The sequence below is a fragment of the Herbaspirillum sp. CF444 genome, assembly GCF_000282135.1.
Taxonomy (GTDB): domain Bacteria; phylum Pseudomonadota; class Gammaproteobacteria; order Burkholderiales; family Burkholderiaceae_D; genus Herbaspirillum.
Map to the genome: position 1 here is coordinate 56,578 of NZ_AKJW01000061.1, position 199,903 is coordinate 256,480.

Genomic DNA, 199,903 nt, shown 5'->3' on the forward strand with positions numbered 1-199,903 from the left:
TGCTGCGCCCGGCGGAGTATAGCGTCATTGCCACGCTGAACCTGAATGGCGACTACATCTCGGACGCGCTGGCGGCACAGGTCGGCGGCATCGGTATTGCTCCCGGCGCCAACATGTCGGACTCCGTGGCCATGTTCGAAGCCACGCACGGTACGTCGCCAAGATATGCCGGCAAGGATTACGTCAACCCGGGTTCGCTCATCTTGTCGGCGGAAATGATGTTGCGCCACATGGGCTGGACCGAAGCTGCGGCCATCATAGTCGAAGCGATGCAAACGACGATTTCTTCGAAGAAGGTGACGTATGACTTCGCGCGCCTGATGGAAGGGGCGACGCAGGTGTCCTGCTCCGGTTTCGGCGATGCTGTTATCGAGAACATGTGATCTGATGAGGGCCGGCAGCTTTGCTGTGCTGCAATTGATCGAAGGCCGGGCGACCGGCCTTTTTTATGCCGCTGTCCCGGGCGAGCGGACATAAAAAAAGCTCCTGCAGAGCAGGAGCTTTTTAGCAAAGCGGTTAGGACTTAAGCCGCGGGAGCTTGAATGTTGGAAGCTTGCTTGCCTTTGGGGCCTTGCGTGACTTCGAACTGAACTTTTTGACCTTCTTTGAGGGTCTTGAAGCCGTTCATCTGAATTGCCGAGAAGTGTGCGAACAAATCTTCACCGCCGTCGTCCGGAGTGATAAAGCCAAAGCCCTTAGAATCGTTGAACCACTTGACTGTACCTGTTGCCATAAAAGCATCTTTCAATTAATAAAAAATCACACGAGCCGTTAAAGCAAGAAGCCTCGCGAGATTGAAACGTCCGCAGCCCCCCTTAAACTTGCCCCCTTCGTATTAACAAGCAGTAACTACTTATCAATGAATTCCATTGTTCTCGTTAAAAATACAAAAGTCAAGCTGTTTTCAGTGGAATTATTAAGCTTTTGTTCACTCGATGGGAGGCGGTGCTCTTGATTTACGATAAATAAGCGTTATCTGCGGACTATCAGGAAAACGCGTAATATCTAATTTAATTTGGATATTTTCTTCATCGTTGTGCGTTGCACAGTTGATTGATGGTTTTAGAATAGATGCATGGCAACCAAGCACGATAATGATAACGGTACAGTCCTGGCGCGGCAGGAGCAAAAGCTCAAGCCGCCTCCTATGTACCAGGTATTGTTGTTGAACGATGACTATACGCCGATGGAATTCGTCGTCGCAGTCATTCAGGAGTACTTCAACAAAGACCGTGAAACGGCGACGCAGATTATGCTCAAAGTTCACCGCGATGGGAAAGGTATGTGTGGTGTGTATCCGAAAGATATCGCATCCACAAAAGTTGAACTCGTATTAACCCACGCTAGGAAAGCAGGGCATCCCCTGCAGTGCGTGATGGAGGAAGCATGATTGCGCAGGAATTGGAAGTCAGTTTGCACATGGCATTTGTTGAGGCCAGACAGTCCCGTCACGAATTTATCACGGTAGAGCATTTGCTCCTCGCCCTGCTGGACAATCCATCGGCGGCGGAAGTGTTGCGCGCGTGCTCGGTCAATATCGACGATCTGCGCAAGACGCTGACCAATTTTATTACCGATAATACGCCGACCGTTCCCGGCACCAATGAAGTCGACACGCAACCGACGCTGGGTTTCCAGCGCGTGATTCAGCGCGCGATCATGCACGTGCAGTCGGCTTCCAACGGCAAGAAGGAAGTGACCGGCGCCAACGTGCTCGTCGCCATCTTCGGCGAGAAGGACTCGCACGCTGTCTACTATCTGCATCAACAGGGCGTAACCCGCCTGGACGTAGTCAATTTCATTTCTCATGGTGTGCGCAAGGATCAGCAAGTCGATTCGCAAAAAGCGCCTGAAGGAGCGGAAGACGTGCAGACCGAAGGCCAGCAAAAGGAAAGTCCTCTCGATCAGTTCACCCAGAATCTGAACAAGGCTGCCGCAGAAGGCAAGATCGATCCGCTGATCGGCCGCGACGCCGAAGTCGAGCGTGTGATCCAGACCTTGTGCCGCCGCCGCAAGAACAATCCGTTGCTGGTCGGCGAAGCCGGCGTCGGCAAGACCGCCATCGCCGAAGGCCTGGCATGGCGCATCACCCAGAGCGACGTGCCGGAAATCCTCAAGAACGCCGTCGTGTATTCGCTCGACATGGGCGCTCTGCTGGCCGGCACCAAGTATCGCGGCGATTTCGAGCAACGCCTGAAAGCCGTTCTCAAGCAATTGAAGGACAGCCCCAACGGCATTCTCTTCATCGACGAAATCCACACCATCATCGGCGCCGGTTCGGCTTCGGGTGGCACGCTGGACGCATCGAATCTGCTGAAGCCGGCATTGTCCAGCGGCCAGCTCAAGTGCATCGGCGCGACGACTTACACCGAATTCCGCGGCGTCTTCGAAAAAGATCACGCCTTGTCGCGTCGCTTCCAGAAGATCGACGTCAACGAGCCGACCGTCGAGCAGACCATCCAGATTTTGCGTGGTTTGAAGTCCAAGTTCGAAGAGCACCATGGCGTGAAGTATTCCGCTTCCGCGCTGACTTCCGCAGCCGAGCTGGCAGCACGCTTCATCAACGATCGTCATTTGCCCGACAAGGCGATTGACGTCATCGACGAAGCCGGCGCCGCGCAACGCATCCTGCCGAAGTCGAAGCAGAAGAAGACCATCGGCAAGTCCGAGATCGAAGAGATCATCTCCAAGATCGCGCGCATTCCGCCGCAATCCGTCAATCAGGACGACCGCACCAAGCTGCAAACGATTGATCGCGACCTCAAGAACGTCGTGTTCGGTCAGGATCCTGCGATTGAAGCATTGGCGTCCGCCATCAAGATGGCGCGTGCCGGGCTGGGCAAGACCGACAAGCCGATCGGCTCCTTCCTGTTCTCCGGTCCGACCGGCGTGGGCAAGACCGAAGTGGCGAAGCAACTGGCATTCATCCTCGGCATCGAGCTGATTCGTTTCGACATGTCCGAATACATGGAACGTCATGCGGTCAGCCGTTTGATCGGCGCGCCGCCGGGTTACGTCGGTTTCGACCAGGGCGGTTTGCTGACCGAAGCGATCACCAAGAAGCCACATGCCGTGCTGCTGCTGGATGAAATCGAAAAGGCGCATCCGGATATTTTCAATATCCTGCTGCAGGTGATGGATCACGGCACGCTGACCGACAACAACGGTCGCAAGACCGACTTCCGCAATGTCATCATCGTGATGACCACGAATGCCGGCGCAGAAAGCCTGCAAAAGCGTTCGATCGGTTTCACCGACAAGAAGGAAGCCGGCGACGAGATGGCGGACATCAAGCGCATGTTCACACCGGAATTCCGCAACCGGCTGGATTCGATCATCAGCTTCGGCGCGCTGGACGAGGAAATCATCCTGCGCGTGGTCGACAAGTTCCTGATGCAACTGGAAGAGCAACTGCACGAGAAAAAAGTGGAAGCCGTATTCTCGGACACATTGCGCAAGTTCCTGAGCAAGAAGGGCTTCGATCCGCTGATGGGCGCGCGTCCGATGTCGCGTCTGATCCAGGACATGATCCGCAAGGCGCTGGCCGACGAACTGCTGTTTGGCCGTCTGGTCAACGGCGGCCGCGTCACCGTCGAGCTGGACGACAAGGATCAGGTCAAGCTGGAATTCCCCGAAGGCGACGATCCGACGCCTCCGCCGGAAGAACCGCAGGAAAAGCTGGAAGTCGAATAAAGCCGTCTCGACAACGTCGGCGCATCGCGAGGTGTGCCGGAGCAGCAAGCAGCAGAACCAACAAAAAGGCCGGAACGTTTGATCGTTCCGGCCTTTTTGCTTTGTTGCCTGTCTTGTTGCTCCGCTGCTGGCACGGTGCATCGCTTAGACGAACCGGAAGCTATCCGGAAGCGCGTGATGGCATTCGGTGTACCGTTCCATCACCGGGTTCGCATCACGGCGTCAGCGGCTTCCCTGAAGCCTGTTTGGCCTTGAGCGCTTGCGTCGACTTGTCGATCATGGTCATGCGATAAGCAGTCGCCGGATGCAACGCCGTGTAACCGTTCGGTACGCTGGCGGGATACTGCGACGCCAGGCGCTGCCAGAAGGCCGCATAGCCGTCGATGCTGTAGCCGGCGCGCACCAGCATGTACAGCGCCATATTGTCGGCTGCGGCGTCCAGATCCTGCGGATACGGACGAATGCCGCCGGTGCCGGCCGTCGCGGTCGGATCCGGCTGTGCGCGCATCAGGTTGTCGATCACGCCGCCGGTGGTCGCCACCATGCGCTGACGAATGGCATGCCCCAGCGAGTTGTGCGCCATGTCCTTGGCGATCAGGTAGGCCAGCTCTTCATCCGACTTCGCAAAATTCATCATGCCGCGCGTGATCAGCACGCGGCGGCCGTCGGCGTAGGTATTGACGTTGTCGGCGTTGCCCAGCTCGATGCTGAAGGCACAGGCCAGCGTCAACGGCACGATGACGTTTTGTTGTGCCTTGTTGCGCATCACGGTCAGCTTGATCGGCGCGCGGCCGTTGGTGACCAGAGGTCCCAGCAAATTGGCGGCCTGGCGCTCGGCGTCGGGGCCTTGCTGCAGAGGCTTGTCGGCAACCGCGAGCAACACGTCGCCGCGTTGAATGCCGCTCTTGGCGGCGCCGCTGCCGGGCAACACGCCGGTGACTTGCAGGCGATCGTCAAAACCCAGCGATTGCGCCGCGTTGACGAACTCCGTCGGATAGGAATACTTGTTCTTGGCGGTGAAGCCGAGCAGGTTGCGCGCGTTGCCGCGGCACAGCGGCGCGTTGCCGGTCAGCAGCGGCGCCGCGACGTTGTACAGGCGATCCTGCTGCGCCGTCAGCGCGCGCAGGGCGACCTGATCGGGCGTCAACACGGACGCCTTGACGGCTGCGGGCGCTGTCACGGTTTGCGCCGGTTTATTGAGGTTGCCGCCATCCTGCGGTGTGACGCATGCTGCGAGTAATGCTGCCGGAACGACGGCCAGCGCTATTTTTATTTTTCCCCAATATTCCTGGTGTCTTGCGCGCATCCAATACTCCTTAATGTTTGCCGGTGCTGCCGAAGCCGCCTGCGCCGCGTTCGCTGCTGTCGAATTCTTCAACCACGTTGAAGCCGACCTGCATGACGGGAACGATCACGAGTTGCGCCAGGCGCTCCATGGGGTTTAGGACAAACTCGGTCTGGCCGCGGTTCCATGTCGAGACCATCAATTGCCCCTGATAATCGGAGTCGATCAGCCCCACCAGATTGCCCAGCACGATGCCGTGCTTGTGGCCCAGGCCGCTGCGCGGCAGGATGATCGCCGCATAGCCGGGATCGGCTACATGGATTGCCAGGCCGGTCGGGATCAGATGCGTGGTTCCCGGTGCGATCGTCAGCGGCGCGTCCAGGCAGGCGCGCAGGTCCAGTCCGGCGCTGCCGGCGGTGGCGTAGGCGGGCAGTTGGTCTTTCATGCGCGGGTCGAGGATTTTGACGTCGATAGTTTTCATGGGAACAAAAATAATAAAAGTTAAAAATCAGTGAGTGCTTGATGCGGACAGGCGATGCGCAATCTCGCGCACCAGTTGCCGCGCCAGCGTTTGCTTATCGGCGCGCGGCAGGCTGGTGTGGCCTTTGTCGTCGAACAGCGTCAGCGCGTTTTCATCCTTGCCGAACGTCTGATGGCCGATGTTGCCGACCAACAGGGGAATATTCTTTTTCATACGTTTGGCGGCGCCGTATTGTTCGAGGTTTTCTGACTCGGCCGCAAAGCCCACGCAGTAAGGACGTTTCGGCAAAGCGGCGACGTCGGCGAGAATGTCTGCATTCTGTTCGAACGACAATTGCAGGCTGCCGTCGTCGGCGTTCTTCTTGATCTTCTGGTTGCTGACGTTGGCGACGCGCCAGTCGGCCACCGCCGCCACCGCGATGAAGACATCCTGTCCCGCCACGTTGGCGAACACCGCATCATGCATTTGCTGCGCCGTCTGCACATCGATGCGGCGCACGCCGTAAGGTGCATCCAAAGCCGTCGGACCGGATACCAGCACGACTTCGGCGCCGGCTTCCCGTGCCGCGCGCGCAAGCGCATAGCCCATCTTGCCTGACGACAGATTGGTGATGCCGCGCACCGGGTCGATCGGCTCGAATGTCGGTCCTGCCGTCAGCAGCACGCGGCGGCCGGCCAGCAGCTTGGGCTGGAAGACGGCGATGATTTCTTCCAGCAGTTGTTCGGGTTCCAGCATGCGGCCATAGCCGACTTCGCCGCAGGCCTGGTCGCCCGAATCGGGGCCGAGCAGCTTGATGCCGTCCTGCTGCACCTGCGCGATGTTGCGCTGGGTCGCCGGGTTCTGCCACATCTCGACGTTCATGGCCGGGGCGATCATCAGCGGCACGCCATGCGGACGCGCCACGCACAGCGTCGACAGCAAGTCGTCGCAAGCGCCGTGCGCGAGTTTGAAGATGAAATCGGTGGAGCAGGGGACGATCACGATCGCGTCGATGCCGCGCGTCAGGTCGATGTGCGGCATGTTGTTCTCGATGCGCGCATCCCATTGATCGGTGTAGACCGTGTTGCCGGTCAGCGCCTGCATGGTGATGGTGGTGATGAACTGCGTCGCCGCCTGGGTCATGACGACCTGCACCGAAGCGCCGGCCTTGCCGAGGCCGCGTGCGAGTTCGGCAGCCTTGTAGCATGCCACGCCGCCGGTCAGGCCGAGAAGGATTTTTTTGCCAGCGAGGTCCATTGCCTTACTCCTTATAGAACTCATTCATGACGACTGCGGCAGCCATTAAGCAAGCGACCGCAGCCTTGCCGTCCGACATCTATTTGCCGACGCGGCGCAACTCATCCAGCACGAACAATACCGCACCTACGCAGATCGCACTATCGGCGATGTTGAACGCCGGCCAGTGCCAACTGCCGACGAAGACGTCGAGGAAGTCGATCACGTGACCGTACACGACGCGATCGATCACGTTGCCGATGGCGCCGCCCAGGATCAGCGCCAGCGCCCAGCAGAACATGCGCTGGCCGGCGTGCTTGCGCAGCAGGTAAATGATGTAGATCGCCGCAGCAATGCCGATGGCGGTGAACAGGTGGCGTTGCCAGCCCGACTCGGCCGCGAGGAAACTGAAAGCCGCGCCTTTGTTATACACCAGCACCAGATTGAAGAAGCCGGTAATCGGCCGCGATTCGCCGTAGTGGAACAGTTTGAGGATCGTGATCTTGGACAGCTGATCCAGCAGCAGCACGATCAGCGAAATACCCAGCCATGGCAGCAGGCTGTTGTTATTGCTGGAGCTGGGCATGAGGCGTTTTTTATTGGAGGCCATGGATGATGAATGCGGACGTGGATGATATCGAGGGAGAAAGCCGGCACGCGCTATTCGTCACGTGCCGACTTTCCTGTTGCTTAAGCGAAGTGGCGGTCTTCGCCGCTGCCGAACAAATTGGCGACGCAACGGCCGCACAGGCCTTCGTGCTCGGCATGCGAACCAACGTCGGCGCGATAGTGCCAGCAGCGCTCGCATTTCTGATTGGCCGACGGCGTGACGACGATGGCTTCGTCGGCTTCCGCCTCCACCGCAGTGACCTTGGCCGCCGACGTGATCAGCACGAACTTCAGGTCGTCGCCCAGGCTTTGCAGCAAGGCCACCTTGTCGCCGCTGACCTTGAGCTCGACTTCCGCCTGCAGCGAGGAGCCGATGTTGCCTGCGATGCGGACTTCTTCCAGTTGCTTGGTCACGGCCGCGCGCACTTCGTGCAGCACGTTGAACTTGGCGACCAGCGCCTCAGCCTGCGCCACTTCCGGCAGCGTGTAATACGTCTGCGAGAAGATGGTTTCGCTGCTCTCGGCAAAGGCATCCTTGCCGGCAAAGAAGCTCCATGCCTCTTCCGCCGTGAACGACAGCGTCGGCGCCATCAGGCGCAGCAGCGCCTGGGTGATGTGCCAGATCGCGGTCTGCGCCGAACGGCGCGCGTGCGAATCGACGCCGCTGGTGTACAGGCGATCCTTGAGGATGTCGAGGTAAAAGCCGCCCAGATCTTCCGAGCAATACATCTGCAGCTTGGAGACGACCGGGTGGAACTCGTAGGTCTCGTAGTGCGCCAGGATTTCCTTTTGCAGGTTGGCCATGTTGGCGATCGCGTAGCGGTCGATTTCCAGCATCTCGGCGACCGGCACGGCGTTCTTGGCCATGTCGAAATCGGCAGTATTGGCCAGCAGGAAGCGCAGCGTATTGCGGATGCGGCGATAGGCCTCAGTGACGCGCTTGAGGATTTCGTCGGAGATCGAGATCTCGCCGGAGTAATCGCTCGACGCCACCCACAGACGCAGAATTTCCGCGCCCAGCGAGTCGGCCACCTTTTGCGGTTCGACGCCGTTCTTGAGCGACTTCGACATCTTGCGGCCTTCGCCGTCGACCACGAAGCCGTGCGTCAGCAGCGCCTTGTAGGGCGCGCGGCCGTTCAGCATCGACGACGTCAGCAGCGAGGAGTGGAACCAGCCGCGATGCTGGTCCGAACCTTCCAGATATAGATCGGCCGGGAATTGCAACTCCTGCTTGTGTGAACCGCGCAGCACGGTCTGATGGGTCGAACCGGAATCGAACCAGACGTCCAGCGTGTCCTTGTTCTTCAGGTACTGGTCGGCCTCGTCGCCCAGTAATTCTTTCGGATCCAGCGTCTGCCATGCCTCGATGCCGCCTTGCTCGATGCGTTGGGCGATCTGCTCCAGCAGCTCGGGCGTGCGCGGATGCAGCAGGCCGGTTTCCTTGTGCACGAAGAACGCCATCGGCACGCCCCATTGGCGTTGGCGCGACAGTGTCCAGTCGGGACGGTTGGCGATCATGCCGTGCAGGCGCGCCTTGCCCCATGCCGGGAAGAAGGCGGTGTCTTCGATGCCTTGCAGCGCGGTTTCGCGCAGGCTCTTGCCGCCGTCCTTGGGCGTGTTGTCCATGCTCGCGAACCATTGCGAGGTGGCGCGATAAATGATCGGCGTCTTGTGGCGCCAGCAGTGCATGTAGCTGTGGTCGAACATCACCAGCTTGAACAGCGCGCCGGTTTCTTCCAGCTTGGCGCAGATCGGCTTCGACGCTTCCCAGATCGTCAGGCCGGCGAACAGCGGCAGCGACGAGGCATAGCGGCCGTCGCCCATGACCGGGCTGATGATGTCGTCGTCCTTCATGCCGTGCGCCTTGCACGAGACAAAGTCTTCGATACCGTAGGCAGGCGCCGAGTGGACGATGCCGGTGCCGCTGTCGGCGGTCACGTACTCGCCCAGGTAGATCGGCGACAGGCGATCGTAACCCTTGTCGGCGGTCGCCAGCGGATGATGGAAGGCGATCAGCGACAGCGCCTCGCCCTTGGCGGTGGCGATGACCTTGCCTTCCAGGCCGTAGCGTTGCAGGCAGGATTCGACCAGGTCCTTGGCCAGGATCAGCAGCGTCGGTTCGCCGTTGCGCTCGGTCTGCACCAGCGCGTAGTCGAATTCCGGATGCACGTTCAGCGCCTGGTTGGACGGGATGGTCCATGGCGTGGTGGTCCAGATGACGATGTAGCCCTTGTCTGCAGGCAGCTTGGCCAGGCCGAAGGCCTTGGCGATCTTGTCGTGTTCCGCAAACGGGAAGCCGACGTCGATGGCCGGATCGCGCTTGTCCTGGTATTCCACTTCCGCTTCCGCCAATGCAGAGCCGCAGTCGAAACACCAGTTGACCGGCTTCAGGCCGCGATAGACGTAACCCTTCTCCAGAATCGTGCCGAGCGCGCGCAGCTCGTCGGCTTCGTTGGAGAAGTTCATGGTCTTGTACGGATTGTCCCATTCGCCCAGTACGCCCAGGCGGATGAAATCCTTCTTTTGCAGCTCGATCTGTTCGTTGGCGTAGGCGCGCGCCTTGGCTTGCACCTCGGCCACCGGCAGGTTCTTGCCGTATTTCTTTTCGATCTGGATTTCGATCGGCATGCCGTGGCAATCCCAGCCCGGCACGTATTGCGCGTCGAAGCCGGCCATGTTGCGGGCCTTGACGATCATGTCCTTGAGGATCTTGTTGACGGCGTGGCCCAGGTGGATTTCGCCGTTGGCATACGGAGGACCGTCATGCAGGATGAACTTGGGCCGGCCGGCCGACGCCTGGCGGATGCGCTGATACAGTTTCTTGCTCTGCCATTCCTTGACCCATTGCGGCTCGCGCTTGGCGAGATCGCCGCGCATCGGGAAAGCGGTCTCGGTCATGTTGACCGGATACTTGCCGGCCGGCTTGCCTTCAGGTTTGCCCGGCTTGTTTGGCTTGGAGGATTCGTTGTTCGACATAAGTTGTTTTCGGTTAAATTCTGGAAATCGGTGACGGCTGGGGTAGCTGATCCGGCTGTTGATACTGTAAGAAGCGTCGCCGCAAATCACTGCCGGCGAGCGGGGCGGTCCAGCGTCAAATTCGGTCGGTGGCGGACACGGCGAAACTCGCCTGTTCCTTGAACCAGGCACGCGCCTGTTGCGCATCGCGCTCAATGGCTGCCGTCAATGTCGGCAGGTCGACGTATTTCTCTTCGTCGCGCAATTTCTTCAAAAATTCCACGCGCAGCAGCTTGCCGTAGCAATCGCCGCTGTAATCGAAGATGTGCGTTTCCAGCAGCACGCGGCCGCTGTCGTCCACGGTCGGGCGCACGCCCAGGCTGGCCACCGCCGGCAGAGGCTGGTCGCCCAGTCCGTGCACCTGCACGATAAAGATGCCCGACAATGCCGGCCGCTTGTGGCCCACGCGCATGTTCAGCGTCGGGAAGCCGATGGTGCGGCCGAGCTTCTTGCCGTGCACCACATGGCCGGAGATCGCATAGGAGTGGCCCAGCAACTGGCGCGCATGCGGGAAATCCGCCTCGGCCAGCGCCGCGCGGATGGCCGACGACGAGATGCGCACGCCTGCGTTGTTCACGTTGGGCATGGTGTGCACTTCAAAACCGTATTGCTTGCCGGCGTCGATCAGGGTCTGGATGTTGCCGGCGCGGCGGGAACCGAAGCAGAAGTCTTCGCCCACCAGCAGCCAGCGCACGTGCAAGCCCTGGATCAGGATCTTTTCGATGAAGTCTTGCGGCGACAGGGCGGCGAAGTTGGCGTTGAAATGTTCCACGATCACGCGATCGACGCCGGCGTTGGACAGCGATTGCAGCTTGTCGCGCAGGTTGGCGATGCGTTGCGGGGCTTTTTCCGGGGTACCGGCCAGTTGCGCGAAGAATTCGCGCGGATGCGGTTCGAACGTCATCACGGCGGCATCCAGGTTCAGGCGGCTTGCAGCTTCGCGCACCTGTGCCAGCAGCGCCTGGTGGCCACGGTGCACGCCGTCGAAGTTGCCGATCGTCAGCGCGCAGGGCGCACGCGATTCAGCATTGGGAAGTCCGCGAAATACCTTCATGGAAGAGGTGAAAAGTGATGCCGTTGCAAAAGCCTTCCATTATAAATGTTTTCGGAGGCTTACCCCTGATTTGGCGGTGAAACGGCGGGAAACAAGCGATGGCGACGCCTGGTCGGGGCGGCGACCATGTCCGGGAGGCTGGCTTGCGGCACGACATTGTCAAATTGAAATCATTTTATTTTGGAAATATTGCCTGACATTAACGTTCTCTCGCGCATCTCTGGGCATAATGTTCGCCTCAGAAGCCTCGCCATCGAGACGTCACGACATCAGGGAACAGCCATGCAAATAGAAATGGACGACCTTTCGCGGCCCGCAATTCATGCCTTGCTGGAAGAACATTTGCGCAATATGCGCGAGATATCGCCGCCCGAAAGCGTGCATGCACTTGATCTCGACAAGCTGCGCAGCCCGGACATCACGTTCTGGACGGCATGGGAGGGGTCGCAACTGATCGGTTGCGGCGCGCTCAAGGAGCTTGACTGCCGGCATGGCGAGATCAAATCCATGCGCACCCCGGAAGCGCTGCGCCGCAAAGGCGCAGGCCGGGCGATGCTGGCGCATATCATCGAACAGGCCAAAGCGCGCGGCTACGAACGTCTCAGCCTGGAGACAGGATCGTTTGATGCCTTCAAACCGGCGCGGCAATTGTACGAGAGCGTGGGATTCGTCTACTGCGGCCCGTTCGGGACTTATGGCGAAGATCCGAACAGCATGTTCATGAGCTTGCGTCTCTGAACGTCGCCAAAGGGGCGCAGGCAGTAACTACGTTTGCGTCTGCACCTGCTCCTGGCGCGCTTCGGCCAGCATCCAGATGGTGATCTTGCGCACCTCCAGCTTGCTTTGCGTGATGTGGGCGCGCAGCAGGATCTGGGCTTCGGTGGCCTTGCGCTTGGCGATCAGCTTGAGGATCTTGCCGTGTTCTTCGTAGGTCGCCAGCACGCGGTTCTTTTTCAGGAAATCGAGCCGGCGCACGATGCGGATTTTTTCGGTGACTTCGGTGTGGATGCGCGTCATTTCCTCGTTGCCGGCGGCGGCGACCAGGTTGGTATGGAAGCTTTCATCAAGCTCGGCGACCTTGACCGCTTCGCTTTCGCGTTGTTCTTCCGGCACCAGCCAGACGGCGTTCAGTTCTTCCAGGCCCGGCGAAGGATCGGGGTTCTGGCACAGGCGTTCCAGCGCCGCCATTTCCAGCACGATGCGCAGGTCGTAGAGATTGTCGAGGCGATCGAAGTCGATCGGCCGCACCTTCCAGCCGCGCCGGAAACCGACGTCCAGATAGCCTTCGCGCTGCATCCGGAACAAGGCGTCGCGCAATGGCGTGCGGGAGACGCCGTAAGACAGCGCCATCTCGGTTTCGGTGAAATTGTCCCCCGGCAACAGGCGAAAATTGAAGATGTCTTCCTTGAGCCGGTTGTAAACCTGTTCAGCAAGCGGATTTGCGGCAGTTACGGTCATGGCGGAACGTCGTCAATACAAAAGGAAAATCGGAACAAAAGTTTTACGGCATCAGGCTGACATGGGCGGCGACGATACGCCAGCCGGCTTCCATGCGCACCCAAGTCTGCATCTGGCGGCCGATTTTATCCGAGTCGTCGGCGCTGAACTCGGTACTGACGGTAGCATAGTCGCTGCCGAAGGTCGTGACCACCGTGCGATGCAGCTTGCGCGAGGGATGCACCGGCGCGCAGGTCTGGCGGTACTGGCGGATCGCCTCGCCGCCCAGCAGGATTTCGCCCACGCCGTAACGCACCGTCTGCGGGTCGTACCAGAACCAGCGATCCAGCGCGGGCACGTCATGGATCAACAGGGCGTGTTCATAGTCGGCAAAGGCTTGTTCGACTTCTTCCACGATGTGCGGCAGATTGACTTGCGGACTCATGATACGGATTCTCCGGCAGTTTCCTTGAATGCGGTTTGCAGCGTGGACAGCGGCGCCTGCCAGCCGACGATGCCGCCTTGCGCGGTCAGCATGGCCAGCGTGGCCTGGTGGAAGACGGGGAAATAGCTGGCGCAGGCGTCTTCCACGATCAGGCATTCGTAGCCGCGGTCGTTGGCTTCGCGCATCGAGGTCTGCACGCAGACTTCGGTCGTGACGCCGGCAAACAGCAGGTGCGTGATGCCGCGGGCCTGCAATTGCGCGTGCAGGTCGGTGGCGTAGAACGCGCCTTTACCGGGTTTGTCGATCACCAGCTCGCCATCCAGCGGCGCCAGCAGCGGCAGGATCTGGTTACCCGGTTCGCCGCGCACCAGGATGCGTCCCATCGGGCCCTCGTCGCCGATACCTAATGTGGGATTGCCGCGCTTGAGTTTGGCCGGCGGGCAATCGGACAGGTCCGGCAAATGCGACTCGCGCGTGTGGACCACCAGCATGCCGTGTGCGCGTGCCAGCGTCAGCAGTTTCGCCACCGCCGGCACGATGGTCGCCAGCGGCCGCACGTCGTTGCCGAGCACGCTGCCGAAGCCGCCTTCCTCGACGAAATCGCGCTGCATGTCGATCACCACCAGCGCCGTGTGGCGGCTGTCGAATTGGTAAGGATAGGGAATGGCGTCGACGGTAATCATGCGGTCTCCAGTTGCGTGTCAGGCGTTGTCGATGGATTTCCGCGTTGACCGTGTCCGGCCATCCAGCGCCCCAGTTCGGCGCGGTCGGCGCTGGCCGCATCGTTTGCATGCACGATGGCGCCGTCGGTCATCACGAGGATGCGATCCGACAGTTCCAGCAATTCATCAAGATCTTCGCTGACCAGCAAGATCGCCGTGCCCAATGCGCGCGCCTGCAACAGACGCGCATGGATGTCGGCGACCGAGGCGAAGTCCAGTCCGAACACCGGATTGGCGACGATCAGCACGTTGACGGCATCTTCCTGCCGTGTGGAATCGCCCAGCTCGCGCGCCAGCACGGCGCGTTGCACGTTGCCGCCCGAGAGTGTGCCGATGGCGCGTTCCGGCAGCGGCGGTTTGACGTTGAAGGCGGTGATCAGGGCCTGCGCCTGCTTGCGCATGGCGGCGCGATTGACGCTCCAGCGCAGCCAGCCGCTGCGGCGGAAGGGGGCGACATCGAAGTTGCGCAGCGCCATGTTTTCAGCCACGTTCATGCCGGCGATGCAGGCGTTGCGCAGCGGCTCCTCCGGCAGCGCAAAGACCTTGCGTTCGCGCATTTCGGTACGGCTGGCCTGATAGTCCGCGCCGTTGATCTGCACTTCGCCGGACAAGCGGCGGCGCTGGCCGAGCAGGGCTTCCACCAGTTCTTTCTGGCCGTTGCCGGAGATGCCGGCCAGGCCGACGATTTCGCCGCGCCTGACTTGCAGCGACAGCGTATTGACGGCGGTGACGCCACGGTCATTGAGCACCAGCAGCGAATCGACCTTCAGGCCGACCGGCGCATCGGCAGGCACCGGCGGACGCGCCACGGCTTCTTTTTCGACGCGCGCCTGTCCCATCATCCAGTGCGCGAGTTCGGCGGGGTTGGTGTCGGCTACCGCTGCGCTGCCGACCAGACGTCCCTTGCGCAGCACCGTGACGTCGTCGGCGTAAGCCGTGACTTCGTGGAACTTGTGCGTGATCATCAGCACCGTCAGTTCTTCGCGGCGCGTCAGGTCGCGCATCAGGCCGAGCACTTCGTCGGCTTCCTGCGGCGTGAGCACCGAGGTCGGCTCGTCGAGGATCAGCAGGCGGCGCCGCAGATAGAGTTGCTTGAGGATTTCGAGCTTCTGTTTTTCGCCGGCGGACAGGCTGCTGATGAGGCGGTCGAGATCGAGCCGGAACGGCATCGCCTCCATGAATTCTTCCAGTACCTGGCGTTCCAGGTTCCAGTGGATGCGCCAGCGCATCAGGCCGCGCGCCAGCAGCAGGTTTTCCGCCACGGAAAGGCTGGGCGCCAGCGTGAAGTGCTGATACACCATGCCGATGCCCAGCGTGTTGGGCACGCGCGGACCGCGGATTTCCACCTCGCGGCGATCGGCCTGGATGATGCCCTGATCGAGCGGACTGTAGCCGACCAGGCCTTTGACCAGCGTGCTTTTTCCGGCGCCGTTTTCGCCCAGCAGCGCGTGGATGGTGCCGGCCTTGATCTTGATCGAGACCTCGTCCAGCGCGCGGAATTCGCCGAAGGATTTGCCGGCGCCGATGACTTCCAGCTCAAGCGCGTGCATGATTATTTTCCTATCGCTTGCAGCAGCGACGATGAGTCCGACACTGCGCCGAACACGCCGCCCTGCATCTTGATCATCGACAGCGCAGCGAGGTGATTGTTGTGATCGGTGGCGCCGCAGCAGTCGGCCAGCATCACGCATTCGAAGCCGCGGTCGTTGGCTTCGCGCATGGTGGTGTGGACGCAGACGTCGGTGGTGATGCCGGTCAGGATCAGGTTGCGGATGCCGCGCGTGTGCAGCACCAGTTCCAGGTCGGTGGCGCAGAACGAGCCCTTGCCGGGTTTGTCGATGATGATTTCGCCGGGCAACGGCGCCAGCTCCGGAATGATTTCCCAGCCCGGTTCGCCGCGCACGAGGATCTTGCCGCAGGGGCCGTCATCGCCGATGCCGACGCCGTTGGTGCCGATCCGGCGCGAGCGCCAGCGCTTGTTGGCAGGCAGGTCGGACAGGTCGGGGCGATGGCCTTCGCGGGTGTGGATGATGGTGTAGCCGCCGGCGCGCATGGCGCTCAGCACGCTCTTGATCGGCGCGATCGGCGCGCGCGTGAGCGACAGGTCGTAGCCCATCTTGTCGACGTAGCCGCCGATGCCGCAGAAGTCGGTCTGCATGTCGATCACGATCAGTGCAGTATTTCCCGGCTTCAGCGCACCGTCGTAGGGCCACGGGTAGGGTTCGGACTGGATGAACAATTCGGACATGTCGGTTTCTCCTGATTTATCTGGTAAGGCTGAGTTCGCCCGGTGCGCTCGACAGCGTGCGATCGGGACGGCAGGTAATGATCATGATCAGCAAGGTCAGCGCGTAAGGCGCAGCGTTGAACAGGTAATAGCCCGACGTGACGCCAACCGCCTGCAAGGCCGGGCCGAGCGCGCCGGCGGCGCCGAACAGCAGCGCCGCGAGCAGGCAGCGCAGCGGCTGCCAGCGCGCAAAAATCACCAGCGCCACCGCCATCAGGCCTTGTCCGCTGGACAGGCCTTCGTTCCAGCTGCCGGGGTAATACAACGACAGATAGGCGCCGCCTACCGCTGCCAGAAATCCGCCGCAGGCAGTGGCGACGATGCGCGTCAGATTGATGCGATAACCGAGGGCGCGCGCCGTCTCGGCATGGTCGCCGACCAGGCGCAGCGCCAGACCCCAGCTGGTGCTCGACAGTCCCCATTGCAAGGCGGCGGCAAGCAATACGCCGATCAGGAACAGCGCATTGATTTCCAGCGCGTGATGCAGATGCGGATTGCTGCTCCAGCCGCCGAGATCGATCGACGGCAGCATCGCCGCCTGCGGCTGGATGAACGGTTTGCCGAGGAAGAAGGCGAGGCCGGTGCCGAGCAACATCAGCGCGATGCCGAATGCAATGTCATTGACGCGCGGCAGCGAACACACCAGTCCGTGCAAGGTGCCGAGCAACATGCCGGAGGCCCCCGCCGCCAGCACACCCAGCCAGGCCGAGCCGGAGAAGAAAGACACGGCGTAACCGGTCATCGCGCCGCAGACCAGGATGCCTTCCAATCCAAGATTCACGCGACCGCCCTTTTCGGTCAGGCATTCACCCAGGCTGACGAAGAGGAAGGGCGTGCCGACCCGGATGGCGCCGGCGAACAAGGCCAGCAGCAGCGTGGTGAAATCGAAATCAGACATGGCTGGTCTCCGCTGTTGTCGTCGGCAGCGGTTGCGCCTGCACCTGCCAGCGTGTTTTCAGCGCGGCGAGTCGGCCGGTAATGGCTTCCCACGCCAGCAGATTGCAGAACAGCAGTCCCTGCAACACCAGCGTGGTGGCGTCGGGCAGGTCGAGGCGGCGTTGCAGCAGGCTGCCGCTGGCTTCGACGCCGCCGATGACGACCGCGCAAACGATGATGGCGAGCGGATTCTGGCGCGCCGCAAAGGCCACCAGGATGCCGCTGAATCCGTAACCTGCCAGTAGCGCGCTATTGGCGCTGCCGTGCACGGCGGTGACTTCGAACATGCCGGCCAAGCCCGACGCAGCGCCTCCCATTGCACAGGCGATCACGACCAGGCGATTGACCGGCAGGCCGACCAGACGCGCGGTGCGGCCGTTGCCGCCGGCAATCGCCATGGCGAAACCGGTCACGCTATGGCGTAGGAAAATCCATGCCGCCATGCAGGCCAGCGCACCCCACACCAGGCCCCAATGCACGTCGAGTCCGGGCAGGGGATTGATCAGATAGGCTTCCGGCAGCGGCAAAGTGGACGGTTTGTTGAGACTGGCAGGATCGCGCAGCGGACCTTCGACCAGATGTTTGAACAATGCGACTGCAATGTAGGAAAGCAGCAGGCTGGAAATCGTTTCGTTGACGCCGCGCCATTGGCGCAAGGCGCCGCACAGGGCAATCCACAGACCTCCGGCAATCATGGCGACGACGGCCATCGCCGGCAGCATGATCCACGGCGACAGCGCCGGTAGAAAAGAGGGGAGCACGGCGGCAAACAAACCGCCCATCGCCAGCGCGCCTTCGCCGCCGATGACGATCAGGCCGACGCGCGCCGGCAGCGCCACGCACAAGGCGGTCAACAACAAGGGCGCGGCGCGCTGCAAGGTATTCTGCCAGGCGAACATGGAGCCGAAAGCGCCCTGGAAAATCAACAGGCAAGCCTCGGTGGCGGGCTTGCCCTGCACCAGAAGGAACAGCACGAACAGCAACAGTGCGCCGCTCAATGCACACAGCGTCGGCAGCACCGGCGCCAGCGTGACGGCAGCACGGGCTTTGAGCCGTAAAATGAAAACCCTGTTTTCCGCGCGGTCGTGTGTGGTCATGGCGATCGATGAACGTGAAGGGCGAGAAAATCTTTACGAGGCAGCCAAGGCGCGTTGCAGCGATAGGTAGCCATCGCTGCAACGCGCTGCCGCGCCACATGGTGTTAAGCAGTTTTCATACCTGACCGACGACGCCCGCCACCAGATAATTCATCTTCTCCAGCGCCACATCGGTCTGCACCTGCGTCGTGCCGGCCGGGATCACGACCGCGCCCTTGTTGTCCTTGATCGGGCCCTTGAAGATCTGGAATTTGCCGGCCAGCATTTGCGCCTTCACGTCATCGGCCTTCTTCTTGGCGGCGGCGCTGACGTTGGCGCCGTACGGCGACATTTTCACGAAGTTGTCCTTGAGGCCGCCGCGCAGGAAGTTGATCATCGGTTTGCCTTCGACCGTGGCTTTCACGATTTCCGTGTACGGCGTCGCCCAATTCCACTCGGCGCCAGTGAGGTAGCCCTTGGGCGCGAGCGCGGCCTGGCTGGCGTGATAGCCGCAGGTCATGATGCCGCGCTTCTCGGCGGTTTCGACGATGACCTTGGGACCGTCGACGTGGCAGGTGATGACGTCGCAACCCTGGTCGATCAGGCTGTTGGCGGCTTCGGCTTCCTTGACCGGCAGCGACCAGTCGCCGGTGAAGATCACGTGCGTGGTGATCGACGGATCCACCGATTGCGCGCCCAGCGTGAAGGCGTTGATGTTGCGCAGCACCTGCGGGATAGGCTTGGCGGCGATGAAGGCCAGTTTCTTCGATTTGCTCATGTGGCCGGCGACCACGCCGCTGAGGTATTCGCATTCTTCGATGTAGCCGAAGAAGCTGCCGACATTCAGTGGATGCTTGCCGGCGGTCCACAGGCCGCCGCAGTGGGCGATGCGCACCTTGGGATATTTCTCCGCGACTTTCAGCACGTGCGGATCGAAGTAGCCGAACGAGGTCGGGAAGATCAGCGATGCGCCGTCCTGCTGGATCATCGCTTCCATGGTCTTTTGGACGGCGACGGTTTCCGGCACTTTCTCTTCTTCGATGACCTTGATGCCGGGCATTTTCTTGATGATGGCGGCAGCCTGCGCATGCGACTGGTTGTAGCCGAAATCGTCGCGCGCGCCGACGTAGATGAAGCCGACCGTCAACGGTGCGGCAGCCAGCAGGTCCAGCGGAAATGCCGCGCCCAGTGCAGCGGCGCCGGTCAGTTTGAGAAAGTCACGACGGTTGTTCATCTTTGGCTCCGGTAAAAGGAAACGTTGGTGATGTTGTTGGCAAAGTGGTGTTCAAAAAATCATGCAGCAAATTATCTGGGCGGTTGCGCCGTGGCTTCGCGCCTGACTTCGGTCTGGAAAATCTTCAGGCTCATCTTCTTGGCTTCGATGAAGCGCGGCTGCGTCAGGGTCTCCACCGTGCGCGGACGGACATCGTCGTAATGCAGGATGTGCGCCACCTTGGTCGGACGCTTGGTCAGCAGCAGGATCTCGTCGGCGAGATAGACGGCTTCTTCCAGATCGTGCGAGACCAGCATCATGGTGGTGCCGGTTTGCATGAAGACTTCCTGCAGCTTTTCGCGGATGAACAGCGTCATCTCGAAGTCGAGCGCGGAGAACGGTTCGTCAAGGAACAGCACCTCCGGCCCCGGCGCCAGCGCGCGCATGATGGAGGCGGTCTGTTGCTGTCCGCCGGACATCTCATACGGATAGCGGTTGAGGTCGAACTTGACGTCGAAGGAGGCGACCAGCTCTTCCACGCGGCGGTTGATCTCGACCTTGGATTTGCCTTCCAGCTTGAGCGGATAGGCGATGTTGTCGATGGTGCGCAGCCACGGGAACATCGCTTCGCGGTAGTTCTGGAAGACGTAGCCGATCTTGGTGTCGGCCAGTGATTTGCCGTCGAACAGGATCTGGCCCGCGTCGATCGGGATCAGACCGGCGATCATGTTGATCAGCGTCGACTTGCCGCAGCCGTTGGGACCGAACACCGAGACGATTTTGTTCTTGGGAATGTCGAGATTGAAATCCTCGTACAAGGGCCAGCCGGCGAAATATTTCGTCAGACCGCGGATCGTGATGTGGGTGCCGGGCGGGCCAGGGACGAAAGGAACGACCGGTTCTTCATATTTCAGTTTTGGGGAAATGACGACGCTCATCTTCCGCTCCAATGGACGATACGTTTTTCGATCACGATGAACACCACGTTCAGGGCATAGCCGAGCGCGCCGGCAGCCAGGATCGCCGCATACATTTCGCGCACGTTCAGCACTTGCTGGGCATCGATGATCTTGTGGCCGAGGCCGTTTTCGGAACCGATGAACATCTCGGCCACGATCACGATCACCAGCGCCATCGACACCGCGCTGCGCAGGCCGACGAAGGTCGGTTGCAGGCTTTCCCACAGCAGCACGTCCTTGAAAATCTGCCAGCGCGACGCGCCCATGACCTTGGCCGCCATCACGCGCTGCTTGCGGGCATTGAGCACGCCGTAAGCGCTGTTGAACAGCACGATCAGCAGCGCGCCGAAGGCGGCGATGGCGACTTTGTTGATGTCCGACACGCCGAAGATCAGCAGGAACAGCGGGATCAATGCCGACGACGGCGTCGAACGGAAAAAGTCGATCAGGAACTCCACGCTGCGATAGGCGCGCTCGTTGCTGCCCAGCAGGACGCCGAGCGGCACGCCGACCACCGCCGCGATGACGAAGGCTTCCAGCGTGCGCATCACCGTCACCAGGAAGTCCATCAGCAGCGGGCCGCCGGCCAGGCCGTTGACCAGCGTGATCAGCGTCGCCGCAGGCGTCGGCAGCAGGATGGCCTTGATCCATCCCGCGCGCACCACCAGGTCCCAGATGATGAACAAAGCGATCGGACCGACGATGGGCAAGAGCTTGCCGAAGGAGGGCGGCGTGCGGCGTTTCTTGGCAACGGGCGCCACTTTGATTTCAGTCGCGGGAGCGGCCGCGGTATCCGGCTTGGATGCGCCGCCGGCAGTGATGATGGTAGTAACTGAGTCAGCCATGATCAACCCTTGTAAAGAAGTGAATCCACCATCACGCGCGAGGCGAAGATGCCCTTGTCGACGAACAGGTCGTAGAACTTCTGGAAGTAGGCGACGTCGCTGGCCTTGAACTCGTTGTAGAGCATGTAGGACGCCAGCGGCACTTCGTTGGTCAGCGAGCCTTCGATGGCGGTGTAGCCCTTGAGGTAAGGACGCGCCTTGTCCGGCGTCTTGCGGATCAGCTCGATGCCGCGCGCGTAGGCGGCGATGTATTTTTTCGTCTCGGCCGGATGCTTCTTGATGAAGTCGGTGGTCAAGGCCGCCGCGCCGCCATGCCATGGCGCGCTTGGATTGCCGAGGATGTACTTGGCGATGACGCCGGCTTCCAGCACGCGCGTGGTGTTGTTCATGCGGCCAACGGTGCCGGTCGGTTCCAGCGTGTAGACGGCGTCGACTTGGCCGGCGGCGAGCGCGGCGACGTGCTGGCCGATCGGCAGTTCGGTGACGGTGGCGCCGGTCGCGCCCGCGCGCTCCAGCACGGTCTTGGCCAGCGTGACGTTCTGGATGCCGGGGCCGGAGGCGACCTTCTTGCCCTTGAGTTCGGCGATCGATTTGATGGTGCTGTCCTTGGGCACCAGGAATTCGTCGAGCACGTATTGCGCATTGCTCGGATTGGTGGCGAAGATCTTGAACAGGCCCGGCTGGGCGATTTCGCCGATGGCCAGATTGCCGGCGCCGGTGCCGTTGGCCGAGCCATCGGCGCGACCCGACAGCATGGCTTCCATCACCTGCTGGGCGCCGGCGAACTTGATCGGTTGCACGTCGAGACCGGCTTCCTTGAAGTAGCCGGCTTCCACTGCGGCATAGAAGGGCAGGCCGGCGGCGACGGGCCAGTAGCCGATGCGGATCGGTACGCTCTGCGCGCGCAAAATGGCCGGCGCGCCGCCCAGCGCCAGCGTGGTCGCGACCGTACCGGCGGTGCCGAGAAAACGGCGGCGTTGCGTAGATTCAACCCCCGATTCAGTCTGCGTTGCGAAAGTGTTCGTCGTGTCCGGGTTTGCTGTCTTTTTCATGCTGGCTCCGTGAGGTGGGGGCGGAAGATTGATCAGATCTTTGCTGCGAGGTAAGCGGTCCAGCCGCCGTACCCGGTGATGTCGCGCGCGTTGTCCAGCGCCGCCGGTTCGCAGATGAAGCCCTTGACGCTGCTGCCGTCGGCCAGCTCCATGGTGCCGATGCCGAGCGGCGCCGGAATCGCGGCGACGAAGCTGCCGAAATTGCGCAGCGGCATTTCCCAGACTTCGGTGAGGATGGCTGCGCCGTCGTCGCCATTGCTGCGGACAAGGCCAGGTTTGGCCGGCGTGGTGTTGGCCAGCGCATAGAGGCGATAGTGTTTGCTGGTGGCGGTGCTGGCGTACAGACGGGCGCCGGCTTCCAGCAATTGCCAGTTCAGCGGTTGGCCGCTCAGATGCGCACCGACCACGCCGACCTTGACGGTTGTTTCATTGAAGGGCAGCGGCGTGGCCGCCACGGCATCGGCCTGCGCTGCGCCGCCCAGCAATTGCTGGAACTGCGCGCCGGCTTCCGCCAGCAAATGGTCGGAGCCGGCCGGACCGATCAGCGTGATCCCCGCCGGCAGGCCGTCCTTGCGCCACACGGCGGGAATCGCCAGCGCCGCCATGTCCATCAGGTTGACGAAATTGGTGTAGTAGCCGAGCTGAGAATTGCGCGCGATGGGATCGGCTTCCACTGCGGCGATGGTCGGCATGGTGGTGGTGGTCGGCACCAGCAGCAGGTCGGTGTGTTGCAGCAGGGTTTCGGCTTCGCGGCGCAGTTCGGCCAGACGGTATTGGCCGTTGAAGGCATCGACCGCGTCGAACTTGTCGGCTTGCGCGGTGATTTCCCCGACTACGGGATGGATGGCTTCGTTATGTGTGTCGAAGAAATCACCCAGCGCGGCGCGACGTTCCGCCACCCACGGACCTTGATACAACAATTGCGCAGCGTCGGTGAAGGCGTCGAAGGGAATGCGCGTGATGCTGACGCCGGGCATGGCGGCGATTTTTTCCAGGGCCTGTTCGTAGGCGAGCCTGGCGTTGTCGTCGCCATAGAATTCCGGCTTTTGCGGCACGGCGATGCGATAGCCGCGACGCTTGACGCCGAGCATCGGCGGCGTGCGCGAATAAGCGTCGCCGGCGTCGAATCCGGCCGCGCTTTGCAATACACGCCAGGCGTCGGCGACGTCATGCGCAAAGATGGAAATGCAGTCGAGCGTGCGGCACGCCGGAACCATGCCGCTGGAGCTGAGCAGGCCGCGCGTCGGTTTCAGTCCGACCAGATTGTTGAAGGCTGCCGGCACGCGACCGGAGCCGGCGGTGTCGGTGCCGAGCGAGAACAGCACTTGCCCGAGCGCGACGGCCACGGCTGAACCGGAACTGGATCCGCCCGAGACGTACTCTGGTCGCAGCGCGTTGCGCACGGCGCCATACGGCGAGCGCACGCCGACCAGGCCGGTGGCGAACTGGTCCAGGTTGGTCTTGCCGACCAGCAGCGCGCCGGCCTGTTGCAGCCGCGCGACCACGGTGGCGCTGGCTTGCGGCACGCGGCTGAACTCGGGGCAGGCGGCGGTGGTCGTCATGTCGGCGACGTCGATGTTGTCCTTCACCGCGAACGGGATGCCGAACAGCGGCAGCGATTCGAACACGGCCTCGCCCTTGATTTGCAGCATCAGGTCGAGCGCGGCTGCCTGTTGCCTGAGCGTCTTGGCGGGCACGCGATGGATCCAGACTTCGGTGCGGTCGGACTGCTCGATCTGCGCCAGCAGGTCGCCGATCAGCTTGCCGGGAGTGAGGCTGCCGGCGCGGTACGAAGCCAGTACGTCGGCGATCGTCCGTTGCGGGGAGGGGGCGGAATGTTGGCGGAAAATATTTGCTGACATGTTTATATTCATTCTTGAATACAAGATGGAAAATATTAAGCAGGTACCGTGCCAGCGGTTGTTTCAGGATGTTTGGGAGCTGACCGGAGTGGGTGAAAGACGCCGGGGAAAGCCCGCTCCGTACGTGTTTGACGGGTGAGGAGGCGTTTGTCGCGGAAGGGAGTGGGGCGGCGGACTTAGTCGTGGAGAATCTGGCCGCGGTGATCCGAACTGGCGCAGATGCTTGTACTTGGCGCAGCTTGTGATGCCAAACTGGTGCCTGCACCAGATTTTGGTGCAGGCTTTCCAGCGCTTACTGATTAAGTGAGCGACCCTGAGCGAGGCTTAAGCAGGCTTGCCGCCGAGAAATCCACCCAGCAGGCTGCCGATTTCAGAACCGAGGTCGCCGCCGGCTTCCGGCACCTGACCGTTGGGTGTCAGGTGATCGACCAGGCCGGGAAGGATCTGGGCCAGATGACCGGCGATGTCGCCTTGCGGAATGCCGGTGGCTTGCGCCAGGCCGCTTAATTGATCGTCGCCGAGCGCCTGCGACACCTGGTCGCCGGAGACGGGCTGGTTTTGGCCGTTGCCGATCCAGGAGTCGACGATTTGCCCGAGACCGGCGTTTTGCAGCGTGCCGAGCAGGCCGCCCAATCCGCCAAGTCCTGCCAGCGCGCCGGAGCCGCCGGACTGGTTGTTGGCAAGCATGCCCAGTACCGCCTGAATCAGTGCAGCCTTGGGATCGGCGCTTGCGCCGGCATCGCCGCTTGCGTTGTTATTGAGTGCGCCAAGTACGCTGTCGAGTAAGCCCATGAAATTCTCCAGAATCAAAAGTGAGGAAGATGTGCGGTGTCTGATGCAGATCGCCGCAACTATGTAAAGCAAGCTGGTACAACGGTTTTTCGCTCTCCGGCGTTGTCGAAGGATGTCGAGGTGAGCCGGTTTTCGGTTCTTCCTCGCTTCCTTCGTTCCTCTCCCTTTTTATTTCTGTTTTCCTGTTTACTACCTTTATTTACATTTCGCCCCAGATCGCGTTGATCGCCGCCAGCGCGCCGAGACCGGCGGTTTCGGTGCGCAGCACGCGCGGTCCCATCGACAGCATCAGCGCGCCGTGGTCGCAGGCCAGGTTTTCTTCGGCATCGGTAAAACCGCCTTCGGGGCCGACCATCAGGCTCAGCGCCTGCGCCGGATGATGGCGCGCCCAATCGGACAGCGACTGCTCGCCGCGCGGCGACAGCAGGATGCGTTTGTGCAGGTCGCTCTGGGAGACCCAGCTGTTGAAGTCGGTGAGCGGCGACAATTGCGCCAGGCGATTACGGCCGCTTTGCTCGGCGGCGGCGTGGATGATGCCTTGCCAGTGGCTTTGCTTCTTTTCGGCGCGTTCGCTGTTGAGGCGCACTACGCAACGCTGAGACGCTAGCGGCTGGATGGCGGTGACGCCGAGTTCGACGGCCTTTTCGATGATCCAGTCCATTTTGGCTGCTTCCGGCAGGGCTTGCGCCAGCGTGACGGCGTAGGACAGCTCCGCTTCGCGCGGGGAAAAGGTCTTGACCTCGGCGTGGACGCGCTTCTTTTCCATCTGGGTGACGACGGCGGTGTATTCGCCGCCTTCGCCATTGAACAGCGTAATGGGATTGCCGACCTGCATCCGGATCACCTGAACATGATGCGCAACCTGATCGGGCAGGGCGAGCGTCGTACCGATGGCGAGCGGGTCGGGGCAATAAAAGCGGGGCATGATCAACGGGTCCTGATGGGTGAGAACGGTGGAGCGAACAATTCCTGGTGGCCGGGCTACAGATCAATGTAAAGGGAAATTCGCGGGAAAGCAGCGGAAATTGCCTTCAGGCATGCTTTTCTGGCCCTGGCGGCGAAGCTTGATTTTAATTCTTCGGGCTTCTGTCTGGTAAAATACTTGGCTCAGTCTGGCTTGGTCCGGGAGTTCATCCGGGTCGACCGGCAAGGCATTCGAAATGTGCGTTAATGACGGCAAACCGCAGCTATCTCGCGGAAACCGCCAGAACGGCAATGATTCGACCGCAATCCGCAACTCTTTGACATCGACATGACTTCCACACTCCCTACCGACAAGATGGCCAACGCGATCCGCGCGCTGGCAATGGACGCAGTACAAAAAGCAAATTCAGGACACCCAGGCGCGCCGATGGGGATGGCGGAAATCGCAGTCGCATTGTGGGCCAAGCACTATCGCCACAACCCGACCAATCCGCAATGGGCCAACCGCGACCGCTTCGTGTTGTCGAACGGACATGGTTCGATGCTGCAATACGCCTTGCTGCACCTGACCGGCTACGACCTGCCGATGGAAGAAATCAAGAACTTCCGTCAACTGCATTCCAAGACCGCCGGCCATCCGGAAGTCCACATCACCCCGGGCGTGGAAACCACCACCGGTCCGCTGGGCCAGGGCGTCACCAACGCCGTCGGCATGGCGCTGGCTGAAAAGTTGCTGGCTGCGGAATTCAACAAGCCCGACCTGGCTGTTGTCGATCATTACACTTATGCCTTCGTCGGCGATGGCTGCCTGATGGAAGGCATCTCGCACGAAGCCTGCTCGCTGGCCGGCACGCTGCGTCTGTCCAAGCTGATCGTGCTGTACGACGACAACGGCATCTCCATCGACGGTCACGTTGAAGGCTGGTTCAAGGACGACACCCCGAAGCGTTTCGAAGCCTACGGCTGGAATGTCATCGCCGGCGTCGACGGCCACAACGTCGAAGCGGTCAACTCCGCCATCCATCAGGCCAAGCTGGCCGACAAGCCGACCCTGATCTGCTGCAAGACCGTGATCGGCAAGGGCTCGCCGAACCTGGCCGGCACCGACAAGGTCCACGGCGCGGCACTGGGCGACAAGGAAGTTGCAGCGGTGCGCGAAGCGCTGGGTTGGACGTCGGCGCCGTTTGAAATTCCTGCCGACATCTATTCCGCATGGGATGGCAAGGCGCAAGGACGGCAACTGGAAGCCGACTGGAACAAGCTGTTCCAGGCTTATCAGGCAAAGTATCCAAGCGAAGCCGCCGAACTGGTGCGTCGCCTCAAGGGCGAGCTGCCGGCCGGTTTCGACGCGGCGGTGCAGGCTTATATCGCCAGCACCATCGACAAGAAAGAAACCATCGCCACTCGCAAGGCCAGCCAGAACGCGATCCAGGCTTATGCACAAGTGCTGCCGGAATTTCTCGGCGGTTCGGCCGACCTGACCGGCTCCAACCTGACCAACTGGAAAGAATCGGTGGCCGTGCGCGCCGACGTCGCCGGCAACCACATCAACTACGGCGTGCGCGAATTCGGCATGAGCGCGATCATGAACGGCATCGCCCTGCACGGCGGCTACATCCCGTTCGGCGCGACCTTCCTGACCTTCTCCGATTACAGCCGCAATGCGCTGCGCATGGCGGCGCTGATGCAGATCCGCTCGCTGTTCGTGTTCACGCATGACTCGATCGGCCTGGGCGAAGACGGCCCGACCCACCAGTCGGTCGAGCACGTTTCCAGCCTGCGCCTGATCCCGAACCTGGACAACTGGCGTCCATGCGACACGGTCGAATCGGCCGTGGCATGGGAACAAGCGGTCAAGCGCAACGACGGTCCGAGCACGCTGATCTTCTCGCGCCAGAACCTGCCGTTTCAGGAACGTAGCGCGCAACAAGTCGCCGACATCAAGCGCGGCGGCTACATCCTGAAAGAAGCCAAGGACGCCAAGGTGATCCTGATCGCCACCGGCTCGGAAATCGAACTGGCGGTCAAGGCCGCCGACGAACTGGCGGCGCAAGGCATCCCGGCGCGCGTGGTTTCGATGCCGAGCACCGACGTGTTCGATCGCCAGGACGCGGCTTACAAGGCCAGCGTCCTGCAGCGCGGCGTGCCGCGCGTGGCGATCGAAGCCGGGGTGACCTCGACCTGGTACAAGTATGTCGGCCTGGAAGGCGCCGTGGTCGGTATCGATACCTTCGGTGAATCGGCGCCGGCAGGCGTGCTGTTCAAGCATTTCGGCTTCACCGTCGAAAACGTCGTCGCCAAGGCCAAGCTGATCCTGGCATGAGTGTCTCCGGCAACGACATCATCAACGTCGTCGGCCCGGTAACGGTGCGGCGCGCGACGGTCGACGATGCCGCGCTGATCGCCCAGGTGCGCATCGACAGCTGGCGTGCAGCGTACCGCGGCATGATCCCGGATGCCTATCTGGACGGCATGAAGGTGGAAGACAGCACGCGCATGTGGACGCGCGTGCTGAGCGCCGCCTCCGACGCTGCCTGTACTTTCGTGGCGGAAGTCGAAGGCGAACTGGTCGGTTTCGGGGCAGGCATCACGCTGGCGGAACGCAAGCTCGATTTCGATGCCGAACTGACGGCGTTATACGTTTTACCCTCGGCTCAGCGCGCCGGCATCGGCCGTCGCCTGCTGACCGAAGTGGCGGCAACACTGGGCGCGGCAGGCGCGCCCAACATGCTGGTCTGGGTGCTGGCGCAAAACGGCAAGGCGCGTGATTTTTACGCCCATCTCGATGCGCAGCTGCTGGCAGAACAGACCTTCAAGTGGGACGAACTGGATTTGATCGAAGTCGCTTACGGGTGGCGCGACATCCAATCCATCGGCAAGATTACTACTGTTTCTTAAGGAGAAAACATGACTATCCGCGTTGCAATCAATGGCTACGGCCGTATCGGCCGCAATATCCTCCGCGCTCACTACGAAGGCGGTAAAAAACACGACATCCAGATCGTGGCCATCAACGACCTGGGCGATCCAAAAACCAACGCCCACCTGACCCAATACGACACCACCCACGGCAAGTTCCCCGGCACCGTGACAGTCGACGGCGACTCCATCGTCGTCAACGGCGACCGCATCAAGGTGCTGGCGCAACGCAATCCGGCAGAACTGCCATGGGGCGAACTGGGCGTGGACGTCGTGCTGGAATGCACCGGCTTTTTCACCACCAAGGAAAAGGCCAGCGCCCACCTGAAGGGCGGCGCCAAGAAAGTCATCATCTCCGCGCCAGGCGGCAAGGATGTCGACGCGACCGTCGTGTTCGGCGTCAATGACGGCGTGCTGAAGGCTTCCGACACGGTGATCTCCAACGCATCGTGCACCACCAACTGCCTGGCGCCGCTGGTTCAGCCGCTGCATGAAAAGATCGGCCTGGTCAACGGCCTGATGACAACCGTCCACGCCTACACCAACGACCAGGTGCTGACCGACGTTTATCACGAAGACCTGCGCCGCGCGCGTTCGGCCACGCAATCGATGATCCCGGCCAAGACCGGCGCCGCTTCCGCAGTCGGCCTGGTGCTGCCTGAACTGAACGGCAAGCTGGACGGCTACGCGATCCGCGTTCCGACCATCAACGTCTCGATCGTCGACCTGTCGTTCATCGCTGCACGCGACACGACCGTGGACGAAGTCAACGCCATCATGAAGGCCGCTTCCGAAGCCGGTCCGCTCAAGGGCATCCTGACCTACAACACCGAGCCGCTGGTGTCGGTCGACTTCAACCACAATCCGGCATCGTCGAACTTCGATTCGACCCTGACCAAGGTCTCCGGCCGTCTGGTCAAGGTCTCGTCGTGGTACGACAACGAGTGGGGCTTCTCGAACCGCATGCTGGACACTACCGTGGCGCTGGTTTCGGCAAAATAATCGGGGTTTGCCTGGGCATTTCTCATTGATCCGGCCTAATTGGGCTTCTTTTCATCGCATGCTTGTCAGGCGTTGTCTAAGAAAATACATTGGGCGGATCAATTACCAGACTTGCCGATAGGTTCTGGAAAGGCTGTTGCAAATCCGTTTGCGACAGCCTTTTTATTGACGGTTTAATAATAATCAATCGAGGGATGTAATGTCATCGTCACCTTTTTCTATCGCACGTAGCCATGGCGTCAAGCTGATGGGCATGCTGGCGCTGAGCCTGACGCTGAGCGCTTGCGACTATGTCGCCAGTTTCAGCAAACCGAAGCAGACACCGGAAGAAGCCAAGGCCGAAGGCATCGCATTGGGCGCAGGCTGCCGTCAGGCCGGCCAGAGCCTCGAAGACTGCTATCAACGCAATCCGGACAGCCTGAAGGCGGGTATTTTCGCCGGCTGGAAGGACATGCACGAATACATGGCGGCCAAGAACATCCAGACCGTCGCGCCGCCACCGCCGCCGATGGCTGACAAGCCCGACGCCGAGGCGGACGCCGCCAAGGATGCGCCCAAAGACGATCGCGCCGCGCGCCGTGAGCGCCGTGAACGCGAGCGAGCTGAAAAAGACAAGGACGCCGCCAAAAGCAAGGATAGCGATAGCGACTCCAAAAGCAGCAGGAAAAACCGCGACGACGGTTCCTCCAAAAAATAAGCAGGGCATCCTTGGCATCGACAAGATGCGCCTGAACAAGGATTAGCTGATCTGCGTAATCTGCATGACGCCCCGCCAGTCGGGGCGTTTTTCATTGAGGAGCGGGAACGGCGGCGCTCATGCCGACAAGAATGATGTCGCAGATTTTGCTTTTCCCTGCAAGGCAGTGCATCATGCACGTCTTCACGCACGACAACAAAAACATGAACGCTCCTCTGATCGTCAAATCGCCCGAGAGTCACCCGCACGTTCCCGAAACCGCTTTCGGCATCTGGTTTTTGCAAACGCCTACCTGGACCGTGCATGTCCTGGAGCGCGCGTTCAAGGATCTGGAGTCCTTGATCCCGAATCGCCTGCCGTCCTATCCGGTGGTCGCCGACGTCGGTTGCGGCTGGGGACGTTCGCTGAAGAAATTGCATGATCGCTTTGCGCCGCAGCGGCTGATCGGCATGGACATCGATCCGGCCATGCTGGAGGCAGCCGCCAAAGAGGCGAACGCAGAGGGTATCCGGGCCGAACTCATCCAATGCTCGAGTTCGCACATGACGCTGGAGGACAATAGCGTCGACCTGTTGTTTTGCCATCAGACCTTCCACCACCTGATCGAGCAGGAAGAAGCGATCCAGGAGTTTTTTCGCGTGCTGAAACCTGGCGGCGTTTTGTTGTTTGCCGAGTCGACCAAACGCTATATCCATTCCTGGATGATCCGTTTGTTGTTCCGTCATCCGATGGACGTGCAGAAGACGGCGGAGGAATATCTCGCGCTGGTGCGCAGCGCGGGCTTCCGGGTTGCGCCGGAATCGATTTCCTATCCTTACCTGTGGTGGAGCCGCGAAGACCTGGGGCTCATGGAGCGTCTGCTCAAGATCAAGCCGAAGGCGGAGCGGGAAGAGACATTGATCAATCTGGTGGCCGTCAAGCCGTCGACGTAAGCCATGAGGCGGGAGAAAGGCGGGACGACATGCCAGGCAATACCGTCCTGCGTTTCACGCGATCAACTGTAGTTGATCGTAAACGTGACGATGCTGCTGACCAGGCCGCCCGTGACACGATTCCTCTGCGTCTGATAGTAGCGTGCAATGAAGGGAATCACGTATGTGCCATCCTTGGTGGGGCCGACATTCAATCTGTTGCCTCCCAGATCAATAGGAGTCGTGGCGCCGTTCCACTGACTGAGCACCTGAATGCCAACATTTTTTGCCCCGCCATTGGTCGTATTCAATTGCGGCAGCACGCCGTCGGCCGGAAACGTTCCCGGCGCATAGTTTCCCGAGTTTGAATCGAATGACAATTGCACCGTAGGAGGGATCCCGGTTCCCCTGACGCAGTTCAATGCAATATTGAACGGCTTGTCTGCGACCGTCGTACCTTTGCCTTTTAACTCCGTTGACTGGATTTTTTTCAACGTGACGGTCTGGTTCACGCTACCCGCGTCGACAGTACATGTGGGCGTGACAATGGAAATGATGTTGGCGGTCAGCCATGAGGTGATGTAGGGCTTGCCCGACCCGCTGCCATCGAAATAAGCAGTGCTGTACTGGCCGGGCGTGAGCGTGCCGCTTCCTGTCGCAGCAGCGATTTTATATATCTGAATCTGAAATTGCGTATTCGAATAGACCACGCCGAAAGATTGATTGGCAATGGCAATGCCGTTGCTGCCTGCCGTTGTGTAGTACTGCGTCGATCCGCCGTTCGCCGTGCCAACGACGCGAGCCATGCGCACGCCGATGCCTGGAATGTTGGTGCTGAATACGTTGTCCGGAATGCCGGCGCCGGTGACCAGATTTCCCTGTAAAGCGACCGCATATGCCTGCCCTCCGCCAGGACAGCGGGCGGTGGCCTCATAGTAGTTGCCGGTGGGGGCAACATTGGAACTGGCGACTGGAATGATCGTGGAAAAATTTGCCAGCATGGTGCCTACTTGATCGGTAGGTTTCACGACGACGGTTCCCCCCTGCATCTGGACCGCGATGTTGTTCCAGTTCGAAAGCAGCGAACAGGATGCTGACGCATCGTGCATGCCGAACAACGTAGCGAAGAGCAGAGCGATGCCGGACAAAGCAACGCGACCTTTACGGATTGTTTTCATGGAAGTGACTTTGAGTTTGTTGGTGAATGTGCGGGGAAGGCAGGGATTCATCCTAGGCAAGCAGTGTTGTTTCTTATATAAGAAAAATCTCAAAGTCGCCCACGTCCCAAGATACGGTCTGATTTTTAGGAAAACCTCTGCAGGTTCTTCGTGCTCTTGTCTGGACCGGGATTGAAAAGCGGCGAGGCGTACATCGTTCATCTGATGAGCGGCATTGTCGTCGTCGACACGCAATGCATGCTGTGTTCTCAATGCACCGATGAGAGTGCATTGCATGGGCGATTCGTTTGGTCTTGGGCGGCAGGCTGCTGAGGTGTACTTGCCCTGAACTACGGATATTGCTTATCGCAAAATTGGCGATGTCCATGATCGACGCGCGTGGATTGGCTTAGACGACCTCGATCCACTTCATCAACGTCGGTGAAACGCATCTAAAAATGACCGTCTCCCGAACAAAAAAAGAGGGCCAAGCCCTCTTTTTTTAATCGATCTTCAGATCGGATTCAGACCGGGGTCGGGCCTGGCAGCGGCGCCGCCGGTTTCTTTTGGCAAGGATTGCCACAGCATTTTGGTCTGCAAAAACCTCCGGAGATATTTTCCAACTGCGAACGATCGATTTGTTTCATCTGCTACTCCTGTGTGAATAAATAAAAATTGCTTAGACAGCAAATCGATTTTAAAGAAGGGTCTCGTTGGAATATATGAGAAAACTCTTGAAATAACCCCTCCAGTATTTCCGGGCACAACTGCTGCCAATGACAAATCCATCCATCGGCATTTAGAACGCATCTCACGCCTATTGATGAAATGCGTTCTAAAAATAAAAAACAGTCGCAAGCCTGATCCGGTCAATGGTTATCAATTGTTTCTGCGGACCAATTCCATCATGTGATTTTCGGGGAAAACAGCACCGCGATGGTGTTTGAGAGTTTTCTCATAGGTATGCGCTTCCTTCTTGGCTACGATGCAGCTGCTGCAATTTGCAGCGTCATTTACAAGGAGTAATCCATGAAACAACTCGATCGCACCCAACTGGAAAATGTGGCCGGCGGCACTTTCTGCCAACCCAAGAATGCTTGCAAGCCAGTGCAAAAACCATGTAGCGCGGCGCTGCCAGTTCCAAGCGTGTCCGTGTCATTGGGCTTTGGCGTGAGCGTTAGCATTTAAGTCATCAATATTTATTGCTGACTCGGAAAAGAGGGCGGAAGCCCTCTTTTCTGTTTGATAACAGGGTAGGGCAAGGAGAGGTGTTGTGCGTATTTTCGACAGCATAAGAATCAATTACAACATCGCTGTATTGGCGTTGATGAAGCAGGCGAAGTTGGGCGCGGCATCTGTTGTCGCGCAATGGATTCCCTTGCACCTGATTGAGCGGATGGCTGGAGTTGTGTGCCTGCTTGCAACGCGTTGCAGCAACGAGCATCGTCATGCCTTTGCACAACGCGTGGAAACTGTGCAGGCAATTCTTGCCCGCCCGGATGTGGATGCGCCGCGCATCAGGATGACCGGAATCCTTGAGAAACTGCTGGACATCAAAGTCTATTTTGCCGACAGCGTGTATAGCGAGTGGGGAAGCATTGATCGCATCGCAATCCAGCTGCAGAAAAGAATCGCGGAGATGCAAGCACGGTATCCCGATCAGCCCATCGTACTTTCGCCGTTTCACTACGCATCCCAATACGTGAACATGCTGGTTTGCGAGCAGTTGCGCATACGCCTCGGCATCGATTCGCTGTCGGTGGTGACCGCCGTTGAGGATGATGTCTATGGTGCGGACGTGGAGCGCATTCCTCATATCAAACGCTTGCGTTCTTATCTGGACGGAAGGCAAGCCAGCCTTGGCGTCGTGAGGGAAATGAAACGGCGAGGCTTTGTCATCCTGTTTGCGGATGTTCCTCCCAGTACGTTGTCGACGACGCCGATGGAAACCGTGACGGTCGAGTTATTCGGCAAGCAGGGACGCATCCACAACGGCGTATTCCGTCTTGGCGGAAAAATGCGGGCGCTGCTCCTGCCTTACTACATCAAGTTGTCCGAAGGACAGTTTCAACTGACGATGTTCGATGCGATCGAGCTCGAGCAGAAGCAGGCGCCGCAGCGGCTGGCAGTCAATATTGCACAGGCGTTCATCGACAACCATGCGCAATGGCTGCCTTCGAATCATCCCAGTTTCTATTATTTTTCATCCAGCAAGTGATGCGGAAAACCAGCGTTCCGCATCAAGAAAACGTCGTTGCAAAACAATAAAAGGTATTTCCATGGAAGCAGGTTCGTTCCCTGATTTTTCAGATATCTCGCTACGCAAGATCGCTTATTGCGCATCGGCTGTTGTGGCGAGCTTTATCGCATTTTCATTTTTTTATGAAATCGAATTGAAGAAAGATGTCCCGGCTGAAATCGTTTCCCAAGGCGAGATCAAGGTGCGTGGCCTGAGCGGATTGGTGACGAAGGTCTATGCGACGCGTGGCATGGAGGTCAAGGCCGGCGAGCATCTGTTTCAGCTCGACAGGGATTTTTCCCTGGCTTCCAATGGCATGACGCGGCAAGACTTTACCGAGCGTTACAGGGACAACCGCGTGCGCATGATAGGAGAGCAATCGAGCCAGAAGGAAGTCGAACTTAAAACACGTATTAACGGTTTGAGATCGATATTGCAAAATCGCCAGGAAGAATTGAATCTGCTGGCCCAGGAAATCGACGAAAGCCGGCGTCAAATCGATGAGGCGGAAAAGACCCGGCAACGTTTGCAGCTGGTGTCCGAGTATGTTGTTGCAGATCGCATCGAACAGGCCAAATCAGAGGTGGCGCAACGCAAGATCAATTTGTCTCAACGTCTTGGCCGCCAACGTGAAATCGCATCGGACATGAGCAGTACGCGGTCCAGCCTGAAGGAAGCGGAAACGGCATTGGCGTCGCAGGATATCCAGGCCAGGCGCGATGTGCAGGACGCCCAACTGGATTATGAAAGAAACCGTTCCAGCGCCATCATTTCCGCGCCTGCAAGCGGCCTTGTTTCCTTTTCTCAAACGCTGCAAGGCCATACTTTGAGGGAGGACGATGTCGCCATGGTAATCGCGACCGGCCTCGACCAGGGTCTGCAGGCTGCGTTGCATATTCCGTCAAGACAGCGCGGCTTCATCAGGGAAGGGCAATTGGTCCGACTCAAATTCGACTCTTTTCCCTATGCGAAATTCGGCACCTATGAAGTGCGCATTACTTCCATTTCGCGCGATGCGGTTGCTTCTTCTGCGGCGTCTGCCGTGACGCCGGGCGCGCCATCGGTCCCGGTTATTCAGGGCGATAGCGATTATGTCGCCTATGCGCGTCTTCCCGGTGCGGACTTTATCGCGAAAGAAATGCATTACCAGATATTGCCGGGAATGCGCGCGACCGCCGGGGTTGTGGTCGAGCGCCGTACGATTGCCGAGTGGGTATTGGCCCCCTTGTTCGAAGCAGTGAGAGGGTGAATATCATGCGCGTGATTTATCAAAATGAAGTCTCGGAATGCGGTTACGCCTGTCTGGCGATGGTGCTGACGCATTTTGGACGAAGCACGGAAGTGCATGAGTTGAGCGCACTGCACCCGGTTTCGGCCAATGGCGCGCGCTTGTCGGATCTCTATGACGTGGCGGTCGAGTTCGGCCTGTCGGTAAAGGCGATGGCGTTTGAAGCGGAACATATTCCGCAAATCAGAAAAGGATCCATCGTGCATTTCAATGGAACGCACTTTGTGATTTTCGAATCCTCGGGGAGAGGTTACGTCAGGATCATCGATCCTGCCACGGGGCGCCGTCGCCTGTCCATCGGCACCTTTCTGAAGAACGTTTCAGGCTATCTGCTGGAATGCAGCCCGACGCCATCCTTGCCGAAGATCAAGGGAGAGTCGGAAGTATGGGAGGCAATCAAAGCAGTATTTGCGCTCAATCGCGAATTGAAGTCGCAGTTGTTCAAAATATTTTTCGTCGCATTCGGCGCGCAATTCGCGATATTGGCGGCGCCTTATCTGGGCAGTCTGGTACTGGATAACGTGGTGGCGGAAAATAACGTCAATCTTCTCAATGTGTTGATTTTCACTTTCACCAGTATTTTCTTGGTGGGATCGTTCAGCCAATACGTGCAGACTTATCTGACGGAAGTCGTTTATCAGCGCACGCACGGGAAAAGCACGGAAGCGCTCTTCGGAAAATTGTTGAAGAATCGTTTTTCCTATTTCGAGAAGCGGCATGTGGGAGATGTTTTTGCACGCATCAAGTCGCAAACTGAAATCGTGGACTATGTCAGTCGCAGCCTGATCGGATTTTTCATCGATCTGTTTGTCGGTTGCATGGCCTTGATCCTGATGCTGGTGCAAAGCCCTTTGTTGACGGCCGTTGCCTTGGGCATCTTTGTGATTTACATCAGCGTTTCCTGTGCCTTGTATCCAAAAATGATGGATAGCCATCGGCAGGAGATTGAAGCCTCGGCGCAATGCGATGACGCGTTGATCGAAACTATTCGTTCCGCCACGTTGATCAAGCTGGCGCAGCGGGAAAACCAGCGAGTCGTTTATTACATGCACCGTTTTCATCGGCTCATGAACGACAGCTTCCGCGCGCGCAATTTGACCAACGTACGCGATGCCATTTTGAAGTTCGTCGGCTATGCCGATACCATTATCGTCACCTATATCTCGGTTGCCCTGATGCTGAAGGGCGAGATATCGGTCGGGGTCTTTTATTCGTTCCTGGTTTTCAAGGGATTGTTGTCCACGCATTTGTCGCGCGTCATCAATGCGATTTTCCAGTTTCTGATGTTGCGTATTCCGGTGGCGCGGGTCAACGATATCTGGAAACAGGAAGGAGAGCGTTATACCTCTGCCGACCTGGTGCATAAAGCGAGCGAAGTATTCGAGTTCAACCGGATCGAAGTCAGGAATGTGAGTTTCCAGTACGGCTTGTCGGACCAGCCGGTTTTGCAAGAGGTCGACCTGACCATTCACAAGGGAGACAAAATCGCCATTGTCGGCCCTTCCGGCGCGGGCAAGTCCACGCTTTTCAAGTTGCTGGGCGCGACGGAAGATTTTCAGCAGGGCAGCATCAGTCTGAACGGTATCGATTATCACAATCTTGCCGTCGATGAAATCCGGCGGCACATGGCGCATATGCGTCAAGGCGATATTATTTTGAACGGCACGATTGCCGACAATGTTTCTCTGTTCGCCGCGGGAGCCGATAGCCAGCGCATCAATGCCTTGCTGACGGATGTCGGTCTGTACGATGAGGTAATGCGCCTGCCGATGCGTACGCAAACCCCGGTAAGCGATACGATCGCCAATATTTCCGCCGGACAGCGGCAACGTTTATTGCTGGCGCGCACGCTTTACCAGGCGCGTGAATTGATGCTGTTCGATGAGCCGACCTCCAATCTCGATCGGGATTCCGCGGAGACGATCGGCAGTTTGCTGCGTCAAAGCAACAAGACGATCGTCATCATCACGCATGACCCGGAATTGGCAAAATCATTTCCGCGGCGTTATCGCCTGCATGGCGGCAGGTTGGTGGCGTTATGACATATCCGACAAGTTGCAAACGGGCTTTAAAACGGGCTTTGTCTTGCCTGTGTTTTTGCCTGTGTCTTTTCCTGTGTCTCGATGCGCATGCGCAAGAGGCTTCAGGAAGAGCGAGGTATGGCAGCGAGGCGGATTTGCTGACCTTGCTTAAACGCGCGGAAAATATCGATCCGCAACTGGCCAGCGCGCGGCTGGCGTATCAGGCCGATCAGGAAGGCGTTCCCAGGGCGCGTGCCGGTTTCTTCCCGCAAATCACCGGCGGTTGGGCGCGTACGCATAATCAGATCAAGGCGGAAGGGCTGCCGTCCGTAAGCTATACGCAGAACGGTTGGCAAGTGTCATTGACGCAGCCTTTGTTCAATTGGGATATCTGGACGACGTATAAGCAGTCGGAGCTGGCGGAGGCGAAATCGGCCATTTTGTTTGCCCAGGCGTATCAGGAGCTTTTTTTGCGCGTCGCCAACACGTATTTTGCATTTTTGGCAGCCAGGGACGATTTACGGCTGACAGGCACGTATCGGCAATCGTTGAAAGAACAATTGAAAGTGACCAAATTACGGTTCCGGGGCGGTGAAGCGACGCTGGTCGATGTGCGCGATATCGAGGCAGCGATTGACCGGGCGCAAATGCAGGAGATTTCAGCGCAAGGTTTGATGGAAACGAAGCGCCAGGATCTGGAGGAAATCTTCGGCGGTCCGCTGGCTCGGATTGCCGGTCTGCGACAGGACGTCAGCGTGCCTGGCGTGATGCCGGACGATATGTCGATTTGGATTGCACAGGCGAAGAGAAATAATTTCGACGTTCAGCTGCAAGAGATCGCCAGGAAAACCGCCGATCTGGAAACCTCGAAAGCAAAAGGCGCGCATTTGCCAACCATCAGCTTGAACGCCAGCCATTCGCCGGTCGGCGCTGCCGGAGGGTTCGGCACTCCGACAACGACGAACACCGTGATGTTGCAAGTCAGTATTCCGATTTTCTCAGGTTTTGAAACGCAATATCGCGTGCGGCAAGCGCTGGCGCTGGAGGAAAAAGCGAATAGCGACCTGGATGCGGCAGAACGCAAGAGCGTGGGCGCCGTTCGGGAAAGTTTCTTTTCGATGCAGACCGATCTGCAAAAAATCCAGAGCCTGGCGAATGCCGTCCGTTCATCGAGCGCTGCGCTGGACGCCAATAAGATCGGTTATCGCGTTGGCGGCAGATCCGATAGCGATGTATTGCAGGCAAAAAATGCGTTGTTGACGACTCAGCGCGATCTGGCGCACGCGCGTTATGACCTGTTGACGCAAGGATTGCGGCTGAAATCCTTGACGGCTTCCCTGGAATTTGCCGACATCGCGGCAATCAATGGGCTCCTTGAGGATACCAATGAACAAGTCCCGAACAGGTCCCGATAGTCGCAGAGCGTGGATAGTGCTTAACCGTTCAAGCGAAAATCTGCTCCCATAATTGCTTGACGCTGTCGCTTTCCTTTTGCACGCGTTCAAGCGGCGTCCTGGCGCGCTCTTCGCCTTGCAGGCGGATCTGATGCTGCAGCTTGCGGAACAGGCGGTAAGCGTTGGCGACTTCGTCGGCCAGCGCGACATCGATCAGGCCGAGCGCGCCGCATAATTTCAACAGCGCGATGTTGCCGATGTCGCCGGTCAATGCTTCGTACTGAGCCGCGTAGCGCAGCACCAGGAACTGCACGATGAACTCGATATCGATCATGCCGCCGTCGTCGTGCTTGAGATCGAACAGCGTGCTGTGGTTGGGGTGCGCCTGATGCAGTTTCATGCGCATGCCGAGCACTTCCTGCGTCAGTTTTTGCGGATCGCGTTCCTGCCGCAGCAGGTCTTCGCGCAATGCTTCGAAACGATTGCCGATGGCGCTGTCGCCGGCGCAGTAGCGCGCGCGCGTCAAGGCCTGGTGTTCCCATACCCAGGCCGAGGTGCGCTGGTATTTTTCAAACGTGGCGAAGGACGACACCAGCAAGCCGCTGGCGCCGTCCGGGCGCAAGGCGATGTCGATGTCGAACAGGGTGCCGGCCGGCGTGTGCGCAGTCATCCAGGTGATGAAGCGCTGCGCCAGCTTGGCATACAGGCCGGGTGCCTCCTGATCCTCGCTGTCGTCCTGGTAGAGGAACACCACGTCGAGGTCGGAAACATAGCCCAGTTCCTTGCCGCCCAGTTTGCCGTAAGCGATCACGGTGAATTGCGGCACCTCGCGGTGGCGATTGGCGATGGTTTGCCAGACCGCCTGGATGGTGGCCGCGACCAGGATGTCGGCCAGCGCGGACAGGTGATCTGCCAGGTGTTCGACGCTCAGGTCGCCTTCCAGATCCTGCGCCAGCAGGCGGAACAGCTGCGCATGGTGCACTTCGCGCAGGATGTCCATCTGGCGCTCGGTGTCGCCCGGGGCGGTGTCGAGCTGGCGCTGGCAATCCTGGGCAAAGGCCGGCCAATCCGGCGGCGCTTTCAGGTTGCGGTCGTCGAGCAGCTCGTCCAGCAGGATGGGATGCTGGGTCAGATATTTCGCCGCCCAGTCGCTGGCGGCGATCATGCGGATCAGGCGCGTCAGCGCATGGGGGTATTCCGTCAGCAGCGCCAGATAAGCGGCGCGGCGCGCAACCGCTTCGAAGAAATCGAGCAGGCGGCGCAAGGTCGGCAGGCGGTTCTCCGGCATGGCGCCGATCATCGGCAAGGCGGCGTTGATCAGCGCGATCAGGCGCACGCGGCTGGTTTCCGGCAGCGATTGCAGGCGCGGCGATTGCAGCGTCGACAGCACGCGTTGCGTGGCGGTGTCGACGTCGTCGAAACCGAGCGAGGTCAGCGTGGCGGTAATCGATTCGGCGCTCTCGCCGTCGCTCAGTTCGCAGGTGTCGCCGCCGCCTTTGTTGCCATCGCCGCCGTCGGTGTTGCCGTTGCTCTGCTTGTCGTTGAAGATGGTGTCGAATTGCAGGGCAACGATGCGGCGGTGTGTTTCCAGCGCCGCCAGCAGGCCGATGACGTCGGTGAAGCCCATCATGTTGGCGATGATTTTCTGATCGTCTTCGTTCGGCGGCAGCGTGTGCGTCTGCGCGTCTTCGAGATATTGCAGGCGGTGCTCCAGATTGCGCAGGAAGGTATAGGCCTCCAGCAATTGCGCGACGACCCGCGGCTCCAGCAGGCCCTTGTCGGCCAGCGTGCGCAGGGTGGCGCGGGTGGAGCGGTCGCGCAGTTCGGGGTCGCGGCCGCCGCGGATCAGCTGGAACACCTGGCTGACGAATTCCACCTCGCGGATGCCGCCGCGACCCAGTTTGACGTTGTTGCTGCGTTCCGGGTGCAGGGATTCCTGGCGCGTGACTTCGGCGCGGATTTGCGCGTGCATGGAGCGTAGCGCGTCGATCGAACCGAAATCCAGATAGCGGCGATAGATGAAGGGACGGCTGATGGCTTCCAGCGCGGCGATGTCGTCGGCCTTGCCGGTCAGCGCGCGCGCCTTGGTCCAGGCGTAGCGTTCCCATTCCCGGCCCTGGCGGATCAGGTATTCCTCGACCATGTTGTGGCTGGCCACCAGCGGGCCGGAGGCGCCATTGGGGCGCAGCGCCATGTCGACGCGGAAGGTAAAGCCGTCTTCGGTGATTTCGGACAGGGCGGCGATCAGTTTCTTGCCCAGCCGCACAAAGAATTCGTGATTGGACAGCGAGCGTTGCTCCGCAGTACTGGTGCGGGTCTCGCCGTCTTCCGGGTAGACGAAAATGAGGTCGATGTCAGACGAGACGTTCAGTTCTCCTCCGCCCAGCTTGCCCATGCCGAGCACGATCAGTTCCTGCTCGTTGCCGCTTTCTTCGCCGATGGGCATGCCGTGCAGCGCAACCATCTCCCGCATCAGCGCGCTCAGGTGGGTCTGCACGGCAAAATCGGCGAATTCGCTCATGGTGCGCACCACTTCGGCCAGATCGGCCTTGCCGCTCAAATCGCGTTCGATCAGCGTACAGACCACCAGATTGCGCAGGCGGCGCATGGGGCCGTTCAGCGCGGCGGCTCCCGTTGCGCCGGTGGCGGTGATGTCATTTTGTAAAACGCCTTCGAAAACCGCAGGGTTCAAGGATAATTGGGCAAATTCCGCCAGTTGGCCGGGCCGGACTGGGTTGGCATTGGCCCAACGGGTCAGGAACCGGGAAGCCGCCATGCTGTCGAGGAGGGAGATAGTCACAAATTGTCGGCGCGATGAGTTGAGTACGAAGTTAAAGATGGTAAAACCCGGCCTTTTCCCTATGAGAATGCCGATGGCGACTCTAGGTCAAAACCCGCTTCCATGCGATGATGCTAACCGTTTCATTCTACATTGAGTTTTTACTCTGACCCTTGATGTCCGAAGACCAAAAAGACGCTCCCGTGACCACTGGCCGCCTGGCTGCCGCCTGGCGCATGGCGTGGAGAAGGACATGGAACACCGCGCGAGGGACCTATTGTCATCTCGGCACGGCCACGCGCTGCGTGATCGGCATCGCCTTCAAGCTGCTGGTGCTGGGATATTTCATTTTTTGCGCGCTGTTCCTGACGCTGCGCTACGGCATCCTGCCGGAGATCGACCGCTACAAGGGCAACATCGAAAAGATCGCTTCCGGCGCCGTCGGCCGCCCGGTCACCATTGCCGACATCGATGCCTCCTGGAACGGTTTGCGGCCGCAACTGAAACTGACGCAGGTGGTGATCCACGACCAGGCCGGCCAGCCGGCGCTGGCGCTGCCCAGCGTATCTGCGACATTTTCGTGGACCACGGTGCTGGTGGGCGAACTGCGCTTTGAAAATCTCACCATCACCAGGCCCGATCTGTCGATCCTGCGCGATGCCGCAGGCAAGTTGTTCATTGCGGGGTTGCCGGCGGGAGGCGATACGGACAAAAGCGGCGGCGCCGACTGGGTGCTGTCGCAACGCGAAATCGTCATCCGCGACGGCAAGATCCGCTGGCGCGACGACAAGCGCGGCGCGCCCGAGCTGGCGCTCACCGACGTCAACCTGGTGCTGCACAATCAATGGCGCCAGCACCAGCTGGCGCTGAAAGCCACGCCGCCCGCCGACTACGCCGCGCCGCTCGATGTGCGCGCCAACTTTTACCATCCCGGCTTTTCACGTAAGATTTCCGACGTCACGCGTTGGAAGGGCACCTTGTACGCCGATCTGCGCAATACCGATCTGGCGGTCTGGAAAGCCTATGTCGATTATCCGCTGGAACTGAACCAGGGCACCGGTTCGGTGCGCGCCTGGCTGGACCTGGACCACACCAAGATCGCCAACTTCACGGCCGACCTGAGCCTGTCGAATCTGTCCGTGAAGCTCGACAAGAAGCTTGACCCCTTGCAACTGGCCCAGGTCAGCGGCCGCGTATCGGGCAGCGAGATCTATGCTCCCGACCTGCAGGACGGCATCCCGACCTTCGGCGCCAACGGGCACAAGCTGACGCTGACCAATTTTTCGCTGCAAACGGTCGATGGCTTCGCGTTGCCGCCGACGACCATTTCCGAAGTGTTTGAGCCGGCGACGCGTTTCCGTCCCGAAAAGATGCAGGTGGAAGCGAAGCTGCTGGATCTGGAAATGTTGTCGAATCTGGGCGCGCGTTTGCCGTTGACGCCGTCGCAGCGCAAGTTGCTCGGCGATCTGTCGCCGCGCGGGCAGCTCAGGAATTTCCTGGTGCAGTGGGAGGGCGGCTATCCGGATGTGCAGTCCTATCGGCTGCGCGGTGATTTTTCCGGACTTGGCATGTCGCCGCAAGCCGCGCGTCCGGCGGTGGCAAAGACCGCAACCCAGCCAGGTCGCACCGGCGCGCCGGCCATTCCCGGATTTTCCAATCTGAGCGGACGCATCGACGCCACCGAAAAAGGCGGCATGCTGAACCTGGCGTCGCAGAATCTCGTGCTGCAGTTCCCGACCGTGTTCGCGGACCCCGATCTCCCGTTTTCCTCGCTGAACCTCAGCAGCCATTGGGAGATGCAAAAGACCGACGCCGTGATGTTTCATCTCGACAGCATGGCCTTCGTTCAGGACGACATGGCAGGAACGGCGAGCGGCACGCATTTGATTTCGCTGCAGGGAAAATCATCGGGCGCCATCGACATGAAGGCGAAGCTGTCGACTTTCAATCTGCAAAAACTGGGACGCTTCTTGCCGTTGCATACCGCCAAACCGGCGTCGGACTGGGTTTCCGGCGCATTGCTGGATGGCCGCGCCACGGATGTCGACATCGTTGCCAAAGGCGATCTGGCCGATTTCCCGTTTCATAACGTCAAGCCGGGCAGCAAGACCAAGGGCGAGTTCACGGTTTCCGGCAAATTCGAAAAACTCAAGATCAATTACGCTCCTGCGCGTTTCGGCAAAGACGGCAAATCGCCGGATTGGCCGCTGCTGGAAGACGTCAAAGGGACTGTCTCCATCGATCGCACGCGACTGGAAATCCTGGCCGATTCCGGCAAGACGCATGGCGTGACGGTGTCGGATGTGAAAGCGGTCATTCCCGATTTGCTGAACGGCGAGTCCGCGCTGGAAATCGACGGCAGCGCGGCCGGCGCGATGGCGGATTTTCTTGAGTACGTCAAGGACAGCCCGGTGACGCGCTGGATCGGCAATTTCACCGAAGACAGCAAGTCGACCGGCAACGCAAAATTACTGTTGAAGTTCCAGCTTCCTTTGCATCACATCGTCGATGCCAAGGCCGAGGGCAGCCTGCAATTCCTGAATAACGACATTGCTTTGCTGGCGGATTTGCCGACCGTGTATCGGACCAATGGCAAGCTGGAATTCAACGAAAAAGGTTTCAACATTCCGGGCATCAAGGGCGTCTTTCTGAACGAGCCGGTGAGCATTGCCGGTGGAACGCAGCACGACGGCAATACGCTGGTGAAGGTCGATGGCTCGGTGACTGCCGACGGCCTGCGCAAGGCGTATCCGCAGCCGGTCCTGCAACGCCTGCTGGAACGCCTGAACGGCTCGTCGCGCTACAGCGCAACGATTGCAGTGCGTCAGCACCAACCGGAAATTACGATTGAGTCGAACCTGCAGGGACTGGGGCTGAATCTGCCGATGCCATTGCAAAAATCGGCAAACGAAAGCTGGCCGCTGAAGTTTGAACTCAACGGTGTAAATTCCGCCGATCCGCTGATTCATCGCGATGAAATCCGCTTGTCGCTGGGTTCTGTCTTGTCGGCGCGCTATCGCCGGCAAAAGCTGCTGGGCAACCAGGCTGAATGGCAAGTGCTGAGCGGCGGCATCGGTATCGGCCAGCCGGCGCCGCAGCCGGATAACGGCTTGGCGCTGCATGCCGACGCCAAGTCAATGAATATCGATGATTGGACCGCGTTCCGCACCGCGATGACCAAGGAAGCGGATGGCAGCGCAAGTGGCGCACAGGCCGCGCCCGGCACCGGCATGAATGCCTATCTTGAGCCGGATGTCGTAGCCTTGCGCGCGACCGAACTGACGGCCATGGGCAAGAAGCTCGACAATGTGGTGATCGGCGCGTCGCATCAGAACAAGAGTTGGCAGGTCAATATCGCCTCCGACCAGGCCAGCGGTTACGCCACCTGGAATGAGTCGAACAGCGGTCGCGGCATGGGGCGCGTGACGGCGCGCCTGGCCACGCTCAATATCCAGAAGGGCGCCGGCAACGACGCCAATGATGCATTGGAAAGCAATAGCGACGCCGTCAGCCGGATTCCCGCGTTGGATATCATTGCCGAAAATTTTCAGCTGTTCGGTAAAAAACTGGGGCGGCTTGAACTCAATGCCAACAACGTGCGCGTGAGCGTGGGCAGCGAATGGCGCATCAACAAACTGACGCTGATCAATCCGGATGCCGAACTGCGCGCGGCGGGCAACTGGATGTCCTTCGACAAGAACAACACGTCCAACCTGACCTATGCGCTGGACATCAACGACGCCGGCAAGCTGCTGGAGCGTTTCGGTTTCGTCGGCGTGGTGCGCGGCGGCAAAGGCAAACTGGATGGCGACGTGAGCTGGAAGGGCTTGCCGTTTTCTCTCGACATTCCGACGCTGAGCGGGCAGGTGCACATGGACGTGCATACAGGCCAGTTCCTCAAGGTCGATCCGGGCGCCGCCAAGCTGCTGGGCGTGCTCAATCTGCAAGCCTTGCCGCGCCGGCTGGCATTGGATTTCCGCGATGTGTTTTCGGAAGGCTTTGCGTTCGACAATATCGTCGGTACTGCTTCCATCGTCCAGGGCATCGCCACCACCGACAATCTGAAGATGACCGGCGTCGCGGCTTCGGTGTTGATGAATGGTTCGGCCGACATCGCCAAGGAAACGCAGAACCTGCATTTGGTGGTGATCCCTGAAGTCAATCTCGGCACGGCATCGCTGGTGGCGCTGGCGATCAATCCGGTGGTCGGCGTCGGGACTTTCCTGGCGCAGCTGTTCCTGCGCAACCCGCTGATGAAGACGCTGACCTTTGAATATAATGTAAGCGGGCCCTGGAGCGATCCGCAGGTCGTCAAGCAGGAGCGCACTTCCGACGCCGGCGCAAACTCGAATGCAAAACCTGCCGCCAAATAACCGCGTCCTGCCGTTCCGCGTTATATCGAGACCCCGCATCCGGGTTTCACAATCGATTTCCAGAAGAGGATGACATGAACGAATCCTGCAAAGTCGCGGCGATACAAATGGTGTCGACGCCTGAGGTCGAACAGAATTTCGCCGCCGCAAGCAAACTGGTTGCACAGGCCGCGCAGCAGGGCGCGCAGCTGGTGTTGTTGCCGGAATACTGGCCCATCATGGGCATGCACGAGAAAGCCAAGCTGGAGCATGCCGAACAGGACAGCGCCGGCAAGATTCAGGATTTCATGGCCGCGCTGGCGCGCGAGCACAAGATCTGGCTGATCGGCGGCACGCTGCCGCTGGCCTCCGGCGAAGAAGGCAAGGTGCTCAATACTTCGCTGGTCTACGATCCGGGCGGCAAGCGCGTCGCCCGCTACGACAAGATCCACCTGTTCAGCTTCGTGCGCGGCGAAGAGGCTTACGACGAAGCGCGCACCATCGTCTACGGCAACGATGTGCGGAGTTTCGAGGCGCCGTTCGGCAAGGTCGGTCTGTCGGTGTGCTACGACCTGCGTTTTCCCGAGCTGTATCGCGCCATGGGCGATTGCGCGCTGATCGTGGTGCCGGCGGCATTCACCTATACCACCGGGCAGGCGCACTGGGAATTGTTGCTGCGCGCCCGCGCCATCGAGAACCAGTGCTACATCCTCGCATCCGCCCAGGGCGGTAAGCACGTCAACGGTCGCCGTACCTGGGGCCACAGCATGCTGATCGATCCCTGGGGCGAGATAATCGGCGTCCTGCCGGAGGGCGAAGGCCTTGTTATCGGCGACATCGACCCCCATCGTCTACAATACGTACGTGAAAGCCTGCCTGCGCTCAAGCATCGCAAGCTCTGAGCGCCAAATAAGTTGTCGCAAATCAAATAAATTATTTATGAAACCATTCGAACCCAATCTCAGCGCGCTCGGTATTGCACGCGATGTCCTGCTCACGCCGTTCGGCCTGGACGAAGCCAAGTTGCTGAAAACACTGGGCACCATGTTTACGCACAAGGTCGACTACGCCGACCTGTATTTCCAGTTCACCAAGAGCGAGGGCTGGAGCCTGGAAGAGGGCATCGTCAAGACCGGCAGCTTTTCGATCGACCAGGGCGTCGGCGTGCGCGCGGTTTCCGGCGACAAGACGGCTTTTTCCTATTCGGATGAAATCTCGGAAGCGATCCTGCTGGACGCCGCCGCAGCTACGCGCACCATCGGCCGCCAGGGTGCAGGCCGTGTGAAGATCGCCGGCAGCATGCAGCCCAACGGTGGCCGTTCGCTGTATCTGCCGCATGATCCGCTGACTTCGCTGGACGCGACCGCCAAGGTCAATCTGCTGGAGCGCATCGAACGCATCGCCCGCGCCAAGGACCCGCGCGTCGTGCAAGTCATGGCCAGCCTGGCCGGCGAATACGACGTCGTGCTGGTGGCGCGCAGCGACGGCATCATCGCCGCCGACATCCGCCCGCTGGTGCGCGTGTCGATCACCGTCATCGCCGAACAGAACGGTCGCCGCGAAATGGGCAGCAGCGGCGGCGGCGGTCGCTACAGCTATGCTTACTTCAGCGACGAGCTGCTGGAAAAATACGCCTCCGAAGCGGTCTCCACCGCTTTGGTCAATCTGGAAGCGCGTCCGGCGCCGGCCGGTCCGATGACCGTCGTGCTCGGACCTGGCTGGCCCGGCATCCTGTTGCATGAAGCCATCGGCCACGGCCTCGAAGGCGACTTCAACCGCAAGGGATCGAGCACCTTCTCCGGCCGCATCGGCGAACGCGTCGCCGCCAAGGGCGTCACCGTGGTGGACGACGGCACCATCGCCGATCGCCGCGGTTCGCTCAACATCGACGACGAAGGCAATCCGACCCAGTGCACCACGCTGATCGAAGACGGCATCCTGAAGGGCTATATCCAGGACACCATGAACGCGCGCCTGATGAAGATGCCGGTCACCGGCAACGCGCGCCGCGAATCGTTTGCGCATCTGCCGATGCCGCGCATGACCAATACCTACATGCTGGCCGGCGACAAGGATCCTGCAGAAATCCTGGCATCGGTGAAGAACGGTTTGTATGCCGTCAACTTCGGCGGCGGCCAGGTCGACATCACCAACGGCAAGTTCGTCTTCTCGGCCAGCGAAGCCTACATGATCGAGAACGGCAAGATTTCCTACCCGGTCAAGGGCGCGACCTTGATCGGCAACGGTCCTGACGTCCTGAACCGCGTTTCGCTGATCGGCAACGACATGAAACTCGATTCCGGCGTCGGCGTGTGCGGCAAGGAAGGCCAGAGCGTACCGGTCGGCGTGGGTCAGCCGACCCTGCGTCTGGATGGCGTTACCGTGGGTGGCACGGCATAAATTGTGTATTAATGGCATTGAGTGACGGTTTAAATGCAAAAAAACCTCATTCAATGCGGTTTTTGTGAAAAATTAATGGCCGGTGTTGCCAAAGCCGGGAAATTGTTGCATCATCGTTTTTCGTTGGAACTGATAGCCTCAAATCACTCACACAGAGAACCATGTCTTTCGCCCGCGCTTACTTCTTTTATTTTTACTTTAGCTATTCCAGCCCCACGGCGGTGAAAAGCGGTAAGCGTTCGTAAGCAGAGACCAAACCGAATTTTCTAAAAAACCGCCAGTGATGGCGGTTTTTTTTTACCCGTTCGAATTCACCAAATTCAGATTGCAATCAGGAGAAAAAATGCCGCGCACCGACGATCTACGCATCAGAGAAATGAAAGAACTGACACCCCCATCGCATTTGATCCGCGAATTCGGCGGCAGCGAAAAAGTCGAGAACACGACGGCAGAGTGCCGCACCGCCTTGCATCGCATCTTGCACGGCCAGGACGACCGCGTCATGGTCGTGATCGGCCCCTGCTCCATCCACGACACCAAGGCCGCGATGGAATACGCCCGTCGCCTGGTGGTCGAGCGCGAACGCCTGAAGGGAGAGCTGGAAATCGTCATGCGCGTCTACTTCGAAAAGCCGCGCACCACGGTCGGCTGGAAGGGCCTGATCAACGACCCGTACATGGACAACAGCTTCCGCATCAACGACGGCCTGCGCACCGCGCGCGAGCTGCTGCTCAACATCAATGAGCTGGGCCTGCCCGCCGGCACCGAATTCCTCGACGTGATCAGCCCGCAATACATTGCCGACCTGATCAGCTGGGGCGCCATCGGCGCGCGCACCACCGAGTCGCAGGTACACCGCGAACTGGCGTCCGGCTTGTCGTGCCCGGTCGGCTTCAAGAACGGCACTGACGGCAACATCAAGATCGCCGTCGATGCCATCAAGGCGGCGTCGCAGTCTCACCATTTCCTGTCGGTCACCAAGGGCGGCCACTCGGCCATCGTTTCGACCGCCGGCAATGAGGATTGCCACATCATCCTGCGCGGCGGCAAGGCGCCGAACTACGACGCCGCCAGCGTGGAAGCGGCCTGCCAGGACATCGCCAAGAGCGGCCTGGCGGCGCGCCTGATGATCGACGCCTCGCACGCCAACAGCTCGAAGAAGCCGGAGAATCAAATCCCCGTCTGCGCCGACATCGCCGGCCAGATCGCCGGCGGCGACACCCGCATCGTCGGCGTGATGGTCGAATCCCATCTGGTCGCCGGCCGCCAGGATCTGGTGCCGGGCAAGGAACTGACCTACGGCCAGTCGATCACCGACGGCTGCATCGACTGGGAAGAAAGCCTGGGCGTGCTGCAAGGTCTGGCGGATGCGGTCAAGCAACGTCGTCTGATCGGCGACAAGGAGTAAGGTCGATCCGTTTGCAATATGCTTGCACGCAACGAAAAGCCCCGCATGCCGGGGCTTTTTTTCATTCCGGCACCGTATCTCGGCTTGGCTTTCCGTCAACTTGATTTTTGAGATGCAGGGTGCACAATGAGCGTCCTGATTTCATCAAAGGAGACAAGCATGGCCACTTCTTCCCAAGTCAAGCCCATCCCCGACGGCATGCATGCGCTGACGCCGCATCTCGTCTGCGCCGGGGCGGCGCAAGCCATCGAATTTTACAAGCAGGCCTTCGGCGCCGTTGAACTGGCGCGGCTGCCGGGGCCGGACGGCAAGCTCATGCACGCGTTGGTGCGCATCGGCGATTCGTCGTTGATGCTGGTCGATGAAATGCCCGAATGGGGCTCGCGCGGTCCGCGCCTGCTGGGCGGTTCGCCGGTCACCATCCATCTCTACGTCGAAGACGTCGATGCCGTGTTTGCCCAGGCGCAGTCCGCCGGCGCCAAAGTGATGATGCCGCTGGCCGACATGTTCTGGGGCGACCGCTATGGCCAGCTAGAAGATCCGTTCGGCCATCGCTGGTCGGTCGCCACGCATCAGCGCGACCTGTCGCCGGCCGACATCAAGGAAGCGATGGACAACATGAGCAAGGAGCAAAAGATGCAATGCGGTTGATTGCGAGAGAGAAAGCGCGCAGCAATAAAAAACGCCGGCATGAACCGGCGTTTTCTTTTCGTTCCGGCAATACCTTCAGTCGCGGAAATTGTTGAATTCCAGCGGCAGATCCTTGATCTCCTTGCGCAGCATCGCCATGGCGGCTTGCAAGTCGTCGCGCTTGGCGCCGGTCACGCGCACGGCGTCGCCCTGGATGCTGGCCTGCACCTTCATCTTGCTGTCCTTGATGACGCGCACGATCTTTTTTGCATCTTCCGTCTCGATGCCGTTCTTGACCTTGATGACTTGCTTGACCTTGTCGCCGCCGATCTTTTCGATCTTGCCATGGTCGAGGAAACGCACGTCGACGTTGCGCTTGGTCATCTTGTTGGTCAGCACGTCGCGCACCTGGCCCAACTGAAACTCGGAATCGGCATAGGCGGTCAGATCGCGTTCCTTTTGTTCGACGCGGGCGTCGCTGCCCTTGAAGTCGAAGCGGGTGGTGATTTCCTTGTTGGCCTGGTCGACGGCATTCTTGACTTCAACCAAGTTGGCTTCGGAGACGGTATCAAACGATGGCATGGCGATTTCCTTTATGTCCTGTGGGCGCGCGCAAAGCGGAAGCAGGGGCGCTTGCACCCGAAAGACGTGATTTTAACGGACAACCGCGATTGCGGCTACGTCCGCCAGTGCAGGCTATAATCCTGCGCTTATGTTTCCCATTCCAGTACAGCGGGATTTTTCCCTGCGCCATCTCAATACCTTCGGCATCGACGCCAAAGCGGCCGCCTACTTGCCGGTCGACAGCGTCGATACTTTGCTCGCAGTGAAAAACGACAAGGAATTGTCGGTATTGCCGCGCCTGATTCTCGGCGGCGGCAGCAATTTATTGCTGACCCAGGATTTTCCCGGCCTGGTGCTGCACATGCGCGGCGCCGGCATGCGTATCGTCAACGAGGACGAAGAGTTCGTCTACGTGACGGCGGCGGCGGGGGAAAACTGGCACCGTTTCGTGCAATGGTCGCTGGACCTTGGCCTGGGCGGGCTGGAGAACTTATCCCTGATTCCCGGTAGCGTCGGCGCCGCGCCGATCCAGAACATCGGCGCATACGGCGTCGAAGTGAAAGATCGTTTTCACAGCCTGACGGCTTTCGATTTCATCGACGGCAAGACGTTTACGCTGGATAACGCGGCATGCCGCTTTGCTTACCGCGACAGCATTTTCAAACAGGAATTGCGCGAGCATGCCGTGGTGCTCGATGTGACGTTTGCCTTGCCCAAGCAATGGCAAGCCAACATGAACTATGCGGACGTCATGCAGGAATTGTCGCTGCGACAAATCACCGCGCCGTCGCCGCGCGACATTGCCGATGCGGTCATCGCCATCCGCACGCGCAAGCTGCCGGATCCGGCGCAGATCGGCAACGCCGGCAGCTTCTTCAAGAATCCCATCGTGCCGGCGCAACAGCGCGAGTCTTTGCTGGCGCAACATCCGCAACTGATGAGCTACGCCCAGCCCGATGGCAGCTACAAGCTGGCTGCCGGTTGGCTGATCGATCAATGCGGCTGGAAGGGCAGGTCGCTGGGCGCGGCCGGCGTGTATGAAAAGCAGGCGTTGGTGCTGGTCAATCGCGGCGGCGCCAGCGGCAAGGAAATCGCGGCGCTGGCGCAGGCCATCCAGGCTGACGTGCAGGCCAGATTCGGCGTGATGCTGGAGCCGGAGCCGGTGTTTATCTGATCGCTTCCGGCGAACAGGCAATAAAAAACGCGGCCAGGTTTCCCCGGCCGCGTTTTTTATTTGCTGCGTGCGTGCTTTACAGATTTCTCTGATCAGCCGAAGTGGCAGACGTAGTCCACGGTCTCGGTCACTTCGATCTCGAAGCTGGAGTTGCCCGGGACGTTGAAGCTGGTGCCGGCGGCGTAGGTCTTCCAGGCTTCTTCGCCTTTCAGGCGGACGTTGCAGCTGCCGCCGTTGATTTCCATGATTTCCGGTGCGCCGGTATTGAAGGTCAGCGAGGACGGCAGGATCACGCCCAGCGTCTTCCTGGTGCCGTCGGCGAAGATCACGGTGTGCGAAACGCACTTGCCGTCGAAGTAAACATTGCCCTTTTTGAGGACGGTAACGTTGTCGAATTGAGTCGTCATGTTGTCTTGTTTCGGTTGAGGGTTGCGTGATTACTTCGCGTTCTTGTCTTTTTCCAGCAGCGGCAGCGACACCGCGTTGCTGGTCGCCAGCAGGCCGGTGCTTTGGTAAATCGCCAGCTTCTGACGGGTGTCGGTGATGTCCAGGTTGCGCATGGTCAGCTGGCCGATACGGTCTTGCGGCGAGAAGGCGCCTTCGCCCTTTTCCATGGTCAGGCGTTCCGGCTGATAGGTCAGGTTGGCCGACTCGGTATTGAGGATGGAGTAGTCGTTGCCGCGGCGCAGTTCGACGGTGACTTCGCCTGTGATGGCGCGGGCGACCCAGCGTTGCGCGGTTTCGCGCAGCATGATGGCCTGCGAGTCGAACCAGCGGCCTTGGTACAGCAGGCGGCCCAGCTTGCGGCCGTTGTCGCGGTATTGCTCGATGGTGTCTTCGTTGTGGATGCCGGTGATCAGGCGTTCGTAAGCGATGAACAGCAGGGCCAGGCCCGGGGCTTCGTAGATGCCCCGGCTCTTGGCTTCGATGATGCGGTTTTCGATCTGGTCGCTCATGCCGAGGCCGTGACGGCCGCCGATGCGGTTGGCTTCCAGGATCAGGTCGGTCATGTTGTCGAAGGTCTTGCCGTTCAACGCGACCGGACGGCCTTCTTCAAAGCGCACGGTGACTTCTTCGCGTTTGACTTCGACGTCGTCGCGCCAGAACGCCACGCCCATGATCGGTTGCACGATCTTGATGCCGCTGTTGAGGAATTCCAGGTCTTTCGCTTCGTGCGTCGCGCCGAGCATGTTGGAGTCGGTCGAGTAGGCCTTTTCCACCGACATCTTGTAGTCGAAGCCGGACTTGATCATGAACTCGGACATTTCCTTGCGGCCGCCCAGTTCGTCGATGAAGGTATTGTCCAGCCAGGGCTTGTAGATGCGCAGGTTCGGGTTGACCAGCAGGCCGTAGCGGTAGAAACGCTCGATGTCGTTGCCCTTGAACGTGCTGCCGTCGCCCCAGATGTCGACATTGTCTTCGCGCATGGCGGCGACCAGCATGGTGCCGGTGACGGCGCGACCCAGCGGCGTGGTGTTGAAGTAGGTGACGCCGGCGGTCGAGATGTGGAAGGCGCCGCTTTGCAGCGCCGCGATGCCTTCGTTGGCCAGTTGTTCGCGGCAATCGATCAGTCGCGCCAGTTCCGCGCCGTATTGCATGGCCTTCTTCGGGATGGCGTCGTAATCAGGCTCGTCCGGCTGGCCCAGGTTGGCCGTGTAGGCGTAAGGAATGGCGCCTTTCTGGCGCATCCAGGTCAGCGCAGCACTGGTATCGAGGCCGCCGGAGAAGGCGATGCCGACTTTTTCGTTGACCGGAACGGATTGCAGGATGTTGGACATGATAGTTCTGACTAGGTTGTGGTAACTGGAGGAGGTAACTTGTGCGCTCAGACTTTGCCGAGGACCAGGTATTCGAGCAAGGCTTTCTGTACGTGCAGGCGGTTTTCGGCTTCGTCCCAGACCACCGATTGCGGGCCGTCGATGACTTCTGCGGAAACTTCCTCGCCGCGATGGGCCGGCAGGCAGTGCATGAACAGCGCGTCTTTGCGCGCACGCGCCATCTTGGCCTGGTCGACGATCCAACCGTCGAAGGCTTTCAGGCGGGCGGCGTTTTCGTCTTCGTAACCCATGCTGGTCCAGACGTCGGTCGTGACCAGATCGGCGTCCTGGCAGGCATCGGCCGGATTGGCGAAGAAGGTGTAGCGCCGGTTGCCGGGGCTGACCTGCTTCATGTCGATGTCATAGCCTTTCGGCGTCGAGACATTGACGTGGAAGCCGAACACTTCAGCCGCCTGCAGCCACGAATACAACATGTTGTTGGCGTCGCCGATCCAGGCCACGACCTTGTCCTTGATCGAGCCGCGGTGCTCGATGTAGGTGAACACGTCGGCCAGGACCTGGCAGGGGTGCTGTTCGTTGGTCAGGCCGTTGATGACCGGTACGCGCGAATAGGCGGCGAAACGGTCGATGATTTCCTGGCCGAAAGTACGGATCATGATGACGTCGCACATGCGCGACATCACTTGCGCCGCATCCTCGATCGGTTCGCCGCGGCCGAGCTGGCTGTCGCGGGTATTGAGATAGATCGCCGCGCCGCCGAGCTGGTGCATGCCGGCTTCGAAGGACAGGCGGGTACGGGTCGAATTCTTCTCGAAGACCATGACCAGCGTGCGGTCGGCCAGCGAGTGATGCGGCTCGTAATTCTTGAACTTGCGTTTGATCACACGCGACCGCTCGATCACGTACTCATACTCGTCAAGCGTAAAGTCGGAAAACTGCAGGTAGTGTTTGATTGCCATAAATAAAAACGGCGGCCAGTGGCGCCTGCCGCCGATTGTTGTAACTGCTTCAATTATAAGGGATTTGGGTTAAAAAGATACCTAAAAGGGACGCTTCCGAATGGCCTGTTGAGTGCTGTTTCTGCCGTGAATCCATGCTGAACCATGCTGTTTTTGACGCCCGGAGAGCGCCGCTCCGGGATGTCTCACGAGGTTTTTGTTCGCCTGATGTTGCAATTCTGTCAATGCAGGGACAGGCAAAACCGGCTTCCAGGTCAATACAGCTTTTGCGACGACTCATGCAAGAGCTGTGCATACAACTGATGCCGCATGGATGCGATCTCGCCACTCTCGACGGCGGCCAGCACGGCGCAACCGGGCTCGCTCAGGTGATGGCAGTTGTAAAACTTGCATTGGCCCAGATGCGGGGCGAACTCGCGGAAGGCGCGTTCGAGCATGCCTTCGCTCAACTGATACAGGCCGAACTCCTGGAAACCCGGCGAATCGATGATGGCGGTATCGTCGCTCATCGCATACAAGCGCGTGAACGTCGTGGTGTGCTTGCCGGTGTCGAGCGCGGCCGAGATTTCGCGCACGGCGATGTCGGCGTCGGGCACGAGCAGGTTGATCAGTGAGGATTTTCCCATGCCCGACTGGCCGATCAGGATGGTCGACTGGCCTTGCAGGAGCGGCAGGAAAGCGTCGCGGGTGGCGTCCGGTTCCGCCTGCGCCGAGACTTCGTGTATCGGATAGCCGAGCTTGCGATAGACCTGCAGCCGTTCGCGCGTCCTCGGCAAGGCAGCGACGATGTCGGTTTTATTGAGGACGATGTGAGCGTCGACGCCGGCCGATTCCGCGGCGACCAGCGCGCGCGAAATCAGGTCATCGGTGAAGCCCGGCTCCGTCGCCACCACGATGAACAGTTGGGTGACGTTGGCGGCCAGCAGTTTGGATTTGTACTGGTCCGAGCGATACAGCAAGGTCTTGCGCTCGGCGATGGATTCGATCACGGCCTGATTCGCCGAGGTGCGCTTGAGGTTGACCTTGTCGCCCACCGCGACGTCGCTCTTCTTGCCGCGGGTGACGCATTGCAGTTTTTCTGCGCCGACTTGCGCCAGATAATGGCGGCCGTGTGCGGCGATGATTGTTCCGACTTCGATATTGTTTTTGGCTGCGGTCACGGTCATGCTTAGGAAAACGTCTGGTGGAACACGGCATCCACCTTGGCGGCGCAGATGAAGTCATTGATCGACAGGCCGCCGCGTCCCTCGTTGACGCTGTGCGTATCGAACTTCACCACGCAGCGGTTGTAGGTCACGACCAGTTCCGGATGATGGTCTTCGGCGTGGATCACATAAGCGATGGCGTTCACGAAAGCCAGCGTCTCGTGGTAATCCTCGAATGAAAACGTCTTGCCCAGTTTGCCCTGATCCAGCGCCCAGCCCGGCACCAACGGCAGGGCTTGCTGGACGTCGGTGTCGCTCAATGCGGTGACCTGATGTTGGCTCTTTTGCGCGAGCAGCGATTGTGCGGTCAGTGTCATGATGGTTTCCTCTATGCCTCAGTGTGCCGGGTTCAGCCTGGCGTGCAGTTTGCCGATGCGCAGCGACGCCGGCGGGTGTGAATCGTAGAACGCCGAATGCAGCGGGTCCGGCGTCAGCGTCGAGGCATTGTCTTCATACAGCTTGACCAGCGCCGAGACGAGGTCTTGCGCGTTGGTGTGCTGGGCGGCAAAGGCATCGGCTTCGAATTCATGCTTGCGCGACGACAGCGACGACAGCGGCGACAGCAGGAAGGTGAAAATCGGCAAGGCCAGCATGAACAGGATCAGCGCCATCGCGTCGTTGCTGCCGAACAGCATCGGATCGACGCCGAGACCGGTGTAGAACCACGCCTGACCCTTGAGGTAGCCCAGCAAGGCCAGGAACACCAGCGAGATCGCGAACATGACCACGATGCGCTTGACGATGTGCCTGAGCTTGAAATGGCCCAGCTCATGCGCCAGCACGGCTTCGATTTCATGCGGCGCCAGACGCGCCAGCAGCGTGTCGAAGAAGACGATGCGCTTGCCCGCGCCGAAGCCGGAGAAATAAGCGTTGCCGTGCGCGCTGCGTTTGGAGCCGTCCATCACGAACAATCCCTTGGACGCAAAGCCGACGCGCTGCATCAGCCCCTCGATGCGCGCGCGCAGGCTGTCGTCGGCTAGCGGCGTGAACTTGTTGAACAGCGGTGCGATGACGGTCGGGTAGAGCACCAGCATCAGCAGCTGGAAACCGCTCCACACCAGCCATGCGTAGAACCACCACAGCGAACCCGACTTGTCCATCAGCGTCAGGATCACCCACAGCAGCGGCAGGCCGATGATCGCGCCGATCAGCGAATGCTTGACGATGTCGATCACGAACAGGCCGCGCGTCATCTTGTTGAAACCGAAGCGCGCTTCCAGCACGAACTGGCGGTAGTAATCGAAGGGCAGGTCGATCAGGCCGGAAATCAGCGCGAACGCCACGATCAGTCCCAACTGATACAGCATGCCCGGACCGCCGAACCATCCCAACAGCAGGCTCGACAGCAATTGCAGGCCGCCCAGCAGCGTAAAGCCGACCAGTACGGCCGAATTGACGACCAGCGTCAGCAGGCCGAACTTGGTGCGGGCAACGGTGTAGTCGGCTGCTTTCTGATGCGCCGCCAGCGGGATCTTTTCGGCGAACTCGGCCGGCACCGCGCTGCGGTGCGCCAGTACGTGGCGGATGTGGCGCGAGCCGAGCCAGAAGCGGACCAGCAGGGTCAACAGCAGGAAACCAACAAACAAAACCGAAAACGTGAGTGAATACATTCTTTCCCTGTGCGAAAATGGCGGACAGCAAAAACGTTCAAAAAATTCGATGACGATGACGAATCGGATGGCATGAGCGGCCGACCCAATCAGCAATCAAGCAGCAAATTAAGCAGTGAATTGAACAGAACCTGCAGAAAGAACAATTATGTCACAAGCCACCGATGCCAACGTTGCCAACGCGGGCGCACCCAGCTATACGATCCCGGCCCGGCCGAACGAGTTCAACCTGATCTGGGTGGACATGGAGATGACCGGCCTCGATCCGGACAACGATCGCATCATCGAAGTTGCCGTGGTGGTAACGGATCCTGAACTCAACGTGCTGGCCGAAGGCCCGGTATTCGCGATCCATCAGCCTGACGAGATCCTCGACGGCATGGATGCCTGGAACAAGGGCACCCACGGCCGTTCCGGCCTGATCGAACGCGTCAAGGCCTCGACCGTCACCGAAGAAGAAGCGTCGGCTGCGCTGATCGCGTTCCTCAAACCGTTCGTGCCGGTCGGCAAGTCGCCGATGTGCGGCAACTCGATCTGCCAGGATCGCCGCTTCATGGCGCGCGGCATGCCCAAGCTGGAAGCTTTCTTCCACTATCGCAACCTCGACGTGTCCACCCTCAAGGAACTGTGCCGCCGCTGGAAGCCGGAACTGGCAAGCGGTTTCAAGAAGCATCAGAAGCACACCGCGCTGGCCGACATCATCGAATCCATCGAGGAACTGAAGTACTACCGCGAGCACTTCATCAAGGAATAATCCTCCGATGACCATGCCGACGACGGGATTGCGGGCGAGGGCCTTGCCTTGATCCAGGATCCGCTGTTCTACGCAGCGGCGATCCCGGCAGTGCTGATCGTCGGCATTTCCAAGTCCGGCATGGGCGGCGGCTCGCTCGGCATTCTTTCCATTCCCATCCTTTCATTGGTGGCGTCGCCCTCGGTCGGCGCGGCCATCATGCTGCCCTTGCTGATCGCCATGGACATCATGGGACTGATCGCCTTCCGCGGCAAGGGCGACATGCGCAATCTGCGCATCCTGATCCCGGCTGCACTGGTCGGCATCACGGTCGGCGCATTGACCTTCCGTTTCACTTCCGACGCCATGCTGCGCGGCCTGATCGGCATTCTGTCGATCAGCTTCGTCGTGCAGCGCCTGATGGGGCTGGGCAGCGCAGCTGTACCGACGCAACCCAGCATCGTCAAAGGTTCGCTGTGGGGGGCGATGTCCGGTTTCACCAGCTTCATCGCCAACGCCGGCGGGCCGCCGTTCGTGATTTACCTTGCGCCTCAGCAACTCGACAAGCTGGTATTTGTCGGCACCTCGGTGATTTTCTTTTCGGTGATCAATGCAGTGAAGGTGGTGCCCTTCATTGCGCTGGGTTTGTTCGACACGCGCAACCTGACGACCTCGCTGGCCTTGCTGCCGCTGGCACCGATCGGTTACTGGCTGGGTTTGAAGATGCTGATGAAGGTGAACCAGGTGCGGTTCTATCAGATTACCGTCGCGGCTTTGTTTCTTGCCGGCTGCAAGCTGTTGTGGGATGCCGCCGGAGCCTATCTCGGATAAGCTCCGGCTCTAAAAAGCCGGTTACGCCTTGTCGGCGCCGCAGCACTTCTTGTACTTCTTGCCGCTGCCGCATGGGCAGTCGTCGTTGCGGCCGGCCTTGGGGCCGTCGCGGCGCACGGTTTCCACTGCCGATTTGCGATGCGGCAGCCAGTACTTGTAGATGTGCGGAATCGCCGATTCCACTTCCACCGCCAGCTTGTGTGCCTTGACCGGATCCTCGATCAGCGGGATCTCTTCCTCTTCCAGTTCATCCGAACCCAGCAGGTAAATCGGATGCATCAGCTCGGCCAGGTTGGAGTGGAAAATCGGATCCCATTCCTTGGCGCGCAGCTGGATGCCTTCCCAGAAGCCGCCGGCCCAGGCTTCGCCGTCGAGCAGGCTCTTGCCTTCATGCTCGCGCTCGCAGAACAGCGGTTCGTATTCCTTGGGCGCGACTTCCAGCGTGATGGCGATTTCGTTCATCGAACGCGCGATCAGGCCCGTGATGCGTTCGGCTTCTTTCGGCGATTTGAACTTGGGCGTGTCTTCCGGCTGGCTGCCCCAGACGCGCGGCAGCCATTCGGCCATCAGCACTTCCTGCGGGCCGATCACCAGCGCGGTGAGGAAGCCGTGCAGCGTGTCCATGGTCATGGCGTCGTCGGCACAGCGGTCGGACAGCAGGAAGTCGTCGAGTTCGTCGAACTCTTCGTCGGAGAGGGGCTGGTCAAGTTGCATGATGATCGTCCGTGTTGCGAATAAAACCGCAGTTTAATTGCAATCGACGGCGGAGGCGAGGATTACCGCTGCCTTCCCGGGACACGTACAATACGGCCATGACCGATTCCACCACCGTATTCAACTTCGCCGGGCTGTCGCCGGACACCGTGCTCGATGCACTCGACAGCGTCGGCCTGTATGGCGACGGTCGCCTGCTGGCGCTCAACAGCTACGAAAACCGTGTTTATCAGGTCGGAATGGAAGAGGGACCGCCGCTGGTGGCGAAGTTCTATCGCCCGCAGCGCTGGAGCGACGCCGCGATCCTCGAAGAACATGCCTTCGTCAATGAACTGGTCGAGCAGGAAATCCCGGTCGTTCCCGCCATGCAATTGACCAACGGTCGCAGCCTGCAAGAATTCCAGGGCTTTCGCTTCTCCGCCTTTACGCGCCACGGCGGCCGCGCGCCGGAGCTCGACAATCCCGATACGCTGGAATGGCTGGGGCGCTTCATCGGCCGCATCCACGCGGTCGGCATGCAGCGTCCGTTCGAGCATCGTCCAGCGCTCAACATCGCCACCTTTGGTGAAGAGCCGCGCGATTATCTGCTGGCCAACGATTTCATCCCGATGGATGTGCTGAGCTCGTACAAGAGCACCGTCGATCTTGCGCTGGACGGCGTGCGCCGCTGCTTCGACCGGGCAGGCGATATCAAGCAGTTGCGCCTGCATGGCGACTGCCACGTCGGCAATGTCTTGTGGACCGACGCCGGACCGCATTTCGTCGACTTCGACGACAGCCGCAGCGGTCCTGCGATCCAGGATTTGTGGATGCTGCTGTCGGGCGAGCGCGGCGACATGGTGCGCCAGTTGTCCGATCTGCTGGCCGGTTATGAAAGCTTTTGCGAGTTCGAACAGCGCGAGTTGTATCTGATCGAAGCCTTGCGCACCTTGCGCCTGATTCACTACTCCGCTTGGCTGGCGCGGCGCTGGGAAGATCCGGCGTTTCCGCAGGCTTTCCCGTGGTTCAATACGCAACGCTATTGGCAAGACAGGATTCTGGAGTTGCGCGAGCAGATCGCGCTGATGGATGAACCGCCCTTGTGGCCTTTATGATTCTTGAAAAATGAGTGAGGAAGCAATGAGCGTACAACGCTGCGCCTGGGTCAATCTCGACAATCCGCGCTACGTGACTTACCACGATGAAGAATGGGGCGTGCCTTGCCACGACGAGACGCGCCTGTTTGAAATGCTCAACCTGGAAGGCGCGCAAGCCGGCCTGAGCTGGGAGACCGTGCTCAACAAGCGCGAGACTTACCGCGCCGCCTTCGATCAATGGAATCCGGAAAAGATCGCGCGCTATACCGACGCCAAGGTGGCGAAGCTGCTGGCCGACCCGGGCATCATCCGCAACCGCCTGAAGGTGGCCGCGACCATCACCAACGCGCAAAGCTATTTGCGTCTGCGCGATGAAGTCGGCGGCCTCGATCCTTTCCTGTGGGCGTATGTCGACGGCAAGCCGATCCGCAACAAGTGGAAGAGCCTCGGCGAAGCGCCGGCCAAGACGCCGTTGTCGGACCAACTGTCAAAAGACCTCGCCAAGCGCGGCTTCAAGTTCGTCGGCTCGACGATCATCTACGCTTACATGCAAGGCATCGGCATGATCAACGACCACGTGGTCGGGTGTCATTGCCATGGCAAGAAACATAAATAGTCCACAAACCGTCATCAAGCCTTGTCGTTCCAGCGAACGCTGGAACCCAGCGTCGTTGCCTTGTTTGGGAAGTACGGCGCTGGATCCCGGCGTTCGCCGGGATGACGGAGATGAGAACTGGCGTCGACGGTACTCATTGCGCAAAAAAAGCCCGCGCTCCTTTGAAGAGCGCGGGCTTTTTTTGTACTGACGCAGAATGCTTACACGTCCAGCTGCGAAACGAACTTGGTGTTGACGTAAGCTTCGATCGCCTCGGTGCCGCCTTCGGAACCGTAACCGCTGTCCTTGATGCCGCCGAACGGTACTTCCGGCAAGGCCAGGCCCAGATGGTTGATGGTGATCATGCCGCTTTCGACGCGCGACGACAGCGCGTGCTTGGTGTGCGCCGACTTGGCGTAGGCGTAGGCAGCCAGGCCGAACGGCAGGCGGTTGGCTTCGGCGATGACTTCATCCAGGGTGTCGAAGGAATTGATCAGCGCCAGCGGGCCGAACGGTTCTTCGTTCATGGCGCGCGCCGACAGCGGCACGTTGGTCAGCACGGTCGGTTCGAAGAAGTAGCCCTTGTCGCCGATGCGCTTGCCGCCGAAGCGCAGTTGCGCGCCTTGTTCCACTGCATCGCTGATCAACGCTTCCAGCGCCGGGATGCGGCGCTTGTTGGCGACCGGGCCCATGGTGGTGCCGGCAGCCATGCCGTCGCCGATCTTCAGCAGGCTGGCGGCGGTGATGAACTTGTCGACGAAGGCGTCGAACACTTTCTTTTGCACCAGGAAGCGGGTCGGCGAGACGCAGACCTGGCCGGCATTGCGGAACTTGGCCATCGCCAGTTGCTTGGCGGCGGCGTCGATGTCGGCGTCGTCGAATACGATGGCCGGCGCGTGGCCGCCCAGTTCCATCGTGGCGCGCTTCATGTGCGTGCCGGCCAGTGCGGCCAGTTGTTTGCCGACCGGGGTCGAACCGGTGAAGGAAATCTTCTTGATGATCGGATGCGGGATCAGGTATTCGGAAATTTCCGACGGCACGCCGTAGACCAGGTTGACCACGCCTTCAGGGATGCCGGCATCGGCGAACGCGCGGATCAGTTCGGCAGGGGAAGCAGGGGTTTCTTCCGGCGCCTTGACGATGATGGAGCAGCCTGCGGCCAGCGCGGCGGACAGCTTGCGCACGACCTGGTTGAGGGGGAAGTTCCATGGCGTGAACGCAGCGACAGGGCCGACCGGCTCCTTGATCACCATCTGATAGGCATTCGGCACGCGGGCCGGCACCAGGCGGCCGTAGGTGCGGCGGGCTTCTTCGGCGAACCAGTCGATGGTGTCGGCGGCGCCCAGGGTTTCCGCCTTGGCTTCGGCCAGCGGCTTGCCTTGTTCCAGCGTCATCAGTTGCGCGACTTCGTCGGCGCGCTCACGCAGGATGTTGGCGGCCTTGCGCATGATCTTGGAGCGCTCGAACGCGGACACATTGCGCCAAGTGTCGAAACCCTTTTGCGCGGAAGCCAGCGCGGCGTCGAGATCTTGCTTGTTGGCGTGGGCGATGTGACCGATGACTTCTTCGGTGGCAGGATTGACGACCGGAATGGTGCGATCCGAGACACTGGCAGTCCAGCGGCCGTTGATGAAAAGTTGAACGTCTTTGTACATGATGAGTATCTCTTTGCGAATCTGGTGGATGAAAGGATGCGAAGCAGAATGTTGAAATCACATCCGGCGGAATGACTTGCGGAAGCGACTGGCGTGTGCCGTGAGTTAGTTATACCACGGCAGAGAAAGTTGCGTCAGGTCAACGCGAAAACGTGATGCCATCGAAGCAATCCGGGCGACATACGTCGATACGTCGCCCGCGGATTCCAGTTGTCGGATGTCGGATGCAGGATCAGTCGAGGTCGCTGTAGTCGACGTTCTCGCGCAGTGGCGTCTTGCTCGATGCGGCGCGTACGTATTGCGGCGGCCATGCGACGTTTTCCTTGAGCGTATCGGCGGCGTGCAGCGGCCAGTAAGGATCGCGCAGCAGTTCGCGCGCCAGCAGCACCAGATCGGCCTGTCCGGTGCGCAGTACGTGCTCGGCCTGGATCGCATCGGTGATCATGCCGACGGTGCCGGTGGCGATGTTGGCTTCGCTCTTGACGCGCGCGGCAAAGGCGGTCTGGTAGCCGGGACCGGTCGGGATCGTCGCCGTCGCCACGTTGCCGCCGCTGGAGACGTCAACCAGATCGACGCCGAGGTCGCGCAACATGCGCGAGACGGCAACGGTCTCGTCGGGATTCCAGCCGCCGTCGGTCCAGTCGGTTGCCGACAGGCGCACGAACAACGGCAGTTCCGCCGGCCAGACCTTGCGTACGGCAGTGACGGCTTCCACCAGGAAGCGCGCGCGGTTTTCCAGCGAGCCGCCGTATTGGTCGGTACGCTGATTGCTCAGCGGAGAAAGGAATTCATGCAGCAGGTAGCCGTGTGCGGCGTGCACTTCGATCACCTTGAAGCCGGCCTTGAAGGCGCGTTGCGCCGCATCGGCAAAAGCTTGCACGCGTTGGGCGATGGCTGCCACGCTCAGTTCCTGCGGCGCCTTGAAGGTGGCGTCGAAAGGAATGGCCGACGGCCCCACGGTGTCCCAGCCGCCTTCCGCGGCAGGCACGGTGCCGGCCTTGCCGGCCCATGGACGCCAGGCGCTGGCTTTGCGACCGGCGTGCGCCAGCTGGATGCCGGCGAACGAACCTTGCGCTTCCACGAAGCGGGTAATGCGGCGCAGCGGTTCGATGTGATCGTCTTTCCAGATGCCGACGTCTTCCGGCGTGATGCGGCCTTCGGCGAGGATGGCGGCCGCTTCCACGATCACCAGGCCGGCGCCGCCGACGGCGCGGCTGCCCAGGTGGACCAGATGCCAGTCATTGACGAAACCGTCCTGCGCCGAGTACTGGCACATCGGCGACACGGCAATGCGGTTCGGCAGGGTCAGTTCGCGCAACTTCAGCGGGGAGAATAATTTGCTGCTCATCGGAAACTCCTGTTTGTCTGCGACGCGCGCGGATGGATGGCGCGCTCGCAAGTGGAAAGTGGAAAGTGGAAGTAGAGGGAGGTGGTTGTTCGGTGCAACCGGAAGTCTATTTTATTTTTTGAAATCGCGTTTGAGGTCGCCGGATTTCCGGAGTCGCCTCAATCCGTATTGAACTGCAGCGCAGCCAGGCTCGCATACAGACCGTTCTGCGCAATCAGCGAAGCATGCGTGCCGGTCTCGACGATGCGGCCATGCTCCAGCACGATGATGCGGTCGGCGCGTTGCACGGTCGCCAGGCGGTGCGCAATGACCAGCGTGGTGCGGCCGATCATGGCGGCTTCCAGCGCGGTCTGCACGAGGCGTTCGGATTCGGCGTCGAGCGCGCTGGTGGCTTCGTCGAGCAGCAGCAGCGGCGGATTTTTCAACAGTGCGCGCGCAATCGCAATGCGCTGGCGCTGACCGCCCGACAGACGCACGCCGCGCTCGCCGAGGAAGGATTGGTAGCCCTGCGGCAGGCGCTCGATGAACTCGTGTGCGGCGGCCATTTTCGCGGCGGCAATGACTTCCTCGTCGCCGGCGTCGGCACGGCCGAAACGGATGTTCTCCAGTGCATTCTCGGAAAAAATGATGGTGTCTTGCGGCACGATGCCGATGGCTCCGCGCAGGGTTTGCAGGGACAGGAACTTGATGTCGACGCCGTCCAGTCTGATCGCGCCTTGCTGCGGATCGTAGAAGCGCAGCAGCAACTGGAACAGCGTGGTCTTGCCCGCGCCGGACGGGCCGACGATGGCGATGGTCTCGCCGGGTTTGATATCGAGTGACAAATGCATCAGCGCACTGCTGTCGGGACGCGACGGATAATGGAAGACGACGTCTGCCAATTGCAGCGCGGCGCCGTTGGCGGTGCGTGGCGGCAGCGTTTCCGGCAGCAGCACCGATTGCACCGGCGACTGTGCGGTCAGCAGATCGAGCAGGCGTTCGGTCGCGCCGGCGGCGCGCTGCGTGTCGCCCAGCACTTCCGACAAGGCGCCGATGGAGCCGGCCACCAGCGAGGCATACAGGATGAACTGGCCGAGCTGGCCGCCGCTCATGCTGCCCTGGACCACGGCATGCGCGCCCAGCCACAGCACGAATACGATGGCGCCGAATACCAGCAGGATCGCCATCATCGTCAGCACCGAGCGCGCGCGGATACGCTGCATGGCGGTGTGGAAGGCGCGCTCCACCGAGGTGCCGAAACGTCTGGCTTCGATCTCTTCATGCGTGAAGGCTTGCACCGTCGGCATGGCGTTGAGGATCTCGCCGGCCAGCGCCGAGGCATCGGCAACGCGGTCCTGCGATTCGCGCGAGAGCTTGCGCACGCGACGGCCGTAAAAGACGATAGGCAGCACCACCGCCGCCAGCATCACGATGATGATGGAGGACAGCTTGACGCTGGTGATGAACAGCATGACCATGCCGCCGGCAAACAACAATCCGTTGCGCAGCGCCATCGAGATGCTGGTGCCGACCAGCGTCTGGATCAGCGTGGTGTCGGTGGTCAGGCGCGACAGCACTTCACCGGTCTTAGTGGTTTCAAAGAACTGCGGGCTTTGCGTGACCACATGCGCGTAGACGGCACTGCGCAAGTCGGCGGTCACGCGTTCGCCCAGCCACGACACCATGTAGAACCGGGCTGCCGTCGCCACGCCGAGGACGCAGGCGACGCCGAACAGGGCAAGAAAATACAGGTCGATGTGCAGCGTGTTGGCAGCGGCGTCCGCGCCACCAATGCCGCTTTTGCCAAAGCCCAGATCGATCATTTGCCGGAACGCATACGGAATTGCCAGCGTCGCCGCCGCAGCGACGATCAGCGCCAGACCGGCCAGCATGAATTGACGCTTGTAAGGTTGCAGGAAGGGGAGCAGGCCGATCAGGGTTTTGATGCTGCCTTTGGCTGGTTCAGGTTTGATGCTTGATGACATGTTGGCAAGGTTTGTGATGTTGGTAAGGCAACTTACAGGCTGGATGTCAGAATTTTTATCAGGTGGTGAACCACATTGGTGATTGCAAGTCGATAGAATGCATAAGTATATGCATTCATCAACTATTCAATCTGACAATAGATTGACCTCTTGAAATGCGCCGTGTGCGCTCAATATTCGGTAGCTGGTACTTTCTAAACGCGGTCTAGTGTATTGCATGCCCGGATACCGTGCCGATCACGTTCATGCAGTTGTTACATTGCGCGGTTACATTGTGCCGTTACATCATGCGGTTACAACAAGGAGAGCAAATTGGCTCAACGAATGTTGCAGGACATGCAGGACGATTGGTCAGAACCCTGTCCTATCCGGAACGAATTGCACGACGGTCTGACGGCCGAGGCCGCCAGCATTTCTCCCAAGTATTTTTACGACGCGCTCGGTTCCACCTTGTTCGAAGCGATTTGCGCGCTGCCGGAATACTACCCGACCCGCACCGAGGCGCAGATCTTCGAGCAGCATGCCGAAGATATCGCCGCCACTGTCGGCAAAGGCGTGACCATGATCGACCTGGGCGCCGGCAATTGCGCCAAGGCGGCGCGCCTGTTCCCTTCCTTGCAACCACGCCAGTATGTGCCCATCGATATTTCGACGGAATTCCTGCGCGAGGCGGTGAACGGCTTGCGGCAAAAATTTCCGGCGATTCCGATGCAGGAAATCGCGATGGACTTTTCCGCCTCGCTGCAACTGCCGTCGGCGGTCGGACGTGAAAACCGCCTGTTCTTCTATCCCGGATCCTCGCTCGGCAATTTCGCGCCGGAAGAAGCGCTGCAGTTCCTGCGCCGCATGCGTCACGGCTTGCAACTGGGCGAAGCCGGCGGCGTCTTGCTCGGCATCGATCTGGTGAAGGACAAGGCGGTGCTCGATGCCGCCTACGACGATGCGCTGGGCGTGACGGCGGCGTTCAACCGCAATGCGCTGTTGCACGTCAATCGTTTGCTGGGCAGCGACTTCGCGATCGGCGATTGGCAGCATCGCGGCTTTTTCAATCCTGCGTTGTCGCGCATAGAGATGCATCTGGAAGCGCGCCGCGATGTCGCCGTGACATGGTGCGGCGGCGAGCGGAAATTCCGCCAGGGCGAACGCATTCATACCGAGAACAGCTACAAATTTACACCGGACGGCTTCAGCGACTTGCTGCGGCAAGCCGGTTTCGGCCAGGCCAAGATGTGGTTCGATCCGCAGAAGTGGTTCATGTTATGTTACGCGCGGCCGGTGTGAGCGGCGCAACACCGCACGAGACGAACAACAGGAGATGAGCAGCATGCACAATGAAACGGCCGTACTGGCCGCAACCAACGCAGCCAATGCCGCCATCGTCGATGACTTCCTGCGCACGCGCGAATACTCGATGATCCTGGCGACGCCTTTGTCGGACGAAGATTGCGGTGCCCAGTCGATGCCCGACGCCAGTCCGATCAAGTGGCATCTGGCGCACACCAGCTGGTTCTTCGAAACCTTCATTCTCGAAACCTGCGAGCCAGAGTTCGCGCCGTTTCATCCGGCGTTTCGGGTCTTGTTCAATTCCTATTACGAAGGCGTGGGCGACAAGCACCCGCGTCCTCAGCGCGGCATGCTCACGCGTCCGTCGCTGGCCGAGATCCGCGCCTATCGTTCCAACATCGACCTGCGCATGCAGGCGTTGCTGCTGTCGGATGTCTGCGATGCCGATTGCCTGCGCCTGCTGGAGCTGGGCATGCAGCATGAGCAGCAGCATCAGGAGCTGATGCTGACCGATGTCAAGCATCTGCTGTCGCTCAACCCGCTCAAGCCGGCCTATCTGCCGCGCGCCTTGCAGGCCATGCCGGTGCAGACCGAGCTGGAATGGAATGCCTTCGATGCAGGCATCGTGGAAATAGGTTATGGCAACAAAGAGCGCGGCGGATTCTGTTTCGACAACGAGTTGCCGTCGCACCGCCAATTCGTTGAATCATTTGCCATCGGCTCGCGCCTGGTCAGCAATATCGAATACCTGATGTTTGTCGAGCAGGGCGGCTACGACAATCCGGCCTATTGGCTGTCGGCTGGTTGGGATTGGCGCAGCAGCAATGACATCAGGCATCCGCTCTACTGGCATCGCCAGGAAGACGGTGCGTGGCAGGAGTTTACCTTGCACGGCATGCTGCAGCTGGATCCGCATGCGGCGGTGCTGCACTTGTCTTATTACGAGGCGGATGCCTACGCACGCTGGGCCGGCGCGCGTCTGCCGACCGAGGCGGAGTGGGAATACGCCGCCGGTGCACTCGGCAACGAGGGCCGGCAATTCTTTGGCACGGCGTGGCAGTGGACGTCGAGCAGCTATGCGCCTTATCCGGGTTATGCGATTCCCGACGGCGCCGTGGGCGAGTACAACGGCAAGTTCATGGTCAATCAATACGTTTTGCGCGGCTCATCCGGCGCGACGCCGCTGGGGCATTCGCGTACGAGTTATCGCAACTTTTTCCCGGCGACGGCTTGCTGGCAATACAGCGGCATTCGGTTGGCGCGATCGCTGTAAAGACGCATCTGAAACACAAAATAAGAAAGCCGCCGGTTGGATAAACCGGCGGCTTTTTTCTATGTCGCTTGACTTGGGTTCGTCAGGCTGCTCAGGCGGCTTTCGCTTTTGGCGAAGAAGGCTGATTGGCGCTCTGGTCGATCGCGATCTGGCGATTGATGGCGCTGAGTACGGCTTTGAACGATGCGGTGACGATGTTGGCGTCGATGCCGACGCCGAAGCCGGTGGGCGCTTCGTTCAGGCGCAGTTCGATGTAGCTGGCGGCTTGTGCGTTGGCGCCGGCGCCGATGGCGTGCTCGTGGAAGTCCATCAGTTTGATGTCCAGTCCCAGTGCGTTGACGAAGGCGTCGATCGGGCCGTTGCCGGTGCCGCGCAGCGTGGCCTTTTCACCGTTGCGTTCGATGTCGATTTCAATCTTGATCGATTCCTTGTGCGAGGAATCTTCCGACATGCGGTGCGCGCGGTAGACGTAAGGCGTGGTGCGGTCCAGGTATTCGCTCTTGAAGATGGTGTAGATGTCGCCGGCGACGATTTCCTTGCCGGTGGCGTCCGCTTCGCGCTGGATGGCGCGGCTGAATTCGATCTGCAGGCGGCGCGGCATCGACAGGCCGTATTCCTGTTCCAGCAGATAAGCCATGCCGCCCTTGCCGGACTGGCTGTTGACGCGGATCACGGCGTCGTAGCTGCGGCCCAGGTCGGCCGGGTCGATCGGCAGGTAAGGCACTTCCCAGATGGCGTCCGCCTGCTGCTTGGCGAAGCCCTTCTTGATCGCATCCTGGTGCGAGCCGGAGAAGGCCGTGAAGACCAGGTCGCCGACATACGGATGACGCGGGTGGACCGGGATCTGGTTGCATTCTTCGACGCACTGACGCACGGTGTCGATGTCGGAAAAATCCAGGCCGGGGTTGACGCCTTGCGTGTACAGGTTCAGCGCCAGCGTGACCAGATCGACGTTGCCGGTGCGCTCGCCGTTGCCGAACAAACAGCCTTCGACGCGGTCGGCGCCGGCCATGACGGCCAGTTCGGCGGAGGCGACGGCGGTGCCGCGGTCATTGTGCGGGTGTACCGAGATGATGGTGGAGGCGCGGTGCTTGAGGTTGCGGCACATCCATTCGATCTGGTCGGCGTAGACGTTCGGAGTGCTGCATTCGACGGTCGACGGCAGGTTCAGGATGACCTTGCGTTCCGGCGTGGCGCCCCAGGTTTCGCAGACGGCGTCGCAGATTTCCTTGGAGAAGTCGAGCTCGGTGGTGCTGAAGGATTCCGGCGAATATTCGTAGCGCCATTGGGTTTCCGGGCGGGCGTCGGTCAGTTCCTTGACCAGGCGGGTGCCGGTGACGGCGATGTTCTTGATTTCGTCGCGCGACATGTTGAAGACGATCTTGCGGAAAGCCGGCGCGACCGAGTTGTACAAGTGCACGATGGCTTGCTTGGCGCCTGCCAGCGAATCGATGGTGCGGCGGATCAACTCTTCGCGCGACTGGGTCAGCACGATGATGGTGACGTCGTCGGGGATGCGGTTTTCTTCGATCAGTTTGCGAACGAAGTCGAAGTCGGTTTGCGATGCGGAGGGGAAGCCGACTTCGATTTCCTTCAGGCCGATTTGCAGCAGCATTTCAAAGAAGCGCAGCTTGCGTTCCGGGCTCATCGGTTCGATCAGCGCCTGGTTGCCGTCGCGCAGGTCGGTGCTCATCCAGATCGGCGGTTTGGAAATGAACTGATTGGGCCAGGTACGATCAGACAACGGGATCGTCGGGAATGCACGGTACTTTGCTGCCGGGTTGCTTAACATCATGGTAGAACCTCTTAAATTTGTCACTACAGTGAGTGGGGAAATCATCCGATGTGGCTGAAGGGCCGCCTGACTGCCACTAACGCGAGGCCAGGCAACCGATCGGTAGCGATAGCAGTAGCGGCGCCGATGCAGGTGCAAGGATTTTCGCGGCGATGAACTCGATGAGTGCGCCGGAAATCTGGATTGCAGCGATGGACTTGGTATGCAAGAGCGGCATAACTGGCTTTTCAGTAAAAATTTACAAATCTTGATTGTGCCGCGAGGTGATTCTGACGATCCATTTCGGATGCTTTCAGATCAATACACCGGCGAGGAAACTGCAAAAAACTGGGGAGAAACCTGGATTAGCGCGAAGCTGGTAGTAGCGTCACTAGTAGCAACGCTAGCAGGGCGCCAGCGAAGTGCGATAGTGATAGGGAGAATTGTGTTGCGGAGTTCATCTGGTCACTTTAGAAGATTGCCGTTTGGCTTGTCAAGCATTATCTGCCCGATCTGGCCGAAAGCGAGCCCAAACTGAGGTAAAACTGCTGCTTTTTGTTGTTAGAATCCAAGTTCCTGCCATGATGTGAGGCGGCAAGTCGTTGGTAGTTTGACCATGTCCGTTCTTTATTCGAGCTTTATTTCCATTATTTATTCAATTCATGCATAGACGTCCGGACCTGATCGTTTGCGAAGAGTGTGATGCAGTGCATCGCCGGCCGGTACTCAGGCGCGCCGAAATCGCGCGCTGCCAGCGCTGCGGCGGCGAAATGGAGCGCGACACCGGAAGTCGGCAGCAACGCCTGCTGCCGTTGACGGTTGCCAGCCTGATCCTGTTCGTGATCGCCAACAGTTTTCCCATCGTGCAGATCGAGTTGCAGGGGCTGACCAGCCAGACCACGCTGATCGGGGCGGTCAAGGTGCTCGGCACGGAGGGCATGTCGCTGGTGGCCTTGCTGGTGCTGGCGACGACCATCCTGTTCCCGCTGCTGCAACTGTTGGTGCTGCTCTATTTATTGCTGCCGACGGCGCATGGCGTCAACCGGCCCGGCATCAGGACCTTGTTGCGCGTGATGCAGATGGTCCGGCCCTGGGGCATGGTGGAAGTCTTCCTTCTTGGCGTGCTGGTCGCGGTGGTGAAGTTATCCAACATGGCGACGGTGATTCCCGGCGTGGCCCTGTGGGCGTTCGGCGCGCTGACGATCGTGCTGACCGCGGTGGTGTCGTTCAACCCGCGCTATCTGTGGCGTTCGCTCGTGATTGCACACATTGAGGACGCCGGTCCCGTCAAAGACGGGGAGCCGGTACGATGAGCGCCGATACGCATTCCTTGCCTGACGCGCCGTTTTCCGGCGAATCCGCTGCCCACGCCGCTCCCGCCGTCGAGCCGGCGGTGAGCAGCGCCATCGCCGCCAATCTCCGTCCTTGTCATCATTGCGGCACGGTCTGGGAAGATGCCAATGACGATGCCCGTTGCGAGGTCTGCAGCAGCCCGCTGCATGTCCGCAAGATCGACAGCCTCAACCGCACCTGGGCCTTTCTGATTGCCGCCTGCATCATGTACATTCCGGCCAACCTGATGCCGGTGATGACGACGACGACGCTGCTGGATGAACAGCAGGATACGATCATGAGCGGCATCATCTATTTCTGGGTCGAGGGATCGTGGGAGCTGGCGATCGTGGTGTTCATCGCCAGTTTTCTGGTGCCGCTGTTCAAACTGGTGTCGCTGATCATCCTGACGGTGAGCGCGCGCCGGCGCAGCAGCTGGCAGCGGCTGCAACGCGCCAAGCTGTATCGCGTGGTCGAATCGATCGGGCGCTGGTCGATGCTGGACGTCTTTGTCGTGTCGCTGCTGACCGGGCTGGTGCAGATCGAAGGTTTTGCCAAGATCACGGCGGGTATCGGCGTGGCGGCATTCGGCTCGGTGGTGGTGCTGACCATGCTGGCGTCGTTGAGCTTCGATCCGCGGCTGATCTGGGATCAGGACGAGGATAAGGAGGAGCAGGGCCCCGACGAGAACACACGGCCGTCGCAACATGCCGACCTGCAAGAGCAACAAAAAAAGGATAGTGAATGACTGAACAAACGACGCCCTCAAACCATTTGCCCGAGCCGAAGCGCGTCCGCCGGCGCAACTGGCTGCCGTCGCTGGTGTGGCTGATTCCCATCGTCGCCGCCGTGGTCGGCCTGACGCTGGTCGCCAAGATCCTGATCGAACGAGGCCCCGTGATCACCATCAGCTTCGCATCGGCGGAGGGGCTGGAAGCCGGCAAGACCAAGGTCAAATACAAGGACGTCGATATCGGTCTGGTGCAGTCGATTACGCTGAGCAAAGACCGTTCCCATGTGGTGACGACGGTGCAACTGACCAAGGAAGCCGAGAGCTTCACCGCCGACGACACGCGCTTCTGGGTGGTGCGTCCGCGCGTGGCGGCATCGGGTATCTCGGGCCTGAACACCTTGCTGTCGGGCGCGTATATCGGCGCCGATGCCGGCAAGTCGGAAGAAACCAAGAAAGAATTCGCCGGGCTGGAGCAGCCGCCCATCATTACACGCGACACCTCCGGCAAGCAGTTCGTGTTGCATGCCGCCGATCTCGGGTCGGTGGACATCGGTTCACCGGTGTTCTATCGCCGCATCAAGGTCGGCCAGGTTGCCGCCTACGATCTCGATCAGGATGGCAAGGGCGTGACGCTGCGCATTTTCGTGAATGCGCCCTACGACAAATTCGTCGGCATCAATTCGCGCTTCTGGCATGCCAGCGGTTTCGACATGCAGATCAATGCCAGCGGCTTCAAGCTGCATACGCAATCGCTGGCCACGGTGGTGCTGGGCGGCATCGCCTTCAAGTCGATCGACGAGTTCGACACCAATGCCGCCGCCAAGGAAAACACCAGCTTCCGCCTCGCCGAGGATGAGGCCACCGCCATCAAGGAGCCGGACGGCCGCTCGCAAACCGTGCTGCTGTATTTCAACCAGTCGTTGCGCGGTCTCGAACCGGGTGCGACGGTGGACTTCCGCGGCGTGGTACTGGGCGAGGTCAAGTCGATCGGCATCGAATACGACGACAAGACGCGCCAGTTCCTGATGCCGGTGGTGGTGACCTTGTATCCGGATCGACTCGGCCGCAAGTTCAACGAACAGCAGGAATCGCGCTACACGCCGCGCCAGCGTTTGCGCTACCTTGTCGCGCACGGCCTGCGCGCGCAATTGCGCAGCGGCAGCCTGCTGACCGGCCAGGTGTACGTGGCGCTGGACTTCTTCCCGAACGCGGAACCGGCGCAAATCGACATCGAGCGCACGCCGTTGATTTTCCCGACGATCCCGAACAGTCTCGACGAAATCCAGAATCAGATTGCCGACGTCACGCGCAAACTGAGCAAGGTGCCGTTCGACAAGATCGGCGACGATCTGCGCAAGACGCTGGCCACGCTCAATCGCACGCTGACCAGCGCCGAACAGACCATGAACAAGATCAACAACGACGTCGCGCCGGAAATCACTGCCGCCATGCACGATGCGCGCAAGACGCTCAACGCCGCCGAGCGGACCTTGTCCGACGACGCGCCGTTGCAGCAGGACGTGCGCCAGACCATGCAGGAACTGTCGCGTGCGGCGGCTTCCATCAGGGTATTGACCGATTATTTGCAGCAACATCCGGAATCGCTGATTCGCGGCAAGCAGGAGGATAAATAATGCAGCGCAGATTCACACTTCTTTCGGCGGCGATGCTGACGTTGGCGTTGGCGGCATGCTCGACCGCGCCGACGCGCTTCTATACGTTGGCTGCAAGCGGCGCATCAAGTCCGTCGCCGGCGATGGTCAAAACATCCGCCGCTGCGCCCGCGAGCGGCCAGACATTTATTGAAGTCTTGCCGGTGAGCGTGCCGGAGCGCCTGGCGCGTCCGCAGATTGTGGTGCGCACGGACGATACGCGCGTCGACATCCTTGAGCAGGATCGCTGGTCGGCGCCGTTCAACAATGAATTGCGCGATGCGCTGGCCGGCGGCATTGCCAACCGTCTCGGCGCCGTCGACGTGACGCGCGGCGGACGTCCTGCGAATCAGCCGGTCTATCGTATCGTGGTCGAATTGCGCCAGCTCGACGCCGTCAAGGGCGGCAAGGTCGATGCGTCCTTCGGATGGACCGTCACGCGCAGCGACAACAGCACCAGCAGCGTCTGCCGGCTGGCGGTCGTGGAACCGGTCAGCGGCGCCGGCATCGATGGCGTGGTGCAAGGCATGCAGCGCGCGGTCGCCAATGTGGCGGATGCGATTTCGGCCGACGTGACGGCCTTGCGGGCGGGGCAGGGCGGCGCCTGCAGTAGTTGAACAATGATTGGCAAACTGCAACGCCAATGAAAAAGGCCGCTTCAATGAAGCGGCCTTTTGTTTTGATGCTTGCTGCCTGAGTCGGTACAACCTCAATGCAGCTTGGTGCAGTTAGTACGGATTAACGATCGCCGTAAGAGCGACGAGCGCCGCCGTCGGCACGCGCGCCGCCGCCCTTGTAACCGCCGCCGCCTTCTTTGCGCGGACCGCCGCTGCCGGCCGGCTTGCCGCCGAAGCTGCGACCGCCGCCATTGCCGTTGCCGTTGCCCGAACGTGGCGGGCCGCTGCGGTTGTCGCCTGGACGCCAGCCGCCTGGTTTGCGCGCGCTGCGTGCAGGTGCCGCCGTCTTCTTCGGCTCGTAGCCTTCGACGACGTCAACCGGAATCGGTTGCTTGGTGAAACGTTCGATACGCTTGACGTGCATGCCTTCAGCGTGATTGACCAGCGACACGGCAACGCCGTTGCGGCCGGCACGACCGGTACGGCCGATGCGGTGAACGTAGTCTTCCGGGAATTTCGGCAGATCGTAGTTGAACACGTGGGTGATGCCCGGCACGTCGATGCCGCGCGCGGCGACGTCGGTTGCCACCAGCACGCGCACCTGGCCGCGGCGCATGCCGTCCAGCGTGCGGTTACGCGCGCCTTGATGCATGTCGCCATGCAAGGCGGCGGCAGCGAAGCCGGCGATGTTCAGACGGTCGGCGATGGTGTCGGCGTCACGCTTGGTGGCGGTGAAGACGACTGCCTGATCCATGGTCACGTCGCGCAACAGGAAGTCCAGCAGGCGATTCTTGTGCGACAGATCGTCGACGAAGTGGACGCGCTGGGCGATGTTTTCATGCTTGGTGGCGGAACCGGCGATCTGGATGATCTGCGGTGCATTGGTGATGCGCTTGGCCATGTTGCCGACGACGCCGTCCAGCGTTGCCGAGAACAGCATGGTCTGGCGGGTTGCCGGTGTCGCGGCGACGATCTTCTCGATGTCTTCGATGAAGCCCATGTCCAGCATGCGGTCGGCTTCGTCCAGCACCAGAATTTCCAGTTCGGAGAAATCGATCTTGCCCGAGTCCATATGGTCGATCAGACGGCCAGGCGTCGCCACCAGGATTTCAGGATTGCGCGAGAGCAATTGCATTTGCTTCGGATAAGGCATGCCGCCCAGGATGGACACGGCCTTCAGGCGACGCATGTGCGCGCAGTACTTGTCGGTTGCGGTGGTCACTTGCAGGGCCAGTTCGCGTGTCGGCGTCAGCACCAGCATCTTCGGCTGTGCAGGACGGAAACGCGGACGATCGCCGCGCGCCTTGGCGGCTTGCGCTTCCTGGTTTGGCGTCTTCGCGCCGGGAGCCGCGGGCGGCATGGAGGCAAACTTGTGCAGCGACGGCAGCATGAACGCTGCGGTCTTGCCGGAGCCTGTCTGCGACGATACCAGCAGATCCTTGCCGGCGATGGCGGCAGGGATAGCTTGTTCCTGGACCGGAGTCGGCGCGGTGTAGCCGGAGTCGGTCAAGGCTTTGATGATCGATGGGTGCAGGCCTAGTGTTTCAAAAGTCATGTTTTCTTTCGTTTATATATGAGCGCCAGACAAATGCAATGCAGCGCAAGCTTACGGCCAACGAATCGGACGCAACGAGCGCACAACAAATGCGGTGAACGCAAAAAAGCAACGCCAACCAACGAAATGACTATGAAAAACAAAGAAATTTCGGCACAAAAGCTTTGCGCCGGGACGGTGTCGCTTAAAAACTAAGGACACTCAAGGCGGGAGGGCTTTTACTACGTACTGTCGACTGTCTAGCGCGACAGTTAGGGCTTGCGAAGCTGCTAAGTGACCTGATTGCCATGGTGGCGGCACCCGGATCACGGTTTGTACGTCGTATTGCAACGCACAAACCGAATCATACAGGAAAATGTCGAAGTTGGCACTAAGGCTTATTCGGAGATTTGCCTCGAACAAGCCCTAAGCCTTCGTTCGTCTTACTCGGAGATCCCGCCGACAACGCGCGAGAAACCGCCGTCCACGTAGGTGATCTCGCCGGTGATGCCGCCGGCCAGGTCCGACAGCAGGAAGGCCGAAGCATTGCCCACGTCTTCAATCGTCACGTTGCGGCGCAGCGGGGCGTGGTCGGACACGAAGCCGAGGATCTTGCCGAAGCCCTTGATGCCGCTGGCAGCCAGGGTCTTGATCGGGCCGGCGGAGACGCCGTTGACGCGCACGCCCTTGGGACCCAGGGATTCCGCCAGGTAACGCACGCTGGCTTCCAGCGACGCCTTGGCCAGACCCATGGTGTTGTAGTTCGGCACGACGCGCTCGGAACCGAGGTAAGTCAGGGTCAGCAGCGCCGAGTTCGGGCGCAGCATCGGCAGCGCCGCCTTGGCCATTGCCGGGAAGCTATAGGCCGAGATGTCGTGCGCGATCTTGAAGCCTTCGCGCGAGAAACCTTCCAGGAAGTCGCCGGCAATCGCCTCGTTCGGCGCAAAGCCGATGGCGTGCACCAGGCCGTCCAGATGATCCCAGGATTTGCCCAGATCGGCGAACAGGGCATTGATCTGCTCGTCGCTGCCGACGTCGCAATCGAAAATCAGCTTGCTGTCGAATTCTTCGGCGAACTTGGTGATACGGTCCTTGAAACGCTCGCCGACATAGGTGAACGCCAGCTCCGCGCCTTCGCGCTTGCACGCCGTGGCGATGCCATAGGCGATGGAACGATTGGATAACAGACCTGTGATCAGGATTTTCTTGCCTTGCAAAAATGCCATGTTGACTCCGAGTGATCGTCGCGACGACGCCAAAAGCGGCGTCGGCCGGGACGAAATAAGGGGATTTCTATTCGATGCAGTATATTTGCGTCTGAACTGGGCAAGATTGTAGGGGCTTGCAGCGACGGGAGCAACCGATGAGGCGATTTTTCGCGGATGGAAGCCGGCGGGCGCAGCGCATGCCGGCTTGGCATTCTGCCATTGACGGCAACGCCATTGGGTAGAATAGGCATCATTTTTGCATCTCGACAACTTTGCTGGAATTTCACGGGAATCCGACTCCGACAGGACGCATGCGTAAATTCATTCTTTCTTCCTTGCTGCTGGGCGCGCTCAGTCATCTCAGTCTTGCCAATGCGGAACACGCCTTCTCGCTGTACGACACGCCCAAATATCTCGCCGGTTTCACCCATTTCGACTACGTCAATCCCGACGCACCCAAGCGCGGCACGCTGTATCTGGCCAATCCGGACCGGCGCACCAGTTTTGACAAATTCAATCCGTTTTCCCTGAAAGGTGTTTCTGCCGCCGGGGTCGACAACCTGATGTTCGAAACGCTGGCGACCAGTTCGCAGGATGAAATCACCACCATTTACGGCCTGCTTGCCGACGACATGAAGCTGTCGGCGGACCGGATGTCGATGACATTCCATCTCAATCCCAAGGCGCGCTTCAACAATGGCGATCCGGTTACCGCGGCCGACGTGAAGTATTCTTTCGACACCCTGATCGGCAAGGGCGCTCCGCAGTACAAGTCCTACTTCGCCGATATCAGGCAGTGCGTGGTCCTCGACGCGCAAACGGTGCGTTTCGATTTCAAGACCAAAAATCATGAGCTGCCTTTGATCGTCGGCAGCGTCCCGGTGTTCTCCAAAAAATGGGCGGCGGGAACGTCATTCGACAACATTCAGCTGACGCCGCCGATTGCCAGCGGACCCTATGCCATCGACAGCTACGACGTCGGCCGCAACATCACCTACAAACGCCGCAGCGACTACTGGGGCAACGACGTGCCGGTGCGCAGGGGCATGTTCAATTTCGAGAGCATCGTCTATCGGTTTTACAAGGACGACGTGGCCCGGCTGGAAGCCTTCAAGGCCGGCGAATTCGACGTCGTCGTCGAGTACAGCGCCAAGAACTGGGTACGCGCCTACAACGGTCCCAAATTCGCCAGCGGCGAGATCGTCAAGCGCAACTTGAAACATCAGAACGGCGCCAACATGCAAGGCTTCGTGATCAATCTGCGGCGTCCGCAATTCCGGGACGTGCGCGTCAGGCAGGCCCTGGGACTGGCGCTCGACTACGAGTGGCTGAACCGGCAGTTGTTTTACAACCAGTACACGCGCATCGATTCCTTCTTTGCCAACAGCGAACTGGCCGCGCGGGGCATGCCGTCCGAAGACGAGCTGAAGTTGCTCAATCCCTTGCGCGACAAGCTCAATCCCGCCGTATTCGGACCCGTCCCCGCGCCGCCGGACACCAATCCGCCGCATTCCCTGCGCGAGAATCTGCTCAAGGCGCGCGAGTTGTTGCGCCAGGCCGGCTGGGAATATCGCGACGGCGCCTTGCGCAATGCCAAGGGAGAGGTTTTTTCGTTCGAAATCCTCGATGACCAGTCCTCCATGTCGCGCGTCATCAGCGTCTACGTGCGCAACCTCAACAAGCTCGGCATCCAGGTGCATCAGCGCGTGACGGACTATGCCCTGGTGCAGAAGCGCATGGAAAATTTCGACTTCGACATGACCAGCCTGGCCTTTCCCGCGGTCAGCAGTCCCGGCAACGAAATGTTCGATCTGTTCAGCTCGAAAGCGGCGGAGGAAAAAGGCTCCAACAACGTCTGGGGACTGCGCAGTCCCGCCGTCGATCAATTGATTCAGGATCTGGTTGCGGCCACGACACGCAAGGATCTGGTCACGGCGACCAGGGCCCTCGATCGCGTCCTGCTGCATGACTACATCACCATTCCGCACTGGTATTCGGCTTCGCATCGCGTCGCCTATCGCAACCGCTTCGGCATGCCGGACAAGCTGCCTTTGTATTACGAGGCCAACCCTTATGTCGTATCGACCTGGTGGGAGCAAAAGCCGCGATGAAACAGATCATGAAGAGAACCATGACAATTGAATTGATTTTTTCGAGGCTCGCACAGCTATGAATATCTGGAGCTACATCTTCAAGCGGGTGTTGTTGATGCTGCCGACGCTGATCGGCGTCATCGCCATTACCTTCGCCGTCATTCAGTTCGTTCCCGGCGGGCCGGTGGAGCAGGCACTGGAAGAACTGAAAGGACGCGCCGGCGTGCATGAATCCGCCGGCGGCGGTTCCGCGTATCGCGGCCGGCAGGGCATCGACATCGACCGCGTCAACGAGATCAAGGCGCTCTACGGTTTCGACAAGCCGCCGGCGGAGCGATTCTGGCTGATGCTCAAAGGCTTCCTCACCTTCGATCTCGGCAAGAGTTTTTATCATCACGGCGATGTCTGGCAACTGGTCAAATCCAAGCTGCCGGTATCGATCACGATCGGCTTGTGGACCTTCTTCCTGACCTACCTGATTTCTGTCCCGCTGGGTATCGCCAAGGCAGTGCGCGAGGGCAGCCGCTTCGATTCGCTGTCGAGCGCGGTGGTGCTGGTCGGCTATTCGATTCCCGGGTTTGTGCTGGGCGTGTTCCTGCTGGTGGTGTTCGGCGGCGGCAGCTTCCTGCAGTGGTTTCCCTTGCGCGGGCTGACCTCGGACGACTGGGCCACGTTGTCGCTGTTGGGCAAGATCAAGGACTACCTGTGGCACATCACCTTGCCGGTGCTGGCGTCGGTGGCCGGTTCGTTTGCCGTCATGACCATGCTGACCAAGAACACCTTCCTCGACGAAATCCGCAAGCAATACGTGCTGACCGCGCGGGCCAAGGGCCTCTCCGAAAACAAGGTGCTCTACAAGCACGTGTTCCGCAATGCCTTGATCCCGCTGGTGACCGGATTCCCGGCGGCCTTCATCGGCGCCTTCTTCGCCGGCAGCCTGCTGATCGAAACCCTGTTCTCCCTCGACGGCCTCGGCCTGCTGTCGTACGAGTCGGTGATCCGCCGCGACTATCCGGTCGTCATGGGCACCTTGTATTTGTTCACGCTGATCGGGCTGGCGGTGAAGCTGCTGGGCGATCTTTGCTACGTCTGGGCCGATCCGCGCGTCCAGTTTGAAAGCATGGCCAAATGAGCGCGACGACCTTGACTGCTTCTCTGTCTCCCTCTCCCTCGATTTCCCCGGGCCGCCGCATCTGGCTGCGCTTCCGCCAGAACCGCACCGGCTTTCGCAGCCTGATCATTTTCCTGGTGCTGTTCGCCTTCAGCCTGGTCGCGGAACTGGTCTCCAACGACAAGCCGCTGGTGGCCGGCTATCACGGCAAGATCCTGTTCCCGATTGCGCATGATTACTCGGAAAAGGAATTCGGCGGTGATTTCGACTCGCCGGCCGATTACCTCGATCCCTTCATCCAGGAGCAGTTTAAAAAGGACGGCAACTGGGCCCTCTATCCGCTCAACCGCTATCGCTTCGACACGCTCAATTACTTCGCCACGCAACCGAATCCGGCGCCGCCGTCGGCGGAGAACTGGCTCGGCACCGATGACCGCGGGCGCGACGTGTTCGCGCGCTTGCTGTACGGCTTCCGCATTTCCATCCTGTTCGGCATCGCGCTGACGGCGACCGGCGTGGTGCTGGGTTTGTTGGCCGGTGCAGTGCAGGGCTACTTCGCCGGGCGCACCGACTTGTTCATGCAACGCCTCCTGGAAATCTGGGGCTCGATGCCGGAACTGTATCTGCTCATTATTTTTTCATCGATCTTCGAACCGAGCATCGGCCTGCTGCTGGTGCTGCTGTCGCTGTTCGGCTGGATGGGTTTGTCGGATTACGTGCGCGCCGATTTCCTGCGCAACCGCAATCTGGAATATGTGCAGGCCGCGCGCGCGCTCGGTTTGTCGAACCTGCAAATCATCTGGCGCCACGTGTTGCCCAACAGCCTGACGCCGGTGGTGACCTTCTTGCCGTTCCGCATGAGCGCGGCGATTCTCGCGCTGACCAGCCTCGATTTCCTCGGCCTCGGCGTGCCGCCTTCCACCCCCAGCCTCGGCGAGTTGCTGGCGCAGGGCAAGAACAACCTCGACGCCTGGTGGATCTCCTTGTCGACCTTCATCGTACTGACCGTGACCTTGCTGCTGCTGACCAATATCGGCGACGCCTTGCGCAATGCCCTCGACGTGCGGAGGAAAGCATGAGTCTGCTCGAACTCCGCAATCTGTCGGTGCGTTTCGGCAACGCTACGGTCGTCGACGACGTCAGCTTCACCGTCGAGCCCGGCGAAAAATTCGCGCTGGTCGGCGAGTCCGGTTCCGGCAAGACGGTCAGCGCCTTGTCGGTGCTGCGCCTGAATCAGGACGCGCACTACGACGGCCAGATCCTGTTCAACGGCGACGACGTCCTGCAAAAGAGCGAGGCCGCCATGCGTGGCGTGCGCGGCATGGATGCGGCGATGATTTTCCAGGAGCCGATGACGGCGCTCAATCCCTTGTTCACCATCGGCAACCAGATCGCCGAAGTGCTGATGCTGCATGAAGGCCTGAGCGCCAGGGCAGCTGCACAGCGCACCGTCGCCTTGCTGGAAAAGACCGGTATCCCCGAGCCTGCACGGCGCGCGCTGGCCTATCCGCATCAGTTGTCCGGCGGCCAGCGCCAGCGCGCCATGATTGCCATGGCCCTGGCGTGTCGTCCGAAACTGTTGATCGCGGACGAGCCGACTACTGCGTTGGACGTGACGATACAGGTGCAAATCCTCGAATTGCTCAATCAGCTGCAGCGCGACGAAAACATGGCGGTGCTGCTGATCTCGCACGATCTCAACCTGGTCCGTCATTTCGCCGATCGCGTCGGCGTGATGGAAAAGGGCAAGCTGGTCGAGACCGGCGTCACGGCGGCACTGTTCGCAGCGCCGCAGCAAGCCTATACGCGCAAGTTGCTGGCCAGCCAGCCCAAGCGCAATGTCGACGAGATCGCGCACGATGCGCCGGTATTGCTGACCGGGGAGCGCCTGCGTTGCACTTTCTCGATCAAGCAAGGCTGGCTGCGCCGCAAGCAGTTCGTGGCGGTCGATGATGTTGACCTGAGTCTGCGCAAAGGCGAAACCCTGGGCATCGTCGGCGAATCCGGTTCGGGCAAGTCGACGCTGGGCATGGCTCTGCTGCGCCTGTCGTCGGCTCGGGTGGAGGGCAAGATTCGCTTCGACGGCCAGCAGCTCAGCGCCATGTCGTCGGGTGCAGTGCGGCCGTTGCGCGCGCGCATGCAGGTAGTGTTTCAGGATCCGTTCGCTTCGCTGTCGCCGCGCCGGACCGTCGAACAGATCGTCGGCGAAGGACTGGCGCTGCATCAGCCGCACCTGAACGCCGCACAGCAGCGCGCCGAAGTGGTCGGCGCCTTGCAGGAAGTGGGATTGTCCGAAGACATGCTGCAACGTTATCCGCATGAATTTTCCGGCGGCCAGCGCCAGCGCATTGCGATTGCGCGCGCCGTCGTGCTCAAACCGGAACTGCTGCTGCTGGACGAACCGACGTCGGCGCTCGACGTCACGGTGCAGCAGCAGGTCTTGCAATTGCTGGCGCAGTTGCAGCGCAAGCATGGCCTGACCTATCTGTTCATCAGCCACGATCTGGCCGTGATCCGCGCCATGGCGCATCAGGTGCTGGTCATGAAGGATGGCAAAGTGGTGGAGGGCGGCGCGGTTGCCGACGTGTTGCAGCAGCCGTCGCATGCCTATACCCAGCGCTTGCTGGCGGCGGCGACTTATGCGGCCGACAGCGTTGCCGATGATGCGGATCCTGTCGACGGCTGACATTCCCGGACGTAGTCATTTCTTCAACTTTTGCCGTACTGTTTCAATTCCTCCCCCGTACATGCGTAGCCGCATGTACGGCGGCGTTTCGGCTACTTGCCCATCAGCTCCGTTTCTGTCGAAAAAATTTTCCAGATTATTTTCCCAATGCGGGAATAAAAATCCTGTAGCACCGGTTTACTCGTGGTCGGAACAGCGTTGTGCCCATGGTCGCCCATGCAGGTTCGCTGGCCGGAGAAATGCGCCACGTGCGCCAACAGGGAGGGAGCAAAATGTCATTCAGGAAACTTCGTATCGGCCAGCAGTTGGCCCTCAGCTTCGGTTTCATTGCCATGCTGCTGCTGGCGATCGTATTTTTCACCTACGGTCGCATCGCCTCGCTCAACGCCAACATCGGCCAGACCAACAATGATCTCTACCCCAAGACCATCCTGGCGCATCGGATCAAGGACAAGGTCAACGAGGTGGTCATCGGCATGCGCAACGCCTTGCTGACCAGCGATGCAGGCAAGATCCAAGCCGAGTTCGACAAGATCGGGATCAACGCGCGTGTCGTCGGCGCGACGGTCAATGAGATCGACAAGGTGACGTCGGCGGAGCAGGGGCGCGAATATGTCGAAGCGCTGATCGCCGGTCGGCAAAAGTTCGTCGCCGCGCGCGAGCACTTTACCGAGGCGCTGTTGCAAGGCCGCAGGGAAGAAGCGGCAGGTTTGCTGTACAGCGAAGTCTTGCCGGTGCAGCAGGCGTACTTCACGACGCTGGACGGTACGATCGCCTTCCAGGAGCAACGCATGGCGGACAACGTGCGCCGCTCGGCGGCAGAAGCGCGCCAGACCGAATACCTGCTGTTGGGCATGTCGCTGATGGCCTTGTTGTCGGGCGCGGCGATCGCCTGGTATACCTCGGCCTCGATCGCGACACCGTTGGCGCGCGCGGTAGCGATTGCACGCACCGTCGCCGACGGCGACCTGAGCAGCATCATTGAATCCGACGCGGGCAATGAAACCGGCCAGTTGCTGGCAGCCTTGCGCGACATGAACGAAGGCTTGCTCAAAATCGTTTCGCAAGTACGCTCGGGCACCAGCGCCATCGCTACCGCATCGGCCCAGATCGCCGCCGGCAATGCCGACTTGTCGGGGCGCACCGAACACCAAGCCGGCTCGCTCGAAGAAACCGTCTCGGCGATGGATGCGCTGACCTCCACCGTCAGGCAAAACGCCGACAATGCAAAACAGGCCAGTCAACTGGCGACCTCGGCCTCCGATATCGCGGTGGCCGGCGGCAACGTGGTGCGTGAAGTCGTCCTGACCATGAACTCCATCAATGAGTCGTCGAAGAAGATCGTCGACATCATCAGCGTCATCGACGGCATTGCGTTCCAGACCAACATCCTCGCGCTTAACGCCGCGGTGGAAGCCGCGCGCGCCGGCGAGCAGGGACGCGGCTTCGCCGTGGTGGCGCAAGAGGTGCGCACGCTGGCGCAACGCTCGGCGTCGGCCGCGAAGGAAATCAAGACGCTGATCGGCGACTCGGTGGACAAGGTCGGTTCCGGCACCGTGCTGGTCGAGCAGGCCGGCGTGACCATGACCGACATGGTCGCCAGCGTGAAGCGCGTGACCGACATCGTCGGCGAGATATCGTCCGCCAGCCGGGAGCAAAGCAACGGCCTGGAAGAAGTCAACCAGGCCATCGGCCAGATGGACAAGGCCACGCAGCAAAATGCCGCACTGGTGGAAGAAGCCGCGAGCGCCGCGTCATCGATGCAACAGCAGACGGCATTGCTGGCGCAACTGGTCAGCGTGTTCCGGCTTGGCGATCATTACGAGGCCGTCGAGACCGCATCGTTGAAAACGGTTCACGCTACACGTCAGGCAGTGTCGGTGCGTTTGCCGGTGGTGCCGGCGATCGGGAAGAATTAAGCCGCAAAAACTTGAATCAGAACGCCACGCCCGAAATCAGAATGATATTGGCATAAGGCGTGAATTCACCGGTGCGGATCACGGCGCGCGCCTGCCGGGTGCTGCGTTTGAAGTCTTCATGCGGCATGGTCTGCTTGCCGGCCAGGCCGAGCAAGCCGATCTGCTGGGCGAGTTGCGGGCTGCGTCCGGCCAGTTCGTCGGCCAGCACGTGATGTTCGACATGCATCTCGGCGAGGATGGTTTGCAGGGTATCCATGAAGCCGGGCACGCCGCGCGTCAGCGCCAGATCGATCAACGGCACGCCCGGCGGCACCGGCAGACCGGCGTCGCCGATGACGATGCTGTCGCCGTGGCCGAGCGAGGCGATCAGTTGCGACAGGGCGATGTTGAGCAGCGGTGTTTTCTTCATGTCAGTCTCCCACTTCAGATAACAATTTCCAGGCGCGTCGGAATGGAAGTTTGCGCGCCCACGCGCGCGACGCTGATTGCCGCGGCGCGCTGGCCGAGCGCGATGGCGTCGGCTTCGCTGCGGCCTTCCGCCAGTGCGGCGACGAAGCCGCCAATGAAGGTGTCGCCCGCTGCCGTGGTGTCGATTGCCTTGACGGCTTGTGCATCGAAATGTTCGGAGCCTGATTCCAGCGCCGCATAGACGCCTTTTTCTCCCAGTGTGACCAGCACATTGGTCGAGCCGGCCGCACGCAATTTTCCGATCACTGTGGCAATCTGTTCGTCACTATCGTTTTCAATGCGGATACCGCTGGCAGGCATCCCGGCCAGCATGGCCGCTTCGATTTCATTGGGCACCAGGTAATCGATTTGTCCGAGCAGTTCTGTCGGCAAAGCCTGTGCGGGAGCTGGATTGAGCACCACGGTCTTGCCCAGCGCATGCGCCAGCCTGATGGCGTGGATCACGGTCGGCAACGGCGATTCCAGTTGCAGCACGACGATGCGTGCCTGCTCGATCAGGCCGCGCGCGGCATCGATATGCGCGGGACTGAGTTCGGCATTGGCGCCGGAAGCCAGCACGATGCTGTTCTGGCCATTGTCATCCACCAGGATGGAGGCGATGCCGGATGCGGTATCGGGAATCGTCGTGACATGGCTGTCGTCAATGCCGTCCTTGCGCAAGGCGGCGCGCAGTTCTGCGCCGAAGGCGTCGTCGCCCAGGCAGGCCACCATGGCGACCTTGACGCTGTCGGCGCTCAGGCGCGCGCAGGCGACGGCCTGGTTGGCTCCCTTGCCGCCGGGGATGGTGCGGAACTGGCCGCCGGTGATGGTTTCGCCGGGAAGCGGCATGCGCGGCACGCGCAAGACCAGGTCCATGTTGATGCTGCCGATGATGACTATCATGTGCGTCTGAATGGGTAAGTAAATCAATAAGGAATCAAGAGTTGCTACGTCTGCACACGGACCGTCGAGCCGCGTACGTGCAATTGCGGCGTGATGGTCTGTCGTTGCACCGGACGGTTTGGGTCGGCGATGCGATCGAGCAGGCACTGCGCGGTCAGCTGGCCCAGCGTGCGCGTGTTCTGCGACACGCTGGTCAATGGCGGGTGCACGAACTGCGCCAGATCGATATCGTCGAAACCGATGACCGACAGCGCATCCGGCACGTCGATGCCGCGTTCGGCTGCAGCGCGCAGCGCACCGATGGCCATCAGGTCGTTGCAGCAGAAAATCGCATCCGGCATGTCATCGGACGTCAACAGTTCGCGTGCAGCCGTGTAGCCGCCCGCGCTGGTGAAGTCGGCATATCTCAGCATGTCGTCCTGCACGGCGACGCCGGCGTCTCGCAGCGTCCGGCGCAGGCCGGCGATGCGTTCGCAGGAAATATCCAGGCTCTCCGGACCGCCGATGCAGGCGATGCGGCGGCGACCCAGCGCCAGCAGATGTTCCGCCGCCAGCGTGCCGCCGGCGGCGTTGTCGACGGCCACCAGATCGATGGCCATGTCTTTCGGCGCACGGTCCAGCAGCACGGTCGGCACTTTCATCTTGCGTAGCAGTTCGCCGTCGGTCTGGGCCAGCGTGGCGACGATCAGGCCGTCGCAGCGCTTGGTCAGCAACACGTTGAGATAGTCGCGCTGCTTGGCCGGGTCGTCGTCGGAATTGCACAGGATGACGCTGTAGCCGGCGGCGTAGCAACTGTCTTCGATGCCGCGCGCCACTTCCGAGAAGTAAGGGTTGGTATTGTTGGGAATGATCAGGCCGATACTGCCGGTGGCGTTGCTCTTGAGCGAACGCGCCAGGGCGCTGGGCACGTAGGCCAGCGCTTCGACGGCGGCGAGCACGCGGTCGCGCGCGTCGACGCTGACCGGCCGGGTCTTGTTCAGCACGTGCGATACCGTGGTGTAAGACACGCCGGCGTGACGCGCTACGTCTTTGATGGTTGCCATGTTTTGCTATCTCTGAATGCGCGTTGATGGGTACGGTTGGTGTAGTTAGTGTAGTTAGTGTGTATTGCGTTCGCCGCGGCGACGATAGGTGTCCAGCACCACGGCGGCGACGATCACCAGCCCGGTGATGATGCGTTTCATCGGTTCGGAGACGCCGATCTGCGCCAGGCCGGCCTCCAGCACCGAGATGATCAGCACGCCGATGAAGGTGCTGATGACCGAGCCGCGCCCACCCATCAGGCTGGTGCCGCCGATGACCACGGCGGCGATGACTTGCAGTTCCATGCCGACGCCGCCGTTGGGGTCGGCCGCTTCCAGGCGCGACACCTGGAACAGCGCGCCCACGCCTGCCAGCAAGCCCATCAGCGCGAATACCAGGATCTTGCTCGGACGCGGATTGATGCCGGCCAGGCGCACGGCTTCCTCATTGGTGCCGATGCCGATCCAGTGACGGCCGAGGACGGTGCGCGTCAGCACCAGATGACCGACGACGACGACCGCAATCGATGCGATGAAGGCAGGCGACAGGCCGAGGAAGATCGGCGAGCTGATGCCGTCGACGGCGCTGCCGATGTATTCGGTGCGCGAATTGGTGACCTGGTAAGCCATGCCGCGCGCCATTTCCAGCACGCCCAGCGAGACGATGAAGGAGGGGATGCGCCAGCCCACCGAGATCAGGCCGGTCAGCATGCCGCACAAGCTCGCTACCAGGATGCCGAGCAGGCCGGCGGCAAACAGCGGCCAGCCCCAGCGCACCATCGCCATCGACAGGATCGAGGCCGCCAGCGCCATCACCGAACCGACCGACAGGTCGATGCCGCCGACGATCAGCACGAAGGTCATGCCGACCGCCATCACGACCAGCGTCGGGATGTCGTTGGACAAAGTGCTGAAGGTCGCCAGCGTGAGGAAGTTTTCGCTGAGGAAGGCGAACAGCACGCACATCGCGAGCAGGGCGCCGATCAGGCCGAGGTAGTTCTTGACGGCGGACAGGCCGTAGATGGAGAAGGTGCGGTTGGGGTGGGTCATGGTCTTTGTCGGTTGTGCTCGTGTGGGTGTCGTCACGGTCAGGCCGCCTGAGTCGCTGTAGCGGCAGCGGCGGAGGGCGAGTTCATGTAGCCGCTGAACGCCGATGCGAGGATCGCTTCCTGGCTCCATTGGCCGCGTTCGAAAGTGTCGACCAGCTTGCCCGCGCTCATCACGGCGATGCGATCGCAGATCAGCATCAGTTCGCGCAGGTCGCTGGAAACGATCAGCAAGCCCTTGCCCTGGCGCGACAGGTCGGCCAGCAATTTGTAAATGTCGAACTTGGCGCCGATGTCGATGCCGCGCGTCGGTTCGTCGAACAGCATGATCGGGCAATCGCGGTAGAGCCAGCGCGCGATGACGACTTTTTGCTGGTTGCCGCCGGAGAGTTCTCCCGCCGCTTGCGCGCCGTCGCGCGAGCGGATGCGCAGGCGCTTGATGTAATCCTCGGCAACGGCGGTTTCGGCGTCGCCGTCGAGCAGGCCCATCTTGCTGACCTCGCCGAGTTTGGCCAGGGTGGCGTTGACGGCGATCGATTGCGGCAGCAGCAGGCCCTGGCTCTTGCGGTCTTCGGTGATCATGGCGATGCCGGCGGCGATGGCGTGTTTCGGCGAACGAATGTCGGCGGCCTGGGTCCGGTCGCCGATGAAGACTTCGCCCTGGTCGGCACGATCGGCGCCGAAAATCAGGCGCAGCAATTCAGTGCGGCCCGATCCGATCAGGCCGGCCACGCCGAGGATTTCACCGGCGCGCAGATCGAAGGAAGCCGGCGCCACTACTTCGCCGCGACCGAGATTGCGCACCCGCAGCAGCGGCGCACCGATGTCGCGGTGACCGAGGTCGAGTTCCGCTTCCGCCGCGCGGCCGACCATCAGCTGCACCAGCGCATCGCTGCTGTAGCCGCCGATGGCGTCGTCGCACACCAGCTTGCCGTCGCGCAGCACGGCGATGCGGTCGGCGACCTGTTTCAATTCTTCCAGACGATGCGAGATGTAGATGATCGCCACGCCTTCGGATTGCAGGCGCGCGATCTGCGCGAACAGCAATTCCACTTCGCGGCTGGTCAGCATGGCGGTCGGTTCGTCCAGCACCAGCAGGCGGCAGCTGCCGATCAGATTGCGCGCAATCTCCACCATTTGCTGATGGCCCACGCCGAGGTCGCCGACCGGCGTCCACGGATCGATGTCGGTCAGGCCGACGGCCGTCATCTGCGCTTGCGCCAGCGCGGCCAGTCTGGGCTTGTCGATCCAGCCGAAGCGTTGCGGCAACTGATTGAGGAACAGGTTTTCGGCGATGCTCAGCGTCGGGATCAGGTTCAACTCCTGCATCACCATGCGGATGCCGAGCTGTTCCGCTTCGGTGCGCGAGCGCGGCTGGTAGGGCTGGCCGTCGAGCAGCATGGCGCCCGTGGTGGATTGCACCAGGCCGCAGACGATCTTGGAGAGCGTGCTCTTGCCGGCGCCGTTTTCGCCTGTCAGCGCGAGGATCTGGCCGGGACGGATTTCCAGCGAGACGTCGCTGAGGACCGGTTCGACATAGGTCTTGCCGATGCCGCTGAGCGACAGCAAGGCCGGGGATGATGGATTGGACATTCAGCCTCCACCGTGACGGTGTGGTTCGGTAACGCAATATGGCAGGAAGGGCGGAACAGGGCGAGACGCGCGAAAGCGCAGCGGCATCCCGCCCTGTGTTTCAACAACTTGTTTCCAATAACTTACTTGCTGTCCTTGGTCACCAATTGGACCTTGGTCTCGACGGCGCCGCTCAGGCTGCTTTGCGGTTTCTTGTCGGCCAACGCCTTGAGCACCGTTTCGATGCCGAACACGGCTTGCTGCGAAGCGAACTGGTCGGCGGTCGCCAGCACGCGGCCATCTTTGAGCATCGGCTTGATGGCGTTGATGTTGTCGTAACCGACCACCAGCACCTTGCCGGTCTTGCCCGCAGCCTTGACGGCGGCGACGGCGCCCAGCGCCATGTTGTCGTTGCCGGCCAGGATCGCCTTGATGTCAGGATTGGCGTTCAGCATGGCGGCGGCAACCTTGTTGCCCGGATCGATTTCCCATTGGCCCGACTGCACCGACACCACCTTGGCGCCGGCTGCGCCCATGGCGTCCTGGAAGCCCAACGTGCGCTGTTGCGCGTTGAAGGTGGTGGAGACGCCTTCGATGATCGCGACCTTGTCGCCGCTCTTGATCTGCTTGGCCAGGAAGTCGCCGACCAGCTTGGCGCCCTTGCGGTTGTCGGGGCCGACGAAGGGTACGGTGATGCCTTTTTCCTTCAGGGCGGCATCGTCGAACTTGTTGTCGATGTTGACCACGATGATGCCGGCGTCGATCGCCTTCTTGATCACCGGCACCAGCGCCTTGGAGTCGGCCGGTGCGATCACCAGGCCGCTGACTTTGGAGACGATCATCTGTTCGACGATCTTGATCTGGTTGGCGGTGTCCTGTTCGTCCTTGATGCCGTTGGCGATCAGGTCGTATTGCGCCGCGTGCGCCTTCTGGTGTTCCTTGGCGCCGTTTTCCATGGTCAGGAAGAACTCGTTGGCCAGCGACTTCATCACCAGCGCAACCTTCGGTTTGGCCGCGGTCTGGGCCATGGCCGGCAATGTCGGCAGCGCGCAGGCGAGGACGGTGGCGGCAATCAGCTTGAGGCGGATACGTGTATTCATCAAAGTCTCCAGATGGTGTTGTAAGCGGCGGGTTTCGTATGGGTCGAATGCCGGTATGAGCAATAACATGCAATGCGCAAACGTTTGCGCGACTGAATCATAGCACCGGAATTCGCAGAAATGAAGGTCGTCGTCGAAACGATTTATGCGGCGGCGCGGCAGTTTCTGGTCGTTTGATCAGAATTTTTCCGGAAAAAGTTTCGACTTGATCGGCTATATCAATGACGGTGTGCGAGATGAATTTGTTTTTGCGCTGCGGCAAAAATGTGCAAGGACGTACAGGGGAAATTGAAGGAGAAGGCGAGAACTATGCGGGCAAGAAGCGGGCAAGAAGCGGGCAAGAGGCGGGCAAGAAGCCGCGCAGGCCGGAATCGATCCGGCCTGCGCAGAAGAGCGATCAACGACGGCGCGTGCCGTTTTCGGAAGCCAGGGTGATCGGCGCGGCGGAGGCGGTCTTGCGCACCGGCGCTGCGCGGACGTTGTTCTTGGCCACCACGGGCGCCTTGCGGATCGGCTTGGCCGGTGCATGGACGACCTGACGTACGTGTACCGGACCAGCCGCAGGGGCGGCTTGATAAGGCACTTGCAACTGCAGGCTCTGGCCGTTGGCCAGCACGTCGCGATGCAAGCCGTTCCATTGCTTGATCTGGACCACGCTGACGCGGTAGCGGCTGGCGATGGACGCCAGCGTGTCGCGCTTGCCGGCTTTCACGTAGATGCGCTTGAAGTCGGGCACGTCTGGCGCCACCGCCAGGCGGGCGCTGTCGGCCATTTCCGGCGTGATCTCGGTTTCCACCGAGGTTTCCGTCTTCGGCACCAGGATCGTCGAACCGGCTTTCAGGACCATCTTCGGCGGAATCTGGTTGACGCTGCGGATCACGTCCGGCGTGGTGCCGAACTTGCTGGCGATAGTTTCGATGCGTTCACGCGCGCTGGAGACGGTGTGCGCGGTCCACGAAGACAAGGCCTGCGTGAACTTGGACATGTTGGCCTTGAACTTCTCGGCATTGCTTTCCGGCAGCAGGATCTTGGTGTCGTCGCCGCCGATGATGACCGGACGGTTGAATTGCGGGTTCAGCGCCTTGAATTCGTCGAGCGACAATTCGGCCAGCTGGGCCGCGACCTTGACGTCGATGTTGCGGGTCTTGCCGATGGTGACGAAGTAGGGCTGGTTGTCGACCTTGGGCAGGTCGATGTTGAATTCGCCCGGCGTGGCGATGATGTTCTTGACGGCTTGCAGCTTCGGCACGTAGTTGCGCGTTTCATTCGGCATCTGCGCCGATAGCGTGTTGAAGTCGATCGGCAGGCCGGCTGCCAGGTTGCGGTTCACGGCGCGCTGCACCGAGCCTTCGCCCCAGTTATAAGCGGCCAGCGCCAGTTGCCAGTCGCCGAACATGCCGTACAGTTTCTGCAGGTAGGTCAGCGCCGCATCGGTCGAGGCCAGCACGTCGCGGCGCTCGTCGGTGAACATGTTCTGCTTCAGGTTGTAGTCGCGGCCGGTCGAGGGAATGAACTGCCACATGCCGGCTGCCTTGGCAGTCGACAGCGCCTGCGGATTGAAGGCGGACTCAATGAACGGCAGCAGCGCCAGTTCGGTCGGCATGCCGCGCTTCTCAAGTTCCTGCACGACGTGGAACAGGTAGCGCGATGCGCGCACGGTGGTGCGCTGGATATAGTCGGGGCGCGAGCTGTACCACTGGGTCTGATTGTCGACCAGAGGATTTTCCAGATTCGGAATGCCGAAGCCCTTGCGGATGCGCGCCCAGATGTCGATGTCTTCCATGCCAGGCAAAGCGGACGAAGGATCGTTGGGATTGATCGCGTTGAAGGGAGCGGGATAGATCGAGATGTCGTTGGCGTGGACGAGGAGAGGAGTACCTAGAGAGAAAAGCGCGGCTATCGCTAATTTCTTGAATGTTCGCTGCATGGGTACAAGGTCCTGTGCCTGAGGCTGAAGAAAGCGTTGTCTGTTCACCGGTCGTTTTAGATCCACTGCACCTCCTGCTAAGAAGTATGTGCCGGATGCTGCAAAAAGAGCGCAGCAATAAAGCAAATGCGGAGCTGCTGCGCTCTGCCCGGTTCTGTTATTAAAAAACGACAAAACCGTGTGTTTATCTAAAAACGGCTTGCAAGCCGATGGGATTTGGAGAATAGACGGAGTGTACGTAAGCCCCTTTTCACTCGTCAAGTAAAAATTCATTTATGTTACAAAGCATAAGCCCTTGATTCGCTTGGTATTTGTCCGAAAAAGGGGGTGATCCGGGCTTATTTGTAGCTATTCTTCCATTCGCGCAGGGCCGCGAATGTTTCCACCGGGTCAATTTGTGACAAAACAGAGGGCAGGCGGCCGGCTTGCTGCAGGCGCGCCACGACCGGTTTTTCCTTGTAGCGGAGGAAAGGATTGGTCTGTATCTCCAGTGCAATGGTCGACGGCACGGTGGGTTCGTGGCGGCTGCGTTTGGCCTGCTCGTTTTCGATGCGTGCGATCAAGGCTTCGTTGCCGGGTTCGATTTCGCGGGCGAAGCGCAGGTTGGACAGGGTATATTCGTGGGCGCAGTAGACCTTGGTGTCGCCCGGCAGCGCGGTCAGTTTGGACAGCGAGTTCACCATCTGCGCCGCAGTGCCTTCGAACAGTCGCCCGCAGCCGCCCGCAAACAGGGTGTCGCCGCAGAACAGCCAGCCCTGGCGCGCGGCATAATACGCGATATGGCCTTTGGTGTGGCCGGGCACGTCGATGACCTTCAGGTCCAGCGCCAGGTCGGCCAGATGCACCAGGTCGTTTTCCCACAAAGCTTGCGTAATCGTCGGAATCGCTTCGCCGGCGGGGCCGTAGACCGGAACTTGTGTATGCTGCAATAGCGCGGGCACGCCGCCGACATGGTCAGCGTGATGATGAGTCAGTAGAATAGCGGCCAGCGTCAGGCCATGCGCGTCGAGCGCGGCAATGATCGGCGTCGCATCGCCGGGGTCGACCACCGCAGCATGAACGCCGTCATGAATCAACCAGAGGTAATTATCGTCAAATGCGGGAACAGTTAAAACATTCAATGATGCGTTCGGGACGGCTGGCTCGATGATGGAGTTCGTGGCCGAATTTGTGGCTAAACTCGTGGCTGGCTGGACTGGCATGGTCGGAAGAGGGCTCGCGTAATGGCTGGGATCGATACGGATCTGAACAAGTCGATTATAGCCCTCGACGCCTGGCTGCATACGCCGATGGGCAATTACGTCCGCGCCTGGGAGCAGAAGCATCTGGATGCGCTGACGGCGGACATCTTCGGCTTCAACGCGGTGCAGATCGGCATGCCGCAAATCAATGCGCTGCAAGCCAACCGCATGCCGTATCGTTGGCTCACCGACAACTGTCTGCCCACCGAGTCGCAAGAAGGTCGCGAGATCCCGATGGTGGTGGCGCACGATTTTTCCGAGTTGCCGTTCGCCACGCAAAGCCTCGACCTGGTGGTCTTGCCGCACGTGCTGGAATTCAGCGCCGAGCCGCACCAGGTGCTGCGCGAAGTCGAGCGCGTGCTGATTCCCGAAGGCCAGGTCATCATCTGCGGCTTCAATCCCACCAGCCTGTGGGGCATGCGCCAGGCCGGCGGCCGCTTGACCGGCGCGCATTTCCTGCCGCAGGACGGTGAATTCATCCGCCTGCCGCGCCTGAAGGACTGGCTCAAGCTGCTCAACATGGAAGTCAATCGCGGCCATTTCGGTTGCTATGCGCCGCCTTGCGCCACGCAAAAATGGCTGGACCGTTTCGGCTTCATGGAAAAAGCCGGCGACCGCTGGTGGCCGTATTTCGGCGCGGTCTATATCGTGCAGGCGATCAAGCGCGTCCAGGGCATGCGCCTGATCGGCCCGGCCTGGAGCAAGCAAAAAGTCAAAGTGCCGAAAGGCATGCCGGCCACGAACCGGATCCATCGCATCCATAAAGAATAAAATGCCGCTTGCGCGGACAGTCGACGACATCCGCGCAGCGCGCAAAGATCAAGCAACAACCAAGTAACAACCAAGCAACTGAAGAAGTGAATATGAGCAAAGAACAGATGGACAACGCCGAGATGGACAAAGTGGAGATCTACGCCGATGGCGCCTGCAAGGGCAACCCGGGCAAGGGCGGCTGGGGCGCCTTGCTGATCGCCGGCGGCCGCGAGAAGGAATTGTGCGGCGGCGAAAACAACACCACCAACAACCGCATGGAACTCAAAGCCGTGATCGAAGCGCTCGGCGCACTCAATCGTCCATGCGACGTGACGGTCTACACCGACAGCCAGTACGTGCAAAAAGGCATCAGCGAATGGATCCACGGCTGGAAGGCGCGCGGCTGGAAAACCGCTTCGCGCGAGCCGGTCAAGAACGTCGACCTGTGGCAGGCGCTCGACGCCGCCCAGGCGCAGCACAAGATCGAATGGCGCTGGGTCAAGGGGCACGCCGGCCACGCCGGCAACGAGCGCGCCGACCAGCTCGCCAATCGCGGCGTAGAATCGATCCGCTGAAGAAAGTCAGGAGCACACCATGCGACAAATCATTCTCGATACGGAAACCACCGGCCTGAACCCGCGCACCGGCGACCGCGTCATTGAAATCGGCTGCGTCGAAATGCTGAACCGCCAGCTCACCGGCAACAACCTGCATTTCTACATCAACCCCGAGCGCGATTCCGACGAAGGCGCGCTGGCGGTGCACGGATTGACGACCGAGTTCCTCAGCGACAAACCGAAATTCGCCGAAATCGCCGACGAGTTCCGCGACTACGTGCGCGGCGCCGAAATCATCATCCACAACGCCCCCTTCGACGTCGGCTTCCTCGACGCCGAGTTCAAGCTGCTCGGCCTGGCGCCGTTCAAGGAGCACGTCGACCACATCGTCGACTCGCTGCAGATGGCCAAGGAGCAGCATCCGGGCCGCCGCAACTCGCTGGACGCCTTGTGCGACCGCTACGGCATCTCCAACGCGCATCGTACCCTGCACGGCGGCTTGCTCGATGCAGCCCTGCTGGCGGAAGTCTATCTGGCCATGACGCGCGGCCAGAACAGCCTGACCATGGATCTCGCCGATGGCGGCGACAATGAAGACGGCAGTCCCGTGCTTGAGCTGGCGCCGCTGGCCGACGTCATCGTGGTGGCCGCCAGCGAAGAAGAACTCGGCCTGCACGAAACGGTATTGAACACCCTCGACAAGGAAGTCAAAGGCACCTGCGTGTGGCGCAATGTCCCGGCGGAAGAAGCGCCGCCGGCGTAAATTGTTTGAAAATAATTGCACGAAATAACAAGCGGCTTGCCTGGCGCGGCAATTCTGTGTCATAATTCGGGCCGCTTCACACCAAGCCTCTCGGCCGGTGGCGACAGCGAAAATGGAAGGTTAGCTCAGGGGTAGAGCACTGCATTCACACTGCAGGGGTCGCAAGTTCGAAACTTGCACTTTCCACCAAATTCAGAAAAGCCCGCCTTGTGCGGGCTTTTGCCGTTTTGGGGTAAAAATTCATTTCCTCCTCAATATTGGGCCTGACGGGAGTCGGATCATTTGCCACAACATTGCCACCTTTAATGGCAGCGGTGAGCAGAATGCATCTCATGTCTCTTTATGAAACGGGGTCTAAGTTGGCTCTCGGCGCCGACTTTTCCAAACCATCGAACCTCCCCGGTGCATCCGACGGAACCCGGCATAAATAAGTCGTCACTTAGCTGAGTCGCCCTCAGCTCCAAAAAAGCCCGGGCCCTAAGATCAACGAATCTTGCCATCAATCCATGATCGGTGCTGCGGATCTTGATCACCTTCAAACATATGAAAAGAACTCAAATGACGACGATCGGTTATCGCCCCCAAATTTCTGAAACAGCCATACAGCTCCCCGAGCTGAAATCGGCTCCTTCAGAGCAGATCACGAAAGAAAACGTTGATACACAAGAGCCAGGAGCCGGTATGTCTCCAGGCATCCAATTCGCTAAAACCTCGCAGGCCAAGCTGACGCACACCGCACGCACCATGCAACAGGCGACGCATGAACTCGGTCTGGAGTTTGTCGCTTTGGAAGAATCTCTTCGTCGCGAAACTGAACATGGCGGTGAATCCTCCGCTTTGATCAGGCGAAATCCAATCACAACAAAATTAGGAAATCTGCTTGAAAAGACGAGCGATGCAATGAATTACCGGCTTTTTCCGGCACGGTCCAATCCAAACCTCAAGGTCAGCCAATTGTCGGCGAAGTTGTTGGGCAAGAAAACGCCTTCGCTCAACGAGGAGGGCGCGACGTTTCAATATGCTGATCTCATTGATCAGTACAAGCTGGAGATGAAGTTGATCATGCTTTTCAACTACCATCCGGAATTGGCGGAGGTCATTGAAAATGCCTGCAAGAGCAAAGGGGCTGCTGTGCTGGATCATCTGGCGTCGAGCAGTCCGCGCGCGGGAGTGACGATTGACGCGATCGACGACATGTACGCTCAGGTTCGGACTGCATTGGAAGCCGGAACGTCGCCTCAGGAAATCACGCAAGCGCTGAAAGAAGCGAGGCTCAAACTGGAAGCGACTGGCGGAATTTTCGGCAGGGCAGCGGCCAGGATCAAGGAGAACCCGAGCAACAATGAACAGGTCGATGCAAAGAAGATCGGCAACTGGATAGCGCAAGGCAAACCCATTGAAACCACCGAAGCTGTCCGGTATGGATTCATGAACAAGGACGCGAACGTCGTGACCACGGAAGATCAAGCCTTGCTGGAGAAATTACTGCAAGTCGCAGAGTTCGATACCGCAGATGTTCCGCCCAACACACCGTTGTTGCTGAGGGAATGCGCCAATCGCGATCAATTCAGCGATCAAACCGAAGCCCCTTTGAGGGCGCGACTGATTGTAGATCAACCCTTTGAAGCCATCGATCCCCGCAAGACCACGTCTGAGACAACACCGCTTTTGCAGGCATCCTCAATAGCACGCACTACTGTCGATATCGAGCAGGTGCCGATGTTGCTTGCGCTCAAATATGTCATCTGCGGCAGAGAAGATCTCGTTCATGAAGACGTTCTGCGCATTCTCAATGACGCTGACATTTCCAAGGCCTTCTCGCAGAAAAATCCCACGCTCGCCGATGGAGTATCGCATGCCTTGCGCAACCCGGACAATGCAGCAGCAATGTGCCTGCACCGGAAGCTGGCCGCCGCCGAGTTGATGAAGACCTTCCTGGAAGGCGGTTCAGCCTGGGACACTGCCAAGGACATTGCTCCGTATGCCGGCGCAGGCATGCTCATGGAAGGCGTGAAAAACCTGATCCCGGACGGATTGTTGAAATCTGTCGTCACGGAAAGCTTTCTTGGCGGCGCCGATCTTGGCGATAACGGCATGGGATGCATGGCCGAATTGAGGTCGCAAGCAATGACCGTAAAGGGAATCGAAGTGGGAGGTATCGCCGACCTCTATGAAAAGACCTTCGGCATTCCAGGTTCCAACATGACGACCATGCTTTCCCACCTCGTCCTGCTGGGGGCGGGCGCCACAGATCCGCATAGCCCGTTTTCTTCCCTTGCTCAGTCTATGGGCTTTAAAACCCCCACGGGACCGCTTGCCTCCATCACCGAAACCCAGATGAAGTCCTTTCTTACGGGGTCGGCGGTAAGCATCGGCATGACGACGATCTATTCTGCTGCGGGAGCACTGTCCTCGAACCCCGGCGTTTTGGCGTTGGTGGGCGCAGGGGCTATCATGGGCACCTCCATTTCGCCCGCGATCGGTTTCGGCATGCTGCACTCGGAACTTTCCCTGGCAGTGAAAAAGCGGCTTTACGACGGCACCCTGCAAGCGCCGGAAAGCCTGAACATGGAGGATCAGGCCGCGGTGACCATCTTCTGCCGCAAGGAAGCGATGAATCAATTGATGATGCAAACCGGTAACGGGGCCGGCAATATTGCCTTCTTGCTCGCACCTTTTGCGTCCAGTGCAAAGTTGCTGGGCTTCGCGGTGCCACAGGAATTGATCGACCTGGCGCTTGAGCCGCTCATGCCGGGCATGGAAAACATTGTCCGGGTCGGTGCGATGGACAGCCATGAAGCATCAAAGAGAGACACCATCAGTAAACTCAAGGAAAAGTGCATCGACGAGGCAGCGAAGGGAAATGCGGCGCCGATGACCTTGGACGAGTTCGACAGCACGACACTCAGCGTTCTCGACAAGATCGCAGCCGAGTGGTCTCTTAAGGTTGCCGCACCTTTCGTCAGCCTGTTGGGACATGCTGATTACCCGCATCTGGCGCCGGTGGCGTAAGAATCTCATGCGACTCCGGAAAAGATGGCCTCGTACTGTAATGCCGTTCAGTTAAGCCCATTACCATCTTTCACCGTCGTCCGGGCGAACGCTGGGGCCCAGTGTCGTACAAGCGTCTGATACGACGCTGGGGCCTGACTTTCGTCAGGACGACAGTGATAAGAGTTGGCAATGAGGAGGATTGTTTGCGCGCTTAACTGAACGGCATTGGGCCTCGTGCCGGGTTTCGTCGTTCACGGGAGGGCGCGGGGAAAACAGGGAAAAATCTATATCGATGCATTTGCGTCGATATATTTGACTCAGAATTCTGGCGATCCGGCATATCGTTCTGACGGATATGATTGCGCAATGATCGCTCTGGCGCCTATCGATACGGCTATCGACACAGATCGGGATGATTTATTCGGCATCCACTTTTTCTCGCCGTGCGTTACGCCGGTCAATCTCCCGATCCGCCACATTCGACAACAGCGTCGCAGATGCCATGGCCAGTCGCAGCAGTTGCGCGCGGTGGTTTTTGCTGAACAGCGGACGACCGTCCAGGGTTTCGTGATCGTCAAATTCCATGAACTGCAACACGGTGGCGATGCCGCAGCCGATGTCTTTGCAGAGCTCGGCCAGTCTTGCGTTGGAAGAACGAGGTTTTCCTGTGTGCCAGGAAAATGGCTGGAACAGCGTTTTTTGAGGAACGACCGGTGAATCAATGCCAGGCATGTGCGCCTCCGTTGTCGGTGTAGAGCAGTCTCCCTCCGCGACAAAACGAGGAGGGCGACAAATGACAAGGTTTGCAGACCGGGGATCTAGCATTCCGGCAGGCCGAAGCCTCCCTGCCACTGCCGCCCATAGGGGCAAGGCATGGCATGGACGTAAAAATACCGCCGGGAGGCGGTCGTCCATCTAGATCCACACGAGCTGCAAAACTCGATCCCTTTTTTCTCAGGGACTTGCCAGGGATACCCGCGTACTACGTTGTCGTCAACGCAGGCGCGGGGCAAGTCGGAAGCCTGACCGTCACCGTCAATCCTTTACCTTCCGCATCCGTCCCCAGTGCAATCGTTCCCTGCGACGCCTGCACGATTTCCTTCACGATGGCCATGCCCAGTCCCGCGCCATGCTGGTCCGGCGCGGCATTGCGATAGAAGCGTTCGAACACGCGCTCGCGCGCTTCGGCGGGGATGCCGGGGCCGTTGTCGGCGACGGTGATGACGACTTCCTTGCTATCGTTCAGCGCCACGCCGACGGTGACCTTGCCGTGCTCCGGCGTATAGCGCAGCGCGTTGTCGATCAGGTTCATCAGCATGCCGGAGAACAGCGCCTGGCTGCCCATGGCCCAGGCTTCGTCGATGGTTGCTTCCATCCCGAGGTCGATGTGCTTGCGCTGCGCCAGGCTGACCACTTCTTCCAGGATCGTTGCCGTCAGCGCCACCAGTTCGATCGGGTGGCGCGGGAAGGCGGTGCTGTTGGAGGCTTCGGCCTGCGATAGCTGCAATAGCTTGTTGGTCAGGTCGGTCATGCTGCGGCTGCTGTCTTGCAGCGCCTGCAGCACCTGCGGCAGGCGTTGCGGATCTTCCAGCTGGCGCGCGAACTGGATTTGCGAATCGATCAGCGTCAGCGGCGTGCGCAACTGATGCGCGGCATCGGCGATGAAGCGTTTCTGCACCGCGACCTGCGTATTGAGGCGCTGGATGTACTGGTTGATGGCTTCGACGATGGGGCGCAATTCCATTTGCAGTTCGCCCGCGCGCAGCGGCGTGAGCGAGTTCGGCTCGCGCGTTGCCAGCTCATCCTTGACGCGCAGGATGGGGCGCAGTTCCATCGTCAGGCCGACCACCACCAAGGCAATCGCGAGCAGCAGCATGATGATTTGCCGGTGCAGGGCGGGGCGCCAGAGTTCGTCGAGCAATTGTTCGTGGCCGCGCATGGTCTGGCCGACCGATACCGCGACCATGCGCAGCGTGCCGTTGTCGTAGAGCGCGCGCACGTAGCTGACCACGCGCAGCGGCCGGTTGTTGAAATAGGTCGTGGCGTAAGCAGGCGCAATCAGGGAGAAGTCGATGTCGACCGGAAAGTCGGGCCGGCCGGCCAGCAGGGTCTCGTCATCCATCAATACCTGGTAGTACACCTCGTCGTGGCTCGGCGAGGCGAACATCTCCAATGCGGCGGGAGGGATGTTGACCGTCGGTGCGCCATCGACCCAGGTGACCTGCCCGGCGATCATGCGCGCCGAGGCAACCAGCGCACGGTCCTGGATCAGGTCGGCGCTGGCGACTGCACTGTCGTAGGTGTAGCTGGTACTGATACCGACATAAACCGTCAGCGGGATCAGCAGCCATAGCAACAATCGCAGGCGAAGACTAACGATCATCTTTTTGCTTGAGCAGGTAGCCGAGGCCGCGCAGGGTCATGATGGCGGCTTGCGAGGGTTCCAGTTTCTTGCGCAGGCGCGAGATGTAGATTTCGATGGCGTCGGCGCTGGGTTCTTCGGAGAGATTGAAGATGCCGCTGACCAGCGCGTTCTTGGAGACGGTCTTGCCTTGCTTGAGCATGAGGATTTCGAGCACGTCGTGTTCGCGCGCGGGCAGCGCCAGCGTCTTGCCGGCAATGGCGAATTGGCGCGTGTTGCTGTCGTAGCTCAAGTCGCCGCAGTGGATTTCAGCGGCCTTGTCGGGCGTCTGGCGGCGGATCAGGACCTTGATGCGCGCGACCAGTTCGCGTACCTCGAAGGGTTTGACCAGATAGTCGTCGGCGCCGGCGCCGAGGCATTCGACCTTCTCGTCGATGGAGCCGCTGGCGGTCAGGATCATGACCGGCACCGAATTGTGTCGCTCGCGCAGGCGGCGCAGGACGTTCTTGCCGCTCATCTTGGGCAGCATCAGGTCGAGCAGCACGACGTCGTAGTTCTCCGTGTGCAGGACGTGGTCGGCCATCTCGCCATCGCTGGCGACGTCGACACTGAACTTGTTCTCTTTGAGGATCTGCGTGAGCCAATGCGCCAGCGGCGGGTTGTCTTCAATCAGCAGCAATTTCATGCAAAAGACCTATATTTTTGTTGCACTGCAAGGGAAAAACAGCAAATTTGGAAAGCTGGATGAAGGTTTGCGGTTCTTAGAATGCCGGACAGTATATTAATAATAAGCCGAGTCGGCTGAGCAGAGGAAAATCTGCCGGTCCTGCTCTCATCCAGGAGACATCATAATGCGTCAACGCTTCAATGTGTTTGCCAACGTATGCACCCGCGCCGCAGGCGTATCAGGAGTCATCGCTTCCGCCTTATTGATCAATGCAACGGCAGTGCCGACGGCGCAAGCTGCCGACAACAAGATCACCATCATGGTCGGCGGCATCAACAAACTGATCTATCTCCCGCCCAAGCTGGCGGAAAACCTCGGTTACTTCAAGGCGGAAGGCCTGGACGTCGAACTGCAGTCGCAGCAAGCCGGCGTCGACGCCGAAAATGAATTGTTGGCCGGCGCGGTGCAGGCGGTGGTCGGCTACTACGATCACTCCATTGACTTGCAAAGCAAGGGCAAGGAAGTGCAGTCCATTACGCAACTGCTGGTGGTGCCGGGCGGCATGGAGATGGTGCGCAGCGATCTGGCGACACAGGTGCGCAGCATGGCCGATCTCAAGGGCCGTACGCTCGGCGTGACCGGCCTGGGTTCTTCTTCCAGCTTCCTGGCGCAATACCTGGCCAGTCGCAACGGCCTCAAGACCAGCGATTATTCGATGCTGCCGGTCGGCGCAGGCAATACGCTGATCGCCGCGCTCAAGCAAAAACGCGTGGACGTGGTCTGGACCACCGAGCCGACCACCTCCATGCTGCTGGCCAGCGGCGAAGCCAAGGTGCTGGTCGACATGAGCAGCGCCGAAGGCACGCGCACCGCCCTGGGCGGTCTGTATCCGGCGTCGGCGGTTTATGTGCAGCGCGCCTGGCTGCAGACGCATCAGGCCGAAGCAATGAAGCTGGCCCGTGCTTTCGTGAAGACCTTGAAGTACATCCAGACCCACAGCGCAGAGGAGATCGCCGACAAGATGCCGGCCGACTACTACGGCGGCAACAAGAAGCTGTACGTGCAGGCGTTGAAGGCGTCGCTGCCGATGTATTCGCCCGACGGCAAAATGCCGCCGGAAGGCGCCGAGGTGGTGCTCAAGGTGATGGCGGCGTTCAATCCCAACATCAGAGGCAAGAAAATCGACTTGTCCAAGACCTACACCAACGAATTCGTCAATCAGGTGAAGTAATCCTTGTCATGCTCATCACGCCTCGAACACTATTTTCCAATAACATTTCTATTGCGCATACCAACAAGGAAACTCCATGAACAAGAATATCCGCCGCACACTGATTTCACTGGCCGTCGCCGGCGTCACGATGATGGCCTTGCCGGGCACGGCAGCCGCGGCCGGCAAGATCACCATCATGGTCGGCGGCATCACCAAGATGGTTTACCTGCCGGCCAAGCTGGCCGAGCAACTCGGTTACTTCAAGGAAGAAGGCCTGGACGTCGAGCTGCAATCGCAGCCGGCCGGCGTCGACGCCGAGAATGAATTGCTGGCCGGCGCAGTGCAGGCCGTGGTCGGCTTCTACGATCACTCCATCGACCTGCAAAGCAAGGGCAAGGAAATCACCGCCATCGTGATCTTCGGCCAGGTGCCGGGCGAAGTGGAACTGGTGTCGACCAAGGCTTCCGCATCGATCAAGAGCATGGCCGACGTCAAGGGCAAGACGCTGGGCGTGACCGGTCTCGGTTCTTCGACCAACTTCCTGACGCAATACCTGGCCTCGCGCCATGGCATCACGTCCAAAGAATACTCGGTGCTGCCGGTCGGCGCCGACAACACCTTCATCGCCGCGATGAAGCAAGGCCGCATCGATGCCGGCATGACGACCGAGCCGACCGTGTCGCAAATGCTCAAGACCGGCGAAGCCAAGGTGCTGGTCGACATGCGTTCGGTGGACGGTACCGTCAAGGCGCTGGGCGGTTTGTATCCGGCATCCAGTCTCTATGTGCAACGCAACTGGCTCAACGGTCACAAGGATGACGCCGCCAAGCTGGCGCGTGCTTTCGTCAAGACGCTGAAGTTCATCAAGACCCACAGCGCGACCGAGATCGCCGACAAGATGCCGAAGGACTACTACGGCAACAACAAGGCGCTGTATGTCCAGGCGCTGGAAAACTCGCTGCCGATGTATTCGGCCGACGGCAAGATGCCGGTCGGCGGTCCCGAAACAGTGTTGTCGGTGCTGTCGGGCTTCAACCCGAACGTCAAGGGAAAGCACATCGATTTGTCCAAGACCTACACCAACGAGTTTGTGAATCTGGTCAAGTAAGACTGTAGAAAGTTCGCTTCACCAATGATGCGAATCGGCGTATCCGTTCAACCGGACGGATATGCCGGGTTCGCTCGCACGCAGCAATTGACGTTATTACGATGAAAGAGTCCTCCATGAACCAAACTGCCACCGCCAAGCCAGCCGCAGCAGCCAAACTCGACACGCCGGCCATCGAGCTGGACAACGTATCGTGCCGTTTCATCACCGCCGACGGCAATGTCACCGTCGCCTTGCGCGATTTTTCCATGAGCGTCGCCCGCGGCGAATTCGTCGCCGTGGTGGGGCCTACCGGTTGCGGCAAGTCCACCACATTGAGCCTGATCACCGGCCTGCTGAAACCGACCATCGGCGAGGTGCGCGTGATGGGCGAGCCGGTCAACGGCATCGACCCGCGCATCGGTTTCGTGTTCCAGAACGACGCCGTGTTCCCCTGGCGCAGCGTGCGCGACAACGTTGCCGCCGGTCCGTTGTTTCGCGGCAAGCCGAAGGAGCAGGCCTATGAACTGGCCAACGAATGGATCCGTCGCGTCGGCCTCGACAAGTTCGGCGACCACTATCCGCATCAACTGTCGGGCGGCATGCGCAAGCGCGTGGCGCTGGCCCAGACTTTCATCAACAGCCCCGAAATCCTGCTGATGGACGAACCGTTCAGCGCGCTCGACATGCAGACCCGCACCTTGATGCAGGACGAGCTGCTGCAACTGTGGTCGGCGCATTCCGGTTCGGTGGTGTTCGTCACCCACGACCTGGAAGAGGCGATTGCGCTGGCCGACAAGGTCTACGTGCTGACCGCGCGTCCGGCGACCTTGAAGAGCACCTACCAGATCGACCTGCCGCGCCCGCGCGTGATGGAAGAGGTGCGCTACGAGCAACGCTTCATCGACATCTCGCGCAAGATCTGGTCGGATCTGCGTGAAGAAGTACAGATCAAGTAAATACTCCCGACAGAAATATCTTCTGCTCCTTACACCAGACAACGACAACACAGGTGAGCAACATGACACAAGTAAATACAAGCCGGGCCATGAGCCCGGAAGCGATCGCGGAAGTCGAGCGCGAAGCGCAACGCAAGATCAAACAACGCTACTGGCTGGTGATTTCACTGCGCCTGGCGATTCTCGTGATCATCCTCGGCGGCTGGGAATTGTCCGCGACGATGCAATGGATCGATCCGTTCTTCTTCTCGCAGCCGTCGCTGATCGTGATCCAGATCTATGACTGGATCATGGAAGGTACGTCGCAAGGCCCGTTGTGGGTGCAGGTCATGGTGACGCTGGAAGAAACCGTGCTGGGCTTCCTGATCGGTTCGGTGGCGGGCATCATCGCCGGCATCGCGCTGGGCCGCAACAAGCTGATGTCGGACGTATTCAGCCTGTACATCCAGATCGCCAACTCGATTCCGCGCGTGGTGCTGGGTTCGATCTTCGTGATCGCGCTGGGCCTGGGCATGGCGTCCAAGGTGGCGCTGGCGGTGGTGATGGTGTTCTTCGTGGTGTTCGGCAATGCCTTCCAGGGCGTGCGTGAAGCCGACCGTTACATGATCGCCAATGCGCAGATCCTCGGCGCTTCGCGGCGTCAGGTGACGACGGCGGTGGTGATTCCATCGGCGCTGAGCTGGATTCTGGCGAGCCTGCACGTGAGCTTCGGCTTCGCGCTGGTCGGCGCGGTGGTGGGCGAGTTCCTCGGCTCCAAGCAAGGCATCGGCCTGCTGATCTCCACCGCGCAAGGCGCGTTCAACGCCAGCGGCGTGTTTGCGGCGATGATCGTGCTGGCGGTGGTGGCGCTGGCGGCGGACTATCTGCTGACCTCGCTGGAAAAACGCCTGCTGAAATGGCGTCCTGCCGCGTTCTGATTGTGTTCTGATCGCGTCTTCCGGGCTTGCCGACGGTAAATCTCCGAACTGTATTCGGATAGTTGTGCAAGCCCCGGGGAGGGACGATAAAATTGCCTTCCATGTCCCTCACCTCTCTCCGTTCTCAAAAAGCCCTGTTGTGGATCGTCGCTTCGGGCTTTTTCATGCAGACGCTGGATACCACCATCGTCAACACCGCATTGCCGTCCATGGCCGCCAGTCTCGGCGAGCCGGTGCTGGCGATGCACCCGGTGGTGGTTTCCTACACGTTGACCATGGCGTCGCTGACGCCGGCTTCCGGCTGGCTGGCCGACCGCTTCGGCACGCGCCGCGTCTATTTCCTCGCCATCCTGATTTTCGTGCTCGGCTCGCTGCTGTGCGCCAATGCCCACTCGTTGTCGCAGTTGCTGCTGGCGCGCGTGGTGCAGGGCGTCGGCGGTTCCATGCTGCTGCCGATCGGCCGCCTGGCGGTGCTGCGCAGCGTGCCGGGGGCGCAGTATATTTCGGCGCTGGCTTTCATCTCGATTGCGGGGCAGCTGGGTCCGGTGGTGGGACCGGTGACGGGGGGATGGCTGTCGCAGACGATAGGCTGGCACTGGATTTTTCTGATCAATGTGCCGGTCGGCGTGATCGGCATGTTTGCCGTGCATCGCTTCCTGCCGGCGGAAGAAATCACGTCGCCGCCGCGTTTCGACATGCTCGGTTGCGGCCTGCTGTCGGCATGCATGGTGACGTTCTCGCTGGCGCTGGACGTGCCGATGAGCGAGCATCGCGAATGGTGGAGCGCGGGCTTGTTTGTTTTGTCGGCGTTGACGGTGTGGCTATATGTCATGCATGCGCGTCGCGACGAACAGCCTCTGTTCCGGCTGGGCTTGTTCAACGAACCCAATTTCAGCGTCGGCCTGGTCGGCAACCTGATATGCCGCATCGGTTCGTCGGCGGTGCCTTTTTTGCTGCCCTTGCTGTTGCAGGTCAAGCTCGGTTTTTCGCCCTTGCATGCCGGATTGGTGCTGCTGCCTGCGGCGATTGCCGGGACCATCGCCAAGCCCTGGATCGCGCCGCTGGTGCGCCGCTTCGGCTATGAGAATTTCTTGCTGGTGAATACGATCCTGGTCGGCGCCGCCATCGTCTCGTTCGCGCTGATCACGCCGACGTGGCCGATCTGGGTCGGCATCGTGCAACTGGCGATTTTCGGCGTGTGCAACTCAATGCAGTTCGCCGCGATGAACAGCGTGACGCTCAAGGGACTGAGCAGCAAGGATGCCGGCAGCGGCAACAGCCTGTTCTCGATGGTGCAGATGCTGGCGCTGGGCTTGGGCGTCACCATTGCCGGGTCGATGCTGAGCGGACTCGACGGCGTGGCGTGGGCGAGGGAGTGGAGCTTTACGCTGACTTTCGTTTGCGTCGGCGTGGTGACTTTGCTGTCGGCGCTGGTGTTTCGGCGGATGGATGCGCAGTATTTCAACTGAGTTCAACTGAGTTCAACTGACCAACGGGGCAGCGATTAAGTATCGCCCCATTGGCGCAGCAGGTTGTGATAGCAGCCGACCAGCGTGCGTCGCGCCACTTCATCGGCATTGGTCTGGTTGAGCGTCTGGATGGCGTTGTCCATGTCGAACAGCATGCTGCGCTGACCGTCGTCGCGCACCAGGCTTTGCACCCAGAAAAAACAGGCCGTGCGTACACCGCGCGTGACGGGCGTCACCTGATGCAGGCTGGTGGCAGGGTAGACCAGCACGTCGCCGGCTTCCAGTTTGGCGGTATGCATGCCATAGGTATCGTGGACTTGCAATTCGCCGCCGTCGTAGCTGGCCGGATCGGACAGGAACAGCGTGGCGGAAATATCGGTACGCAACTTGCGTCCGCTGTGCGGGTCGATGCGCACGCTGCCGTCGACATGCGCGCCGAAGGTCATGCCTTCGCTGTAGCGGTTGAACATCGGCGGATACACCATGTTCGGCAAGGCGGCGCTGATGAAGCGCGGGTTGCGTTCCAGTGCGGACAGGATGATGCGCTGGCATTGCAGGGCGACGTCCGAGCGTTCATCGATTTGCTGGTTGTGCTTGACGGGCGCGCCTTGATAGCCCGCCGTCACGCGTCCATCCACCCATGCCGGTCCCGCCTGATCCAGAAGCTGACATACAGCCTTGAGTTGTTGCGCGTCGAGCAGCTTGGGAATGGCGATCAGCATGGATGGATTTCTTTCTCTTGCTTCAGATTACATACGATAGTTCACGGACAGCATGGCTGTGCGGCCGGTACCCGGCACCGAACGTCCGCCGTCGGACTGGATCAGCGCATCGTAATACATTTTGTTCGTCAGGTTGAAGAGGTTCAGACGAATATCGTATTGCTTCTGCGTGTAGGCGACGGTGGCGTCCCAACGAGTGTAGCCGCCGACTTGTACCGTATTGGTTGCGTTCGCGTAGCGTTGCGACATGTAAGTCGCGCCGCCGCCGATTTGCCAATGCGGCACGACGTCGTAAGTAGTCCAGGTGGTCAGCGTATGCTTCGGCGTGTTGACCGGGATCTTGCCTACCGCCGTGTCGCCCGCAGCGCCGCTGAGGACCTGCGCATCCAGGTAGGTGTAGCCGGCAGCCACTTGCCATTGCTTGTTGATGCGGCCGGTCGCGCCCGCACGTGCGCCCCTGACGCGGACGGTGCCTTGCAGTTCATACACGCCGGTGGAAACCAGGCTGCGCGCATTTTCCTTGGTGATCTGGAAGATTGCCGCATTGGTCGACAGATTTTCCGCCACGTCCCACTTGCCGCCCAGCTCGTACGATTTGTTCTTTTCCGGATCGAGGTTTTGCTGGCCTGTGGTGCCTGTCAACTGTTCCAGCGAAGGATTGAACGACGTGCCGTAGGACAGGTAATACGATTGCGCTGCACTTGGTTGCCAGATGCCGCCGGCGCGCACGCTAAGGAAGTTGACGGTCTGGTTGGCGCTGGCCAGGTTGGTGTTCTTTGCAGCTGCAGGCGTATTGCTCGAGTTCAGCGAGTTGGTGATGCTGGCGACATAGCGGTCGAAGCGCAGGCCGCCGACCAGTTTGAACTGTTTGCTCAGTTCCATCGTATCGCTGAAATAGGTTGCGATGGTGTTGGCGCTGCCGCCCTGGCGGTTGCCCGCCTGGCTGACGACGTTGGTGCTGGAGGTTGGATCCACGACGGAAACGCAGTCGGCGTAGCCTGTCGTCGGTGTGCTCGCATCGGTCAGCGCCACGCCGTTGCAAGAACCATTGCGATAGTACGCCTGATTGTCGTAACCATCATGGCCGACTTCGAGGCCGAGCAGGAAGTCATGTTTGAAGCCCAGCGCGTTGACCTTGGCCGACAGTTCCGTCTGGTTGAAGATCGAGTAGTCCTGGATGTTGCGGTCGTGGCTTTGCGTGCGAACGTACAGGCTCGACAGCGGCAGGCTGGTGTTGCCGGTCAGTGCCGTGAAGCCCGTGCCGGAAACGGTGCCGATGGCGTTTGGCGCTGTTTCGACGGCGCTGGTGCGGACCCAGTTGAACTGGGTCTGGTTGCGTACGGTCACGTCAGGCGTGATCTTGTGCTTGATGCCGGCGTTCAGCGATACCACGTCCTGGTCGGTATGGTCGCTATTGAGGCCGTAAGCGGTGCTGCGGTTGACGTTGACCGGATGACCGTTCAGCGCCGGCAAGCCATAGTCAGGCTGGTCGTGGTTATGCTGCACCAGGGCCGACAAGGTGACTTCGGTGGACGTGCCGATGCCGTGGACATAGGAAGCCGCCACGCCGAAGTCCTGGACATTGGTCTGGTCGCGAGTCGTTGCCGAACCGCTTTGCGCCATGGCGGAGATGCGGAATGCAGAGGTCTCGGACAGCGGGTGATTATAGTCGGCGGTAGTGCGCACCAGGCCGTTGGTCGTGATGGAGGCGGACACCTCCGTCGCTTCCTTCAGGTTGGCCTTCTTGGTGACCTGATTGATCACGCCGCCGGTTGAACCGCGGCCGAACAGCATGGACGACGGTCCCATCAGGACTTCGATTTCATCCATGGCGAAGGTGTCGCGGTAGTACTGGCCGCGGTCGCGGAAACCGTCCAGGTAGATATCGGTACGCGCCGAGAAACCGTTGAGATTGATGTTGTTGCCGATCTGGCCGCCTTCGGCGCCGCCCAAGGTAATGCCGGAGACATTGCGCAGCGCATCGGCCAGGGAAGTCGCGCCCTGCGATTGCATCAGCGCCTTGTTGACGACGACCACCGATTGCGGCACATCGTGCAGGTCGGCAGGCAACTTGGTAATGACCGTGGTGTTGGTGTTGAAATCGTCGCGCTGGCCTTCGACCACGACTTCCTTCAGGGAAGAGGACGGCGCGGAGGAGGAAGTTTGTTGCGCGTGCACGGAAATGGGAGCTGCAAACAGCGCGACAAGCGCGGCAGCGATCGGCGTGAGACGGTTCATGTGGTCGTTATCGTTAGGTTAGTCACGGAATGGGGTGGCTGGCTACGACGGAGGAAGTCTCGTTTGGCTGGCTAAAATGTGTCCAAAAATGCATCTTTATCATTTCTTGCGGATGATTTCGATTCTCATTTCGGATCGGTGAGCGCTAGACTAAAACCCTGGTCTGTCGAATTGCTGACGATTAACTGACTATTTGCTGACTGTCGTCAAAATGGCACAAATAAGCGCTGTCTATCCGATAGAGTGGCAATTTAGTCATGCAGCAGGGCGCTACAATACGAACCCCCTGTTGCTCGCAGGAGGGGAAGATTTCTTGTTGCACATTGCAGTTTTACCTTCAATCTGGTCCTGATATATGAATGTTCTGCTGGTAGAAGACGACCTGGTGTTGGCGGATGGTCTCTCGCGCATGCTCAAATCGCATGGTCTGAGCGTCAACACGGTCAATAACGGCACCGACGCCGATGCGTTGTTGCAGCGCTATACGGCCACGGTGCTGGTGCTCGATATCGGCTTGCCGGGCCTGGACGGCTTCGAAGTGGTGCGCCGTCTGCGCGCGCGCGGAAGCAACATGCCGGTGCTGCTGCTGACGGCGCGCGATACGATTCCCGACCGCGTGCACGGACTCGAACTGGGCGCCGACGACTATCTGGTCAAACCTTTCGCCACGCCGGAACTGGTCGCGCGCATCAAGGCGCTGATCCGTCGCAGCAGCCCCCAGCCGACGCAACTGACGATCGGCGGCCTGTCGCTCGACACGTCGTCCAAGCGCGCCACCATCGACGGCAAGAAGGTCGATTTCTCGGTGCGAGAATGGACCGTGCTGGAATACCTCATGCAGCAGGCTTCGCGCGTGGTCTCCAAACAGCAGATCATCGACGCCGTCTTGCCCTGGGGCGAGGACGTGACGCTCAATGCGGTGGAAGTCTATGTTTCGCGCATCCGCACCAAGACCGCAGGTTCGGGCGTGGCGATTCGCACGATACGCGGCTTCGGCTATATGCTGGAAAAAAGCGACGCCTGATTTTAATGCGTCGGTCGCCTGCCTCCAATCCGACCCATAAGGTCATGCGCCACAGCATTAAATTCAATCTGCTGAAATGGCTGATTGCGCCACTGCTCGCGGTCAATCTGATCGGCGCCGGCCTGACCTATTGGCTGGCGTGGTTGCCGGCACAGGATGCCTTCGACCAAAGTATTACCGATGCGGCCTGGGCGTTGACCTCGCAGATCAAGCGCGTGCGCGGCAAGACGTCGCTGGAGCTGACCAAGCAAGCCGAGCAGATGCTGCGCTCGGATCATTTCGATACCATGTATTTCGTGGTGCGCGACGCCAGCGGCGACACGCTGGCCGGCGATCATAATTTTCCTGCGGTCAATCAGATTGCCGAACCCAATGAGCCGGTGACCTACGACGGCATCATGAACGGCGAACAGGTCCGCATCGCCGCCCTGTACGTGAGCATCGAGCGCACGCCGGTCTACATCGGCATCGCCGAGACCTTCCGCAAGCGCAACCAGACGCACTACGTCATCCTGATTTCTCTGTTGCTGCTCGACGGCGTGCTGACGGCGTTCTCCATCGTCATCGTGCTGGTGGCGGTCAACAAGGGATTGCACCCGTTGCGCGAATTGCAACAGAATCTCGACCAGCGCAATCGCGACAACCTGACGCCGATCGACGTCGCGCAAACGACGGAAGAATTGACGCCGGTGGTCAGGGCGATCAACAGCCTGCTCGACAATATCCGTAAAGGCGCCACGGCGCAGCAGAATTTCCTGGCCAACGTGGCGCATCAGATCCGCACGCCGCTGACCGGTTTGCGCCTGCAGCTGGAGTGGCTGCAGCAGCGCCATGCCAACGAGCCGGAAACGGCGCATTCGACCGAGCTGATGACGTCGTCGGTGGAGCGCATGGTCCGCCAGAGCAATCAGTTGCTGGCGCTGGCGCGCGCCGAACCGAGCCGTTTCAAACCGACGCACCTGGAAGAACTTTCGCTCGACAAACTGGTGGAAGAATCGGTGCAGCATTTCATCGAGCAGGCCGACAAGAAGCAGATCGACCTCGGCTTCGACCTGCAGCCGGCGCGCGTGAAGGGCGATCGTTTCATGCTGCGCGACCTGATCGACAACCTGGTCGACAACGCCGTGCGCTATTCGCCGCCGCAGAGCACCGTGACCGTCAGTTGCCGCGAACAGGAAGATGCCACGCTGCTGACCGTCGAAGACTCCGGCCCCGGCATCGCGCCGGAACATCGCGAGCTGATCTTCGATCGTTTTTACCGGGTCAACGACAAGATCTCCGGCAGCGGTCTCGGCCTGGCGATCGTGCGCGACATCGCCAAGGATCATGGCGGCGAAATCACGCTGACGTCGGGCGATGAAGACCGCGGCACGGTCTTTACGGTACGTTTTCCCCACGGCGTTTGAGTTGAAGCCTGGCGGCTTTGCGCCGTATCGTGCTTTTTCATTTCCACCGCTTGGGCCAATTGACTCGAACCAGTTCGAGATGCCTCTGTCCAATTCCTGTATCGACATCGATGGAGGTTTTATGACGGAGCAAGTCCTACAAAGCGGTACGCATATCGCGCGTTTCGACGCCGTGAAAAAAGACGGCGATGTGTTTGAAGCGCAAGTGTTCGTGCGGCTGACGCGTGAACCGGAGCTTGCGGAAACTTATATCCCCGCCGGCTTGTTCGGTTCCGAGCAGGAAGCACTCGACAATGCCAGGCAACGCGCCGAACGCGCCCTGAAGGAGCATGAGTTCTGATGATATTTATTTCTCATGTGAAAAAGATCGTCGGCACAGGCATCTTGTGCGCCGGCCTCGCTGCCTGTGCCACCGGCTATTCCCAATCGACGCGGTTTGAGATCCGCGCCGCCAGCCTGACAGAGAGTCCGGATTGGCAAAAAGCCAACTTGCTCGACGATCCCGGCACCACGGTCTATATCGCGCCGGAAGTGCTGCTGGACAATGCCGACGTGGCCCAGGCCAACGCCAGGAAAGATCTCGGCGGGCAGGTCCTGGTGATCATCCAGATGACGCCTGCCGGCACCATCCGCATGGGCTCGGCTTCGCGTGTGCTGCTGCGGCAGCGCATGGCGGTGATGATCAATGGCGAAGTGCTGACGGCGCCGGTGGTGTCGGCGCCGCTCAGCGGCAATCGTTTTGCCATCACCGGCTTCAAATCCTTCGAAGAGGCGCAGCAAGCGGCGGAAGGCATCGCGCCCGGGAAGTGATGTCGCAAACCGCCGCAAAAGACATGGTAAGGTGGCGGCAACTCAACTACTCGTTCCCGCCATGTCCGTTGCCCGTCATATCGTCCAGGTTCATCCGCGTCTGTTGGTTGCCGTCGTCATCGGCGTGTCGGGGTTTCTGCTGTGGCCTGCGGGCGAGACCATCACGCGTCTGCTGGTCGGCTGGAACGCCGGCGTCTTGTGCTATCTGCTGTCGATCTGGTTCATGATGCTCGGCGCCAAGGCGGCGGAGGTCAAACGGTTGGCCGAGACCGAAGACGAGAGCGCGCAACTGGTGCTGGTCATGGTGTGCGTGGCGGCCATCGCCAGCCTTGCCGCCATCATCGTCGAACTGGCCGGCGCATCGCATCTGGGCGAGCACAAGTTGCTGCGTTACGCCTTTACCGGCGGCACCGTATTGGGATCCTGGTTTTTGATCGGCACCATCTTCACCTTGCATTACGCGCGCTTGTTCTACGGCGAAGACGATGATGCCGAGCCGCCTTTGCGTTTCGCCGACGGTGAAAAAAATCCCGACTACTGGGACTTCCTTTATTTTTCTTTCACCATCAGCGTCGCGGTGCAGACCTCCGACGTGTGCGTCGGGACGCGCGCGTTGCGCAAGACCGTGCTGGCGCATTCGGTGATCGGCTTTTTGTTCAATGCGGCGATTCTGGGTTTGTCGATCAATATCGCGGCGAGCCTGACCAGTTAATCGGAAGCATCGAGCATATAAAGTAAAAAGGGATGTGTTTGCACACATCCCTTTTTTACGTCTTTAACTTCTCAGCGGCTTATTGCCAGCCGTAGCGGCGGGTGTACCACTTCTTCATCAGCTGGATCAGCGCGCCGTAAGCGATCAGGATCGCCAGCAGCCATGGGAAGTAGCTCAGCGGCAGCGCCTGCAGCTTGAAGTAGCTGGCCAGCGGCGACATCGGCAGGATGATGCCGATGCACATGATGATCAGCGTCATGCCCATCAGCGGCCACGAGGCGCGGCTCTGGATGAACGGGATGCGCTTGGTGCGGATCATGTGCACGATCAGCGTTTGCGACAGCAGGCCTTCGATGAACCAGCCCGACTGGAACAAGGTTTGATGATCCGGCGAATTGGCGCCGAAGATGTACCACATCAAGGCAAACGTGCTGATGTCGAAGATCGAGCTGATCGGACCGAAGAACACCATGAAGCGGCCGATTTCGCCCGGGTTCCAGCGCTGCGGCTTCTCGAGGAATTCCTTGTCGACGTTGTCGAACGGGATGGAAATCTGCGACACGTCGTACAGCAGGTTCTGCACCAGCAGATGCAAAGGCAGCATCGGCAGGAAGGGCAGGAAGGCGCTCGCCACCAGCACCGAAAAGACGTTGCCGAAGTTGGAGCTGGCCGTCATCTTGATGTACTTGAGCATGTTGGCGAAGGTCTTGCGGCCTTCCAGCACGCCTTCTTCCAGCACCATCAGGCTCTTCTCGAGCAGGATCAGGTCGGCGGCTTCCTTGGCGATGTCGACTGCCGTATCGACCGAGATGCCGATGTCGGCGGCGCGCAATGCAGGCGCATCGTTGATGCCGTCGCCCATGAAACCGACCACGTGGCCCTTGTCGTGCAGCACGCGCACGATGCGTTCCTTGTGGGTCGGGCTGAGCTTGGCGAAGACGGTGGTCTTCTCGACGGCGACGGACAACTCTTCGTCGCTCATCTTTTCCACGTGCGAGCCGAGCAGCATGCCTTCGACTTCGAGTCCGACTTCGCGGCAGATCTTGGCGGTGACCAGTTCGTTGTCGCCGGTCAGGATCTTGACGGTGACGCCGTGTTCGCGCAATGCGGTCAGGGCCGGTTCGGTCGATTCCTTCGGCGGATCGAGGAAGGCGATGTAACCGATCAGCACCAGGTCGGATTCGTCGGCGACGCTATAGGTTTCCTTGGTCGGCGGCAGGTCCTTGGCGGCGACGGCCACCACGCGCAAACCTTCGGAATTCAGGCTGGCGGTGGTTTCCTTGATCTCGGCCAGCAGTTCCGGCGTGAACGGCACGATCTCGCCGTTGTTGCGCGCATGGGTACAGATCGAGACGATTTCTTCGACGGCGCCTTTGCAGATCAGCTCATGGTGGTCTTCGCGTTCGCTGACCACCACCGACATGCGGCGGCGCTGGAAGTCGAACGGGATTTCGTCGACCTTGCGGTAAGCCGAGGCGATCGACATTTCGCGTTGCAGTTCGGCATGTTCCAGCACGGCGACGTCGAGCAGGTTTTTCAGACCGGTCTGGTAGAAACTGTTCAGATAGGCGTATTGCAGGACTTCGTCGTTGGGCTCGCCGAGGATGCCGGTATGACGTTCCAGGAAGATCTTGTCCTGCGTCAGCGTACCGGTCTTGTCGGTGCACAGCACGTCCATGGCGCCGAAGTTCTGGATCGCGTCCAGACGCTTGACGATGACCTTCTTGCGCGACAGGGCAACGGCACCCTTGGCCAGCGTCGAGGTGACGATCATCGGCAGCATTTCCGGCGTCAGGCCGACGGCGATCGACAGGCCGAACAGGAAGGCTTCGACCCAGTCGCCCTTGGTGAAGCCGTTGATGAAGAACACGATCGGCGTCATCACCAGCATGAAACGGATCAGCAGCCAGCTGACCTTGTTGACGCCCGACTGGAAAGCCGTCGGCGTGCGGTCGGTGGCGGTGACGCGCTCGGCCAGCGCGCCGAAATAAGTGCGCTTGCCGGTGGTCAGGACAACGGCGGTGGCCGAGCCGCTGACCACGTTGGTGCCCATGAAGCAGAGGTTGTCCAGTTCCAGCGGGTTGCTGGCGTCGGAGCCGCGATGCTCGGCGAATTTTTCCACCGGCAGCGACTCGCCGGTCATGGCGGCCTGGCTGATGAACAAGTCTTTGGCGGACAGCAGGCGCAGGTCGGCCGGGATCATGTCGCCGGCGGACAATTGCACGATGTCGCCCGGCACCAGCTTTTTGATCGGCAGTTCGATGCGCTTGGCGCCCTTGGGGTGCAGCGTGACGTCGAAGTAGCGCTGGGCTTCTTCGGCGATGTCGGCGACGACGTCGTGGCGGCTCACGGTCGCGGTATTGCTGACCATTTCCTTGAGCTTGTCGGCGGCAGTGTTGGAACGCGATTCCTGCACGAAGCGCATCAGCGTCGATACCACCACCATGGTGCCGATCACGATGGCGGCCTTCATGTCTTCGGTGTAGTACGACACCGCGGCGAGCACCGTCAGCAGCAGATTGAACGGATTCTTGTAGCAATGCCACAGATGGACCCACCAGGTCAGCGGTTTTTCGTGTTCGACTTCATTGGGGCCGACTTCGGCGCGAATGGCGTCGGATTCCTGTTCGGTCAGACCGTCTGCACGCGTGTGCAGTTTTTTCAGCAGTTCGGACAGTTCGGTCTGGGAGGCGCTCACCAGGCTTTGCGCCAGGGTTTGGGGCACTTCCCTGGTGGTCGGCGAGCTGCGGAACATGTCCACGCCGAGGCGGCGGAAGTGGCGATCCATGCCGCGTGCACGGACGAAGCTTGCGAAGGTTTCTTTCAACAGATCCAGATTCATGATGAAGCTCTTTTTCTTTGCAATAGTTTGCAGTACTGGGCCGGACAGCGCGCGGAAGTCCGGTTCGTGCAGTCATCGAAGGGGAAAAATGAGAAGGCGTCAAACTGTAACGAATCCTCCTGACATATTGATGACAGCGATGGCAGAGAAGCCATCAATTCGGAAGTAGACAGGGCATAAGGACTCCGCAGGTAAGGTTGCGAAGCCGCTTTCGTCGACATCTGTTCTGGTGACGGCATGGCTCGTCCACACCGGTGAAAACCGGTTGTAAACGGATTCTTTCCGTAAGCGCAGGAAGAGCAAAAGCGCGCCATGTCGGGAAAGGGCCGCGCCACGGGATCGGCAACGACGGAAAAAGCCATTGCCGCGCCCGCATGGCGGCGCGTCAGTCTGTGTTGTCTGGTGGTGAAGGCATGCGCCTGAAGCGGCGGATGCCGGATGCCATCATCTGCTCATGCAAGATGACGGCAGGAGGAAGTCCCGCGTTATCTTGCCGAGCCGGGCCGGGTAATTTCCCGGCAACAACTGTCACTCGAACAAGTGCCCATGAAAGGGACTCCATAAAATAAGAACCGGCGGATTCTACCCCCGGGCTTTCGGCATGGTCAAGGCCATTTAACAACAATCAGGCCGATCCGGTTGATCCGCCGATCGGTCCGGCTCCGACCCCGGTTGTGCACTGCGGGACGCACCGCCTCGAAACTGTCCTTGTTTTATGCGGCGCGCGTTCTATACTCAAAACATAAAGAAAACATGCAGGAGACAAAAATCATGCCGAATATCGTCACGAATAATCTCATGTTCTTTTTGCCGATGGCGTTTGCCGGGTTGGTGTTGTTTGGCGAAGTGCCGGTAGCGTCGAAATTTGTGAGGACGGTATTGCGTGGGATCGGCGCCCTGGGTGGGGCGTTGATTGCGCTTTTAGTGCTGGAGGTACTGCCAGTGCTAATTTAACGAGCTTTCTTGCTCGTTCGCTGTGGATCAATATCCGATCTGCGACGGTGGCTGGGACGCCGGAGGGAGTGCGTATTTGCATAAATCGACTCCACAGACTCGTCGGGCGTTCCACCTTTGATTTCCGAGGCCGTTGCGTCATTCCTAAGATGACGCGGCGGCCTTTTTATTTAGAACGCATCTCACGCTTATTGATGAAATGAGTTCTAGCAGCCTTCCACGACCAGGCAATCGCGTCCGCGATCCTTGGCCTGGTACATCGCATGATCGGCGCGTTGCAGCCAGGAGTAATGCGCCTCCATCTCGCTGTGAAAACTCACCAGCCCGGCACTGATCGTGCAGCCCCACAGCATGTTTTCCGCACCGCGATGCCGGCGCACTTGTTCTATCAGGCGTGCGGCAAGGACCTCCGCTTCTCTCAGGCTGATGTCTTGCAGGATCACCACGAATTCCTCGCCGCCATAGCGCCCGATGAGATCGTCCGCGCGCAGGTTTTCATTCAGCAACCGGGCAAAATTCTTCAGCACTTCGTCGCCGATCAGATGGCCATGCGTATCGTTGATGGTCTTGAAGTGATCGATGTCGAGCAATAGCAGGCATGAGCTGCGCTTCTTTTCATGGCAGGCATCGAACTCTGCGATGAGCAGCGATTCCCAGTAGCGTCGGTTGAGCAGGCCGGTGAGGCCGTCGCGCTGGCTGACGGTTTCGAACTCGCGCGAACGCTCCGCCAGTTTTTTCGACATGTCGTAGGTCGACTTGCCGAGCGCCAGCGGATACAGCGCCAGCATCGGCAGGCAGGCGACGACGGTGTACAGATCGGCCTCCGGCGCAAATCGGAAATCGAGCAACAGCAGACCGATCAAGGCGCCGAACACGCTGCCCAGCAAACCGCGCAGGAACAGCCTGGTGCCGCCGGCGGCGATATTGTCCATCGACAGCATGGCCAGGATCACCGCGCTCGGCACCAGGTTGCCGTGCATGGCGACGATCCAGAAGCCGCCGAATCCGGTGTCGGCAACCAGATTCAGGCGCTCGGTGCGATAGGGAATCTTGCTGTTGAGCGCAACGCGATAGGCCAGGTGCGGCCAGATGTAGCCGTGGAACGCCAGCAGCACCCACAGCGGCCAGCCGACCGGGTTTTGCAGGAAGCCGGCGGCGACGCAGAAGAAGCCGATCGACAAGCCGATGACGCGCAGTACGTAGATGCGTTTGACGAAGCGCACGCCTTTGCCGATCAGCTCCTCCGGCGAAGGGGAATCGCCGAAAGCGCGCCGGGCCCGTTTGAACGAAAAAAACGATGCCGTTCGCGCGCGCGATTTGTCGCTTCGGGAGCGGGGTTTGGGCGAGGGCATGGTGAGCAAGGTTTTTCGGCAGCGATAAAAGAATCAAGGAGTAGAGCAGGGTAGTCTCACCGGCAGGCCGATCAGCAGTGCCACGGCGTAACAAAGAATGAAGCGGTTACGTAACTTGCATTAAGCCAATATGGCTAGGTTACAACATAAGTCGGCGATTCACCAGAATGGGGCGGCGGAATGTACACATAAATATGCATATAGACAGACTTATAATGCCGGTTCCTCTTCGATTGGCGTGTCATGCAGATTTTTAAAGAATTCCGGCCCCTTGCATTCCTCATCGCTGCCGTGTGCAGCGTGGCAACGATCTCCCAGGCGACGGCGCAGGAATTGCCGCTCGCCATGAACAATGCGCTCAAGCAAGCGAAAATTCCCGCAAAAAACGTCGGCGTCTTCGTGCAGGAAGTGGACGCCGCGCGCCCCATGCTGGCCTACAACGCCGCCGCCCCTTTCAATCCGGCATCGGTGATGAAGCTGATCACCACCGATGCCGCGCTGGAGTTGCTGGGGCCGACCTTCAACTGGAAGACCCAGGCCTATGTCGACGGCACACTCAATGGCGGCGTGCTGATGGGCGATCTCGGCATCAAGGGCAGCGGCGATCCCAAGCTGGTGATGGAAAATTTCTGGATGTTCTTGCGCCAGATCCGCGCCAAGGGCGTGCGCGACATTCGCGGCAACGTCGTGCTCGATCGCAGCGCGTTTGAAGAAAACGCCTACGACCCCGCGCAGTTCGACGGCGATCCGCAAAAGCCGTACAACGTCGGCCCGGATGCCTTGCTGTTGAATTACAAAACCATCGCCTTGCGCTTTCTCCCCGATGAGACCACCGGGCAAGTCAGCGTGACGATGGAACCGCCGCTTTCCGGTTATGCCTTGCAGGCGCCGAGGTTGTCGAAGGATGCCGTCTGCGGCGACTGGCAAGGCAAGCTGCAAGCCGACGTCGGCGTCGCTGCGGCGGCCTTCAACGGCAGCTACTCCGCAGCCTGCGGGGAAAAGGTCTGGTACGTCCATCCTTACCGCATGAGCGCCGGCCAGTATTTCGGCGGCGTGCTGCGCCAGATGTGGGGCGAGCTCGGCGGCACCATTTCCGGCAAGGTCATGCCGGGCAACGTGGCGCCCGCCGCGCGCCTGTTCGCGGAATGGCAGTCGCCGGCGGTGCCGGAAGTCATCCGCGACATCAACAAGTACAGCAACAACGTCATGGCGCGCCAGCTTCTGCTGACGATCGGCGCGCAGGCGTCGCAGGCGCCGGGCAGCACCGAGCGCGGCGCGCGCGCGATCCGGAGCTGGCTGTCCGGCAAAGGCATCGGCGCCGATGAACTGGTGATCGAAAACGGTGCCGGCTTGTCGCGCAACGAGCGCGTGGCGCCGAACACGCTGGGGCAGGTGCTGGTGGCGGCCTTCCATTCGCCGGTGATGCCGGAATACATCGCTTCCATGCCGCTGGTCGGTTATGACGGCACCATGCGCAAGCGCTTGCGCAGCGAGGGCGTGGCGGGGCAGGCGCACATCAAGACCGGTTCGCTCAACGATGTGCGTTCGGTCGCCGGCTTCGTGCAGGCGTCGTCGGGGAAGATGTATGTCGTGGTGTGCCTGATCAATCACCCTAATGCACCGTTCGGCCAGGCCGCGCAGGATGCACTGTTGCAATGGGTGTTTGAGAAAGGCTAGGACAGTTGCGCCGCCCTCATTCGCTGAGAAAGAGGACGATAATTTTTATCGGTCAGAGTATCAGCGGTCGGTCGGACAACTGGTTCTTGTGCTTGTCCTGATCGGGGAAATGTTCGCCAAGCAAGGTGTTGAGTTGTGTTAATGCCTGCAGGAGGCTGTCATGATAATTCTTGCCGGCAAAGCCGCGCGTCATGGTCTGGCACACCGCATACCAGTCGTCGCGTTTGAGCGCCTTGCCGACGCTGCGGTCGGGCAGGATTTCGACCTTGTGATCGGCGACATTGATGTAGATCAGGATGCCGCAGTTTTCTTCCGTATCCCATATCCGGTAGTGTGAAAACAGTTCGTGCGCACGTGCGCGCGCGGACTCGCCGCGCAAGACGGCGGTCAGCGGCAAGGCCGCTTCGACGATCAGGCGGATTTCTGCGCGATGCTGTTTTTCGCCGGCGGCGATGCAGGCTTGCACGGCTTGCAGCGTTGAACGGGGAAACAGGCTGCGCGCATGGCTGCGTGTCGCACCGAGATGCTTGAGCAGGCGATTGAATTTAGCCATTACCAGTCTCCCGAGGCGCCGCCGCCGTCAAAACTGCCGCCGCCGCCCGAAAATCCACCGCCCGAGCTGCCGCCTGATCCGCCGCCGAAACTTCCTCCGCTGCTGAAACCGCCGCTGCGGCCGCCACGGCTCTGGATGGCGTCGCTCAGGATGCTGCCGATGATGACGCCCGCGGTGTGTCCCCAGTCGTTGCTGCTGAGGCTGTTGCGAGGACGGCGGCGCACGAACAGGAGCACGCCGAAGAAGATCGCCAGGAAGACGACGATGACGATCAGGCCTAGCCAGCTATTGTCGTCTTGCGTGGCAGCCTGCTTTGCCTTTTCCGCCGCCGGCAGGTGCTCTTCATCCAGCAAACTGGTCAGTGCAGAAACGCCCGCTGCAAGGCCGCCGTAATAGTCGTTCTGGCGGAAGTGCGGGGCGATCACGTCTTCCAGTATGCGTTTCGATTTTGCGTCCGTGAGGCTGCCCTGCACGCCGCGTCCGGCTTCGATGCGCAGGCGGCGCAGCCCCTTGGGATTGTCTTTGGCGACAATCAGGATGACGCCGTCGTCGATGCCTTTGCGCCCGAGTTTCCAGGCGTCGGCGACGCGGATTCCGTATTGCTCGATGGCTTCCGGCGCGGTGCTGGAGATCAGCAGGACGGCGATCTGGCTGCCGGTGCGCGTCTCATATTCGGCGAGCACCTGATCGAGGGCGCTGCGTTGCTGCTCTTGCAGCATGTGCGCCTGATCGATCACGTGCGAGCTCGGCGCCGGGACGGCGACAAAATCCTGCGCGCCGGCGAGTTGCAGGAAGCCGGCGAGCAGGATGCCCAGGAAGAACGCCGGAAGGGCGCGAAAAGACGGCATGGGACAGCTTATTTGCCGAAGTTGACGGCAGGCGCGGTGGAGATCGCCTTTTCGTTCTCAACCGTGAAGGACGGCTTGACCGGATAGCTGAAAATCTTGGCGGTGATGTTGGTCGGGAAACTGCGCGCCAGTACGTTGTACTCCTGCACCGAGGCGATGTAGCGCTGGCGCGCCACGGTGATGCGGTTTTCCGTGCCTTCCAGTTGCGACTGCAGGTCGCGGAAGCTGGTGTCGGCCTTGAGTTGCGGATAGTTTTCCGATACCGCCATCAGGCGCGACAAGGCCGACGACAATTCGCCCTGCACCTGTTGGAATTTATTGAAGGCTTCGGGATTGTTCAGCACTTCCGGCGTGATCTGGAAGCTGGTGGCGGCGGCGCGGGCCTTGGTCACGGCTTCCAGCGTGTCTTTCTCGTGCGCGGCATAGCCCTTGACGGTATTGACGAGATTGGGAATCAGGTCGGCGCGGCGCTGGTATTGGTTGACGACCTCTCCCCAGGCGGCCTTGGTGGCTTCATCCTTGGCCTGGAAGTCGTTGTAGCCGCAGCTGCTCAGGGTCAATACGGAAGCGGCGATAGCCAGCCATGCGAACCATTTTTTCATCGTATTTCTCTCGGAAATTAAAACATTCGCTACTGTGCTCAGTCCTTGGATGGGCGTCAAGCACTGCCGTGAAATTGCACCCGACGATGCGCCAAATACAGGGTTTTCGATGCGACCACGTTACAATGTCGCATCTTTGCATACTAAAGTATTAAGGTTGACCGTGACATTTATCGACAAATTATCCGCTGCGTGGAAGGCCAACAATTCTCTGCTGTGCGTCGGCCTGGACCCGGATATCGCCAAATTTCCGGCGCAATGGAAGAACCGGCCGGACGCGATCCTGGCGTTCTGCAAGGGCATCATCGACGCCACCGCGGACGTGGCGTGCTCGTTCAAGCCGCAGATCGCGTACTTCGCCGCCTTGCGTGCCGAAGACCAGCTGGAAGAAATCTGCAACTACATCCGCACCCGTTATCCGCATATCCCTATCGTGCTGGATGCCAAGCGCGGCGACATCGGCGCTACCGCCGAGCAATATGCGCGCGAAGCCTTCGAACGCTATGGCGCGCATGCAGTGACGGTGAGCCCATACATGGGTTTCGACTCGGTGGCGCCGTATCTCGAATGGAAGGATCGCGGCGCCATCGTATTGTGCCGCACGTCCAACGCCGGCGGTTCCGATCTGCAATTCCTGAATGTCGACGGCGTGCCGCTGTATCAGCACGTGGCGCGTCTGGTGGCGGACAAATGGAACACCAACGGCCAGTGCGGCCTGGTGGTCGGCGCCACTTTCCCGGAAGAACTGGCGCAGGTGCGCAGCATCATCGGCGACATGCCTCTGCTGGTGCCGGGTGTCGGCGCGCAGGGCGGCGACGTGGCGGCGACCGTCAAGTCCGGCAAAACGGCTGGCGGCGCCGGCATGATGATCAATTCGTCGCGCGCGATCCTGTACGCTAAACCGGAAGAAGGCGAAGATTACGCAGCCGCCGCACGCCGCGTCGCGCTGGAAACGCGCGATGCGATCAATCAGTATCGTTGAGTTGGAATAAACGATAGGCAATAAGATCATCGGCAGAAATAAAAAGAGCCGCCGCGATTACCTCGCCGCGGCTCTTTTTTACGTCCGGATATCAGCTCAGGTCAGCAGGCGCAGCAGACCTTGCAGCGAATGGACGACAGCCTGTTCGCGCACCGCCCGGCGGTCGCCGACGAATACCAGGCGTTCGGTGAAAGTCTGGTCGCCGACTTTCCAGCCGAAGCAGACGGTGCCGACGGGTTTGCCGGGCACCGCGCCGCCGGGGCCGGCAATGCCGGTGGTGGAGACGGCGACATCGGAGCTGCTGTTGGCGATCGCGCCCTCGGCCATGGCCGCGGCGATTTCTTCGCTGACGGCGCCGTGCTGCGCGATCAGCGCTTCCGAAATATCCAGCAATTCATTTTTCGATACGTTGGAATAGGTCACGAAACCGCAGTCGAACCATTCCGACGATCCGGCGATTTCCGTAATGGCTTGTGCAACGCCGCCGCCGGTGCAGGATTCGGCGGTCGAGAGCAACAACTTCCTGGCTTTGAGCGCTTGGCCCACGCGTGCGGCGAGGTCTGTCGAGGTGTCCATGTTGATGTCATCCTTCGTTGTTTGCGGGTGGTGGTCAACGTGTGATGAGAGGCGGCTCCCATGCGTCAAGCATACTCTTGTTGCGGGCGATTTACATGGAGCGCCAGAAGGCGAAGACCAATAATGTATAGAAGGCCGCGACGATGTCATCCCACATCACGCCGAAGCCGCCTTTGAAGCGGCGATCGAAATAAGCAATCGGCGGCGGCTTGACCATGTCGAAAAAACGGAACCAGGCGAAAGCCCAGCATTGCGTCGCCAGATCGGCCGGCGTCAGCAACACCAGCACCAGCCAGAAGGCGATGATTTCATCCCACACCATGCTGCCATGGTCCGGTGCGCCGAGATCGCGGCCGGTGCGCTGGCAAGCCCAGACGCCGACGACGAAGCCGACGCCGATGATGATCAGCCATGTCAGCGGCGTGAAGACGGCCGGCCAGCGTACGCTCAGCACCGCATACGCCAGCCACGCGAACAAGGTGCCGGAGGTGCCGGGCATGATCGGCGACAAACCGCTGCCGAAGCCTTGCGCCAGCCAGTGCGCCGGATGCGCCAGCATGAAGCGCGCCGTCGGTCGTACCGATTTGTTGAGTTGCGCCTTGCGGCCCGGTTCTATTGTTGTTGTCATGAAGTGAAATGGTCGAAAGAAGTCAGAGCAAGATCCAGCGGCTCGCCGCCGGCATCCACCAGGCGCAGTCCCGGCAACGCTTCGATGGCGCCGACGCGGGTGACCTCGGTGCCGGTTTTTTCGGCCGCGGCCAGGACTTGTTCGCGGCGGCTTTGCGGTGCGGTGAAGCAGAGTTCATAGTCGTCGCCGCCGCAGAGCGTGAAGCGGCGGCGCAGGTCTTGCGCTTGCTGCTTCAGGATGGCGCCGGGCGGCAGGGCGTCGGCGTCGAGACGCGCGCCGACGCGGGAGCGTTCAAGGATGTGCCCGAGGTCGCCCGCCAGGCCGTCCGAAATATCGATGGCGGCGTGGGCGATGCCACGCAGCGCCATGCCGAGTGCGATACGCGGGGTCGGCTGATGCATGCGTTGCGCCGCAGTATGGTGTGCTTCCGCGGACAGCGTCAGTTCGTGGCGATAGGCCGCCAGCGCCAGGCGCGCATCGCCGAGCGTGCCGGAGATCCATATATCGTCGCCGTTTTTTGCCGCGTCGCGGCGCAGGGCCTGCGTGAAGGGGATTTCCCCGAATACGGTGATGCTGATGTTGAGCGGTCCCTTGGTCGTATCGCCGCCGATCAGCTCGCAACCGTGTTCGTCGGCGAGTTTCAGCAGGCCGCGCGAGAACGGTTCGAGCCAGTCTTCGCGCGCCTCCGGCAGCGAGAACGCCAGCGTGAAAGCGATCGGCTGCGCGCCCATGGCCGCCAGATCGGACAAATTGACGGCCAGGCATTTGTGTCCCAGCGCATACGGATCGGCATGCGGAAAGAAATGGCGGCCCTCGACCAGCATGTCGGTCGACACGGCCAGTTGCATGCCGGGCGCAGGCGTGAGCAGGGCGCAGTCGTCGCCGACGCCGAGCGCGGCACGGCTGTCCGGCGCGGATGGACGCGTGAAATAACGGGAGATGAGTTCAAATTCGGAGAGCATGGGCGTGATTGTAACGAATGCGTCATCAAACTCTCGCAATTAATCACGGTAATTCTTCGGAGAATTGATTGGTATGACCATGTTGGCGGCAGTTTTGCTTGTGAAACCGGGCGCACGGACTTGTGCCGGAAGCCGCACCGGCATTGGGTCTCGGAATGCTGCGCTGCGCCATAGATGAGTAGTTTCCACCCTATGAGAGCAGGCCGACCTCTGCTAAAATTGCAGGTCTTCGACAAGTCTAGAAAAGAGAACGCAGAGTATGGATTCGATGATCAGCAAGAAAGAAGAAGTGCGTCAGCAACTTCGCCAGGCAGCGCTGGAGTACCATGAATTTCCAACGCCGGGCAAGATCAGCGTCACGCCCACCAAGCTATTAACCAATCAACGAGACCTGTCTCTGGCGTACTCTCCGGGCGTCGCTGCGGCCTGCGAAGAAATCGTCGCGGATCCCGCCAACGCCTTCAAGTACACCGCGCGCGGCAACCTGGTCGCGGTCATCAGCAACGGCACCGCCGTGCTCGGCCTGGGCAACATCGGCCCGCTGGCATCCAAGCCGGTGATGGAAGGCAAGGGCGTGCTGTTCAAGAAGTTCGCCGGCATCGACGTCTTCGACATCGAAATCAACGAAACCGATCCGGACAAGCTGTGCGACATCATCGCCTCGCTGGAACCGACGTTCGGCGGCATCAACCTGGAAGACATCAAGGCGCCGGAGTGCTTCTACATCGAACGCAAACTGCGCGACCGCATGAAGATCCCCGTCTTCCATGACGATCAGCACGGCACCGCGATCATCGTCGGCGCAGCGATCCTGAATGGCCTCAAGGTCGTCGGCAAGAACATGAAGGAAGTCAAACTGGTGGTCTCCGGCGCGGGCGCTGCGGCGCTGGCTTGCCTGGACCTGATCGTCGATCTCGGCTTCCCGATCGAAAATATTTACGTCACCGATCTGGCCGGCGTGGTCTACAAGGGCCGTACCGAACTGATGGATCCGGACAAGGAACGCTTCGCACGCGAAACCGATGCGCGCACCCTGGCCGACGTCATCCCCGACGCCGACATTTTCCTCGGCGTGTCCGCCGGCGGCGTGTTGAAGCAAGACATGGTCAAGAAGATGGCGCCGCGTCCGCTGGTGCTGGCGCTGGCCAACCCGACACCGGAAATCCTGCCGGAAGACGTCATGGCAGTGCGCGACGACGCCGTCATCGCGACCGGTCGTTCCGACTATCCGAACCAGGTCAACAACGTCCTGTGCTTCCCGTACATCTTCCGCGGCGCGCTGGATTCCGGCGCAACCACCATCACGCGTGAAATGGAAATCGCGGCAGTGCATGCGATCGCCGAACTGGCGCAAGCCGAGCAATCCGACATCGTCGCCGCGACCTACGGCGTGACCAATCTGTCCTTCGGTCCTGAATACATCATTCCGAAGCCGTTCGATCCGCGCCTGATGATCAAGATCGCCACCGCGGTCGCGCGCGCTGCCGAGACTTCCGGCGTGGCGGCGCGTCCGATCCGGGACATGAACGCCTACGCTGAAAAGCTCGAGCAGTTCGTCTACCACAGCGGCACTTTCATGCGTCCTATCTTCCAGGCTGCGAAAAAAGCGCCGGAAACCAAGAAGCGCATCGTCTTTGCCGAAGGCGAAGAAGAGCGCATCCTGCGCGCGGTGCAAGTCATCGTCGACGAATGCCTGGCCAAGCCGATTCTGGTCGGCCGTCCGGAAGTGCTGGAACAGCGCATCAAAAAGTTCGGCCTGCGCCTGCGTCCGGACGTCGACTTCGAAGTCATCAACCCGAACTTCGACAGCCGTTATCGCGACTACTGGCAGACCTTCCTGGAAATGACCAAGCGCCGTGGCGTCACCGAGCAATACGCGAAGCTGGAAATGCGTCGCCGCCACACCCTGATCGGCTCCATGGCGATCCACAAGGGCGATGCCGACGGCATGATCTGCGGCACCTACGGCACCACGCAACTGCACCTGCACTACATCGATCAGGTGCTGGGCAAGCGCGAAGGCGTCAACGTCTATGCGGCAATGAACGGCGTCATCCTGCCAAGCCGCCAGCTGGTGCTGGTCGACACCCACGTCAATGAAAACCCGACGGCGGAAGAGCTCGCTGAAATCACCATCATGGCGGCGGAAGAAATGCGTCGTTTCGGCCTGCACCCGCGTGCAGCGCTGCTGTCGCATTCGAATTTCGGTTCCAGCAACAGCGAGTCGGCCATCAAGATGCGCAAAGCGCTGAAGCTGATTCAGGAGCAGGCGCCGGAGCTGGAAGCCGACGGCGAAATGCACGGCGACACCGCGCTCGATCCGAAACTGCTGGCGCAAATCATGCCGGATTCGCCATTGAAGGGCGACGCCAACCTGCTGGTGATGCCGAACATCGACGCCGCCAACATCGCCTACAACCTGTTGAAGACAGCGTCCGGCAACGGCGTGGCGATCGGTCCTATCCTGCTGGGTTGCGCCAAGCCGGTGCACATCCTGACGGCATCGGCGACGGTGCGCCGTATCGTCAACATGACTGCCCTGTGCGTCATGGATGCGATGTCGGAGCGTTGACCTGAACTGACCGGCCAAGTCACGGAAACAAGCCGCAGAACCAAGCCGCAGAACCAAGCCACTAAGCAAAACGGCGCATTTCGAAAGGAATGCGCCGTTTTTGTTTTGTCCGTCGCCTGCGCCGGGCAAAAATCGGAGAAATGTCTCATGCGTTGCGCACTTCATGGTGCTGCATAAGTACAACATACTTGGTCCAATTTAATAAAAATCAGCATTTTGTAAGAATATCTTTACATATCGTTACATTTAATTGTTAATATAAATAAGAACGATTTCTATTAACAATTAAATTGGGTGTCCTTCATGCAGTTTCGCATCAAGCCGGGCTATCTGGCTGTCCTGACAACATTGTCGCTCACGTCCATTACAACAAATATCGCATTTGCCCAGTCGGCGGGCAGTCTGCCGGAAGTCCAGGTCAGCGGAGCCCGCGACGGCTATGTGGCGCCGACGGCCGTCAGCGCCACGAAAAGCGAAGCGCCGCTGCGTGATATTCCGCAAACCATCAATGTGATTTCAGCGGAAATCATTCGCGATCAGCACGCCACGTCCTTGCAAGACATCCTTAAAAACATTCCGGGCGTCGGACTGTCCACCGGCGACGGCCAGCGCGACCAGGTCTTCATTCGCGGCTTTACCGCCATCGGCGATCAGTTCGTCGACGGCTTCCGCGACGATGCGCTGTATTTCCGCGACCTCTCCAACGTCGAGCGTCTCGAAGTCATCAAAGGTCCGGCGGCAGTGCTGTACGGACGCGGCTCTTCGGGCGGCCTGATCAATCGCGTCACGAAGAAGCCGGGCATCGACGTAAACGACGTCAGCCTCAGCCTGACCAGCACGGCAGGGCGCCGCGGCGAGATCGATGTCGGTCGCAGCGGAGAAGTGGTCTCCTGGCGTCTGACCGGCGCGCGCGAGCAATCCGACAGCTATCGCGCGCAACAATTCCTGGATCGTACCGCGATCGCACCATCGGTTGAATTCAAGATTTCTTCCGATACCAAGCTGCTGTTGCAAGCCGATTATCTGGAGGATCGCCGCCTGACCGACTTCGGTATCCCTTCGTACCAGGGGCGTCCGGTCAATGTCGATCCGGGTACGTACTATGGCGCTGCCAATGCGCGTGACGCCGACTTCAGCCAGTCGCGCGTGGCATCGACCTCGGCAACGCTGACGCATCGCTTCAACGAGAGCCTTTCCCTGCGCAATGCCTTCCGCTATTACGACTATCATCTGAATCGCAACAACACCAACATCAGCGGCAACGTCAATGAAGTTGCACGCACGATGTCATTGGGGCATGCCACGTTGATCCGTGATGAAAACGGCTGGTTCAATCAGACCGAACTGACGCAAAAACTCAAGCTCGGCTCGACCAGGCACGAGATTTTGTATGGCGTCGAATTCGGACAGCAGAGCAAAGACGCGGCCAGCTATGCGACCACTACGGTGGCAACCGGCGTGTCGATTTTCAATCCCGTGCTGCCGACAGTGAATCCGTCAGCACGCGGCGCCGGTACTTTCACGTTCGGCACCTACACTACGCTGGCCGGCTATGTGCAGGACACGATCGCATTCAGCGAGCAGTGGAAGGCTTTGCTGGGCGTGCGTTATGACAGCTTCGAGCAAAAGTCGCGCATCGTGGGCGGATCGGCTCCAGGCAATCTTGCCCGCACCGACAATGCTTACAGCCCGCGTGCCGGCCTGGTCTGGCAGCCGAGCGAAACGCAGTCGTACTACCTGTCGTGGAGCCGTTCGTTCCAGCCGTCGGGCGAGACGCTGCCGCTGGCGACCAACAACGCCGACCTCGCGCCGGAAAACACCCGCAATACCGAAGTCGGCGCCAAGTACGATTTCCTGGACGGTCGTGCCAACGCCACGGTGTCGCTGTTCCGTCTGGAGCGCGACAACATGAAAGCGACGATTCCAGGCACGACAACCATCATCCCCGTCGGCAAGCAACGCACCGACGGCGCCGAACTGACGCTGACCGCCGATCTGAAGCAAGGCTGGAAAGTGCTCGCAGGTTACGCTTATCTGGATGCCAAGGTCATCGATTCGGTTGCCGTGGATACCAGCGTGAACAGCCCGTCGAACGTTCCGTTCAAAGGCAAGTCCGCGACGCTGACGCCGAAGCACAGCGCGAACCTGTGGCTGACCAAAGACATCGGCTACGGCTTCACGGTCGGTGGCGGCGCCAATGCCGTCGGCAGCCGCTTTGCCAACCCGGGCAACACGGTGTCCTTGCCGGGCTACGTGACGGCGGACGCAATGGCCGTCTACAAGGCGGCGAATTACTCGGTACAGTTGAACGTCAACAACATCTTCAATACCGGCTATATCGTTTCCGGTCACGGCACCAGTCCAAACCTGAGCTTGCCGGGCGCGCCGCGCAATGTTGCGCTGACCTTGCGTTATTCGATGTAAGCAGCAATTGCCGCCTCTGTAAAAAAGCCTCCGATGCATGTGCATCGGAGGCTTTTTTCATGCTGGCGGATCAATAATCGCGAGCTTACTTCGGCAATACCCGCGCCAGCCAATGGCCGATATCTTCGATTTCTTCCTGGCAGACGGAGTGCTGCATCTGGTATTCATGCCATTCGATCTGATGGCCGAGCGAGTTCAGCAGGGCGCGCGATTCTTCGGCGCGTTGCACCACCACCACCGGATCCTGGCGACCGTGGGCCATGAAGATCGGCGTCGTCCGATTGGCGGCATGGGACTCCGCCGCGATGGTCCCGGCCAGCGGCAGGTAACCGGACAGGCACATCAATCCGGCAAGTTTTTCAGGATGGCGCAGGCCGGTTTGCAGGGTCATCGCGCAACCTTGCGAGAAGCCGGCGAGCACGATGCGTTCGGCCGGAATGCCGCGCGCTTTTTCCTTGGCGATCAGCGCTTCCACCATCGTTTGTGAAGCGCGCAGGCCGGGTTCGTCCTCGCGGCGCACCAGATCGGGAGCAAAAATGTCGTACCAGGCGCGCATGACGTAGCCGCCATTGATCGTCACCGGCATGGTCGGCGCCGTCGGAAAGATGAAGCGGATAGGTTGGGATCCCGACAGATCAAGTTCGCGCACAATCGGCACGAAGTCGTTGCCGTCGGCGCCGAGTCCGTGCAGCCAGATGACGGCGGCGGCGGGATTGGGCGCAGTTTCGATTTCGATGGTCTGGAGCAGGGCGGCTGGCGAGGACATGGATGTTTTCTTCGATTCAGGATTGTGCGGCTTTGGTGCACAATACGGGTTTGCAGTAGAGATGAGCGGGGATGCCGAAAGCGCCATGATACGACGATATCGCCGGAAAATCTCTGTCCCGTTTCAATGGAGAACCGTGATGAAAAAAATGCTGGCCGTGCTGCTGCTCCAGGCAGGTCTGATCATGTCCGCGTCGTCGAATGCGGCGCTGCTTGAAGGCAGCGTGTTTCAGCCTATCGGCGAAAACCTGGTCGTGCAGCCGCCTGCGGGCTGGCGTCTGGCGTACATGAACGGCAGTCCGACCGGCGACTATGTCGTCGAATTCATGCCGCAGAACGAGACCCACGAGAACTGGCGCGAAGGCTATATGTCGGTGCAGCGCGGCGCCGCGGACGTCAGCGCCGGGACGCATCTTTCGACGCAGATCGTCCAGCGCGTGCTGCAAGGCGCGCAGCGCAATTGCTCCGGCCACTTCACGCCGATGAAGCAAAAAGACAGCTTGACCAATGGCGCCTACACTTCCATCAGCGGCGGTTTTTGCGATCGGCTGGGCAGCGCGGCGCCGTTTGGCGAAGGCAGTCTCATCGCCGTGTTTGAAGGCACGAAAAACCTGTTCCTGGTGCAGTTCGGCTGGCGGCCTGCAACCGAGAACGAGCTCAAGGGATACCCTTTGCGCATCACGCCGCAAAAGCTGCAGCAATATCTTGATCTGCTGAACCGGGCCACACTCTGCGGCGGCGGTCAGGATCAACTGACCTGTCCGCGCTAGGCGGCACAGGGCATCCCGAACCATCGGGCCTTCAATCAGTCGAAAATCCGTAAATTATTTCGCCGGGCGAATCGCCGACTTGGGACGGAATGCCTTGCATACGGCCTCGTTGGTCTCGACGTAGGGGCCGCCGATGAGGTCGATGCAGTAAGGCACGGCCGCAAAAATGCCGGGAACCAGTTGCTTGCCTTCGGCGTCCTTGACGCCTTCCAGCGTTTCCTTGATGGATTTGGGCTGGCCGGGCAGGTTCATGATCAGGGCGGCGTGATCGGCGCCATTGTTGACTTCGCGGATCACGGCGACCTGGCGCGACAGGATGGCGGTGGGAACGAATTGCAGGCTGATCTGGCGCATTTGCTCGCCGAAGCCGGGCATTTCCCTGGTGGCGACTGCCAGCGTGGCTTCCGGCGTCACATCGCGGCGCGCAGGGCCGGTGCCGCCGGTGGTCAGCACCAGATCGCAGCCGATGTCGTCCACCAGTTCGATCAGGGTCTTTTCGATTTGTGCGCGTTCGTCGGGGATCAGGCGGGTTTCCATGCGCCACGGACTGGCCAGCGCAGCGCCGAACCAGTCTTGCAAGGCCGGAATGCCTTTGTCTTCATAGACGCCGCCGGCAGCGCGGTCGGAGATCGACACCAGGCCGATCAACAGTTGGTCCGGATCAGTCTTCTTGCTCATCTTCCAACTCGTCCGCGCCATCTTCTGCTGCTTCTGTGGCATTGCCGCCACGCGAGGCGGTCTGCAGTTGCTTGAGAATCTGGAAAATTTCGCGATACGCCTTGGGCGGCTTGTTTTCAGCCTGTTCCTTGCGGGCATTGCGAATCAGCGTGCGCAACTGCTGCACGTCGAGATCGGGATGCTGGGCAAGCAGCTCGGTGAGGGCATTGTCGTCTTTCAACAACTTTTCACGGCGGCGCTCGAGCGCATGCATGGCGGCGGTGTCCGCTTTGGACAGGCCGCGCCAGCTGTCGAGCGTACGCTGGATGGCGGCGATTTCGTCTTCATCCAGGGAGCGCATCTTCTTGCCGACGTATTGCATCTGGCGGCGGCGGCCTTCGTGATCCTTGATTTGCTGGCATTCGAGAATGGCGTCGCGCACGTCTTCCGGCATGGGCACGCGCTTGACGCGGTCGCGCGGTTCGGCAACCAGTTCTTCGCCCAGTTTCTGCAACGCAGTCATTTCGCGTTTCAGTTGGGATTTGGAGGGACGGTCGTATTCCTGCTCGAATTCGTTGGATTGGAAGCCGCAGGACCCGCGATTGGGATTTGGCATGATTCAGATAAATAAGCTAAACGACTGCTATGATACCCGTTTTATCCGCATTTCGAAGAAAACAGGCCAATGAGCGATACCGTATTTACCCACAGTCAAGACCAATTGAAGCAGCTTGCACAGGATGTGTTGCGTTACGCCAAGGAAAAGGGCGCGTCCGATGCGGCGGTCGACATCAGCGAGGGTAGCGGCCTGTCGGTCGCGGTGCGCAAGGGCAAGGTCGAGACCATCGAGCAGAACAAGGACAAGGGCATCGGCGTCACGGTCTACATGGGCGAAGGCCGCAATGTGCGCCGCGGCAACGCCAGCACCTCGGATTTCTCGCAGCAGGCATTGAAGGAAACGGTCGAAGCGGCCTACAACATCGCCCGCTTCACCGCCATCGACGACTGCGCCGGCTTGCCCGATGTAGAGAACCTCGAAATGCATCCGCGCGACCTCAAGCTGTGCACGCCGTGGCTGATCACGGCGGAAGAAGCGGTCGAACTGGCGCAACGCTGCGAAGCGGCCGCGCTGTCGGTCGACAAGCGCATCACCAACAGCGAAGGCGCCAGCGTCTACGCACAGCAATCGCATTTCGTCGCGGCCAACTCGCGCGGCTTCGTCGGCGGTTATCCGTTTTCGCGTCACACCATTTCGGTCGCGCCGATCGCCGGCAAGGGCGGCAACATGCAGCGCGACGACTGGTATTCGTCCATGCGCGATCCGAAGAAGCTGGCCAAGCCGGAAGCCATCGGCCGCTACGCCGCCGAACGCGCGCTGGCGCGCCTGAACGCCTGCAAGCTGTCGACGCGCAAATGCCCGGTGCTGTTCGAAGCGCCGCTGGCGGCCGGTCTGCTGGGCGCCTTCGTGCAAGCCGTTTCGGGTGGCGCGCTGTATCGCAAATCGAGCTTCCTGCTCGACTCGCTCGGCAAGCAGGTCTTTCCCGATCACATCCAGATCCTGGAAGATCCGCACGTCATTGGCGGCGTCGGTTCGGCGCCGTTCGATGAAGAAGGCGTCAAGACGCATCGCCGCGAGGTGGTCAAGGACGGCGTCGTGCAAGGTTATTTCCTGTCGACTTATTCGGGGCGCAAGCTGGGCATGCAAACCACCGGCAACTCGGGCGGTTCGCACAACCTGTCGCTGACCTCAGCGTTGACAACAGCGGCCGATACCTTCAAGGGCATGTTGAAGAAGCTCGATACCGGCTTGCTGGTGACCGAGCTGATGGGGCAGGGCGTCAATTACGTGACCGGCGACTATTCGCGCGGCGCGTCGGGTTACTGGGTGGAGAAGGGCGTGATCCAGTATCCGGTGGAAGAGATCACCATCGCCGGCAACATGAAAGACATGCTGCGCCAGATCGTCGCCATCGGCAACGACACCCTGATCCGCGGCACCAAGGAAACCGGCTCCATACTGCTGGAAAGCATGACGATCGCGGGGGACTAAGTCCCGTCGTCAATATTCTGCAATCGCAGTGCTGTCATTGAACACTGCCCGATCACCAGCGATGCTTTTCCGCTGATCGGGCAGTCGTCATCTTCCTCGTTATTCTTCCCTCTCATCTTCATGCCGTCACGCGACGTCATGACCCGATAGATAGATTGCCGTCCTCGTGTTTCGTCGTCCGCACCTCTGATTTCGTTATTCGCTTGTTGTTCATTTGTTGCCGTATTGCAGCGCTCCCGGCAAACTACTGCGGCTGTTGATAAAATAGACGACTCAGTCACTTCAGGCTGGCGCCTGTGACGGATGCGGTCGTGCAAAGCACGCAATCCCGGCAGTTCCGACAATTATCAAGCAGTCACGGGTTTTGCTTGTCTTTTCGCCAACGCGTACGTCGGCAAGCTTCGGCCAAACGATGTTCCCAACATGTCTCCACATAAAGAAGCCGCGCATTCGAGCGGTCAAGTCCTGCCTTTCCGCGAATCCCTGATGGCCACCCTCGGCATCTGCTTCGTCATCATGCTGGTGGCGCTGGATCAGACCATCGTCGGGACCGCCTTGCCGACCATCGTCGCCGAGCTCAAGGGCTTCGATCTGTATGCCTGGGTGGCGACCTCGTATCTGCTGACCTCGGTGATCACCGTGCCGATCTTCGGACGGCTGGGCGACTACTTCGGGCGCAAGCCTTTCCTGATCGCCTCGATCGTCATCTTCGTCATCGCGTCGATGTTGTGCGGGATGGCCAACAGCATGTTGTTCCTGGTGCTGGCGCGCGGCCTCCAAGGCATCGGCGGCGGCATGCTGGTCGGCACCGCGTTTGCCTCGGCGGCGGATCTGTTCCCCGATCCGCATATTCGCCTGCGCTGGCAGATCATCCTCAGCGCGGCCTACGGCATCGCCACGTCGATCGGTCCGTCGCTGGGCGGTTTCCTGACGCAATCGCTGGGCTGGCGCTGGACCTTTTACGTCAACTTGCCGGTCGGCCTGGTATCGCTGTTTTTTGCGATGCGCTACATCCCGCATATCCGCCACATCAAGCATGAAGGCAAGATCCGTCTCGACTGGTTCGGTGCCGTGCTGATTACCATCGCATTGGGCAGCCTGCAATTGCTGGTGGAGATGTTGCCCAAGCGCGGCCTGACCGCCGGCATGGCAATCCTGCTGGTGGCCAGCATCGCGGCGTTCTACTCCTTGTGGAAATGGGAGCGTCACGTCGAACAGCCCATTCTGCCGTTCGAGATGGTCAAGGATCCCGCGCTGTCGAGCCTGTTTCTGCTGTCGATTCTGGCCGGCTTCTCGATGTTCTCGATGCTGATGTATTCGCCGCTGCTGTTCCAGGGCGGCTTCGGCATGTCGCCGCGCGAAGCGGGACTGCTGATCACGCCGCTGGTGGCCTGTATCACCGTGGCCAGCATCGTCAACGGCCGCATCGTCACGCGCATTCCCAATCCCAACATGATGATGTATGTCGGCTTCGTGCTGATCGCGATTTCCTGCCTCGGCATCGTGCTGTCGCAGCGCGGCACGCCGACCGCCTTCATGCTGGCGGCGATGCTGGCGGGCGGTTTCGGCCTCGGGCTGGTGCTGCCGAACCTGACCGTCTTTGCGCAGCAGGCCGCCAGCCGCGAACATCTCGGCATTGCGACGGCCTTGCTGCAATCCCTGCGCATGATCGGCGGCATGCTCGGTACGGCAGTGACCGGCACGCTGGTGACGCAGATGTACGGCAGCGGCGTGCAACGCGCGCTGGAGAGCGACCACGCCGCGCAATGGCTGGCCGAGTTCAAGGATCCCGAAATCCTCGTCAATCACGACATCCAGTCGACCCTGCTGGCGCAAATGCTGCAGGCCGGCCACAACGGTTCTGCCTTGCTGGACGCGGCGCGCGACGCGCTGGTCGGTGCGATCCACATGGGTATCGCGCTGGCGATCGTGTCGGCGCTGATCGGCTTGTGGATGGTGCGCCGGGTGCCGTTGATTCGCTTTTCCAACAAGGCGAAAGTGGAGCCGGTGATGTCGGAATAAGCTGTTGCAATGGGCGGTTGGAATAAAAATGGCGTGCCTGAGGCGCGCCATTTTTTTGTATGAAGCTTCGCCGGTTAATTCAATCCGACCACAATTTCCCGGCCGTCGCCCAGTTCTCTTTTTTGACGTCCTGAATGATGATGTCGACCGATTCCGGACTGCATTGCAAGGTCTTGCAGGTGACGTCGGTGATCGCCTTCACGAGTTCGCGTTTTTGTTCGACGCTGCGGCCTTCAAACAGCTGGATATTGAATGTGGGCATGTTGTTTTCTCCTTGGTAAGAATCAATTCTTGTAAGAGGCGTCGAGCGCGTCCAGTTTGCGCAGCAGCGCCGGCCATTCGAGCAGGCCTTCCGGGCTGCCGTCGCCGAGCAACTGCTGGTGCGTTTTGCGGCAGACGTCGGCGGCAGGCGTCTGCAGCGGCTGTCCTCCGGCTTGCGCCAGCAACTGGATGCGGCAAGCCTTGTCGAGCGTATCCATCAATACATAGGCTTCCGCGATGGTGCGGCCGCAGATCAGGCTGCCGTGGTTGCGCAACAGCAGCGCCGGATAATCGCCCAAACGTTCAATCAGCCGCGTTTGCTCGCCCGGCGTCAGCGCCAGTCCTTCGTAGTCGTGGCAAGCGATCTGTTCGTAAAAGCGCAAGGCATGCTGCGACAGCGGCAACAGCCCCTGAGGCTGTGCGCTGACGGCGACCGCATGATCGTTGTGCAGATGCATGACGCAATTGGCATCGGGGCGCACTGCATGCACCGCGCCGTGGATGGCGAAACCGCTGACGTTGATGCGATAGGCGCTGGTGCCGACGATCTTTCCATGTTGGTCGATCTTGACCAGATTCGACGCACAAATCTCGTCGAAGCGAAGACCGAAGGGGTTCAACAGAAAATGCCCAGGCTCGTCCGGTACGGCTGCCGAGATGTGTGTGTAGATGACGTCGTCCCAGCTTTGCAGCGCGCACAGGCGATAGCAGGCGGCAAGATCCACTCGGGTTTGCCATTCGGCGTGGCTGATATGGGCAGGTTTGGCGGAGAAGGTCATGGCAATGTGGTGTGCATGAATGAAAAAGGGGACGCAACAGCGTCCCCCGGCATGTTACACCCAGGCTCAGAAGTGGTACTCGGCGCGGATCATCGGCGTCTTGGCGAAAGAGCCCGGCACCTTGGACTGGTTGCCGAACTTGTTGCGCCAGTATTGATATTCCAGACCGATGCGGAAGGTGTTCTTGCCCAGTCCCATCGGCGTGCCGACGTCGTACATGACCTGGCCGTCGAAGTTCAGTTCGGGGCTGGTCGGGCTGCCGAACTCATCCTTGCCCTTGGCGGCGATGTAGTTCACGTAGCCTTCAAACGCGAAGCCGCTGGTGCCGAAAGGGATGCCCCAGGAGGCCGTCAGCATCGGGTGCGTGTCATACGAATAGCGGCTGGAAACGCCGACCGGCTGGTTGCTTTCCCATAGCGCCAGCAGGCTGATGTTGAGGAAGCCCGGCACATCCATCATCAGGGTCGGACCGGCGACGATCATGCGCTTCTTGGAGCCGTAGCCCGGATCGTTCTTGGTGTTCCAGTCGAAACCGGCGGTGAAGCCGACGCCGCGCGCCGGGCCGAAGGACAGGTCCTTGCCGCTGATCTTGCCGATGTCCAGCGTGTGGCGATAGGTGATGTAGGCTTCCTGCGCGTTGCTGTCCTTGTTGTTGGACATCAGGAGGTCGACGTTCAGGAAGTTGGTGCCGTACTTGTAGCCGCTGGCATGGGTGAAGTTGATGATGTTCTTGCTGATGTCCTGCGTGTTGTACGGCTCGGCGAACTTGGTGCCGTAGCGGTAGCCGATGGAGTTGTCGCTCCAGTCGGCGGCATGAGCCTGCTGTATTGCCGCCATTGCGGACAGCCCGATCAGGCCCGCCGCTGCGAGATGTGTGCTTACCGGCTTGCGCAGGATTGCGTTTGCTTGTTGCATGGTGTCTCCTCCATTAAATGGTATGTCGAACTTTTTTATAGTGTTCCGTGGAACCGCCACGGCGGTAGGTCAAACCTTGTTGAGCGGATGCGGATGCGGATGCGGATGTGGATGTGGATGTGTCCGGCGCCAGTGATCGGCGATGTCGATGCGACGCGTGATCCAGACCTTGTCTTGTCGTTGTACGTAGTCGAGGAAACGCGCCAGCGCCGCCGCGCGTGCAGGGCGGCCGGCGATGCGGCAGTGCAGGCCGACCGACAGCATCTTGGGACGGTCGAGTCCGGCCGGATCGCCTTCGGCATAGAGCACGTCGAAGGCGTCTTTCAGATAGTCGAAGAATTGCGTGCCGGAGTTGAAGCCTTGCGGCGCCGCGAAGCGCATGTCGTTGCTGTCGAGCGTGTAGGGCACGATCAGTTGCGGCGTGGAAGCCGGCGAACCGTCGGCATTGCGCACGGCCACGTTCTCCCAATACGGCAGGTCGTCAGCATAGCTGTCGGCGTCGTAGGCGATGCCGCCGTGTTCGGCGACCAGGCGGCGCGTGTTGGGCGAGTCGCGGCCGGTGTACCAGCCCAGCGGCGCGTTGTTGGTGATGTCCTTGACGATGGCGACGGCTTCGGCGATGTGCTTGCGTTCGGTCGCTTCGTCGGTGTTCTGGTAGCTGATCCAGCGCAGGCCGTGGCAGGCGATCTCGTGTCCCAGTTCGAGGAAGGCCGCCGTCGCTTCCGGATTGCGCTGCAAGGCGCGCGCCACGCCGAAGACGGTCAGCGGCAGCTTGCGCTCTTCAAACATGCGCAGCAGACGCCACAAGCCGGCGCGCGAACCGTACTCGTAGATCGACTCCATGCTCATGTGGCGCGCAGGGAAACTCTGTGCGCCGATGATTTCGGACAAGAAGGTTTCCGAGCCGGCGTCGCCGTCGAGCACGCAATTCTCGGCGCCTTCTTCGTAGTTCAGCACGAACTGCAAGGCAATGCGCGCGCCTCCCGGCCATTGCGCGTGCGGCGGCGTGCGGCCGTAACCGGCGAGGTCGCGTGGGTAGTCGGAATTGTTCATGTCTCCTGCCTTCTGTTCGTTCTTTTGATGTGTTTCATGCGTTCGCCGAATTATGTCTTTAGAATTGATTGTGGATATAAGCCTGAACGTATATGGACCTCAAGACTGCGGTATATCATTTGCCGGTCAAAGAATGGTCAAAAACTGCCAACGAGAGGAAACACCATGGGAAAACTGAGCACCCACGTCCTGGACGTCACCCAGGGCAAGCCGGGCGCCGGCGTCAAACTGGCGCTGTATGCCATCAAGGATAATGAAAAAGTGTTGCTGAAAAACGCCATCACCAACAGCGACGGCCGCTGCGATGCGCCGTTGCTGCAAGGCGACGAATTGCTGGCGGGACGTTATGAGCTGGTGTTCGGCGCCGGCGATTATTTTGCCGGACAGGGCGTACAGTTGCCGGCGCCGCGCTTTGTCGACGAAGTCGTGATTGCTTTCGGCATTGCCGATCCGGCACAAAACTATCACGTGCCGCTGGTGGTCTCGCCGTGGTCGTATTCGACTTATCGCGGCAGCTGATCCCTTCCGCGCAGGATTGCGGACATAAAAAATCCGGCCCTCCCGAAGGAGCGGCCGGATTTTTTTATGGACTGCGGAAATACAAAATCAGAATTCGTTTTGCAATTTCTTGTAACCCTGCACCAGTTCGTTATTGGTGCGCGCCACGTCTTCCGAAAATTCCGAGGCCTGCGCCGATACGCGCGGCAGGGCGTCGAGATCGGTCTGCGGGCCGATGCGCAGGGTCGACGGCACATAGAAGCCAGGCGGCAAGTGGCAGCCGTCCACCACGGCGTTGTAGCGCACCACGCAGCCGTCGCCGATCACGCAGTTGAACAGCACGCTGTTGAAACCAATGAAAGCGTCATGACCGACGGTGCAGGGGCCGTGCACGATGGCGCGGTGGGCGATCGAGGTGCGCTCGCCGATGGTCACGGCGCCGCCGGATTTGGAGTGGATCACCACGCCGTCCTGGATGTTGGAATGGGCGCCGATGACGATGGGATCCATCTCGCCTTTTTCGTTGACCTCATCGGCGCGGATGACGGCGTAAGGGCCGATGAAGACGTTTTCGTGCACGATGACCTTGCCGCACAGAATGGCGGTCTGGTCGACGTAAGCGGATTCGTGAACCTGGGGCAAATCGCCGGAGGGGTTGCGTCGAAGCATGGGATGCGATCTCCTTGTGCGGAACTAAGCAGAACTGAGCTGAGATTGAAGAGGGCCTGAAAAGGCGCGCCCATTGTAGTGGTTTTTGTTTCCTCAGGGTTTTGTCAGGAAGTGATTGTCCCGGCCCGCATCACTCTTTATAATGATAATCATTCTCGATAATTAAAGGCGTCGCTCGCTTATTGATTGATAAGTCAGCAAGACGCACTATCCGGAACCCGCCAAGCCTCAAGCCAGGCCCTGCGCTCATTACAACGATATGCAGCGATGTTGTTTTCGACCATCGTGTTGAGCGCGCAGGACAGCAATCCAGCAATCCAGCAATCCCCGGATGCCCGACGTTTCCAGCGCTGCGCATGTCCGCGCAGGGATGGGAACGTCTTGCCGTCCGGTCTGTTCATCGCATTATTTCATCGACCCTGAAAGGAAGCACCACATGAAACGTCTTGTCATTCCCGCCTTGCTGTCCACCATGCTGTTCGCTGCATCGGCGCAAGCCCACCACGTCTGGTTGCAACAGGATGCCAAATCCGCCAGCCTGTACTTCGGTGAATTTGCAGAAAACCTGCGTGAAGTATCGCCCGGCCGTCTCGACAAATTCGTGCAACCGACGGTCGTCCTGCTGGGCAGCAACGGCGACAAGACGTTGGACCTGAACAAAGGCAAGAACGGTTTCGCCCTGTCGGCGCGCGCCGGCAAGAACGAATCCATCATCGCCGAAGAAGCGCATTACCCGGTTATGGAACGCAAGACCGGCGACGCCGTCGTCCGTACCGCATGGACGCCCGCAGCGCGCCTGGTGACCTCCGATGCGGAACAGGCGCCGCGCCTGACGCTGGATGTTGTGCCGACCGGCAAGCGCGGCGAATTCAAGCTGTTCTACAAGGGACAGCCGCTGCCGAAGACCAAGATCAACATCCAGGTGCCGGCAGGCTGGAGCAAGGAAAGCCACACCGATGAGCAGGGCGTCGTGAAGTTCGACCTGCCGTGGCAAGGCACCTACGTCGTTGAAGCGCATCACATCGACAAGACCGCCGGCGAACGCGACGGCAAGCCCTACGACGTCGCCAGCTTTGTCACCAGCCTGACGCTGACGCAAGCCAAGGGCATCAAGGCGGTGCCGGCTGCGCCTGTGACGGAGCCAAGCCCGATCAAGTAAGGACCGGTTCAAGTCGCTGCGGGCAACTGTGCGGTTGCTCGCCAGCGTCGGTTTTTGCGGGGTGCGGCAATTTGTCGCACCTGCACCGCTCCCATTTTTTTCTGCCTCTTTCCGGGTGTCGCGATTCCTTGCCATGTCTTTCCTGTAAAGCCTTTTCAGGCGATGACCAAGTTCTCCTGATTCACCGTTTCATCACTTTTGCCGAACTCCGCCGCAGTGCGCTGCGACATCCCCGCATGCTAAAGTCGCCGGATGGGGAAGAGATCGACAATCAAACAAAAAATCGCCGCGTGGACCGCCATGTTTGCGGTGCTGCTGATGGTGCTTGCGCCGACGCTGTCGCGCGCTTTTTCCGCTGAACCGTCATCGGCAAGGTTCTGGATGGAAATCTGCAGCGCTTTCGGCGGCAAAAAAGCCGATGCGCCTGCTTCCGGTGACGAAAGGCTCGTCGCGTCGGCGCATTGTCCCTATTGCCTGGTGCATGCCGACGTCCTGACGCCGCCACCCGGCGTCGCCGTCAATGAAACGATCTTCACGATGTCCCATTTGTTGCCGCGCTTGTTCTATCGCGCGCCGCAGCCCTTGTTTGCATGGACGGTAGCGCCGTCGCGCGCACCACCCGCGGCGGCCTGAAGCTTGTCTGCCGCTTGCCGGGTCCATGGGCAAGCGAGTCCAAACACATTTTATTCACACGCTTTTGCACGCACCTGCTTTGTCGCGCAACGTGCAGGAGCCGCCGGTCACCATCACATGAAAACATCCACACCATTCCCGGGAACCTTGCGTCCGCAGTTGCGTCCGTTACTGCTCGCGCTGATCGCCGCCTGGAGCCCGCTGAGCCAGGCCGAAGGCAGCGACGCCGCCTTGCCGGAGGTCGTCGTCAAGGAATCGCAATCCGTCAGCGAAAAGAACAAGCTGCCCACCACCACCGAAAGCATCACCGCCGCCAAAGTCGCCGACACCATCAATGCGATGAATGTCGAAGACACCCTGAAGTACATGCCCAGCGTGATGGTGCGCAAGCGTTTCATCGGCGACACGCAAGCGCCGATGTCCACGCGCACCACCGGCATCAATGCCAGCGCGCGCAGCCTGATTTATGCCGACGGCATGCTGCTGTCGGCGCTGATCAACAACAATAACGGCAACGGTTCGCCGCGCTGGTTCATGGTCGCGCCGGAAGAGATCGAGCGCATCGACGTGCTGTACGGTCCCTTCGCCGCACAGTATCCCGGCAACTCTTACGGCGCCGTCACCGCAATCACCACGCGCATGCCGGATCACTTCGAAGCCAGCGTCAAAGCCAATGCCGCCTTCCAGGATTTCAGCCAGTACGGCACCAGCAACACCTATCGCTCGCAAGAATTCGCCGCCACGCTGGGCAACCGCAGCGGCGACTGGTCGTGGTGGCTCAGCGCCAATCATCTGGACAGCTACAGCCAGCCGGTGACCTACATCACGGCAGCGAGCGCACCGGCGGGCAGCAGCGGCGCCATCCTCACGCAGGACCGCACCGGCAAGAACATCTACGTCCTTGGCGCCGGCAACCTGACGCACACGGTCCAGGACAACGCCAAGATCAAGCTGGCCTACGATTTCTCGCCGACCCTGACGGCGACTTATACGCTGGGTTACTGGCAGAACCAGGCCAACGCGCATGCGCAGTCCTACCTGACCAATGCCGCCGGCGCGTCGGTCTACACCAGCGCTTTCTCCAGCAACAACACCGAGCAGGAGCAATGGATGCAAAGCCTCGCCGTCAGAAGCAAGACGCAAGGCGCCTGGGATTGGGAAGCCATCGCCAGCAGTTTCTATGTCGCGAAGGACCAGACTCGTACCTCGACCGGCGCCTATCCTGCCGCGCAAAACGGCGGCGCCGGCACCATTGCCGATGCCAGCGGCACCGGCTGGAACACGCTCGACCTCAAAGGCATCTGGCGGCCGCAAGGCAATAACGGCGCACATATCGTCAGTTTCGGCAGCCACTACGATCAGTACAAGCTGGTCAGCCCGACCTACCTGACCGGCAACTGGATTTCCGGCGGCAACGGCGCCTTGTCGGTCGACTCGCGCGGCAAGACCGAGACCAGCGCGCTGTGGGCGCAGGACGTCTGGCGTCTGTCCGAAAACTGGAAGGCGACTCTGGGTGGGCGTTACGAATGGTGGCGCGCTTTCGGCGGCTACAACTATGCCGTGGCGAGCGGCGGCATCAACCAGCCGGAAGTGCGCAATTCCGGATTCTCGCCGAAGCTGTCGGTGGCCTGGGCGCCTGACGATCAATGGCAGGTGACGGGATCGTTCGGCAAGGCCTTGCGCTTTCCGACCGTCGGCGAGCTCTACCAGAACGTGCAGGGCAGCGACGGCATTTTCCGTCAACCGAATCCCAACCTGAAACCGGAACGCGTGCTGTCGAGCGAACTGGCGATCGAACGCGCGCTCGACAAGGGCAAGCTGCGCCTGTCGCTGTTCCAGGAAGAAGTCTCCGATGCCTTGATTTCGCAAACGGCCACGCTGGGCTCGGTGGTGTCGTCCTTCACGCAGAACGTCGACAAGACGCGCCAGCGCGGCGTCGAACTGGTCCTGCAAAAAGACGACGTGCTGATCAGGGGACTGGAGATCAATGGCAGCGTGACCTATGTCGACGCGCGCATCCTCGCCAACAGCAGTTTCGTGTCGACCACCACGACCTCGGTCGGCAAGCGCACGCCCTATGTGCCGGAATGGCGCGCCACGCTGGTGGGGACGTATCGTCCGGACGACAAATGGGCTTATACGCTGGCGGGACGTTACAGCGGACGCCTCTACGCGACGGTCGACAACAGCGACGTCAACACGCACACCTACCAGGGCTTCGACGGCTTCATGGTGTTCGATGCACGGGTACGCTACAAGGTCGACAAGCACTGGAGCATGGCGGTCGGGATCGACAATCTCACCAACAAGAATTACTTTCTGTTCCATCCGTTCCCGGAGCGAACCTTGTTTGCCGAGTTGAAATACGACTTCTGATCGTCGTCTTCCTGAAAGACAAAAGCCGCCGCGCAATTCATTGCACGGCGGTTTTTTTATGGACGTGAAGATCAGGCCATGGTGCGCGGCGCCGCCAATCCCATCTCCTTGCGGAACAGTTCTTCCATCTCGCGGCGGATGCGGATCGACTCCAGGCTGCCGTCGACAGCGACGTCGCCCCAGCGCACGGTCTGGCCGGCAGCAACCGGACGTTGCAGCATGAGATGATGCGCCAGCCCGATCGGCAACGCTTCCGCATTGAGCGAATCCACCGCCGGCATCAGCTTGCCGTAGACCATGTGGCCGCCTTCGCCGTCGAGCTTCTCACCGGGCTTGAGATCGCGCTTGGCGGTGGCCACGGTGTCGCCGCTGAAGGTCAATGTGTTGCCGGTCGGCTGGCCGCGCACGGCAATGTTGGCGACCGAGATGCCCAGCTCCAGGCCGATCAGGTGATAGGGTTTGTACATGGTGGCGTAGCGGCCGCTTGCGTCGGTTTTCAGACCGTACTGTGCGAAGCAGTCGCGCACATAATCGCTCGGCGCTTCGAAGGTCACGTACACGCCCCAGCGCAGGTCGCGGAACACCGGTCGGCCGTCGCGCTCCAGCGAGGACACCACTTCCACCGTGCCCGAATGCGACAGGATGCCGCCGGCCGATGCCGGCTTGAGTATGTTCGGCAGGTCATCGACGCCGCAGGGCGGAAAGGCCAGTCCGTCTGCGCCCGGCGTCAGGCCGCAGGCGTTGGCGACCGCGCCCATTTCCAGCGCCGACTTGGTGCCGTCGAGGAAGGAGTTGAACATCTGCGCATTGAAGTCGCCCGAGGCCACCTGCGCTTCGCTGAAGCCGTAGTGGCCCCACACGGTGTCCGGCGTCGACTGGTGATAGACCGGCAGATACTTGGTGCCCTTGCCGGCGCAGACGACCTCGAAGCCGGAAGTGCGCGCCCAGTCGACCAGCTCGGCGATCAGCGCCGGCTGATCGCCGTAGGCCATCGAATAGATGATCCCGGCTTCGGCGGCGCGGCGCGCCAGCAGCGGGCCGGCGAGGGCGTCGGCTTCGACGTTGACCATAATGATGTGCTTGCGATGCCGGCAGCACAACAGGGCGTGACGGATGCCGGCCGCCGGGCTGCCGGTGGCGTCGATGACGATGTCCAGCTGCGGATGCGAAATCATCGCCTCGGCATCGTCCTGCACGAAGGTGCTGCCGTCGCGCAGCGCTTCGTCCCATGAACGTGCCGCATGCATGTCGTCTTTCCAGCCGACGCGCGCCAGCGCCTGTTTCGCGCGTGCGGGCGAGAGGTCGGCAATGCCCAGCAGATGCACGCCGGGTGTGCGCGGCACCTGTGACAGAAACATCGAGCCGAACTTGCCGGCGCCGATCAGGCCGACGCGCACCGGTTTGCCGGCTTCGACCAACGCCTTCAATTGTTGGAACATGGTTGTCATGCTGTCTCCTGGCGTTGTCGTTATGGTGATGGCGTCCGCGGATTTTCATCTACGCGGTTGCAGCCTGGAAAAGAGTAGCATTGGGATTTTTCGCGGTAAATGCCGAATCTCACACACTTCATGTGCAAAAAATCCCATGCAAAAATATGATGCGTAAGTTCGACTGGAACGACCTGCAAGCCTTTCTCGCCGTGGTGCGCGCGGGCCGTCTGACCGTGGCGGCCCGCCGGCTGGGCATTGATCATTCGACCCTGAGCCGCCGTATCGCCGGCCTGGAAGCAGCGATCGGCGCGGTATTGTTCGATCGTCGCTCGGCCGGTTATTCCCTGACGGCCGAAGGCGAGCGGCTGGTGGTCGATGCCGAAGCCATGGAAAGCCTGGCCGTGCGTATCCGCGCGCGCCAGGACGACCCCGCGCAAGGCCTGACCGGATCGATCCGCATCGGCACGCCGGAAGCCTGGGGCACTTATTTCCTGGCGCCGCAGCTGAACTTGTTGGCGCAACAACATCCCGAATTGGAGGTGGAGCTGATTGCCAATCCGCGCATGTTCAGCCTGTCCAAGCGCGAAGCCGACATCGCCGTCAGCATGACGCGCCCGGAGCAGGGGCGGCTTTATGCGCGCCGCCTGAATGACTACGAGCTGGGGATTTACGCCGCGCAGGATTATCTGCAACGGCATGGCGTGATCGACAACAAGGCGCAGTTGGAACAGCATGCCTGGGTCGGTTACGTGGAAGACCTGATGTGGTCGCGCGAGCTGGACTATCTTTCCGAAATCTCGCCTGCGCTGCGACCGCGCATCCGGATTTCCAACATCATCAGCCAGATGGCGGCGGTGGTCGGGGGGGCAGGGCCGGGCGTGCTGCCGTGCTTCATGGCGCGCGGCGAGAACAGGCTGGTGCGGTTGCTGCCGGAGATCCGGCTATACCGCTCTTACTGGCTGATCACCCATGCCGACGCGCGCGATATTTTGCGGGTCAACGTGGTGGCGGATTTCATTGTGGAACGGGTGCAGGCGGAAGGGGAGAAATTCTGGATCGATCATGCGATCGGGAGATGACGTACCGGCAATCGTTTGCATGAGAGACAAGGAGACAAGCTGGCGTGGGACGATGCGATGGCTTGTTCGATTTGCAACGGCGGGATTGATTCCAGGCTCAGCTGCTTTTGGCTTTCTCTATCGTCGAACGCGCTGCTTCCAGCATGGCGACCGGCTCTTCGGCATCCGAATCGAGATACTGGTTTTCAAGACTGATTGCCAGATTGCTCATTTTTTCGGCAAGGTCGGCAAGCGCGACGCTGAGTTCGCACATCAGGCTGGAGATGTTTTTGGGTGAGTTCGCCATGTCTCTTTTCCTTAAACGGACCCGACAGGCGGACCTGTCAAACACACTTCTGGACTGCACAGACACTCAGGCAAGATGCCTGACGCAGAGGCTTGCGTGACTTATTTTAAGCCTATTTCCGACTTTGACCGTGGCTTGCGCAAAAAGTGCGCGCAAGAATGTGCTTCGCATGGAGAACAAGCAACGGCAACAAAAAAGGGCCTGCACATGCAAGCCCTTTTTCTTGTCGTCCGGCAAACCCGCCGGCAACCCGAGATCAGCGAATCAGAAAGTTTCCCAATCCGAATCCGAGTCGGGCGCCACAGCCTTGGACGCGCCGGCAGGCTTGGCGCCGGCGTTGTTGAGGCGAGGTGCCGCTGCTGTCGCCGGTTTTGGTTTTGCTTTGGAGATGGCGACCGCAGGTTTGGCTGCGACCGCTTTTGCTGCGCCGGTGCTGCGCGCCTGCACCGGCTTGGCTGTCGGCGTGGCGGCGGCAAGCTGATGCGCCTGCGTTGCATCCAGCTTGAAGCGACCGACCAGATTGGCCAATGTGGCAGCCTGATCCTGCAGCGACTGCGCCGCCGCCGCTGCTTGTTCCACCAGCGCTGCATTCTGCTGCGTGCCTTCATCCATCTGCGTGATCGCCTGGCCGACTTCGCTGATGCCGGCGCTTTGTTCCTGGCTGGCCGAGCTGATCTCGCCGACGATGTCGGTCACGCGCTTGACGCTGGCGACCACTTCGTTCATGGTTTCGCCGGCCTGCTGCACCAGCTTGCTGCCGACGTCGACCTTGGCGACGGAGTCGTCGATCAGGGTCTTGATTTCTTTCGCCGCCGCGGAAGAACGTTGCGCCAGGCTGCGCACTTCGGACGCGACCACCGCGAAGCCACGGCCCTGTTCGCCGGCGCGCGCCGCTTCGACCGCGGCGTTCAAGGCCAGGATATTGGTCTGGAAGGCGATGCCGTCGATGACGCTGATGATGTCGACGATCTTGCGCGACGAGTCGTTGATCGAGCCCATGGTATCGACCACCTGACCGACCACGGCGCCGCCTTGCACGGCGACTTCCGATGCCGATACGGCCAGTTGATTGGCCTGGCGCGCGTTGTCGGCGTTTTGCTTCACGGTCGAGGTCAGCTCTTCCATGGCCGAGGCGGTTTCTTCGATCGAACCGGCCTGCTGTTCGGTGCGGCTGGAGAGATCGAGGTTGCCGCTGGCGATTTCGCTCGACGCCGTGGCGATGGTGTCGGCCGAGGACTTGATGTTGGCGATGGTGTGCGTCAATGAATCGCGCATCCGTTTGAAGGCATAGACCAGGCTGGACGTGTCGCCCGGCGCCGTGTGGATGCTCAGCGTCAGGTCGCCGTCGGAGATGCGGTTGGCGATCTCCGCAGCGTCGCCGGGGTCGCCGCCGATGGTGCGCAAAATGCTGCGGTTATTCAACACGACCAGGCCGATCAGGACGATGGCGATGCCGGTGAAGATGGCTGCGGCCTCGTAGAGCGAGCGCATGAAGGCGGCATTGATGTCGTCGACGTACACGCCGGTCGTGACGATCCAGTCCCATGGCTCGTAACGGAGTACATAAGAAGTCTTGGGCACCGGATCGGGGGAGCCGACCTTGGGCCAGACGTAGCTGACGAAATCGCCGTCGGTTTTGGCGCCGGCTTTGGAAATGTTCACGAACACCAGCGTGCCGTTGGGATCCTTGAAGGTCGACAGATCCTTGCCGTTGAGCTCCGGTTTGATCGGGTGCATGACCGTGACGGAAGAGGAATTGGAAATCGAGAAGTAGCCATCGGTGCCGTAGCGCATGTTTTTCACGCGCTGCATCGCCGCCTTTTGCGCTTCTTCCTTGCTCATTGTGCCGCTTTTCGCCAGTTCGCCGTATTCCTTGATGCTGCTCATGGCGACTTGGGCGACGTTGATCAAGTCCTTTTTACGCTCTTCCAGACGGATGTCGCGCGCGTGGAATGCGTTAAAAATGGAGATGGCCAGCAATGCGATCAGGCTGATCACGAGCGGTGTCCACAGCCGTTGTTTGAATGAGAGTTTCATCCGATGATCTCCAAAGTTTTCCTTGATGAATAATGACGGTGGCGAGGCATGTCTGCGCATGCCTTGAAAATTTGGATAGCCATACCCCGTGTTGGCGTTTTTAGTTATTAACGGCTTTGCAACAGACTAACTTTAAACGTGCCAGGAAAAAAGAAAGCCGCGATTAGTGCGGCTTTCATGGGCTTTATCTGATCTTCTACCTTAACTTGTACCAGAGCAGGCCTATCCATTCGTGCAGGGCGTAGTTGCTGCGTCGCAAGCCTTCGCCGCTAGGGACATAGTCGTAAGGCACGAGCCGCTCATGGCTGAAGAAAACGGTCGGCGCGGCGGTAATCTCAAGCCCCGTTTTCTGGAAACTCGCCAAAGCCCTTGGCATATGCATCGCATCCGTTACCAGCATGATTCGTTGTATTCCAGCCTGCCGCAGCAGGATTGCCGAAAGGGAAGCATTTTGCGCCGTATCCATGGCTTCGTTTTCCAGCCAGCGCGCAGTCACGCCGAAGTCGTCGCGCAGGCTGCGGGCCATGACTTCGGCTTCGCTTTCTGTAGCGTCGTTGGTTTTTCCGCCGGTAATCAACACGGGAAGGCGAGTGTCCCGATGAAGTTTTGCGGCATATCGCAACCGGGCCAGAGCCAGATAATTGGGGACATACTGATGATTGTATTCCGGGGCCTGCGACTGCCTGCTGGCGCCCAGGACAACGATCGCCTGTGCCGTCGACGGCAGGTTCCCGACGTCGGCAATGGCAGGCGATTGCGCTTCCAGCGGCGCCAGCAGCAGCAGGGCGCCGGCGCGCGTACTGAACAGCCAGAGCAAGGCCAGCGCGCACCAGCTCAGCCAGATTGCGCGGCGCCAGCGATGACGCAAAAGCAGGCCGAGTGCAGCCAGCAAAAGCATATTGGCCGGAAACAGCAGGAAGGTGCTGGCGAGTTTGATGGGTAGCTGCATCTGAAGAGAAATGAATGGCGGACAAGCATTATCGCCGTGCTGTGCGACGCCTGTCACGGATTTGGCGCCTTGCGCGCCGTGGTGCATCCGCGACCGTTGTCATGGGTAGCCAGCCTGCAGCTGGCGATACGTCGCAGCAAACGTTTTCGTCGCGCCGAGGCAGTGCGGCGCGAGCTGCCTGAGTTTCCCGTCCTGCCGGTGTCCGCCGATGCGGAAACGCTACACGGAAAAAGCGATCGGCGCCAGCCGGAGCTTGTCCTACAAACCAATCCGGCATCGTCCGATTTGTGGGCATGCCGCGACGCCCGTACTATCTGCTCTCCACACCGGAGTTGGCGGTTAAAAAATATACCAACACCAATCCTCCGGAATGCGCACACTGCGCATTCCCATCTGATGGCGCAAGAATATGTCGGTTGGTTTGACGTCAACCAGCATGTTCTTTTCCGGTTGTCCGGGGATGTGGGCATGTACACTGTATTGGCATACATACAGTCAAGCCCACTTATGATCCCGAGTCTTCATGCCCGACAATAACGAAAATACCGGATTTCTCCAGGCCGGCGACGGTACGGCCCTGTTTTACCGGGAGCGGCGACACCCCGAACCACGCGGCGCCATCGTCCTCGCGCACGGACTGGGAGAGCACGGAGGGCGCTACGGCGAACTGGCCGGCCTGTTCCACGAAGCCGGTTTATCGGTGCGCATTCACGATCATCGCGGTCATGGGCGATCGGGCGGGGCGCGCGGCAGTTTGCGCAGCGCTGCCGATTTCCTGAGCGATCTGAAGCTGGTGTTCGACGATTTTGCGCAGCAGTGCGACACCACGCCGTTTCTTTTCGGACACAGTATGGGCGGCTTGGTGGCGGCGCGTTTCGCCACCGGCGGCTTGTCGAAGGTGCGCGGCTTGCTGCTGTCGTCGCCGGCGCTGGCGATCCGCATGAGCGCTTTCCAGAAAGTCCTGCTGGCGCTGACCACCCGCATTGCACCCGGCCTAGCCGTGCCGACCAGCCTGCCGGCGCAACTGGTCTCGCATGATGCGGAGGTGGTGCAGAGATATCGCAGCGACCCCCTGAATCACGGCAAGGTCGCGGCGCGGGTGGTCAATTTCATGCTGTCGGCGATGGCGCAGGTGCAGCGCGATGCCGGCACGTTCACGCTGCCGTTGCTGATGCAGATTGCCGGCGACGATGCCTTCGTCGATCCGCAGGGAAGCCGTTCGTTTTTTGCCGGCGTGCCGCAGGTCGACAAATGCCTGCATTGCTACGAGGACGCCTATCACGAGATTTTCAATGAATCCATGGCGCGGCGTCTGCGCGTTCAGGACGATTTGCGATCCTGGCTGGCATCGCATCTGGGCTGATCGCGCCGATGTCAAGCAGACAGTATTTTTTGTTGCAATGCACATTGTGTTGCCCGGTGCGCTGCGCTGCGCTGAGGCAGGCAAGGCCCTAATCCGGGATGAAAATTAACCTGTATTTACAAGTGAAAAGACATCTTAAGGTTGTCCGCTGGGGAAGTTGAGAAAGCCGCAGCGACTGTCAAAACCCACAAATCCCGGCGCGCAGGCACAGCCATTGAGCGCCAGCGCCAGTGCCGCAGAGAGGAGGATGGTCATGATGCGCCGCATGAGCAATCTTTCAAGGTAAATGAAAAGCAGGGAGAGTATCAGCAAGAGGCGACAAGGCCCCAGGAGCATATCGACGGTGCGAGGCTTTTCTTGAACAGGTGGAAAAGATTGTAAAGATGGGGTGGCAATGCAATGGAGCGGGGCCGATACGGGAGGGGATACGGCCTGAAAAACAAAAAGGGCAGATGAACTCTGCCCTTTGATGTTGCTTCGACGACCGCTTCAGGCCTGCATCAGGTAGAACATCCGGCAGGAGCGGTCGATGCCGACAAGCGGATCAGCGAGTCGATGCGAAGTAGCGCGCGACCATTGCAGCGATCAGCAGGGTGTAAGGCAGGATGTCGATCAGAATACGCATGGCGGGCTCCGCAAGAAAGTGGTTTATGTTGCGTTGCAGTATGCGTGTTCCAGCCCCTTTTTTCCAATTTTGATTCCCAATATCAGTTATCGGGTTGTTGAATATCAGTGTTGCCCAGCGGTCCTCCCGGCACGCTCAACCCGGCAGATAGGCGGTGACGGTCGCGGGTGCAATGCTCGCTTGCGCTGCGGTACGGATCTGGTTGCGGCCGTGTTCCTTGGCTTCGTAGAGGGCTTTGTCTGCCGCCAAAGCCAGCATGGTCGTGCTGCTGCCTGCTCCGGGCACCATGGCCGATACGCCGATGCTGAGCGTGACGTGGCCGGACGGCAGGTTTTGCGCATGCGGAATCGCCGCCTGCGACAAGTTGCAGAGCAGGCGCTCGCCGACCAGTCGCGCGCCGTCGGCGTCGGTATTGGGGAGTATCACGACGAACTCTTCACCGCCGTAGCGCGCGGCGACGTCGCCGGGACGATTGATGACGGCCAGCAGATGATCGGCGATCCGGCGCAGGCAGTCGTCGCCGGCCAGATGGCCGTAGCAGTCGTTGTATTTTTTGAAGAAGTCGACGTCGATCATCAGCAGCGCCAGGGAGCGCTTGTCGCGCCGGGCGCGATTCCATTCGATCTCCAGTACTTCGTCGAAGCAGCGGCGGTTGGAGAGCGCCGTCAGGCCGTCCTGATTGGCTTGCGTCATGAGGATCTTGTTGGCGCCGGCAATGCTGTTGTAGAGCCGCGTGATGCCGTACAGCTGCGAAATCAGCACCACCAGCGACGTGAACAGGCTGGTGATCTTGGCGAAGTACCAGCCCAGCGAAAAGCGCGAACCGCCGTACAGCGTCAGCCACACGTCGATGCACGCGGCAAACATGCCGACCATGACCCACAACCGTTCAGGGCGGTTATCGCGGATGCGCATGACGCAGAGCAGGCCGATCAGATTGATGCCGAACACCAGCACCGGGATGACCAGCGTCGAATCGTCGAAGAAATTTTTGCCATTGCGGAACACTGCCGGCATATAGGGCAAACCGATCGTCGCGCTCAGCGTCAGCAGGGCGACCGCGACGACGACCGCGACGATGGACATGCGCACGCTCGAGGCGGTGCCGGCCATGTCGCCGGCGCTGAGCGCATAGCGGATGATCAGCAAGCCAAAACCGATATGCCAGTAGCACCATAGCCAGACTGCGCTGCTGGTGGTGCCGATGATGGGGTCGGCCATCAGGCCGCCGGGAAACGCCGCGATCAGCGGAATGAAAATGACGGTGACGAAAAAGTAGGCGGTGCCCAGGCGTATCGTGCGCTCCTTGCTTTCGATCAGGCCTTTGGCGTATAGCAGTGCACCGAGGATGATGTTGATCACGATCATGGCGATGCCGAATGCGCTCATGTAGCCCGGGATCGGCAGCAGCGGCGTCATTGCCAGAGGGGTAGCGATGGCGGCGGAAAGCAGCAGCAGGGTGATGACCACCTTGGCGAGCGCGAACTGGCGGCCGCCTGCCTCGGCGTCTTTGATCAGATAAAGTTCGTCTTGCATGTCATTCTTCTTCTGGTTCATTTTTTCCACATCTTAGTGCGGAAGAAGACGTCCGACTGCGAAGAATCATGTTGAATTGCTAATTTTTCACGGAGTGTTGTTATTTGGCCTGGATAGTTTTTTTGCGGCAATGAGGGCGTGTCGAAAACCGTGAAAAGCCGCTTCCGGCGGGCATTTTCGTATTGCGCGACAGCATTGTTTGTCGTTCGGCAAAAGACATGAAAAAAGCGCGGGCCTGCCGCGCTTTTTTCATTTCACGGTTGCCCGAAGATTCACTTCTCCGATTGCATCGTGAGTCCCTTCATGTCGGAAGCGATGCGTACCTTGTAGACGCCCGGCGTCTTGAGATCGAGTGTCAGCGAGGCCGGCGGCGTCGCGTAGTTGCTGTTGAGCGAATGCATGGGTTTGACGCTGAAGGTATAGCTGGTGCCCGGCTTGAGCCAGATGCTCAGGCGTTCTCCCTGCCAGATTTCCGCCAGCACCACATCATTGATGGCCAGCACTTCCGGAGAATTACCGACAAAAAATCCCGACTGGCGCGAGAACTGTACCTCGGCCAGATCAGGCATTTGCGTCGTCATGCTTTTGATATAAATGCGCGCCAGCGGGACTTGTCCGGTCGGCGTCGTCTGTTGGTTCGGCGGCGTGGTGCTGCATGCCGCCAGCGTCAGTGCCAGCAGGCAGGCGGTGATCGCTGTCTTCATTGCTGTTTCCTTATAGGATGAAATGATTGTTATCCGGATTGGCGACGCTGATTTTGACACGAAGCGCGCATGATGGGGAGCAATATGAGACAAGGAGCGTTAGTGTACTGTCCCGTAAATTCGCAGCATAAAAGATGTTGAAAATCGGGGCGAATACGGCGTCAAAAATGCTCGCAAGGCCCCGGCCTTGCTGCGCTTTTTTCCTTGTCTCGCCCCGATTTCACCACTTTTATCATGCTACAAATTTACGGGACAGTACACTAGCCGGGAGTGTGAATGCGATAAACGCAACGCCGCGCGCCGGCCAGTAGATGCTCTTCGCGCGTGACCGACGCCTCGTCGCCGATCGCTTCCCGGAACAATTGCAGTTCGGAGCGGCAGAATCCCTGGCAGCTTTGCGCCGCGGCGCAGATCGGACAGTGGTCTTCGATCAGCAGCCAGTCCTTGCCTTGCTTCTCGACACGCGCCATGTAACCTTCCGCCGTGCGCAAGGCGGCCAGCTTCTCCAGTCTTTTGGGGATGCCGTTCATGCCCCGGCAGGCGCGCACATAGTCGTTGCGCATCTCGTCTTCGCGTTGCGCGATCAGGCGATCCAGTCCTTCGTCGCCGAACAATTGCCTGATCGACCCGATCAGTTGCACCGTCAGGTAGGCATGCGAATCGGGAAAGCGCGCATGACCCGCGGCACTCAGTTCCCAGTTCTGCTTCGGCCGTCCGGCGCCGGAGGAGACTTCCTGCGCGCCCACGATCAGACCGTCCGCCAGCAGCTTCTGCACTTGCAGCCGCGCCGCTTCCGCCGTCATCGTCAGTTCCTGCGCCAGCAGGGCGGTGGATGCCGGACCCTTGGTCTTGAGGCGAAACAGGATGCGCTCGGCCGTTGGCATGGCATCGATATTTTCCAAGTTTTTACTTGTGTATTTCATGGGGCGGGTTTAGTATGCGTTTGAATAAATATCCAATTAAAAGCTTGCATATTATGCTTTCTCCATCCGAATGTCGAGGTGCTCCATGAGTGACGCGAGCAAGATCGCAAATACGAATTGCATCGGCAACGATGTCGTTGTCATCGCTGAACCTGCCAGCTGGGCCGAACTGCTTTCCGGCGGCAACGCCCTGCGCGCCGTGGCATTGACCGGCGGCGTCGCGCTGCACGCCATCAATGTCCACATCGTCACCACCATCCTGCCGTCGGTGGTGCGCGACATCGGCGGCCTGGACTATTACGCCTGGAACATCACGCTGTTCGTCGCGGCGTCGATTTTCGGTTCGACGCTGACCGGCAAACTGCTCGACGTGCTTGGGCCGCGCCGTACTTATCTGTTTGCGCTGGCGATTTTTTCAATCGGCTCCATCCTGTGCGCCACGGCGCAGGACATGTTCTGGATGCTGGGCGGACGCAGCGTGCAGGGCATCGGCGGCGGGTTGCTGGCGGCCCTGAGCTATGCCTTGATCCGCATCGTGTTTGCACCGCGCCTGTGGTCGCGCGCGGTGTCGCTGGTGTCGGGCATGTGGGGGATCGCCACGCTGCTCGGGCCGGCGGTCGGCGGCGTGTTTGCCGAAAGCGGCGCATGGCGTCTGGCGTTCTGGTGCTTGTTGCCGCTGTCGCTGGCGCAGGCGCTGATCGTAGCGGCGCAGTTGCGCGGCCGGCAAGAGACCGGCGCGCCGGCCGTGCGCATGCCCTTGCTGAAGATCGCCTTGCTCACTGTTTCCGTATTGCTGGTGGCTTTGGCCGGGCAAGTGCAGGATGACGGCGGCAAGCTGCTCGGCGTGGCCGCAGGATTGGCATTGGGCGTGCTGGTGGCCCGGCTCGACCGGCGTCCGGGCGTCGCCTTGCTGCCCAGCGGCGCTTACACCCTGTCGAGCACCATGGGGAAAGTCTTTGCCTGCCTGTCCTTGCTGATGATCGCCGGCATGACCGAAATCTTCGTGCCGTATTTTTTGCAAACGCTGCACGCCTATTCGCCGCTGCAGGCCGGTTACATGACGGCCGCCATGGCCGGTGGCTGGAGTCTTGCATCCCTGCTCAGTTCGGGGCGCGGCGATGCGGATGCCGATCGCATGGTGCGGGCCGGGCCTGCCATCATGGCCTTGTCTCTGGCTGCGTTGGCCTTGCTCCTGCCGGGGGACGTGCTCGACGGTATTGCTCCGGCGACCGAGGGCGTGTGCTTTGCGATCGCGCTGGCCGGCGTCGGACTCGGCATCGGGATGGGTTGGCCGCATCTGGTGACGCGCGTGATGAAATCGGCGCGGGCCGGTGACGAGAACCTTGCCTCGGCCGGCGTCAGCACGGTGCAGTTGTATGCGATGTCCATCGGCGCTGCCCTGGCCGGCCTGACGGCCAATGCCGCCGGTCTGAGTGGATCTGTCACTGAGCCGGGCGGCGCCGACGGCGCGCGCATGGCAGCCTATTGCCTGTTCGGATTGTTTGCACTGGCGCCGCTGACGGCGATAGCACTGGCGCGCCGGCTGACGGCGAAGCAGGGTTAGAGAAAGAGAACGGGAAGAAAGACAACGGGAGGTGCATCATGCCGGCAAACCAGCAACAAGCCAGTACGCCGACGGCGATCAGCGAGATCGAATACCACCTGATCGTCGCCGAGTTCGATTTGCTATGGGGGCGTGCCCGGGGGCCCGGCGAGGCCGAGTCCGCCAGGATGGATCACATGATCTGTCTGATCGAGGCATTCGAAGCCAGTCGCGGCAACGCGTCCTTTAACTGATCGAGTTCGGCGGCGGGCAGTCGCACATGCAGTCGCGCCAGCGTGTCGTGGCTGCTGCCGATCAGTGCGTATTGTTTTTGCTGCAGCCAGTAGCGCAGATGCGATTCATCGGCATAGGCAATGACGATTTCCACTTCGGCCCAGGCAATGCGTTCGATGCGATGGGCTTGCTTCAAGGCCGATGCCACGGCGTCGGTGTAGGCGCGCACCAGTCCGCCCGATCCCAGTTTGATGCCGCCGTAGTAGCGCACCACGGCAGCCAGTACGCCATCGAGTTCGTGATGGCGCAAGACTTCCAGCATCGGACGCCCGGCGGTGCCGGAGGGTTCGCCGTCGTCCGACATGCCCGACTGGCCGCCGGCCATCAAGGCCCAGCACACGTGCGTGGCGGCGCGGTGCTGCGCGCGCAGGCGTTCCAGTTCGGTTTGTGCGGCCTCGCGGCTGTCGACCGGCATGACGATGCCGATGAAGCGGCTCTTGCGAATTTCCGCTTCGACCTCGACGGCGGCGGCAAGCGTGTAGGTCGGCAAAATGCGTCGCAGTTATCCGAATCAGGCAGCGACGCCGCGCAATGCGTCGACTTCGGCCTGCAAGGCCTGGTTTTCTGCGGTCAGGGCGGCGACGCGCGCGTTCAATGCGGCGATTTCCGCACGCAAGGCGACGGGATCATTGCTACCGGCCGGGGATGAGCCGGAGAAGGGCGCGCCGCCATCCGATTCGCCGTCTTCCGATTGCACGCGCGGGGCACGCGGCGTGCGATTGGCGGCTTGCTGTTCGCGCACCAGCTTGGCGGCCTGGCGCAATTCCTTCTTGCCGCCGGCCACGGCGTTGACCTGCTCGTTGCTGGGCAAGGAAGCGACCGCCGCTGCCGCATTGATGGAGATGGTGCCGGCGCGCACGGCTTCGACCAGCTCCGGCGCGGCGGTCTTGCGGATCTTCTCGATCTGGCCGACGGTGTTGCTGCTGATGCCGGCCACGCGCGCGATGTCTTCACGCGTCTTGATCGAGGCGCTCGGGATGGTTGCGTTGGGCGCGGCATCTTCCGCAGGCTTGGCCGCACCGTCGTCCACCGGTTCATAGGCGGAAGCATCTTTCGAGGCGATGGAGGCGTCCATCTCCGCCTTGACGCGGGCGGAAATGATGTCGCGCTTGCGCAGCGCCAGCACGCCGCGCTGGAAGTCGGTGACGCTGCGGCGGCCTAGCTGGTTGTCGATCATCCACAGCATGACGTCGTCGATCGACGCGAAGCTGGTGTTCTGCACGGTTTTGAAGTCGATGCCGTGCTTGCGGCAGATTTCGTAGCGGTTATGGCCGTCGACCAGCACCTCGCCCCACAGCACCAGCGCGTCGCGGCAACCTTCTGCCAGCAGACTGCGTTCGAGGGCCGCGTATTCGTTGGCGGTGAGCGGATCGATGTATTGGAGGAGTTCGTCGTTGATGGTGATATTCATGGCTTCCCTGGTCCGCTCCGGCGAGTCGGAGGCGGACCGGAATTTTACACTACCCGTGAAGGCTGCCTTCAGCGAGCCTCAGGCACTGCGGCCGTCGTAGTGAATGCGCTTGAGCGCATCCAGGTCGACGCCTTCGACGCAGCGCACATTGATCGCGGTCATCTTGTTGCCCTGAGGATCGACGCCGAACCCGAAAGCCTGGCAGCCGCAACGCTTGCAGAACTGATGGTCGATCACGTGCTTGTTGAAATGGTAGGTGGTGATTGCGTCCTCGGACGTCTTCAGCCGAAACTTGTCGCGCGCGATGAACCACAGCAGCGTGCCCTTGCGGCTGCAGTAAGAACAGTTGCAATCGACCACCGGCCCGATTTCGCCTTCGGCTTCGAAGGCAACGTCGCCGCAATGGCAGCTTCCCTGATAGATCATGTCGTCTCCTGTCGGTTTGGGTCAGTTGGCTTGCAATGTCGCCATCAGCGCGTCCAGGCGATCGAGGCTGCCCGACCATCCTTCGTTGATGCCCATCTTCTTCAGTGCCTCAAGGATGGCCGGCGTCGGTGCGCGCGTGCGGATGGTCAGACGCGTCTTGCCGTCCAGGTCTTCGAAGCTCACTGTCTGCAGCATGACGCCGGCCGGGTTGGCGGTGGTGCGCTGCGGATCGATCATATCGTGCCACGCGGCCGGATGCTCCGTGCAATCCATCGTCATGACCAGCAGCGACGGCGGCGTCACCTCCACGAATTCGCCCGTGATCGGATAGTCGGTGCCGTCGGGACCGCGCATGGTGATGCGATGCCGGCCGCCGGGGCGCAGGTCAAGTTCGCAGACCGGATTGTCGAAACCCTTCGGCCCCCACCATTGCGTCAGGTGACGCGGATCGGTCCAGGCCTGGAACACCAGCTCGCGCGGCGCATTGATGACGCGGCTCATGAAGAATTCGTCGTTGCCGACGGGATTGGAAAAATTGGGTGCGGTTGTCATGATGTGGTGTCGCTGAATGTGTATATGAATCAGAGAGCGGTACGAGCAAGATAGTCGACGAAACGGTCGAAGCTGCCGTTCCATCCATCCTGATGTCCGTCGCGTTCGGCCGCCGACTGGAACGGCGTCTGGCGAAAGCGCATGTGCGTCTTGCCGTCCTGTTCGGTGAAATCGATGGTGACCAGCGTCTCCAGGCCGCGTTCGCCTTCCTCGTCCCAGGCAAAGGTGAACGCCAGCCGCTCCGGCGCCTTCACTTCCTGGAAGACGCCGCCTTGCCACAGCTTGCGGCCGTCCTCGACGCCGTGCAGGCAGCCGCGCCAGGCGCCGCCCGGGCGTACGTCCATCTCCAGCACGGCGGCGGGATGCGCCGGCGGCCCCCACCAGCGTCGCACGTGTTCGGCGTCGGTCCAGAGCCGGAAGACCAGTTCGCGCGGCGCATCGAAGGTGCGGGTGATACTGAGTTCTCCCGCTGCACCTGGCAGGGAAGCAAATGCCGATGGCATGTTCATGGCGCTTCTCCTCGCAGATAGGCTTCGAGGCGGTCGATAGTCTGGTTGCCGCCTTCGATGGCGTGGAATTCGCGGACCACCTTGTCGCGGATATCCGCGGTGGCGAACAGCGAGGTCAGCGTGAGGGCGGTTCGGCCGGCATCGCGTTCCTCGAAGGTGACGGTGACTTCGAAGCCGGGATCGCTGTCGTCGTCGCTGGTGTGCAGGTAAGACAGCCGTGACGGCCTGACGATTTCCCGGTACAGGATTTTGTTCGGATAGTCGGTGCCATCCGGTCCGTGCATCATGAAGCGCCAAATGCCGCCGGGACGCACGTCCCTGGTCGTGGTTGTCGTAGTGAAGCCGCTCGGTCCCCACCAGTTGCCGATATGTACCGGATCGGTCCAGGCCTCAAAGACCAGTTCGCGCGGGGCATTGATGACGCGCGAGATGACGATGCTGCGGTCGGTTGATGTCGCCATCTGCATGGCAAGCGTTGCTGCCGTCATGGTGTTCTCCTTGATTGCTTCCCTCGCCGGCGGCGAAGGGAGGTTGCATCGCCGTTGGTCTTATTGTTTTTCGGCGAGGTTCTTGAGGTTGTCGAGTCCGGTTTCAAAATCCTTGCCCACCATGCTGTCCATGTCGCAGAACACGTGGACGATCCGGGCCGGGAACGGCGCCGCGCCCGACATCGCCCACGTCACTTCGGTGGCGTCGCCTTTGGCGGTCAGCGTGTACTCGACCGTGTTGCTGGCCTTGAAGGGCTTGGTGAAGTCGAGCTTGATGACAACTCTGGAAGGCACGGTTTCATCCACGATTTCCATGCGTCCCTGGCCGGCCTTGCCCGAACCTTCCCATGCATACGTCGCGCTTTTGCCGCTGGCGACGTCGTTATAGCTGCGCTTCATGTCCGGGTCGAGTTTTTCAAACGGCGACCAGGCGGCGAAGTTGTGCATGTTGTTCAGGTAAGGGAAGATCTTTTCCGGCGCGGCCTTGATGCTGGCGCTGCGTTGCACCTTGAACCGGTCCGGCTTGCGCGCGGCCAGGATCAGGATGGCGATGATGATGACGGCAAGGACGATGGTGATGGTTTTGAGCATCGTGTCTCCACAGATGGATGATAGAAAATGGGCGGCCGGGTGGCGCAATCAGGACGGCATCGGACGTTCGCAGTTGACCATCCACGGGATGCCGAAGCGGTCGGTCAGCATGCCGAAACGCACCGCCCAGAAGGTTTCCTCCAAAGGCATGCGCACTTCCGCGCCGACATTCAGCGCGTTGAAGACACGCTCTGCTTCGACAGGATCCGGCGTATTGATCGTGATGCTGAAACCTTGCGGTTTTTCCGCATTGCCTTCCGGTACGTCCGAACCCATGAAGATCTGGCCGGCAATCTGGATGCGCGCGTGCATGACGCGGTTGTGCTGCTCCGCAGGCATGTCCTTGGCCATGGGCGAGTCGCCGTTGCGCATCATGAACTGGATGTCGCCGCCGAAGATTTCTTTGTAAAACTGAAAGGCTTCCTCGCACTGGCCGTTGAAATTGAGATAGGTATGCAATTGCATGGTCTGCTCCTCGTTCGCAAAAGTATTGGGGTAAATACAGGGACAAATGCCTGAATGAAAAACGGGCGCCGCTGTTGCGGCGGCTTGTTATTTTTTGACTACGGGTTTTGCAGTACGTTTCTTGCCGGTCTTGGCTTTTTGTTGCATCTCCTGCATGTGTTCCGCGGGCGATTCTGCCGTGATCGCGTCTTTGTTTTGGGCTTGCAAGTCGCGCAGATAATCCTCAAGGCGATCCAGGCTGGCTTCCCAGAACTGGCGGTACTGGTCGATCCAGGCATGCACTTCATGCAAGGGCTGCGCTTCAAGTTTGCACGGCCGCCATTGCGCCGTGCGTCCGCGCGTGATCAGGCCGGCGCGTTCTAGCACCTTGAGATGCTTGGTGATCGCCGGTGGACTGATCTCGAACGGCGCCATCAATTCTTTCACCGATGCTTCGCCGGAAGCCAGCCGCGCGAGGATCGCGCGCCGGGTCGGATCGGCCAGGGCGGAGAAGGTTGCGCTGAGATGGTCGGGAGGCATGGCTTTCTTCGTTTATTAATTAACTAATAGGTAAAGTAAGGCTTGTGTACTGGCCTTGTCAAGCGTTTTGTTGATCGAAGTACCGATGCGCATCAGGTCTTCGACTGCACAAGATGGGCAGCGGAAAACCGGAGCGACTGTTAAAATCGTCGCTCTTCCCACGCTACGGACGGAATCGCAATGGACGCCTTTTTCTTCATCCCTGTCGCCATCATGCTGGCGCTGGTGCCAGGTCCGAACAATTTTTGCGCGCTCAACAACGGCATCCGCCGCGGCGTCGGCGTGGCCTTGCTGGCGACCTTCGGGCGCGTGACGGCGTTTGCGATTTTCCTGACGATTTCGGCGGTGGGACTCGGCGCCATGCTGCTGGCTTCCGAAACCGCGTTCACGGCGGTGAAGTGGGTGGGCGCCGTCTATCTGTTTTATCTCGGTTATCGCGCCTGGCGCAGCCGCGAGTTTCACGGCCTGGAACTGGCCGACGGCGTGGAAAAGGCAGGGGCGGCTGCTCCCGTGCAAAAGAGCGTGCGTGCGCTGGTGATGCAGGAGTTCTTGCTTGGCATCACCAATCCGAAAGCGATCATGTTGTTTGCCGCGATTTTCCCGCAGTTCATCGATGCCGCACGTCCGGCGCCGCATCAATTTTTGGTGCTGGGATCGATTTATCTGTGCGCGGAGTTTGTTTCCAGCACGGTGTATTCCCTGTGCGGCAAGCAGATCCGTCGCTTCATCCGCACTTCGCGCGGCGTCGCGCGCCTGAACAAGGCGACCGGCGGTTTCTTCATCGGCGCCGGCGCGTTGTTGCTGGCGGCGCGTCAGTAGTCATTCGGCGGCAAGCCGCTTATGCGTCTTGATTGATGGCGTTAAGCAGTTGCAGGTGTCGTTCGATTTCAAACACGTGGGTATCTTCCTTGCCCAGTTCACGCAAGGCCACGGCCAGCCCAAGCAGGTAGTCGGCGTTGCGCCCACTGGGACCTTGTGCACCGGCGATCTGGCGCGCAATCTCGCACTCGGAGGCGGGGCCGAGGAAAGCCGCGTTCTCCTCGGTGGCGATATACACCAATCCTTCTGCGCTGCTGTGGTCCTCAAAGATGATATCGGTCGACAGGCGCAGATAGCCGTTTTTTTCGCGGTAGTCGAGATGGTCGAACACTTCCGGCGTGATCAGGTAGGCCATGCCCGCGCAGGTGGCGCCGTCATCCTGAATCAGCGTCACCACGCGGCCGGGCGCGTGCGGCGTGCCGCGATGATCGTGCGAGCCCTGCCAGAAGCGGCGACTCCAGCCGACGATGTGCGCCGGGCGGCGCTCGATGAAGGGAAAATCGGCCTTGAAGATCAGCGAGCCGTAGCCGAACAGCCAGACGCTGTCGTGCCGGTCGAACTTGGTCATGGCTTTGTTGAGGGCGATGGTGTCGGCGGACATGGGGCGTGCGTTCCTTGCTGGGCGGGGATGCGGAAATTATAAGGGCAGGCGGATTCTTCGGTCAGCGCAGGTCAGCTTGGGTCAGCTTAGGTCAGCTCAATGACGCCAGCGTGTCGCGCAGCCACTGCAGCGAGGGATCCGCATGGTTGCGCGGGTGCCAGGCGGCAAACAGCGAAAAGCCGCGTGCCGCGAACGGCAGGTCGAAGATGTCCAGCCGATCTGCATAGCGCGCCGCCAGCCGGCTGGGCAGCGTGGCGACATAGTCGCTGCGGCAGAGCAACTCCGCCGCCAGCGCAAAACTTTGCACCGAAATCGCCACCATGCGCCGCCGTCCCAATTCTTCCAGATGTTCATCCATGAAACCGTGAAAGCTGCCGCCGCTGGTCGACACCAGCACATGGCGCAGTTTGCAATAACTCTCCAGGGTGGGTTTCCTGCGCCCGCGCGGATGCTCCTTGCGTTGCACCATGACGAAGTGTTCGTCGAGCAGTTTTCGGGCTTTCATGCTGGACGGCACCATGCGTTCGGAGCCGATCAGCAGATCGATTTCGGAACGTTCCAACTGACCCGCAATGTGTTGCTGGTCGCTGTTGAGAAAGCCGATGCGTACGCCTGGGCCGGCGATCTCCGGCAGTTTTTCCATTAGCGCCGAGCCCAGCACCGATGTCGCATTGTCGCTGGCGGCAATGCGGAAGGTGCGATTGTCAATCAGCGGATCGAAGGAGGAGCGATGATTGACCAGGTTCTCCATCTGCGCCAGCAGGGTGCGCAGCGGATCGGCCAGCGTCAGTGCGTGCGCGCTGGGAATCATGCCGCGGCCGTTTTCAGCCGGCACCAGCAGCGGGTCGTTGAAGATCGTGCGCAGGCGCGCCAATTGTGTCGACACCGCCGGCTGCGTCAGATGCAGGCGCGCGGCGGCCTTGGTCACGTTGCATTCCTCCAGCAGGACGTGCAGGGAGGCCAGCAGGTTCAGGTCGATGCCGCGCATATTGATCATATTCATCACATTGATGGGTTGTATATCATTAATTGATTTCAAATATAGGTTGTGGCTGGCTAAAGTTCAAGCATTCATTCTGACCACCAAGGAGAACGCGATGAAAACCTGGATCCTCGATAAAGAAGCCGCCACCCTGACGCTGCATGATTTGCCTGCGCCTGCCGTCCGACCGGGCGCCGTGCTGGTGCGCATGGAAGCCGTCCCGCTGCTGAGCTATACGCGCGACTATGTCGCCGGCAAGCTGCCTTATGCCTATCCGCAAGGTCCTTTTACTCCCGGCACCAACGGTATCGGTCGCGTCGTGGAGGTCGGCGCCGGCGTGCAGCATTTTCACGCCGGTCAGCGCGTGGCGCTCAACCCCTACTGGCTGACCGGAGAAAATGTCGCAGAGCCGGCGCAGATCCTGATCGGCCTGACCGGCATCAGTGCCGACAGTAGCGGCATGCTGGCGGAATACCCCAACGGCACTTTGCGCGAGATTGTCGACATGCCCGCATCGACGCTGGTGCCGCTGGAGGGGTTGGATGACATACCTGCTGGCCGGCTGGCGACGCTGGCCAAGTTCATCGTACCGTTCGGCGGGCTGCGCCGGGTTCGCGTAGCAGCCGGGGATACGGTGGCAATCAACGGCGCCGGCGGCTATTTCGGCTCGGCTGCCGTGTTGGCGGCGCTGGCGATGGGCGCCACCCGGGTGCTGGCCGTGGCGCGGCGCGCATCGGCGCTGCAAGGTCTGGTCGAATTGGGCAAGGGGCGTGTCGTGCCGGTAGTGCTGAGCGGCGATGTGGAAGCGGATGTCGCGGCCATGCGGTCCTTGTCGGGCGGCGGCGTGGCGGCTGCGCTGGATATGGTCGGTCAGGCGAGCTCCGCCGACAGTACCCTGACGGTCTTGCGCAGCCTGCGGCGAGGCGGCAGGCTGGCCGTGATGGGCAGCATGCTGGTGCCGCTGCCTTTGCCCTACGGCGAGATGATGCTCAACAATTGGGAGCTGGTCGGCAATTTCATGTACCGCCCGGACGACTATCGCGCGCTGACGGCGCTGGTTGAAAGCGGGCAACTGTCGCTGGATGCGGTCGACCTGAGGTCATTTGCGCTGGAGGATATCGAGGCGGCGATCGATCATGCCGCCGGCATGCAAGGATTGCAGGCGACCGTCGTGCATATGGGATCGTAACGGGGGACGTCAGGGCGAGAAGCCGGGACGGCAGCCGCGAAGTCGAAGCCGAAGCCGGAGGGTATGTGCCCCGTCCTGCCACAGGGAGCGCAGGGCGGGGCAGAAAGATTTCAGTGCTTGTCGTGACTCTGGTCCATGTCGGACAGGCCGGAATACATGCCGCAGTAATGCGGCTCACCCCGATGGGAGCCGGTCGTCAGGGCGCTGGAGTCGTTCAGATAGTCGACCAGTTTTCTGTAGATCGTCGCGAAGTACTTTTTCATGATGTCCCCCTTTTCCTTGTTGAGACATGGTGCCAACCGCGTGCAATTACGTAAGCAATTATGTAATCGTTTGCATTTTTACCGCAAACCGTAAAAGCATGCGACCTGTAAATAGTTTATATCATTTATTCTACGAGGGGCGAGCTTTCACGTCTATCAGGCTTTTCCTGAGGCAGTTGTGGCTTTTTTGTTTCATTTTATCGAACTTTTTTGGTGGTTTTGCCCTTTATCGGACGCTTATCGCCTTGCTTCAGCTTCTGTCGCATGCGGCCAGCAGCCAGTTCCGAAAAGCCTGCATTGCCGCCGTCGGCTGCTTCGACTTCAGGCGCGTGAGCCAGTAGGCGCCGTGACTGATGGAAATATCGAACGGGCAGGCCAGCCGTCCTTCGCGCAGTTCGCGCCCGAACATGTTGACCGGCAGCAAGGCCACGCCGGCCTGTTGCGCCACCGCCTCGGCCATCGTCAGCGACGAGTCGAACACGAAGCCGCGTATCGGCGGACACGCCGTATCGGCGGCGGCGAACCAGTTGTTCCATTCATCGGTGCGGTAGGAGCGCAGCAGCGTTTCGCCGGCGAGATCCTGAGGTCGACGCAGGCGCGGCGCAATGGCCGGTGCGCACATGGGCGACAGCGGCGCGGCAAACAGGCGCTCGGCATCGGTGCCGTGCCAGGCGCCGTCGCCGAAGCGGATGGCGTAGTCCAGTCCTTCGCCGGCGAGGTCGACGCGGTTGTTGTTGGTCAGCAGGCGCAAATCGACGAAGGGATGGGTCTGCTGAAACTCGCGCAGCCGCGGCATCAGCCAGCCGACCGCAAAGGTGCCGACCACGCCCAGCGTCAGTACTTCGCGCATCCGGCCGTTTTCGAACTGGCCGAGCACGGTGCCGATGCGCTCGAATGATTCCGCCAGCACCGGCAACAGCGCCAGGCCCTCGTCCGTGAGCGCGAGACCGCGCGGCAGGCGGCGGAACAGCGTCACGCCCATGCGTTCTTCCAGGTTCTTGACCTGCATGCTGACGGCCGTCTGGGTGACGTTGAGTTCATCCGCGGCGTGGGTAAAGCTCAGATGGCGCGCCGCCACTTCGAAGGCGCGCAAGGCATTGAGAGGTAAATGCATGAGGCTGCCTGATATCAGTTTTTCTGAGGTCTGATGCCAATTATCGTGAATTGCGAGGGCATCCGTTGCTGCCTATCATTTCGCTTCACACGCATTTTTGCAAGGAAAAAATCATGATTGCGAGAAGACGATTTCTCATGCTGACAGGGCTGGCATTCGGTGGCGTCGCTACAGGAGCCGTTGCCGCCGGGAGTAAAGAGATAAAAAAATCTATGGGCTCGTCCTCGGTGGTCTCTCAACTGGCGAAGCTGGAGGCAAGCGTCGGCGGCCGTCTCGGCGTGGACATCGTCGACAGCGCCACCCAGCGTCGCTGGGGCTATCGCGCCGACGAACGTTTTGCCATGTGCAGCACCTTCAAGTTCCTGGCGTGCGCTGCCGTTCTCAAGCGCGTCGATGCCGGGCAAGAACGGCTGGATCGCCGCATCATCTATGGCAACGACGTGCTGGTGGCGTATTCGCCGACCACCGGCAAGCACGCCGGCGGCGACGGCCTGACGCTGGCGCAACTGTGCGAAGCAGCGCTGACCCTGAGCGACAACACCGCCGCGAACCTGATCCTGCAAAGTCTCGGCGGGTTGGAACCCTTCAACCAGTTCGTGAAATCGCTGGGCGACAAGCAGACCCGGCTGGACCGTTTCGAGACCGAGCTCAATACCGCCATCCCCGGGGATTCGCGCGACACCACCACGCCGGCCGCCATGAGCGACAACCTGCAGCGCATCCTGCTGGGCGACGTGCTGTCGCCGGCGTCGCGCGAACAACTGATCGCCTGGATGCGCCGCAACAAGACCGGCGACCGTCGCGTGCGCGCCGGCATGCAGCCCGGCTGGACGGTGGGCGACAAGACCGGCTCGGGCGACTACGGCACCACCAACACCATCGCCATCATCTGGCCGCCGCAGGGCAAACCGCTGCTGGCGTCGATCTACCTGACCCGGACCAAGGCGCCCGAGGACCGGCGCAATGCCGTGCTGGCGGAGGTCGGCAAGATCATCGTCGCGGGCCTCGACCGCTGAATGTGTTTTGCCGTGGCAGCGACGACGGCAAAGCCATGTGCAGTTGTTGAAAGATAAATTATTTTGTTCGTTTTTCCTTTCCGGGTGGCCGTTATGGCCCCAAAGCCTTGATTTACGAGGCTTTTTGCTTGATGTTGCTGCAAATCAAATCTTCGTTTCTGGTTTGTAATAGTGCACTCTGTCGGCGTGCCCGGCAGAGCAAGTGCGCCTTACGCACGAAAACACAGAAAAAACCGCAGCAGCGGCGGAAAACAACGGACGGAAAACAAGCAATGAACATTATCGGAAACATGAAGATCGGCAAGCGCCTGACCTTGGGCTTTGCCGTCATTCTGGCATTCTCCATCGTGATTGCCGGCATCGGCATCTGGCGTTTGCAGGCGGTATCGAGCGCCACGCGCGACATGATGAGCCAGCCCTTGCTCAAGGAGCGCCTGATCGGCGACTGGTACGCCAATCTCGTCAGCGGCATCCGCCGTACCACCGCTATCGCCAAGAGCAGCGACCCGTCGCTGGGCCCTTACTTCGCGACGGAGGTAGCGGCGTCGTCCAAGAGTTCCGGCGAGTACCAGAAAAAGGTGGAAGCCCTGCTGGAAACCGAAGAAGAAAAGAAGCTGTTCCAGCAGATCAGCGAACAGCGCAAGATTTACCTGAGCTCGCGCGACGCCATCAACAAGGCCAAGGCGGCAGGCAATGTCGAAGAAGCCGAGCGCGTTCTCGAGAAGACGTTCGTACCGGCATCCATCGCGTATCAAGACACCATGCGCAAGCTGGTCGAACTGCAGCGCAAGGACATCGATGAAACCGCCCGGCATATCGACATGGTCGCCGATGAAAGCCGCGTGTTGCTGCTGGTGCTGGAAGGCCTGATCCTGGCGTTGGGCGTGCTGTGCGCCTGGTATCTGACGGTTGGCATCACACGTCCGATCGGCACCGCAGTCGTCCTCTCGCGCCGCGTGGCCGAAGGCGACCTGACCGCCGCCGTCACCGTCAACAGCAAGGACGAAACCGGCCAGCTGCTGCAAGCGCTGCAAGACATGAGCAACAGCCTGCGCGGCATCGTCACCAACGTGCGCAGCGGCACCGACACCATCGCCACCGCATCGAGCGAAATCGCCGCCGGCAACCTGGACTTGTCCTCGCGCACCGAACAGCAAGCCAGCGCGCTGGAAGAAACCGCATCCTCGATGGAAGAACTGATTTCCACCGTCAAGCAAAACGCCGACAACGCGCGCCAGGCCAACCAACTGGCGGTATCGGCTTCCGAGATCGCCACCCAGGGCGGCGGCGTGGTCGGGCAGGTGGTCGACACCATGGGCGCGATCAACGATTCGTCGCGCAAGATCGTCGACATTATCAGCGTCATCGACGGCATCGCCTTCCAGACCAACATCCTGGCGCTGAATGCGGCGGTGGAAGCGGCGCGCGCCGGCGAGCAGGGCCGCGGTTTCGCCGTGGTGGCGTCGGAAGTACGCAGCCTGGCGCAGCGTTCGGCGGCCGCCGCCAAAGAGATCAAGGTCCTGATCAACGACTCCGTGGAAAAAGTCGGCAACGGCAGCAAGCTGGTCGAGCAGGCCGGCGCGACCATGCAAGAGGTCGTCAACAGCGTCAAGCGCGTGACCGACATCGTCGGCGAGATCAGTTCCGCCAGCCAGGAGCAGACCACCGGCATCGAGCAGATCAACCACGCCATCACGCAGATGGATCAGGTCACCCAGCAAAATGCCGCGCTGGTGGAAGAGGCCGCAGCTGCGGCTGCATCGATGCAGACGCAAGCCGACAGTCTGGCGCAACTGGTCAGCGTCTTCACGATCAGCGGCACGCCGGCACTGCCGCAGGCGCGCCGCACCATCGACATCACGCCGCGGGAACCGCGTCTGTCTTGATTTTGTTCAGGCAGGAAGAACGGTTTTGCTGCACATGAAGCCCGGCGCCGCAACGGTCCCGGGCTTTTTGATGGCGGCGCGGCTGGATATCCGGAATGCCCGCTTTCCGGATTCCGGTTTTCCGCAAGCCTGGATCATTGCCTCTGCCGCTGTGATTTTTAAATTCCTTTTCGAATCAATGGCTTGATGTTTTTTCTTCGCCGTATCTCCGACTGGCACGAAGCCTGCATTAAGAACGTCAAAACAAAAATCAGGAGACAGATGTGACGCCAACTTCTTTGCAGTAAATCAACGTCCTTTTCTTGCTCTTGTCGCGCCGCTCTCTGAGGCGGATTGCGATTGCAGGCGCTTTTTTGCCCTCTTTCGGCAGCATACGGAATGCAGCAGGCATGTGCCGTGTACCGCCTCTTGGTAAATGATAAATACAGGAATACCTCCGGAGATAACGATGATCAAGCAAGACCTTTCCAAAGCCGCGGATACGCGGCAGCGCATTTTCGCCATTCTCGGCGCCTCATCCGGCAACCTGGTGGAGTGGTTCGACTTTTACGTCTATTCCTTCTGCGCCATCTACTTTGCGCCGGCGTTCTTCCCCAAGGGCGACACCACCACCCAACTGCTCAATACCGCCGGCGTGTTCGCCGCAGGCTTCCTGATGCGTCCCATCGGCGGCTGGCTGTTCGGCCGCATCGCCGACAAGCACGGCCGTCGCCGTTCGATGATGATCTCGGTGCTGATGATGTGCGGCGGCTCGCTGATGATCGCCTTCATGCCGACCTACGCCACGATCGGCACGGCGGCGCCTTTCCTGCTGCTGGTGGCGCGTCTATTCCAGGGTTTGTCGGTCGGCGGCGAGTACGGCACCAGCGCGACCTACATGAGTGAAGTCGCGCCGAAGAACAACCGCGGCTTCTTCGCCTCCTTCCAGTACGTCACGCTGATCGGCGGCCAGTTGCTGGCGGTGCTGGTGCTGGTGGTGATGCAGCAGACGCTGAGCAACGACGAGTTGCGCGCCTGGGGCTGGCGCGTGCCGTTCGTGCTGGGGGCGTTCGGCGCCCTGGTCGCGCTGTACCTGCGCAGCTCGCTGACCGAAACCGCCAGCGACGAAACCCGCAAGAAAAAAGAAGCCGGCACCTTCGCCGGTCTGTGGAAGCACAAGCGCGCCTTCTTCACCGTGGTCGGTTTCACCGCCGGCGGCTCGCTGATGTTCTACACCTTCACCACCTACATGCAAAAGTACCTGGTCAACACCGCCGGCATGAACGCCAAGACCGCCAGCGCCGTGATGACCGGTGCGCTGTTCGTCTACATGGTGCTGCAACCGCTGTTCGGCGCGTTGTCCGACAGGATCGGCCGTCGTAACATGATGCTGTGCTTCGGCGTGCTCGGCACCCTGTGCACCGTGCCCATCCTGCATTTGCTGAAGGACGTCACCGATCCGTACGCGGCGTTCGGCCTGGCGATCCTGGCGCTGGCGATCGTCAGTTTCTACACCTCGATTAGCGGCCTGATCAAGGCCGAGATGTTCCCGCCGGAAGTGCGCGCCCTGTGCGTCGGCCTGTCGTATGCCGTGGGCAACGCCCTGTTCGGCGGTTCGGCGGAGTTCGTCGCGCTGTCGTTCAAATCGGCGGGCATGGAGTCGAGCTTCTATTGGTATGTCTCCATCATGTGCGCCATCGCCTTGCTGATTTCCTTCCGCATGAAGGATCCGACCAAGGTCGGTTACCTCAAGGACGAGGACTGAGGTTCTTGCGGGCAACATGGAGGGGCGTTTATTGCGAGCAGGGACGGGTATCATAGCGGGCACTGCCGCCATGCCTTTGTATTCCTCTACCTCATACAGACCGGATCGATTTGTCCTCCATGACTTCCCGCAAGACCCCGATACTGATCACCGTCGTCGCGCTGTGCGCGGCGGCGGTTTTTTTCACGACTTACTTTATCGCCGTCGGCAAGGCGCGCAAGGATTTGCACGCCGCCGGTCAGCGCCAGTTGCAGATCGTCGCGCTGGACTTGCAGTCGATACTCGACAAGTTCGAGACCATGCCCTTCGCCCTTGGCGCGCTGGCCGACGTGGATCAGGTCCTGCATCATCCCGACGATGCCGAAGCGATCGCGCGTCTCAACCAAAGCCTGCAATCGATTCAGCGCCAGTCGCGCGTGCTGGCGATTTACATGATGGACGACAAAGGCATGACCCTGGCCGCCAGCAACTGGAATGAAGACACCAGCTTCGTCGGTCGGGACTTCGGCTTCCGGCCTTACTTCATTGAAGCGCTGGCCGGTCGCGCCGGACGTTTTTACGGCATCGGCAACGTTTCCAGCGAGCCGGGTTACTTCATGGCCCAGCCGATTTATCCGGTCGGCACGCCGCGCGGCGAGGGGGCGCCGATCGGCGTCATGGCCGTCAAGGTGGATCTGTCCGAATTCGAACATACCTGGCGCAGCAGCGACGATCCGATCACCCTGGTCGACGGCAGCGGCGTGGTGTTCCTGAGCAATCGCCCCCAGTGGAAATATCACAGCCTGCGTCCGCTCGACAGCCGCAGGCAGCAGGAACTGGCAGGGACGCACCAATACGCCGACCAGGCAATCACGGCGGTCGGTTCCCTGCGCAAGGAGTTGCGGCGAGGTTTCGGCGAGCACGTCATGCAGCCGATCGCCAAACAAGGATGGCAGCTGATGCTGTTTCCGTCGCAGGCGCGCATTGCCCGCATCGCCATGCTGTGGGCAATGTGGGTGGCGCTGCTGATGGCGATCGCCGTCATTTCGTTGTGGGCGCTGTATCAGCGCAGAAGGCGTTTGCAAGAACGACTGGAGTCGCGCGACGCCCTGCGTCGCGCTGCCCAGGAGCTGGACGCCACCATTGCCGTGCGCACGCAGGAGCTGCGCGTCGCCAACCAGGCGCTCGAAGGACGCTACGCCAAGCTGCAGCAGACCGAAAGCCTGCTGCGCTCGACGCAGAACGAACTGGTGCAGGCCGGCAAGCTGGCCATGCTGGGACAGATGGCCGCCGGCGTCACGCATGAACTGAACCAGCCGCTGGCCGCCATCCGCGCCTTTGCCGACAACGCCGTGCAGTTCATCCGGCGCGGCCAGTTGCCGCAGGTCGAAGAAAACCTCGAATACATCAGCGGCGCCAGCGCCCACATGGGCAAGATCATCGCCCAGCTCAAGGGGTTTGCACGCAAGAGCGGCGACGCCATCGCGGTAGTCGACCTGCCGCAGACGGTGGAGGCAGCGGTGCTGTTGCTGCGCAATGAATTCCAGCAGCAAGGCGTTGCCATCGAGATCGACGTGCGTCATCCGGTGCAGGTCATGGGCGACGTCGTGCGCACCGAGCAGGTGCTGATCAATCTGCTGCGCAACGCCATCGACGCCGTCGATGCGGTGGAGCTGGTGGCCGACAAGCGCGTGACGGTGATCCTCGACCGGGAAGACAGGGACGTCGTCATCCGCATCCGCGACACCGGACCGGGCATTCCGGACGACGTGGCGCCGCATCTGTTCGAACCTTTCTTCACCACCAAGTCGACCGGCAAGGGGCTGGGCCTCGGACTGGCGATTTCCTCGTCGATCGTGCAAGCGATGAACGGTCAGCTGTCGGCGCATAATCTGCCGGAAGGCGGCGCCGAGTTCATCGTGCGGCTGCCGAATATCCCGGATATCTCAGATACAAGCGAGAACAAATAATGGACAAGCAAGCTCCGGCGCCGGCCGCGCTGGCAATATTGATCGAAGACGAGCAAAGCCTGCGCAAAGCCACGGCGCAGACGCTGGAGCTGGGCGGTTTCAGCGTGCAGGCCTGCGCCGATGCGGAGCAAGCCTTGCCGCTGCTGCATGCCGGCTTTGCCGGCATTGTCGTCACCGACGTGCGGCTGCCGGGGCGTTCCGGCCTGGAAGTGCTGGCTCATGTCGTTGCCGCCGACGCCGATCTGCCGGTCATCGTGGTGACCGGTCACGGCGATGTCGGCATGGCGGTGGACGCCATGCGTGCCGGCGCCTACGACTTCATTGAAAAACCGTTCGCCGCCGAGCGTCTGGTGGAGACGGCAAAACGCGCACAGGAAAAGCGCAATCTGGTCCTGGAAAACCGCCGCCTCAAAGAGGCCTGGCAGGCCGACCCGGATACGCCGCCGCTGGTCGGGCAGTCCGCCGTCATCGAGCGCGTGCGCACGCTGATCCGCAGCGTCGGTCCGACGGCGGTGGATATCCTCATCAACGGCCAGACCGGCACCGGCAAGGAAGTCGTGGCGCGTCAGCTGCATGCGGCCAGCGAGCGCAAGGGACCATTCGTTGCGATCAATTGCGGCGCGTTGCCGGAGAGCGTGTTCGAAAGCGAAATCTTCGGCCATGAAGCGGGTGCCTTCACCGGCGCGCAAAAGCGTCGCATCGGCAAGCTCGAATATGCCAACGGCGGCACGATTTTTCTCGATGAAATCGAAAGCATGCCCATGGCCTTGCAGGTCAAGCTGCTGCGCGTGCTGCAGGAGCGCAAGCTGGAACGCCTGGGCGGCAACGAATCCATCGCCATCGATTGCCGCGTGATCGCCGCCAGCAAGAGCGACTTGTTGCAACTGAGCGGGCAGGGCGAATTTCGCGAAGATCTGTATTACCGCATCGGCGTGGTCAGCATCGACCTGCCGCGCTTGCGCGAGCGGCGCGGAGATATTCCTTTCCTGTTGGCGCATTTCATTCATGCCGCGGCAATCCGCTATGGGCGCGAAGCGCCGGTATGGACAGCCGGGCAGATGGCGCAATGGCAACAGCGCGACTGGCCCGGCAACGTGCGCGAGCTGCGCAATTTCGCCGATCGCTGGGTGCTGGGTGTGGCCGATGGCGTTGTGCTCGATGAGTCGGTGAGCGGAGTGGCGTTGCCGCAGCAACTGGACGCCTACGAGCGCAGCCTGATCGAGGCCGCGCTGGCGGGTGCCGACGGCAATGTCGCGCTGGCTGCCGAACGACTTGGTATTCCCAAGAAGACGCTTTATGACAAGATCAAGAAATACGATCTGGCCACGACACGCGGAACCGGTGGCCTCAGCGCCTGATCGCGCTATATTTAACGTATGCCCTTTGTTTTTGACAGGGCCTGGGTTAGACTTTTGGCCTGGGGAAATATCGGGTGCGACTCCAAGCTGCGTCATTACCGCCAAACAGCATCGGACCCGTCAATATGGGGAATCTCATGAAGCGCTTTATCGCCTTGTCGCTGGCCGCCTGCATCGCTTTTGTCCTGTGCGCCTGCGAACGCACCGAGTTCGAAAAGAAATCCGAGCGCGACGCCGATGCGCGCCGCGCCCTCAATACCAAGCCAAAGCCACAGTACTGATTTCCGATGTTGCGGCGGGTTTGCGCCCGACGCGGTTCAGTAACGCTGCGGCCAGGATTTCGGCGTCTTGTACGCGTGGCTGACCACGACGCGCGTGGCGGCAATCAGGCCGCTCAAGCCCAGCACCAGTTGCGTCAGCGTATCGCCGGGCAAGGCCCATACCGACGATGCCGGCGTCGCGACGCCGGTCGCCGCCGTGATCACCGGCGCCACCCATGCGGCCTCTTCGGTGACGTCGAGCAGGATGTCGCCTTCCGACGTCGTGTGCATATAGACCTCGCCGCCCAGTTCCAGGCAAAAACAGATGCCGTAACCCTTGGTGTTGTCCTTCTTGACCGCCTGCTGCAAATCCCGGTTGTAATTGTCTATCCACGCTTCCACGTCATAGGTGGTCGTGAGGACGATCCATGGACGGGCAGGGTGGACATCGGCGCGCTCTTGTTCCCGATCTTGTTCTTGATGTTGCTCCGAATTTTCCTCTGGATTTTGCTCTGGATCGTGCATGTCGTTGTTTCTTGATTGCATCTTGGTTGTATTGACGGCTCCCCTTCGGAGACCTGCATTATCGGTCTTTTTTTCTGCGACGGCATCGCGATCTCGGTCCTCGCGGAGGATGTCTTTTTTTGTTGTCTTTCATGCAATCAATCGTCGAAAGCCTGCCTGATTCCGGATCCGCAGGTAAGATGCTCGCGGAATCCGACATCATGATCAGTCCCCACACATTCAGAAGAAAGCGACCATGAAGCATCTCGCCGCCAGCCGTCACGCCACCGCCAACAACCATTTCCTGCGACTCGTTCTTTGTCTGCTGCTGTTTGCGGCGGCATGTGCATGGCGGTCGCCGGCCTATGCGCAGCAAAAGATTTCCTTCCTCTCGGCCGAATACGCCAACAAGTTCGAGATGGCGAAGAAGCAGGGCAAGCCGATCGAGATCTTCGGCTATCTCACGATGCCGACCGTTCCCGTCAGCGGGAAAATTCCCGTCGTGATCATCGCCCACGGCAGCGCCGGCGTGCAGAGCAAGGACACCGGCTTCTGGGCGCCGTACTTCAACAAGCTGGGCTTCGCCAGTTTCGTGGTCGACTCGTTCGCGCCGCGCGGCGTGACGAGTACGGTCGATGACCAGAGCCTGGTCAGCAATGCCGCCGATACCGCCGACGCTTTCCAGGCGCTGAAATTCATCGCGGCCGATCCGCGTTTTGACGCAGGCAGGATCGGCATCATCGGCTTCAGCCGCGGCGGCATCGCGGCCAACGAGACCTCGACCAAGAGCTTCCGCGACAACGTCCTGCGCGACGACAAGAACCTGCAGTTCGCCTTCCATATTCCCGTCTATGCGGGCTGCCAGAATTCGCGCTACCGCAAGAACGGCAGCTTCGATCGCACCGGTGCGCCGATGCTGTTTTTGATGGGCGGCAAGGACGACTACACGCCGGCCAAATTTTGTCTCGACCAGATCAAGGGCTTGCAGGAAGAATATCCGGGTGTCGTCGACTACCGCGTTTATGAAGGTGCCAACCACAGCTTCGACGGCAATCAGGGCGCCCACTATCTCCAGATGGGCATGTCGTCGCGCGACTGCCCTATGGTGGAAACCGACATACCGTCCTGGAGCCGGCGCGTCGTGCTCACCGGACAACGTCTTACGCCGGCCGAGGAAAATCAGATGTACAAGGATTGCGTGAAGCGCGGCGTGACGGTCGGTTCCTATGACAACAAATATCGCGACATGGCGGCCAGGGATGTCGAAGACTTCCTGCGCAAGATCAGGATGATCGACTGAATTTCAAGGAGTGATTCAACGGAACGCCGCTTCGCGTTGTTGCGCGGCCTGCACCGAAGGCCGCCGCGTGAAGCGGACGACAACGCAAGCGCAAGCAGTAAGCTTTAAACCCGGCGTTGCAGCTTGTACACCACCGTATCGAGCCGGCTCACGCCGTGTTCCAGGAACTTCGGTTCCTTGTCGAGGATGTCGCGCCGGTCGATGACGAGGGCGTCGGTGTGCGGCGCATAGATCGCCTGCACTTCGCTATCCTGCACCGAGAAGGGCGGGCCGTCCATTTGTTCCTGCGGATAGTCGAGCGTGATCAGGATGCCGCGATAATCGCTCGCCAGCTGGCCGTAGACGTGTTGCGCATAGTGCGCGCGCATGGCCGCCGGCAACGCCACCAGCGCTGCACGATCGTATACGCCGGCACAGGTCGACAAGATCGCCGCATCGAGTTTGAAAATGTCGCCGCAGATGATCTCGATATTGCCGGCCGTATAGTGGCTGCCGTAGGCCGATTCGCGGATGTGCGGCTGCAGGTTGTTGTCGCTGAAGAATTGTTCCACCGCCAGTTGCGACAACTCCGCGCCCAGCACGCGATGTCCCTGTTCCGCCAGCCAGGCCATATCCAGCGACTTGCCCGCCAGCGGCACCAGCACGCGGCTGTCTTGCGGCAATCCCAGCGTCGGCCAGTATTTCTGCAATAGCGGCGTCACGCGCGTTTGATGAAAATGCGTGCGGCCGTCGCGCCAGCGCTCCAGCCAGAATTCTGCGTCCATGGATTGTCCCGTCGAGTTGTTTGGTATGTATTGTAACGATAGTCGTCGCCATTGCTGCACCGGCGAGCCCGCATGGAGCATGTGGAGCGAGCCAGGCTGGATGCGCTGCAGTTTCAAGCCGGCATGGGAACCTCAAGGACAGGCAGAGGCGTAGCTCTGGCGCAGCCACGTCGATACCTCGCGTGCTTCGTTTTCAGACATATGCAGCCCGTCGGTACTGGCAACATCAATGCCCATATCCCGAGCGGTTATCAGTTTGTTGCGAGGAAATTGCTCGGAAAATGCCGTCTTGATTTGTCGTTCCTTGGGTGTCTCGCGCAGTTCGCGCGAGATCGGCAGTTCATACAGCACGACCTCAATTCCACGCTTTTCGAGTGCATTGATCGCCGTGGAAAAAAACGCAATTTCCGCCCTCAGATCGTCTTCAGGAATGAGATTGCCATAGTCCTTCAATTGCAGCGCCACGCCTTCCAGGCGTAGCGGTTCGCTGATCTGTTGGTTCAAATCTTTCTTGTGAGGTGCTGCCAGGAAGCTGTAAAGCAGATTCACGGGCATGTTTTCCGTATAAAAGATCGGCGCCAGTTTTTTGTAAAAGCTGTCGGCAGTTTCCACCAGACCTGTGTTGGCAGGACGATCAGGAACGTTTATTTCGATGAAGACTTTTTTGGGAAGATGCGACGAGCGCAGAATTGCAGCCAGGCCGGTTAGCGAAGAGTCGCCGCCGAGCGCCATGTTATACGCGCAAGCCGGGTCATCGAATCGCAGTCGCCTGGACAGGGAACTGCCGACGAAGACCACAGGCGCATGCATCTCTTTTCTGAAATAGGCTTCGACGATCTGGTTATTGTCTTGCCACTGACTTTGCATGCTGAGCGTGGATGGCCGGGGGCCATAGGCGAGAAACAGTGAGTAGAGGCCTAGCAGGATTGCTGTTACGCAGATGGATGGCTTCATGCTCAGAATTGGAAGTAAATAAACGACTTTGCCGGACCCGGATTGGTCAGGATCAGAAACAGCATGACACCGTACAGCACTTGTTTCAGCGTTGTACCGAGGCGGTCGCGCAGCAGGTTTAGCAAGTGATAGGCAACCACGGGAAATCCGTAGATTGCAATCAGTAGCAATGCACCCTTCGATACGCCAGGCTGCTCGTTGTGGAAGAGTTTGGTCAGGTACAGCCAGGCCTCGGAGAAATTCTGCAATTTGAAGAGCAACCACCCCAGGGTGACAAAAGTGAACACCGCAATGATGCGAATCGCAACAATGAGAATGTGACGGGATAAAAAGAGTTTCGATTGGCTGAGCGGCCTTTCGAGCGCCAATCCGATGCCGTGCCATAGCCCCCATATGGCGAAACTCCACGCTGCGCCATGCCACAGACCGCCCAGGAACATGACAATCAGCAAATTGACATAGGTGCGTAGTTCGCCTTTCTTGTTCCCTCCCAATGGAATATAGAGATAGTCGCGAAGGAAACTCGACAGGGAGATATGCCATTTTCTCCAGAATTCAGCAAGCGACGACGACAGATAGGGGAAGTTGAAATTGTCAGGGAGTTTGTATCCAAGCAGTTGCGCGAGGCCGATGGCGATCAGCGAGTAGCCCGCGAAATCCGCAAAGATCTGAAACGAATAGCCATACAACAGCACGATCAGATCCATCGGCGATTTCCATTGAAAATAGGGATAGGCGATCCAGAAGGTTTGTTCACTGAGGTTGTCGGCAATGACCGTCTTGAGAAAGTATCCGGTGATCAGCGTTTTAAACACGCTATTGAAGTCGATCTCGGCCATTTTCTTTGCCTTGACCTGGGGATAAAATTCTTTGGCCTTGATAATCGGACCTGCCACCAACTGCGGGAAAAAAACCAGGTAAAGCAGCGTATTCGCAAAAAAATGCGGCATGCTCCGGCTTTCTCCCGTAGCGGCGCTTTTGCGGAAGGTATCCACCAGCAGGCTGATGCCATGGAAAGTATAAAAGGAGATGCCGATGGGCAGCGGCGCAAGGATCAGCCATGTTCCCACATCGGAATGACCCGCCGGATTGAAATGGGCAGGTTCAAGAAACAGGAATTTGTATTTGAAAAAGGCGAGCAAGGCGAGGTTGGCGGCGACGCCACCGCTTGCATACCATTTCTTTCGGTTGTGGAGCGTAGACGATCGCACTGCGAAGGCGGTGGAGGAGGTCACCAGCCATGACGAAAGAAAGACCAGTAATAATTGAGGGGACTCATACGCATAAAAGAAAAGCGATGACCCGATAAGGATGAACACTTGTGTATTCTTATTTCGCGCCACGTAATAAAGCGTGAAAACCGCGATAAAAAACAGGAAGAATGTACTGCTCGTATAGTTCATTGTATTTTTTGACGTAGATTTTTTGCCATCATATCGTATGTCCCATCGATGACTTCGCGAAGCAGGCAGCGGTGCTGTCCGGGTACGGGCATTCCATGATGGTCATTGCCACGCCGAATGCCATGCTTTCCATCGAGGAGCAACACGGAGCGATGCGAGATAACGGAGCGAACAATTCTTTCATGTTAGGATTCTGCGATCTTATGGAGGAAAACATGGAAACGCCAGAAACGTCGGCAACACCCGCAACACCCGCAACACCAGACGCATGGGCAGAGCGTGCCAATGAATTGATGACGCAAATCGAAGTTTTGCTGGAAGCGCAACTCGTCGAATACGAATTGCTGAATTCGAAACTGGAAGAGTGGAAGCAGAACCCTGGCGCCGAATGGCTCACCATGGCCGATTACGAGCCTTGGCAGAATGCGCTCAAAGCGCTTGAAGTTGCACAGCGCGAGTTCGATGCGCATATCAGCACGCGTGTCGAATAAGTTTCCGAGATGGCGTGAACCGCATCGCACTGGTTCGCGCATCGGCTCGCGCACCGGTTCGCGCATTGGCCCAGTTACGCAGCGATTTTTCAGCTAGAGAGATAAGACGAAAGCCCTGCGCCAGGTTGGCCGGGGCTTTTTTATGGCGGTTTTGTGAGGTGCCGCCGTTGGCGCAAACACGACAGCAATAGTGCGCGGAAAAAAAGGACCTGAATCTTTCGATTCAAGTCCTTTGTATTCTTGGTGGGGCGTGAGTGGCTCGAACACTCGACCTACGGATTAAGAGTCCGCTGCTCTACCAACTGAGCTAACGCCCCCCGATGAAGAGGCGTGATTATAACCCGATTAATTTCAAACTTGGAAGCCTCTTTTTGAAAAAAAGCTAAAAAATTATCTGTCCCCTGCAAAATCAAGGCAGGCGGGGGCCATTCTGATCCGCCGAAACTGCGCCAATCGTCACAAACATGGGCTCGGCGCCGACGTCAATGGAGCTTGGCCGCCTGATCCAGTCGCAACATCAACGATCAGAAATTGCTCTTGATCCCATTCACCCACGACTTGGCCGGCAGTTTGGTCGCTGCGGTGATGGCTGCGGCGCGTTCATATAAGGCGGGGAAATCTGGCTCGAATTTGTGCTTGAAGGCGAGCGCGACGACGTTGCCGTCGTGGACTTCGGGCAGCGAGATCACTTGGCCGAAGGCATAGCGCATCGCCTTGAGATTCTTGGCGTAGCTGGGATGGTCGCCGAACAGGTTGACCGTCAGCACGCCGTTGTCGCTCAGGCTGTCGCGGCAGGCGGCGTAGAACTCGGGCGTGTCGAGCACCGGGCCGCGCGCGGTGGCGTCGTACAGGTCGACTTGCAGCGCATCGATGGCGCCGGCGCGTTGCGGATCGTGGATGTAGTCGTTGGCGTCCATTTCGAGGACCGACAGGCGATCGTCTTCCGGCGGCAATTTGAACATGCTGTTGCAGATGGCGATGACGGAGGGATTCAGCTCCACCGCCGTCACGCGCGCTTCCGGAAACTGGCGGTAGCAGAACTTGGTCAGCGCCGCGGTGCCGAGGCCGAGCTGGACGATGTTTGCCGGTGCGTCGTTGAACAGCATCCAGCTCATCATCTGTTGGGCGTATTCCAATTCGATCCAGTCGGGTTTGCGGATGCGCATGGCGCCTTGCACCCATTCCGTGCCGAAGTGCAGGTAGCGGATGCCTTCCTGTTCCGACAGCGTGACCGGGGCAAACCTGGGTTTGCGCGGCGCCGCGGTTTTGGGCTTGGGTTTGGATTTTTCCTTGTCAGGTCCGGGACCGGCCTTGGTGTTGGCTTGCGCCTCGATGGATTTTCTTCTGATTAGCATGACGTTGCCCGAATTCGAATTGCCGAATGATACCTTGTCGGGCTTCCGGAGCGCTCAATTGCCGGTTTTTTGAGAAACGGCGCGGCGGCCTCTGGCTATCCTCATATACACTTGCAGCCATGCTGAAAAAAATACTCTTCATCGTGAGGCTGGCCATCGTCTTTGCCGGCATCGTGCTGTTCGGGCGGGCCGTGGAATACCTCATTCTGAATGGCGGATTCAACGGTTCGTTTTACGACATCGTTTTTTTCCGGTCGTGACGCCGGGGCCTGGCATCGATTTTGCTCTGGAATGCACGCATCGCCGCAACATGATTTTCTCGTTTTGCCCTACCTTCACCCGACAATAAAGGATCCACAGAAATGAGCTACATCCACTTCATCGGTGGCGAAAAAGGCGGCGTCGGCAAATCGCTGGTCTCCCGCGTGCTGGCCCAGTATTTCATCGACTGGAACGTTCCTTTTTTCGGTTTCGACACGGACAAGTCGCATGGCGCGCTGTTGCGCTTCTATGCCGATTTCTCCGCTCCGCTCGCGCTGGATCGGCACGACAGTCTCGACCCTCTCGTCGAACGCGCACTGGAAGACCCGCAGCGCCGCATCCTGGTCGACCTCGCGGCCCAGACCCAGCATTCGCTGTCGGCGTGGATCGAAGACTCGGGCGTGCTCGACTTTGCGCAAGAGCAGGGGATCACGCTGACGTGGTGGCATGTCATGGATACGGGACGCGATTCGGTGGATCTGCTGCGCAAGTGGCTCGATCAGTTCGGCGGGCGGCTCAAGCTGGTGATTGTGCTCAACGAAGTCCGCGGAGAGCGCTTCGAAATACTGGAAGCGTCCGGCGAGCGCGAACGCGCCGAAGCGCTGGGCGCGAACGTGGTTACCCTGCGCCGTCTGCCCGATACGACCATGCAGCGTATCGATCAGCAAAGCGCGAGCTTCTGGGCGGCGCTCAATCAGCCTGGTGGCGCCAACGCAGGGCTCGGTTTGCTGGAACGCCAGCGCGTCAAGGTGTGGCTCAATCGCGCCTACGCCGACATCGGCAAGCTTGCTTTATAGGCTGCCGACGAGAGTCGGCGGAAGCTGGATGTCGCCGCGTTCATCCTGGTAGTTTGAGGGCGAGCCATTGCTCCAGCTTCTGCGCATAGGCCATCGTATGCGCCGGACTGCTCGACGGCAGCAGCACGATGCGATATTGCTGCGCACGTTCTTTCAATACTTTCAATCCCAACCGCGCCGCCGTGCCGCCGTTGAATCCTATCGTCGTCAGTCGCGGCAGCTTGTCGAGCAGGCCGGGCAGGTCGTTGCCGGCGTGGTCGGCGATCTTGCTGTCGAGGCTGCCTTCGCGCCGCGCTTCGGCGATCACGTCCCACAGACCGACATGATGTCTGATCAAGGCTTGCAGCCGCCGCTCATATTCCATCGCGCGCAGATCTTCGCCGACCACTTCGGACATCAGTTTCCAGAACGCGTTTTGCGGATGGGCGTAGTACTGGCCGTGCGCCAGCGAGGCTTCACCGGGCAGGCTGCCGAGGATCAGCAGGCGGGTGTTGGCGTCGGTGACGTGGGCGAAGCTGCGTTTGCGCGACATGGATTAGCGATGGCTGGTTAAAATTTTTCAGGTCCGGCCATCAAGACGCGGCCGGGGGAATAAGGCTACACTAGTTTTTCTTCTCGCCACCACGGCTCCTCACGACAACATGCAAGGATAATTACATATGGGACAACCAGTCATCATCGTCACCGGCGGCAGCCGCGGCATCGGTGCTGCAGTCGCACAATCGGCCGCCGCGCGCGGCTATGCGGTCGCCATCAGCTATGTATCGAATCGCGCCGCGGCCGACGCCGTGGCGGACGGCATCGTCAAGGCCGGCGGACGCGCCATCGCGGTCAAGTCCGACGTGGCGGTCGAAGCCGATATCCTGCATCTGTTCCAGACCGTCGACAAGGAGTTGGGCACGCTGACCGCGCTGGTCAACAACGCCGGCATCCTGGAGCATCAGACGCGCGTGGAAGAGATGACGGCAGAGCGCATCAACCGCGTGCTGCTGACCAACGTCACCGGCAGTTTCCTGTGCGCGCGCGAAGCGGTGCGCCGCATGTCGACCAGGCACGGCGGCAAGGGCGGCGCCATCGTCAACCTGTCGTCGATGGCCGCCAAGCTGGGCGGTCCCGGCGAATACGTCGACTACGCCGCCTCGAAAGGCGCCATCGATGCCTTCACCATTGGCTTGTCCAAGGAAGTCGCCGCCGAAGGCATCCGCGTCAACGCCATTCGTCCTGGCCTGATCTATACCGACATCCACGCCAGCGGCGGCGAAGCCGGGCGGGTCGACCGGCTCAAGGACGCGGTGCCGATGAAGCGCGGCGGCACCGCGGAAGAAGTCGCCAACGCCGTCCTGTGGTTGCTGTCGGATGAGGCCTCGTACGCCACCGGCACCTTCATCGACGTGTCGGGCGGCCGCTGATTCCGATTTTCCTTGCTGTCGTCATTTCGTCCGGAGGCAGACATGAACGTCATCACCCACCGCCGCATCGACCTGTTGCTGGCGCGTTATGCGGAAAGCCATCGCCATCCGCTCAATGAAGCAATCCACTGCATCTGCGTGCCGGCCATCGTGCTGTCGCTGCTCGGGTTGTTATGGTCGGCGACGCCGTTGCTGGCGGTCGTCGTCGTGGTTGCGTCTTTGGTGTATTACCTGACGCTGTCGCCGGCATTCGCGTTCGGCATGCTGGCGATGGCGGGCGCGATGCTGCTGATCCTGTCGCGTTTGCCGGCGGCGTCGGTGCTGCCGGCATCGGTGGCGATTTTCGTGGCGGCGTGGATAGGCCAGTTCATCGGGCACAAGATCGAGGGCAAGAAACCGTCGTTTTTTGAAGACCTGCGGTTTTTGCTGATCGGTCCGCTGTTCGTGCTGAGCCTGTTGTACCGGCGCTGGCGCATCCCTTACTGACGCAATGAAGCGGGGGAACGAATCGCAAAAATCCGGATCAAGAGGCGGTCTGTATTAAAATATCAATAGTTGTCTGCAGCAAACAAGGCGTTTAAAAATGGCGCCGGCAGTGAATTCGCTGCAAGAACATCGCCCCTGGAGGGCATACTTTCCGTCGGAGCTTTGCATGAAAAAATTAATCCTCATCGCCGCCATCAGTTCGCTCGCAGCAGGTTGCGCCGTGACGCCGAATTCAGCCAGCGTCTACAACACGCGTCAGGCCCAGGGTGAACAAACGGTGCGCATGGGCGTGGTCGAGTCGGTCCGCAACGTCACCATCGACAAGGGCGCCAGCGGCGTCGGCACGATTGCCGGCGGCGCGCTGGGCGGCATCGCAGCCGGTTCCTCGATTGGCGGCGGCAACGGCGCACTGGCGGCCGGCATCGTCGGCGCGTTGATCGGCGGCGTGGCCGGCAATCAGGTGGAAGCGAACCTTGCCAACAAGCCGGGTCTGGAGATCACCGTGCGTCTGGATAACGGCGAACTGCGCGCGATTACGCAAGATGCAGACGAGATCTTCCGTGTCGGCGAACGCGTGCGTCTGCTGTCGTCCGGCCGCACCACCCGCGTGACCCACTAAGAAGTTCAGCAGCCGGCGATCACGAGATCGCCACGCTGCGAAAAAACCGCTGCCGGTTCAGTGCATCAGCTGACCGGCAGCGGTTTTTTTATGGAAGTTTGTCAAAGAATCCGGGGAAGTCCGCCGGCGGCGTCATAGGCCGATTGCAGCAGCCATTGTTCCCGACGCAGGCGATACAGCACGTGCACGCGCAACGGATGGCCGGCCGGCAGGCGCGGGTGTTCAAAGTTTTCTTCCACGCGGGTATGCATGCCGATGCGCCGCATCACGGCCTGCGAACGTTTGTTGCCGGCGGTGGTGAAGGAAACGATTTCCTTCATGCCCAATACGTGGAAGGCATGGCTCAGCACGCCTTGCGCCGCCTCCGTTGCATAACCCTGGCCCCAGGCCTGCGGCGCCAGGCGCCAGCCGATTTCCACCGCCGGCGTGAAGTGCGCCTCGAACGGCACGCGCAGCAGGCCGACGAAACCGGCGAAAGCCAGCTTGCCGGGAATCTCCAGCACCCATAGTCCGAAACCGTGTTCGCTGATATGGTCTTCGATACGCCTGACCAGGTAGTCGCTCTCGCTGCGATTGAGCACCGCCGGGAAATAGCGCATCACCTCGGGATCGGCGTTCATCGCCGCGCACGGCTCCAGGTCGTTTTTGCGCCACGGCCGCAGCAGGATGCGCGAACGTCCCGGCTCAGTCGACATGGCGCAGGCGATTGACGAAGCCGATATACACCACGGTCTGCAGCAGGGCGACCGTGCTGCCGGTGATCACCTCGGCCACGCGCAGCAAGGCCAGATGCAGCTCTTCATGCAGGCCGCCGCCGGCAAACGCCGCCGACATCAGGATCACCACCGTCGCCGGACCGAGCCGCCAGTTGCTCGGATAGTTCTGCCACAGCATGGCGACCAGCACGGCCGTCGTCAGGGCGATCAGCATGGACAGGAAGTTGGCGCCGAAGACCACCAGGCACAGGCAGGCAATGACGGCGCCGGAAACGGTGTTGATCAGCCGCGCGCGGAAGTTGGCCTTGGCGATCATCATGTCCGGTTCGGTGACGATGATCAGCGAGATCATCGCCCAGTAGGGTTCCGGCAAACCGACCGCGCGCAGGCCGTACCACAGGATCAGCGAACCACTGAGGATTTTGATGAGGTAGACCAGCGCGTTCTTGCGCGGGGAAATGAAGTTGAATTCCATATGTGCATTCTGCGATGGCTTTCCGCACGGGCGGGAGACGGCGCATTAGGTGGCGATTAATCGTGTTTGTCGCGCCGGCGCTTTTACGGCTTGAGTCCGGCGTCGGCGTTTTCGCCTCACTGTATCGGATCAGGTATCGATATGGCAACCGGAAACGACTGCGGCGACCCGGAGGCCGCCGCAGTGATCGTCGATGCCGGCGAGGACGGTTTTACTTCGACGCCATGCCCAGCAGCATGTCGTTCAGGCGCTTGACGAAGCCGGACGGATCCGTCAGCGCGCCACCTTCGGCCAGCAGGGCCTGGTCGAACAGGATGTTGGCCCAGTTGTCGAACTTGGCTTCTTCGTACTTCAAGCGTTGCACCAGCGGATGGTCCGGATTGATTTCCAGGATCGGCTTGGCGTCCGGCGCGGCTTGTCCTGCGGCCTTGAGCATGCGCACCAGGTTGCCCGACAATTCGTCCTCATCCGCCACCAGGCAGGTCGGCGAATCGGTCAGGCGGAAGGTCACGCGCACGTCCTTGGCCTTGTCGGCCAGCGAGGTCTTCATCTTCTCGACCAGGTCCTTGAACTGGGTCTCGGTTTCTTCGTGCTGCTTCTTCTCGGCTTCGTTTTCCAGCTTGCCGAGATCGAGGCCGCCCTTGGCCACCGAGGCCAGTTCCTTGCCGTCGAAGTCTTGCAGGAAGGACAGCATCCACTCGTCGACGCGGTCGGTCAGCAGCAGCACTTCCACGCCTTTCTTGCGGAAGATTTCCAGGTGCGGGCTGTTCCTGGCGGCATGGTAGTTTTCGCCGGTGACGTAATAGATCTTGTCCTGGCCTTCCTTCATGCGGCCGATGTAATCGGCGAACGAAGTCGTCTGCGCATCCGAGTCGTTGTGCGTCGAGGCGAAGCGCAGCAGCTTGGCGATGCGTTCCTTGTTGGCGGCGTCTTCGCCGATGCCTTCTTTCAGCACCTGGCCGAATTCGGTCCAGAAGCCGGCGTACTTGTCCTTCTGCGCTTGCTCGTCGCTGTTGGCCAGTTCTTCCAGCAGGCTCAGCACGCGCTTGGTCGAGCCTTCGCGGATGGCCTTGACGTCGCGCGACTCTTGCAGGATTTCACGCGAGACGTTCAACGGCAGGTCGGCCGAATCGATCACGCCCTTGACGAAGCGCAAGTAGACCGGCATCAGTTGCTCGGCGTCGTCCATGATGAACACGCGCTTGACGTACAGCTTGATGCCGCCGCGCTTGTTGCGGTCCCACATGTCGAACGGCGCGCGAGTCGGGATGTACAGCAGCTGGGTGTATTCGCTGCGGCCTTCGACGCGGTTGTGCGTGTAGGCCAGCGGCGCGCCGAAGTCGTGCGAGATGTGCTTGTAGAACTCTTCGTACTGTTCCGGCGTGATGTCGGACTTGCTGCGCGTCCACAGGGCGCTGGCCTGGTTGACGGTTTCGAGTTCGTCCTTCCGGACGGTTTCTTTCTTCTCTTCGTCCCATTCTTCCTTCTGCATCAGGATAGGCAGGGAGATGTGGTCGGAGTATTTGCGGATGACCGACTTCAACTGCCACGACGACAGGAACTCGTCTTCTCCTTCGCGCAGGTGCAGGATGATGTCGGTGCCGCGGTTCGGCTTGGCTATCGCTTCGATCGAGAACTCGCCGGCGCCTTCGGACTCCCAGCGCACGCCTTCATCGGCCGGCGTGCCGGCGCGACGGGTTTCGACCGTGATGCGGTCGGCGACGATGAAGCCGGAGTAGAAGCCCACGCCGAACTGACCGATCAGCGCGGCATCTTTTTGCTGGTCGCCCGACAGTTTCGAGAAAAATTCCTTGGTGCCGGATTTGGCGATCGTGCCCAGGTGGGAGATCGCTTCATCGCGATTCATGCCGATGCCGTTGTCGGAGATGGTGATGGTGCGCGCCGCCTTGTCGAAGCCGACCTTGATCTTCAGTTCCGGGTCGTTTTCGAACAGCGCGCTGTCGTTGATCGCTTCGAAGCGCAGCTTGTCGGCCGCGTCGGATGCATTGGAGATCAGTTCGCGCAGGAAGATTTCCTTGTTGGAATACAAGGAGTGAATCATCAGTTGCAACAGCTGTTTGACTTCGGCCTGAAAGCCCAGGGTTTGTTTCTCGGGTGCCGCCATGTACTTACCTCGTGAATAAAAGAGTAGTTTTTCTGTTACGACTCGGGGTCGCGACCGCGTATTGTAAGGAGAATGAGGTTGCTTGGGAGATTTTCAATGGGAAGGTACGGAAATTGTTTGCGAGCAATGAAGTGCACGAGCGGTCGTTTTTGTCACCATAAATTCATATTTCTATTGAAGAAAATTGATAGAATTCATTGCTTTTTTTGTAATGCGAGCAGCTAGTTTGCGATGCCTCACGTATAATTCGGCAACAACTAAATGCCCCAGAAGAATACACAACAAGAATATATGGCAGTTACCGGGGACGATTGAAGTCGGTCTGTTCGATGACTTGTTGATTTTCTTTCGTATGAGGGGAGGGGGGCCGGTTCTCATGCCGGTCTGTTGTATTTGACAATGACATATAGAAATACGAAGTTGGTCTTTGGTGCATTGGTTTTCTCGGTCGCGTCGCAAGCATTTTCCGCAGTTGACACGCCCGTTACCTTTCAGCCCCCCGATGAGAAATTTTCCTCCGGCAAATTAAAGCCCGGAATGTTGTCGCTCGCCCAGGCAAAAAACGAAGAGCGGGCCTTGGATGTACCCCCTCAAATGCGAGTAAGGCAGGACGCCGAGGCTGATGCGATCGTCCGTGCCGGCCAAACTGCGGACGGCAGGGGCGAACTGACTGCAGCCGACTCCAACGACGAGATCCTGGCGCTGCTGCGCAGGTCCGATCCGGATTTCTCCGGCAGCGCCATTGATTTGCCCGCGGTCCAGGTGGAAACCATCGACGACAAACAAGTACCCTTCCTGACGCTGGATCAGGTACTCGATCTTGCGCTCAACAACAGCTACAGCTACGCCGCTACCGTCGCGCAGGCCGACCAGGCGGGCTATGCGGCCAAGGCCTCGCTCGGACAATTGGGCCCGACGCTTGATGTGCGCACGCAAAAAGGCCGGGAATATTCCTCCCCGGCATCGATTCGCGACGAGAACGGCAACATCATCCAGGCCGACCAGCACAAGCGCTGGGACGCCACGCTGATCGGCCGCCAGCCGATCTTCGCACCCGGCTCCTACTTTGATTTCCAGAAGCAGCGCGCCATGTCGCGCGCCGCCGACCAGCGCCGCGACGATGCGCGCGAATCACTGTATTACTCGACCATCAAGGCCTACTACGACGTGCTGCGCGCCTACGCCTCGCTGTCGTTTGCGCGCAGCTACGCCAAGCGCATGAATGACTTGCTCGACTACATGCGCAAGCGCATGGAAGGCGGCGGCGCCAGCAAGATCGACTACGAGCGCGTGCGCGGCCGTTCGCTGCAGGCCGAGGCCACCGTGGCCGAGAGCGAAGGGACGCTGGAAAGCACCATGGTGTCGTTGGTCCAGCTGATCGGCCTACGCGTGCAGCAGGTGCAGGTGCCCGAGCGCATGATGCCGACCGTGCCGCCGACGTCGCGCGTCGCTTTGCAAGATGTCTATGAATCCAATCCCGGCATTCGCGCCGCGCGCAGCGATACCGAAGCAGTCCGCGAAGAATTGAAATCGGCGCGTTCAAAGTTCTCGCCGACCTTTGCCGTCGAATGGTCGCAGGCCAAGACGCGCGGCGCCGGCGGCGACCAGACGCTGACCACGGACCGCCGCCTGATGCTGGTGATGACCATGAACCTGCTCAACGGCGGCTCGGATGCCTATTACCAGAGCCAGATCGGCGCCAAGCTGGTGGAGAAGAGCAATACCGCCGCCGACCTCGAACGCAAGCTCAAGGAGCAGATCGAGATCAACTATCGCACCCTGGGCGCGGTGAAAAAGCGCATGAACATTTCGCGCGAGGCATATGAAACCAACGCCAACGTCGCCGATGTTTTCCTGGAGCAATTGTCGACCGGCAGCAAACAGCTGCTCGACGTGCTCGACGCCTATCAGCAGGCCTACCAGGCGCGCATGGATTTTGCATTGTTGCTGTTTCAGCAAGCGGATATCAGTTATCAGATTTTGCGCAATACCGGCCGGGCGTGGACGCCCCCCGGGAACAAAACGCCTGCGGGCAAATAGGGAAGGTCTGGGGAGCGATGGAGAGCGGAAAAGAACAGAATTTCTGGCCGGGGTTTGTGGACGCGCTGTCCAACGTCGTCCTGGTCATGATCTTCGTGGTGGTGGTGTTCGTCGTGACGCTCTTCTACTACTCGCAGAAGCTGGCCGAGATTCGCGTCAACAAAATGGTCACCAAGGGCATGGTGCAGACCCAGTCCGGCTCCGCCAAGGTCAAGCCCGATGAAGTCAACGCCCCCGAAGGCAAAGACGCCGACACCGCGCGCCTGAAGAGCGAGAACCGCGAAAAGTCCGACGAGATCGAAAAACTCAAGCGCGAAATCTCCCAGCTCAAAACCAGCCAGGCCGCACCGCCCTTGCAAGCCGACGCCGGCAGCCTGCGCAGCAACGCCGCCAGCGCCGGCAACAACAATATCCAGGTGCGGGTCGAGAAAGCCAAACAGATCGCACCGGGCTTGTCCATCGACGGTGGCGACAAGGCCGTGGTTCTGCATTTCGACAAAGAAACCACCGAACTGAGCGAAGAGGCCGGCAAGGCGCTCGACGGCAGCATCGGCGACTGGGTCAAACGGGTCAAATCGCAACAGGGCAAGATCGTCATCACCGGCGTGATCGGTTCGGCCGAATTCAGCGAAGCGCGCCGCCGCGCCTACTACCGCACCGTCGCCGTGCGCAACCATCTGATCGACGCCGGCGTCGACAAGGAGCGCGTGGTCAGCCGCGTGGCCACTTCCGAGAACAGCGCCGAGAGCAACGCGCGCGTGATCATCCAATATCAGGCGGGTGCAAAATGACGACGCTTCCCGACGACAAATTGCGTTGGGACCTGCGCCTGCGACTGTGGTTGAAACGTCGCAGCTATCAAATGATGCGCCTGATCGCTCCCAAGGTGGACGGTCAACTGGGCGACCACCGGCAATTGCCGCGTCCGCGGCTTTTCATCCTGGCTACCGTCGGCGTCTTGTTGTGCCTGCTGGTGTGGTCGTGGTTTGCAAAGATCGACATGGTGGTGCGCGGCACCGGCCGCATCGTCGCCTCCGAACACAATCAGGTGATCCAGCATCTGGAAGGCGGCATCGTCTCCGCCATCCTGGTGCGCGAAGGCGCGGCAGTCAAAAAGGGCCAGATCCTGATCTCGATTGCCGACGTGCGCGCCAATGCCGATCTCGGCGAAGGCAACGTCAAGATTCTGGGCCTGCGCGCGCGCGTGGCGCGCCTCAAGGCGGAAGCCGGCGGCGCGTCGTCGGTGACCATGCCGCCCGATCTCGGGAATGACGATCCGGCGGTGCAGAGCGAGCTGGCGTCCTTCACCGCGCGCCAGGCCAAGCTGACGCAAGAGATGAGCGTGCTGCGGGAGCAGTCGGCGCAACGCCAGGCGGAAGTCGGCGAGGCCGTCAGCCGCCAGAAGAGCCTGATCTCCGAATACGATCTGGCGCAGCGTCAGTACAAGCTGGTGCACGGCATGTTCGAGCGCAATGCCGCCTCGCAGCTGGAAGACATCCAGTCGCTGTCCAAGGCGCAGGATGCGCAGAGCCGCCTGTCCGCCACCAACGCCATGATCCCGCGCCTGAATGCGGCGATCGCCGAAGCGCAGGCCAAGATGGGCGAGGCGTCGTCGCGCTTCCGCGCCGATGCGCGCAGCGACCTGACCGTCAGTGAAAACGAACTGGCGCGCCTGCAGGAAGAAATCAAATCGCGCAACGACCGTGTTTCGCGCTCCGAAGTACGCGCGCCGATGGACGGCGTGGTCAACCGCGTGCTGATGAACACCGTCGGCGGCGTGGTCAAGCCGGGCGACGCCATCATCGAAATGACGCCGACCGACGACAAGCTGGTGATCGAAGCCAAGGTTTCGCCGACCGACCGCGCCCAACTGGTGGCCGGCGCGCCCGCGCGGGTGAAGGTGTCCGCCTATGACTACGGCGTCTACGGCGCGATGAAGGGCGTGGTGACCGAAGTCAGCGCCGACACCGTGCCGGAAGAACGCGGCGAGCGCTTTTACCGCGTCAAGATTGAAGTCACGCGCGATCCGCGCGAGATCGATCATAGCGTCGCGCTGATGCCGGGCATGACCGCCACCGCCGACATGATCGTCGGCCGCCGCACCGTCTGGCAATACCTGATGTCGCCGCTGAACCGCTTCGGACAGACCGCGCTCAGGGAGCCGCGTTAGGTCTTGATGCCGCCGTGATGGCGTCACGAGGCCGCAATGAACAAGCTGTATCTTGATTGTTTAACTATTTGTTTTCCTTTTTTCGGAACCTGATCGTATGAAAAACCTGCGCAATTTTTATGCACTCGCTGCGATTCCGTCCATGTTCCTGTTACTGGGCGGCTTCCTGTTCAGGGACTTCGTGATGCATGCGATCCGGATCAATCCCTTCCTGAACCTGTTCATCATCAGCGTGGCCGTGTTCGGCGTTTCGCTGATCGTCTACAACATCTGGCGCGTCAACTGGGAATACAACAAGCTGACCTTGTTCTATGCGCGCGTCAGCGGCGGCGAAGAGATGATGGAGCTGGCCAAGGCGCCGGAATTTCAGAACAGCGAAATCGGCAAAGTGCTGACCAGCGTCGCCAGCACCAAAGGTCGCCTGACTTCGCGTATCGAACAGGAAACCATTGAGCGCTCGTTGTCGGACCTGCAATCGCATCTGGAAGCCAAAACGGAATTCCCGCAATTCCTGACCGGCTTCATGATCGCGCTCGGCCTGCTGGGTACCTTCATCGGCTTGCTGGAAACCCTGGTCGGCACCGCTGCGTTGATCGACGGTTTCGGCAAGGCGACCCAGGGCGGCGACATGGATGCGTCCTTCATGCATCTGGTGTCCGACCTGCAAAAACCGCTGGCCAGCATGGGTACCGCGTTCTCGGCGTCGATGTTCGGCCTGATCGGTTCGCTGGCATTGGGCCTGACGCTGACGCCGCTGCGCGCTGCCGGCAAGAAGCTGACGGGGCGTGCGCGTGAATGCATCAGCGACATGGTGCAGCACGTGATCCATGACATGAACGGTCCCGCTGCGGGTGCTTCCGGCCGCCAGGGTGTTTCGGAGCAATTCCTCGCTGAGTTTCTGCAAGACTTGATGGTGCTGCAGCGCGAATCCATCATGGCCTCGCGCGCCAGCTCGGAAGCCTCGATGCAGGCCGGCATCAAGCTCGAAGGCATGAACGAGCGCCTCAACAACATCGTCGAGCTGTTCCATGCCAGCATGGATGAATCGAAAAACCTGCGCCAGCTGGTGTCCTTCGGTCCGCGCATGCACGAAGTCGGTCAGCAGACCCTGGAAGAAATCCGCAACGTCGGCCAGATCATCAATCAGAAGATGACCTCGGCGCGCGACCTGACCCAAAGCTTGTCGCTGCTGGAGGAACGCCTGTCGGTCAACGGCGACATCGCCCTGCGCAGTTTCGACATGTTGCCGAAGATCGTCTCCACCATGGAAAGCGGCCAGATGTCGCTGTCGTCGGCGCTGACCTCCTTGCAGGCGCAGCAGTCGGAAGCGGCCAACATGACCGAAAAAACCGCGCAGCACATCGCGCAGATGCCGACCTTGCTCAACCAGATTTCCATCCGCATCGCCGACGAACTCGGCGCGATCCAGCATCAGGGCGAAATCCATTCGGCCGTGTCCGAGCGTCTGGGCGAACTGGGCAAGGCCATCGGCGAGAACTCCAGCAACATGACGCGCGACGCCTTGTCGTCGCGCCAACTGCAGATCGACCTGGCCAAGCACATGGCGATGATGAACGACCGCGTCAAGAACCTTGGCGCCATCCCGACCTCGATGACTTCGATTACCGAAGCGCTGATGCGTCAGAACATCAATACCCAAACCGTCATCGACGAAATGCGCAGCGGCCGCGTGACCATGGTCAAGGATCTGCGTCTCGAAATCCGCGAAGCTCTCCGCGAGATTTCTAGCTCCGGCAAGAACAACGCCTGATCTTTATGTTCACCTGAACAGAACCCGGACCCGAACCTGAACCCGACCATCTCATGAACGAAAGCGACCAAATCCACGTCGATCAGCCACAGGCCGATTTGCGCTCCCTGCGCAAGGACCCGGTGTACCTGACGCTGATGCGCGCCTACGGCAGCCGCTTCGTCGAGATCATCGTGGCCGGCGTGCTGATCAACGTGTTCGGCCTGTTCATGCCGATCTATTCGCGCCTGGTGTACGACAAGGTGATCGGCAACCACATTCCGGAAACGCTGTGGGCGCTGACGCTGGGCATGGGCTTGTTCATCGCGCTGGAACTGATCCTGCGCGTGATACGGGTGTATTACGTCGAGCAACTGGCGGGACGTTTCGACGTCGAGTTCGACAGCGCGTCGGCGCGCCGCCTGCTGGAATCCAAAGTGACGGCGCCGGTCGGCGTGGTGCTGGCCAAGTACCGCGACCTCAGCAATGCGCGCGATCTGCTGTCGTCGAACTACATGCTGGTGCTGGTCGACCTGCCTTTCCTGCTGCTGTATCTGGTGGCGCTGGGCATGATCGGCGGTCATCTGGTGTGGGTCATGCTGGTGGGTGGCGCGATGCTGGTGGGGGCGCAACTGCTGTGCAAGATCCCGGCCACCGACTACGGCAACGCCGCGATGAAATTCGGCATCGGCAAGACCGACAAGCTGGCCGGTCTGGTGTTCGGCATGGAAACGCTGAAAACTTCGCCCTTGCAATACCGGCTGGTCGAGACCTTCCTGGCGGATGCCGCCGACAATGCGGTGAGTCTCGCCAAGAGCCGTTTCTGGATGAATATCGGTTATGCCACCTCGGCCGTCGGCAATACGCTGATTTCGGTCGCTACGCTGGTGGTCGGCGTGTATCTGGTGGAAGACAACGCGCTGACGGTCGGCGCACTGATCGCCAGTTCGCTGCTGATCAGCCGCGCCACCTCGATGACGTCGTCGGTGGCGACGGTGCTGGGACGCCTGGAAATGTTCAGGCGCGCACGCGCCGCGTTCGAAGACATGTTCGACGACGAAGCCCCGCAGGAAATCGCCGATGTCCTGCGCCAGGACATGAGCGGCCTGATCCAGGTGATCAACCTGACGCTGCATCTGGACAAGAACGAGCGGCCGGCGCTGGACAACGTTTCGCTGGCGATCCGCCCGGGCGAGAAGGTCGGCATCGTCGGCCGTTCCGGTTCCGGCAAGAGCAGCTTGCTGCGCGCGCTGGCCGGCCTGCACAAGATCGAGCAGGGCAAGGGCCAGGTGCTGATCGACGGCGTCGCGGTGACGGCATACGCAACGCCGGTGCGCATGCGCTGCATCGGCTACAAGCCGC

General features: G+C 60.3%; 183 protein-coding genes and 2 tRNA genes (1 of these 185 cut by a window edge). 85 read left to right on the forward strand and 100 right to left on the reverse strand.

Annotation, left to right across the window (positions count from 1 at the left end):
* A protein-coding gene (icd, locus tag PMI16_RS13145; RefSeq protein WP_007880223.1) for an NADP-dependent isocitrate dehydrogenase crosses the window boundary here: on the forward strand, positions 1 to 383 show its end. 871 nt of this gene lie to the left of the window's left edge; the window shows 383 of its 1,254 coding nt (coding positions 872-1,254); its start codon lies beyond the left edge, outside the window; it ends in the stop codon at positions 381 to 383.
* Between the two features lie 140 nt (positions 384 to 523).
* Here icd and cspE read toward each other — a convergent pair whose 3' ends face one another.
* On the reverse strand, positions 524 to 733 hold the full coding sequence (gene cspE / locus PMI16_RS13150; protein WP_007880225.1) for a transcription antiterminator/RNA stability regulator CspE: 210 nt from the start codon (positions 731 to 733) through the stop codon (positions 524 to 526).
* Between the two features lie 342 nt (positions 734 to 1,075).
* On the opposite strand from cspE, the gene clpS reads away from it, so the two are divergent.
* Together clpS and clpA are read left to right on the forward strand one after the other, a co-directional pair.
* Positions 1,076 to 1,390 (forward strand): ATP-dependent Clp protease adapter ClpS, encoded by a 315-nt coding sequence (gene clpS / locus PMI16_RS13155; RefSeq protein ID WP_007880228.1) that lies wholly within the window; start codon positions 1,076 to 1,078, stop codon positions 1,388 to 1,390.
* Positions 1,387 to 3,693: an ATP-dependent Clp protease ATP-binding subunit ClpA gene (gene clpA, locus PMI16_RS13160; RefSeq protein ID WP_007880229.1), complete on the forward strand. Its 2,307-nt coding sequence runs from the start codon at positions 1,387 to 1,389 to the stop codon at positions 3,691 to 3,693. The genes clpS and clpA overlap by 4 nt, the downstream gene beginning before the upstream one ends.
* A gap of 214 nt (positions 3,694 to 3,907) precedes the next feature.
* Here clpA and PMI16_RS13165 read toward each other — a convergent pair whose 3' ends face one another.
* The 6 genes from PMI16_RS13165 to PMI16_RS13190 form a co-directional block, all read right to left on the reverse strand.
* Complete coding sequence (locus PMI16_RS13165) at positions 3,908 to 4,999, reverse strand: M48 family metallopeptidase (RefSeq protein ID WP_007880231.1); 1,092 nt, start codon at positions 4,997 to 4,999, stop codon at positions 3,908 to 3,910.
* Between the two features lie 10 nt (positions 5,000 to 5,009).
* On the reverse strand, positions 5,010 to 5,459 hold the full coding sequence (gene dut, locus PMI16_RS13170) for a dUTP diphosphatase (RefSeq protein WP_007880233.1): 450 nt from the start codon (positions 5,457 to 5,459) through the stop codon (positions 5,010 to 5,012).
* 27 nt (positions 5,460 to 5,486) lie between these two features.
* Positions 5,487 to 6,695, reverse strand: a complete 1,209-nt coding sequence (coaBC, locus tag PMI16_RS13175; protein ID WP_007880234.1) for a bifunctional phosphopantothenoylcysteine decarboxylase/phosphopantothenate--cysteine ligase CoaBC — start codon at positions 6,693 to 6,695, stop codon at positions 5,487 to 5,489.
* A gap of 79 nt (positions 6,696 to 6,774) precedes the next feature.
* Entirely contained in the window at positions 6,775 to 7,284 is a 510-nt protein-coding gene (gene lspA, locus PMI16_RS13180) for a signal peptidase II (protein WP_007880235.1), read from the reverse strand.
* Positions 7,285 to 7,364: 80 nt separating this feature from the next.
* Complete coding sequence (gene ileS / locus PMI16_RS13185) at positions 7,365 to 10,259, reverse strand: isoleucine--tRNA ligase (protein ID WP_007880236.1); 2,895 nt, start codon at positions 10,257 to 10,259, stop codon at positions 7,365 to 7,367.
* Positions 10,260 to 10,374: 115 nt separating this feature from the next.
* Entirely contained in the window at positions 10,375 to 11,352 is a 978-nt protein-coding gene (locus PMI16_RS13190) for a bifunctional riboflavin kinase/FAD synthetase (RefSeq protein ID WP_007880237.1), read from the reverse strand.
* 282 nt (positions 11,353 to 11,634) lie between these two features.
* On the opposite strand from PMI16_RS13190, the gene PMI16_RS13195 reads away from it, so the two are divergent.
* Positions 11,635 to 12,090, forward strand: a complete 456-nt coding sequence (locus PMI16_RS13195; RefSeq protein ID WP_007880238.1) for a GNAT family N-acetyltransferase — start codon at positions 11,635 to 11,637, stop codon at positions 12,088 to 12,090.
* A 27-nt stretch (positions 12,091 to 12,117) separates the two neighbouring features.
* On the opposite strand, the gene PMI16_RS13200 is transcribed toward PMI16_RS13195, so the two are convergent.
* The 14 genes from PMI16_RS13200 to PMI16_RS13265 all read right to left on the reverse strand — a co-directional run bounded on the left by PMI16_RS13200 (position 12,118) and on the right by PMI16_RS13265 (position 25,903).
* A complete protein-coding gene (locus PMI16_RS13200; RefSeq protein ID WP_007880240.1) occupies positions 12,118 to 12,810 on the reverse strand; it encodes a GntR family transcriptional regulator in 693 nt (230 codons plus the stop codon).
* A gap of 43 nt (positions 12,811 to 12,853) precedes the next feature.
* A complete protein-coding gene (hpxZ, locus tag PMI16_RS13205; protein ID WP_007880243.1) occupies positions 12,854 to 13,234 on the reverse strand; it encodes an oxalurate catabolism protein HpxZ in 381 nt (126 codons plus the stop codon).
* The gene (locus PMI16_RS13210; RefSeq protein ID WP_007880244.1) at positions 13,231 to 13,917 is read right to left on the reverse strand and encodes a cysteine hydrolase family protein; all 687 of its coding nucleotides are present in this window, start codon (positions 13,915 to 13,917) and stop codon (positions 13,231 to 13,233) included. The genes hpxZ and PMI16_RS13210 overlap by 4 nt, the downstream gene beginning before the upstream one ends.
* Complete coding sequence (locus PMI16_RS13215; RefSeq protein WP_007880245.1) at positions 13,914 to 15,506, reverse strand: ABC transporter ATP-binding protein; 1,593 nt, start codon at positions 15,504 to 15,506, stop codon at positions 13,914 to 13,916. Before PMI16_RS13215 ends, PMI16_RS13210 begins: the two co-directional genes overlap by 4 nt.
* Positions 15,507 to 15,508: 2 nt before the next feature.
* Positions 15,509 to 16,204, reverse strand: a complete 696-nt coding sequence (gene biuH, locus PMI16_RS13220) for a biuret amidohydrolase (RefSeq protein WP_007880246.1) — start codon at positions 16,202 to 16,204, stop codon at positions 15,509 to 15,511.
* Positions 16,205 to 16,220: 16 nt separating this feature from the next.
* Positions 16,221 to 17,141: an ABC transporter permease gene (locus PMI16_RS13225; RefSeq protein ID WP_007880247.1), complete on the reverse strand. Its 921-nt coding sequence runs from the start codon at positions 17,139 to 17,141 to the stop codon at positions 16,221 to 16,223.
* A complete protein-coding gene (locus PMI16_RS13230; protein ID WP_007880249.1) occupies positions 17,134 to 18,276 on the reverse strand; it encodes an ABC transporter permease in 1,143 nt (380 codons plus the stop codon). Before PMI16_RS13230 ends, PMI16_RS13225 begins: the two co-directional genes overlap by 8 nt.
* A gap of 115 nt (positions 18,277 to 18,391) precedes the next feature.
* Positions 18,392 to 19,489 carry a BMP family ABC transporter substrate-binding protein gene (locus tag PMI16_RS13235; protein ID WP_007880251.1) on the reverse strand — a complete coding sequence of 366 codons (1,098 nt, stop codon included), beginning with the start codon at positions 19,487 to 19,489 and terminating at the stop codon, positions 18,392 to 18,394.
* A 71-nt stretch (positions 19,490 to 19,560) separates the two neighbouring features.
* On the reverse strand, positions 19,561 to 20,406 hold the full coding sequence (locus tag PMI16_RS13240) for an ABC transporter ATP-binding protein (RefSeq protein WP_007880253.1): 846 nt from the start codon (positions 20,404 to 20,406) through the stop codon (positions 19,561 to 19,563).
* Positions 20,403 to 21,272 (reverse strand): ABC transporter permease, encoded by an 870-nt coding sequence (locus PMI16_RS13245; protein WP_007880260.1) that lies wholly within the window; start codon positions 21,270 to 21,272, stop codon positions 20,403 to 20,405. Before PMI16_RS13245 ends, PMI16_RS13240 begins: the two co-directional genes overlap by 4 nt.
* 2 nt (positions 21,273 to 21,274) lie before the next feature.
* Positions 21,275 to 22,324, reverse strand: a complete 1,050-nt coding sequence (locus PMI16_RS13250; RefSeq protein ID WP_007880261.1) for an ABC transporter substrate-binding protein — start codon at positions 22,322 to 22,324, stop codon at positions 21,275 to 21,277.
* Positions 22,325 to 22,356: 32 nt separating this feature from the next.
* The gene (atzF, locus tag PMI16_RS13255; RefSeq protein ID WP_007880262.1) at positions 22,357 to 24,186 is read right to left on the reverse strand and encodes an allophanate hydrolase; all 1,830 of its coding nucleotides are present in this window, start codon (positions 24,184 to 24,186) and stop codon (positions 22,357 to 22,359) included.
* A gap of 324 nt (positions 24,187 to 24,510) precedes the next feature.
* Positions 24,511 to 24,978, reverse strand: a complete 468-nt coding sequence (locus PMI16_RS13260; protein ID WP_007880263.1) for a YidB family protein — start codon at positions 24,976 to 24,978, stop codon at positions 24,511 to 24,513.
* Between the two features lie 199 nt (positions 24,979 to 25,177).
* Positions 25,178 to 25,903: a 16S rRNA (uracil(1498)-N(3))-methyltransferase gene (locus PMI16_RS13265; RefSeq protein ID WP_007880265.1), complete on the reverse strand. Its 726-nt coding sequence runs from the start codon at positions 25,901 to 25,903 to the stop codon at positions 25,178 to 25,180.
* 327 nt (positions 25,904 to 26,230) lie between these two features.
* Between PMI16_RS13265 and tkt the strand changes: the two genes are divergently transcribed.
* From tkt to PMI16_RS13290, 5 genes are all read left to right on the forward strand, one after another.
* Positions 26,231 to 28,225, forward strand: coding sequence for a transketolase (gene tkt, locus PMI16_RS13270; RefSeq protein WP_034380422.1), 1,995 nt, complete (start codon positions 26,231 to 26,233; stop codon positions 28,223 to 28,225).
* Positions 28,222 to 28,800 carry a GNAT family N-acetyltransferase gene (locus tag PMI16_RS13275; protein WP_007880269.1) on the forward strand — a complete coding sequence of 193 codons (579 nt, stop codon included), beginning with the start codon at positions 28,222 to 28,224 and terminating at the stop codon, positions 28,798 to 28,800. The genes tkt and PMI16_RS13275 overlap by 4 nt, the downstream gene beginning before the upstream one ends.
* Before the next feature lie 9 nt (positions 28,801 to 28,809).
* Complete coding sequence (gene gap, locus PMI16_RS13280; RefSeq protein WP_007880270.1) at positions 28,810 to 29,823, forward strand: type I glyceraldehyde-3-phosphate dehydrogenase; 1,014 nt, start codon at positions 28,810 to 28,812, stop codon at positions 29,821 to 29,823.
* Between the two features lie 199 nt (positions 29,824 to 30,022).
* Positions 30,023 to 30,520, forward strand: coding sequence for a hypothetical protein (locus PMI16_RS13285; protein WP_007880272.1), 498 nt, complete (start codon positions 30,023 to 30,025; stop codon positions 30,518 to 30,520).
* A gap of 203 nt (positions 30,521 to 30,723) precedes the next feature.
* Positions 30,724 to 31,452 (forward strand): class I SAM-dependent methyltransferase, encoded by a 729-nt coding sequence (locus PMI16_RS13290; RefSeq protein ID WP_034380507.1) that lies wholly within the window; start codon positions 30,724 to 30,726, stop codon positions 31,450 to 31,452.
* Positions 31,453 to 31,514: 62 nt separating this feature from the next.
* Here PMI16_RS13290 and PMI16_RS13295 read toward each other — a convergent pair whose 3' ends face one another.
* Together PMI16_RS13295 and PMI16_RS26475 are read right to left on the reverse strand one after the other, a co-directional pair.
* On the reverse strand, positions 31,515 to 32,885 hold the full coding sequence (locus PMI16_RS13295; RefSeq protein WP_081493419.1) for a fimbrial protein: 1,371 nt from the start codon (positions 32,883 to 32,885) through the stop codon (positions 31,515 to 31,517).
* Positions 32,886 to 33,101: 216 nt separating this feature from the next.
* Positions 33,102 to 33,365 carry a hypothetical protein gene (locus PMI16_RS26475; protein WP_237719861.1) on the reverse strand — a complete coding sequence of 88 codons (264 nt, stop codon included), beginning with the start codon at positions 33,363 to 33,365 and terminating at the stop codon, positions 33,102 to 33,104.
* 252 nt (positions 33,366 to 33,617) lie between these two features.
* On the opposite strand from PMI16_RS26475, the gene PMI16_RS25905 reads away from it, so the two are divergent.
* The 5 genes from PMI16_RS25905 (at position 33,618) to PMI16_RS13315 (ending at position 39,551) form a co-directional block, all read left to right on the forward strand.
* Positions 33,618 to 33,776, forward strand: a complete 159-nt coding sequence (locus PMI16_RS25905; RefSeq protein ID WP_007880277.1) for a hypothetical protein — start codon at positions 33,618 to 33,620, stop codon at positions 33,774 to 33,776.
* Between the two features lie 85 nt (positions 33,777 to 33,861).
* Entirely contained in the window at positions 33,862 to 34,806 is a 945-nt protein-coding gene (locus tag PMI16_RS25910; protein WP_007880278.1) for a hypothetical protein, read from the forward strand.
* A 61-nt stretch (positions 34,807 to 34,867) separates the two neighbouring features.
* The gene (locus PMI16_RS13305; protein WP_007880279.1) at positions 34,868 to 36,076 is read left to right on the forward strand and encodes an HlyD family efflux transporter periplasmic adaptor subunit; all 1,209 of its coding nucleotides are present in this window, start codon (positions 34,868 to 34,870) and stop codon (positions 36,074 to 36,076) included.
* A 5-nt stretch (positions 36,077 to 36,081) separates the two neighbouring features.
* Positions 36,082 to 38,157, forward strand: coding sequence for a peptidase domain-containing ABC transporter (locus tag PMI16_RS13310; RefSeq protein ID WP_007880280.1), 2,076 nt, complete (start codon positions 36,082 to 36,084; stop codon positions 38,155 to 38,157).
* Positions 38,154 to 39,551 carry a TolC family outer membrane protein gene (locus tag PMI16_RS13315; protein WP_081493421.1) on the forward strand — a complete coding sequence of 466 codons (1,398 nt, stop codon included), beginning with the start codon at positions 38,154 to 38,156 and terminating at the stop codon, positions 39,549 to 39,551. The genes PMI16_RS13310 and PMI16_RS13315 overlap by 4 nt, the downstream gene beginning before the upstream one ends.
* A 28-nt stretch (positions 39,552 to 39,579) precedes the next feature.
* Here the strand turns inward: PMI16_RS13315 and glnE are convergent, their stop codons facing one another.
* The gene (gene glnE, locus PMI16_RS13320; protein WP_007880282.1) at positions 39,580 to 42,306 is read right to left on the reverse strand and encodes a bifunctional [glutamate--ammonia ligase]-adenylyl-L-tyrosine phosphorylase/[glutamate--ammonia-ligase] adenylyltransferase; all 2,727 of its coding nucleotides are present in this window, start codon (positions 42,304 to 42,306) and stop codon (positions 39,580 to 39,582) included.
* A 206-nt stretch (positions 42,307 to 42,512) separates the two neighbouring features.
* Here glnE and PMI16_RS13325 point away from each other — a divergent pair, with 206 nt between their 5' ends.
* The 5 genes from PMI16_RS13325 to PMI16_RS13345 all read left to right on the forward strand — a co-directional run bounded on the left by PMI16_RS13325 (position 42,513) and on the right by PMI16_RS13345 (position 51,120).
* On the forward strand, positions 42,513 to 46,682 hold the full coding sequence (locus PMI16_RS13325) for a YhdP family protein (RefSeq protein ID WP_237719862.1): 4,170 nt from the start codon (positions 42,513 to 42,515) through the stop codon (positions 46,680 to 46,682).
* A 74-nt stretch (positions 46,683 to 46,756) separates the two neighbouring features.
* Positions 46,757 to 47,563, forward strand: coding sequence for a carbon-nitrogen hydrolase family protein (locus PMI16_RS13330; RefSeq protein ID WP_007880284.1), 807 nt, complete (start codon positions 46,757 to 46,759; stop codon positions 47,561 to 47,563).
* Between the two features lie 37 nt (positions 47,564 to 47,600).
* Entirely contained in the window at positions 47,601 to 49,061 is a 1,461-nt protein-coding gene (gene tldD / locus PMI16_RS13335; RefSeq protein ID WP_007880285.1) for a metalloprotease TldD, read from the forward strand.
* A gap of 343 nt (positions 49,062 to 49,404) precedes the next feature.
* Entirely contained in the window at positions 49,405 to 50,469 is a 1,065-nt protein-coding gene (gene aroG / locus PMI16_RS13340) for a 3-deoxy-7-phosphoheptulonate synthase AroG (RefSeq protein ID WP_007880286.1), read from the forward strand.
* Between the two features lie 159 nt (positions 50,470 to 50,628).
* Positions 50,629 to 51,120 carry a VOC family protein gene (locus PMI16_RS13345; protein ID WP_007880287.1) on the forward strand — a complete coding sequence of 164 codons (492 nt, stop codon included), beginning with the start codon at positions 50,629 to 50,631 and terminating at the stop codon, positions 51,118 to 51,120.
* A gap of 75 nt (positions 51,121 to 51,195) precedes the next feature.
* Here PMI16_RS13345 and PMI16_RS13350 read toward each other — a convergent pair whose 3' ends face one another.
* Positions 51,196 to 51,681, reverse strand: a complete 486-nt coding sequence (locus PMI16_RS13350; protein WP_007880288.1) for a YajQ family cyclic di-GMP-binding protein — start codon at positions 51,679 to 51,681, stop codon at positions 51,196 to 51,198.
* 130 nt (positions 51,682 to 51,811) lie between these two features.
* Here PMI16_RS13350 and murB point away from each other — a divergent pair, with 130 nt between their 5' ends.
* Complete coding sequence (gene murB / locus PMI16_RS13355; RefSeq protein WP_007880289.1) at positions 51,812 to 52,837, forward strand: UDP-N-acetylmuramate dehydrogenase; 1,026 nt, start codon at positions 51,812 to 51,814, stop codon at positions 52,835 to 52,837.
* Between the two features lie 92 nt (positions 52,838 to 52,929).
* Here the strand turns inward: murB and ppnP are convergent, their stop codons facing one another.
* The 6 genes from ppnP to PMI16_RS13385 all read right to left on the reverse strand — a co-directional run bounded on the left by ppnP (position 52,930) and on the right by PMI16_RS13385 (position 58,389).
* Positions 52,930 to 53,244 (reverse strand): pyrimidine/purine nucleoside phosphorylase, encoded by a 315-nt coding sequence (gene ppnP, locus PMI16_RS13360; RefSeq protein ID WP_007880290.1) that lies wholly within the window; start codon positions 53,242 to 53,244, stop codon positions 52,930 to 52,932.
* A 30-nt stretch (positions 53,245 to 53,274) separates the two neighbouring features.
* The gene (gene argG, locus PMI16_RS13365) at positions 53,275 to 54,615 is read right to left on the reverse strand and encodes an argininosuccinate synthase (protein ID WP_007880292.1); all 1,341 of its coding nucleotides are present in this window, start codon (positions 54,613 to 54,615) and stop codon (positions 53,275 to 53,277) included.
* Between the two features lie 47 nt (positions 54,616 to 54,662).
* Positions 54,663 to 55,574 (reverse strand): ornithine carbamoyltransferase, encoded by a 912-nt coding sequence (argF, locus tag PMI16_RS13370; RefSeq protein WP_007880293.1) that lies wholly within the window; start codon positions 55,572 to 55,574, stop codon positions 54,663 to 54,665.
* A gap of 254 nt (positions 55,575 to 55,828) precedes the next feature.
* Entirely contained in the window at positions 55,829 to 56,740 is a 912-nt protein-coding gene (gene rsgA / locus PMI16_RS13375; RefSeq protein ID WP_007880294.1) for a ribosome small subunit-dependent GTPase A, read from the reverse strand.
* A gap of 2 nt (positions 56,741 to 56,742) precedes the next feature.
* Complete coding sequence (locus PMI16_RS13380) at positions 56,743 to 57,096, reverse strand: 4a-hydroxytetrahydrobiopterin dehydratase (RefSeq protein ID WP_007880295.1); 354 nt, start codon at positions 57,094 to 57,096, stop codon at positions 56,743 to 56,745.
* A gap of 18 nt (positions 57,097 to 57,114) precedes the next feature.
* On the reverse strand, positions 57,115 to 58,389 hold the full coding sequence (locus PMI16_RS13385) for a M48 family metallopeptidase (RefSeq protein WP_007880296.1): 1,275 nt from the start codon (positions 58,387 to 58,389) through the stop codon (positions 57,115 to 57,117).
* A 148-nt stretch (positions 58,390 to 58,537) separates the two neighbouring features.
* On the opposite strand from PMI16_RS13385, the gene orn reads away from it, so the two are divergent.
* Both orn and PMI16_RS13395 read left to right on the forward strand, forming a co-directional pair.
* Positions 58,538 to 59,143: an oligoribonuclease gene (gene orn / locus PMI16_RS13390; RefSeq protein WP_007880297.1), complete on the forward strand. Its 606-nt coding sequence runs from the start codon at positions 58,538 to 58,540 to the stop codon at positions 59,141 to 59,143.
* Positions 59,144 to 59,191: 48 nt separating this feature from the next.
* On the forward strand, positions 59,192 to 59,953 hold the full coding sequence (locus tag PMI16_RS13395; RefSeq protein ID WP_007880299.1) for a sulfite exporter TauE/SafE family protein: 762 nt from the start codon (positions 59,192 to 59,194) through the stop codon (positions 59,951 to 59,953).
* A gap of 21 nt (positions 59,954 to 59,974) precedes the next feature.
* Here the strand turns inward: PMI16_RS13395 and PMI16_RS13400 are convergent, their stop codons facing one another.
* Complete coding sequence (locus PMI16_RS13400) at positions 59,975 to 60,667, reverse strand: UPF0149 family protein (RefSeq protein WP_007880302.1); 693 nt, start codon at positions 60,665 to 60,667, stop codon at positions 59,975 to 59,977.
* Positions 60,668 to 60,765: 98 nt separating this feature from the next.
* Here PMI16_RS13400 and PMI16_RS13405 point away from each other — a divergent pair, with 98 nt between their 5' ends.
* Both PMI16_RS13405 and PMI16_RS13410 read left to right on the forward strand, forming a co-directional pair.
* Positions 60,766 to 61,761, forward strand: a complete 996-nt coding sequence (locus PMI16_RS13405; protein WP_007880303.1) for a serine/threonine protein kinase — start codon at positions 60,766 to 60,768, stop codon at positions 61,759 to 61,761.
* Positions 61,762 to 61,786: 25 nt separating this feature from the next.
* Positions 61,787 to 62,359 carry a DNA-3-methyladenine glycosylase I gene (locus PMI16_RS13410; RefSeq protein WP_007880310.1) on the forward strand — a complete coding sequence of 191 codons (573 nt, stop codon included), beginning with the start codon at positions 61,787 to 61,789 and terminating at the stop codon, positions 62,357 to 62,359.
* Positions 62,360 to 62,559: 200 nt separating this feature from the next.
* On the opposite strand, the gene PMI16_RS13415 is transcribed toward PMI16_RS13410, so the two are convergent.
* From PMI16_RS13415 to PMI16_RS13425, 3 genes are all read right to left on the reverse strand, one after another.
* Positions 62,560 to 63,993, reverse strand: a complete 1,434-nt coding sequence (locus tag PMI16_RS13415; protein WP_007880322.1) for an NAD-dependent succinate-semialdehyde dehydrogenase — start codon at positions 63,991 to 63,993, stop codon at positions 62,560 to 62,562.
* 232 nt (positions 63,994 to 64,225) lie between these two features.
* A complete protein-coding gene (locus PMI16_RS13420) occupies positions 64,226 to 65,341 on the reverse strand; it encodes an NADH:flavin oxidoreductase/NADH oxidase (RefSeq protein WP_007880323.1) in 1,116 nt (371 codons plus the stop codon).
* Between the two features lie 158 nt (positions 65,342 to 65,499).
* Positions 65,500 to 67,305, reverse strand: a complete 1,806-nt coding sequence (locus PMI16_RS13425; protein WP_007880324.1) for an ABC transporter transmembrane domain-containing protein — start codon at positions 67,303 to 67,305, stop codon at positions 65,500 to 65,502.
* A gap of 324 nt (positions 67,306 to 67,629) precedes the next feature.
* Between PMI16_RS13425 and egtD the strand changes: the two genes are divergently transcribed.
* Positions 67,630 to 68,586 carry an L-histidine N(alpha)-methyltransferase gene (gene egtD / locus PMI16_RS13430; RefSeq protein WP_034380448.1) on the forward strand — a complete coding sequence of 319 codons (957 nt, stop codon included), beginning with the start codon at positions 67,630 to 67,632 and terminating at the stop codon, positions 68,584 to 68,586.
* Positions 68,587 to 68,629: 43 nt separating this feature from the next.
* The gene (gene egtB / locus PMI16_RS13435; RefSeq protein WP_007880326.1) at positions 68,630 to 69,862 is read left to right on the forward strand and encodes an ergothioneine biosynthesis protein EgtB; all 1,233 of its coding nucleotides are present in this window, start codon (positions 68,630 to 68,632) and stop codon (positions 69,860 to 69,862) included.
* Between the two features lie 91 nt (positions 69,863 to 69,953).
* Here egtB and leuA read toward each other — a convergent pair whose 3' ends face one another.
* A complete protein-coding gene (gene leuA / locus PMI16_RS13440; protein WP_007880327.1) occupies positions 69,954 to 71,657 on the reverse strand; it encodes a 2-isopropylmalate synthase in 1,704 nt (567 codons plus the stop codon).
* A 76-nt stretch (positions 71,658 to 71,733) separates the two neighbouring features.
* Entirely contained in the window at positions 71,734 to 71,874 is a 141-nt protein-coding gene (locus PMI16_RS25915) for a hypothetical protein (protein WP_157212633.1), read from the reverse strand.
* Between the two features lie 424 nt (positions 71,875 to 72,298).
* Here PMI16_RS25915 and PMI16_RS13445 point away from each other — a divergent pair, with 424 nt between their 5' ends.
* Genes PMI16_RS13445 through PMI16_RS13460 form a run of 4 tightly spaced genes read left to right on the forward strand, consistent with a single transcriptional unit; the run spans position 72,299 to position 75,970 of the window.
* Positions 72,299 to 72,949 carry a paraquat-inducible protein A gene (locus PMI16_RS13445; protein ID WP_007880328.1) on the forward strand — a complete coding sequence of 217 codons (651 nt, stop codon included), beginning with the start codon at positions 72,299 to 72,301 and terminating at the stop codon, positions 72,947 to 72,949.
* Complete coding sequence (locus tag PMI16_RS13450; protein ID WP_007880329.1) at positions 72,946 to 73,716, forward strand: paraquat-inducible protein A; 771 nt, start codon at positions 72,946 to 72,948, stop codon at positions 73,714 to 73,716. The genes PMI16_RS13445 and PMI16_RS13450 overlap by 4 nt, the downstream gene beginning before the upstream one ends.
* The gene (locus tag PMI16_RS13455) at positions 73,713 to 75,335 is read left to right on the forward strand and encodes a PqiB family protein (protein WP_007880330.1); all 1,623 of its coding nucleotides are present in this window, start codon (positions 73,713 to 73,715) and stop codon (positions 75,333 to 75,335) included. The genes PMI16_RS13450 and PMI16_RS13455 overlap by 4 nt, the downstream gene beginning before the upstream one ends.
* On the forward strand, positions 75,335 to 75,970 hold the full coding sequence (locus PMI16_RS13460; RefSeq protein WP_007880331.1) for a PqiC family protein: 636 nt from the start codon (positions 75,335 to 75,337) through the stop codon (positions 75,968 to 75,970). The genes PMI16_RS13455 and PMI16_RS13460 overlap by 1 nt, the downstream gene beginning before the upstream one ends.
* 121 nt (positions 75,971 to 76,091) lie before the next feature.
* Here PMI16_RS13460 and PMI16_RS13465 read toward each other — a convergent pair whose 3' ends face one another.
* Together PMI16_RS13465 and fabI are read right to left on the reverse strand one after the other, a co-directional pair.
* Positions 76,092 to 77,525: a DEAD/DEAH box helicase gene (locus PMI16_RS13465; protein WP_007880332.1), complete on the reverse strand. Its 1,434-nt coding sequence runs from the start codon at positions 77,523 to 77,525 to the stop codon at positions 76,092 to 76,094.
* 422 nt (positions 77,526 to 77,947) lie between these two features.
* Positions 77,948 to 78,730, reverse strand: coding sequence for an enoyl-ACP reductase FabI (gene fabI / locus PMI16_RS13470; protein ID WP_007880335.1), 783 nt, complete (start codon positions 78,728 to 78,730; stop codon positions 77,948 to 77,950).
* A gap of 293 nt (positions 78,731 to 79,023) precedes the next feature.
* Between fabI and PMI16_RS13475 the strand changes: the two genes are divergently transcribed.
* The 5 genes from PMI16_RS13475 to PMI16_RS13495 all read left to right on the forward strand — a co-directional run bounded on the left by PMI16_RS13475 (position 79,024) and on the right by PMI16_RS13495 (position 86,521).
* Positions 79,024 to 80,823: an extracellular solute-binding protein gene (locus tag PMI16_RS13475; RefSeq protein ID WP_007880336.1), complete on the forward strand. Its 1,800-nt coding sequence runs from the start codon at positions 79,024 to 79,026 to the stop codon at positions 80,821 to 80,823.
* Positions 80,824 to 80,881: 58 nt separating this feature from the next.
* The gene (locus PMI16_RS13480) at positions 80,882 to 81,937 is read left to right on the forward strand and encodes a microcin C ABC transporter permease YejB (protein ID WP_007880339.1); all 1,056 of its coding nucleotides are present in this window, start codon (positions 80,882 to 80,884) and stop codon (positions 81,935 to 81,937) included.
* On the forward strand, positions 81,934 to 82,995 hold the full coding sequence (locus PMI16_RS13485; protein ID WP_007880340.1) for an ABC transporter permease: 1,062 nt from the start codon (positions 81,934 to 81,936) through the stop codon (positions 82,993 to 82,995). Before PMI16_RS13480 ends, PMI16_RS13485 begins: the two co-directional genes overlap by 4 nt.
* On the forward strand, positions 82,992 to 84,602 hold the full coding sequence (locus PMI16_RS13490; protein WP_007880341.1) for an ABC transporter ATP-binding protein: 1,611 nt from the start codon (positions 82,992 to 82,994) through the stop codon (positions 84,600 to 84,602). The genes PMI16_RS13485 and PMI16_RS13490 overlap by 4 nt, the downstream gene beginning before the upstream one ends.
* Positions 84,603 to 84,874: 272 nt before the next feature.
* Positions 84,875 to 86,521: a methyl-accepting chemotaxis protein gene (locus PMI16_RS13495; RefSeq protein WP_007880342.1), complete on the forward strand. Its 1,647-nt coding sequence runs from the start codon at positions 84,875 to 84,877 to the stop codon at positions 86,519 to 86,521.
* 16 nt (positions 86,522 to 86,537) lie between these two features.
* Here the strand turns inward: PMI16_RS13495 and rbsD are convergent, their stop codons facing one another.
* The 8 genes from rbsD to gloB form a co-directional block, all read right to left on the reverse strand.
* Positions 86,538 to 86,930: a D-ribose pyranase gene (gene rbsD / locus PMI16_RS13500; protein ID WP_007880343.1), complete on the reverse strand. Its 393-nt coding sequence runs from the start codon at positions 86,928 to 86,930 to the stop codon at positions 86,538 to 86,540.
* A gap of 14 nt (positions 86,931 to 86,944) precedes the next feature.
* Positions 86,945 to 87,871: a ribokinase gene (rbsK, locus tag PMI16_RS13505; protein WP_007880344.1), complete on the reverse strand. Its 927-nt coding sequence runs from the start codon at positions 87,869 to 87,871 to the stop codon at positions 86,945 to 86,947.
* A gap of 44 nt (positions 87,872 to 87,915) precedes the next feature.
* Entirely contained in the window at positions 87,916 to 88,914 is a 999-nt protein-coding gene (locus PMI16_RS13510; RefSeq protein ID WP_007880345.1) for a LacI family DNA-binding transcriptional regulator, read from the reverse strand.
* 54 nt (positions 88,915 to 88,968) lie between these two features.
* Positions 88,969 to 89,943: an ABC transporter permease gene (locus tag PMI16_RS13515; RefSeq protein WP_007880357.1), complete on the reverse strand. Its 975-nt coding sequence runs from the start codon at positions 89,941 to 89,943 to the stop codon at positions 88,969 to 88,971.
* A 38-nt stretch (positions 89,944 to 89,981) separates the two neighbouring features.
* Positions 89,982 to 91,532, reverse strand: a complete 1,551-nt coding sequence (locus PMI16_RS13520) for a sugar ABC transporter ATP-binding protein (RefSeq protein WP_007880358.1) — start codon at positions 91,530 to 91,532, stop codon at positions 89,982 to 89,984.
* Positions 91,533 to 91,654: 122 nt separating this feature from the next.
* On the reverse strand, positions 91,655 to 92,611 hold the full coding sequence (locus PMI16_RS13525; protein ID WP_007880359.1) for a sugar ABC transporter substrate-binding protein: 957 nt from the start codon (positions 92,609 to 92,611) through the stop codon (positions 91,655 to 91,657).
* A 397-nt stretch (positions 92,612 to 93,008) separates the two neighbouring features.
* Positions 93,009 to 94,538, reverse strand: coding sequence for a transglycosylase SLT domain-containing protein (locus PMI16_RS13530; protein ID WP_007880362.1), 1,530 nt, complete (start codon positions 94,536 to 94,538; stop codon positions 93,009 to 93,011).
* Positions 94,539 to 94,876: 338 nt separating this feature from the next.
* A complete protein-coding gene (gloB, locus tag PMI16_RS13535) occupies positions 94,877 to 95,659 on the reverse strand; it encodes a hydroxyacylglutathione hydrolase (RefSeq protein WP_034380455.1) in 783 nt (260 codons plus the stop codon).
* A gap of 102 nt (positions 95,660 to 95,761) precedes the next feature.
* On the opposite strand from gloB, the gene PMI16_RS13540 reads away from it, so the two are divergent.
* The 5 genes from PMI16_RS13540 to PMI16_RS13560 all read left to right on the forward strand — a co-directional run bounded on the left by PMI16_RS13540 (position 95,762) and on the right by PMI16_RS13560 (position 100,864).
* Positions 95,762 to 96,550: a class I SAM-dependent methyltransferase gene (locus PMI16_RS13540; RefSeq protein ID WP_007880366.1), complete on the forward strand. Its 789-nt coding sequence runs from the start codon at positions 95,762 to 95,764 to the stop codon at positions 96,548 to 96,550.
* A gap of 122 nt (positions 96,551 to 96,672) precedes the next feature.
* The gene (gene rnhA, locus PMI16_RS13545; RefSeq protein ID WP_034380536.1) at positions 96,673 to 97,107 is read left to right on the forward strand and encodes a ribonuclease HI; all 435 of its coding nucleotides are present in this window, start codon (positions 96,673 to 96,675) and stop codon (positions 97,105 to 97,107) included.
* 19 nt (positions 97,108 to 97,126) lie between these two features.
* Positions 97,127 to 97,852 (forward strand): DNA polymerase III subunit epsilon, encoded by a 726-nt coding sequence (dnaQ, locus tag PMI16_RS13550; RefSeq protein ID WP_007880373.1) that lies wholly within the window; start codon positions 97,127 to 97,129, stop codon positions 97,850 to 97,852.
* Between the two features lie 114 nt (positions 97,853 to 97,966).
* Positions 97,967 to 98,041, forward strand: a tRNA-Val gene (locus PMI16_RS13555).
* Between the two features lie 369 nt (positions 98,042 to 98,410).
* Positions 98,411 to 100,864, forward strand: a complete 2,454-nt coding sequence (locus PMI16_RS13560) for a hypothetical protein (protein ID WP_157212634.1) — start codon at positions 98,411 to 98,413, stop codon at positions 100,862 to 100,864.
* A gap of 399 nt (positions 100,865 to 101,263) precedes the next feature.
* On the opposite strand, the gene PMI16_RS13565 is transcribed toward PMI16_RS13560, so the two are convergent.
* From PMI16_RS13565 to PMI16_RS13575, 3 genes are all read right to left on the reverse strand, one after another.
* A complete protein-coding gene (locus tag PMI16_RS13565) occupies positions 101,264 to 101,578 on the reverse strand; it encodes a hypothetical protein (RefSeq protein WP_007880377.1) in 315 nt (104 codons plus the stop codon).
* Positions 101,579 to 101,828: 250 nt separating this feature from the next.
* Positions 101,829 to 103,229 carry a sensor histidine kinase gene (locus PMI16_RS13570; protein ID WP_007880379.1) on the reverse strand — a complete coding sequence of 467 codons (1,401 nt, stop codon included), beginning with the start codon at positions 103,227 to 103,229 and terminating at the stop codon, positions 101,829 to 101,831.
* Positions 103,219 to 103,893: a response regulator gene (locus PMI16_RS13575; RefSeq protein ID WP_007880381.1), complete on the reverse strand. Its 675-nt coding sequence runs from the start codon at positions 103,891 to 103,893 to the stop codon at positions 103,219 to 103,221. Before PMI16_RS13575 ends, PMI16_RS13570 begins: the two co-directional genes overlap by 11 nt.
* 166 nt (positions 103,894 to 104,059) lie before the next feature.
* On the opposite strand from PMI16_RS13575, the gene PMI16_RS13580 reads away from it, so the two are divergent.
* From PMI16_RS13580 to mdtD, 5 genes are all read left to right on the forward strand, one after another.
* A complete protein-coding gene (locus PMI16_RS13580) occupies positions 104,060 to 105,106 on the forward strand; it encodes an ABC transporter substrate-binding protein (protein ID WP_007880383.1) in 1,047 nt (348 codons plus the stop codon).
* Positions 105,107 to 105,182: 76 nt separating this feature from the next.
* Complete coding sequence (locus PMI16_RS13585; protein ID WP_007880385.1) at positions 105,183 to 106,196, forward strand: ABC transporter substrate-binding protein; 1,014 nt, start codon at positions 105,183 to 105,185, stop codon at positions 106,194 to 106,196.
* 116 nt (positions 106,197 to 106,312) lie between these two features.
* Complete coding sequence (locus tag PMI16_RS13590; RefSeq protein ID WP_007880387.1) at positions 106,313 to 107,134, forward strand: ABC transporter ATP-binding protein; 822 nt, start codon at positions 106,313 to 106,315, stop codon at positions 107,132 to 107,134.
* Between the two features lie 62 nt (positions 107,135 to 107,196).
* Positions 107,197 to 108,051 carry an ABC transporter permease gene (locus PMI16_RS13595; RefSeq protein ID WP_007880389.1) on the forward strand — a complete coding sequence of 285 codons (855 nt, stop codon included), beginning with the start codon at positions 107,197 to 107,199 and terminating at the stop codon, positions 108,049 to 108,051.
* A gap of 101 nt (positions 108,052 to 108,152) precedes the next feature.
* Positions 108,153 to 109,520 carry a multidrug transporter subunit MdtD gene (gene mdtD / locus PMI16_RS13600; protein WP_007880391.1) on the forward strand — a complete coding sequence of 456 codons (1,368 nt, stop codon included), beginning with the start codon at positions 108,153 to 108,155 and terminating at the stop codon, positions 109,518 to 109,520.
* Positions 109,521 to 109,555: 35 nt separating this feature from the next.
* Here mdtD and PMI16_RS13605 read toward each other — a convergent pair whose 3' ends face one another.
* Complete coding sequence (locus PMI16_RS13605) at positions 109,556 to 110,242, reverse strand: Fe2+-dependent dioxygenase (RefSeq protein WP_007880393.1); 687 nt, start codon at positions 110,240 to 110,242, stop codon at positions 109,556 to 109,558.
* Between the two features lie 27 nt (positions 110,243 to 110,269).
* Complete coding sequence (locus tag PMI16_RS13610; protein ID WP_007880394.1) at positions 110,270 to 112,480, reverse strand: TonB-dependent receptor; 2,211 nt, start codon at positions 112,478 to 112,480, stop codon at positions 110,270 to 110,272.
* 355 nt (positions 112,481 to 112,835) lie between these two features.
* Here PMI16_RS13610 and PMI16_RS13615 point away from each other — a divergent pair, with 355 nt between their 5' ends.
* The 5 genes from PMI16_RS13615 (at position 112,836) to PMI16_RS13635 (ending at position 116,432) form a co-directional block, all read left to right on the forward strand.
* A complete protein-coding gene (locus PMI16_RS13615) occupies positions 112,836 to 113,504 on the forward strand; it encodes a response regulator transcription factor (RefSeq protein WP_007880395.1) in 669 nt (222 codons plus the stop codon).
* Positions 113,505 to 113,548: 44 nt separating this feature from the next.
* The gene (locus tag PMI16_RS13620; protein WP_007880396.1) at positions 113,549 to 114,910 is read left to right on the forward strand and encodes a sensor histidine kinase; all 1,362 of its coding nucleotides are present in this window, start codon (positions 113,549 to 113,551) and stop codon (positions 114,908 to 114,910) included.
* 121 nt (positions 114,911 to 115,031) lie between these two features.
* Entirely contained in the window at positions 115,032 to 115,250 is a 219-nt protein-coding gene (locus PMI16_RS13625) for a hypothetical protein (RefSeq protein WP_007880397.1), read from the forward strand.
* Positions 115,250 to 115,720 carry a SecDF P1 head subdomain-containing protein gene (locus PMI16_RS13630; protein ID WP_007880400.1) on the forward strand — a complete coding sequence of 157 codons (471 nt, stop codon included), beginning with the start codon at positions 115,250 to 115,252 and terminating at the stop codon, positions 115,718 to 115,720. Before PMI16_RS13625 ends, PMI16_RS13630 begins: the two co-directional genes overlap by 1 nt.
* A 61-nt stretch (positions 115,721 to 115,781) precedes the next feature.
* Positions 115,782 to 116,432, forward strand: coding sequence for a DUF1345 domain-containing protein (locus tag PMI16_RS13635; RefSeq protein ID WP_007880406.1), 651 nt, complete (start codon positions 115,782 to 115,784; stop codon positions 116,430 to 116,432).
* A gap of 79 nt (positions 116,433 to 116,511) precedes the next feature.
* On the opposite strand, the gene mgtA is transcribed toward PMI16_RS13635, so the two are convergent.
* Entirely contained in the window at positions 116,512 to 119,274 is a 2,763-nt protein-coding gene (gene mgtA / locus PMI16_RS13640) for a magnesium-translocating P-type ATPase (protein WP_007880407.1), read from the reverse strand.
* 771 nt (positions 119,275 to 120,045) lie between these two features.
* On the opposite strand from mgtA, the gene PMI16_RS13645 reads away from it, so the two are divergent.
* Positions 120,046 to 120,228, forward strand: a complete 183-nt coding sequence (locus PMI16_RS13645; protein WP_007880411.1) for a hypothetical protein — start codon at positions 120,046 to 120,048, stop codon at positions 120,226 to 120,228.
* Between the two features lie 206 nt (positions 120,229 to 120,434).
* Here the strand turns inward: PMI16_RS13645 and PMI16_RS13650 are convergent, their stop codons facing one another.
* Positions 120,435 to 121,580, reverse strand: coding sequence for a diguanylate cyclase (locus tag PMI16_RS13650; RefSeq protein WP_007880413.1), 1,146 nt, complete (start codon positions 121,578 to 121,580; stop codon positions 120,435 to 120,437).
* A gap of 243 nt (positions 121,581 to 121,823) precedes the next feature.
* Here PMI16_RS13650 and dacB point away from each other — a divergent pair, with 243 nt between their 5' ends.
* Entirely contained in the window at positions 121,824 to 123,257 is a 1,434-nt protein-coding gene (gene dacB / locus PMI16_RS13655) for a D-alanyl-D-alanine carboxypeptidase/D-alanyl-D-alanine endopeptidase (RefSeq protein ID WP_007880417.1), read from the forward strand.
* A 52-nt stretch (positions 123,258 to 123,309) separates the two neighbouring features.
* Here dacB and PMI16_RS13660 read toward each other — a convergent pair whose 3' ends face one another.
* The 3 genes from PMI16_RS13660 to PMI16_RS13670 are packed head-to-tail and all read right to left on the reverse strand — an operon-like array spanning position 123,310 to position 125,260.
* Complete coding sequence (locus PMI16_RS13660; RefSeq protein ID WP_007880419.1) at positions 123,310 to 123,810, reverse strand: TPM domain-containing protein; 501 nt, start codon at positions 123,808 to 123,810, stop codon at positions 123,310 to 123,312.
* On the reverse strand, positions 123,810 to 124,658 hold the full coding sequence (locus PMI16_RS13665) for a TPM domain-containing protein (RefSeq protein ID WP_007880421.1): 849 nt from the start codon (positions 124,656 to 124,658) through the stop codon (positions 123,810 to 123,812). The genes PMI16_RS13660 and PMI16_RS13665 overlap by 1 nt, the downstream gene beginning before the upstream one ends.
* A gap of 8 nt (positions 124,659 to 124,666) precedes the next feature.
* A complete protein-coding gene (locus tag PMI16_RS13670) occupies positions 124,667 to 125,260 on the reverse strand; it encodes a LemA family protein (RefSeq protein ID WP_007880423.1) in 594 nt (197 codons plus the stop codon).
* A 163-nt stretch (positions 125,261 to 125,423) separates the two neighbouring features.
* Here PMI16_RS13670 and pyrF point away from each other — a divergent pair, with 163 nt between their 5' ends.
* Positions 125,424 to 126,242: an orotidine-5'-phosphate decarboxylase gene (gene pyrF / locus PMI16_RS13675; RefSeq protein WP_034380545.1), complete on the forward strand. Its 819-nt coding sequence runs from the start codon at positions 125,424 to 125,426 to the stop codon at positions 126,240 to 126,242.
* A 96-nt stretch (positions 126,243 to 126,338) separates the two neighbouring features.
* Here the strand turns inward: pyrF and PMI16_RS13680 are convergent, their stop codons facing one another.
* The 3 genes from PMI16_RS13680 to thiL all read right to left on the reverse strand — a co-directional run bounded on the left by PMI16_RS13680 (position 126,339) and on the right by thiL (position 128,408).
* Complete coding sequence (locus PMI16_RS13680; RefSeq protein ID WP_007880426.1) at positions 126,339 to 126,818, reverse strand: CinA family protein; 480 nt, start codon at positions 126,816 to 126,818, stop codon at positions 126,339 to 126,341.
* A 91-nt stretch (positions 126,819 to 126,909) separates the two neighbouring features.
* Complete coding sequence (locus PMI16_RS13685; RefSeq protein ID WP_007880428.1) at positions 126,910 to 127,446, reverse strand: phosphatidylglycerophosphatase A family protein; 537 nt, start codon at positions 127,444 to 127,446, stop codon at positions 126,910 to 126,912.
* Positions 127,443 to 128,408, reverse strand: a complete 966-nt coding sequence (gene thiL / locus PMI16_RS13690) for a thiamine-phosphate kinase (protein ID WP_007880430.1) — start codon at positions 128,406 to 128,408, stop codon at positions 127,443 to 127,445. The genes PMI16_RS13685 and thiL overlap by 4 nt, the downstream gene beginning before the upstream one ends.
* Positions 128,409 to 128,667: 259 nt before the next feature.
* Between thiL and PMI16_RS13695 the strand changes: the two genes are divergently transcribed.
* The gene (locus PMI16_RS13695; protein ID WP_007880431.1) at positions 128,668 to 130,980 is read left to right on the forward strand and encodes an NADP-dependent malic enzyme; all 2,313 of its coding nucleotides are present in this window, start codon (positions 128,668 to 128,670) and stop codon (positions 130,978 to 130,980) included.
* A 303-nt stretch (positions 130,981 to 131,283) separates the two neighbouring features.
* Positions 131,284 to 133,404, forward strand: a complete 2,121-nt coding sequence (locus PMI16_RS13700; protein WP_007880432.1) for a TonB-dependent receptor — start codon at positions 131,284 to 131,286, stop codon at positions 133,402 to 133,404.
* Between the two features lie 85 nt (positions 133,405 to 133,489).
* On the opposite strand, the gene PMI16_RS13705 is transcribed toward PMI16_RS13700, so the two are convergent.
* Positions 133,490 to 134,170 carry an alpha/beta hydrolase gene (locus tag PMI16_RS13705; RefSeq protein WP_007880433.1) on the reverse strand — a complete coding sequence of 227 codons (681 nt, stop codon included), beginning with the start codon at positions 134,168 to 134,170 and terminating at the stop codon, positions 133,490 to 133,492.
* Positions 134,171 to 134,309: 139 nt separating this feature from the next.
* Here PMI16_RS13705 and PMI16_RS13710 point away from each other — a divergent pair, with 139 nt between their 5' ends.
* On the forward strand, positions 134,310 to 134,939 hold the full coding sequence (locus PMI16_RS13710; protein WP_007880434.1) for a hypothetical protein: 630 nt from the start codon (positions 134,310 to 134,312) through the stop codon (positions 134,937 to 134,939).
* Positions 134,940 to 134,993: 54 nt separating this feature from the next.
* Here PMI16_RS13710 and mog read toward each other — a convergent pair whose 3' ends face one another.
* On the reverse strand, positions 134,994 to 135,617 hold the full coding sequence (gene mog, locus PMI16_RS13715) for a molybdopterin adenylyltransferase (RefSeq protein WP_007880435.1): 624 nt from the start codon (positions 135,615 to 135,617) through the stop codon (positions 134,994 to 134,996).
* A complete protein-coding gene (gene yjgA, locus PMI16_RS13720; RefSeq protein WP_007880436.1) occupies positions 135,601 to 136,212 on the reverse strand; it encodes a ribosome biogenesis factor YjgA in 612 nt (203 codons plus the stop codon). The genes mog and yjgA overlap by 17 nt, the downstream gene beginning before the upstream one ends.
* Before the next feature lie 69 nt (positions 136,213 to 136,281).
* Here yjgA and pmbA point away from each other — a divergent pair, with 69 nt between their 5' ends.
* Entirely contained in the window at positions 136,282 to 137,646 is a 1,365-nt protein-coding gene (gene pmbA, locus PMI16_RS13725) for a metalloprotease PmbA (protein WP_007880437.1), read from the forward strand.
* On the opposite strand, the gene PMI16_RS25920 is transcribed toward pmbA, so the two are convergent.
* Positions 137,643 to 137,963 (reverse strand): hypothetical protein, encoded by a 321-nt coding sequence (locus tag PMI16_RS25920; protein WP_157212635.1) that lies wholly within the window; start codon positions 137,961 to 137,963, stop codon positions 137,643 to 137,645. The genes pmbA and PMI16_RS25920 overlap by 4 nt on opposite strands.
* Before the next feature lie 106 nt (positions 137,964 to 138,069).
* Here PMI16_RS25920 and PMI16_RS13730 point away from each other — a divergent pair, with 106 nt between their 5' ends.
* Positions 138,070 to 139,668, forward strand: coding sequence for an MDR family MFS transporter (locus PMI16_RS13730; RefSeq protein ID WP_034380550.1), 1,599 nt, complete (start codon positions 138,070 to 138,072; stop codon positions 139,666 to 139,668).
* Between the two features lie 79 nt (positions 139,669 to 139,747).
* Here PMI16_RS13730 and PMI16_RS13735 read toward each other — a convergent pair whose 3' ends face one another.
* The 4 genes from PMI16_RS13735 to puuE all read right to left on the reverse strand — a co-directional run bounded on the left by PMI16_RS13735 (position 139,748) and on the right by puuE (position 142,676).
* Positions 139,748 to 139,930: a 4-oxalocrotonate tautomerase gene (locus PMI16_RS13735; RefSeq protein WP_007880441.1), complete on the reverse strand. Its 183-nt coding sequence runs from the start codon at positions 139,928 to 139,930 to the stop codon at positions 139,748 to 139,750.
* 22 nt (positions 139,931 to 139,952) lie between these two features.
* Positions 139,953 to 140,708: a class II aldolase/adducin family protein gene (locus PMI16_RS13740; RefSeq protein WP_007880443.1), complete on the reverse strand. Its 756-nt coding sequence runs from the start codon at positions 140,706 to 140,708 to the stop codon at positions 139,953 to 139,955.
* 66 nt (positions 140,709 to 140,774) lie between these two features.
* On the reverse strand, positions 140,775 to 141,623 hold the full coding sequence (locus PMI16_RS13745; protein WP_007880447.1) for a hypothetical protein: 849 nt from the start codon (positions 141,621 to 141,623) through the stop codon (positions 140,775 to 140,777).
* Between the two features lie 69 nt (positions 141,624 to 141,692).
* A complete protein-coding gene (gene puuE, locus PMI16_RS13750; RefSeq protein ID WP_007880448.1) occupies positions 141,693 to 142,676 on the reverse strand; it encodes an allantoinase PuuE in 984 nt (327 codons plus the stop codon).
* A 165-nt stretch (positions 142,677 to 142,841) separates the two neighbouring features.
* Between puuE and uraH the strand changes: the two genes are divergently transcribed.
* Positions 142,842 to 143,195: a hydroxyisourate hydrolase gene (gene uraH / locus PMI16_RS13755; protein WP_007880450.1), complete on the forward strand. Its 354-nt coding sequence runs from the start codon at positions 142,842 to 142,844 to the stop codon at positions 143,193 to 143,195.
* A gap of 87 nt (positions 143,196 to 143,282) precedes the next feature.
* Here uraH and PMI16_RS13760 read toward each other — a convergent pair whose 3' ends face one another.
* Positions 143,283 to 143,843: a gamma carbonic anhydrase family protein gene (locus tag PMI16_RS13760; RefSeq protein ID WP_007880451.1), complete on the reverse strand. Its 561-nt coding sequence runs from the start codon at positions 143,841 to 143,843 to the stop codon at positions 143,283 to 143,285.
* A gap of 436 nt (positions 143,844 to 144,279) precedes the next feature.
* On the opposite strand from PMI16_RS13760, the gene PMI16_RS13765 reads away from it, so the two are divergent.
* The 3 genes from PMI16_RS13765 (at position 144,280) to PMI16_RS13775 (ending at position 148,011) form a co-directional block, all read left to right on the forward strand.
* The gene (locus tag PMI16_RS13765; RefSeq protein ID WP_007880452.1) at positions 144,280 to 145,002 is read left to right on the forward strand and encodes a DUF4198 domain-containing protein; all 723 of its coding nucleotides are present in this window, start codon (positions 144,280 to 144,282) and stop codon (positions 145,000 to 145,002) included.
* 300 nt (positions 145,003 to 145,302) lie between these two features.
* Positions 145,303 to 145,635 carry a DUF2946 domain-containing protein gene (locus PMI16_RS13770; protein ID WP_007880454.1) on the forward strand — a complete coding sequence of 111 codons (333 nt, stop codon included), beginning with the start codon at positions 145,303 to 145,305 and terminating at the stop codon, positions 145,633 to 145,635.
* A gap of 117 nt (positions 145,636 to 145,752) precedes the next feature.
* Positions 145,753 to 148,011 carry a TonB-dependent receptor gene (locus tag PMI16_RS13775; protein WP_007880455.1) on the forward strand — a complete coding sequence of 753 codons (2,259 nt, stop codon included), beginning with the start codon at positions 145,753 to 145,755 and terminating at the stop codon, positions 148,009 to 148,011.
* A gap of 71 nt (positions 148,012 to 148,082) precedes the next feature.
* Here PMI16_RS13775 and PMI16_RS13780 read toward each other — a convergent pair whose 3' ends face one another.
* On the reverse strand, positions 148,083 to 149,459 hold the full coding sequence (locus tag PMI16_RS13780; protein WP_007880461.1) for an NAD(P)H-dependent oxidoreductase: 1,377 nt from the start codon (positions 149,457 to 149,459) through the stop codon (positions 148,083 to 148,085).
* A 146-nt stretch (positions 149,460 to 149,605) separates the two neighbouring features.
* Here PMI16_RS13780 and PMI16_RS13785 point away from each other — a divergent pair, with 146 nt between their 5' ends.
* Positions 149,606 to 150,520: a LysR family transcriptional regulator gene (locus PMI16_RS13785; RefSeq protein WP_007880465.1), complete on the forward strand. Its 915-nt coding sequence runs from the start codon at positions 149,606 to 149,608 to the stop codon at positions 150,518 to 150,520.
* 97 nt (positions 150,521 to 150,617) lie between these two features.
* On the opposite strand, the gene PMI16_RS13790 is transcribed toward PMI16_RS13785, so the two are convergent.
* The 3 genes from PMI16_RS13790 to PMI16_RS13800 form a co-directional block, all read right to left on the reverse strand.
* Positions 150,618 to 150,806 (reverse strand): hypothetical protein, encoded by a 189-nt coding sequence (locus tag PMI16_RS13790; protein WP_007880468.1) that lies wholly within the window; start codon positions 150,804 to 150,806, stop codon positions 150,618 to 150,620.
* Between the two features lie 264 nt (positions 150,807 to 151,070).
* Positions 151,071 to 152,843, reverse strand: coding sequence for a methyl-accepting chemotaxis protein (locus tag PMI16_RS13795; protein WP_007880469.1), 1,773 nt, complete (start codon positions 152,841 to 152,843; stop codon positions 151,071 to 151,073).
* 196 nt (positions 152,844 to 153,039) lie between these two features.
* Positions 153,040 to 153,849: a YdcF family protein gene (locus PMI16_RS13800; RefSeq protein WP_237719863.1), complete on the reverse strand. Its 810-nt coding sequence runs from the start codon at positions 153,847 to 153,849 to the stop codon at positions 153,040 to 153,042.
* A 466-nt stretch (positions 153,850 to 154,315) separates the two neighbouring features.
* Between PMI16_RS13800 and PMI16_RS13805 the strand changes: the two genes are divergently transcribed.
* Positions 154,316 to 155,155 carry an alpha/beta hydrolase gene (locus tag PMI16_RS13805; protein ID WP_007880471.1) on the forward strand — a complete coding sequence of 280 codons (840 nt, stop codon included), beginning with the start codon at positions 154,316 to 154,318 and terminating at the stop codon, positions 155,153 to 155,155.
* Between the two features lie 760 nt (positions 155,156 to 155,915).
* On the opposite strand, the gene PMI16_RS13815 is transcribed toward PMI16_RS13805, so the two are convergent.
* From PMI16_RS13815 to PMI16_RS13825, 3 genes are all read right to left on the reverse strand, one after another.
* Positions 155,916 to 157,316: a GGDEF domain-containing protein gene (locus tag PMI16_RS13815; RefSeq protein ID WP_162131125.1), complete on the reverse strand. Its 1,401-nt coding sequence runs from the start codon at positions 157,314 to 157,316 to the stop codon at positions 155,916 to 155,918.
* Positions 157,317 to 157,588: 272 nt separating this feature from the next.
* On the reverse strand, positions 157,589 to 158,020 hold the full coding sequence (locus PMI16_RS13820; RefSeq protein ID WP_007880473.1) for a hypothetical protein: 432 nt from the start codon (positions 158,018 to 158,020) through the stop codon (positions 157,589 to 157,591).
* A gap of 260 nt (positions 158,021 to 158,280) precedes the next feature.
* Positions 158,281 to 158,943 carry a helix-turn-helix transcriptional regulator gene (locus PMI16_RS13825; RefSeq protein ID WP_007880474.1) on the reverse strand — a complete coding sequence of 221 codons (663 nt, stop codon included), beginning with the start codon at positions 158,941 to 158,943 and terminating at the stop codon, positions 158,281 to 158,283.
* Positions 158,944 to 159,028: 85 nt separating this feature from the next.
* On the opposite strand from PMI16_RS13825, the gene PMI16_RS13830 reads away from it, so the two are divergent.
* The gene (locus PMI16_RS13830) at positions 159,029 to 160,507 is read left to right on the forward strand and encodes an MFS transporter (protein WP_007880476.1); all 1,479 of its coding nucleotides are present in this window, start codon (positions 159,029 to 159,031) and stop codon (positions 160,505 to 160,507) included.
* 172 nt (positions 160,508 to 160,679) lie between these two features.
* Here PMI16_RS13830 and PMI16_RS13835 read toward each other — a convergent pair whose 3' ends face one another.
* The 9 genes from PMI16_RS13835 to PMI16_RS13875 all read right to left on the reverse strand — a co-directional run bounded on the left by PMI16_RS13835 (position 160,680) and on the right by PMI16_RS13875 (position 165,741).
* Positions 160,680 to 161,270, reverse strand: coding sequence for an IMPACT family protein (locus PMI16_RS13835; RefSeq protein WP_007880479.1), 591 nt, complete (start codon positions 161,268 to 161,270; stop codon positions 160,680 to 160,682).
* Positions 161,271 to 161,291: 21 nt separating this feature from the next.
* A complete protein-coding gene (locus PMI16_RS13840) occupies positions 161,292 to 162,191 on the reverse strand; it encodes a hypothetical protein (RefSeq protein ID WP_007880480.1) in 900 nt (299 codons plus the stop codon).
* A gap of 78 nt (positions 162,192 to 162,269) precedes the next feature.
* Positions 162,270 to 162,617 (reverse strand): GFA family protein, encoded by a 348-nt coding sequence (locus PMI16_RS13845; RefSeq protein WP_007880481.1) that lies wholly within the window; start codon positions 162,615 to 162,617, stop codon positions 162,270 to 162,272.
* Between the two features lie 21 nt (positions 162,618 to 162,638).
* Complete coding sequence (locus tag PMI16_RS13850; protein WP_007880482.1) at positions 162,639 to 163,169, reverse strand: SRPBCC domain-containing protein; 531 nt, start codon at positions 163,167 to 163,169, stop codon at positions 162,639 to 162,641.
* Positions 163,170 to 163,198: 29 nt separating this feature from the next.
* Positions 163,199 to 163,678 carry an SRPBCC domain-containing protein gene (locus PMI16_RS13855; RefSeq protein WP_007880483.1) on the reverse strand — a complete coding sequence of 160 codons (480 nt, stop codon included), beginning with the start codon at positions 163,676 to 163,678 and terminating at the stop codon, positions 163,199 to 163,201.
* On the reverse strand, positions 163,675 to 164,166 hold the full coding sequence (locus tag PMI16_RS13860; protein WP_007880484.1) for an SRPBCC family protein: 492 nt from the start codon (positions 164,164 to 164,166) through the stop codon (positions 163,675 to 163,677). Before PMI16_RS13860 ends, PMI16_RS13855 begins: the two co-directional genes overlap by 4 nt.
* 60 nt (positions 164,167 to 164,226) lie before the next feature.
* Positions 164,227 to 164,757: an SRPBCC family protein gene (locus PMI16_RS13865; protein WP_007880485.1), complete on the reverse strand. Its 531-nt coding sequence runs from the start codon at positions 164,755 to 164,757 to the stop codon at positions 164,227 to 164,229.
* 48 nt (positions 164,758 to 164,805) lie between these two features.
* Complete coding sequence (locus PMI16_RS13870; protein WP_007880486.1) at positions 164,806 to 165,222, reverse strand: VOC family protein; 417 nt, start codon at positions 165,220 to 165,222, stop codon at positions 164,806 to 164,808.
* An 87-nt stretch (positions 165,223 to 165,309) separates the two neighbouring features.
* Positions 165,310 to 165,741 carry an ArsR/SmtB family transcription factor gene (locus PMI16_RS13875; RefSeq protein ID WP_007880487.1) on the reverse strand — a complete coding sequence of 144 codons (432 nt, stop codon included), beginning with the start codon at positions 165,739 to 165,741 and terminating at the stop codon, positions 165,310 to 165,312.
* A gap of 180 nt (positions 165,742 to 165,921) precedes the next feature.
* On the opposite strand from PMI16_RS13875, the gene PMI16_RS13880 reads away from it, so the two are divergent.
* Entirely contained in the window at positions 165,922 to 166,560 is a 639-nt protein-coding gene (locus tag PMI16_RS13880) for a LysE family translocator (protein ID WP_007880488.1), read from the forward strand.
* A gap of 19 nt (positions 166,561 to 166,579) precedes the next feature.
* Here the strand turns inward: PMI16_RS13880 and PMI16_RS13885 are convergent, their stop codons facing one another.
* Positions 166,580 to 167,161: a gamma-glutamylcyclotransferase gene (locus PMI16_RS13885; protein ID WP_007880490.1), complete on the reverse strand. Its 582-nt coding sequence runs from the start codon at positions 167,159 to 167,161 to the stop codon at positions 166,580 to 166,582.
* A 91-nt stretch (positions 167,162 to 167,252) separates the two neighbouring features.
* A complete protein-coding gene (locus tag PMI16_RS13890) occupies positions 167,253 to 168,164 on the reverse strand; it encodes a LysR family transcriptional regulator (RefSeq protein ID WP_007880492.1) in 912 nt (303 codons plus the stop codon).
* A 94-nt stretch (positions 168,165 to 168,258) separates the two neighbouring features.
* On the opposite strand from PMI16_RS13890, the gene PMI16_RS13895 reads away from it, so the two are divergent.
* Positions 168,259 to 169,332, forward strand: a complete 1,074-nt coding sequence (locus PMI16_RS13895; RefSeq protein ID WP_007880494.1) for a zinc-binding dehydrogenase — start codon at positions 168,259 to 168,261, stop codon at positions 169,330 to 169,332.
* Between the two features lie 110 nt (positions 169,333 to 169,442).
* Here the strand turns inward: PMI16_RS13895 and PMI16_RS26305 are convergent, their stop codons facing one another.
* Both PMI16_RS26305 and PMI16_RS13900 read right to left on the reverse strand, forming a co-directional pair.
* Positions 169,443 to 169,595, reverse strand: coding sequence for a hypothetical protein (locus PMI16_RS26305; protein WP_007880495.1), 153 nt, complete (start codon positions 169,593 to 169,595; stop codon positions 169,443 to 169,445).
* Between the two features lie 250 nt (positions 169,596 to 169,845).
* Positions 169,846 to 170,709: a LysR family transcriptional regulator gene (locus PMI16_RS13900; protein ID WP_007880496.1), complete on the reverse strand. Its 864-nt coding sequence runs from the start codon at positions 170,707 to 170,709 to the stop codon at positions 169,846 to 169,848.
* A 137-nt stretch (positions 170,710 to 170,846) separates the two neighbouring features.
* On the opposite strand from PMI16_RS13900, the gene bla reads away from it, so the two are divergent.
* On the forward strand, positions 170,847 to 171,725 hold the full coding sequence (gene bla / locus PMI16_RS13905; protein WP_443134892.1) for a class A beta-lactamase: 879 nt from the start codon (positions 170,847 to 170,849) through the stop codon (positions 171,723 to 171,725).
* Between the two features lie 272 nt (positions 171,726 to 171,997).
* Positions 171,998 to 173,611, forward strand: a complete 1,614-nt coding sequence (locus tag PMI16_RS13910; protein ID WP_007880502.1) for a methyl-accepting chemotaxis protein — start codon at positions 171,998 to 172,000, stop codon at positions 173,609 to 173,611.
* Between the two features lie 6 nt (positions 173,612 to 173,617).
* On the opposite strand, the gene PMI16_RS25925 is transcribed toward PMI16_RS13910, so the two are convergent.
* A complete protein-coding gene (locus tag PMI16_RS25925) occupies positions 173,618 to 173,884 on the reverse strand; it encodes a hypothetical protein (RefSeq protein WP_157212636.1) in 267 nt (88 codons plus the stop codon).
* Between the two features lie 175 nt (positions 173,885 to 174,059).
* Here PMI16_RS25925 and PMI16_RS13915 point away from each other — a divergent pair, with 175 nt between their 5' ends.
* The 4 genes from PMI16_RS13915 (at position 174,060) to PMI16_RS26310 (ending at position 178,943) form a co-directional block, all read left to right on the forward strand.
* On the forward strand, positions 174,060 to 175,355 hold the full coding sequence (locus tag PMI16_RS13915; protein WP_007880503.1) for an MFS family transporter: 1,296 nt from the start codon (positions 174,060 to 174,062) through the stop codon (positions 175,353 to 175,355).
* A 119-nt stretch (positions 175,356 to 175,474) separates the two neighbouring features.
* Positions 175,475 to 177,304: a sensor histidine kinase gene (locus PMI16_RS13920; protein WP_007880504.1), complete on the forward strand. Its 1,830-nt coding sequence runs from the start codon at positions 175,475 to 175,477 to the stop codon at positions 177,302 to 177,304.
* Positions 177,304 to 178,662, forward strand: a complete 1,359-nt coding sequence (locus PMI16_RS13925) for a sigma-54-dependent transcriptional regulator (RefSeq protein ID WP_007880505.1) — start codon at positions 177,304 to 177,306, stop codon at positions 178,660 to 178,662. Before PMI16_RS13920 ends, PMI16_RS13925 begins: the two co-directional genes overlap by 1 nt.
* 137 nt (positions 178,663 to 178,799) lie before the next feature.
* On the forward strand, positions 178,800 to 178,943 hold the full coding sequence (locus PMI16_RS26310; RefSeq protein WP_193365733.1) for a hypothetical protein: 144 nt from the start codon (positions 178,800 to 178,802) through the stop codon (positions 178,941 to 178,943).
* 36 nt (positions 178,944 to 178,979) lie between these two features.
* Here PMI16_RS26310 and PMI16_RS13930 read toward each other — a convergent pair whose 3' ends face one another.
* On the reverse strand, positions 178,980 to 179,447 hold the full coding sequence (locus tag PMI16_RS13930) for a hypothetical protein (protein WP_007880507.1): 468 nt from the start codon (positions 179,445 to 179,447) through the stop codon (positions 178,980 to 178,982).
* 235 nt (positions 179,448 to 179,682) lie between these two features.
* Here PMI16_RS13930 and PMI16_RS13935 point away from each other — a divergent pair, with 235 nt between their 5' ends.
* Entirely contained in the window at positions 179,683 to 180,726 is a 1,044-nt protein-coding gene (locus PMI16_RS13935; RefSeq protein WP_007880508.1) for a dienelactone hydrolase family protein, read from the forward strand.
* Positions 180,727 to 180,830: 104 nt separating this feature from the next.
* Here PMI16_RS13935 and PMI16_RS13940 read toward each other — a convergent pair whose 3' ends face one another.
* From PMI16_RS13940 to PMI16_RS13950, 3 genes are all read right to left on the reverse strand, one after another.
* On the reverse strand, positions 180,831 to 181,490 hold the full coding sequence (locus tag PMI16_RS13940; protein ID WP_007880510.1) for a thiopurine S-methyltransferase: 660 nt from the start codon (positions 181,488 to 181,490) through the stop codon (positions 180,831 to 180,833).
* A 132-nt stretch (positions 181,491 to 181,622) separates the two neighbouring features.
* On the reverse strand, positions 181,623 to 182,444 hold the full coding sequence (locus PMI16_RS13945; protein WP_007880512.1) for a hypothetical protein: 822 nt from the start codon (positions 182,442 to 182,444) through the stop codon (positions 181,623 to 181,625).
* Between the two features lie 2 nt (positions 182,445 to 182,446).
* Positions 182,447 to 183,847, reverse strand: a complete 1,401-nt coding sequence (locus PMI16_RS13950) for an MBOAT family O-acyltransferase (RefSeq protein ID WP_007880513.1) — start codon at positions 183,845 to 183,847, stop codon at positions 182,447 to 182,449.
* A gap of 95 nt (positions 183,848 to 183,942) precedes the next feature.
* On the opposite strand from PMI16_RS13950, the gene PMI16_RS26485 reads away from it, so the two are divergent.
* The gene (locus PMI16_RS26485) at positions 183,943 to 184,338 is read left to right on the forward strand and encodes a hypothetical protein (RefSeq protein ID WP_237719865.1); all 396 of its coding nucleotides are present in this window, start codon (positions 183,943 to 183,945) and stop codon (positions 184,336 to 184,338) included.
* Positions 184,339 to 184,579: 241 nt separating this feature from the next.
* Here the strand turns inward: PMI16_RS26485 and PMI16_RS13960 are convergent.
* Positions 184,580 to 184,655: transfer RNA gene (locus tag PMI16_RS13960), tRNA-Lys, on the reverse strand.
* Between the two features lie 207 nt (positions 184,656 to 184,862).
* Complete coding sequence (locus PMI16_RS13965; RefSeq protein WP_007880515.1) at positions 184,863 to 185,693, reverse strand: hypothetical protein; 831 nt, start codon at positions 185,691 to 185,693, stop codon at positions 184,863 to 184,865.
* Positions 185,694 to 185,812: 119 nt separating this feature from the next.
* Between PMI16_RS13965 and PMI16_RS26315 the strand changes: the two genes are divergently transcribed.
* Complete coding sequence (locus PMI16_RS26315) at positions 185,813 to 185,953, forward strand: hypothetical protein (RefSeq protein ID WP_007880516.1); 141 nt, start codon at positions 185,813 to 185,815, stop codon at positions 185,951 to 185,953.
* Between the two features lie 102 nt (positions 185,954 to 186,055).
* Positions 186,056 to 186,751 (forward strand): hypothetical protein, encoded by a 696-nt coding sequence (locus tag PMI16_RS13970; protein ID WP_007880517.1) that lies wholly within the window; start codon positions 186,056 to 186,058, stop codon positions 186,749 to 186,751.
* 40 nt (positions 186,752 to 186,791) lie between these two features.
* Here PMI16_RS13970 and PMI16_RS13975 read toward each other — a convergent pair whose 3' ends face one another.
* The gene (locus tag PMI16_RS13975) at positions 186,792 to 187,283 is read right to left on the reverse strand and encodes a DNA-deoxyinosine glycosylase (protein WP_007880518.1); all 492 of its coding nucleotides are present in this window, start codon (positions 187,281 to 187,283) and stop codon (positions 186,792 to 186,794) included.
* A 127-nt stretch (positions 187,284 to 187,410) separates the two neighbouring features.
* Here PMI16_RS13975 and PMI16_RS13980 point away from each other — a divergent pair, with 127 nt between their 5' ends.
* The 3 genes from PMI16_RS13980 to PMI16_RS13990 all read left to right on the forward strand — a co-directional run bounded on the left by PMI16_RS13980 (position 187,411) and on the right by PMI16_RS13990 (position 189,265).
* A complete protein-coding gene (locus PMI16_RS13980) occupies positions 187,411 to 188,160 on the forward strand; it encodes an SDR family oxidoreductase (RefSeq protein ID WP_007880519.1) in 750 nt (249 codons plus the stop codon).
* A gap of 42 nt (positions 188,161 to 188,202) precedes the next feature.
* Complete coding sequence (locus PMI16_RS13985) at positions 188,203 to 188,646, forward strand: Mpo1 family 2-hydroxy fatty acid dioxygenase (protein ID WP_007880520.1); 444 nt, start codon at positions 188,203 to 188,205, stop codon at positions 188,644 to 188,646.
* A 166-nt stretch (positions 188,647 to 188,812) separates the two neighbouring features.
* Positions 188,813 to 189,265, forward strand: a complete 453-nt coding sequence (locus PMI16_RS13990) for a glycine zipper 2TM domain-containing protein (protein WP_007880521.1) — start codon at positions 188,813 to 188,815, stop codon at positions 189,263 to 189,265.
* A gap of 101 nt (positions 189,266 to 189,366) precedes the next feature.
* On the opposite strand, the gene PMI16_RS13995 is transcribed toward PMI16_RS13990, so the two are convergent.
* From PMI16_RS13995 to htpG, 3 genes are all read right to left on the reverse strand, one after another.
* A complete protein-coding gene (locus PMI16_RS13995) occupies positions 189,367 to 189,960 on the reverse strand; it encodes a GNAT family N-acetyltransferase (protein WP_007880522.1) in 594 nt (197 codons plus the stop codon).
* Positions 189,950 to 190,456: an FUSC family protein gene (locus PMI16_RS14000; RefSeq protein ID WP_007880523.1), complete on the reverse strand. Its 507-nt coding sequence runs from the start codon at positions 190,454 to 190,456 to the stop codon at positions 189,950 to 189,952. The genes PMI16_RS13995 and PMI16_RS14000 overlap by 11 nt, the downstream gene beginning before the upstream one ends.
* A gap of 211 nt (positions 190,457 to 190,667) precedes the next feature.
* Entirely contained in the window at positions 190,668 to 192,581 is a 1,914-nt protein-coding gene (gene htpG / locus PMI16_RS14005) for a molecular chaperone HtpG (protein ID WP_007880526.1), read from the reverse strand.
* Between the two features lie 537 nt (positions 192,582 to 193,118).
* Between htpG and PMI16_RS14010 the strand changes: the two genes are divergently transcribed.
* From PMI16_RS14010 to PMI16_RS14030, 5 genes are all read left to right on the forward strand, one after another.
* Entirely contained in the window at positions 193,119 to 194,621 is a 1,503-nt protein-coding gene (locus PMI16_RS14010) for a TolC family protein (protein ID WP_007880528.1), read from the forward strand.
* 17 nt (positions 194,622 to 194,638) lie between these two features.
* Positions 194,639 to 195,412, forward strand: a complete 774-nt coding sequence (locus PMI16_RS14015; RefSeq protein ID WP_007880530.1) for a hypothetical protein — start codon at positions 194,639 to 194,641, stop codon at positions 195,410 to 195,412.
* A gap of 71 nt (positions 195,413 to 195,483) precedes the next feature.
* Complete coding sequence (locus PMI16_RS14020; protein ID WP_051994654.1) at positions 195,484 to 196,791, forward strand: HlyD family type I secretion periplasmic adaptor subunit; 1,308 nt, start codon at positions 195,484 to 195,486, stop codon at positions 196,789 to 196,791.
* A gap of 97 nt (positions 196,792 to 196,888) precedes the next feature.
* Entirely contained in the window at positions 196,889 to 198,562 is a 1,674-nt protein-coding gene (locus PMI16_RS14025; RefSeq protein WP_007880534.1) for a hypothetical protein, read from the forward strand.
* 53 nt (positions 198,563 to 198,615) lie between these two features.
* On the forward strand, positions 198,616 to 199,903 hold a 1,288-nt coding region (locus PMI16_RS14030; protein WP_007880536.1), incomplete at its 3' end, for an ATP-binding cassette domain-containing protein.

What these genes read in the sequence shown, in the direction of transcription:
- PMI16_RS13865 (WP_007880485.1), bottom strand. Translation starts at nt 164,757, where the DNA reads ATGCTCAAAACCATCACCATCGTCCTTGCCGTCATCATCATCGCCATC.
- coaBC (WP_007880234.1), bottom strand. Translation starts at nt 6,695, where the DNA reads ATGGACCTCGCTGGCAAAAAAATCCTTCTCGGCCTGACCGGCGGCGTG.
- PMI16_RS13940 (WP_007880510.1), bottom strand. Translation starts at nt 181,490, where the DNA reads ATGGACGCAGAATTCTGGCTGGAGCGCTGGCGCGACGGCCGCACGCAT.
- pmbA (WP_007880437.1), top strand. Translation starts at nt 136,282, where the DNA reads ATGAGCGATACCGTATTTACCCACAGTCAAGACCAATTGAAGCAGCTT.
- PMI16_RS13475 (WP_007880336.1), top strand. Translation starts at nt 79,024, where the DNA reads ATGCGTAAATTCATTCTTTCTTCCTTGCTGCTGGGCGCGCTCAGTCAT.
- PMI16_RS13820 (WP_007880473.1), bottom strand. Translation starts at nt 158,020, where the DNA reads ATGAAGACAGCGATCACCGCCTGCCTGCTGGCACTGACGCTGGCGGCA.
- cspE (WP_007880225.1), bottom strand. Translation starts at nt 733, where the DNA reads ATGGCAACAGGTACAGTCAAGTGGTTCAACGATTCTAAGGGCTTTGGC.
- PMI16_RS13425 (WP_007880324.1), bottom strand. Translation starts at nt 67,305, where the DNA reads ATGTCATCAAGCATCAAACCTGAACCAGCCAAAGGCAGCATCAAAACC.
- PMI16_RS13560 (WP_157212634.1), top strand. Translation starts at nt 98,411, where the DNA reads ATGACGACGATCGGTTATCGCCCCCAAATTTCTGAAACAGCCATACAG.
- PMI16_RS13420 (WP_007880323.1), bottom strand. Translation starts at nt 65,341, where the DNA reads ATGAGCAGCAAATTATTCTCCCCGCTGAAGTTGCGCGAACTGACCCTG.
- PMI16_RS13190 (WP_007880237.1), bottom strand. Translation starts at nt 11,352, where the DNA reads ATGAAGGTATTTCGCGGACTTCCCAATGCTGAATCGCGTGCGCCCTGC.
- PMI16_RS13695 (WP_007880431.1), top strand. Translation starts at nt 128,668, where the DNA reads ATGGATTCGATGATCAGCAAGAAAGAAGAAGTGCGTCAGCAACTTCGC.
- PMI16_RS13910 (WP_007880502.1), top strand. Translation starts at nt 171,998, where the DNA reads ATGAACATTATCGGAAACATGAAGATCGGCAAGCGCCTGACCTTGGGC.
- PMI16_RS13845 (WP_007880481.1), bottom strand. Translation starts at nt 162,617, where the DNA reads ATGATCTATCAGGGAAGCTGCCATTGCGGCGACGTTGCCTTCGAAGCC.
- rbsK (WP_007880344.1), bottom strand. Translation starts at nt 87,871, where the DNA reads ATGATAGTCATCATCGGCAGCATCAACATGGACCTGGTCTTGCGCGTG.
- PMI16_RS13285 (WP_007880272.1), top strand. Translation starts at nt 30,023, where the DNA reads ATGTCATCGTCACCTTTTTCTATCGCACGTAGCCATGGCGTCAAGCTG.
- PMI16_RS13770 (WP_007880454.1), top strand. Translation starts at nt 145,303, where the DNA reads ATGTTTGCGGTGCTGCTGATGGTGCTTGCGCCGACGCTGTCGCGCGCT.
- PMI16_RS13345 (WP_007880287.1), top strand. Translation starts at nt 50,629, where the DNA reads ATGGCCACTTCTTCCCAAGTCAAGCCCATCCCCGACGGCATGCATGCG.
- PMI16_RS14020 (WP_051994654.1), top strand. Translation starts at nt 195,484, where the DNA reads ATGATGCGCCTGATCGCTCCCAAGGTGGACGGTCAACTGGGCGACCAC.
- PMI16_RS13595 (WP_007880389.1), top strand. Translation starts at nt 107,197, where the DNA reads ATGACACAAGTAAATACAAGCCGGGCCATGAGCCCGGAAGCGATCGCG.
- PMI16_RS13310 (WP_007880280.1), top strand. Translation starts at nt 36,082, where the DNA reads ATGCGCGTGATTTATCAAAATGAAGTCTCGGAATGCGGTTACGCCTGT.
- PMI16_RS13775 (WP_007880455.1), top strand. Translation starts at nt 145,753, where the DNA reads ATGAAAACATCCACACCATTCCCGGGAACCTTGCGTCCGCAGTTGCGT.
- puuE (WP_007880448.1), bottom strand. Translation starts at nt 142,676, where the DNA reads ATGAACAATTCCGACTACCCACGCGACCTCGCCGGTTACGGCCGCACG.
- PMI16_RS13400 (WP_007880302.1), bottom strand. Translation starts at nt 60,667, where the DNA reads ATGCAACTTGACCAGCCCCTCTCCGACGAAGAGTTCGACGAACTCGAC.
- PMI16_RS13935 (WP_007880508.1), top strand. Translation starts at nt 179,683, where the DNA reads ATGAAGCATCTCGCCGCCAGCCGTCACGCCACCGCCAACAACCATTTC.
- PMI16_RS13250 (WP_007880261.1), bottom strand. Translation starts at nt 22,324, where the DNA reads ATGAAAAAGACAGCAAACCCGGACACGACGAACACTTTCGCAACGCAG.
- tldD (WP_007880285.1), top strand. Translation starts at nt 47,601, where the DNA reads ATGAAACCATTCGAACCCAATCTCAGCGCGCTCGGTATTGCACGCGAT.
- PMI16_RS13760 (WP_007880451.1), bottom strand. Translation starts at nt 143,843, where the DNA reads ATGCTTCGACGCAACCCCTCCGGCGATTTGCCCCAGGTTCACGAATCC.
- PMI16_RS13465 (WP_007880332.1), bottom strand. Translation starts at nt 77,525, where the DNA reads ATGACTTTTGAAACACTAGGCCTGCACCCATCGATCATCAAAGCCTTG.
- PMI16_RS13735 (WP_007880441.1), bottom strand. Translation starts at nt 139,930, where the DNA reads ATGCCCACATTCAATATCCAGCTGTTTGAAGGCCGCAGCGTCGAACAA.
- PMI16_RS13745 (WP_007880447.1), bottom strand. Translation starts at nt 141,623, where the DNA reads ATGCAACAAGCAAACGCAATCCTGCGCAAGCCGGTAAGCACACATCTC.
- PMI16_RS13995 (WP_007880522.1), bottom strand. Translation starts at nt 189,960, where the DNA reads ATGTCGACTGAGCCGGGACGTTCGCGCATCCTGCTGCGGCCGTGGCGC.
- PMI16_RS13445 (WP_007880328.1), top strand. Translation starts at nt 72,299, where the DNA reads ATGCATAGACGTCCGGACCTGATCGTTTGCGAAGAGTGTGATGCAGTG.
- ileS (WP_007880236.1), bottom strand. Translation starts at nt 10,259, where the DNA reads ATGTCGAACAACGAATCCTCCAAGCCAAACAAGCCGGGCAAACCTGAA.
- PMI16_RS13305 (WP_007880279.1), top strand. Translation starts at nt 34,868, where the DNA reads ATGGAAGCAGGTTCGTTCCCTGATTTTTCAGATATCTCGCTACGCAAG.
- PMI16_RS13410 (WP_007880310.1), top strand. Translation starts at nt 61,787, where the DNA reads ATGAGCGTACAACGCTGCGCCTGGGTCAATCTCGACAATCCGCGCTAC.
- PMI16_RS13925 (WP_007880505.1), top strand. Translation starts at nt 177,304, where the DNA reads ATGGACAAGCAAGCTCCGGCGCCGGCCGCGCTGGCAATATTGATCGAA.
- ppnP (WP_007880290.1), bottom strand. Translation starts at nt 53,244, where the DNA reads ATGACGACTCAATTCGACAACGTTACCGTCCTCAAAAAGGGCAATGTT.
- PMI16_RS13620 (WP_007880396.1), top strand. Translation starts at nt 113,549, where the DNA reads ATGCGCCACAGCATTAAATTCAATCTGCTGAAATGGCTGATTGCGCCA.
- PMI16_RS13290 (WP_034380507.1), top strand. Translation starts at nt 30,724, where the DNA reads ATGAACGCTCCTCTGATCGTCAAATCGCCCGAGAGTCACCCGCACGTT.
- PMI16_RS13570 (WP_007880379.1), bottom strand. Translation starts at nt 103,229, where the DNA reads ATGATCGTTAGTCTTCGCCTGCGATTGTTGCTATGGCTGCTGATCCCG.
- rnhA (WP_034380536.1), top strand. Translation starts at nt 96,673, where the DNA reads ATGGACAAAGTGGAGATCTACGCCGATGGCGCCTGCAAGGGCAACCCG.
- PMI16_RS13780 (WP_007880461.1), bottom strand. Translation starts at nt 149,459, where the DNA reads ATGACAACCATGTTCCAACAATTGAAGGCGTTGGTCGAAGCCGGCAAA.
- PMI16_RS13615 (WP_007880395.1), top strand. Translation starts at nt 112,836, where the DNA reads ATGAATGTTCTGCTGGTAGAAGACGACCTGGTGTTGGCGGATGGTCTC.
- egtB (WP_007880326.1), top strand. Translation starts at nt 68,630, where the DNA reads ATGCACAATGAAACGGCCGTACTGGCCGCAACCAACGCAGCCAATGCC.
- PMI16_RS13625 (WP_007880397.1), top strand. Translation starts at nt 115,032, where the DNA reads ATGACGGAGCAAGTCCTACAAAGCGGTACGCATATCGCGCGTTTCGAC.
- PMI16_RS13530 (WP_007880362.1), bottom strand. Translation starts at nt 94,538, where the DNA reads ATGCAGCGAACATTCAAGAAATTAGCGATAGCCGCGCTTTTCTCTCTA.
- PMI16_RS13405 (WP_007880303.1), top strand. Translation starts at nt 60,766, where the DNA reads ATGACCGATTCCACCACCGTATTCAACTTCGCCGGGCTGTCGCCGGAC.
- PMI16_RS13790 (WP_007880468.1), bottom strand. Translation starts at nt 150,806, where the DNA reads ATGGCGAACTCACCCAAAAACATCTCCAGCCTGATGTGCGAACTCAGC.
- PMI16_RS13815 (WP_162131125.1), bottom strand. Translation starts at nt 157,316, where the DNA reads ATGCAAGACGAACTTTATCTGATCAAAGACGCCGAGGCAGGCGGCCGC.
- PMI16_RS13210 (WP_007880244.1), bottom strand. Translation starts at nt 13,917, where the DNA reads ATGATTACCGTCGACGCCATTCCCTATCCTTACCAATTCGACAGCCGC.
- PMI16_RS13985 (WP_007880520.1), top strand. Translation starts at nt 188,203, where the DNA reads ATGAACGTCATCACCCACCGCCGCATCGACCTGTTGCTGGCGCGTTAT.
- tkt (WP_034380422.1), top strand. Translation starts at nt 26,231, where the DNA reads ATGACTTCCACACTCCCTACCGACAAGATGGCCAACGCGATCCGCGCG.
- PMI16_RS13380 (WP_007880295.1), bottom strand. Translation starts at nt 57,096, where the DNA reads ATGACACTGACCGCACAATCGCTGCTCGCGCAAAAGAGCCAACATCAG.
- PMI16_RS13870 (WP_007880486.1), bottom strand. Translation starts at nt 165,222, where the DNA reads ATGCAATTGCATACCTATCTCAATTTCAACGGCCAGTGCGAGGAAGCC.
- PMI16_RS13730 (WP_034380550.1), top strand. Translation starts at nt 138,070, where the DNA reads ATGTCTCCACATAAAGAAGCCGCGCATTCGAGCGGTCAAGTCCTGCCT.
- PMI16_RS13610 (WP_007880394.1), bottom strand. Translation starts at nt 112,480, where the DNA reads ATGAACCGTCTCACGCCGATCGCTGCCGCGCTTGTCGCGCTGTTTGCA.
- PMI16_RS13685 (WP_007880428.1), bottom strand. Translation starts at nt 127,446, where the DNA reads ATGACAACAACAATAGAACCGGGCCGCAAGGCGCAACTCAACAAATCG.
- PMI16_RS13330 (WP_007880284.1), top strand. Translation starts at nt 46,757, where the DNA reads ATGAACGAATCCTGCAAAGTCGCGGCGATACAAATGGTGTCGACGCCT.
- PMI16_RS13740 (WP_007880443.1), bottom strand. Translation starts at nt 140,708, where the DNA reads ATGACCTTCTCCGCCAAACCTGCCCATATCAGCCACGCCGAATGGCAA.
- lspA (WP_007880235.1), bottom strand. Translation starts at nt 7,284, where the DNA reads ATGGCCTCCAATAAAAAACGCCTCATGCCCAGCTCCAGCAATAACAAC.
- dacB (WP_007880417.1), top strand. Translation starts at nt 121,824, where the DNA reads ATGCAGATTTTTAAAGAATTCCGGCCCCTTGCATTCCTCATCGCTGCC.
- PMI16_RS13635 (WP_007880406.1), top strand. Translation starts at nt 115,782, where the DNA reads ATGTCCGTTGCCCGTCATATCGTCCAGGTTCATCCGCGTCTGTTGGTT.
- PMI16_RS13315 (WP_081493421.1), top strand. Translation starts at nt 38,154, where the DNA reads ATGACATATCCGACAAGTTGCAAACGGGCTTTAAAACGGGCTTTGTCT.
- rbsD (WP_007880343.1), bottom strand. Translation starts at nt 86,930, where the DNA reads ATGAAGAAAACACCGCTGCTCAACATCGCCCTGTCGCAACTGATCGCC.
- PMI16_RS13295 (WP_081493419.1), bottom strand. Translation starts at nt 32,885, where the DNA reads ATGCAATGCACTCTCATCGGTGCATTGAGAACACAGCATGCATTGCGT.
- PMI16_RS13240 (WP_007880253.1), bottom strand. Translation starts at nt 20,406, where the DNA reads ATGAGCGTCGTCATTTCCCCAAAACTGAAATATGAAGAACCGGTCGTT.
- bla (WP_443134892.1), top strand. Translation starts at nt 170,847, where the DNA reads ATGCTGACAGGGCTGGCATTCGGTGGCGTCGCTACAGGAGCCGTTGCC.
- PMI16_RS13480 (WP_007880339.1), top strand. Translation starts at nt 80,882, where the DNA reads ATGAATATCTGGAGCTACATCTTCAAGCGGGTGTTGTTGATGCTGCCG.
- PMI16_RS13785 (WP_007880465.1), top strand. Translation starts at nt 149,606, where the DNA reads ATGATGCGTAAGTTCGACTGGAACGACCTGCAAGCCTTTCTCGCCGTG.
- PMI16_RS13540 (WP_007880366.1), top strand. Translation starts at nt 95,762, where the DNA reads ATGGCTGGGATCGATACGGATCTGAACAAGTCGATTATAGCCCTCGAC.
- PMI16_RS13860 (WP_007880484.1), bottom strand. Translation starts at nt 164,166, where the DNA reads ATGACGGCAGCAACGCTTGCCATGCAGATGGCGACATCAACCGACCGC.
- PMI16_RS14010 (WP_007880528.1), top strand. Translation starts at nt 193,119, where the DNA reads ATGTTGTCGCTCGCCCAGGCAAAAAACGAAGAGCGGGCCTTGGATGTA.
- PMI16_RS13525 (WP_007880359.1), bottom strand. Translation starts at nt 92,611, where the DNA reads ATGAATACACGTATCCGCCTCAAGCTGATTGCCGCCACCGTCCTCGCC.
- glnE (WP_007880282.1), bottom strand. Translation starts at nt 42,306, where the DNA reads ATGGCGGCTTCCCGGTTCCTGACCCGTTGGGCCAATGCCAACCCAGTC.
- PMI16_RS13590 (WP_007880387.1), top strand. Translation starts at nt 106,313, where the DNA reads ATGAACCAAACTGCCACCGCCAAGCCAGCCGCAGCAGCCAAACTCGAC.
- PMI16_RS13710 (WP_007880434.1), top strand. Translation starts at nt 134,310, where the DNA reads ATGAAAAAAATGCTGGCCGTGCTGCTGCTCCAGGCAGGTCTGATCATG.
- clpS (WP_007880228.1), top strand. Translation starts at nt 1,076, where the DNA reads ATGGCAACCAAGCACGATAATGATAACGGTACAGTCCTGGCGCGGCAG.
- PMI16_RS13705 (WP_007880433.1), bottom strand. Translation starts at nt 134,170, where the DNA reads ATGTCCTCGCCAGCCGCCCTGCTCCAGACCATCGAAATCGAAACTGCG.
- PMI16_RS26310 (WP_193365733.1), top strand. Translation starts at nt 178,800, where the DNA reads ATGAAGCGCTTTATCGCCTTGTCGCTGGCCGCCTGCATCGCTTTTGTC.
- PMI16_RS13990 (WP_007880521.1), top strand. Translation starts at nt 188,813, where the DNA reads ATGAAAAAATTAATCCTCATCGCCGCCATCAGTTCGCTCGCAGCAGGT.
- thiL (WP_007880430.1), bottom strand. Translation starts at nt 128,408, where the DNA reads ATGCTCTCCGAATTTGAACTCATCTCCCGTTATTTCACGCGTCCATCC.
- PMI16_RS25905 (WP_007880277.1), top strand. Translation starts at nt 33,618, where the DNA reads ATGAAACAACTCGATCGCACCCAACTGGAAAATGTGGCCGGCGGCACT.
- PMI16_RS13930 (WP_007880507.1), bottom strand. Translation starts at nt 179,447, where the DNA reads ATGCACGATCCAGAGCAAAATCCAGAGGAAAATTCGGAGCAACATCAA.
- PMI16_RS14000 (WP_007880523.1), bottom strand. Translation starts at nt 190,456, where the DNA reads ATGGAATTCAACTTCATTTCCCCGCGCAAGAACGCGCTGGTCTACCTC.
- PMI16_RS13460 (WP_007880331.1), top strand. Translation starts at nt 75,335, where the DNA reads ATGCAGCGCAGATTCACACTTCTTTCGGCGGCGATGCTGACGTTGGCG.
- clpA (WP_007880229.1), top strand. Translation starts at nt 1,387, where the DNA reads ATGATTGCGCAGGAATTGGAAGTCAGTTTGCACATGGCATTTGTTGAG.
- PMI16_RS13840 (WP_007880480.1), bottom strand. Translation starts at nt 162,191, where the DNA reads ATGAATATCACCATCAACGACGAACTCCTCCAATACATCGATCCGCTC.
- leuA (WP_007880327.1), bottom strand. Translation starts at nt 71,657, where the DNA reads ATGATGTTAAGCAACCCGGCAGCAAAGTACCGTGCATTCCCGACGATC.
- PMI16_RS13260 (WP_007880263.1), bottom strand. Translation starts at nt 24,978, where the DNA reads ATGGGCTTACTCGACAGCGTACTTGGCGCACTCAATAACAACGCAAGC.
- PMI16_RS13880 (WP_007880488.1), top strand. Translation starts at nt 165,922, where the DNA reads ATGGACGCCTTTTTCTTCATCCCTGTCGCCATCATGCTGGCGCTGGTG.
- mog (WP_007880435.1), bottom strand. Translation starts at nt 135,617, where the DNA reads ATGAGCAAGAAGACTGATCCGGACCAACTGTTGATCGGCCTGGTGTCG.
- PMI16_RS13950 (WP_007880513.1), bottom strand. Translation starts at nt 183,847, where the DNA reads ATGAACTATACGAGCAGTACATTCTTCCTGTTTTTTATCGCGGTTTTC.
- biuH (WP_007880246.1), bottom strand. Translation starts at nt 16,204, where the DNA reads ATGTCCGAATTGTTCATCCAGTCCGAACCCTACCCGTGGCCCTACGAC.
- PMI16_RS13665 (WP_007880421.1), bottom strand. Translation starts at nt 124,658, where the DNA reads ATGCCGTCTTTTCGCGCCCTTCCGGCGTTCTTCCTGGGCATCCTGCTC.
- orn (WP_007880297.1), top strand. Translation starts at nt 58,538, where the DNA reads ATGTCACAAGCCACCGATGCCAACGTTGCCAACGCGGGCGCACCCAGC.
- PMI16_RS25915 (WP_157212633.1), bottom strand. Translation starts at nt 71,874, where the DNA reads ATGCCGCTCTTGCATACCAAGTCCATCGCTGCAATCCAGATTTCCGGC.
- PMI16_RS13230 (WP_007880249.1), bottom strand. Translation starts at nt 18,276, where the DNA reads ATGACCACACACGACCGCGCGGAAAACAGGGTTTTCATTTTACGGCTC.
- PMI16_RS13275 (WP_007880269.1), top strand. Translation starts at nt 28,222, where the DNA reads ATGAGTGTCTCCGGCAACGACATCATCAACGTCGTCGGCCCGGTAACG.
- PMI16_RS13830 (WP_007880476.1), top strand. Translation starts at nt 159,029, where the DNA reads ATGAGTGACGCGAGCAAGATCGCAAATACGAATTGCATCGGCAACGAT.
- PMI16_RS13265 (WP_007880265.1), bottom strand. Translation starts at nt 25,903, where the DNA reads ATGCCCCGCTTTTATTGCCCCGACCCGCTCGCCATCGGTACGACGCTC.
- PMI16_RS13385 (WP_007880296.1), bottom strand. Translation starts at nt 58,389, where the DNA reads ATGTATTCACTCACGTTTTCGGTTTTGTTTGTTGGTTTCCTGCTGTTG.
- argG (WP_007880292.1), bottom strand. Translation starts at nt 54,615, where the DNA reads ATGTCCAACATCCTGCAATCCGTTCCGGTCAACGAAAAAGTCGGCATC.
- argF (WP_007880293.1), bottom strand. Translation starts at nt 55,574, where the DNA reads ATGGCAATCAAACACTACCTGCAGTTTTCCGACTTTACGCTTGACGAG.
- PMI16_RS13670 (WP_007880423.1), bottom strand. Translation starts at nt 125,260, where the DNA reads ATGAAAAAATGGTTCGCATGGCTGGCTATCGCCGCTTCCGTATTGACC.
- PMI16_RS13565 (WP_007880377.1), bottom strand. Translation starts at nt 101,578, where the DNA reads ATGCCTGGCATTGATTCACCGGTCGTTCCTCAAAAAACGCTGTTCCAG.
- PMI16_RS13920 (WP_007880504.1), top strand. Translation starts at nt 175,475, where the DNA reads ATGACTTCCCGCAAGACCCCGATACTGATCACCGTCGTCGCGCTGTGC.
- PMI16_RS13495 (WP_007880342.1), top strand. Translation starts at nt 84,875, where the DNA reads ATGTCATTCAGGAAACTTCGTATCGGCCAGCAGTTGGCCCTCAGCTTC.
- yjgA (WP_007880436.1), bottom strand. Translation starts at nt 136,212, where the DNA reads ATGCCAAATCCCAATCGCGGGTCCTGCGGCTTCCAATCCAACGAATTC.
- PMI16_RS13660 (WP_007880419.1), bottom strand. Translation starts at nt 123,810, where the DNA reads ATGGCTAAATTCAATCGCCTGCTCAAGCATCTCGGTGCGACACGCAGC.
- htpG (WP_007880526.1), bottom strand. Translation starts at nt 192,581, where the DNA reads ATGGCGGCACCCGAGAAACAAACCCTGGGCTTTCAGGCCGAAGTCAAA.
- gap (WP_007880270.1), top strand. Translation starts at nt 28,810, where the DNA reads ATGACTATCCGCGTTGCAATCAATGGCTACGGCCGTATCGGCCGCAAT.
- PMI16_RS13235 (WP_007880251.1), bottom strand. Translation starts at nt 19,489, where the DNA reads ATGAACAACCGTCGTGACTTTCTCAAACTGACCGGCGCCGCTGCACTG.
- PMI16_RS13850 (WP_007880482.1), bottom strand. Translation starts at nt 163,169, where the DNA reads ATGACAACCGCACCCAATTTTTCCAATCCCGTCGGCAACGACGAATTC.
- PMI16_RS13805 (WP_007880471.1), top strand. Translation starts at nt 154,316, where the DNA reads ATGCCCGACAATAACGAAAATACCGGATTTCTCCAGGCCGGCGACGGT.
- PMI16_RS13855 (WP_007880483.1), bottom strand. Translation starts at nt 163,678, where the DNA reads ATGAACATGCCATCGGCATTTGCTTCCCTGCCAGGTGCAGCGGGAGAA.
- mdtD (WP_007880391.1), top strand. Translation starts at nt 108,153, where the DNA reads ATGTCCCTCACCTCTCTCCGTTCTCAAAAAGCCCTGTTGTGGATCGTC.
- PMI16_RS13945 (WP_007880512.1), bottom strand. Translation starts at nt 182,444, where the DNA reads ATGAAGCCATCCATCTGCGTAACAGCAATCCTGCTAGGCCTCTACTCA.
- mgtA (WP_007880407.1), bottom strand. Translation starts at nt 119,274, where the DNA reads ATGAATCTGGATCTGTTGAAAGAAACCTTCGCAAGCTTCGTCCGTGCA.
- PMI16_RS13825 (WP_007880474.1), bottom strand. Translation starts at nt 158,943, where the DNA reads ATGAAATACACAAGTAAAAACTTGGAAAATATCGATGCCATGCCAACG.
- PMI16_RS13245 (WP_007880260.1), bottom strand. Translation starts at nt 21,272, where the DNA reads ATGGCTGACTCAGTTACTACCATCATCACTGCCGGCGGCGCATCCAAG.
- PMI16_RS14025 (WP_007880534.1), top strand. Translation starts at nt 196,889, where the DNA reads ATGAAAAACCTGCGCAATTTTTATGCACTCGCTGCGATTCCGTCCATG.
- PMI16_RS13915 (WP_007880503.1), top strand. Translation starts at nt 174,060, where the DNA reads ATGATCAAGCAAGACCTTTCCAAAGCCGCGGATACGCGGCAGCGCATT.
- PMI16_RS13225 (WP_007880247.1), bottom strand. Translation starts at nt 17,141, where the DNA reads ATGTCTGATTTCGATTTCACCACGCTGCTGCTGGCCTTGTTCGCCGGC.
- PMI16_RS26315 (WP_007880516.1), top strand. Translation starts at nt 185,813, where the DNA reads ATGCTGAAAAAAATACTCTTCATCGTGAGGCTGGCCATCGTCTTTGCC.
- dnaQ (WP_007880373.1), top strand. Translation starts at nt 97,127, where the DNA reads ATGCGACAAATCATTCTCGATACGGAAACCACCGGCCTGAACCCGCGC.
- aroG (WP_007880286.1), top strand. Translation starts at nt 49,405, where the DNA reads ATGCCGCGCACCGACGATCTACGCATCAGAGAAATGAAAGAACTGACA.
- PMI16_RS13490 (WP_007880341.1), top strand. Translation starts at nt 82,992, where the DNA reads ATGAGTCTGCTCGAACTCCGCAATCTGTCGGTGCGTTTCGGCAACGCT.
- PMI16_RS14015 (WP_007880530.1), top strand. Translation starts at nt 194,639, where the DNA reads ATGGAGAGCGGAAAAGAACAGAATTTCTGGCCGGGGTTTGTGGACGCG.
- PMI16_RS13215 (WP_007880245.1), bottom strand. Translation starts at nt 15,506, where the DNA reads ATGCACGCGCTTGAGCTGGAAGTCATCGGCGCCGGCAAATCCTTCGGC.
- PMI16_RS13580 (WP_007880383.1), top strand. Translation starts at nt 104,060, where the DNA reads ATGCGTCAACGCTTCAATGTGTTTGCCAACGTATGCACCCGCGCCGCA.
- PMI16_RS13680 (WP_007880426.1), bottom strand. Translation starts at nt 126,818, where the DNA reads ATGGACACCTCGACAGACCTCGCCGCACGCGTGGGCCAAGCGCTCAAA.
- PMI16_RS13875 (WP_007880487.1), bottom strand. Translation starts at nt 165,741, where the DNA reads ATGCCTCCCGACCATCTCAGCGCAACCTTCTCCGCCCTGGCCGATCCG.
- PMI16_RS13195 (WP_007880238.1), top strand. Translation starts at nt 11,635, where the DNA reads ATGCAAATAGAAATGGACGACCTTTCGCGGCCCGCAATTCATGCCTTG.
- PMI16_RS13510 (WP_007880345.1), bottom strand. Translation starts at nt 88,914, where the DNA reads ATGGCAACCATCAAAGACGTAGCGCGTCACGCCGGCGTGTCTTACACC.
- PMI16_RS13520 (WP_007880358.1), bottom strand. Translation starts at nt 91,532, where the DNA reads ATGTCCAATCCATCATCCCCGGCCTTGCTGTCGCTCAGCGGCATCGGC.
- PMI16_RS13975 (WP_007880518.1), bottom strand. Translation starts at nt 187,283, where the DNA reads ATGTCGCGCAAACGCAGCTTCGCCCACGTCACCGACGCCAACACCCGC.
- PMI16_RS13970 (WP_007880517.1), top strand. Translation starts at nt 186,056, where the DNA reads ATGAGCTACATCCACTTCATCGGTGGCGAAAAAGGCGGCGTCGGCAAA.
- PMI16_RS13700 (WP_007880432.1), top strand. Translation starts at nt 131,284, where the DNA reads ATGCAGTTTCGCATCAAGCCGGGCTATCTGGCTGTCCTGACAACATTG.
- PMI16_RS13585 (WP_007880385.1), top strand. Translation starts at nt 105,183, where the DNA reads ATGAACAAGAATATCCGCCGCACACTGATTTCACTGGCCGTCGCCGGC.
- PMI16_RS13165 (WP_007880231.1), bottom strand. Translation starts at nt 4,999, where the DNA reads ATGCGCGCAAGACACCAGGAATATTGGGGAAAAATAAAAATAGCGCTG.
- PMI16_RS13980 (WP_007880519.1), top strand. Translation starts at nt 187,411, where the DNA reads ATGGGACAACCAGTCATCATCGTCACCGGCGGCAGCCGCGGCATCGGT.
- PMI16_RS13765 (WP_007880452.1), top strand. Translation starts at nt 144,280, where the DNA reads ATGAAACGTCTTGTCATTCCCGCCTTGCTGTCCACCATGCTGTTCGCT.
- PMI16_RS13645 (WP_007880411.1), top strand. Translation starts at nt 120,046, where the DNA reads ATGCCGAATATCGTCACGAATAATCTCATGTTCTTTTTGCCGATGGCG.
- PMI16_RS13795 (WP_007880469.1), bottom strand. Translation starts at nt 152,843, where the DNA reads ATGAAACTCTCATTCAAACAACGGCTGTGGACACCGCTCGTGATCAGC.
- PMI16_RS13890 (WP_007880492.1), bottom strand. Translation starts at nt 168,164, where the DNA reads ATGAATATGATCAATATGCGCGGCATCGACCTGAACCTGCTGGCCTCC.
- murB (WP_007880289.1), top strand. Translation starts at nt 51,812, where the DNA reads ATGTTTCCCATTCCAGTACAGCGGGATTTTTCCCTGCGCCATCTCAAT.
- PMI16_RS13965 (WP_007880515.1), bottom strand. Translation starts at nt 185,693, where the DNA reads ATGCTAATCAGAAGAAAATCCATCGAGGCGCAAGCCAACACCAAGGCC.
- PMI16_RS13200 (WP_007880240.1), bottom strand. Translation starts at nt 12,810, where the DNA reads ATGACCGTAACTGCCGCAAATCCGCTTGCTGAACAGGTTTACAACCGG.
- PMI16_RS13575 (WP_007880381.1), bottom strand. Translation starts at nt 103,893, where the DNA reads ATGAAATTGCTGCTGATTGAAGACAACCCGCCGCTGGCGCATTGGCTC.
- PMI16_RS13485 (WP_007880340.1), top strand. Translation starts at nt 81,934, where the DNA reads ATGAGCGCGACGACCTTGACTGCTTCTCTGTCTCCCTCTCCCTCGATT.
- fabI (WP_007880335.1), bottom strand. Translation starts at nt 78,730, where the DNA reads ATGGCATTTTTGCAAGGCAAGAAAATCCTGATCACAGGTCTGTTATCC.
- PMI16_RS13900 (WP_007880496.1), bottom strand. Translation starts at nt 170,709, where the DNA reads ATGCATTTACCTCTCAATGCCTTGCGCGCCTTCGAAGTGGCGGCGCGC.
- PMI16_RS13515 (WP_007880357.1), bottom strand. Translation starts at nt 89,943, where the DNA reads ATGACCCACCCCAACCGCACCTTCTCCATCTACGGCCTGTCCGCCGTC.
- dut (WP_007880233.1), bottom strand. Translation starts at nt 5,459, where the DNA reads ATGAAAACTATCGACGTCAAAATCCTCGACCCGCGCATGAAAGACCAA.
- PMI16_RS13450 (WP_007880329.1), top strand. Translation starts at nt 72,946, where the DNA reads ATGAGCGCCGATACGCATTCCTTGCCTGACGCGCCGTTTTCCGGCGAA.
- PMI16_RS13895 (WP_007880494.1), top strand. Translation starts at nt 168,259, where the DNA reads ATGAAAACCTGGATCCTCGATAAAGAAGCCGCCACCCTGACGCTGCAT.
- PMI16_RS13455 (WP_007880330.1), top strand. Translation starts at nt 73,713, where the DNA reads ATGACTGAACAAACGACGCCCTCAAACCATTTGCCCGAGCCGAAGCGC.
- egtD (WP_034380448.1), top strand. Translation starts at nt 67,630, where the DNA reads ATGTTGCAGGACATGCAGGACGATTGGTCAGAACCCTGTCCTATCCGG.
- PMI16_RS13350 (WP_007880288.1), bottom strand. Translation starts at nt 51,681, where the DNA reads ATGCCATCGTTTGATACCGTCTCCGAAGCCAACTTGGTTGAAGTCAAG.
- PMI16_RS13885 (WP_007880490.1), bottom strand. Translation starts at nt 167,161, where the DNA reads ATGTCCGCCGACACCATCGCCCTCAACAAAGCCATGACCAAGTTCGAC.
- PMI16_RS13650 (WP_007880413.1), bottom strand. Translation starts at nt 121,580, where the DNA reads ATGCCCTCGCCCAAACCCCGCTCCCGAAGCGACAAATCGCGCGCGCGA.
- rsgA (WP_007880294.1), bottom strand. Translation starts at nt 56,740, where the DNA reads ATGACCGTGACCGCAGCCAAAAACAATATCGAAGTCGGAACAATCATC.
- hpxZ (WP_007880243.1), bottom strand. Translation starts at nt 13,234, where the DNA reads ATGAGTCCGCAAGTCAATCTGCCGCACATCGTGGAAGAAGTCGAACAA.
- PMI16_RS13605 (WP_007880393.1), bottom strand. Translation starts at nt 110,242, where the DNA reads ATGCTGATCGCCATTCCCAAGCTGCTCGACGCGCAACAACTCAAGGCT.
- PMI16_RS13630 (WP_007880400.1), top strand. Translation starts at nt 115,250, where the DNA reads ATGATATTTATTTCTCATGTGAAAAAGATCGTCGGCACAGGCATCTTG.
- atzF (WP_007880262.1), bottom strand. Translation starts at nt 24,186, where the DNA reads ATGTCAGCAAATATTTTCCGCCAACATTCCGCCCCCTCCCCGCAACGG.
- PMI16_RS26305 (WP_007880495.1), bottom strand. Translation starts at nt 169,595, where the DNA reads ATGAAAAAGTACTTCGCGACGATCTACAGAAAACTGGTCGACTATCTG.
- PMI16_RS26485 (WP_237719865.1), top strand. Translation starts at nt 183,943, where the DNA reads ATGATGGTCATTGCCACGCCGAATGCCATGCTTTCCATCGAGGAGCAA.
- PMI16_RS13415 (WP_007880322.1), bottom strand. Translation starts at nt 63,993, where the DNA reads ATGTACAAAGACGTTCAACTTTTCATCAACGGCCGCTGGACTGCCAGT.
- uraH (WP_007880450.1), top strand. Translation starts at nt 142,842, where the DNA reads ATGGGAAAACTGAGCACCCACGTCCTGGACGTCACCCAGGGCAAGCCG.